Raw genomic sequence first — 180,622 nt, 5'->3', positions numbered from 1 at the left:
GGGAACCCTTCCCCTCGTGGGAGCGGAGACCCTTCCCCCCCCTCTCCCCTCGTGGGAGCGGAGACCCTTCCCCCCCTCTCCCCTTGTGGGAGAGGGGGCAGGGGGGTGAGGGGAACCCTCCCCTTGTGGGAGAGGGGGCAGGGGGGTGAGGGGGGATGAGAGAACCCTTCCCCCCTCTTGTGAGAGCATTCACCTTTCGCCCCTTCCTCAATTCCCCTGTACCGGCGAAATGCTGATCCGATACACCCACAACCACAGCGCACTACCGAGCGACAACGCCAGCGTCGCCAGCACAAAAACTCGGCCCGCCCACCGTTCCCACAGCCGGTCAGCCATGATCGCCCATGCAAGACAGATTACCGGAATGAGGTAGAACAGTTGCTTATCGACCATCGAAATCCGGTAGCCGGCTAATAAAAACAGCAGCGCTACCGTCCCCCACGCCGAAATCACCAGCCAGAGCAGGGGTTTCGTCCGCATCGCCCAGTACCCCGGAATGAAGAAGATCAACGGGATGGCCAAGCCGTAGTAGAGATAATGGTTCGGCCAAATGTGATAGCCAAGGTGTGGTACAAACGACCATAGATATTCGTGGAAGGGCGGTCGCGAGACACCAACTGTCTCTGGCCCGCGAGTGAAGACGGTCATCATATAGGGAATAGTCCGTTCCACAATCGGTTGGAAATACTGGCCATAGTAGATAGCGATCGCCAAGCCGATTGCCGCCCCCGCCGCTACCCATAGCGGTTTGAGGCCCCGCAGCAGCTCGCGCCACTCCGGCCCGCGCCGAGCATTCACCCAGATCAGGACGGTCAAGATAACCAAAAACACGCCGGTAAAGACACCGGTAACGGTGTAGACAAGGAAGGCTAACACGAACAGCGGCACAACCCAGAGCTGGATCTGCCACTCACCCAGCCGATCCCACGCCAGCAAGATGGTCGTCTGCACTAGCAGATTGAGCCACAAGCCGGCAGCGGTCGGCACATTGCCCCAGATATGCAGCAAATAGGTCACCGGCAGGACGGCGTATGTCACTGCTGCCAACAGCGCCACCCGCTGGCTGAAACCCGCCTTAAGCGCAATCGCCGCGATCAGCACCACCCGCGACATATCCATGAGCAGGCTCACAAAGTTAGCCGTCAGCTCCATTGGCCATGGAAAGATGGCATAACTCGTCGCTAAAATATGGAACCACGGTGAATAGGGAATCACCGGCGGATTACGCCCCCACTCCGCTACCGGCATCGTCGTCTCGTTGAGCGGGCTATTGACGCTGTAGTAGAGCGGCAGCGCACCATCGTAGATAATGCGCCGCGCCTTATCCATGTGCCAAAAAACGTCGATCCCAACGTAGTAGGGGTAGAGCATGCCAATCGCCTTGAGCCAGAACCCAACCAGAAAGACGATCAGGAGCGCCGCCGTGAACTCAGACGGCACGCGAGCGCCGGTCTGGCCCAGCAGCCAGCGGGTGAGCGGGCGCATCGCAACCGTCACCAGCAGGCTGAGCAAGGTCACCGCCGCCAACCGGTCGATCATCTGCCCGCTGGGGAAACGGTAGACGACGATCGCCCAACCAGCCGCTATGATCGCCAGCGTCAAACCCACCGCCGCCCAGCCAGTAGCATCGAGATACCAGCGCCGCTTGATATCAACCGTGAGCAACGCCAGACAAGCAAACATCCCCAGTACGATAAACAGCCCAAGCCCCAGTGCCACTGGTGGCGCAAACGTTGCCAGCATGGGACTGGCTGCCGGCCCAACCGAGACATCGGCCACTAGCATACCCAAAGGGCGCGGATCGCGGAACGGATCGGCTTGCAGGGTCAGATTCAGATCGCCTCCATTCATCACCGCTGCTGGAATGAGAAGCTGGATGCGCCGCAACCGCGCTTGTTCCGGCAACCGCGCTAGCTCAACGCCGTTGGCGCTGAGCCGCGCATTGACCGGCGAACCGTCGGGATGGGCGACCACCGCATCAAGTCGCACAATCCAGTTGCCCTGCCCCAAACGTGGGAAGACAATCTGGCTCTCATCAGTGCTCCAACGGTAAGTACGGGCCGGTGCCAACTCAACCGCTAGTGGCACGCCCGACGGCGGTGCTTCGCCACCGACCAACGGCGATACCAGCTCGAAAGTGAGCGTCGGCGCAGCAGCGATCTGAGCCGGGATTTTAACCAACATCTCTGTCCCGCTGCGGCGCGGCATCTCTAAACGCACGCCATTCACCGCCGCCGCCGACTCGCGTTGCAGAATGATCGGATCAGCTTCCGGACGGGCAATGATCCGCGCCAACCAAACCCCGTTGCGCCCGCCGGGAACCGTTGCAGTAGCAGCGCCTGCCGGCCACTCGAAGCGCTCATACGCACCAGCGGCATCGATCTCGCGCGCGTTGAAGTTCACTAGAAAAGCGCCATCGCGGTTTTCGCCAATATCAACGGTCACTACTGGCCGGACTGCGTACCCGGCAACTAAGGTCACAACTGTGATCATCGCCAACCAGAGCGCCGGGATCGTCACACCGGGCAACCGGCGCGCTTGGCTGCCAGCGGCTACTCGCAGATTTATTCGCTTGATGAGAGAAGAAGCCATCGTTATGTATATCCACTTGGCTGAATGACGTTTTCGCCGTCGCCGCATTGTACCATGCAAAGGCTATGCTATAATCACGCGCGGCATCGATCGCCGGAAACGAGCATGGCACAGATTATTGTCGGTATTCTACTTTTACCAATTATTATCTATGCGCCGGGATGGGCACTGGCGCGAGCGATCCCGCAACTTGACGCCAACGATGGCCTTGAACGCCATTTCGAGCACTGCTTGATCGGCGCGCTCTGGAGTGGCTGGCTAGCATTGGTGTTGGCCGGTTTCGGCATCTTTTCACTCTGGCTCCACCTAGGCATCACGCTGGCGGTGAGCGCCGGCTTGATCTGGCTGGGGCGACGGCATTCCACGCTGCGCCCTGCCGTTCCGCGCCCTACCGTGCGCGGCTACTGGGTATGGTTCGTAACACTGTTGGGGCTAGCGCTATTGGTTGCCCGACCCTTTGAAGTTATTCTGGGGGTACGCGACGCCGGCGTCTACGCAGTTACAGGGTTTGCCATAGCTCGCACCGGCAGCATCGTTCAACACGATGCTGTCGTCGCCGAGCTAGGCCAAGCGGCACAGAGCAGCGATCCGGCTATCCGCGAGCCAGCGGAACAGGCGATTAGCAATGTTATGATCGCTCAAGCCCGCGATCGCTATATCGCCACTCGCCTGCGCGCCGCCGGTTTTTTGATTAACGAAGGCGAGCTGGCCCAAGGTCGGATTGTGCCGCAGGGTTTTCACCTCTTTCCGGCGTGGATCGGGTTGCTTACCGCTGCCGGCGGTCCACTGTTCGGTCTCTTTGCTACCGGTTTGCTCGGCTTGCTCGGCGTGTGGAGCGTAGGCATGATCGGGCGCCGCCTCGCCGGGCCATGGGTCGGTTGGCTGGGAATGGTTCTGCTCGGTCTTAATGCGGTGCAGGTCTGGTTTTCCCGCTATTCGACCGCCGAAACCACGGCCCAGTTTCTGACGTGGGGCGGGCTGTATTTGTTTGCAAAGTTCAACGACCGCAATGTGCCATTCCGTGCGCGAGTGGCGTATGCGCTGCTGGCTGGGATTGCGTTTGGACAGGTGGCGTTGGCCCGGATCGATTTCTTTCTGCTTGCCCCGGCAATGCTCTACCTCGGCTATTGCTGGCTGAGCCGCCGTTGGCAACGCACGCAAACTGCGTTGGCGCTGGGTATGCTGGCGATGCTGATCCATGCCGCTCTGCACATTACCTTCATTGCTCGCGCCTATTTCTTCGATACCGGCTTTGCTCGCTTTCAAGATTTCGCCCTGACCTCATTGATCGCGCTGCCTTTCCTCACCCCCGCCGTGCGTGAGTCGTACTTTACCTCGCGGTTTAGCTCGCTCGCCGATCCGTGGCGGATCTGGATCGAGCTGGCGCTGGTGGCGATTGCGATCACCGGCTTGATTCTGCTCCGCCGCAGTGGCTGGGTATTGCAGCTCGAACACTGGTTGGTTTCCCGCCGGCAACGCTGGCAGAACGTAATCGCGCTCGGTTTGTTGCTCTTGGCCGGTTGGGCCTATTTCGTGCGCCCGCAGATTATTGATGCCGATCTGCTCTTTAATACTCGCGGCGGCTGGAATGACCCACTTACCCGCGATCCGGCGCTGGTCGCCGGCGATGTGCGTAGCGGTGTGATGACGCCTACCGAGGCGCGCTTGCAAGCCGGTGTGGTCTTGACTGGCCGGCCTTGGGAAGCTGAGCCTGATCTCGCCGCGACCGCCGCCCTGCGCGCCGAGCTGGCCGCCACACGCGGCCCATGGCAGGGGCCGTTCTCAAACCAGACCCTCAACTGGCTGCGTATTCAAGGTTATGTCGGTGCACCGATCCGCTTACCGCTTGTGCTCTACTATCAGGAATATCGCGGCATGAGTTGGTGGCAGCGGATGCTGGCCGACCCTAGCACTTTCACCAGCGATCCGGCCCCCGTCCAACCAAAAGAGCTGATTCCACTGGCCGGCTTGGTGCGGGTGGGATGGTATCTGTCGCCGCTCGGCTTGGTGTTGGCGGTGATCGGGTTCGCCCTCTGGTGGCGGCGCGGCCTGACCGCAGCGAGTTGGTTGATGCTTGCGGTTGGCTTTCTCGGCAGTTTCTTTTATCTCCGCCAGACCTACGGTACTTCCGAGCAAACCTACATTTATATTCTGCGCCGGTTTGTGCCGATCGCTTACCCGATCTTTGCCTTAAGCGCGGCGTATGCGCTCGCCGCTTTAGCCGGCGCGTGGCAATTCCGCCCGCTGGCCGCGCGCTGGCGGCAAGGGTTGGCGGCTGGTCTCGCCGGGCTGCTGCTGCTCTTCCTCGGTTGGACGGGACGCTACTACTTTGCCCATACTGAGTACGCCGGCGCGTTGGCACAAGTCGAAACGATTGCCAAACGCTTCACTCCCGAACGCGATATTGTGCTGTTGCGCGGCGGTGCGCCGATCTACAGCGATTCACGCGATATTCCTGACTTAGTGTCAACGCCGTTGCGCTTTGCCCACCACATTGATGCATTTACGGTCAAGAGTGTTTCCACTGCGCCTTACGCTGCGCTGCTCGCCGAACAGGTGAAGTACTGGCAAGCCGCCGGACGCACCGTTTATCTGATGTTGAGCGCGAGCGGTGCCAATCTCGCTTTACCCGGCTTCCGGCTGACCTTCATTGATGAGGTGACGCTCGATCTAGCCGAGTTCGAGCAACTGACCGACCAGAAGCCGCAGAATGTTGCACGCCTGATTCTACCGTTCACCATCTACCGGCTCGATCCGGTCGCGTCGCCGACGGTTGATGCCGCAGCGCCGCCGCTCACGCCAACCTCGTTCGCTGCGCAGGTTAGTGGTTTCTACCGGCCCGAACAGAGTAAGGATGGTTGGCAGTACAGTTGGAGTAACGGCGAGGCGGTTATCCGCTTACCTTGGCCGGCAGGCGCGACCAAACAGACGGTGACCATCGAAGTGGCCGGCGGCTTGCGCCCCGCCCACCTCGGCGAGGCGACGCTCTGCGTTGGCGCGCAGGCTGAAGACACGTTGTGGCCAACTACCAGCGCGCCTATCGTCGCATTAGGATGCCATCAGGTTGGCCAAGACCCATCCATCGTCCGCATTACCATCGATCCGGCCCAAGTGCCGCCTGTCGCCAGCGGCGCGCTGTTGCTCAGAATCACCGGCCCAGCGTGGATCCCGGCTAACGAAGACCCCCGCCTGACCGACCGGCGCGTGTTGCACGTGCAGATTGGACGGCTGGGGGTGGAGTAAGCTTACTTTTCTGTGACTGCCGGCGTTTCAAGGAAGAATCTTCCTTCGGCGTCATCGTATGCAAATAGCTCAGCGTAGCGCCCCCATTCCAGCGCAATGTCGAGTTGCCGTTCGGCCACCTCGGACGGAAATTCCGGTTCAAGTGCAGTGAGCAAGACCTCCCAACGCAACGATTGATTGTCAGCGGCGGCGATCATGCGCAGCATCCAGCGGAAGAAGGGTAACCGCCGCAACCGTGAAGCAAAAATCTCTTTGCGGGTTTGGATGCTGGCTTCGGCAAACGCTTCCCCCAACGGCGTCAGGATCAGATTGCCGCTCTCAACCCGTGCAAAACCGAGCAGCTCGGCAGCCTCGATCAGCGGTAGCATCTGGTCGAGGTCTAAGCCTAGTTCATCTTGCAGTTTCGCCAGCGGATCGCGCTCGTCGTCGGTTGCATTGGCCTGTTCGAGCAGACCGGCCAGCGCTGTTACCGATGCCGCTGGCAGCAAGCGCGTTTGCCCGTTTTGGCCCGGCTCGGTGCCGTACTCAATCGCTTCGGATTGGGTTTGCCCGGCCAGCACCGCGTATACCCGCGCCACCAAGGCGGCAAACGCATCGGATTTGCGATCACGCGGGTGGGGCAAGTTCACCGGCACTTCGGCCACAATCCGGCCCGGATTTTTGTCCATCACCACAATTCGGTCAGCCATAAAGACCGCCTCTTCGATGTTGTGGCTGACCATCAACACCGCCCGAATCTTCAAGCTGCCGCCCGTCCACAATTCCAGCACTTCGCCGCGCAGCGTCTCGGCGCTCAGCACATCGAGCGCGCTAAACGGCTCGTCAAGACAGAGCAGCTCTGGGTCAACCGCCAACGCGCGCGCGATGCCAACCTTTTGCCGCATCCCACCCGACAGCTCGCGCGGGTAGGCTTGCTCGAAACCGTCAAGGCCGACTAGATCGATCAATTCCACCGCCCGCCGGTGCGCTTCCGCTTCAGAGGCCCCCCGCGCTTTTAACGCCACCGCGACATTTTCCTCCACCGTCAGCCATGGAAAGAGGGCAAAGGTCTGGAAGACGATTGTCGCATACGGATTCACTCCCTCTAGCGCCTTGCCCCGATAGCGCACCAACCCCTCGCTGGGCCGGTTGAGACCGGTGATGATCCGCAAGAGCGTGCTCTTGCCGCAACCCGACGGGCCGAGCAGGGCCATAAATTCGCCTTCGGCAATCGTCAGGTTAATATCCTGAATAGCGGTAAACTGGCGCTCGCCCCGCCCGTAGCGTTGCGATACCCCCATCAATTCCACCAGCGGTTTTGGCTGTGCCTGCAGCATACGGTTGCTCCCTAACTATCAATTACTCCATGCGATACTTTGTCTCGGCTAGCCGGTACAGCCGCCGCCAAACCAGCCGGTTGATCGCGACCACCACGATGATCATCGCCAAAGTCGCGGCAAACAGGCCGGCAAAATCACCATTCGCCGTCGCTGCCGCAATCTGCGCCCCAATCCCGATCGTCTGGTAGGTCTGCTGGTTAAAGACCACGTACTCGGCCACAATGCTGGCATTCCACGCCCCGCCGCTGGCTGTGATTAGACCGGTGATGAGATAGGGAAACAGACCGGGCAAAATCAGCGTGCGCCACCGTTCCCAACCGTGGAGTTGCAGCAGATCACTCGTAAAGCGTAAATCTTGTGGAATTGCCGCCGCACCGGCAATGACATTGAAAAGAACGTACCATTGTGTACCCAGCATCATCAAGACGACCGCAGCAAGATTCAGCCCGCCGGGCAGCGCAAGAAAGACTAACACCAACACTGGAAAGAGAGCCGTCGCCGGCACCGACGCGGCGATTTGCACGATTGGCTGCAAGATTGCCGCCGCCCGCGGGCGCGTGCCGATGAACACTCCTACCGGTACCGTCCAGAGCAGGGCAATGGCCATCGCTGTCGCTACTCGCACCATCGTTGCGCCCACGCTCAGCCCAATTTCGCCCCATTGCGCTAGCGGCACACTCAGCAGTAAGTTGCTTCCAACCCAGCCACCCCAGCCAACTAAGACCACACTAACCGCTACTAGCACCCATTCCCACCACGAACGCCGGATCGAGACGCTGAGGTAGGGATCGGGCGCTGGCCGCCGGCTCAGCCGGCGCATAATCAACCGATCGATGGCTCCCGCCAAGCTGCTTACCCAGCTAGCTACCACCGACTGCCGGATCAAATCGTAGAACCATGACTGTGACTCTTCGTCATCCCGTTCGATCATTTCCAACCGGAACTGGCTGGCCCACGCCAGCAGCGGTCGCCAAACAAACTGGTCAAGGATGACAATTACTGCCACCAGCGTCAAGATGCCCCACCCAATCGCAGCCAGATCACCGGCGTTAGCGGCGGTTTGCAAAAACGCGCCCAACCCCGGCAGGCGGAAATCGCGATCACCCAGCGTAAAGATCTCGGCAGCCATGAGGAAAAACCAACCGCCGGCCCAACTCATCATACTATTCCAGACGAGTGCCAGTGCGCCGAAGGGAAATTCGAGCGTGGTAAACCGTTGCCAGCGCGAGAAGCGAAAGATACTGCTCGCTTCCCGTAGCTCACGCGGGATGGTGGTGAGTGACTGGTACCACGCAAAGGTCATATTCCAGACTTGGCTGGTGAAGATGAGCACCACGGCAGTTAATTCTACTGCTAGCGTTTCCGGTAGCACCGTACTTAGGCTGAGCAAGACTACCGGCAGAAATGACAGGATTGGTACGCTCTGCAAGACATCGAGTAGCGGGATCAGCACCCGCTCGGCCCGCCCATTGTAGGCCGCGATGTAGCCGTAGATCATCGTAAACAAAAACGACAGCGCATAGGCCAAGGCCATCCGTCCTACCGAACGCAAAGAGTAAAACGGCAACGCGCTCAGCGAGAGGTCGATCTCCGGCCCCTGCACCGTCTCTGGCGCGCTTTCGGCTGCGCCAATCACCAACGCCAACAACCCGACCAGCACTAGCAGCAACCAAACATCGGCTCGCGTTAAGATCGATTGGGCCGGCGGCGCGGGCGTAAAGGTTCGTGGTTTGAACATGGTCAGATACCGCTCACTTCAGATCAAGAAAACTTCGCAATGCATGGTTTTCACGTGCCCTGCTCAAGCGACCTCGCTACCTCTAAACTTTAGCGTTTGGGTATCTCTGCCGCTTGTCATAGACCCAACAGCCATGTCGCAATAGAAAAATAGATCAGTACACCACCAATATCTGCCAACGAAGTGACTAGTGGGCCGCTAGCCGCAGCCGGATCAAACCCTAACCGCCTCAATATGAAAGGCAGCGACATACCGACCAAGCTTCCCATCAGAACTACTACCAACATCGTCAACGAGACAATTCCGGCTACTTCCCAGCCGACCCGGATTACGCCCAATAACCCAACCGCAATTGCCATTGCACCGCCTAACAGTACTGCCACAAGCAACTCTTTCGTCAGCAAACGCCACCAGTCACCCTCCTCAATGTCGCCGGTTGCAAATGCGCGCACGGTCAACGTTGCTGACTGTGAACCGGCATTGCCGGCACTGTCTATCAACAACGGTAAAAAGAAGACAAGTGCAATCACAGCAGCAATAGTCTCTTCGTATGCTGCGATCACTGCCCCTGAAAAGACGTTCACGAAGACCAATCCCACCAGCCACGGTACTCGTTTCTGAACCAACTCAATGACCGGTATCTCAAGATAATTGCCGCGGAGCGGCTCGACTGCCGCACTGCGGTGGAAGTCTTCAGTTACTTCTTCCTCGGCAACATCGATCAAGTCATCGAAGGTGACAATCCCTACCAACACCCCATCAGAATCGACCACTGGTAACGCTGGTAAGCTGTAGCGTCGCAACGCTTCCACTGCCCGCTCGCGGTCATCGAATGCTGACAATGCAACGTAGCTCTCGTCCATGAGGCTCCGCACGGTCTGGGTTGGCTCGGCAAGAATAAAGCGATGCAATTCAATCGCATCGAGCAGTCGCCATTGCTCATCGGTGACGTAAATGATGTCAATCGTTTCGCTATCGCGGCCGCGTAACCGAATATGCTCAAGTGCGCGCGCAATCGTCCAATTCGGCCGCACGGCGACATAATCCGGTGTCATTAAGCGACCGACGCTCTCTTCGGGATAGCCGAGCAATTGTCGCGCCTCACGCAGATCTTCGGGGCTGAGCAGGTTGAGTAGCTTTTGTGTGACCTGCCCGGGTAGCTCTTCAAACAATTGGGTACGGTCGTCGGGGCTGAGGTTGGCAAGCAGCAAGCGCGTCTCATCCAAACTCAGACTGGTCAGTAGTTCGTATTGATCATCATGTTCGAGGTAGGAAAAGACTTCGCCTGCCAATGAACGTGGCAGCACGCGGAAGACGAGCATTCGCTCAGCGGCGGAGAGTTCGAGCAGCAGATCGGCGATCTCAGGCGCTGGCCAGCGTGAGAGTTGCTCGCGCAGATCGAGCCAGCGCTGTTCAGCAATGAGTGCCTGTACCTCATCGAAGCGAGGAGTTGGGAATGTGGTCATTGTCACCCCCTGCGCATCTTGACAGCGGCAAAGGGGCGACAACCGCAACGCAAACACAGAAAACCCCGGCGGGTAAGACCTCACCGGGGTGCGTTGCAATGATTAGGCTGCAAGCCTATTCATGCCGGCGCAACATACCGATGAGGCCGGTGTATGCGTTGATTGTTATCACCACACATTGCCGCTGACGAGAATAACTACTATCCATAGCGGTTCCGTTCCTCATCGTATCCCACCGGTGCCTAATAGGCTTCACTACTATACGCCTGAATCGGGGATTTGTCAATCGTGATCAAAGGCTAGGGGCAATGTGGTGCATTGCCCACGCCGAGCAGCAATCCCCCGATAGCGCTATCGCGCTACCAACGGCACAAACAACCGGTGCGGGCCAATCAAGATAATCGTGTCACTATTGCGGTAGACGGTTGTGCCGTTTCGTATCTCAACGAAGACCGTGCGCTCGCCACCACCATCGAGTAGTGTCCAATTGTAGGCGGATTGATACGGCATCCACTCTGTCCAGTTGATGCTGTCATTGCTCAGCCGCATTTGTTGCGCCCAGCCGGTGCCATAGATGTAGAGGTTGACATTCGGTGTTGTCGTTACTGCTGCCTCGCCGTTGATCACAACCGGGTAGGTATTCCAGCGACAACCAAAGGTCTGCGACCAGAAGTGCTTATAGGTGGCCGCGCTCTGATAGGTGTAGCCGGCGCCCATCTCGCAGAGGCCGGCGCGCAGGATGTTGTCGCGATGACCAGCGCTACCCATCCAGCCATTCATAACCGCCTCTGACGTTGCATACCCCGCCGCCAGATTCTCGGCGGCCAGTGAATAGGTGTAACCGAAAGCGGGAAACCGCTGGCCGATATTGCGCCCGAGGCTATCAGTGTGCGATAGTGTGTTACGGCTGGCATTGTCTTGCGTAATCCAATCGGCGGCGGCTTGTAGGTTATCGTTGCGCTTGAGCGGTGGCAGGTTATGAGCCATCCGGATCTGGTTGGTCAATTCGATTATTTGTTGGCGAACGTCGGTTTGCGCCGCAAGCGGCGGCGCCGGCGCCGCTATGGTTGCGCACCCTAGGCTGAGGAGAAGCAGAAGGGCAACTGTGTATTGAGCACGCATACGATCCTCGCGCGACTGAGTTGTGCTAGATCTGTGTAATGTAGTGTAATGGGAACCCCCTGTTCTCACCAGAGAGAAATCAGTCCTACTCTCTTCATCTCGACCGGCGCAGCCGCTCTATCTGCCAATGCCACACAATAGATAGATGCCTTGTCACTGCTCGACAGCCAAACATCTTCGATCACGCTGTCTTTTTGACAATTGCCAGCGGTATTGTATCATTAGCTTACCATCCCCCTTGTCCCATTTCAACAATCGCATCATGAACCTTTTCTTGTATCCGTTACAGGACAACGCAGCTTCATGACGCTGTTTTTAGCTAGAACAATCACTACCATGCTGATGTAACTGCCACCGACCAGATACGTCTCGCCATCACAGTTTCCACCATCCACCAGTTAGAAAGGCTTGCTCACAACAATGAAACTGCTCAAAAACGTCTATGGAGTTGTGGGTGTGATCATCTTTGTCTTTATCTTTGCAATGGGGATCTGGCTCGAATTTGGCTGGCGTGATTCGCTGCTGGCGGCAGCAGCTTTGACGGTGGTCGGGTTGGTATTGGAGTGGCTGCGGAATACGTTTGGGTTGCATCTCTAAATGAATCACGATGGCAACCGGAAGCGGGCCACTGATTTGGCAGCCCGCTTTCATCTTCATTCATCAACCGGCCATATCAGCGGAACATTAGCAGTCGCAAGCCGTTGAGCACCACGATGATCGTACTGCCTTCGTGCCCGACCACGCCAAGCGGCAATGGTACGCCGATAGTCAAGGTAGTCAACACCAGCACCACCACTACCGCCAGCGCGAAGGTGATATTTTGCCACACCACGCGCTGAGTGTGGCGGCTGAGGCGCAGCGCATAGGTAATCGCGCCTAAGTCATCGCGCATCAAGACCAGATCGGCGGTTTCAAGCGCAGCGTCGGTACCAGCAGCTCCCATTGCAATACCTACTGTTGCCGCCGCCAACGCCGGCGCGTCGTTCACGCCGTCACCCACCATTGCCACTGCCCCGTAGCGCTGGCGCAATTGCTCGACAATGCGCAACTTGTCGGCAGGCAATAAGCCGGCATGCACTTCATCAATCCCTAATCGGCGCGCCATCGCTTCAGCCACCTGCGGGTTATCGCCGGTCAGCATCACGATCCGCTCGATGCCGGCAGCGCGCAACTCGCCAATGCGTTGGGCCGCGTCGGGCCGCTCGCGATCCATCACTGCTACCAATCCTAACCACTGCTGGCCGCGCCGGGCCAGCAGTACGGTGCCTCGGCCTTGCGCCATCAACTCATCGGCGCGGGCCAACAACTCTGGTGGTACGGTCATGCCGGCTTCGGCAAATAGGCGCGGCGAACCGACTAGCGTCTCGACCCCGTCCCACGTTGCCCGCACCCCCATACCAGTGACGGCAGTGAACTGATCGGGGGGGGCGACCGTCATCCCGCGCTCTTCGGCGGCGTGCAAAATCGCGCGTGCAATTGGGTGCTCTGACGGCTGCTCGGCGCGGGCCACGATCGTCAAGAGGTCAAGCTCATTTATACCCTCTGTCGGCACCAGATCGGTGAGGGTCGGTTTGCCAAACGTGAGTGTGCCGGTTTTGTCAAATGCGATCACCCGCACGTTGCTCAGCTCTTCTAGATGCACGCCCCCCTTAAACAGCACCCCACGCCGCGCCCCAGCCGCAATCGCGCTCAGCAGCGAAGCCGGCACGCTGATGACCAGCGCGCATGGCGAAGCAACCGTGAGCAACACCATGCCGCGGTAGAAGGTATCGGCGAATGGCGCGCTGGTCAACACCGGCGTAGCGAGAATGAAGAGCGCTACTGCCACAATCACGCCAATCGCGTAGCGCTGCTCGAAATATTCGAGGAAGCTTTGCGACCGCGCCTTGCGCGCTTGCGCTTCGCTCACCATCGTAATGATGCGGGCCAAGGTGCTCTCGCTGGCCGGCTTGGTTACCCGCACCTCGAGCGCGCCGGTCTGGTTGAGCGTACCGGCCAGCACCGCCATGCCCGGCCCCCTCTGCACCGGCATTGACTCGCCGGTCAGCGCCGATTCGTCAAATGTGCCGTTGCCTCGCTCGATCACACCGTCGAGCGGCACCCGGTCGCCGGGGCGAAGCAGCACCACATCACCCACTTGCACCGCCTCCACCGGCAAATCGAGTTCGCGCCCGTCACGGCGCACAGTCACCGTATCGGGACGCAATTTCATGAGCGCGGTAATCGCCTGCTCGGTGCGCCGCATCGCATACGCTTGCAAGACGTTGCTCAGCGAAAAGAGGAAGAGCAAAATCGCGCCCTCGGTAAAATCGCCGAGGTAGCCTGCCCCTAACGCGGCCAGTACCATCAGCAGATCGACCTCGATCGACCAGTGGCGTAGCGACGCGATAATGGTGCGCACGGCGTAGAAGCCACCAAAAAAGTAGGTAGCAAGATGGACGGCTAGCATTATTGACTCTGGTGCGCCAGCTCCTTCCAACATTAGACCGACGATAATACCAACCAGAGTCAAAGCAACGAAGGCCGGTTCGAGGATCTCGTCGTTGAGCAGCAACGTCAGGCGCTGCCGGGGTGCTGTGTTAGAAATGGTGGTCATGACAATCTCCTCTCCGCCACCGGGTTGTATTGCCGAGTTACGAATGCAATACCTGCCGATCTTCGGGATCGAGGCGGGCCAGTAGATCATCGCCAAGGCGAGCAAAAATCCGCTGGGCGAACAGTTCCATCCAGATAAATTGGCGCGCGATCAAGACCATATTGCGGTTGGTAGTGACGGTAGCCGTCGTCGCCACATGGCCGGAAGCGATCAGAAACTCGCGTTCATCAGCCACAACGATCAACGTCTCGACCATCCCATGCAACTCGGTCTCACGTTTGGGATGGCGCACTACCTGCCCAAACGAGAAAGGCGCTTCACCGGTAAGGATGACGCCGAGCGCGACACCACGCGTGTGAGCAGCAGCAAGCGCCGGATAGAGCGCCGTGACGTCAGCATCAGTTAACACCAGCATCAACTCATGCTCGGCGCCTTCGATCAGATCACGTGCCGCTGCCAACGCTTCGCGCCTTCCGCTAAAATTCCACAGTCGGTCGCTCTCCTCGTGGCGGAAGAGCGGCATCAACTGGCTGCGCAATGCTTCAGCCCGCTCACGTGCTTCGCGCTCGTAGCGATCAAGCAGAATCGCCGGCGAGATCGGGCGGTACAAGGTCGCCTTCTCTTCAACCGATTTCAGCACTGCGCCGCGCGCTTCCAGCCGCCCTAACGCCTCGTAGACCATCGACCGCGGTACACCAGACAGCTTGCTGATCTGGTAGCCGGTAGCCGGATACTCGGTCAGCAAAGCGAGATAAACCCGCGCTTCGTACTCGGTTAGCCCCAGCGCCGTAAGTTGTTCGAGTAAGTTCGTCTCTACCATAGTTGTTCATTTCCGAACTACTAAAAGTGTACCACTCGGCACGAATTTCGTCAAGAGGATCTTTGCAAACGCTGTTCACCACCCGCAGACAAAGCGGTGGTGCAGTGCGCCGAAGAAGGTGATCGGCTGGGTTTGGGCAAAGCGTTCCGACAACCGCCGCGATGAAGACGGTTGGCCATGCAACGCCTCAGTTAGAAATGCGCGCAACAACTGCCATGCCTCGCCGGGAGCGCCGCCAGCGTTGATCGCTTCCATGCCGCCGACGAAAGCATGCGGCTGGCCGGGGAAGACGGTAAAGCGGGTGTCAACGCCTGCCGCTGTCAGATTACGCTCAAGCTGTTCGACCTCGCTCAGCGGGATCGAGGCATCGGCTCCGCCGAAGATGCCCAGCACCGGGCCGCGGATCTGGCGTAGCGCCTCAGGAGCAACGTCGGCCATGCCGTAAAAGATGCCGGTCGCCGCTACCGCCGGGTTGTGCAGGGTGTAGAGCAGCGACGTGCGGCCACCGTAACAAAAACCCATCACCGCAATCCGATCGGCCAGCACATCGGGCCGCGCTGTTAGCCACGCGAAGACGGCGTCTAAATCGGCTTGTACTTGTTCAGGAGGTGTGGTTGAAACCTGATAGATCGCGCGCGGGATCCACGTCGTGCTGGCGCCGCGGAAGGTGTCGGGGGCAATAACTACGTAGCCATCAGCGGCGAGCGCGGTCGCCTTTTCGATGATGTCAGGTCGTAATCCCCACCATTCATGGATCATAATGACCGCAGGATGCGGGCCGGGGGTGGTTGGCTCGGCGACAAAGGCCCGGATCGGGCCGGCGGGGCCGGGAATGACAGTATTGGTCAACGCCTCAACTCGTCCTGCTCCAATCAGCGCGTCCAGTGGAATGCTCAATGCTAAACCTGCGACCACCACCACGATTACTCCTACGATCCATCCCAGCACCCGGCTCAATCGTCGCATGCGACACCTCAATACTATGCTTCTCGCGCAGCCAAGCGTACCGCAGCGGAATGTAGCAGTTCACACAAACACTCTCTGCGTCCCTCGGCGACCTCTGTGGTAGACTCTTTGTCTCGTTGACAGCTCGCCGGCAATCGAGTATACTTTAGGCCGGAACGACTCCGTAGCTCAATTGGATAGAGCGTCAGCCTCCGGAGCTGAAGGTTGGTGGTTCGAGCCCACTCGGAGTCGCCAAACACGAGACCCGCCCTCAAGGGCGGGTTGCTTTATTTCTTGACAAACGCAACGGTGGTCGTAGGCCAAGGCGTCGCTCTGGCCCCAACCACTGCTCACAACGTTCCGGTTAAGATCACCTCAACCTCACCCGACGCCGCGTCGGTCGCCGGCTCGACCGTCACCATCACCTCGGTAAAGGCATTGACTTCGCGCGGCGCATTGACAATGAGCGTGGCTAACCCAGCCGCATCGACTTGGAAAGTGCCGGCGGCAATCCGCTGCACGCCATCGCTCAGCCAGAAGCGGTAGACTCGATCGGCCTGCAACGGCGGCAACCCGCTAAAGACGACCACGGCTTGCGACTCGCCGGGATACATATACATTTCTCCCCGCGCCGCGAGATTGGCCTTTGTCGGGCGCAGCTCACGGGTCGCCACACCGGGAGCGCTGACAAACGACACCAACAGCCGCTCGTGGGCAAGCTGCTCATTCAGGCGTGCAATCTGCTGCTCGGAGCGGGTCAACTGGGCAGCCAACTGGGCCTGCTGCGCTTCATTAGTAGCCACTGCTTGGCGCAAATCGTTGACCGCCGCCGCCAGTTGCTGGTTCGTCTCAGCGAGGGTCGCCACCTGCCCCTGTAGGGATACGGTCAAGCCGCCGAGAAAGAGTACCATCACTGCCAATATGGTGACCATCGCCGGCGCTAGCCAACCGGTGCGGCGCGATGAAGCAGGGCGGGCAACCGGCGCGCGCTGCGCTTGATCGGCGGCAATCCGCTCCATTAGGCGCGCGCGCACGTGGGCTGGCGGCGTAGCCGGCGCTGCCGCATACGGCAACAGGGCGACCGTTTCGCGCAACTGTTGCAATTCGGCACGCGCAGTGGGCGAAGTGTTCAGAAGCTGCTCGAGCGCCGCCAGATCGGCAGGATCAAGACTGCCCAACGCTGCGGCAGCGAGCAGTGATTGTTCGTTTTCGCGATCATAGTCGTGCATTGCCGGCTACTTTTCTAGTGGTCGTGCGGGTCTATGCCGTAGTGAAGCAATGCTTGCTTCAATTTCTGTAATCCAAGCCGGATCCGGGTTTTGATTGTTCCCAGCGGGCTTTGGAGATGATCGGCGATTTCGCGCTGCGATAGCCCGCCAAAATACGCCAGTTCAATCACTTCGCGCTGATCAGCCGGTAAATCGGCCAACGCATCAGTTATCAATCGGCGCCGTTCGGTTTCAATCGTCGCTTGTTCAACATTCTGCTGCTGATCAGGCAGTGATGATAACAGATCGTCGTCACTGCCAGCCGCCATTGGCCGTGCCTGCCGCCGCCGTAATTCGTCAATGCAGAGATTGCGCGTAATCCCGAACATCCACGGTAAAAAGGCGCTATTGGCTTGAAAGGTCGCCGAGCGCTTCCAAATCCGCCAGAACGTCTCTTGCACAACCTCTTCCGCCGGCTCCGCTGCACCGAGCATCCTCAGAGCGAGACCGTACACTACTCGCGAGTGCCGATCGTACAGTTGTGCTAACGCTGCGCTGTTGCCAGCCGCGACTAATTCCATTAATGCTTCATCGCTTAACTGGGCCAAACGGGCCGTATCGTGCGGTTGGACCACAGCCAACCCCTTATAAGATATACGCTCATCGCCCCGAATTGGATGCCTCTCAATCCGGTGATGTGCGAAGATTCCACGCAACTATTATACACGGCGCAAACGCTTTTCGGAAAACAGCGCCTTACCGCTCGTCACCCGTGCGTTTTTATCCTAAATGTGGTACAGTTATATTGAATTGAGCCATATGTTTGACAGCCGTACTGAATATGTTATAGTTCAGGTTGTGGCGAATATCACAAGGTGATAATACATCACCTGTCTCTCTGGCAAGGCGCGCCACAATCGCCGGATCGTCGTCGCCTCCGGCGCCAGACCGGCTCGGCGATCCTAGGAAGGAACAGCCGCATGGCCGGCTACCAACCGCAACTCAATCCGTCGGGATCAGTTTCGTTGCCCGAGGCTCGCATACCAACAACAAATAACCACCACAGCGCCGGCGAATTGCCACCGCAAACTGCTGGCGGCTTGGCCGGCATCTTTCACCGCGCCAATATTTTGGCTGATCTTGGCGCGATCGAACAACGGCTCCTCGAGCGCACCCATTCGCGCGTGGCGGTGATCAGCGCTGCCGGCGCGCACACGGTGCGTTCCGGCGGTAAGCGGCTGCGTGCCGCACTCGCTGTGCTGGCTGCTCGCCTCGGCCACTATCACCTTGACCGCGTGCTGCACCCGGCAGCCGCCGCCGAATTGATTCACGCCGCGTCGCTCGTGCATGACGATTTGGTCGATCAGGCGAACCGCCGCCGGGGCCAGATCACTGTCCATGCCCGCTGGGATAACGACGTGGCGTTGATGGTCGGCGACTACTTCTTTGCCCTCGCCGCCGCCGAGATGGCGCTTAGCCCCGACCCACGCATTATCACCTTTTACGCCGAAGCGGTGCAAACTATTTGCGAGGGTGAGTTGAGCCCGGTAACAGTTGTCGAGCCGTTCGACCGCGCCCTGCGCCAGTATCTCTACAAGACCGGCGCCAAGACGGCAGTACTGTTTGAAGCAGCTTGCAAGGCCGGGATGGTGGCCGGCGGCGGCAGCGATGAGCAGATCGCGGCCATAGGCCGTTATGGCTATGATCTTGGGATGGCGTTCCAGATCGTCGATGACGTGCTCGACTTTATCGGCGATGAGCGGACGCTCGGCAAGCCAGCCGGCAACGATTTGCGCCAAGGCACGATTACGCTCCCGCTTATTTATGCCACTGCTGCTTCGCCAAGCCCGTTACTGCGCGATGTGTTAACCCAAACAACACCGGCAGATGCACTGGTCGCCGAAGTTATCCGTGAGGTTATTGCCGTTGGAGGTGTCACCGCTGCTCAAACTGAGGCCGAGCGCTACATCGAGCAGGCAATCGCCCATCTCAATATTTTCCCGCCGAGTCCGGCACGGCAGGCCCTCATTGACATTGCCCATTTTGTGATCGAACGCACCGTGTAGAGGCACAGCGGCGCCGCTCCTCTTCGCGGTAGGCAGCAGCGCTGCACCTCTTCACAACCCACTATGCCGCAACGCATAGCGCACGCCATCACGCAGATCGGCGCGAGTGATGATGTTGTTTAAATCAACTCCTAACGCAACCAATGTCTGCGCGACATCGGGGCGAATGCCGGTCATTACCAATTGCGTCCCCAGTAAGCGCACCGAGGTGGCGCATTGCAAGATGGCGTGCGCCACCTGTGTATCAATGACCGGCACTCCGGTCACGTCAAGCACTACCACTCGCGCTTGCCGCTGCTGCACCGTATGCAGTAATGCCTTAATCAGCATCGCCGTGCGCGCGCTGTCAAAGGCGCCTACCATCGGCGCTAACAGCACCCGCGGCGCCACTTCTAGCAACGGCGTTGAAAGCTCGGCTAACAACGCGGCTTGCGCTGCGATGACCTCTTCGCGGATTGCCAACTGCCGGCGCAGCTCTTCGGCTTGCTTAATGTCGGTAATGTCGATCCGCAACCCAACCACGCCGCCATCAGCCGTGCGCCGCTCAACGATCCGGATCCATCTCCCATCGGCAAGGCGCTGCTCAATCGGCGCTAGCTCAGCATGCAACCGTAACCGCTCAGCCACCCATTCCTCTACTCGACCAATCGCTTCGGCGTACTGCCCCCGCTCAGCACCGACACGAATGAACTCAGCAAAAGGACGCCCCGGCGTGATCAGATCGGCGCTAATTGCGTAGAGTTCGCGGTAACGCCGGTTACAGAAGACGATCCGATCCTCGGCGTCGAGCAAGAGAAAGCCCTCTTCAAGGCTATCGAGCGCGCTTAAGATTACTTCTAACTGCTGCTCGGCGGCGCGCTGCGCCGTCAACAACGCCGTGACCTCAACCACTTGGGCTGTCAACGCTGTTTCACTGCACCGGATTGCTACCTGCGCGTGCCGCGACCGATCGCAACGCAGCGGTGCAGCTAACTGTAAGGGCGGATCATCCGGCGCGAGCGTTGCCACCCACAATCGGGCCGCAGCGAGATCGTGCTCATCCCACGCTAATACGCCGGCGCAAGCAGCGATCAAGTCGTGGGGCCGATCACCCGTCTCGCTTAACTCCAACCACAAACGATTACACTGCACTGGCCCGTCCGTCGGCGCATACGCGGTAGGCAACGGCAACGCATCTAGCATTGCATAGCTCTCGTTGGTCATAGGAAGCGATCGTGTAAGAGCGGATGACGCCTCTGTATTATAACGCAGTCTACAATCGCCCGATGTATCTGAATGCCGGTTGATCTGGCTCGCGACAACGAGGCGAAGTGTGGTATAACCATGATAGGTTTGCAAAAGTTTTGCAAAGCTCTGACAGGAGGACTACAATGACTCTCACCGGAATGCATGCGTTGGTCACCGGCGGCGGTCGCGGATTAGGACGGGCCAGCGCGCTCGCACTGGCAAAGGCCGGTGCAACGGTTTCGGTGCTGGCCCGCAGCGCCGATGAAGTCGCCGAGACGGTCTGGCTGATTGAAGAGGGCGGGAGAGAAGCGTTGGCCCTTTCCGCCGATGTGCGCGAGAGTAGCCAACTCGAACAAGCTGTTGCCCAAGCCCGCGCCCGCTTTGGCCCCATCCGGGTCTTGGTCGCTGCCGCCGGCATTGGCCTGCGCGCGCCTATCTACGAAACTAGCGAAGCCCAGTGGGATGCAGTAGTTGACACCATACTCAAGGGGGTGTTTCTCAGTGCACGGGCTGTCATCCCCGATATGATCGAAGCCGGCGGCGGCAATATCATCATCGTCGGCGCTCCGCTCGACCGTATCGCCGTGCCCGGCTTTGCCGCTTACTATGCCGCCAAAGCCGGCGTTGACGGCTTGGCGCGGGTGATGGCGAAAGACCTCCGGCGCTTTGGCATCAATGTCAATCTCGTCCACCCCGGTGGCTTTGCCGACACCCAAATGGTGCGTACCACCGTCCCTGAAGTTCGCACCGGCTTGCTTAGCCCCGACGAAATTGGGCCGGCGGTAGTCGAACTCGCTGCGCTGCCGCCGCGTAGCCAAACCGGCCAAACTATCGATGCACACGCGCGCAGATTGGCTCAAAATTAGTCTGTTCATGGTCTTGACAAAACCTGTGCAAAGATCGAAAATATACACATCCGAAATCTTTGAGGCGGCGTATATCTAGACAGAGAATAATCAACGCCCCGCAAAGAGACAGCATCCGCGCTGTCGCTGCCAGCCGGAGACAAGGAGTACTGCCGTGAAAGCCTTCCCTCAGAATCACCCAGCCGACAGTGAAATCGAACCGGAAGAGTCCGTTGAGGCCGCCGAACTCGATGCTGAGTGGGATGGCGATGTAGAACTCATCGTGGAAGACGAGGAGTTGATCGAGCCAGTCGAAGACCTCAGTGATGAGAGTGATTTTGAGGCGGTCGAGGATTCGGTGCAGCTCTATCTGCAAGAGATTGGGCAGGTACCGCTGTTGACCGCCGAAGAAGAGGTCGAGCTGGCCCAGCAGTACAGTCGCGGCAAAGAGGCGCGCCGGCGGTTGCAACACGAGCAGTACGCCAATGACCGCGAGCGGATGCGGCTAGAGATGGAAGTGGCCCGTGGTGAAGAAGCGCGCCGTCGCCTTATTCAAGCCAACCTGCGTTTGGTAGTGAGCGTGGCCAAGAAATATATCGGCAGCCCAATGGCCTTTATGGATCTGGTGCAAGAGGGCAATATCGGCCTGATGCGCGCCGTCGAGAAGTTTGACTATACCAAGGGCAACCGTTTCAGTACCTACGCTACGTGGTGGATCCGGCAAGCGGTGACGCGCGCCATCGCCGAGCAGAGCCGCCTCATCCGGTTGCCGGTTCATCTTAGCGAGTCGATCGCTCATCTGCGCCGTGCCATCTACCGGCTTGAGCAGGAGTTTGAGCGCGAGCCGACCGCCGAAGAGCTAGCGCATGCGCTCAATATGAGTTTGCGTAAGGTAAAGCGGCTGTTGCGCGCTTCAACCCAGCCGATTTCGCTCGAGCAACCGCTCAACAACGAGCAAGAGGGCCGCGTTAGCGAGACGCTGGCCGACGAGACGGCGGTTTCGCCGATGGAAATTGCCGAACAGAATATGTTGCAGGCTGAGATCACGGCAGCGCTGAATGAGTTACCCGAACGCGAGCGCAAGATTTTGCAGTTGCGCTACGGCTTGCTCGACGGCCAGCGCCGCACGCTCGAAGAGGTGGGAGCCACTTTTGGCATCACTCGCGAACGCACGCGCCAGATTGAGGCCGAGGCCCTCCGCCGCTTGCGCCATCCCAGCGTCGGGCACCGGCTGTATGGGTATCTGGATTGAGACACCAGTATAGATGTACGGGCGGGTTCGAGACCCGCCCTTATGATTCATACCTCGCCGGTTTCTGTTCTGCCAGCGGTTCTCGCCCGTACAGCGCCGTTAGGTAGGCTAGATGGTGCGCATGATCAATAGTGAGTTGCTCAGGCCGCATCCGCCATGCCCAATTGCCTTCGGCTCGCCCCGGAAGATTCAGTCGCGCCCACGACCCTAACCCCAACACGTCTTGCATCGGGATGATTACCGTGTCGGCAACCGACATCAACGCCGCCCGGATGAAATCCCATGCAATTGTTTCGTCGCGCGCGCCGAGGTAGTTGCGCACATGTTGGCGAGTATGCTCATCGAGGGTTGACCACCATCCTACCGTGGTGTCGTTGTCGTGCGTGCCGGTATAGACCACGAGATCGCGGGTGTAGTTGTGCGGCAAATAGTTGCTCGACGCATCACCGCCCCATGCAAATTGCAACACTGCCATGCCCGGAAAGCCGAGTTGCCGTCGCAGCTCGTCTACATCCGGCGTGATCAGCCCCAAATCCTCGGCAATAATCGGCACTGACCCTAACTGCGCACGTACCGCCGCAAACAGCGCCGCGCCGGGGCCGGGAACCCAACGGCCTTCCGTGGCGGTGGCGGCTTGCGCCGGCACTTCCCAGTAGGCGGCAAAACCGCGGAAGTGGTCGATCCGCACAATATCAACGAGACGAAACAGCAGCCGGAAGCGTTCGATCCACCAGTCGTAGCCGCGTCGAGCCAAGACCTCCCACCGGTAGAGCGGGTTGCCCCAGCGCTGACCGGTTGGACTAAAGTAATCTGGCGGCACTCCGGCGACTACAGTGGGGTTGCCTTCAGCATCGAGGTGGAAGATCTCAGGGTTAGCCCAGACATCCGCGCTGTCATAGGCGACAAAGATCGGCAAGTCGCCAATAATCTGCACTCCACGTTGGTTGGCGTAGTGGCGTAACGCCGCCCACTGGGTAAAGAAGACCCACTGCAAGAACTGTTGGAACCGGATCCGGTCAGCTAATTGCCGGTGCGCCGTCTCGATCGCCGCCGGTTCGCGCCGGGCCAGCCCTAGCTCCCAATGATTCCATGGCTCGCCGTGATAGGCCTCTTTCAGCGCAGCGAACAGGGCAAAGGTGTTGAGCCACGCTTGCTGTTCGGCGCAGAACTGTTCAAAAGCGGCGCGTTGCTGGCTGTCAGCCTGTGCGGTAAAGCGGGCAAAGGCCCATTCGAGCCGGGTCAGCTTCCATGGAATGACTGCGCCATAGTCAATCCAGTCGCTGTATGCGCCCGGCGCATCTTGCAACGCCCCCTCATCGAGCCAGCCCGCCCGCGCTAATTGTTCCAGTGAAATCAACAATGGATTGCCGGCTAGCGCCGAGAGGCCAGCATACGGCGAATCGCCGTAACTCGTCGGGCCAAGCGGCATAATCTGCCACCGCCGCTGCTTCGCCGCCGCTAACCAATCAACAAAGCGATAGGCTGTATCGCCAATATCACCAATCCCGCCAGCGCCCGGCAACGCCGAGGGATGTAAAAGAATGCCGCTGACCCGCCGATCATACATGGTATCACCTCGGAAACGCACAATGCCACTATTTCGTTGTATGCGCAATTATAACACAGGAAACGAATTGAGTGAGGATGAACCAGCATCCGTTCACAGAATCCGTTTGCCCAACGCCGACAACGCCAATTCGACGGCTAGCTCGGCGGTGGCATTGCGCTCATCGAGGATAGGATTTACCTCAACGATATCGAGGCTGCGTAACGCGCCACTCTCGGCGATCAGCTCCATCGCCAGATGAGCTTCACGCGCCGAGATGCCGCCGCCGACTGGTGTGCCGACGCCGGGAGCTTCACGGGGGTCAACTACATCGAGGTCAAAGCTGAGGTGAAAGCCGTCGGTGCCTCTGGTCGCAATCGCTAACGCTTGCTCCATCACCGCTGCCATCCCGCGCCGGTCGATCTCGTGCATGGTAAAGACGGTAATAGCGGAAGTGCGCAACGCTTCCCGCTCAAGCGGATCGAGATCGCGCACGGCGATTAAGACCACCTGCGCCGGATCAAATGCTGGCGTCCGACCCGCTAGACTGGTCAGTAGCGGATGGCCACGTCCGCTAAGAACGGCAAGTGGCATCCCGTGGATATTGCCGCTCGGTGTGGTGTGTTCATCGTTAAAATCGGCGTGCGCGTCGATCCAAATGAGGCCAAGGCGACGACCGCGTGCGCTGCCACTCGCCGAGCCGATCGTAAGGCTATGATCGCCGCCGAGGATCAGTGGTACCATTGCTTGCGCGGTGATGTTGCAGACCAGATCGGCTAACCGTTGGCACACTTCAGCAATTGGCTCAAGGTAACGAAGCCGTGATTCGGGCGGCGGCAGCGGCGTTGTCTCGACCATTGGCGTGGTCAAATTGCCGAAATCAACCACCTGATAACTAAGGTCATGTAACCGGCGGCTGAGACCGGCATAGCGTATCGCGCTCGGCCCCATATCTACGCCGCGCCGCCCCGCACCAAGATCGATTGGCACGCCGAGAATGGCAACCCGCCTTTCGCTAGTCATGAGGTGGCTGGCTCCTCTTCTTTGTCGCTCGTTAGCGGCAATGCTTCCGGTGGGCCAAAGAAGACTTCTAGCACTCCGTTGCGGAAATACGCCCGCCGCGCCGGTCGCTCGGCGAGGGTGGTGGGCAAGAGCATGTCACGCCGAAAATTGCCGATTTCGATAAACAACTCATCGCCGCGTTTGGTCATCGAAACTTTGCCAATCTCGACGTGCGGCAACGGCAAGCGCAAGACGTATTCGTCACCTTGCTTGACAATCTCTTGCGTTTTGCCAATAAAATGCACCTTAACTGGGTCATCATCGCCGAACAATTGCTGACCAACCATCGATAGATCGTTGATCCCGGCCAAATCACGCGCATAGTAAGGGCTTTCCCAAATCGGTAGCGGACGGAAGAGGTCATAGACCATCTGGCGATAACCCTGCTGGATGCGGGCCAGCTCTTGCATAAATGCGCCTTCAACCTGATCGACCGGCAACACCCGGTTGAGCACGACACCATCAACCGGATACCCAAACAGGGCCAGATAGGTCGAAGCGCGCTGCGCCTCTTTGATCACCATCCGTTCAGGGTTGACGACGAGCCGGTATGAGCTGACCTGCGGATCGGTTAGCGTCGCCCGCAACGCTTCCACACCCTTCGTTAACCGCTCAAGTTTCGCAAAGACATCAGTCGCCGGCACCAATTGTTTGACCAGCGGGCGGGCCACTTTCAGCGTGGTCGGTTCCCAGTCCATCACCCGCGCCGCATACCACTGGAAGGTCTCCGGCATCGTCAGTAAGCGCACCGTTTCCCCGGTTGGCGCTGCGTCAACAATCACGACATCAAAGTTGCCATCGCGGGCTTGCCGGCGGATGTGGAGCAAGCTCACAACTTCTTCCATGCCGGGAATAATGGCCAATTCTTCAGCCGCCACTTCATCAACCCCGCGCCGGCGTAGCAGATTGCTCAAATAGACGCGCAGTTCACCCCAGTGTTGGCGCACTTCATCGAGCACATTAATCTCTTGCCCCCATAACCGTTCACCGATCTGGGTCGGCAGTGACCCCAGCGGGGTGTCAAGGGCATCGGCCAAACTATGCGCTACATCGGTACTCACGACTAGCGTGCGATAACCTAGCTCGGCTGCCCGCACCGCCGTCGCCGCCGAGGTCGTGGTCTTGCCAACGCCGCCCTTGCCAAGATAGAGGATCAGCCGCATTGATGCATCCTTTGTCTGTTTGTCGCCACGAAAAAGTCGCTCATCTTGCTGATGCGACGCCGCATCAATTGTATCTGTTGCAATTCAGCCCGTCAATAAGCTATGGTACACTACCTACGATGATACTCGATCATCACTGCTACATCAAGGTGTAAGGATTACCAGTGCTTTCTGATCTGTTTCTTATTCGTCATGGGCAACCGGTGCATCATCCGGCTATCCCCTATCAATTGCCGCCGGGGCCTGATCTGTCCGAACGTGGCCGCGCCGAAGCGCGGCAAGTCGCCGCATTCTTAGCAGATAAGGGTGTCGAAATCCTCTTTGCTTCGCCGTTTGCCCGCACGACCCAAACGGCTGAGGTGCTCGTCGATACGCTCGGTTTGCCGGTTACGTTCACTGCGCTGGTGCAAGAGCATGCGCCGAGCGAGTCGTTTGACCATGTGCGCGCGCGGGTACGCGAGTTACTGGCCGGACTAGCCGATTCTCCCTACCAGCGGGTAGGTATCGTCACCCATGGCTCGCCGATCCGGGCTTTTTTACTTGAACTAAGCCACGATCAGATCGATCTGAGTGGGCACGTGTATCAGGGTGGCAACCCTGCGCCTACCTGTGGGGTCTGGCATATAACCTTCAATCATCAGCGCGCTTGCCGGTTTGAATTGGTCTTTAAGCCAACAGGTTAGCTCAATGCACCCTTGGGTTTGTGCCTTGCCCCTGCCAAGGGTACGAGGATATAACAGAAGCAAACATACGCGGAACTGAGTGCGGTGGGGAAGGGGCTACGAATGGACACAGATAGCGCGTGTGGCATCGTTCTAAACTCCGTATACCTCTGCGCCTTCGCGCCTTTGTTTACGTTTCGCGTTTTTCATAAGGGAAAGGCATAGCTATGAGCGACCTCGACCTTGTGATGGCTGCCTTCGCTGACCGTCTACGCACTGCCCGTCACGTCGCCGTACTAACCGGCGCCGGCATCTCAGCCGAGAGCGGCATTCCTACCTTTCGCGATGCTCAGACTGGCCTCTGGTCACACTTTAATCCCGAAGAACTGGCCTCGCCGGACGGCTTTGCCCGTAACCCGGCCTTAGTCTGGCGTTGGTATGCCGAACGGCGAGTGAAGGCCTGCGCCGCCCAGCCTAATCCGGCCCACTATGCACTGGCGGAATTGGCCAAGCGCGTGCCGCACCTGACCCTGATAACCCAAAATATTGATGGTCTTCATCAGCGGGCCGGCAGTCCCTGCGTTATCGAATTGCACGGCAGCCTGCATCGCGCCCGCTGTACAGTCGATGGCTCGGTGCATACAACGTGGGATTATGACGAGGAATTGCCGCACTGCCCGAATTGCGGCGCGATGCTGCGCCCCGATGTGGTTTGGTTTGGCGAACTGTTGCCGCGGCGGGCGCTGGAAATGGCATGGGAGGCTGCACTCGATTGTGATGTTTTTATGTCAATTGGAACATCGGGCGTGGTCGAGCCGGCGGCGTCATTACCGCGAGTGGCGCTTAGCCACGACGCAGCGGTGCTCATCCTCAATCTCGAACAAACTACTGCTGCTCGCCCGCCGCTCTTTACCATCAGCGGCAAAGCTGGCGAGGTGTTGCCGCGGTTGGTCAGGGAGGCGTTTGACCGGTAAACGCGATCTCTCTCCTTGCGAGGGGCAGTAGGTCACAGCCTGCTAGAGTGGGGCGGTCTATCCGCAGCTATTTCCTACTCTCGCGCAGACCAATGGCGCGCAGGCATCCCCACGCTCGCGAGGAATTGCGTTGCCGCGCGGCGGACCGAGCGCGGCTCGGCTCCTACCGCTCGGCTCACAATGCCGTACAATGCCGCCATCCCACAAGGTTGACCTTGCAAGATGGCGGGGTAAAGCAGGAGGCAGGTGTTCACTGCATCGCGGCAGTCGCTGCTTGGCGGAAGGCATTCACCGCAGCGTCAATCACCTTTTGCGGATCGCCCCCGACAGAGGTCACCATCGCGCGCAGCGTTTCCCCGTTGCGCAACCGCGAGCGAATGGTTGCCACATCGAGCCCGGTCTGATCGGCTGCTGCCTGAATCAGCCACCCTAGCGTGCTGCGCTCGGCTGCTTTGGCCGCCCGATCGGCTAACTGCGCGCCCACCGTCGTATCGTTGACCAAGGTTGTCGCCCGCTCGCGAATGGTGGTCAGCATCTGATCAGCCTCAGCCTGCGTCATACGCCCTTTGCTCACCGCTTGATTGAGCCGCACCTTGGCCGCATCCACCACCGCCTGCACCAACGCATCGCCGCTGCTACCATTGGCAGATGCGATCTGGGCCAAACTCCGGCCATTCTGCAACTCGACGCGAATCGTCGCCATATCAAGACCGGTTAGATTTTGCAGGGCTTTGATCAATTGCCCAACGTTGACTGTGCCCACGCCACGCCAACCGCCGCCGCCTCTCCCGTATGCCACCTCGACCGGAGTCGAATGGGGTGCTACTGCTTGCGCTGCACTCACCAACGCCGGCTGGCTCCAAAGCAGGGTCAACGCCAACGCTGCGCCAGCGAGACCACTAAACAGGGTTCGTTTCATGGTATCTCCTCCGTGGTGTCGTTGTGCTGCAAAGTGCCCCGACTGATCCGGGGTCAGATGTACTCTAGCACCCAACTTTGAAGAAATTATGAACCGGCAACGAGCAACTTGAGGAGACGGCTGCAACAATGTTGCGCCGGCAACGTCATACAGACAGGTATCGCGTAGCGATAGATAGCAAAGGAGAAGTGTTATGGCAACCACTCGCTTAACACGCAGCGCCACCGATAGCATGATCGGCGGCGTGTGCGGCGGCCTCGCCCGCTATTTCGGCATCGACAGCACGATTGTCCGGCTGGTGTTCGTGTTAGCGGTGCTGAGCGGTCTCAGCCCACTCATCTACATCGTGCTCTGGATCATTATGCCGAAAGAGGAATTGGCGCAGCCTACACCGCCAGCCCAAGACCCCACCGGTGAATGGAAGTACGATCCGTACACCGGCCAGCGGATCCGATAACCGATCTGCAAGTGATACGGGCGGGTTTCAAACCCGCCCGTACCAGTTTCCGCCTCCCATCTCCCCAGCATTGACGTCTCGGCGTACTCAGCGTATGATTCCGGTAACACCAGTATCTACCGCGCCAAACCGATGAACCTGCCAACCGCCGTCGCCAACCTGATCACCACCGCGCTTGGCCGCCCGATCGAGCGGGTCGATCACCTCGGCGGCAGCTTTGGCGCGCGCCTTGCGCGCGTCACGATCGGCGGGCAACGCTTTGCCCTCAAGTGGGCCGCTAGCGGAGCGCCAGCGGCGATGGTGGCTGCCGAAGCGCACGGTCTGCGCACGCTTGCCGCCGCCAACGCCATCCGCGTGCCTACGGTCGTCTTCGCATGCGAGGCCAATGACCACCAACCCGCCATCGTGCTCAGTGAATGGATCGCAGGCGATGGCCACCCCCCCGATCCAGCCCAACTTGGCGAACAGCTCGCTGCGCTGCACCGCCACACCGGTGCTGCGTATGGCCTTGAGCGCGATAACTTCATCGGCGGCACCCCGCAAATCAATGGCTGGATGGATGACTGGATCGCCTTTTTCCGCGAGCGACGCCTGTGGCCGCAGATCGAACTGGCTGCTCGCAACGGTCTCTTGCCTGCGCATCGCCGACAGATGCTCGAACGAGTTGTGAGCCGGCTTGACGAGTGGCTGAGCGGCGTGCCGCGCGTTCCTTCGCTCATTCACGGCGATCTGTGGAGTGGTAACGTGATCGCTGGCCCCGGCAGCGCGCCGGTCTTGATCGACCCCGCCATTTCGTACAGTGACCGCGAGGCCGAACTGGCCTTTACCGAACTCTTCGGTGGCTTCTCGCCCCGTTTCTACGCCGCGTATCAGACGGCATGGCCGCTCGATCCCGGCTACCGCGACCGGCGCGCGCTCTACAACCTTTACCACTTGCTCAACCATCTGAACCTGTTCGGCGAAGGCTATGGCACGCAGGTTGACGCAGTAGCTCGCCGGTATGGATAGGCACCACGTGAACGAACGTCTGATTAAACAGTTCTGTGAAAAGCATATAGAGTACGGCAGTTAACCTGCCGTACTCTATCAAAAAGTAGCACGCTATTCGCGCAGCCTATCGCTTAGCGCGTCTGGTTCTGTTCACGTGTGCGTTTGCAGGTATTAATACCAAAGACCCAATATAACGGGCATACTGCATAAGCCGCTGTAGCAAACATAATCAGCGCGAGAAACCCAGTGATAACCTGCAACCAGAAGAGCTGGCCAAACAGCGAAATCAACCCGAACGTCATCGTCAACACGAGACGAATATCACGATCAAGCGTGCCTACATTGCGCATAGTAACAATCCTTTCCCTCAACCTTTCTCGTGCCTAGCATAACAATCTTGGCTACGCTTGTTGGTGAAGATCTCACTACTGAGCGTAATGATTACTCATTTGCATTGTAAGGCAGGAAGTCAGACCATGCCATTTCGAAGAGGATTGACTCTTGTGCTACAATAGGGCAGTTTCGCCGAGACTATGCTGTGGGGAGCTATGAAGGACGAAACCACTGAAATGCCAATTGATCAGAATGATCCGTTCGGTTTGGCTGCTGTGCGCGATCTGTTGCATATGCTCGAGGAGAGCGATGTGTACGAAATCACGATCGAGCGCGGCAATGCCAAGTTGCATGTCAAACGCGGCCAGCCTAGCCCTAGCGGCGTGATCTATTCTGCACCGCTGCCCGCCGCACCGCTCAGCGCACCGCTCAGCGCACCCCTGCCAACCACACCAGTGACGCCTTTCGTCCAACCGCCGCCAACGCCAGAGGGGCCGCCGGTCGAGATGCCGGCTGGTCATACGATTACCGCACCAATGGTCGGCACCTTCTATGCCGCTCCCTCGCCGAAAGACAAGCCGTTCGTGCAGGAAGGCGATGAGGTGCGGGTTGGCGATACCGTCGGCATTGTTGAAGCAATGAAGATGATGAACGAGATCGAGAGTGACGTCGCCGGACGGGTGGCGCGCATTCTGGTCAAGAATGGGCAGCCAGTTGAGTACGGCCAGCCGTTGATGGTGATTGAACCGCTTTGATGCGCGCTTTTTCGGTGTCTGACTTGAATAGCGCTCTGCGCGCTCATCTGGAAGGCGACGGCTTGTTCTTCGACCTTTGGCTGCTAGCTGAAGTCGTGGAATTCCGCCGCTACCCTTCAGGGCACTGCTACTTTACCCTGAAAGATGAGCAAGCGAGCATTCGGGCCGTGCTCTGGCGCAGTGCCGCCGACCGGCTGGCAAAGCTGCCGGCCAACGGCGAGGCGGTGCTTGCCCATGGCCGAGTTGGCTTCTACGAAGCCCGTGGTGAAGTGCAGTTCGTCGTTGATCAGATCGTGCCGGCGGGGGAAGGCTTGCTCAACGCGCAACTCGAACAACTGCGCGCCCGCCTCGAAGCTGAAGGGTTGTTCGATGAGCGCCGCAAGCGACCATTGCCTCCCCTGCCGCGCCGGATCGGGATCGTCACCTCGCTCCAAGCGGCAGCGCTGCAAGATATGCTGACCATTTTCCGCCGCCGCTACCCGCTCGCCGAAATCGTATTATCACCGTGTCTGGTTCAAGGCGAATTGGCCCCGGCTAGCATTGTGGCTGCGCTCCGCCGCATCTATGCCGAACCGGTCGATCTCGTGATCGTAGCCCGTGGCGGCGGCGCCAGCGAGGATCTGGCGGCGTTCAATGATGAACAGGTGGTGCGGACAGTTGCTGCCAGCCCGGTGCCGATGATCACCGGTGTTGGCCACGAGACCGATACTACCTTGGTTGATGCCGTAGCCGATGTACGCGCCCCAACCCCTTCCGCCGCCGCCGAGTTGGCTACTCCGGAAATGGTCGCTCTGCGTCAGCGGGTTGCCGAGTGGCGCGAACGCGCCGCAAACGCCATGCTGGTCTACCTCGATGAGCAACGCCGCACAATTGCCCAGCAGACCAGCACGCTCCAACGCAACCATCCCCGCCGCCGCTTCGATGCCGCTCGCCAAACGGTTGATGAACTATCCCGGCGAGCCGAGCGCGCATTCGAGCGATGGCTCACCCTCGAACAAACCCGTTTGCAGGGTATGCAGGCTCGCCTGCATACCCTCAGCCCGCAAGCGACGCTGGCCCGTGGCTATGCGATCGCACAACGCGCCGATGGGCAAGTCGTTACCGATCCGGCGCAGGTGCAAGCGGGCGAGTCACTCCACCTCACGTTACGCGCCGGTACGCTGCTCGTCGCTGTAGAGGATCTCCATGAGTGAACCAACTGCCGTTGAACAGTACGAGACGTTGCTGGCCGAGTTGCAAGCAGTGGTAGAACGGCTCGAGCGCGGCGAGCTATCACTTGCCGACGCATTGCGCCTCTACGAACGTGGCGCTGAACTGGCTGCAGCTTGCCAGCAATTACTCGATGCCGCCGAATTGCGCGTGCGCCAGCTCGATAGCGCGTAACCGGAGCCTGAGTCGTCATGAGCGTCTCAATCGCGGAAAAAGTCTATCGTTACCCGCTTCGTCAGCGATGGTGGCGCGCGACACTGGCGAATCTGCTGGTGATCGCTAGCCTTGGCATTACTGTGTACCAGCTTCTCCGCGGTATCGTAACTGCTAGCGAACCAGTGGCGCTCTGGTTGCGCCGCACGCCATGGCTCCGCCCGCTCTACGATGGACTTTCACCGCTGCCGAGCAATCTGAGCTTATGGTTTCCAGAAGCGCTAGCGATGCTGCTGTGGGCTGCAGGTGGCTTGTTTATCGCGTTAGTCCTCCGCAACGCACTGCCGGCTATCCGAACCAGCACCCGTGGCCTGCTCGTCGAGTTTGCCGGCGGCTGGCTGCCAGTGGCTTGGGAAGATATGCAACAGATCCATGTCACCGGCGATGAGGCCGGCCAGCGCTTTATATTGCTGGTGATCCCCGCCAAACAAGCCAAGCGTCTGACCGGCTGGCATCGGGTGTATGGTTTGTTGTACGGCACAACTTTCCAGCCGGCCTTCTTGATTTCGTCATCAATCGAGAAATTTGACGATTTACTGAATACCATCCTGCAAGAGAATAACCGTGCAATCCGTGGGGTTGAAGGTGTACAGCCAGTAATGGTTGACGAACAACGCCGCTCACCCCTGTTTGGCCTGTTCTTGCGTGACGCTTCCGTCGAACTATCGGCTGCCAATACCGTCTTACCGCCAACGACCGCGCCAGAGGTGACGGCTACTCTCCCTGCATGGTCATTGATCAGGATCGCTCACCTCAGCGTGATAGTGCTTGTTCTGATCTTTGGTCTGCTGCACTATCGCAGTTACTGGGATCGAGCGCTCACTCTCATGTTTCCAGAGTTGCGCAGTAACCCTTCGCTGCTGTGGGTCAGTCAAGATCCAGTCTATCGCGCGATTTTTCTTGCCTATCAAGGCGCCAGTGTACCCTTTTTCGGCTTCGCCGAACGGCCCGACCTGCCGGCCCCAATGTGGCTGCTGATCGCCGCCCATCTGCTGCTTGCGCTCGTGATCGCTCTGGCTTTCGCATTGCTGATCGCTATCCCCTCGTCAGCTATTGCTGGTCAAAACGGGATGATCGTGCGCTTTCTCCCCCGTCCGGTGCCATTCGCACGCACTCTTCCGTGGGCGAGTATCAATGCGTTTCAGGTGATCGATCTCGGCTTTGGCCGTAGCATCGCTTTTGTCCAATCACCAGCGCTGCCGTGGCTCAGCCGGCTGTGCGGCTTGATAGTGACGGGGAAATGGACGCCGGGAGCCATCTTGATTGGCACAATGAAGAACTGGCCAGCATTGATCGAACGGTGCGAAGAACGCTTAGGCCATCTGCCGCCAATCCACAATACGCCCCGCTTCCAACCAGCGGCGTTTATGCCTAACCTGCAACTGATTAGCCAGCCGATGGCAACGATCACTGCGCTAAAAGCGGAATTGGCCGCCACCGACGCAACGACAACCAATCTGCTGTGGCGAGCTGGCAGGGTGATGCTCGTGGTATCATTGCCGCTGGGGTTGATGTTTGCCGTTCCTGCCTTGATTGACGGTGATCGCTGGCCAGAACTCGGCATTATCTTGGGCGGGATTAGCTTTTGGCTGGCTGGCTTGCTCGAATGGCCGCTGGTCGTGCTGATTTCGCTGATCATTCACGGCGTGCTCGACAACGACCAAGAGCAGGTTCATATTTTCACGTTCTACCCGCTGGTGCAGATGCCGCGCCTGTTGCCGCTGCTACTGGCCCTGATTTGCCTCATTATCAATCTGCCATGGCTGGCCGCTATCCTCTGGCTTGCTTCCCTCGCGATTGCCTACTGGGTGACAGTGGCGCTCTGGGTGGATGTGTACGAGTGGGAAGGTGCGCAGGCGATTCTGGGCGGTCTGCTACCGGCGATCTGGCAGCTTTTTGTGATGGTGGGATTCTGGCTGTTACGGTAAAATTGGCGTTGCAAACCTATTGGTGGTATTCAGAGTAATTATAGAGGGGATATTGACAATGGATCGCATCCGTATCGCTACCGAAGCTGCGCCGGCAGCGATTGGGCCGTACTCGCAAGCCATCCGGGCGGGCAACCTGATCTTTGTGTCCGGGCAGTTGCCGATCAATCCAGCCACTAACGAGATGATCACTGACGACATCGGCGCGATGACCCGGCAGATCTTTGCGAATATTGCCGCTATTTTGCACGAGGCGGGCAGCTCGCTCGACCAGATCGTGAAGACGACCGTCTTTCTGGCTGATTTGAACGACTTTGCTGCGATGAATGCCGCATACGCCGAGCATTTTGGCAACGCGCCGCCGGCCCGTTCAACTGTGCAGGTGGCCCGTTTGCCCCGCGATGCCCGGATCGAAATTGAAGTAATTGCGTTGGTGTAACAATTCACGCGCATCGTTTGCCGCTGTCGCGCGGTATTCATGATGAGATGATCACGTTGCCTTCCCTCAGTGGATTGGAACAACCGGATGCGACAGCGTGCTCCTTTTATCGCCATCCTGATTGGGACGCTCGTCACCATCGCATGGTTCCAGCGTCCCGACGGCAAATTGCACGTTATCTTGTTGCCGACCGCCGGCGATGCCGTTCTCATCCAATCGCCCGGCGGTTTGTTTACGCTGATTGATGGCGGGCGCGACCCGACCGATCTGGCAGTTGAATTGGGCGCATATCTGCCGTTTTGGCAACGCCAGCTCGCGGCCACAGTGCTGACTCGCGCTGTTGAGCACAATCTGCCCGGCCAGTTGGGCGCGCTGCGGCGATACCGGCCTGCGCTGGCGCTGGCGCAAACCATACCTAAGGGGGAATGGCACGATCTCATGAACGGCATGGCAACGCCGGTTCGTCAATTGCAAGCCGGGCAACAGATCAATCTCGGCGGGGCGCGCTTGCGCGTGCTGGCAACGAATGATGGCGATGACGGCGGCGCAGTGTTGCTCATTGAATATCGCGCGACCCGTGTGCTCATCCACCACGGCGGTAGCGCTGGCGATGCGGCCCTCGCCACACTGGCCGGGCAAACGATTGATCTGCTCATCTATCCTTGGCAACGACCGATCACAACGCCGGCCCTGCGCGATCTGCGCATGCGCGCTGTCGCCTTCAGTACCGGTTTTGAGGCCGATGATCCTGCGTTAGCTAGCTTCCACGAACGGCAACAACTGGCACCACGCCTGTACCATCCCAAACTCGACGGTGCGATCCATCTCATCAGTGATGGTCGCCGAACAACAATTACTACCCAACCGCCATGAACGACCGTCTCGGACTCGTGTTACTTCTCATCGGTGCGGCCCTCGCGCTGCTCAGCGCGGGCGCGTTCCTCTGGCAGCGGTTCTACCGCGACGATCCGGCCAATGCAGCTCGCCGCATTTTCAAAAATAGCGCCGTCACCTTTGGCTTGCGCATGTTTGTGCGCGGGTTGGATACCGTTATCCTGTTTTTGCTGGTCGGCGCGCTCGATCCGGCGGCGCTGGGAGCGTACAACACAGCGGCGCTGCTCGTGGCGCAATACCTCGCCACCTTCACCGAATTCGGCCTTGGCATCTTGCTTACCCGTGAAGTGGCGCGCCATCCTGACGCTGCCCGCCGGTTATTTGGTGTCACACTGGCGCTGCGCCTGCTACTCATCATCGCGGCGGCTGCGCCGGTAGCATGGCTGGTTATCGCCAGCTACAATCTCATCGGCGCAGTTGGGCTAAGCGAACCGCTCACCGCCGACGGCCAATTGGCGATCTGGATTTTGCTGCTGACCCTCGTGCCGAGCGCCTATAGCGGCGCGGTCACGGCGCTCTACAATGCTGCCGAACGTATGGAAGTGCCGGCGGCGGTGGAAGTGTTGACCGCGTTGCTCAGTTTTCTAGCTCGCATCGCCGTGCTTGGATTGGGATGGGGCGTGATCGGGTTGGCATGGGCAGCAGTGTTGGTCAGCTCAATCACCGCTGTGATCTTTTTCGGGTTGCAAGTGCGCACCTTCTTTGCTCCTACCCTTAGCTTCGATGCCGCTGCGATCCGCACCCTCGTCCCGCAGGCGCTGCCGTTGATGCTAAACAACCTGCTCAGCGTCATCTTTTTTCGCTTCGATCTCTTCATCGTGCGCGCCTTTGGTGGTAGCAACGCCGATCTGCTAGTGCAGCAGTACGTCTTGCCCTACCAATTGCTCAATATCGCGCTGGTGCTACCGCCGGCCATCACCTTCGCTGTTTTCCCGCTCTTGGCACGGCGAGCCGGTGGTGCGCGCAGCGAACTGGCCAGCGCCCAACAACGCACGCTACACCTGTTACTCTTCATAGCGTTCCCGCTGGCCATGGGCATGACCCTGCTGGCTGACGATCTCGTTTGGATCTTCACCCGCCGCCGCTTTGCCGAATACCTGCCGTCAGTGACGGTGCTAGCGGTGCTGGCTTGGTTCTTACCACTCTCGTTTACCAACGGTCTCTTGCAATACGTCCTGATCGCCATCGAACGGCAGACCGCCATCACCCGTGCTTTCGTCGCCGGCGCAATCTTTAATTTGACCGCTAACCTGATCGCAATCCCGCTCGCTATCCGGCTGGGCCGGCCCGAAGACGCTTTGCTAGCGGCGGCCATCATCACCATCACGTCGGAAGTCGTGCTGTACGCCGTCTTCCGGCCCGTGCTGCATCAAGAAGGCTTGCCACCGGGCATCATGAAGCTCATGTGGCAACCGGCGCTCGCCAGTCTTGCAATGGCCGCCGTGATGCTGCCGGCCATCCTCTGGCTACCGGGGTGGATTGGCAGCCTATGCGCGGTATTCATTGGCCCGCCGGTGTACCTAGCAGCCCTGTGGCTCATTGGTGCGATTGGAGGCGAAGAAATAGCACTGGCAAGACGAATTATCGGACGTGCGCCGTAATCTGATAAAGTAGAAACGCACAAACAAGTTCCAAAGAATATCCATTCTGCAGGTGTATGTCTAATACTTTCATCATAAACAAAGGAGCGGAACACAAACGCCGCGCTACATTGGGACAGTTCTTCACCCCACCATACATTGCCGATCTAATGGCAGCGTGGGTAAATCCCTTGCCGGAAACCATCACGCTCCTTGATAGCAGCATTCGTGCGCAGAGTCTGCCGAGAAGACAGCGCAACTACTCGCCAAATTCACATAACTGCCTTTGAGTTCGATCCCTCCCTGACTCGACCACTTATCCGATGTATCACTGAATGCAAGCGTCTGTGTGAAGAAAAGAACATTATCTTTACAGCCGACATTCGTAATGCTGATTTCCTTACCACGGTAGTACCGATTGTACGCGGTGAACTGTTTGCCGATACACTACCACCATTCAACATTGCATTAATCAACCCACCTTACCGGAAAATTCGCAGTGACTCAGAGTATCGTCGTCTTCTGCGATCAGCAGGAATTGAAACGAGTAACTTATATGCGGGGTTTCTTGCACTTATGAATGCGGCTCTTACACCTGAAGGCCAATTGGTTTCAATTACTCCACGCAGCTTCTGCAATGGCCCATACTTTCGATATTCCAGAGCATGAGTATGTTCTTGATAGAAGTGAACATACACGACTACCAGCAACCCTTGCTGATTCTTGGATTAGCGGTGTCAACAGGAAGGATCGTCGATTTTCGCGTGAAACCCTTTCTTCGTACTGAAATGGGAGAAGGGAGCGTTCCTCTCTTTTATCCGCAACACCTCTCCAATGGGTCAGTTCACTGGCCAAAAGACAGTATAAGAAAGCCACGAGCTATCTTTCGTTGTCCGGAGACAGAAGACCTATTGGTGCCTTCTGAGACATATTCACGCCTCTGGTCATGGAATAGATCTCGCTTTTGCCAAAGGATTAACAATATTTCTTAATTCGACACAGGCTGACCGTTTATTTCGTGCATTTAGTGGCCACACTCAAGTCAACGCTACCGATTTACGTCTATTTTCACATCCACACCGTGAAGCACTAGAACAAATTGGCACCTTGATAAAGAGTGTTAGTCTTTCGCAAACAGAGATTGATATCATCATAGAGGAATTGGTATATGAACGATCATTATCTTGATCATCTGCGCCGAGAAAAGCTCGATCAGGCGATTAGCATACCCAAAGCACTTCATTTTGGCCCACGCCAATCAAATGAAGTTGCAGGGTACACCCTGCTCACACTCGCCGATCTTCGTCCAGACCAAAAATGGAGTGAGGCAACGGCACCTCTGCGTGGAATAAAGGGGATTATTGATTTTATGAGAGAATACTATAACGTATCTTACGCACCAAACACACGCGAAACGATCCGTGATGAGGCAGTCGAATACTTTGTTTCTACCGGATTATTACTAACAAACCCTGACAACCCAAATTGGCCAACGAACAGTGGTAAATACGTATATCAGATAACCAATGAAACATTGCAATTACTCAAGAATTTCAATACCGAGCAATGGAATAACACCTCGAAGATATATTTAGAACAGATTGAACCGATCAGACAAGAATTGACAAGGATGCGAAAAGCAGCAGATATATCATTAACCTTCTCCTAAAGCACAATAATAAACATATCTCCCGGTGGACAAAACCTGTTAATCGAACCCTTCCGTCCTCGATTTGCACAAAATGGAATTGTTGTCGATGTTGGCGATGCGCGTAATCCTTATATAAATGATGGGTATCTCAAGAATTTAGGAATAAATCTTGGATTATCTGCAAAGATGCCCGATGTCATTGTGTTCGGTGCACCTCACAAATGACTTCTGCCCAGCGAAGCGGTAACGAGTACCGGTTCAATTCTGGATAACCGCAGGTCGTGGCACGTCTGTGCGATCCTGCTGCTAGGCAGCACGGTAGCCAGACGACGATAAACACTTACTCAGCACTACTAGCCGTTTAATCACCCTTGACCAATATCTGTTCACTCAATCACCTCGAATGCCAGATTAATCGAACAAGATCCCTAAATTGACGCAACTTTCTCATTTTTACACTTAAATAAATTGCACCAAAAATCACAATATACACATTTACAGCCAGTTTAACCGTTAAAATTTTATATTAATGAGATCAAAAACCAATTATTCAAACACTTCTGTTATCAATTATCATTTCATTTTCACCGTCTTTCTACGAAATTCTCAGCAAAATATAGGAACTTTTTTCATTTTTACGTCGTATCCTATATGTAATAGCGGCAGCGGTATAAGCGAAGGAGGCTTGTATGAACCGGCTGCGTATCCTCTGGAGTGCGATCACCCTGATGGTTGCGCTGATGATCAGCGGCGCGACACCGCTGATAGCAGCGCCTTTCTCCGGTCGCACCACTTTTGCCGACCCGCGCTTTGCATCTGTCTGGACCCGCACCGACGGCGAAGCGGTGCGCGGCGGGCGCACATGGTATTGGGGGCCGGGGCCGTGGTTCGATTACGGTGAGTTTTACCGGCAAAGCCCCAATAGCGCGCGCACCGTGCAGTATTTCGACAAAGCACGGATGGAGATTAACAATCCGGCTGAGGGTATTGTCACCAACGGCTTGCTCGTAAAGGAGCTTATCAGTGGACGAATGCAACTCGGCGATGATCCCTTCGATGTCAGTTATCGCGAAGGCTCGGATGTGCCGGTCGCCGGCAATCCACGGGCAGCCAATACCGTTGCCCCCGGCTATCGCGACTTTGCCGGCATTGCCACCATCGACAACGGCTACCGCGATCCAGCTCGGCTCAATCAGCGGGTGAACACTGTTATCTCGCGCAGCGGCAATATCAGTGTGCGCGATGACCTTGCCAAACCCGAAACCACCATTGTCCAATACAACAGCGTTACCGGCCACAATATTCCAAAAATCTTCTGGGATTTCATGAACCAACGTGGGCGGGTAATGGAGAATGGCCGCATCGTAACGGCGCCGATCGTAGATTGGCTGTTCGCAATGGGCTATCCGATCACCGATCCCTACTGGGTGCGGGCAGTGATCGGCGATGCCGAACGCGACGTATTGGTGCAACTCTTCGAGCGGCGCGTACTGACCTACACCCCCGATAATCCGGCTGGCTATCAGGTCGAGATGGGCAACGTCGGTCAACACTACTTCCAATGGCGCTACCCGCACCTTGGCATGCCGTGGGTCACACCCGATCCAGTGACACCACTGATTTACGCCTCGAATATTGATACCGGTAGCCATTGGGAACTGTACCGGGCTACCTTTAACGGCGGCGGCCAACGCCTCACCTTCAACAACGGCGAGACAGTCGCCTTCTCGTGGCGGCGCAGTTGGGACCCTGCACAACAGTACCTGATCGTTGACTCACGACGCAATAGCCCGAACTATCGCCAGATTTACGCCCTCAACAATATTGCTGCCGACTCAGGTGAGCCAGCACCGGGTGCCGGTGTGATCCGTATTAGCTACAGCAACACCGATGGTATCTTCCCGCCGCCAGATAACGACTTCTCTCTGATCCCCGGCAGCGAGTACAACGCAATGGTCTCACCGGATGGTAATCTGCTGGCATTTGTTTCGGAACGAAACGGCAACCCCCAGCTTTACCTGCGCCGTTTGAATATCCCGCTGCGCGGCTTTGCGCAACAGATCACCAGCTACGCCGAGGCATGCAACGTCGAAACGCCAACGTGGTCGCCTGATGGTCGTAACCTCTTCTGGGTCACCAATTGCGAAGGCAATTTTGAGGTCTATCGGGCTGACCTTCGCTACTATTACATCGACACCCTCTATGCTGGTCTGGAGCTAGTGAACATTCGTAACCTGACCAACAACGCGGCCAACGACCGCTTCGCTCGCGCCTCGCCCGATGGTAAGAGCATCGCCTTCGCCAGCGACCGTGACGGCAACTGGGAGATCTACGTGATGAACGCCGACGGTAGCAATATCCGCCGCCTCACCAACCATCCCGCTACTGACGACGCCCCCACGTGGTCGTCCGATGGCCGGCAGTTGGCCTTTGCCAGCGATCGTGACGGTGACTTCGAGATTTACATCCTCAACGTCAGCGATGGAGTCATTACCCAACAAGTGACCCAAAACACCGCCCAAGACCGCTGGCCGTTGTGGGCTCAGTAGAGGCGCATGGTGATGCGTCTCCCACGGCGGTGCGCCTCCCACCAGTAGGGGCGGATGGCAATCCGCCCCCACTGCCTTCGACCAATCAGAGAGGGGACATGTAGGATTGCAACCTACCCATAACCAAGGAGGTACCGCTATGCGAACCGTTCACCGAGTTATCGCAATCCTTGTACTGGTCGCTGCTATGCTGACAAACACGACCTTCCTCTCAGCAGCGCCCTTCGCCAACCGTAACGCATTCGCCGATCCGCGCTTTGCTGCCATCTGGACCCGCACCGATAGCGAGGCGGTGCGCGGCGGACGCACGTGGTACTGGGGGCCGGAGCCGTGGTTCGATTCTGCTGAAATCTACACCGATAGCCCACAGACGCTACGTACCGTCCAATACTTTGACAAAGCGCGGATGGAGATTAACAACCCAGCCGATGGTATCGTTACCAACGGTCTGTTGGTCGTTGAGATGGTGAGTGGCAGGTTGCAAACGAGGGACACATTCCTCTTTGATTATCGGTACAGTTGTGCAAATACGCCGGTTGCCGGTAATCCGCGCAGTGCAAATCCGGTAGCACCCGGCTATTGTCAGTTTACGTCGCGAGCAACATTCGATGATAACTTCCGCGAACCGTACCGCGATCCCATCCGCTTGAAAGAACGGATTAGCACTACAATCGATATGAACGGCAATCTCGGTGAACGCCCCGATCTGGCCCGGCCTGAAACGACCATCGTCCAGTACAGTTCTATCACCGGCCACAACATTCCGAAAATCTTCTGGGATTTCATGAATCAGCGTGGGAAAGTGGTTGAAAACGGGCGCGTGGTAACAGCCCCCATCGTTGACTGGCTGTTCACAATGGGCTATCCGATCACCGATCCCTACTGGGTGCGCGCGGTCGTTGGCGATACCGAACGCGATGTACTCGTTCAGCTCTTTGAGCGGCGCGTGCTGACTTACACGCCCAATAACCCTGCCGGTTATCAAGTCGAGATGGGCAATGTCGGTCAGCATTACTTCCAATGGCGCTACCCGCACCTCGGTATGCCGTGGGCAGCCCCCGATCCGGTCACCCCGCTGATCTACGCCTCGACCATCGACACCGGCAGCCACTGGGAACTGTACCGAGCCACCTTCAACGGCAGTGGTCAGCGTCTCACCTACAATCCCGCTGAAACAGTCGCTTATTCATGGCTCCGTAGTTGGGACCCTGCCCAGCAGATGCTAGCCATTGACTCAAGACGCAAGCAACCCGAATATCGACAGGTCTATCTCATGAATAATGTTGCTGTCGAGCAAGGGGAGACCGCTGCGAATGCCACGGCAACCCAGATGAGTTACATTGATGGTCATGATTTCTCGCTCATCCCACCATGGCAATATGATGAGTTTCAATCCAAACTCGTCAACGAGTTCAATCCGACAGTTTCACCTGACGGCACCAAACTGCTTGTTGTCTCTGAACGAATGGGGAAGCCAAATATTACGGTATGGCCAATACCCCAAACTACCCATCTCTTGTTTCCTTCGCGATTAACCAACAACGTATCAAATTGCCGTTACGAAAGCCCTTCCTGGTCGCCAAACGGTCGTAGTATTTATTGGGTTAGTGATTGTGACGGCAACTTTGAAATTTTTAGCGCCGATTTGCTTTACCGGCCTCGATATTCAAAAGGAATACCGTTCGTAACCGGCTTCCGCGCCGAACTCACTAACATCCGCAACCTGACTAACAACGCAGCCAACGACCGCTTTGCTCGCGTTTCACCCGACGGCACGCAGATCGCGTTCGCCAGCGACCGTGACGGCAACTGGGAAATTTATGTCATGAATGCCGACGGCAGCAACGTGCGGCGGCTGACCGATCATTCCGCCACTGACGATGCCCCCACGTGGTCGCCCGATGGCCGCCAACTGGCCTTTGCTAGCGACCGCGACGGCGATTTCGAGATTTACATCCTCAACGTTAGCGATGGGGTCATTACCCAACAAGTGACCCAAAATACCGCCCAAGACCGCTGGCCATTGTGGGCTCAGTAGGGCGCACGACGGTGCGTCCCACCGGTAGGGGCGGAGGTCATCCGCCCCACCATCTTCTACGACACCGGCACCACTTTATTACCCGCCTCCGGCTCGCGCGCGATCAACACCTTATCAACCCGCAACCCATCCATATCGACCACCTCAAATCGCCAGCCGCCCCACCGCACCACATCGCCAGCGGTGGGAATCTGGCCGATCAGGCTGATCACCAAGCCGGCCAGCGTCTCGTAACGGTAGGTCTCTTCATCAGGTAACTCATCCACGTCGAGCAACGTGCGCACTTCGTCAATCGGCAATGAACCCTCAACCAGATACGAACCGTCTTCGCGCCGCACAATCGGCGGCGGGGTAGCGTCATCGTACTCGTCATCAATCTCGCCCACAATCTCTTCCAACACATCTTCTAGCGTCACCACCCCTTCAATCCCGCCCAGTTCACCTACCACTAACGCCATATGACGGCGACTGCGGCGAAAGGTGGTCAGCAGTGCTGAAGCGCGGCTGTTTTCAGGGACGTAGAGTGGCGGCGAGACCGCTTCACGCACGAGTGCCTGCTCGCCCTTCTTGCGGTAGAGCAGCAGCAGATCGCGCACGTGCACGATCCCGACAATCTGATCGGGTGTCTCTTCATAGACCGGAAAGCGCGAGTATCCGCTGGCTAACAACTCATCAATAACCTCGCCAAGCGTGCGGTTAGCTTCCACCATCTCGACTTCGTGGCGCGGGGTCATAATGTGGCGCACGGCCCGATCGCTAAATTTGAAGACCCGATCAATAAACTGCTGCTCCTGCGGCTCAACCTCGCCAGTTTCCGCCCCCTCCCGCACCAGCGCCCGAATATCCTCTTCGGTGATGCGCTCTTCTTCCACATTCGCCCGCCCGATCAGGGTCAAGACCAGACGGGTAGACAAGCTGAGCAGCACGATAATCGGCGTGCTAATCCGGGCCAGCAACAGCATTGGGCGTGCCATCAGCGTCGCGATCGCTTCGGCACTCTGCAACGCAATCCGCTTCGGCACGAGCTCGCCCAACACCAGCGACAGATACGTCACCAGCAGCACCACCAGAAATTGAGCGAGTTGGTTGGCATACGGCGCTAATAGCGGATACCCGGCGATCCAAGGCGCAAGTTGGCCGGTCAAGGTTGCGCCGGCAAAGACGCCATTCAGCGTGCCAATCAGCGTAATCCCGATCTGCACTGCCGAGAGAAAGCGATCGGGGTCGTCTTGCAATTGCAACGCGATCGCCGCCCCCCGGCTGCCATCCTCGGCACGTTGCTCAAGCCGCCCGCGTCGCGCCGAGACGACCGCCAGTTCGGTAGCGGCAAAAGCACCGTTCGCTAATGCCAATGCAATAATGATCAACAATTCCTGCATGAGTTTCGTTTGCAATCAAGATGGTATCTAAGTGATTAGGCTATTTCTATTGTAATGACCACGAGCACATATGAATATTTCACACAAGTTGCACCTCTGCGATCCGGTGCCTACGGCATACAAGCACAAACGGCGACGGTTGAAGCAACCGTCGCCTGCCAAACTTTGCCCTACGCTACGTTCAGGTTCCATTTACTGATAGTTGATAATCCGGAGAAAACTTGCAGCCTGCAAGGATGCGCCGCCAACTAGGACGCCATCAATGTCAGGCTGGGACATCAATTCGTCAATATTGTCCGGCTTCACGCTCCCGCCGTATTGAATCCGCACCGTAGCGGCAATTTCAGCGCCGTACAGATCGGCTAGGGTGGCCCGGATCGCAGCGTGCATCGCCTGCGCATCCGCCGGGGTCGCCGTGTCACCGGTGCCAATCGCCCAAATCGGCTCGTAAGCGATCACCACATCCGCCATCTGTTCCGGCGTCACCTCAACCAACGCCGCCCGCACCTGTGCCGTCACAATCGGCTCGGCCTGCCCAGCATCGCGCTGCGGCTTGCTCTCGCCGACACAGACAATTGGGCGCAAGCCATGCGCCAACGCCGTCCGCAACTTCCGATTGACGAACGCATCGCTTTCGCCAAAATACTGCCGCCGCTCGCTGTGGCCGACAATCACATACCGGCAGCCAACGTCGGCCAGCATCACCGGCGACACCTCGCCGGTAAAAGCTCCCTGCGCTTCGGGGTAGAGATTCTGCGCCCCTAACCCCAACTGGCTGCCGGCTACCAATGGCGCCACCGCAGCCAACGAGGTAAACGGCGGGCATACAATCGCTTCCCGATCGGCCAACGGGCCGAGACCGGCGAGCAGATCGCGCACGAGCGCCGTCGCCTCACCGATCGTCTTATACATCTTCCAATTGCCGGCAATCAAGGGAGTACGCATCGCATCCTCATCTAAAACATCCGGGCCAGCGTCTGCAATACCCCAAACAGTGCGCTATCACTGAGTAAGAAGGTCAAGCCGACGCCAATCGCCACGGTGACGGCAAAGACTTTCCAATCCCATGCCAGCACCTTCGCGCCGTCAAACGGGCCAGCCGGGATCATATTAAACAAGCCAATCCAAGCGTTGAAGCGAAACCCAACGTAACAGATAGTGATCCAGAGGTCAAACGCCGGCGGGCGCAGCACCATGATCGGAACGAAGAGGAAGAGAAAGAGGACTGACAACACCAAATTTGTCACCGGCCCGGCCAGCGCAATAATCCCGCTCTGGCGCACGGTGAGCTGGCCGCGGTGCCAGACCGCACCCGGTGCTGCGATAAAAATGCCCAAGAAACTAATCAGAATTGACAACAGCAACCAGCGATCGTTAGCCAGAAAATGGGCTTGCGCGCCATAGCCGCGCGCCACTACCCGATGGGCTAATTCGTGTAGCACAAACCCGATCCCGGCTACAATCGCAGCCACGATGAGATTAATCACAAACTCGCTGCTGAGCAAGCGCGATGCGCCGGTCTGCATAATCGCGAAGGCCAGCGTCGTCCCTGCCCATGCCTTGAGCAGTTCGAAGTTATCATTCGGCGGGCGACTAAAGATGTCGTCAAATGAGGTGAAATCGCGCACGAAGGTTTCCACTACAACTGTTCGGATACGTCTCCTCACAATTATAGCATATCGCTACGCCAAACAACGGGAGCGGCACTGTACGGTGCCTAAGCTAGAGCACCGTAGCAAGCGAGGAAAAAGGCATACGGCGCAGCCTTATTGCTGCGCCATCACCAAACAGTGGCGCTACTGCCGGCGAATAATCTCAACAAGCTCTTCGAGCGAGAGCTGTGAGAAGTGGCGCGGTGGCGCTTTCGGCGTGCCGCAGAGCAAGAGACGGTGGCTAGGGTGCAGATACCAGTCGGCTTGGCTGTCACACTGGCGCAGCGTTTCGTACACTGGTTGCAAATCAACGCTCGAGCGGCGCTGGGCCGTTACCCCCATATAGCCGCGCCGGTCGCGGTAGGCAAACAGCACCGCGCCATAGCTAAACGCTAGCCGCGACGAGCCACCGTCGGCACTCTGCACCGCAATCCCTAACCCCCACGGCGTGTCAAATTCAAGCCGGTGCCGGAACGCTTGCTCAAACCGCAACTGGCGCACCTCGTGCTCGTACCACGCATCGAGATTGGCCAGCATCGCCTGCGCAACGTGATGAGGCCGATTCGGGTAGAGTGCATTGTACCCAGCAATTAAATCGGTAATATTGAAAAAGACATGCCCCGGCCGGTAATCGGCATGATCGATCCGCGTTACCTGATCAACTAATCGGCGTAGGGCTTCATCGTTTGGCGCGACGGCCCGCCGCACTAGCTCAGCCGCGCTGAGCGTCGGATCGTTGGTTTGGTGATGGTCAAACCGGCCACCGCCGGTGTCGACGTGAATTACGTGAGGATCAGAATCGACCGGCTGATCCCGCCACGTTCGCCCGGCTGGCACAAATTGTAAATCGGCATCTTTCGCCGGGCCAAACCGCATCAACAGCCAGATTGCGGTGAGGCAGTCGAGATCAGGGGCCAGATGACCCACAATCGTCAACGGCGTTTCCACACAGCAAACATTTCTAGAGCATTACTCGCTTCACATGCCCGATAGCCCGGTTGCGCACTATCGCCCAAGCCCCACAACTTGATCGTGCGCCGCTGTTTCGCAGCGAGAAATGCTACGACTTCTCTAAATGTCAAATCTTGTGCGTAATATAGCATAGCTGGCGCAGTTCCTCAAGTGGGCTGCGCCCCTCAATTGGCCTCATGATACACGATCAATGACTACTTTGGATTGTGATGATATGCACAGATTTGCGCGGGACGGCGGGCTGGGCTAGCGCTACTCTTCGCCGATTGCCGCGATGATGTGGTCACTGACCACGAGACTACCGCCGGTGATGGTCAAGGCGACTACATCAATCCGCCAGTCAGTCGTCGAGGGAATGTTGTGCTCAGCGAGGTAGTGGTACGCAAGGGTTATCAATCGTTGCCGCTTTTGCGCCGTAATCGATTCAAGTGCGTATTCATCGCGGCGCGTGCGCACTTCGACAAAAACAATCTGGTCGCCGTCACGGGCGACCAGATCGATTTCGCCGCTGCGACAACGCCAGTTGCGGGTGACCATCGTGTAACCGCACCGCTCGAGATAGGCGGCGGCTATTTGTTCACCCTTATCACCCAGTCGGCGTTTAGGTGTAGGCATACTTGCGCCAGACATCGTGCCGCTCTAGCTCGCCGAGGAGGGCAAAGGCCAGATACTGCGGCTGGCGCGGCGTCGATAGCAACACCATGTTCGCCTGTTCGGGGGTGCGCCCGCCTTTGCGATGGTTGCAGTCGCGGCAGGCTGTCACCACATTATCCCACGTTGTCAGCCCGCCTTGCGAGCGTGGCACTACGTGATCCATCGTCAGATGCGCTCGGCCCGGCTGCTGGCCACAATACTGGCAAGTCTCGCGATCACGGGCAAAGACGCCGCGCCGCGAGCAGGGCAGCCGTAATTGGCGCGGAATGCGGATATACCGCACCAGCCGGATGACCAGTGGAACGCTGTACGTGACCGATTGGGCACGCAGATGCTGCATCGCCGCTTCGACGAGCTCGGCTTTTTCTTGCAAGAGGAGGACGAGCGCGCGTCGCACTGAAATCAGTTGCAGCGGCTCATAACTTGCGTTCAAAACGAGAACTCGCTGTGCCAAGTGACACCCCCCTTAACATGAACCGATGTTATCACGATAACAAAGGCTCTTGCCCGGGGGCGTCATGGCCCCGCGCTAGAGCGGCCTGATGCGGTTCGCGGAGGATACAGCCCGAATCGCGCGCAACGCCGCACTGTCGCCGCCCATACTGCGCCGGCACCGGTGACGTGACGCGCAGTAACAAGCAGCTTGCCCGGCTGATGCCGAACAGTAACGGTAGCGGTGTTGCAACGGCGAATTGCCCATCAAATTCGATCCTATCCGAAACAGTCTGGCTGACCGATATAAAGGTAACATGGGTTGCGCAAAGTTGTCAACCCGCTACTGACCGATTTTGCCCGCTTCACTGAAAATCAGGCCGTCAATCAATTGTTCTACCGGTGCATGGTCATCGGTAAAGGGCCGGAATTGCGCCATCGCCGGCGTAAATTCGCGTAACGGCCCAAACCGGCCTTCATAGAGCGACCAGTACATCACCAGTTGTAAGGCCGGTATGTCAATCCGGGCCGCATTTTCGATGAAATTGACAACGCCGTCTCCCACCGGCTGGTTGACGCCAATCACGATTGCATTGCTAAACCGGGTGTCGATAATGTATACCTGCGGGAAGACAGCAACCATCGTCGAGGCCAGCGCATTCACCAGCCGGTCATCGCCGCTGGCTGGCCGGCCAGCATTTACCACGGCGACGCCGCGTGGGGTCAGCTTGGCTTTCACTTCCTGAAAAAACTCAACCGTCGTCAGGTGAAAGGGTATATACGGCTGGTGGTAGGCGTCCATGCCGATTACGTCATATCGCCGATCAGTCTGCACCAACCAGTAGCGAGCATCTTCGTTGTAGGTCGTGAAATACGGTGCTTGCGCTGTGCCGTCGGCCATGTCAAAGTAGCGCCGCCCGACTTCACTGATTTTACGGTCGATTTCTACCGCGTCGATGACTGTATCCGGCCCGTAAATTGCCAGAAACTGCTGGGCAATGCTACCCGCCGCCGCCCCTAGCAACGCCAACGAGCGGATATCAGCCGGGTTTGTGTTGGGGTAGAGGTACGGTGCGACGGTGAAGTAGTCCCACGGCCCGCCGTCGGTCAGCAGATCGAGCGGGTCGCCGGTTTCGCGGTATTTCAACCGGTAGATCGAGTGCAATGCCAACCCTTCGTTCAGAATCAGCACCCGCCGCCGGTCAACCGTGCCGCTCGCATACGTAACTTCCTGCTCGGCCACTTGGATGTAGTTGTAGTCAGATTCGTATTCGGCAATCAAGCGGCAGTTGCGGCAATCGGCCGCTTTGATCGCTCCGGTATTGAGTTGGTAAGCGGCGGCCAGCAAAGCGACTGTCGCTACCAGTAGCAGACCGCGCGGATCGCGCAGCCCGATCAGACTGAGCACAACCAAGAAGCCGGCAAAGAGGAAGAGCGTGCTGGCGACGCCGATGGTTGGGATCAGCACCAAGACGGTCAAAAAGGTGCCGATAATCGAGCCGATGGTCGAGAGCGCCGAGATGGTACCGGCAGTGCGTCCGGCCCGTTCGACATCTTCGGCTTGGCGCAGTTGCAGCCGGATAGCAAACGGACCCACCATTGCCATCAGCGTGACCGGCACAGCAAACAGTAAGATGACGCCGATCAGCGCGGCCAGAAAACCGCCAGCGGCGACATTGCGCAGCGCGCCTTGCGCAACGCTCAGGATCGGGCGGGCAATGAACGGAATGATCGCACAGCTCAGGCCAGCCCAGCCGATCAGTTGAAACAAGAGGCGCCAATCGGGCCGCCGATCGGCAAGCACCCCGCCCAACCGGTAGCCTACCGCTAAATAAACCAGCGTCATCCCGATCACCACGGCCCAGATCGGCTGGGAAGTGCCAAAAAAGGGCGCCAACATACGCGGCATCACCATCTCGATGCCGAGTGTACCGATCCCGGCCAGAAAAACCACGGCGAGCAATAGCCGATCGTTGCCAGCTCGCCGCGCACTTATCGGAAAGGTTTTATCAGCCATTCACCCATCCGCTTACACTGGTGGGGTTACCCCCACCGTCATCTCACCGAATTGCACTAATGATTAGGCGTTCAAGAAGTTGCAAGACGAGCATTGCCACAATCGGCGAGAGGTCAAACATGCCGAAATTGGGCATGATACTCCGGATCGGCCCCAGAATCGGCTCGGTAATCTCTTGCAGAAAGCGTGTCACCGGAAAGTTACCCTGCGGATCAATCCACGAGGCCAGTACCCGCCCTAAAATGGCATAAAACAGCACGGTAAATAAAATACTGACAAAGCTTACCAAAAAGCCTGACATCTTACTCCCTCCCGTCGGTATCGAGTGATTCAAGCCGGACGCGCACCGCTGCCGCGTGGGCAAACAAACTTTCAGCTTCGGCTAGCCGCATCGCTGCCGGGCCGATCCGGCTTAACCCGGCCCGATTCATCCCTACGAGCGAGATGACTTTGCGAAAACTGTCAACGTTGACCGGCGATGCGTAGCGTGCCGTGCCTTCGGTGGGCATGATGTGCGACGGCCCCGCCACATAGTCGCCCAACACTTCAAACGACTCTTCACCCAAAAAGATGCCGCCGGCATTGCGTACCTCGCCGACATATGACCACGGCTCGGCAATCAGTAGGCAGAGATGCTCTGGCCCATACTCATTGGCCAAGCTAAACGCCGTTGCTAGATCGGGCACCAGCACAATCCCGCCACGCTGTGTGACCGCTTCGCGCGCCGCGCGGGCGTTTGCGACGGGTAATGCCGCCAGTTGCCGCTCGACTTCGTGCTGCACCTGTTCGGCCAAAACCTGATCGGTGGTCAGCAAAATGGCGCTTGCTTCGACATGCTCAGCTTGCGCCAATAAATCAGCGGCTACGGCGCGCGGGTTGGCCGTCTGATCAGCGATAATCAGCGTCTCGGTCGGCCCCGGCAAGCTGACCACTCCCACCGTGCCATACACCATCCGCATTGCGTGTATCACGTACCGGTTCCCCGGCCCGGCCACCGTATCAACCCGCGGGATGCTCTCGGTGCCGTAGGCAAGCGCCGCTATTGCCTGCGCGCCGCCTACTGCGAACATCCGGTCAACACCGGCTAGATGGGCCGCCGCCATCACGATCGCGGCTGGTTCACCGGTAGCCCGCTGTGGCGGCGAACAGACCACAATCTCACGCACACCGGCTACCCGTGCTGGCACCGCAGCGTGGATCAGCGATGACGGCAGCGGCGCCGCCCCTCCCGGCACATAAATCCCAACCCGGTCAAGTGGGCGTACAATCTGGCCCAGCGCTCCTTCGACCCCAAATTCGACCCATGAGTTGCGGAGTTGCCGCTCGTGGAAGCGGCGAATTTCGCTAATCGCCAGCAACAGCGCGCGGCGCAACGCCGGATCAAGATCGGCAGCCGCTGCCGCCCACCGCTCCCGCGGTATCTCAATCGCCATCTGATCTACGCCGTCGAAACGCAAGCTGTACTCGCGCAGCGCGTTATCGCCCCGTTGCCGCACATCGGCAATAATCTCGGCGACGGTGCGGGTCGTTGCGGCATCATCGTCAAGCGGTGTCCGCCGCAAAATACCAACGCGGGCAGCATTAAGATCACGAATGATAGGGATTGCCATCGCTGCTCACTCTTCATACTACCGGCCACCCCCTCCAGCGAGAAGTGGCGCTTTCCTCGCTATGTTATTGTCATTCTACCGCACCTTGCCGACTACGGTCGCGCCGTCAATGTCAAAACCACCTCGAGTTGCTCGGCACCACGTTGGAGCGTAAGCGTCACTTGCTCTCCTATCGCAAACTGATCGAGTAGGCCAATAAGCTGGTCGCTCGAAAAGATTGGTATGCCATTACAAGCGAGGATGATGTCGCCGCCAACCCGTACCGGCAAGCCGCGGTAGGTTGCTTCCGTCTCACTCCCACGTAAACCAGCTCGCTCGGCTGGGCTATTTGGTTGGACAACGCCAACCAGTACCCCACGGTTGACCGGCAAACCGAATCGGTTGGCGAAGAGGGTATCTACCGTTGTCATGCTTACTCCAAGCCACGGATGATCGTAGCGCCCCTTGCCAATCAATACCGGCACAACCCGCGCAATTGTCTGCGCCGGCACCGCATAACCAACCCCCTCGAAATCGCGCCCGCCGAGACTGACCGCTATCGCTGTATTGATCCCAATCACTTCGCCGCGCAAATTGAGCAAGGGGCCGCCCGAATTGCCGGGATTGATCGCGGCATCGGTCTGGATGACGTTAGGGATACTGAAACTGCCGAAGCTGCGGGTTGGCCCGCGCAAGGTGCGACCCAACCCGCTAATCACCCCCACTGTGAGCGTATTCTGCTCGCCAAACGGGCTGCCAATCGCGACTGCGATCTGCCCCACCTGCACCGTCCGGCTATCACCCAACGGTAACGGTGTCATACCCTCCGGCAAGCTCGTCACTTTAATCACGGCTAAATCGCTATCGGGATCGCTGCCAATCAGATCGGCAATCACTGTTGCCCCGTTGGCAAAGCGTACCTGTATCTGCGTCGCACTGTCCACCACGTGATGGTTGGTGATTATATGGCCCTGATCATCAAACAAAAACCCAGACCCTTGCCCAGTTGGTCCATCAGGTGTGATTGGTGGATGGCCCGGCGGCAGATTGGCACTTTGATCAACTACCACGTCAAGGCTGACAACCGCTTGGCTGGCGCGCTGGTACAACGAAATGAGCAATTGCTCGTACTCGGTAAACTCCGCTTCATTCATCGTACTTACTGCTACCGAAGCGATTGGTGGCACCGGCGCATCGGTGGGCCGCACCGGAGGCGCCGTCGGTGTGGGGGCAATGTTTACCGGTGCGATGGGTAAGTCTGCACGAGAACAGGCGGTGAGCAGGACGATGAAGCATATGATAAGCCACTGACGCATAGTGCAGTCTCCTAGGAATGTACGTAAGTGAAGAGTAATTACGAAAAATGTGATATTCAGTGTACCTTGACCGAGCTAAAACAACAAAAAAGAGACAGTAGTATCACTTTTATCGCTTTGTTAGCGTCATTGTGGATACAAATGACTCACGAGTTTGTCGCGCCTACGAAGAAAAGTTTAGGGCGCTTTCCCGAATTGACAAATGCGTCTCGAATCCGATCTAGGGCTACCCCGTGTTAAGAGAAATCTGAACACCAGTTCTTCGACAAATACCTGCCCTGCCGGCTCGCGGAAGTTCTTGATCACATCATTAATGGCACCTCGTTTATCTTTGGGCTGCAAATGACTAAGGGCCTTACCTAATAGTTACTGCTGCAAGGAGAGCTGCTTCTATTGCTGTAATACCTAACAGGTCCTGTGGCTGCTTAGCCAGTCATGCGGTGCATTTGGTTGTAGAACACGCGCACACTCGGCAATGACACAGGCCATCTCATAAAAACACCCTCTCACCATGCTTGGAATACCGTTATTATTTAACATTCCTTGCGCTTTTTGATGCTCTAAATAGCTCAAAATAGCTTGCAAAAATCTTTGTTGATCAGCAATGGATACCGCTGTATCGTTCAAAGTCTTCAGGAGTAAACGCAGTATCAAGAATCTGTTTCGTCTCGATAATTTCACAACCAATAGGTAATAGCTCGCTCCCATCAGCATCTATTCCCATCTCACTTGCAGCAGACAATACTGTTCCACTACCGGCGAAAGGGTTCAATATTTTCCCTGTATGTATGTCTACGCAAATACTCAATCAGCGAAGCTGAAAATACTTTTTTATCGTTGTACCAGCAGTACAATGGCCTTGTTTTATTCGCTTGTAAACTGACAAGAAGGTGCGAAAGCGCCGGTTGAATAACACATTTGCCGGTAAATCGTTGCAACAATTGTTCATCAAGGCAGATGATTTCGTTTAAATGTGTATACTGATCGCTAGCTGAAATCGAAGAAAGCGCATGCAGCATAGTACACCAATCTCCAAGACTTGAATGAGACTAATTAGTTATCCTATTCTATCACGAATGCTCCCCCCTGCCCAAGTTATTGCTTGTTGCCTCCTTCGTTCATGCTCAATCGTTGCAGTCAATTGCCGGAGACAACAAAACCGGCGAGAGGTCATTTCGCCTGCCACTCTCGCCGGTCGTGTCAACCTCTACACCGTAATGTCTCTATCGTGAACGCTCGTTCATGGTCTGCCGCGCACCGGCCACAAACCGGGCCAAACCGAGGCAAAGAAGAGGCCTGCAGCAAAACCGGCTTGCACACCGTTGAGCAGCAATAACCAGAGGGGGGCAAACCACCAGCCACCGTAGTGACCAACAATCTCAAGCGGCCAGAGCAAGAAGGGAATGGCTGCGATGACGAATCGCAGCGGCCATGCCAGCGAGCGATAGAAGCGCAACACAGCCGGCGCGCGCTCACCGATGCTTAGGCGCGCTAGCCAGAGACCAATCGTCGCCCCCCAACACCGGGCGCACACCGCCATCGGCCAGCCCAACAACCAAAACGAGCGCTCTGGCGTTGGGCAAATATAGGTTGCCAACAGATCACGGGCGAGAACACCGGCATCGCTCACCAGCGGCAACCCAGTCGCGCGGAAGAGCGGCGATGCAATCGGGCCGAGAAAGAGAATCCATAGCAAGAGATCGAACATCCAGCGCGGCCACGGGCGGATCGTCTGCGGCGTTGCCAAAGCGTGTGCAGTCATAGAACCATTCTAGGCTTGAACGGCATTGCATCCATATTAGTGCGGACATTACCAATGGACAGATGCGCAAGCATAGAGCTAGCTCTTGCATCTAGTCAGTACAAACTAGACCGCTCCCTCAACGCGCCTGCTTCTCCAATCGCCGCACATCCCACCAAATGCGCGGCAAGCATGCCACCTTTTCGCGAAAAGGTACATAAGCGCGGCGACTATACGAATCATACCCGTTGGCGACGATTTTATCAAGGATACCCCGGTACACGCACGCCGCAGCGGCAACTGCAAAGCGCACCTCAACCGGCAAGAGCGCAATACCGGGCCAACTCTCGTCGTACAAGCGCTGAGCGCGTTCGATTTGAAACTTCATTAACGCGATAAACCGTTCATCATAGACACGGGCCAAAATATCATCAGCGGTCAGGTCAAAGCGAGCCAACTCATCTTCGGGCAGATACACCCGCTGGCGGGCGGCATCTTCACCAATATCGCGCAAAATATTCGTCAACTGCAACGCCACTCCCAACTTAATCGCGTATGGCGTCGCGTCGGGAGCAGCGCCAGTAATCCCGATCACCAACAACCCGACGACCGAAGCGACCCGGTAGCAATAGAGCCAGAGATCAGCAAAGGTCGCATAGCGCGATATCGTCAGATCCATCGCGACACCGGCCAACAACTCATCGATTAGATGAGGGGCGAGATTGTAGCGTTGGCAAGTATCGGCCCAAGCCAAGAGCACCGGATGCGAAGTGTCAAGGCACGGACGGCGCGCAACTCGCACCCATTCGGCGAGGGCACGAGCTGGATCGGAGGTTGCCATATCCACCGTATCATCGGTCGTGCGGCAAAAGGCGTACAATGCCCGTACTGCCCGGCGCTGCGGCGGCGGCAAAAACTGCGTGCTGAAGAAAAAACTCTTGGAATGGCGTCGGATAATCTGATCGCAGATTGCGTAGGCCTCAGCCAGCGAACGAACCGGTGGCGGCGGGAGTTCATCAGTGTTCGACGAGGCAGGCAGATCGCTGAGATGGAAGAGCTGGGCAAGCTGCTCATCAGCCGGCAAAGCTTGGCTGACCGGCAATCCGTTCCCGCGCGTGATAATCGAGATCGAATTCAGCGACACACCGCACTCCTTTTGTCACATATTCACGCTTATTTGTACTATACGCAATCTTGCGCGTATAGGCAAGCCTGAATCAAGCGTGATTGGTTTGGGTCGCCAATCACGCTTACCCTCCTCGCAAACCATTAGCGACTGCGACTCAGGAGTGCCGCGACGTTTTCCACCGCTTCCTGTGCATCGCGCCCCAAGAATGTGCCCGGCATCTTATGAGTCAAGATCGGGTTGAGGTTGAACGCGCGACCGCCATAGCCAAAGAGCGGTGTTGGCGGTGGCAGTTGTTGCAATGCGCGGCCAATTTCGAGCAGTTGAGTGGCGGTTTCGGTTGTCGAAGCTGACAAACAGACCAAATCAGGCTGAATGTGGCGCACAGCATCAAGCAGGTCTTTCACGGGCACTTCCGGGCCAAGATAGACGACTTGCCAACCGTGCCGCACAAGGAAGACGGCTAGCATCAGTGCGCCGAGATCATGCTGTTCGCTCGGAGCGCAGCCTACCACTACTAACCCGCGGCCCTCAGTCACATTGTAGGTATTAAACAGGCTCGACAACTTGCGCCGGATAAACTGAGTAGCAAAATGTTCAGCGGTCACCGAAATACGCCCAGCATGCCACTGCTCGCCAATCTCGATCATGGCCGGCTGAATCAGCTTCAGGAAGACATCTTCGAGTGGGTAAAGCGCGAATGCCTCACCCAGAATCTGTTCAGCGCGTGTGGCGTCAAAATCGGTCAGCGCGTTGATCATCCGCGCCTGCATCCGATCCCACGTGTGCGGTTCCGTATCGACAGCGGTATTCAACCACGAGAGACTCGTCTCGCTCCCGTCAATCATCAGCGCAATCGCTTGGCTGATGGTCAATCCTTCCGCTGTGCGATCACGAAGCCAACGAATCGTGGCAATATCACGCTCAGAGTAGAGGCGGTGGCCGCCTTCGGTGCGCTGTGGACGCGGCACGCCATAGCGGCGTTCCCATGCGCGGAAGGTGTCGGCCGGCACGCCTGTCTCCTGTGCGACAGCCTTGGTGTTGTATCGCGGCTTGTCTGAAAATTGGGAGAGAAAATGTTGCGGTGCCATCGTTCCGCGACCCTTCCCAGCGCTCAAGCTGTGCTGTAGCGATGGCGCATAATCTTTACACCCGATCTATATCGTACCACGGTTCACAATTACGTGTGCGTTCCCCAAATACATTGAGTGCTGCACAAGCCTTGCGCTAAGCGTGGTACAATGTTGTCAATATTGTAGCATGTTGCACAATCACTGTCAATAAAATGCACAATCAATCGCGATATAATCTCAGCGTATCGCGCTGATTGCAGTCATCACGATGATGCGTGTACTGATCACCGGAATTAACGGTTTTGTCGGCGGCCATCTTGCCGAGTATTTGCTAGCCAGCGGGCGCTGGGAGGTATGGGGGTTGTCGCGCTCGTCTGCAATCGCGCTGCCCGAACTTGCCGGCAAGGTGCAATTGGTGCAAGCCGATCTGGCCGACGCCGAGGCGACGATGCGCGCTATCGTGCAGGTGCGGCCACATATCATCTTCCATCTGGCCGGCCAACCTTTCGTACCCGAGTCATTCCGCGATCCAGCCGGCACCTTGGCCGCCAATACCCTCGGCGCGCTCCACATCTTTCTAACCTTGATTGAATACCGTATGGCTACCCGGGTGTTGGTGATCGGTACGAACGAAGAGTACGGCAAGATCGATCCCGAAGATTTGCCAATCGATGAGAATACCCCCCTGCGCCCAACCAGCCCCTACGGCGTTAGTAAAGCGGCCCAGAGTCTGTTGGCCTTGCAATACTACTACAGCCATGGGCTTGATCTGGTGCGGGTGCGACCCTTTACCCATATCGGCCCGCGCCAAAACGAGCGGTTTGTGACCGCAGCCTTTGCCCGCCAAATCGCTCGCATCGAACTCGGTTTGCAACCGCCGGTCGTGCAGGTGGGCAACCTTGCTGCGCAACGCGATATTTCCGATGTGCGCGATGTGGTGGCAGCCTACGCGCTGCTAGCCGAACATGGTGAAAGCGGTGCAGTGTACAATGTTGGGTCGGGAAAGGCCGTTATGGTGCGCGAGTTGCTCGATATGCTCTTGGCCGAATGCACGGTGCCGGTCGAGGTACGGCTCAACCCCGAATTGATGCGCCCGATCGATATTCCGCTCGTCGTGTGCGACGCGAGCCGCCTACGCGCGCGCACCGGCTGGCAGCCGCGCTATACCCTGCCCGAGACCCTGCACGATGTTTTGACCTACTGGCGCCAACGGGTCCGCGCCGAGGCGTTGGCGGCTGCTGGCTAAGAAAATCGTCACCAAACTGCCAGCGATTGGTAAACTGTTTGTGGTCTACCGGCACTATACTGTGCCTAGCCGTATCAGGATCGTTTAATTGGCAAACCTATCAACAGAAGCAATGCTATGAAAGCTGTCATTCTGGTTGGCGGTCAGGGTACGCGCTTGCGCCCCCTCACTTGCCGCACACCGAAACCAATGTTGCCGCTGGTCAATCAGCCGTTCATTGAGTGGATGCTCTTGCGCTTGCGCGACTATGGCATCCGCGAAGCGATCCTTGCCGTGCAATATCTGGCTGACCGCTTCCGCGCTGCGCTTGGTGATGGTTCTCGCTTAGGAATGAAGTTGCACATTATCGAAGAACCTGAACCACGCGGCACTGCCGGCGCAGTCAAGTATGTTGAGCATCTGCTTGACGGCACCACCTTTATCTTCAACGGCGATGTGATGACCGATCTCGATTTGCAGGCGATGCTCGATTTTCACCGCGAGCGTGGCAGCAAGGTGACGATCTCGCTCACGCCGGTTGATGATCCTACCCAGTTCGGCTTGGTCGAAACCGACCGTGACGGTAGAGTGCGCCGCTTCCTCGAAAAACCGCGACTGGAAGACATTACTACCAACCTTGTCAACGCCGGCACTTACCTGATCGAGCCGGAGATTTTCCGCTACGTGCCGCCAAACCAATTCTACATGTTCGAGCGCGGACTCTTCCCCGTTGTGTTACAGACCGGCGACCCCATGTATGGCTTTCCTTCCCGCGCTTATTGGACAGACATCGGCAAACCGCAAACCTACCTCGATGTCCACCACGATATTCTGATCGGGAAAGTGCAGTACCATTTTCGTGGCCAGCAGATTGGCGAACGGATCTGGATCGAAGGCGAGGCCGAAATCCATTCCAGCGCCCAAATTGTCGGCCCGGTAGTGATTGGTCACGGCACGCGCATTGGGCGCGGCACGCGGATCATTGGCCCGACAGTGATTGGGGCGCGGTGCGAAGTCGGCCCGGAATGCCAGATCGAAGGCGTGGTAATGTGGGATGGGAATGTGATCGAGGAGGGGGCTACGCTGCGCAATTGTGTGCTTGGCGCGGGCAATCGCATTGGTGAGCGTTCGCACGTGACCGATGGCGCCGTTATTAGCGATGAATGCCAGATCGGGCAAGACAACCGGCTCGAACGCGGGATCAGGATCTGGCCGGGTACAGCGCTGGGTGATCGGGCCATTTCGTTTTAGATGCAGCGGAGAAGGGGACACGGATTTGCTCGGTGCCTATCCGTGTCCTCGTTCTTTAGTTTACGGGACACGGGAACGCGGATTGGAACCGTCAGAATCCGTCATGCCCGAATGTACCTGTGTCCTAGTTCCACACAACCACCGGGAAGTTACGAGCGTCTGGCCAACAGATCGCGGATCTCGGCCAGCAATCGTTCGCTTGGCGTCGGCTCGGACTGAGCCGGCGGCGCGGCTGGCTCAGTAGGTTTGGCGAGCATCCGGTTGGCCGTGCGCACGATTAAAAAGACCACGAAGGCAATCAGCAGGAAATTAATCACCGCAGTCAGAAAAGAACCATACGCTAGCACAGGCCCCGCCGCCTGCGCTTCGGCCAGCGTCGTCGCTGGCTGGCCAGCCAGCGGAATGAAGTAATTGCGAAAATCAGCCCGCCCGCCAATGATCAAACCAATGATCGGATTGATGATATCGTCAACCAGTGAGTTAATGATCGCAGTGAATGCCGCGCCAATAATTACGCCAACTGCAAGATCAAGCACACTCCCCCGACTAATAAACTCGCGAAATTCCTTGAGCATACCAACGCCTTCCTGCGAGCACCACAGTATGAAAAGCTACACTCCAACAAGATCAACAGAAACCAGAAAAACCGCTAATTGTACATTACATTTGACGACATGATCATAAACAAGTTGCCATTTCCTGTCAAGTACTTGTTCAATGGTTAATTTTACATTTAAAGGTTATAAAGGCATTAAATATATTCTGACAAAAATGTTGATAATCCTTGTTACGACATTGGCTTATCGAGCGGGGCATTATGTTCATCCAAATAGAGCAAACGTTGCCGAACCCTCGACAAAAGCCAGTCACACCGACAGATCACACGTCCAGATCGGATTTGATCCAGTAGAGTTTGAGTCGCCCCGATCCCGGCTATCCTGCTCGTACCGATCCCGAACTATCCATAATCTTGCCAACCATCCTGTTTCAACCTCACCATTTCCAACGGATTGCGTGGCAAAGCAAGGAGCAGCGTTGTCATGCAACGCTGCTCCCGTTGTAGAGAGTGCGTGCAATAAGACGGCACAGTATGCGCATGCATCTCTTAGGGAAAACTAAGGCAAAATATCGAATCATCAAAGATTGAATATTAGTCCAAAAATCTTCACACACGGTTATGAGCTATTGTCCTCTCGTTGCCCGAATTTGTGATACCGTGTACATAGAATGACTGCTGGCATTAGCTTCAAGCCGGGAAGGTTCAGGCTATGGCACGACCGAAACGACCGCCACATCCGATGATCGCGCGCGCCCGCGCGCATCTGCGCACGATCGCGCCCGATCTGCAATACGCGCCACTGATCTTGCGCACCCTCGACGGGCCGCCGGGAAGCCCGCGCTACGCGGTTTCGGTGGCGCGATGCCAGAACGTTGGCGAATGCCCTTACGATATGACTGATCCGTCGGTCTGTACTGTGCCGAGCTGCGATCTGCGCCGTTCCCTCCGCCTCTTGCTCAATGCCGACGGCAGCTTAGCGCAGGTGATCGAAGGGCACCGGCGCTGGAACCCGCGCCCGCTTGACGATATTGGCCCCTAGATAGTCTAGCAACAAGGAGGTTGCGATGTACCGCCACATTCTCGTCCCGCTCGATGGCTCGGCGCTGGCCGAGCAAGTGCTACCCCACGTCCACGCACTCGCTGCCAACGAAGGCACGGTGAAGATCACGCTGCTGCGGGCGGTGCCGCCGATCTTTACCACCAGCGTTGATTACAGCGGTATGCTGGCGACCACGGCTGATGCGATCACCACGATGGAGCAAGAGGCGTTAGAGTATCTCAATCAGATCGCCAAGCAGTTCCAGAGCGAAGGTTATCAGGTACACACCGAGATTAGCGCGTTACCGCCGGCTGAAGCAATTATTGAATACGCTGAGAATCACGATGTCGATCTGATTGTGATCGCAACCCATGGCCGCAGCGGCATCAGCCGCTGGGTGTTCGGCAGCGTCACCCAAAAGGTGGTGCAGGTCACACCCACGCCGGTACTGGTCATCCGCCCCAAGTAATCGTAAAGACGCACAGCAGTGCATCTCTACGATGGTGGAGACACACTGCTGTGCGTCGCTATGATATGATTGCCCTGTGAATTGGCTGTGCAAAGGTTGTGTTGCGCTGTTCCCTCTTGACGCAACCATGACAACCCTGATAATCTGTTCTTAACAAAAATTTTTTCCTTTCCAGCACACGCCCATCGGGCGCGGGCTTGCGTCAAGGAGGACAGCCATGCGAGCGTTCGAACCGGAAAGGATCCACAACATCGGCATATTCGGTCACCTCGGCAGCGGGAAGACAACGCTGGCCGAGGCAATGCTGATGACGGCCCACGCCATCCCGCGGATGGGGCGCGTCGAGGACGGGTCAACCACCAGTGACTACGACCCCGACGAGCAACGACGCGGGATGTCTATTTCGCTCAGCGTTTTACCGCTTGAGTGGAACGGCGACAAGATCAATCTGATTGATGTGCCCGGCGCTGCCGATTTCGCTGGCGAAGCTGCGGCGGCAATGCGCGTGATTGATGGCGCTGTAATCGTGCTCGACGCCAGCGCCGGTGTCGAAGTCGGCACCGAACTCTTCTGGGAAATGGCGGTGGAGCAGCGCATTCCCCGCATTCTGTTCGTCAATAAGCTCGACCGCGAGAATGCCAATTTCTACCGCGTGATCGAGCAGGCGCGCGAGGTGCTCGATGCCGCGGTGATTCCGCTGCATCTGCCAATTGGGTCCGGCAAAGACTTCAAGGGTATTATCTCGCTACGCCAGCAGCGGGCATGGCTGACCAGCCCCAAACACGACGGTGGCTATATCGAGGCCGATGTGCCGGCTGAACTCAATGCGCTGATGCACGAGTGGCGCACGGCCCTGATTGATAAAATTGCGGCAACCAATGATCATCTGATCGAACGTTATCTCGAAGGCGGCGAAGATGCGCTGACCCGCGAAGAGCTGTTGCTGGGGCTGCGCACCGGCATTGCCGATGGCTCAATCGTGCCGGTCTTCTGCGGCTCGGCGACGGAAGTGGTCGGGATTGCCCAGTTGCTCAACGGGATTATCGACTCGATCCCCTCGGCTGGGCGCAAGACGACCACCGCACTCGATGCGAATAGCGAGGCTGAAGTTGAACTGCGCCCCAACCGCAATGAACCGCTGGCGGCACTGGTCTTCAAGACGGTGTCTGATACCTACGGTAAGCTCAGCTATTTCCGGGTCTTTTCAGGTGAAGTACGCGCCGGCATGACGCTAATGAATGCGCGCACCCGTAAAGAGGAGCGGATCGCGCATGTCTACATCGCGCGCGGCAAAGAGCAGATTGAGGTTGAGGCAGTCGGCCCCGGCGACATCGGCTTGCTCACCAAGCTCGGCGAGACGCAGACGAACGACACGCTCTGCTTACCGTCACGCCCACTGAAGCTCAGCCCAATCGCATTCCCGGCGCCGGCCTTTATCGCTACGGTCAAACCGCGCAGCCGCACCGATCTTGATAAGCTCAGCTCGGCGCTGAGCCGAATGATTGAGGAAGATCCGTCGCTGCACGTCTCGCGTGATGCGCGCACCGGCGAAGCCTTGCTCAGCGGCCTTAGCGAAACCCACTTGCAGATCATCGCCGATCGTATGAAGCGCAAGTTCGACGTGAATATCGATCTTGAGCTGCCGCGCATCCCGTATCGCGAGACGATCCGCACCATTGCCACAGCCCAATACCGCCACAAGAAACAGACTGGCGGTGCCGGCCAGTTTGCCGATGTCTCGCTGCGGGTTGAGCCGCTGCCACCCGACCCCAACCGCGAAGACCCCCTCGAATTCGTCAACGAGATCGTTGGGGGCGTGATCTCACGCGGCTTTATGCCGGCGATCGAGAAGGGTATCCGCGAGGCGATGGAAGAGGGGATTATTTCGGGCAACCCGGTGGTTGATGTGCGCGCTGCGGTCTTCGATGGCAAAGAACACCCGGTCGACTCGAAGGAAATCGCCTTCAAGACCGCTGCGAAAGAGGCGTTCCGGCTAGCTGCGCAGAAGGCCGGCGTGATTATCCTTGAACCGATCTACAACATGGAGATCATCGTCCCCGATCAGTATGCCGGTGATGTGATGAGCGATATGAGCACACGCCGTGGACGGGTGCAGGGGATGATGCCGCACGGCAACGGCAAGACGGTGATCCATGCCCAAGCGCCGTTGGCCGAAATTCAGCGTTACGCCACCGATCTGCGTGGCATGACGCAGGGCCGTGGCCGCTTCTCGATCAACTTTGCCGGCTACGAAGAGGTGCCGCCGCATCTGGTCAACCAGATTGTCGAAGCCTATAAGAAGGAGCTGGAAGCAGCGCATAGCCATTAGGAAAACTGCTGGCTCCATCTTGCCGGCTTCAGCCCTTCTCTCCTGCGTGCAAGAGAGAGGTAGGAGAACATCCGATCGAAAAAACCCGGCCCTTCAGGGTCGGGTTCCGTTTACGTAGCCCCTGCGCAGGCGGGAAAGGCTCAACCCATCCTTGCTCGGCCCACATTCGCTCGGCCCTTCAGGGTCGGCCTCAGTATACAAAGCCTGCTGTGCGAGCTGATGGCCCTCGCCCACTGGCCCCCCACGCCCGCACCGCTTCCCGCTTGACAAACTGCCCTGCTTCGACTACAATCCTCAATGGCAATAACGCCAATGTAGCTCAGTCGGTAGAGCAGCTGTTTCGTAAACAGCCGGTCGCCGGTTCGAGTCCGGCCATTGGCTCCACCCGTTGCGCTCTTACGTTGCAGAGGTCCACGTTGATGGAAATCATCAGCGTGGGCCTCAGACTATTTGCTGCGGATTACCGAAGTCTATGGTACCATGATATTCTGCATAGCAGAGGAAGAGGACAATAGGCGGTGTTATCCCTACAGGCAATGACGCAATGGACTGGATACGCATTCGCGGCGCGCGGACGCACAATCTCAAACACATCGACCTCGACATCCCACGCGGCAAGTTCGTCGTGTTGACTGGCGTGTCTGGTTCGGGGAAGAGTTCGCTCGCGTTCGACACGATCTTTGCTGAGGGCCAACGCCGTTACGTCGAGAGCTTATCGGTCTATGCGCGTCAGTTACTTGGCCAGCTCGAAAAGCCGGATGTTGATCTGATCGAAGGCTTATCGCCGGCAATTGCGATTGACCAAAAGAGTGGCGCGCGCAACCCGCGTTCGACAGTCGGCACCGTGACCGAGATTTATGACTTTTTGCGCCTGCTCTTTGCCCGTATTGGCCAGCCACATTGCCCACAGTGCTTTGCACCGCTGCGCCGGTATACGCCACAGCAGATGGTCGATCTGATCGTCGAGTTGCCGGCTGAGCGGCGGGTGCAATTGTTGGCGCCACTGAACGGCGAAGCCGAAGCGGCGCTGGCCGAGATCCGCCGACGCGGGTTTGTCCGCGCCCGGATCGACGGCGTGGTGCATGATCTTGACGAGCCGATCAGGTTAGAGAAGTACCGTCCGCACACGATCGAGGCAGTCGTTGACCGATTGATCATCCGCCGCACCCCTGATGGCGCACCGGCGCTCGATCGGGTACGGGTGGCCGACTCGGTGGAAACGGCGTTGAAACTGAGCGGCGGGCAGTTAATTGTGCAGATTATCGATGGTGAAGAGTTGTTGCTCAGCGAACGCTACGCCTGCCCGCACCACGGCCTGATCGAACTGGGTAAACTCGAACCACGCGATTTTTCGTTCAATAACCCGCAAGGGGCCTGCTCAACCTGTGATGGCTTAGGCGTGGTACCCGAAGTTGACCCGGCACTTGTGATTCCTGACCGCAGCCTGCCGCTGATCGAGGCAATTGCACCGTGGCGCGAGGGCGATGCCGGCAGCCAACAGTACTACCGCGATGTGCTGGTCTCATTCGCTGCGCATTTCGGTATCGACCCGCAGACCCCAGTGCAAGCGCTTGCGCCTGACATCATCAGCGCATTACTCTATGGCACCGGCGGCGAGCCGATCACATTACGCTACCATCTCAACGGCAAAACCCGCAGCGTTGAAACCGAATTTGAAGGCGTCATTCCCAACCTGCGCCGCCGCTTGGCTGAACAACGCACGGGCAATGAATCATCCGCGCTCGACCAATACACCACGCCGCGCGTATGTCCGGCGTGTGCCGGCGCGCGCTTGCGCCCGGAAGCGCGCGCAGTCACAGTTGCCGGTGTCTCGATTGTGGATGTGCATCGCATGAATGTGGCCACGGCGCTGGAATGGACACGTGGATTGCTCGAACGATCAGATCTGAGCGGGCGTGACCAGACGATTGCCCGCCCAATTGTGTATGAGATCAGCCAACGGCTACGTTTTTTATGCGAAGTTGGCTTACCGTATCTCACGCTTGACCGCACCGCGATCACACTCAGCGGCGGCGAAATGCAGCGCGTGCGCTTGGCGACGCAGGTCGGCGCCGGCCTTTCCGGCGTGCTCTACGTGCTTGACGAACCGAGCAGCGGGTTACACCCCCGCGATCACGATCGCTTGCTGGCCACCTTGACGCGCTTGCGCGATCTTGGCAATAGCGTACTAGTGGTCGAACACGATGAAGCGACGATCCGCGCCGCCGACTGGGTCGTCGATATGGGGCCGGGAGCCGGACCGCATGGTGGCGAAGTGCTGGCTAGCGGCACATTGGCCGAGATCATGGCAGCGCCGCGTTCGCTCACTGGCCAGTACCTCAGCGGGCAACGCCGCATCTCCATTCCTGCCCAACGCCGTCCAGCCAAGGGGCCGTGGCTTGAGCTACGCGGCTGCCGGGCCAACAACCTGAAGAACATCGACGTGCGCATCCCACTCGGCTGTTTGGTGGTGGTGAGCGGGGTAAGCGGCAGTGGCAAGAGCAGCTTGATCGGCGACACGCTAGCACCGCGCCTGAGCCACCTGCTCCACGGCGCCAAAGCGCGGGCCGGCGATCACGATGCTTTGCTCGGCATCGAGCACCTCGATCGCGTGATCGTGGTTGATCAAAGCCCGATTGGGCGCACACCACGCTCGAATCCAGCCACCTACAGCCGGATTTTTGATCCGATCCGCAACCTGTTTGCCGCCACCAACGAAGCCAAAGCCCGCGGCTACGACGCGGCACGCTTCAGTTTCAACCTTAAAGGCGGGCGTTGTGAACACTGCGCCGGCGAGGGCCTGATACAGGTCGAGATGCAATTTCTGCCTGACCTCTATGTGACGTGTGACGTATGCGGCGGAACGCGGTATAATCGAGAGACACTGGATATTCGTTACCGCGGCCTCAATATTGCTGAGGTGCTTGATTTAACTGTAACCGAAGCGCTCGACTTTTTTGCCCGCGTGCCGGCTATCGCCGAACGATTACAGGCGCTCCACGATGTCGGGCTAGATTATCTGAAACTCGGCCAGCCAGCGCCAACGCTGAGCGGCGGTGAAGCGCAGCGGATCAAGCTAGCCGCCGAACTCAGCCGGCGCAGCAACGGGCGCACGCTTTACATTCTCGATGAGCCGACTACCGGCTTGCATCTGGCTGATATTGAGCATCTATTAGCCGTGTTGCAACGGCTCGTCGATGCGGGTAATACTGTGCTGGTGGTTGAGCACCACATTGATCTGATTGCGGCGGCTGATTGGGTGATCGAGTTAGGGCCGGAAGGCGGTGATCGGGGCGGCCACTTAATCGGCGCCGGTCCGCCGGAAGTAATCGCAACCATACCGGCATCGCCAACCGGACAATATCTACGCCAACGCTTGGGGATTGCACCCGCAAGTAAACTGGCGTCCTAATGCGGTAAACGTGGTAATCCGACTGTAATCTGCACGCCTTGTATATACAGGAGCTACAACCTATAGTAACAACAGCACGATGAGACGATTGGCCCATCCGCGCCGACAACGGCAGAAAGGACTCGCCCGATGGAGCGGATCATTCTACGCGATCCAACGCTCATACCGCCCTTCGCTGAGCCTGCCCGTGAGTTGCGCATTCTCAACAAGCCGCTTTGGCTCCTGCAGCGCGATCTAGTCAAGGCATACGGCAAGAGCGCAATTGAAATCGATCAATTAGCTGAAGTGGCCGAACTGCCGGCCACTGATGAACGGTTGATCTACCGCGATAATCTCTTTTTCAATGCAGCATTGATCGACACCTTCATGAGTGAGGCGCGGAAACGTGGCACGGCGGCGCAGATTGCGTTCAAAGCGAGCAATCCGGCGACCGGTCAGAAGGGCGATCCGAGCATCGAACGCCATGCCTTACAGCTCTCACGCCACATTCGGCGGGTAGGCGACTATTACGTCGCCGATCTCTATTACCTCCCCGCTGGCGTAAACGATCTGGCGCAGGCGCAGCCGTTAGTGATTGACACCCTTAGTCACGAAATGGGCTACTACCGCATTCCCAGCTACATGGCGCACAAAGGCGATCTCACTTACCAGATCCCGATCCGGGCCTTCATCTCAATTGAGAGTTGGTTGCACGTCTTGATGGCCAACGTATTGATGGGGGTCTTTTCGTGGGCGGCTGACCTTGATACACGCATGAGCAAGGCACGCCTGCGCAACATTCTGAAATGGACAGCGGAAGATTGGCGGCTATTTCCGGGAAAGATCGCGTTTGCGCTCAAAGCGTTTTGGGAAAAGATCAATCCGCTGGAAGAACAGTGGCGCAATCACTTTCTCGCCTCGCGGGCGCTAGTCAAAGTCGGCAAACGCTGTTCGATCGACCCAACTGCCATTATCCACGGGCCAACCGTGATCGGCGACGATGTCTATATTGGCCCCGGCGTCGTGATTGCCAACAGCTACATTGGCAACAACGTCAACATCATGCAAGGGTCGCAGATCATGCTCAGCGTGGTCAGCGATCGCTGCTTCCTACCCTTCAATGCCGGCCTATTTATGACCGTGCTGATGGAAAACAGCATGGTAGCGCAAAATAGCACGCTGCAACTGTGCGTCGTCGGGCGCAACACCTTTATCGGCGCCAACAACGTCTTCACCGACTTTAATTTGCAAGGCGAACCGATCAAGGTTATCCATGAAGGCGTACCGATCGAAGTCAACATGCCGGTACTCGGTTCGGCAGTGGGGCATAATGTCAAGCTCGGCAGCGGATTTGTGGTTTACCCCGGTCGCATGATAGAATCAAATGCTGTTATAATCTTTGACAACGAACAAAATCTTATTCGGAAGACTGTAGCCGGCCACGATCTGAACGATATCGATGAAGCAACCGGCGAGCCGCGCCGAATCATCTACCACTGGCCGAACGTCTACTATGATCCGGCTCGACCAGAGGCCAGCACGGCCATCGAAGATGAGCCGCCGGTACATATGACAACGCTTCGTTCTAGCCAGCCTGCCGGGAATGGACGTCTGCCCGAGCACATCAGTGCGAGCCAGCGGTCGTAGCCGCCGCATCGCGAGGAGAAGGGATTGTGAGCAAAGAACGCATCCTCGTCGTTGAAGATCAGCCAGACATTTCGAGCCTGCTGAAGATCTACTTCACCGCACAGGGGTACGAAGTCTACACTGCGCTGCGCGGCCAGCAGGCGATCGAGATTTGCAGCAAAACACCGCCGAATCTGGCCTTGCTTGACGTCAATTTACCCGATATGGAGGGATACGATGTTGGGCGGGCGTTACGCGCCAGCCCGCGCACGCGGCACATCCCGATCATTTTCTTGACGGCGCGCGGCGAACGGCGCGACCGGCTGATCGGATTGGGTGAAGTGCAAGCGCAATACTACATTGTCAAGCCCTTCGATATCGAAGAGGTGCATACGATCGTCAAGAACCAGCTTGAAGACGCGCGTCGGCGCAATCAGCTCCATCCGGTCACGAACTTGCCCACTGCGGAACTGCTCAATGACCAGCTCCGCCAATTGTTGACGGCGCCGCGGTGGGGATTGCTCAATGTACATATCAACGGCTTCGAGACCTTTACCCAAGTCTATGGGGCAGTGGTTGGCGAAGATGTGCTGCGCTTTGTGGCGTTGATGCTCAACGAAGTGGTTAGTGAAGTTGGCGGCAATGAGGAATTTATCGGCCAGCAGTCGGTTGGGCAATCATTCCTCATTACAACCATTCCCGAACGGATCCAGACAATTTGTGATCGTATCATCGCCCGCTTCGACGAAGAGATCGGCCTTCATTACAATTATCGGCACCGCAAACAAGGCTATATCGAGTTTGTTGATGACAATGGCGAGACGCGACAAGCGCCGTTGATGTCGCTCTCGATCGGTGTGCTGACCAACGATGACGGCCCCTTCGCCGACATCCGCGAGCTGAGTGAAGCGGCAGAAGAGGTGCGGCAGCGAGCATTGGTGCAAGCGCGCGAACAAGGCAAGCGTAGCTTCGTAGCTTATGGTCGCTCCTGACCAAACCTGTTATGAATGGTCGAACTGCATGTTGTTGATACATTCCGTAGTCGCCTGTGCAGCCCAGACACGTCAGCAGGAGCGATAGCGACACTATGGATACGACGATCACCGGAGCACCTCCTCAGGGTTGGGAACTACTTGCCCAACTGGCTTTGCATAGCCAGCAGCCGCTTGGCCAAACTGAGCCAGCCGAGCTATGCACGCTGATTGGCGAGTTGCTCGAACGCCACCTTGGCGTTGGTGGTCGCTTAACCCTGCTGGCCAATGAACGCGAATTAGCGAGCGTAGTCTGGGGGCACGTGCCACTGAATGGGACAGCGCTTGAATTACGGGATGCCACGTCTCTGTATGGTCGCTTGACACTCACGGCCACGTTCGAGGCTGCGTTTACTACTGCGCTTATTACCCAAATCACGACCCTCCTTGGTGTATGGCAGCGCGCGCGTGTCCACGAGCGGGGTGAGCGATTGCGCGCCCTTGGCTATACCGCTTTTGAAAACATCGGCACCGGTGATCTAACAGTAGCACTCGCGCAGTTATGTCGGCAGGCGACGACACTGTTGCCAGCAAAAGCGCTGGCGGTGTATTGGATCAATTTTAGCAATCAAACGCTGATCCGGGCGGTCAGCAGCGCCGGTGATACCCTCTTTCCCGACCAAGTTGCGATTAATGACAACGAGGCGATCGAGCAAACGATCACGTTGCAAACTTACCAACGCGGCGTGTGGCGCACACGCACCCAACACCGGGATGTCCCGACCGAATGGGATCTGTTAGTTGAGCCGCTTTCTGTAGGCGTTGAGTTGGTAGGGTTGCTCTTGCTGCTGAATCCCGGTCCTGAAGCTGCGCAAACTATTCACTTCCTTTCCCGCCCGCTTGCCCTGCTGCTCTATGCAACGAAGCTCCAGCAACACGAAAGCCGACACGCGCGCGAGCTCTTCGTGTTGTATGAGAATAGTCTGGAAATTGGGTCGGGGGTCAGGATCGAAGAGACGATCGCCCACGCGACCGAGAATATGGCGCTGGCGCTTGAGGCCGATTTCGGGGCGGTCTACCTCATTGATCCGAACCAACCGCGCCAATTGCAAACCATTGCCGTCTACAGCGAGCATGCCAGCGGAGTAAGCGGGTTTGAGCGAATCAAGCTAGTGCCGGCCTTGCAGGCGATGAGCGAGCGAAACGAGCCGGTCTTAATCGCTGAAACAACTATTGAAGCCAGTAGCAACCCGATCGCGGCGCATGCGGCGACGTTTGGCTGCCGCAGCGTGTGGCTGACGTCGTTGCGAAGCAAGGATCAGGTTGTCGGCTTGTTGGCGATGGGGTATGCGGCTCCGGCTCACATGCTTGACCAGATTGAACGGAATCTGCTGCAAGTACTGAGTGCGCAGATCGCGACGACCGTCCAACACCGGCGGCTCTACGATGCTGCCCAACGGCGTGCAGGTGAACTAGAACGGCTGCAACAGATCAGTGAACTACTGGCAGCGGATCTCTCACTGGATGAAACGCTGGAGTCAACCTTAGCCGGCGCAGCGAAATTGGCGCGGTTTAGCGGAGGGCGGATTACGCTCCTTGACGAACGCAACCAACGCCTGCGCGTCGCTTGCCAGCAGGGTCTGCATTGCCGGGTAGGCGATGAGGGTGACACACTCAGCTCGTGGGTGGCCCGCCACCAGCGACTGCTGCGGATCGATGATCTCAGCCTGCCACCAGCGTGGCTGGGTACGCTCGACGATATAAGCGGGCTGATGTTGAACACCAATCTGCCGGCGCGCAGCTATCTAGGTATCCCATTACGCAGCGGTAACACCCTGCTCGGCGCGTTAGAACTCGTCTCTGCCCAACCCAGCAGCTTCAACGCCGAAGATGAACGGTTATTGAGCATCTTGGCTGGCCAATCGGCACGTGCCATCGCCAATGCTAGCCGGTTTGCCCAAGTGGATAGCAGTCTACGGTTGCGCATCGAACAACTGCGCGCCCTGCAACGGATCGGCAGCCAACTGGCGATTACGCTCAACCAAAATGAAATCCTTGCTTTTGTTCTCGAACAGGCGCTCCGCGCGACTGGCGCCAGTCATGGCTTGATCGCGTTGCGCATTAATCCGGCCAATGCCCAAAATAACAACCCTTCGCTAGCCGAACTGTTGCACCAATCGCTGATTGAAGAGATTGAAGCCGAGACGAGCGCATTCCTCATTGTCGAAGTAATTGGCTACACACCGCCGCTGCGTAGCCGGCTCATTAGCAGTATGCTTGGTCAAGCGGTGCTTACTGCGCAAGAAGCGCTGACCAAGCGCGAGGCTGCCCTAAGCGACCATCTTAGCGAAGGTGAGCGCGAGGCGTTATTGTGCCCGAATGCGAATTCGGCGCTAGCGGCGCCTATCTTCTATCAGGGCAGCGTATATGGTCTCGTCTTGCTGCTGGCGGAACAATCGCGCCATTTTGATTACGAAGCGGTCGAATTCCTGCGTGCTCTGACGCATCAGGCTGCTATCGGCATTGGGAATGCCCAACACTACCTCGAGCTGGAGCACATGGCGAAGATGCTCCAGCGCCGGGCTGATATCCTCAACGATGTGTTGGAAATCGGGCAGGCACTACGCGCCGACCAGTCGTTGGCGAGCCTGCTTGAACAGATTGGCTATAGCATTATCGAAGCGGTTGGGCTGCGAACCGTGCTCTTCTGCCTTGCCCGGCCAGATCAGAGTGATTATCTCTATCTGGAGGCAGCCGCCGGCATCCCGCTTAGCGAACAAGCGAATCTGGCCCAACACCCATTGCCGCTCAAACTAGCTACCCGCTACCTCGATCCACGCTTCCGCTTAGGACGAACCTACTTTATTCCGGCAGATGAAGCACGGGCACTTGAAGCAGGCTTCGACACCGGCATCTTTGGTTATCATCCGTTCGTTGATGAACGTAGCGGCAATGAATGGCAACTCGAAGACCGGCTCTGCGTGCCGCTCTACTCAACCGATGGGATGTTGCTGGGAATGATCTTTGCCAGCGACACCGAAGATCGCCAGCGCCCAACGGCCCGCACGGTTGAGCCGCTAGAAATTTTCGCCGATCAGGCCGCGATTGCAATTGAAAACCACCTATTGTTCCGCGAAGCGCACGACCGGGCCGAAGAGATGGCGGCGCTGTTCCACGTCGGTGCAGCCGCAACCTCTACTACCGATCTCGATACGCTCCTCGAACGGGTGTATCAAGAGATTGTCGCGTTCCTTGGCACGCCGGACTTCTTCTACATTGCCAGCTACCATGCTGAGCAAGAGACGGTACGGTTTGAACTTTTCAAGCAACACGGCGCAACGTTGGCTGCATATCACAAACGCACGGCGCCGAAAGCGGGCTTGACTGCCAAGATTATTGACGAGGGCAATCCATTACGGATCGATGATCTGCTGAATAGCAACTTGCACGACCAAGCTCAAATCTTAGTGAGTGAAGGCCGACAGGTGCGTTCGTGGATCGGAGTGCCGCTGATCAGCCAAGGAGCAGTGATCGGTGTGCTGTCGGTGCAAAGTGAGACCGCGGGCGCCTTTACCGATCGCACGCTCCGCTTCTTAGCGGCACTGGCCAACCAACTCGCGATTGCACTGGAAAACGCGCGCTTGTTCGCCGAACGTGAGCAGCGCATTACTGAGCTGAATAGCATTAATCGCATTGGGCAGACCATCGCCTCGACCCTCGATCAGCGGCAGATGCTGCGCGATGTGTACCATCATCTGTGCAGTTTTCTGAGCCTCGATTCCTTCGTTGCTTACCTGTATGACCCGGAAAGCGATGAAATGACCTTCTGCTACGAGGTGGATGAAGGGATCGAGACCATTACCGAACGACGTGAGCCGCCAAAGCCGGGCAGCTTGACCGAGTATATTATTCGCACACGCCATCCTCTCCAGTTTGTTAATCTGACGGCTGAAGCCGATCAAGCAGGCTTCCGTCCAGTCAAGTTTGGATCCGAGCGTGAGTCGGCGGCTTGGTTGGGGGTACCACTGTTGATCGGTGATCAGACGGTGGTCGGCGTGTTGGCTGTGATGAGCTATACCCCCGGCATCTACCATGAACGCGAACGCGCCTTTCTGACCACCGTCGCCAACCAATTAGCGCTTGGCGTGCAGAATGCTCGTTTGCTAGAACGGGCACAGGCCCAAGTCGAGCAACTAGCCCTTATCAACCGAGTTTCCGCCACAACCAACGCGCTGACCGACTTGCAGGCCATTTACCAAGAGATCGTCAACGCGATGGCCGCTGCTACCGGCGTCGATCAAGCGCGGATGGTCATCTACGACCGCGAAAGCGGGTATGCGCCGGCAGTCGCCGAGTATGTCGAGAGCGGCCTTCTCGATCAGCTCCGGATCCAACTGTTTGACAACCCCTCGGTTGACTGGCTCGACCGCGAGAAACGGCCGCTCGTTTCTGAAGACGCTCAGAACGACCCACTCTTCGCGCCAACCCACCAGACCTTCCGCGCGCTCGATATTCGGTCGATTGGCATCATTCCGATTATTCTCAATGATGAAGTGATTGGCGCAGTCGGGCTAGACTTCGTCGGACGGTATGGCACCTTCTCACCGCAGGTGCTCGAACTCTGCCAGACGATTGCCAATCAGACCAGCACCGCGATTGCGCGCGCGCGCGCCACTGTCGAAGCACAACGGAGCGCCGAAGCAACCCGCCAGAAGGTCAGCGAGTTATCAACATTGCTCGACGCAGCGCGCATTCTCTCATCGTTGCTGCGCCCGCAAGAGGTGCTCGATAAGCTGATGGAGCTGGTAAGCCGCCAGTTGAACGTCACCACCGTGGCGTTGTGGACGATCAGCGAGGGCAATATCTTGACGCCGGCGGCACTCGATGGCATTCCAGCTGAGCAAGGCCGCACGATGCGGGTGCCGATCGGGCAGGGCTTTACCGGAAAGGTGGCCGAAACCGGCCAGCCCTTGATAATCGAAGATGTTAATACGCAGGGAGGATCACTCTACCCCAATTACCAACAGCGCAACAACTTGATCTCATTTATGGGCGTGCCGGTGATCTACCGTGAGCAGATCATCGGCGTGCTCAGTGTGATGACCAATTACCGGCGCCAGTTTACGAACGATGAAATGCTGCTGCTGGCCGGCCTCGCCGATCAGGCGGCAACGGCGCTGGAAAATGCGCGTTTGTTTGAAGAACGCGAGCAGCGAATCTCTGAGCTGACGATTATTAACCGGATTAGCGCAGCGGTTAATGCCTCGCTTGACATCTACGAATTGATCGAACGGCTCCATCAGGGGATTAGCGAGATCATTGATACCAGCACCTCGCTGATTGCCCTGTACGATGAAGCAAGCAATACGCTCAGCTATCCTATCGCCTACGACCGTGGCGAGCGAATCTGGCTTGAACCGCGACCGCTTGGCGGGGGCACAAACGGTTGGGTTATTCGCAACCGGCGACCACTCTTATTAAGCACGGCCGCAGCAGCGCGGGCAATGGGCTTGCTGGTTGACCAAGGACGAATAGGTGACGATACAGCGATTGAAGAGTCGTATTTGGTTGTGCCCATCATCTATGGTGACCAAGTGTTAGGCGTGATCAACATTCAGAGCTACGCTCAACACGCCTTCGATGAGAACGATCTGCGCTTTGTCACCACCGTCACCAATCAAGCAGCGGTAGCCCTCAACAATGCCCGGCTGTTTAGCGAAACGCGCCAAAACGCGAGCGAGATGAGCACCCTGTTCGAGGTGTCACAGAATCTGTCTGGCACCCTTGATACAGACACCATCCAGATGCTCATTGCCGATGCAGCCGTGCGTCTACTGGGGGCTGAACTGGGCGCCGTGCTCCGGTTCGACCGGCGGGGAAATATCGAACGGCAAGTCTTGATCGATGGGTATGAGTTTCGCGAAGACATCAACGTTGATTTCCGCCGTGGCGGTCTGACGACCGAGCTGTTACAGCGCGACCAGCCGATTGCGATTAGCGATCTGAGCGAGATTGAGGATGGCCAGCACCATGCAGTGAAACTCGGTGTGCGGAGTGCGCTTGGTATTGCCGTTGGTTCTAGCGAAGAACGGCTGGCAGCGATCTGGGTTGGTATGCGCACCCCGCACGAGTGGAGACCGCACCAGATCTCGCTGCTGTCGATTTTGGCCAATCAAGCGGCGCAGGCGCTCAAGAGCGCGCAGCTCTTTGCAATTGAGCAAAAACGGCGTCGCCAAGCCGATATGCTGCGCGAAGTGGCGCAGTCCTTCACGTCTACCTTGGCGCTGCGCGAAATTCAGACGTTGGTGCTCAGCCAACTGCAGCGGATTGTGCGGTATGATAGCGCCGCCATGCTGCTGCGCGATGAGGGCTACGGTGATCTCCGCGTTGTCGAGGCGTATGGCTTTGGGCCGACGATACCCCCTCAGGGCAGCATTGCCCTCGAAGCGAGTAGCCTCTTCCAGACTATGGCGATCGAACACCAACCGATACTGATCGCCGACACGCAAAGCGACCCGCGCTTTGACGACCTTCGCCGGCTTGGGTGGAGCGATGGTTCATGGATCGGTGCGCCGCTGCTGGTTGACAATGAGTTGGTCGGCATCCTGACCATCAGCCTCAAAGAACCAGACGCCTATGATGAAGAGGCGCTGGCGGTCACATTTACCATTGCCAGCCAAGCGAGTCAAGCGATCCAGAATGCGCGCCTGTTCGATCAGATTAGCAATCTGGCTGCCGATCTGGATGCACGGGTGCGCGAACGCACCGCTGAGCTTGAGCAGGCCACTCGCTTGTTATCAGAGGAGAAAGAGCGGCTTGAAGCGGTTAACCGGATCACGCTGGAATTGACAACTCAGCTTGATTTGAACTTGATCATTCAGCGCGCGCTTGAGCTTATCTCCGAAAATCTTGGGGTAGAACGCGGCTCGTTGATACTGCGCGATCCTGCCACTGATGCGCTGATATGCCGTGCCGTTCTCTACGGTCGCGGCCACGTCGAGGGGGCGAATATACCGCTGCGCTTCTCAGATGGAACTGAGGGGTTGGCTGGCTGGATCATACACCATCTCGAGCCAGTCAATATCCCCGATGTCGATCGCGATCCGCGCTGGCTGAAAGAACTCGGTCGCGCCGATGATGTGCGCTCGGTGGCCGGCGTGCCGTTGCAGACGAGCGATACCGCGATCGGTGTACTGATTCTGTCAAGCCCGCAACGGAACTACTTCGGCGACTCGCAAATGAATTTGCTAGGCACGATCGCTAGCGTCGTAGCCTCGGCAGTCAATAATGCGCAGCTTTACGGCTTTATTAACGATCTGGCGCTCCGCAACGCGGTGCTGCTCGAAGAGCAGCGCGAAGAGTCGTCAAAGAGCGCGGCGGTGTTCCGCTCGATGACTGAAGGCGTCATTGTGCTCGATCCGCAGCAGCAGATTACGCTCTTCAATCCGGCGGCTGAACAGGTGTTGGAGATAGTTGCCGACCAAGTACTCGGCCAACCACTGTCTCGCTTGGCCGAGATCGGCGAAGATGAAGCGAGCCGGCGGCGCGGCCAAGCAATCTACAACGGCATTCTGCATGGCTTGCGCCGGATGCGAGAGACGCAAAGCATCTTTAGCACATCAGTTGATTTGACCGATCCCACGCAGGTGATCGCGATCAATATCGCGCCAGTGCGCAGCCCTGATGGCCAGCATTATGGCGAAGTGGCAGTGTTGCGAGATATTACGCGCGAAATCGAGGCTGATAAAGAGAAGCGCCAGTTTATTTCCGACGTTAGCCACGAGCTGCGCACACCGCTCACGGCGATCAAGGGCTATATCGATGTGCTGTTGCTGACGGCCAGCCTCAACCTGACGCCCGATCAGCTCAATTACTTGAACATCATCAAGAACAATACCAACCGGTTACGCGCCCTGATCGAAGATATTCTAGAGTTCTCGCGGCCCGACTCCAAGAAGAAGTTGACCTTTACGCAGGTTGATATCCCAATTGTTATTGAGGAAGTGGTGCAATCGTTGCGACTCGAGTATGAGCGCAAGGGAATGACGGTACGAATTGACGCCTCACCCGCCCTGCCATACGTGATAGCCGATCAGAAGCGGGTGAGCCAGATTATCTTCAACCTCTTCTCAAACGCAGTGAAATACACCTATGAGGGTGGCTCGATTACGGTGCGCGCCTTCGTAAACCGGGCCAATATGATGCAGATCGAGGTGGAAGATACCGGCGTTGGTATGTCACCTGAACAACTAAAGAAACTATTCCGTCCCTTCTACCGTGCCGATAACCCGCTACGTGATGTCGCCGGCGGTACCGGATTAGGGTTGAGCATCGCGAAGCAATTGGTTGAGATGCACGGCGGCGAGATCTGGGTGACCAGCGAGCTGGGCAAGGGTAGCACCTTCTCGTTCGCGATCCCGCTGCAACAGGCGTCCAACGGCACTCATACCGAGGAGGTGGAACTATGAGCGTCATCCACCTCGATAACCGCCTCGCCCATTATGAAGTCTTTGGCCGTGGCCAGCCGATCATCTTCCTGCATAGCTGGATGGGATCGTGGCGCTATTGGGTGCCGATTATGGATATCGCCTCTGAGCGGAATCGCGCCTACGCTTTCGACTTCTGGGGCTTTGGCGAGAGCGACCGCCGCGGCGATCAATTTACCGTCAACACCTATGTCGAGATGCTGCTGCAGTTTATGAATCGCCTCGGCATCGCCCGCGCCACCTTGGTCGGGCACGGTATGGGGGGGATGGTGGCAATCCTCGCGGCCCATCAATACCCCGAACGGATTAACCGGCTGCTGACGGTGGCAACGCCGCTGCACGGTCAGATACTGGCGCAGCACATCAAGCCGGGCACACTGTCACGCTTGTTAGGAATGAACACGACGCAGAATGGCTGGGTGCGGATGGTACGTTCGTTGCAGGTGGCTGATGCTGAAATTCAGCACGAGATTGAGGAAGACACAGCGAGCTTGAGTGAAAAGGTACTCAATCAGGTGCATGAATCGCTCTTAGAGACCGACCTGCGTCCGCATATTATTTCGTTGCAAACACCGTTGCTGGCGGTATACGGCGGCAAAGACCCGATCGTCAATCCGGTTCACGCTGCCTTCCTTAACGAACTGGCTGAACGCCCGATCCAGTTGTTGGTGCTGCCGAAAGCCAGCCACTTCCCCTTCCTCGAACAGGCTAATACCTTTGGCCGGTTGTTGCTCGATTTCTTGGTCTCGCAGGGAACGGCGATTGAGATCAAGGAGGAGTGGCGGCGGCGGGTTAATCAGCGCGAGTATTTGTAATGCCACGACTTAGCGGGAAAACGGGGCATTGCCGCGTTTTGTGAAGAAAAATTCACCGAGCGATCAGCTCAATAATAGGCAGAGACACCACAGCGGATGATGGATATGACCATCATCCGCTGTTGCTTGAATCTAGCGCTGGACACAGCCCTCTCCCCATTCACGGTTCAAGGACGGATAGAACGCATGAGCGCAAGCGTAGTTGATAGCTTTGCGATGATCCGATTCGCCCTCACCCCCAGCCACCGCTCCCACTAGCGCGAGAGTAGTGGCTGGGGGTGAGGGGCATCAGTCGGCGCAGCGGGTTTCGTCACCGGAACTCGGCCCTGAAGGGCCAGCTCCCTTTACAGCAACAAATGAGTGTACTGGGTTAGATGTTCTGCCCGCCACCCCGTATGCGGAGGGAGGGGGAACACACTGTGTATCACTCCAACTCAGCAATGCGCGCGCGCAAGCGGGCCAACGCAGCCTCAGCAGCCGCCAGTGCTTCGCGTTCACGTTGCACGACGTGAGCCGGCGCTTTGCTAACAAAGCTCTCGTTATTGAGACGAGAAGCACGCCGCTCGACATCGGCCTCGGCTTGGGCCAGCTCTTTTTGCAGACGGGTGCGTTCGGCGGCTAGATCGATCAGACCAGCCAGCGGAAGGAAACACTCCACCGCACCGATCACGATTGAGGCCGCCTGCCGCGGACGCTCGCCAAGCGTGGCAACAATCGTCAAATCGTCCATTGCCACGCGGGCCAACCGGCTGATCAGCGGCGCTTGCCCGCGCAAGAGATCGGCCCGCTCACCGGCCACCACTGTAGCCGCCACCCACTTCGCCGGCTCGACTTTGTACTCGCTGCGCACGTTGCGGATCGCGACGATCAGCTCTTGCACCAGCGCCCAATCGGCTTCGACCGCCTCATCACTCATACCTGCCACCGGCATCGGATACGGCGCGTAGCTGAGCGTGCGCAGGCCAAGCTCGGAGTACGCTGTATCGGGGCCGGGATCGGGGCGCTGGTAGGCCTCGGTCAAGTACTGCCACACCTCTTCGGTGACGAAGGGCATAAAGGGGTGGAGTAAGCGCAAGCTGCCATCGAGCACGGTGAAGAGCACGCGGCGGGTAAGCTGTGCTCGCTGCACATCGCCTTCGAGCTGCACCTTGGCAATCTCGACATACCAGTCGGCAAACTCGCCCCAGAGGAAATCGTGGATCTGGCGGCCCGCTTCGCCGAAGTTGTAGCCTTCCATCAACCGATCCACCTCTGCCACCAGATGAGCGTAGCGCGAGAGGATCCAACGGTCAGCGAGGGTGAAATCTGCAGCGTGCAGCTCCTCCGGCGTTACCTTCACGCTCTCGTTGCGCGGCAGATCACCGAGTTTGCCGATCACAAAGCGAGTGATATTCCAAATCTTATTGGCAAAATTGCGCGCCGCCTCGATCCGCTGCGGGTTGAGGTTGACATCTTGGCCGGGAGTGCCACTCGTCACCAACGTGTAGCGGAGCGCATCAGCGCCGTGTTGCTGGATAACCTCCAGCGGATTGACCACATTGCCGAACGACTTTGACATTTTGCGACCATGCTCGTCGCGCACTAACCCGTGCAGGTAGACGGTGTGGAAAGGTGGCTGACCAGTGAGGTAGCACCCCATCATCATCATACGCGCCACCCAGAAGAACAGGATATCGTACCCTGTCTCCATGACACTGGTAGGGTAGAAGCGGCGGTAGTCTTCGGTGTCGTCGGGCCAGCCGAGCGTGCTGAAGGGCCACAGACCGGAACTGAACCACGTATCGAGCACATCGGGGTCTTGCACGCCCTCAGCAGGCGGCGGCTCGTCGGGGCCGGGCACGACGATCGAGCCATCGGGCATATACCAGACCGGAATGCGATGCCCCCACCAAAGTTGGCGCGAGATGCACCAATCTTCGATGTTTTCCAGCCAGTGGAAATAGACCTTCTCGAACCGTTCGGGCACGATCTGCACCTTGCCATCGCGCACGGCGGCGATCGCCAGCTCGGCGAGCGGCTTGGTGCGAACAAACCACTGCTCGGAGAGGAGCGGCTCGATCACCTCGCCGCCGCGCTGGCTAATGCCGACATTCATCTTGTGCGGTTCGGTCTTGACCAGCAAGCCTTCGCGTTCGAGATCGGCCAGTATTGCCTTGCGACACTCGAAGCGATCTAACCCGGCATAGGGGCCGCCCGCCTCGTTGATGGTCGCATCGGGATTCATAATATTAATCATCGGCAAGTGGTGGCGCTTGCCGACTTCGTAGTCATTCTTGTCGTGGCCGGGGGTAATCTTGACCGCGCCGGAGCCAAACTCTGGATCGACATACTCGTCGGTGATAATCGGGATGGGGCGAGCCAGCGCCGGTAAGATCGCCTCTTTGCCGACCAGATGGGCATAACGCGCATCGCCGGGAGCGACGGCCACCGCTGTATCACCCAAAATTGTCTCCGGGCGCGTAGTAGCGACGGTAATAAACTCAGTCGCGCCGGCAGCCCACTGGCCTGACCCCCACGGCGCTGCGGGGCCGACCCATTCGGCAGTGCGGATCGGGTAGCGCACGTACCAGATCGAGACATTACGCTCTTCGTACTCGACTTCAAGATCGCTAACGGCGGTTTGCAGCTTGGGCGACCAATTGACGAGATAAGTGCCACGATAGATCAGGCCATCATCGTAGAGGCGCTTAAACGCAGTATGCACCGCGCGCGACAAACCGGGATCGAGGGTAAACCGCTCGCGCGACCAGTCGCACGACGCACCGAGCCGGCGCAACTGGCGCGTAATCTCGCCGCCGTACTTCTCTTTCCATTCCCACGTGCGGCGCAAAAACTCTTCGCGACCCACCGCCTGTCGCGACGTTCCCTCGCGCTCGAGCAGCTTCTCAACCTGCGTCTGGGTAGCAATGCCGGCATGATCAGTACCGGGTACCCACAATGTCTGATACCCCTGCATACGGCGCCAGCGGATCAGCAAGTCTTCGATCGCGACAAACATCGCGTGGCCGAGATGCAACTCGCCGGTGACATTAGGCGGCGGGATCGAGATGACAAACGGAGGGCGGGGCGCGTCATCGCGCGGCGCAAACAGGCCGCTACGCTCCCACCAATCGTAGAGCCGCTGCTCGACAAGGCGGTGCTCGTAGGCTTTATCCATCTCTAGCGGGCGGGCGGCAGCCGGATCGGTCATAGATGCCTCAACAATTAGCGCTAGAATACCGTCACATTAGAAACTATTATACCAGTCTTTCCGGCACAGCGATGTCAGGCGCGGGAGGGATAAGATCGAGTACAATGCGAATCATGACAGCCGCGCACAGCCGCGCGCCAGACATCATCAACCATTGTGGCGAGGAATGTTATGACCCCGCTGATTCAATTGAACAATATCACCAAAATCTACGTCATGGGTGAAACCGAAGTGCATGCCTTGCGCGGAGTCTCGCTCACGATCAACCAAGGCGAGATGGTTGCGATCATGGGGCCATCGGGCAGCGGCAAAAGCACGCTGATGAACATAATCGGCTGTCTCGACCGGCCCACTTCAGGCGAATACCTGCTCGATGGCGTCAACGTCGGCGATCTGACCGACGACGAGTTAGCGATCATCCGCAACGAGAAGATTGGCTTCGTCTTCCAGCAATATATGCTGCTCCAGCGCACAACAGCGTTGCGCAACGTCGAGTTGCCGATGCTGTACGGGAAGGGCCGGCCCGATCGGCAAGAGCGGGCGCGGATGGCGTTAGAGGCTGTCGGGATGGGCGACCGGCTGCACCACCGGCCCAACGAGTTGTCGGGCGGGCAACAGCAGCGGGTAGCAATCGCCCGCGCCCTCGTCAACGAGCCGCGGATTATTATGGCCGACGAGCCGACCGGCGCGCTCGACAGCCGCACGGGGGCCGAGATTATGGGCATTTTTCAGCGACTGAATGCCGAGCAGGGCATCACTGTCATTTTGGTGACGCACGAACACGACGTCGCCCAACACGCCGAGCGGATCATCAGTGTGCGCGACGGCCAGATCGCCGACGACCAGCCGGTCAAGAACCGGACGATGGCGTGGCAGCGGGAAACGACCATTGCGTGACCGGACGGCAGATTTGTTATGATAACGCTGGGTGAGCCGCCGTCACGGAGACGCCTGTATGCACAACCGAACATTCCTGAGCCGTGTCCTGCTCGTAACCATCCTCGCCACGATCGCGCTCGCTGCGCCACCGGCCAGTGTAGCCGTGAGCGCCTCTGCCACGCCAACCCCCACGCTCACCATCACAACCAACGCTATCACACCACGTACCGCGCAAGATCTGGAGGAATCGCCGATCAGCGCACTACTTGGTCGTTATGCGACGTGGCTGATGCTAGTCATGTGCAGTTCGATGCTGGCTTTAGTGGGAGCGACAGCCATTGTAGCCCGGATGCGCCGGATCGCCGGAGATGACGACGACTAGCCAAGCGATGTGATGATAGGGATTGCGGCAGTTTCACTGCCGCAAGTTCGCGTTATTGGGCGGGGGCCGCCGCCCATCTCATGGCGAGGGAGCGGCGCTCCCCAGTAGCGCTAGGTGGCGCCCGACCGTAGCAATCTCCCCTTCAGCGGAACGTATGCCGGAGCGGATCGCTCCCGCGTGAGCGGGGATTACTTCGCTGCGTCGCAATGACAATGGGAACATTGCCCCCTTAAGATAACCTTCACCACCCAACCGGGAAATTCTTCGCCCTTCCCCCTTGCGCTTTTGGACAAAATCAGTGCATACTATGTACAAAGAGTGATCTTGTCATCACTCCGCGCCAGCGCCGGCGCCCACTGACGCAAACCACAACACCACATCAAAGGAGTGTATTGCATGGAGGTGCTACTGCAACTACTGGTTGCGGGAGCGTGGATGGTTACGCTCGCCAATAGTCTTCGCCGGTTGTTACGCTTAGCTCGCGTCTCTCATCTCCAACGATGGGACAGCGATATCCGGGTACGCTCCGGTCTCAACCGGATCTGGTGGTGGCTGGGCCAAGAGGAATTCTGGAGCGCGGCGCGGTATGATGTTGCTCATGCCTTGCAGATCTCACTGCTCGTTTTTCTCTTCGTCTGGCGAATGGCAAGTTGACGCGAGGAAGCTAACGCAACCTGCGAATGCAATGGCGCGAAGCGGAGTGTGTTACGATATTGGCGCTGGCATGCTCGCCAATGGAAGCGCGTACCATTGGCAATCTTTCGCGCTTTGGCGTTATCATCCTCGAAGGAAAGCCGTGAATATTCGTTGGACGGCAGTAATTTCTGGTTTTATGGCCGATTTCGCGTTTACGATTCTGTTGCAGGTGGTCATCTTGGCCACCGGGCAAAGTGCGGTGTTCACCGCTCCATCGCTATCCAATCCAATCCATATACTTCTGATCTTGATCGGCGCTAGTTTGACTGGCGTAGGCGGGTTTGTCGCCGGGTGGCTGGCCGATAACTCCTATGCGATGCATGGCTTGCTGGTGGGAGTAGTCGGGATTCTCGTCGCAGCCCTCGCTAACGTTGGGATCACTGTACCGCCATTGTTGTTGCTAGGGCAAGTGATTGGCTGCACCTTTGGCGCCGTGGGAGGGATGTTAGCCGGACGGGTGCGGCACTCGCCACGGGTGGGTTAACTGCTCTTCGGCAATACGCTTAACCGCTCACTCGCCTGTTCCCAAATGTGGTGCGCAATCTGATTGATGCTATAGCCAGCCGGCAACCGCACCAACGGTTTATTGTAGCGTTCACAGAACTCTCGCACTGCGCCTAAGCCGTGGCTTGCCCATCGGATTGCCAAGAGCACCACCGACACTTCTGCGCGTGCAATGAATGGCTCAACGACGAGATGGCTACGATGCGGGCGCGTATCGCACCAGATCAACTCGCGCAGGTCAAAGGCTTCTTCGATTGTTTGCCGCACGAGTGGACGTTCATCGCCGCCGATTAAAACGACGCTCGTATTGCGCAGCAGATCGGCCACTTGCTCGACCAGCTTTTCGTCGCGGTCGCCGGGAGATAATGGTTCAGCATCTACTGGCGAGGTTGCTGCACGGGCTAATTCACGCGCAACCCATGCCAACTGCCGCGCTTCGGCGCTGGCAACATTCAGTTGATCACGGAACGGCCACAGCAACTGGCGCAGCATACGGTGGCTCGGCGGCACACCAAGATCGATTAGCGCGCTGATGGTTTGCAGCGCACGCGGCCATTGATCAGCCGCCCCACTATCCACTTGGCTTAGTTGGTAGCGCAGTTTGCCGAACAATTTACGCTCGTGGCGGCGACGATAGATCTCTCTCTCAAGCGTTTCCCGCCACGCTTGCACCCGTACCAGTCGTTCTTGCCACTGATTCGGGTCAGCCGTGTCTCCTCGCCGCATATAGCGCGGCAGATACACCTGCTCGGCTTCGGTTCGTTGCCGCAGCCACCGAAAGAAACGCTCTTGGGCTGGATCAGGCTTCTTGTGCAACCGCTGCACGGCGGCGGCAACCGCAGATTGGGCCTCAGCAGCAAGCAACAAACCTTCCGGTAAGTGCTTCTTGAGCGCGGCGTTATTCACTATCTCGCTCAAGGCATCGGCCACTAGCGCCGCCACTTCGCATGAACCGGCTAGTACTTCCCAATCATCCTGCTGAGATTGAGCCGATTGCTTGAGTTTAGCGTCGATCCATTGCGTGCAAGGTGATGATCCGAGCGGATTCTTGCCTAATGAGCCTAATGACTGTCGAATATGCATAACTTTGGCTTGAAAACAATCGCTCAATTCGGCAAGTTGGATCGCTCCGCCTTGATCGGACGGCGTACTCGGCAATGCAGAAACCGGTTGATCGGTTACATCAAGCTGGCCGGCGAAATGAGCGGCTAAAAGCTTTAGATCATCATCCGTTGCCGGCGGCAGCACCGGTACGTTCGCATCAGCCGTTGCCCTACCATCAGCGACATCTTCCGTTTGCGACTCAGACGATCCGCTGCGCTTGCCATTAACAATGATTTCTACCAGCGCATTGGTATCGGCATCATCACTATCGCCGGCAATGCTCAGCAACGCAGCACCAAGCACACGCAGATGGTGGCGCAATTCGCCGTCGTTGCGCGCTTGACGCTGTAGCGCAGCGATAACTGCTTGAATTGCACCGGTGAGATCAGGTTGATGTTCTTCGGTAAGCATTGGTGAATTCAGAGAACAACAGCGATGCTAGGTGCATAGCGACGATGCTAAGATATTGCGGACATTGTAGCACAGCGCCGCGCACCTAGCCGCCGGCGAGATGGGAAACAGATGTCACAAACACTGGCGGCGGCGGGCAGAAGAGATGCAGCAGCCTGCCATCACGCGGATGCGGCAAGCTGAGTTCGGCAGCGTGAAGGAGCGAATGAGTTAGCTGCAGACCGGCAACCACCGTTGGCCCGCCATAGCGTTCATCGCCGAGGATTGGGCAGCCCAACGCTGCGAGGTGGAGGCGAATTTGATGAGTGCGCCCGGTCAAAGGAATGGCCCATACAAGGGCGGCTTGGGCGAATTGACGGCGCAGCATGAAGCGGGTATGCGCCAATTTGACGCGTTGGCCGTTAGGCAACACTCGCCCGATCTCTGACTGATCGTAGAGGCGCCAGCGCCCACCGGCAGCGCGGCCATGGCCGGTCACGAGTTCTGTTTCAACCGGCATATACCCAGTACAGACAGCTAAATATCGTTTCTGCACCTGCCCACGGTTGAACGCGGTATGGAGCGGCGCATTGGCGCGGGGATGCTTGCTGAGCACGAGAATCCCTGAGGTGCCGAAGTCGAGTTGGTGGGCAAGATGGAGATTTGGCGCTTGGCCATCGCGCGCGGCGAGCAACCGCGTCAAGACCGCCAACACACTACCCTGCGCATCCCATGGCGTATCACCGACGTAGCAGGCGGGCGGTTTGTTGATCACCAACAAATCATCGTCTTCGTAGATGATATGAGCAAACGTTACTGGCGCATCGCAGTAGCCACCAACCGGTGGCAGCCGCACTATCAGCGTCTCGCCGGTTACTGCGGGCGTGTCAGGCGTAACCCTACGCCGGCACAACCACAGACCACCCCGAGCAGCAGCTTGCCGGCCAGCGTCTCCCAAGCGTTCGGCGGCGATGTCGCCGAGCGGACGGCCAGTATCATTGCTAGTTAGTAAAAGCGAAACAGAGATGGGAGGCATGCGTTATTCCAAACGGTCTGGCAGCGCGACAACTGTTGCTGGTGGGCTGGCGGCCCGCGGCCCAATTCTTTTGGCGGGCCGGCGGGCTTACGCTAACCGATCGCTCGCTTCAACACCTGACCCAAGCGGCGCGCGCCTTCAACCATATCAGCTTCCGGCAACATCGAGAATGCTAACCGTAGCTCGTTACGCCCGCCGCCATTGGCATAAAACCGTTCACCGGGAACGTAGGAAACACCCGCCGCTTCGGCTTGGCACAGCAGTGCTGTGGTATCAATCGGTGCCGGCGCGCGCATCCAGACAAAAAAACCACCTAGCGGCGGACGCCATGTGACGCCAGCCGGCATCGAGCGGGCCAGCGCAGCCAAGAGCGAATTGCGGCGCACCTGTAGTGCAGCCCGCAAATGTAGCAGATGCGGCTCAAAATCGCCGGCTTGCAAGAGAGCCAATACCACGTGGGCCGTGAAATGGTTGACTCCGCCGCCACTGTCGAGCATACCCGCTTGGGTGCAGCGTTGAATCGCGGCTGCCGGCGCTTGCATCCAGCCTAACCGGAGACCGGGAGCCAACACTTTGGCAAAGCTGCCCAGCCGGATGAGCGGACCGCCGGGGGCGAAGCTCGCAATCGGCGGCGGCGGCGGCGCGTCGTACCATAACTCGGCGTATGCTTCATCTTCGATCACAGTCAATTCTAACGCCGTCGCCAAGCGGGCCAATTCAGCCCGCCGCTTAGCATGCAAGGTGACGCCGCTAGGATTGTTGTAGGTCGGAACCAGATAGAGAAAAGCGATCCGTTCGCCCCGGCTACGCAAGAGCTTGACGAGCGCCGTCACTGCGGTCACGTGCAACCCCTGCTGATCACCCGGTACCGTCACACAACGGAGACCGTGGTCACGAAAGATCCGCAAGGCCAGATGGTAGGTGGGCGCTTCGACTAGCACCACGTCACCCGGTTTGGTGAATTGCTTGCAGAGCATATCGAGCGCCTGTGAGGTGCCGCCGGTAATCATCAGCTCGGTTTCGGGCACAGCAAAGCGCTCGGCCAGCAGGGCCAGCAACCGGCCCGGCCCTTGAGCGTAGCCATAGGTCAACGCTGCCGGCGCATCGTTGGTCAAAGTCCACGTTGCGGCGCGCAACACTTCGGCGCGTGGCAACAGCTCAGCGGCAAGATGGCCCCAGCCGAATTCGATCATCCCCGGTCGTTGCACGAATTGAATATCTGGCAACATACGGTCTCTCGCGTCTCATGCCAGCGCCACCTTCCTAAGCAAGCTCTCACCGCGCAGGCATAACGCTAATGGTATCATACAGTTGAGCAGCAACTTGCTCCGAACCAAGGGCATCTATAGTTATAAAAGTTATGCATCGCCTACGAATCATTCTGCTGTTCCTGACCACGCTAGTAATTACTGGCTGCACATTCGTGCGCAGCGAACCCGAGCCAACGACCACCAGCTACAGCCGGCCCGCTGCGCCAGCTACCCGAATCCCATTGCCGGCTGAAACCCCTGCACCGGCTGGCGGCGCTACAAGCGGACTGAATCTTTCGCCGACGCCAGCGCCACCGGTAGCAACCATCGCGCCAACCCCGACGCTAGCCCCGCTCAGCCGGGATCAGCGCCTACAAATTTTCCAGCAAGTATGGGAGACGGTGCGCGACAATTATTTGTACGAAGATTATAACGGCCTCGATTGGCAGGCAGTACGCGCCGAACTGCAACCTAAGGTTGAGGCAGCAACAACACCCGAGGAATTTTACGCGATGATGCGCGATATGATCGCGCAGCTTGGCGACGACCATTCGCGATACGAATCACCGCAGGAAGTGGCGGCTCAGATCGCCGAAGCGCGTGGCCAATTGCAGTATGGCGGCATTGGTGTGAGTGTGCGCACAATTGATGAAGGCGGTTTGATCACGCGCGTCGTTGCCGGCGGGCCAGCCGATCAGGTCGGGTTGCGTCCGCGTGACCTAATTGTAGCGGTAAATGGCATTCCGTTTAATGACCCCAATGCGTTTGGCCCTGCCGGCGCGATTGGCGCGGTGCGCGGCATCCCCGGCACCACGGTGCGACTGACGATCAAGCGCGGCGACGAACCGCTGCGGGAGGTTGAGGTGATGCGGGCAGTGATCGATATCGCCATCTTCAATCGGGTAACTGCCGAGCGGTTGACCGGCGACATTGGCTTGCTCACCATTCCTAGTTTTTATGTCGATAACGCCGACGTGCAAGCCCGTGACGCACTCACCAACCTGCTGGCTGGCGCGCCGGTGCGCGGGATGATTATCGATGTGCGCGACAACAGCGGCGGTTATATTCACGTGATGCGCAACATTATCGCTCTCTTCCACGACGGCGGCAGCATCGGCGCATCGGTTGGGCGGCGCGATCGGGAAGAGCAGCGGATTCCGCGCGGACGCGCGATCCCCGGTCTCACCAACATCCCGGTGGTGGTGCTCGTCAGTAACGAGACGGCGAGCGCCGCTGAGATGTTCGCAGCCGGAATGCGAGTGTTGCGCCAAGCCACCATTGTCGGCGTACCGTCGGCGGGCAATACCGAAAATCTCTACGGGTACGATTTTAGCGATGGATCACGTTTGCTACTGGCCGAAGTCGCTTATCAACTACCCGATGGCACGCTGATCGAGGGCATCGGCATCATACCTGATGTGCTGATTGAAGCGGAATGGTGGCGCTTCCCGCCGGAAGAAGATCCCCAATTGCAAGCGGCGATCAATCTACTTAAGTAAAGCCACCCGGCGAGGTGAAGTTATCTATGAACGCGACGACCCTGCCACCATGTTAGCACCACCGAACCCACAACCGCCGCCAACATCAGCAAGATCGGCTCGACCGGCAGCCGATAACGAGTATTGCCGGCCACCGAGATCGCGTAGGGTACGGTAAACGCAACCAGCCACCAGAGGCAGAGCAGCAACGCTGCCCGGTAGCACCGATACGCGATCACTGCGCCAATCACAGCTAACAGCAACAGGGGGATCTGGATCGCGTAGCGTATGAGGTAAAAGTAGCCCGGCTCAGCAATGTTTTCGCTGGTGATCTGGAAGGTTGGCGAAATCAGCCACAGATAGCCGATCCGCTTGATGGTCAGCTCAAGGAAGCGATCGGGATGGGCAGCGATCCACTGCCACGCTTCCTGCTGCAACACGGCATAGCGCTCGGCTTCGTTAAGGGAAGCGAGATAGGCTGCTCGCTCAGGCGCGAGCGTATTCGGCATCGGTTCGCCAGCCATAGTGTAGAGAAAGCCGGTAGCATTGGGATTATTGCCCATCCAGAAATTGAGCCCAAACGAGGTTTTGAGCGGCACCAAGCGGTGAAACACCAGATAGTTGCGCACCGTCCACGGCGCGACAATGACCACTGCGACCAACGCAGCACCGGCAAGCAGCAACGTACTCCGTTGCCGGGCTGACGGTGTTTGCCGGAACCAATAGAGCAAGGTCGCCCCCGGCGCAGCCACCAGCAAGATCGGCTCAGCTAGCAGACCAACGCCCCACACCGCGCCGAGCAACGTCGCGCGTTTTCGGCCCGGATGGGCAAAAAACAGTACGATAGCATAAAAAACGAGCGCAGTAAAAAACGCTGTCAAGATAGCCGGCGAAATCTGCTTACAGAAATAGATCAAGGGCGGATAGAACGTTGTCGCCACCGCCGAGATAGCCCCAACCGCTGGCGCGAACACCCGGGCAGCAATCTTGCCGATCAAGTAAATGATAAGGGCTGAGAGGACTGCCTGCGCCAACTCAACGGCAAGAAACGGCAGGGGTATGCCGATCCATAACCAAAACGCCAGAAATAACGGGTAGAGCGGTGTATTGAGCGCCGTCGGCTGTTCGGGGCCAAGCCAGCCGCCGCCGGAAAACCCCTTGCCGGCAACCAGATTGTGGGCCACAATCCCGTATTCGGCGGTGATTGGCGCGCGATAGTCATTGAGCACCAAAACGGCTGCTACCCGGATCGCCAAACCGATCAGGGTAAGCAGCCACAAGAGGCGATCAAACCGGTTCATCAACAGCATTGAGCCAAAAGGGCGGCGTGTCGTAGGAGCATAGCGTTGTTATATCCTTATGACACGCCGCGCATCATCTGGATCCGTTCCCGGATCGTCATGACTTCATTACGCAAATGACTATCGGTATTAATTTCCTCAGCAATCTTCTCGCAACCATACATAACTGTGGTATGGTCACGCCCACCGAGCAGATTACCGATATCAACCAACGAACTCTCGGTCTCTTCGCGCAGCAAATACATCGCGACTTGACGCGGCACCACCACGTGGCGCGAGCGGTTGCGAGCGCGCAGTTGCTCAACTTCGATCCCGTAATGTTCGCTCACCACCTGCAAAATCGCCTCGGCGCTGACGCGGCGGCGGCGCTGATTGCCCAACAGATCGGCCAGCGCAGCCGTTGCCGTATCGATGGTAATCGGCAACCGGTTGAGTTCGGCGTAGGCCGCAACCCGGTTCAGGCTGCCTTCAAGTTCGCGGATATTGCTCTGAATCTTATGGGCTAAAAAATCGATCACTTCATCAGGCACATGCACGCTCATCTGCTCGGCCTTAGCGCGCAGAATCGCGGTGCGTGTTTCAAGATCGGGCGGCTGGACATCAACGATCAAACCCCACTCAAAGCGCGAACGCAGCCGCTCTTCGAGGGTCAGAATCGCTTTAGGTGGGCGATCAGAGCTAATCACAATATGCTTCGCTGCTGAATGGAGCGTATTAAAGGTATGGAAAAACTCTTCTTGGGTGGCGTCTTTGCCGGCAATAAATTGAATGTCGTCGATCAGCAGCACGTCGATATTCCGGTAGCGCATACGGAACTCTTCGGTCTGCTGGCGGCGAATGGCATTGATCAAGTCGTTGGTAAATTTCTCAGACGAAACGTACAGCACATTAATTTCGGGATCGCGATCGAGCACGCGATTGCCGATCGCGTGGAGCAAGTGGGTCTTACCCAAGCCAACGCCGCCATACAGGAAAAGCGGGTTATAAGCTTGGCCGGGGTTATCGGCCACAGCGAGACAAGCGGCGTGGGCCAAGCGGTTGCTCGAACCGACAATAAAGCTAGAGAACGTATATTTGGGATTAAGCATCCCTGAACGCATTGCGCTGGCCAAATCGAGTTGGACAGCGCGCTCGCTGGCGCCATTGCCGGGCATAAAGGCCGGCGCGGAAGATTCGACGATCATCGGTTCAGGTTCAGCAGCAAACCGCGACCCGTTAAACGAGGCAGGAAGCAATTCAGGGCGCAACGATGGGTTAGAAATCAGCACCTGCACTTGCACCGAGTAGCCAACGACCCGCGTCAGCACGTTGCGGAGCGGCATTAACAACCGGTTTTCCAGCCCTTCTTTCTGAGCCAGTGACGAGACCCCAATCCGCGCTACGCCGCTGTTAAGCGACAACAGGGTTGCCGATCGCAGGAGCGCATCGTAATCATGGCGCGAAACTTGCGATTGCAGGGCGTTCAATGTTGCTTTCCAGATTTGAGTTAGGTTCACACTGCGCCTCCTTGCGAGCCGCGCTTGACCATCACGCACATAATGAATCACCCGCGCCGAAACGCGGGATCGGCAATGCAGCAGTTAACATCTCAGGCTCAGTGCGCTCGTGGTGAGAGCGGGCAGCAAGTCTTCAGTTGACGTGGTGTGATCATACTCGATCTGCCCCCATATTTCAAGCAACATAATGCGGGAGATCTATAAATGTTCCTTATAGTAATGAGATGTGGTAGAGGCTTGTTTCTTGTGATCGTAGCGAGATAGAGACTGCGTTATGTTGAGATTAAATTGTGGATAATTGTGGATAAACCGGCAACCAATTTGCCGCACAGTTTCCATTTTAGCGCATCTTGGTGCGCTTGTCACTAATCGAGCAACAAGCGCGATCACCCTACTTTTCATGTGGATAACAAGTGGACAGGCGGGGAGAAGACCGTGGATAGAGTCATGGCGCAGCGATAACAGCCACTGCGCCATTATTCCGGGAGATCAACCGGCGGCAGATCGGCAAGGCTCGTTAAACCAAATTGTTGGAGAAACGCCGGCGTCGTGGCGTAGAGGATAGGCCGGCCCAGCGTTTCGAGGCGGCCAGCCTCACAGATCAGATCGCGCGCCAGCAACGCCCGTAGCGCCGCACTGCTATCAACGCCGCGAATGGCATCGATCTGGGCGCGCGTGATAGGTTGGCGATAGGCAATAATCGCGAGCGTCTCGAGCGCGGCATGTGACAAACGCTGGCCGTGTTGCACACCGAGCAAGCGACGAATGGCCGGCGCCGCTTCCGGCGCGCTGACCAACAGCACCTGATCGCCGTGGCGCTGAAGGCGAATCCCGCGCTGCGCATAGCTTTGGCTCAATTCATCAATAGCTGCGGTCATTTGCGCGAGCGGCGCCTCTAACACACGCGCTAATTGCTCGATCGTCACCGGTTCGCCGGCAACGAAGAGCACCGCTTCGATCAGTTGCGCCAACGAGGGTGGCGCCGGATCGGGAAAGAGCGCCGGCTGGTCTGGTGAACCGGCATTGGTTAGAGGTGCGACGTGTTCAGACTCAGTCATAGGCTATGTTCGAGCATTAGGCGCTATTCCAGAAGATGATTGCTTATGGTATCATATCGGTTGCAAGTGCAAGCAGGAAAGGACGTTGTCAATGAGTGAACGCCGTCGTGGCATCTCCCGCCGGCAAGTAATTGCTGGTTTCTTTACCCTCTTGGGCTTTTTGATGTTGTTCAACTACGTACCGCTGGCACTGGCGGGCGATACCGTGGTGACCCGCATTGCATTGGCGGTGCCGCAACCGGTGATTGCCTTCCCCACTGCGTGGAGCTTAGCCTTTATCGGTTTGATCGCACTGATTGCCGGTGTGTTAGGCCTTAGCAATCGCGCCCAACGCTGGGCCAACGGTCTGCTATGGACAAGCGCGGTGCTCTTGTTCCCGGCCATTCTGATCTGGGCCGCAGCCGGGAAACAAACCAATGCGACCGTGATGCTCAGCGAATCATTACGCCTCGGCACACCGCTGGCGCTTGGGGCATTGGCCGGAATCTGGGCCGAACGATCGGGCGTGATCAATATCGCCATCGAGGGCATGATGCTGATGGGGGCAGCCTTTGGCTTCGCCATCTTCATTTTCACCGGCAATATCTGGGTTGGCGTCATTGGAGCAGTTGTTATCGGCGGCGTCATAGCCCTCTTGCATGGCGTACTCTCAATTTCATTCCGCACCGACCAAATTATTAGCGGTACGGTGGTCAATATCTTAGCGATAGGTGTGACCGGCTACCTCAGACGGCAGTATATCGTAGTTGAAGGTGGCGGACGGATCACGCTCCCGTCGCTTTCCGGCCTGCTCGCCAACGCTGGTTTTCCCGACCTCGCCCGCTCACTCGAATCAATTCCGGTGTTGGGAACGTTGATTTTCAGCGGCAAGCCGATCTTTTTCGCTATGCTGCTCCTTGTGATCCTGACCCACATCGTGCTCTTCATGACCCGTTGGGGCTTGCGCACGCGAGCCGTGGGCGAGAATCCTAAAGCCGCTGACACGGTTGGCATTGCGGTCAACCGGATGCGCTATTTCAATATCTTTATCAGCGGGTGCATTGCCGGGCTAGGTGGTGCATGGTTTTCGTTGGAAACGGTGGGCCAGTTTGACGACGGAATGACGGCTGGCAAGGGCTTTATCGCGCTGGCGGCGATGATCTTTGGCAAGTGGATGCCGTTTGGCGCCTTTGGCGGCGCAATGCTGTTTGGCTTTGCCGAGGCATTAGGTACGCGTTTCCAAATCTTACAGGTACAGGTCTTTGGCGGCCCGGTGCCAGTGCAATTTTTGCAGATTACCCCCTATGTGGTGACAATGATTGTGCTGGCCGGATTGATTGGCCGCGCTGTGGGGCCGGCGGCGGTAGGCAAACCGTATGAAAAACAATAACCGCGCAGCCGCAATAGCATGGGCAAGGCAGAGATGAATGCTCATCTCACCTTGCCGAACATGCCCAATTTAGGCCAGCCCCTCAGCTTCAAGCCATTCCTGCACATCGGCATCGGTAGGGCTAGCCTTGCCGCCGGGAATATACCGATACCGATCGCCATACCCTTCCATTACCTGATTGCGCAGCGCTTCCGCCTCGGCGCTTGGATCGGTGTCGGGCACCCGCAACACCTCACCGGAGTTCAGGTCGAGATAAAAGCTCACAGCCGGGTCGGTCTCGGCCAGCGCGGCACGAATTTGCTCACGATTGATGTTAGCGGCCACAGCATCCTCCAGTGGATTAACGACGGCATACGAACGACCGCCGAATCACGATGATGGTACACGAACCTGCCCGCTCTTGCAAGTTGACAGAGTGGTAACGTTTATCGTAGTGAGTCGTATAGTATCTGTGAGGAGCGCCTGTGAGCGATCCATCATCTGACGAGCTTGACCTCGTCAAGCGGGCTTGCACCGGTGATCAATCGGCATGCGCCACGATTGTCCAGCGCTATACCGGTATTTTATATAATCAGGCTTATCGCATGCTGGGCGATGCGTTCGAGGCGGAAGACGCGGTACAGGAAGTCTTCTTACGCGCATTCCGCCATCTGCCAAGCTACGATCCGTCGCGCCGGCTGGTTACGTGGCTGCTTACGATCGGATCGAACTACTGCATTGATCGCTTGCGCCGGCGACGATTCAACTGGTTAACGTTGGAAGATGTCGCCTTTTGGCTGCCAAGCACGCAGCCGGGGCCAGAACGAAGCGCCTTGCAGAGCGCGCAGCGTGAAGTGGTGCAACGAGCATTGCAACGACTGCCTGAGAGTTATCGCAGCGTGACTGTGCTCCGCTACTGGTACGATCTCTCGTATGACGAGATTGGCGCGATCTTGGGCTTAACCGAAGCAACCGTCAAGACCCGGCTGCACCGGGCGCGTAAAATGCTGCAAGAGGCGCTGGCCGCTGAGGAGGAGGTATGGAACACAGAAGGGATGGCGAGTTGACCGATGCTGAGCTGGCTGAGGTCGAAGCAGAGACGCGCGCGTTGCTGGCGCGGTGGGGTGAACCAACGATGGCATCGCCGCCAGCCGATCTATCGGCGCGCGTGGTACGGCACCTCTCCGCCGCTCCCGCGCATCGTGGCTGGCATTGGCGACCACTCTGGCTGGCTGCGCCGCTCGTACTGCTGGTACTGGGGTTCTGGGGATTGAGCATTGACAGCAACGGCCCTGCCTCGTTGTTCGGCGATCCAGCCACCGGTGCCGGGCGATATGTGTTGGGGCTAACCCTCGTTGCCAAGCCGCTCTGGCACTTGTGGCTGGCCGGCGCTGGGTGGTGGCTGCTCGGATTGTTCGTTCTCTTCGCCGCTGGCTGGCTCTGGTGGCGCCTGATTCTTGATGCACCGTTGGCTGAGGTTTGGCAGTGATACGACGAAGCTGGTTGTTTGCAGTTATGCTCTGGTTGGCAGTGCTCGCTACGCCAGCGCGCGCGTTTGCGCAAGAGCCAGCGGCGCTGGTCATCGCTGCCGGTGAGCGGTACCATGGCCACGTAGCCACTTTCGACCAACCAATTGTGATCCTCGGCGAGGTTGATGGCGATGTAACCAGTTGGGCCGGTTCGATCACGGTGCAAGGCATCGTGCGTGGTGATGTGGTGAGCTATACCGGTACGATCACGTTAGCTCCCGGCGCCATTGTGGAAGGAAACGTCCTTTCGATCGCGGGGGGGGTGAACGTTGCAGCACGCGCCGGATTGCATGGCATCGTGATCGGGGTCGAACCGCTGGCCGGATCGACCGTAGCCACTGCGTTGATTGGCACGCTGAGCGGCCAAACTATTGTCCGCCGTTGGTTGCCGCCGGGAACTACCGGCCTGCTCGGCGCACTGATTTCGGCGCTGCTCTGCGTAGCGATTGCGCTCATCTGGCCGCGCCGCACCGCCGGGATTGGGCGAGCATTGCGCGCCGCGCCATTGCGCAGCGCCGTGGTTGGCCTGCTCTCAACGCTACTGGCGCTCTTGGCATTACCGCTTGTGGTGGGGATATTGACCCTCAGCCTCGCCGGACTGTTCCTGCTTCTGCCATTGATCATCCTGCTCCACGTACCGTATGCGATCGGTCTCACCGGCGTCACCCGCGCGATCGCGGCTACATGGCCACCCGGCTGGGCACTCAAGCCGCCGCTGGCTACCGCACTCGGCGCGCTCATTGTGCTCGCACCGCTGGTTGTGATAAGCATCGTTGCGCCGGTGCTCGCGTTGGCGTTAGGCTACGCTGTGGCGAGCTGGGGGTTGGGTGCGGCGTTGATTAGCCGTGGCGGTGCGTTACCGATCTGGCGCGACGAGTGGCCGGCAGTGAAGCACATGGATTAGCATAGCCGCGAACAGACCCAGTAAGGTCTTAGCGATGGGTTATGGCAACGTCGCTACTATACGCTAGCCGCCAGCGCAACAACCAAGAGGCCAAGCACACAACTCAGCAATATCCCCAACACGATGAGTAGACTGGGGTACAGCAATACGGCCAGCGTGGCCTTGCCGCTATCAAGCCGATGCACCACGGCGGTGCCGCTAATCAGGATGATCAACCCCCACCCCCATGCGATCATCGAGATCGGAAAGCTCAACACCGGGATAAAGGTGAGTGCATCGAGCGCATGGGGAGCAACCGAGAGTGAGCCAACGGCGACCATAGCGCGAATGCCGCCTTGCCCGCCAAGTTGGCGGGCGGCGAGATGGGTTAACGTCACCGCTAGCAACATACCACTCAAGTAGGTGAGCGGCGTCGAGACAGCTTGGCCGAGCGCCTCTAAGATCAGCGGTATCGGGCGAGGTAACGTCGTCGGCAAATCTAAAATATCGCCAACCATCTGCGCCAGCTCGTCTTCACTCTCTAAGAGCAAGCGAATCACTTCACGTTGTTCGAGCGTTGTTGCAGCCGCTTGCTGCTGTTCGAGTGACTGACGATAACCGAAGCGAAAGGCTTCCACAACACGCGCTGGATCAGCAACGCTAATCAGAGCACTCGCGCTCTGAAAGACGCCCACCAGCAACCCCACCATTAGGATGAGTAAGAAGCCACGCCGTACCCCGTCAGGAGCATCACGCAGCTCGGTAAATACCCGCTGGTTCAAGGTCAATGCCCCATTAAACGTATCAATCACCGGCATATCAACTCCCTTGCGCGATGGCAACCAGCACTGCCAATGCGCCACAACCGATCAGCATCAACAACACAACTAACACCATCGGCCCGATCAGCGCAGCCCAGAAGGCACGCCACGCCGGTAAGTTATGCGCTGCGCGCAAGCCAAGATAGCAACCGATAAGTCCGAGTATCGTCGTGCCCGCAACCTGTGCAAACGGTACGATTTGCACTACTGCCAGCCAGTTCGCGCCGCTCGCTAGCGCCGTGCAGCCGAGCGTCTGGGCCAAGCTACCTTCACCACCTAACGATCGCGCCGCGAGATGCGCGATTACGCCGTAGATCAGCCATCCTAACAGATAGAGAAACGGCGTCAAGACCGCATCAATCAATCCGCCCCACCGAAGGAAAACAGCGAACTGGGTGAGTAGAGTAAAGATTGGGGTGAGATCAAACGCAGGGTTTCCGCGTTGCAGTTCGGTGATAAACGGAGTGCGCTCTAATTCACGCTGAACAATCGTAAAGATCGCTTGTGGATCTGGGCTAGATAAGACCGTCAGTAGGCTACCGATAAAGCTAGCTACACCAACCGCAATTCCCACGAGCAGCACAACGAGAAACCCATCACGTAAGGCAGCCGGATTATCGCGCTGGGAACGAAACGTATCGGTGTCGAGAAACAGACCGGCTGTACTTAGGCGGAACAGGTATGTTAGCGATTCCATTGCTCTCCCTATAGGTTATTCCAGTAGGTTGCATAGCGAGTGGTCATGATGAATATGCAGTCTGATTCGCGATAACTATTGCAGATGGCGCCTCCGCGACCCCAACGCCGGCGCGGCGCCCACGCTGTGGACGGCTTCGCGATCCGGTAAATCGGTATTCACCCTTCACCAAGCACACGCTAGGCACTGACGCACGACCGGCACCCGAGGTGGAGTGCGCTTCGCCTATTTACGTCCATACCCTGCCCCTTTACCGAGGCGGGTATTGATCGGAACACCGGCGGCACAGAGCGGACACTCCTCGGCGGGATAGCTCTCAAGCGGCAGTTCGGTGAGCGCCACGAGACACGGCGCGCCGAGATCGAGCGCCGTGATACCGCCGCGATTGCAGAGTGCGCCAACGCCGACCACAATCCCGCCGGCAGCCGTCACTGCCTCGACCACCAGCCGCGCTGAGCCGCCAGTGGTAAGCACATCTTCGACCACCAACACCCGTTTGCCGGCGATTAACGCATCGTAGCCACGGCGAAACACCCGCCGCTTGCCGGTTTCAGCCTGTTCTTCTTCAGCGTAGACTGCCAACACCTCGCGCCCGCTCAGTTGCGACAGGTGGTGCGCCGTCCATTGGGCCATAATCACCCCACCCACAGTTGGCCCGGCCACCGTCTCGACGCCGGCATCAGCAAAATGACGAGCCAATGCCGCACCGACCATGCTAGCGGCAGCAGTGTGCGGATAGAGCGCGTCTTTATTCACATAGCTGCTGCCATGGCGGCCAGAGGTATAGACAATGTGATCGTTGGTGACAATCGCACCCAGCTGATGCAAAACAGTCAAGAGGTTGGTATTGCTCATAACGTTAGGTTATCTGTTCAAGTTCAGCTACGATTCGGGCCGTCGCCGCCGACGGATCGCCGATCGCAGCCGGCGGGCTAGTAATTGGGCGGCCAATCACCAGATAATCAGCCCCAGCCCGCAGCGCGGCAGCGGGGGTCATCACCCGCCGTTGATCGCCTTCGCCAGCCCACAGCGGGCGAATGCCCGGCGTCACAATCCGCACATCGGGACAAGCGGCGCGGATCGCGCCCACTTCATGCGGCGAAGCAACCACACCATCGAGACCGCAATCGCACGCCATCCGCGCTAGATTCACCACATAATCGGCAACGTCCTGCCGCACCCGCAATTCACCGGTCAACGCCGCCGCATCAAGGCTGGTCAAAACAGTGACGCCAAGCAGCAAGGGGCGATACGGCATGCTCTGGGCGGCAGCGACCGCCGCGCGCAGCATAGCGCTACCGCCGGTGCAGTGTAAGGTCAGCATCCGCACCACCGGGCCGAGCGCGCAGACGGCGCGCACCGCGCCGGCCACCGTATTGGGAATATCGTGCAGCTTGAGATCGAGGAACACGCTACCCCCGACTGCTGCAATTGCCGCCGCCACCTGCGGCGCGCCTATCGCTGTGCAAATCTCTAACCCCAACTTGAACCCACCCACTTGCCCGCGCAACTGAGCAGCCAGCGCAACCGCGCGGTCGAGATCGGGCGTGTCGAGAGCAACCAGAATACGTTCGCGTGGAGATAACGGCATCGTCGTCATGATGCGTTCACGTATGGATCAAGAGATACACGGCAACCCCCACCACCGTCGCCGCCCAATAGAGCGCAAAGGCAATCCGCATAAACGGCTTGTAATTGGCGAAGCGCCAGCGCGCCGGCAGCCAGCCATTACCGACTAACACCACGTACACTCCAAAGAGCATGGCGACCGTGCCAATCACTTCATGGGCCGGCATCGCGACAAAGGCTGCCGCCGGCAAAGTGAGATTCTCATCAGGCGTGACGGCTAGCAGCGACGGGATCATCACCCCGAACACGAGCACCAGATTGGCCGCCGCCGCGCCAGTTTGCAGCCAGCGGTGCGCGGCATAGTAGCCTTTCACCGCTACATAAGCGCCAATGGTAAAGGTGATCGCAACAATGATACTGCCTACCAATGATATATCTTGGGCGAAGGTGGCTTTTGTGCCGAGAAACCCGCTCATCACCGCTCCTTGCCGGCAACTAGCAACGCGCGATTGATCCGGCGCGGCAGCAACGGCCCGCGATAGACCAAGCCGGTGTAGAGCTGGATCAAGCTCGCGCCGGCCTCGAACATACGCAGTGCATCATCAGGCGAATGGATACCGCCGACGCCGATAATCGGCAGTTTGCCGCCGGTGGCGCGCGCAATCAACTGTACCACCTGCCGGGCGCGTTGGGCGAGCGGTTGCCCGCTAAGGCCGCCGGTCTCGGCCACTAACTCTGGATCAATCCCCGCAAGACCACTGCGCCCAGTCGTGGTATTGGTAGCAATAATACCGGCGACAGCGTGATCGGCGCACACTGCCAACAACTCTTCGATGGCTGCATCGCTCAGATCCGGCGCAATTTTCACCAACAGCGGGCGCGACCCGCGCGGATCGGCACGGCCCAGTTCGGCATTATCGCGCTGCAACGCGGCCAAGAGCGCGTGCAAGTGAGCGGCGTCTTGCAATTGGCGCAGACCGGGAGTATTGGGCGAACTGACGTTAATCGCCACGTAGGCGGCATATGGGAAGAGCAGCCGGAACGAGGCGCGATAATCGTCGATCGCCTGATCGAGCGGCGTCACCTTTGACTTACCGATCGAGACGCCGACCGGGATGGAAACCGGCGTCGTTGCCAGTCGTTGCGCCAAGGCCGCTGCGCCGGCATTATTAAACCCCATGCGATTAATCAGCGCCTCGCGAGCCGGCAAACGAAACAGGCGCGGGCGCGGATTGCCGGGTTGCGGGAGACGAGTAACAGTGCCCACCTCGACAAAACCAAAACCAAGTGCAGCCCATGCCGGCAACGCCACGCCATCTTTGTCCATGCCAGCGGCTAGCCCAACCGGATTAGGAAAATGAATCCCGAAGACGGTGCGCGATAAGCGTTGATCACGGATCGCAGCAAGCAACTGAAGAGTGCGACACAATAGGCGTGAACGGCTCAGCAACGCCAACAGATGCAAGGTACGTTCGTGAGCAGTCTCGGCATCGCCACCGCCAAGCCGGAACAAGATTGGACGCAGCAGGAAGCGGTATATCGTCAGATCAGAACGGTTCAACACCCACCTCAGACAACTCATCGGCAAAGCGCTCGATATCGCGCGTTGTGCGGAGCCGGTCGATCCGGCTGAGCAACCGTTTCCGGTCAGCGCTCCCCTCAATTACTGCCCGTTCCAAATATTGGGTAAGATACAGCTTGATCACCTCAAGCTGATCGGCAGTCAGCGGTTCACCCTGCATATAGCGTTCAACCGCGGCGGCCAGCCGCCCGGTCGTCTCTTCCATCCAGAACCGAGGCGGGCGAGCGACCGGAAACGGGTAGGGATAATCAGGATTAGGCACAAACACCAACGGCCCAATCACTTCAGCGTTTTCGGGCAACGGATCGGTCGTCATAGTGAATCCTAGTGGATTTTCAACCCCAGCAAGCGATATAAACGGTCAAAATCAAAATGGGCATCGAGCAATTCGGTAAAGCGGCGCAGTTTAGCTTCTTGATGAAAGCGAACGCGGCCAAACAGACGCTCGGCCCGATCAACCGTACTGAGCGTATCATCAGCCACCAGAATAATCGGCACCTCCAACTCAGCGGCGCGATCCATCACCTGCATCGTCGGGCGGATATTGCCGGTCAGCACCAGCGCATTGGTGCTAGTCTGAAGCGCAATCAGTTGCAAATCGCTGCGATCGCCACCGGTAATCACCGCCTTGTTGGCACGGCGGCGGAAGAACGACAGGCTCGCTTCGGCCCCCATTGCCCCGATCATCAGCGAATCGAGCATCTTCTCGCCCCACTCAGGCCGGCCAATAATTTGCCCGCCCAAATGTTGGGCCAATTCGTTGACGCTCACCCCAGATAAGAGCCGATCACGTGGCATAATCCCGAACACCGGAATGCCTCGCCCTTCGAGGAAGGGCGTAACGCGATTACGGACAAACTCGCGGTGCGGCTCTTCGACCTGATTGATCAGCACGCCAAGCAAGCGATCGCCGACATAGCGTTGCACGCTCAAGATCGTATCAACCGACAAGGTAGAGGTATAGCGGCACACGAGTAAGCCGGGAGCTTGGAGCATATCAGTCACCTGATCGGCAGTCAGATCAACTAGCGCCCCCTCGGCCCACGTATTGGTGCCTTCAAGCACCATCACATCCTTCTGGCGCGACACCGCCAGATAAGCGTCGCGCAGCGTCTTGGCGAACGAATGGGGCTGCCCGCGCAGGATCGACTCAATCACCCCCGGTGTAATCAACACCGGCGCGACCTGCTCCATTGGTGCATCAAGGCCAATCGTCTGGCGGATAAAGGCGGCATCTTCATCGAGCACCGCATCGGGCGTGTGCGTCACCGAAACGCTGACCGGCTTCATATACCCAACGCGGAAGCCGTCTTGCTGCATACGGCGCAGCAAACCGACACAGACCGCGCTCTTGCCGACGTAGGTTTCGGTTGAGGCGACATACAAAGTTGCCATCATTGCCTCCACTTAGTTGAGGATGATCCGGGCATCGAGGACGATCGCGCCCTCGCCTTCGTGATGAACGACGAGCGGATTAATATCCATCTCGACAATTTCTGGGAAGTCGGTGACCAATTGGCTGACCCGCAGTACCGTCTCTTCGATGGCAGCGATGTCGGCAGGCGGTTCGCCACGCACGCCGCGCAAGAGTGGGTACGCGCGGATTGAACGAATCTGCTCGCGCACCTCTTCAACGCTGAGCGGCGCGAGGCGGAAGGCAACATCTTTCAAGACCTCGACATAGATGCCTCCCATTCCCACCGCGATCAACGGCCCAAACTGCGGATCGCGGCTGACACCGACCAAGACTTCACGGCCTTTGCGCACCATCTCTTGGACGAGAATACCCCAGATGCGCGCCGAAGGAACATATTTGCGCGCGCGGTACTCGATCAGCTCAAAGGCATCGCGCACCGCCGTGGCATCGCCAAGACCGACCCGGACGCCGCCAATATCGCTCTTGTGGAGAATATCAGGGCTGGAAATCTTCATTACCACCGGATAGCCAAACTCATTGGCAATCGCGACCGCCTCTTCCGGGGTATGGGCCAATTGGCTCTTAGGCAACCGCATCCCATACGCCTCTATGACTTGGCGCGCCTCAACCTCGCCCAACTCGACCCGACCAGCCGCGCGCACCTTAGCAAATAATTGTGCCACGCGATCGCGATCAACGTCAAAATGGCGATAGGTGGGGGCCGGACGTTGTTGCCAGAGTGATTGGCGATACATGGCTGCCAACGATTGGACGGCGCGTTCGGGGAAGGGGTAATTCGGAATATGCGCCTCATTGAGCGCACGCACCGCTTCACCAAGACTCACTCCACCCATAAAGCTGGTCACCACCGGCTTATCGGTCTGCCTACTCAGATCGATAATCAGCCGCGCCGTCACCAAGGGGTCAGAGACGGCTTGGGGCGTAAACAGCACAATCAACCCATCGACATTCGGATCGGCAAGCGCCGTCTCGATTGCCCATGCATACCGATCAGGCGTCGCATCACCAATGACGTCGATCGGATTAAAGAAATTAGCATTGGGCGGCAACTTCTCTTGCAAGCGACGGATGGTTTCTGAGGTAAACTCAGCCATCGCTAGTCCACTCCGTTCGACCGCATCAGTCGCAATAATCCCGGGACCACCAGCATTCGTTACAATCGCCACCCGATTGCCACGAATCATTGGCTGATAGGCAAAAACGAGGGCTAGATCGAACAACTCATTCATGGTCCGAGCGCGCAAGATACCGCTTTGGGCGAATGCCGCTTCGTAGGCAGTTTCAGAACCAGCTAGCGAACCGGTATGTGATGACGCGGCCCGCGTACCGGCAGCGGTGGTACCACTCTTGATCGCCACCACCGGCGTACACTTGGTCACCTCGCGCGCAACGCGAATAAAGCCGGGGCCGTCATCGATCGCTTCCAAATAGGCCAAAATCACCTTGCTGTGCTCATCGCGATTCCACGCCTCAAGCAGCGCCACCTCGTCAACATCGGCCTTATTCCCTAGACTGACGAAGCGGGAAAAGCCGATGCCTTGCTGATAGCTCCAATCGAGAATCGCCGTGCAGATCGCGCCTGATTGCGACATGAGCGCAATATTACCGGGCAACGGCATCGCATTCGCGAACGAGGCATTGAGCTGGCTGATCGTATCGATAATGCCGAGCGAATTGGGGCCGATCATGCGCATGCCATAGCGACGCACCGTCGTCAACAACTCGCGCTCGAGTTCGCGCCCGGCGCCGCCGACCTCTTTGAAGCCGGCAGTAATTACCACCAAGCCACGAATCCCTTTGCGGCCACACTCATCAACCGCAGCGTTAACGTGTTGGGAGGGGATGACAATGACCGCCAGATCGATTGGATCAGGCACATCGAGCACCGAGCGATAGGCGCGCAAGCCCAGCACTTCGGGAGCACGCGGATGGATTGGATAGATCCGACCTTGATAGCCGTGATCAATAATATTTTTCAGCACACGATGGCCCAAACGCGCCGGTTCAGGCGACGCGCCCAGCACGGCCACTGATTGGGGGGCGAAAATGGCCTCTAACATAGTGTGGGTGCTCCTTTTCGCACACCTTGCCCCTTCATCATAACCGATACACGACGTTGCGACAAGCGATGTTTCGCGCAACTATCGCAATGATGCAAGGGTGCGCAGATATGACGATTGTGAATTGTTGTCATGCAGACGAGTATGCGACTGGCGGCGGGGAAGTTGGCGGGATTGCCGGTAATCCCTAACGGATCGCACACACGACCAAGGAGCATGCCGCTCCCTGCATGCAGAGTAGCACGCAAGGTTACAAGCGCGGCTGCACCGCGTGGTTAATCGGTAGCCGGAGCGGTGGCAGGAGCAGGGGCGGGAAGCAGGAGCAACCAGTGTTCGAGGGCGCCAAGGGTAAAAAGGCTAGCTAGGAGGGCCAAACGAATGGCCGCCGGATCGCCGAGATGGGCGCTAATGCTAAACCAAAGCATAATCGCCAGCAAGGTGGCGACCGAAACACTTGGGCGGAAAAACGCACTCGGCGGGCCGGGCCGCCAGTAGCTGGCGAGAAAGGCAAGGTGAGCCGGAAAGAGTTCGACTTGCAGCGCACGTACCCCGTACAGAACGTTCAGTTTCGCGCTCTGCTGCAAGGCCCAGCTTAGCCCAAAGGTGAGCGGGCCAAGCCAATGGCTGGCATCTTGCAATAGCCAAATCAGTAAACCCATTTCAAGCACGAAGGCAAGTTGGTGGTAGAAGTGGGTGCCGAGGGCGTAGAAGAAGCGCTGCACGCCACGCGCTTCGGGCGGGCAAGGTAGCCGGCGCGGCCCGGCCAGTATGCCGCTGTAGAAAGCTAGCTCGTGCCATGCCCATACCAGCAGCCCGGCAGTAAACGCGCGATATGCACCCACTACGCTCAGATCGTGGCGCGTTACCAACAATTCACTGTGCGCAAAGATGAGTAGCGGCAAGCTGAGGAACACCGCCCAACCCGCTACCCGTTGCCCGCATCGGTTCAGCCAGATCAGGCCGAAGGTCAGGCCTAGCCACAACGTGACGACCGTGAAGAGCGGCAACAGATAGTAGAAGGCGATCTCCATCCAATTCATAGCCTAGCTTTCTACCCACTTTTGCACTAATGTCATAATTGTACACGAAGTGCAGCAGTTCGTGAAGAGTCGGACAGAGCGGTAAGTAACGTCGGGTCATCTAACAGTAGGACACCCACTGTCGGGGCACCCGACCGTGTGCCCCCTACCGCACACCAGAAGGCACGTGGCAAAGGATGCCGTCTGCCACCTGCTCGTATAGGGAATGGTTGAGGTGACGGTCGTAGGTAAGATGACCGTATAACAATTATTCGTCTCCTGTGCGCTCGCCCAGTTTGCGATCAAGCATGAACAGGCCAACACCATCGTTGCTGATCAGTTTGAGGTGCTGGATAATCTCATCGGCACTCTTCTCTTCTTCAACCTGCTCATCAATAAACCACTTGAGCATGCTCATCGTTGCATAGTCATTCTCTTGGGCTGCCAAGGTGTAAATGGCGTGGATCGCAGCAGTCACCCGCTGCTCGTGGACCAACGCTTGCTCGAAGGCGTCAAGCGGCGAAGCGAACTCATTCTGCGGCTCATCAATTGCTCCGAGATAGACGCGACCGCCACGATCATTCACGTAATCGAAAAAGCGCAATGCATGCGCGCGCTCTTCTTCGCTCTGCACTCGAAACCAGTGCGCAAAACCGGGTAGTGAGCGCGACTCGAAGTAAGCCGCCATCGCGAGATACGTGTAGGAAGCGGCATACTCATACGTAATTTGCCGGTTCAGCGCCTGCTGAATCTTTTCGCTGAGCATGGTGGTTCTCCTTGCTTTGGAATGGTAATACACTCAATCATACCGCAATTTGTACATGGTTTCAAAGCGAGCAGCCGAGTGATCGCTTCGGTAGCTCCGCTCTTCGTTCTCGCCAAGCGAGCACATTCATAAGATGAGCCTTTGCCATTTGCTGCCATACTGCAACAAAGTACGCTATACTACCGCGCACAACCATCGTTTGCTTGGAGAGATTGTTATGCTCGACCGCACCACAATTGCCGTTCACGAAGCCAAATTGCTCGACCTGACCGCCCGCCTCGTTCACCTCGAATCACCAAGCACTGATAAAGCCCTGCTCGATGCCTGTGCTGACGAGCTGGCCGCCCTCTTCGCTGGCGTCGGCAAGGTGGAGCGCATTGCAAATCCCAACGGCGGCGATCATCTGCGCGTAACCGTGACCGATGTCGCCGAGCCGGCTTTGCCGCCGGCGCTGGTGCTCTGCCATTACGATACGGTCTGGCCAGCAGGCACAGTAGCGCAGCGACCATTTACCGTTACCGCCGATCGCGCGTTTGGGCCGGGGGCGTATGATATGAAGGCTAGCATCGCGATGGTTTACGCCGCTCTTGGTGGGTTTGGCCGGCCAGCGCCGCGCTTGCGCCGTCCGGTCATTGTGCTGTTGACCTCTGATGAAGAGATCGGCAGCCCGACTTCGCGGGCGCTGATCGAGGCGACAGCAGCGCAAGCGGCGCACGTGCTGGTGATCGAACCGCCAACCGAGCCGGATGGCGCGTTGAAGACGGCGCGTAAGGGTGGCGGTGCGTTTCGCGTGACGATCACTGGCAAGGCTGCTCATGCCGGCGTCGAACCGGAGAAGGGGGCTAGTGCGATTACCGAGCTAGCACACCAGATTTTGGCGGTGAATGCGCTGGCCAACCCCGCGATTGGCACCACCGTCAACGTTGGTGTGGTTGGCGGCGGCACGCGGCCTAACGTGGTACCTGCCGAAGCGTGGATGGAGGTGGACGTGCGGGTATGGACGCAGGCCGAAGCGGCGCGGATCGAAGCCGGTATGGCAGCGCTTAAGCCGGTAACGTCGGGGACGCAAGTGATGGTAAGCGGCAACGTGCGCCGTCCGCCGATGGAGCGCACCCCGGCTAGCGCCGCGCTCTTTGCCCGCGCTCAAGAGCTGGGGGCAGCGTTGGGTTTAGACATCCGTGAGGGGAGCACCGGCGGCGGGAGCGACGGTAATTTCACGGCTGCGCTCGGCATTCCTACCCTCGACGGGCTGGGCTGCCCCGGCGCCGGTGCGCACGCCGACCACGAGCAGATTAGCCGGCAAGGGTTGATCGACCGCACGGCGCTGCTGTGCGCGTTGTTGAGTGAGGTGTAAGGGTGGGAAAGGAGGAGTGGGGAGCGGGGAATAGCCACAAAAATCTAAAACGTTTTCGTGGAGAATAGCGACGAAGGGTCGGGTTACAATTACCACGCCCGCTGCGGGGTCTGTTCGACCCCACCCCGCTGGGGGAGAGGATTCTTACTCCTCCCTCGGAAGGAGGCCGTGTCAGGGCAGGGACGAGGAGCGCATCTAGACCCCGCAGCGGGCTTTCCCAATCATAGCCCGACCTAAAGGGTCGGGCGCCCAGAACTCACCCCACCACCACTGGATAAAATGTGCCCCCACCCTCGGCCCCTCCCCGCTGGGAGAGGAGGGATATTGGTTCCCGCTCCCGGAAGGAGTAAACGGAGAATAGCCTCGGAAAGATGCATACACCTTATTTCACACCTTTTTTGTCTTTTCGTGGCCATCATATATCACTCTCTTGTTGGGGAAAAGGCATCGGCGACGTTTGACAAACACCGCTGCGCTGCCTATCATATCATCAAATAATGATATGTTTATTAGAGAACATATGATGCTCACTGTCGCTCATCCAACCGCACTGGCGCTGCAAGCTAAGCTCTTTCGCGGATTTGCCGATCCTTCGCGTCTCGCTATTTTGCTCGCGCTGCGTCACGGAGCGCGCAGCGTGAGCGATATTGTGCAAGTAACCGGACTCTCGCAACCCAACGTCTCAAACCATCTGAGCTGCTTGCGCGATTGTGGGTTGGTGACGGCTTCATCCCAAGGTCGTTTCGTCTATTACGAATTAAGCGACCGGAGGGTCGAACAGTTGCTCCGGCTGGCTGACGAATTGCTGGCCGATGTCGCTAAAGGGGTGTACGAGTGTACGCGCTACCAAGCCGAGGATGCGAGCGATGAGTGACTCACATTTGCTTGAAGTGCCGGTCAAGGGGATGGATTGCGCCGAATGCGCTCAGCATGTGCAACAGGCTATCGCCAAATTGCACGGCGTCGAGTCGGTTGATGTCTTGTTGGCCGCTGAAAAGGCGGTGATCCGGCTCGATCCAACCCGGGTTGATCTACCTGCCATTCGCAAGGCGGTCGAAAGCGCGGGCTATACTGTCCCCGAAACGATAACGCCGGCCAACGCTTCGATCAACCAATTCTCGCGTCGGATGACGATCCTGCTCGCGGTGGTGTTCGCGATTGTGTTGGGGATTGTGGTCGCCGGCGAGTGGCTCGGTCTGTTTGATCAGCTCAACGCATTGATCCCTCTGCCCATTGGCATCGCGCTGGTGGTTGCGGGCGGGTGGCCGGTCTTCCGTCAGGTGGCGCGAGCGACCCTCCGCCGCCAGATTACCTCGCACACCCTTATGACGCTCGGCGTGATTGCTGCGTTGATTGTGGGTGAATGGGTAGCGGCAGCGATCGTGGTCATTTTCATGCGCGTTGGTGATTATGTCGAGCGATTTACCGCCGAGAATGCCCGCCGGGCGGTGAAGGAACTGACTGCGCTTGCGCCGCAAACGGCGAGGGTTGAACGGGGTGACGCAGAGGTGGAAGTACCGGTGGCCGAGGTACAACCCGGCGATACCGTGATCGTGCGGCCCGGCGAGCAGATTCCGGTTGATGGCGAGGTGATCGCCGGCTATGCCACTATCGATCAAGCCGCGATCACTGGCGAGTCGATGCCGGTGGAAGTGAGCGCCGGTTCGCATGTATTTGCAGCGACGATTGCCAAGCTAGGCAGTTTGCGGATCAAGGCGTTGCGGGTGGGAGCCGATACCACCTTTGGCCGCGTGATCAAGCTGGTTGAAGAGGCGGAAGCACATCGGGGCGAGGTGCAACGGCTGGCTGACCGGTTTAGCGCCTATTATCTACCGGTGGTGGCTGGAATTGCCGCACTGACTTTCTTGATCAGCCGCAACCCATTGGCAACCGCCGCTGTGCTGGTCGTCGCTTGTTCGTGCTCGTTCGCGTTGGCCACACCGGTCGCGATGCTGGCCGCGATCGGGGCAAGCGCCAAGCGCGGCCTGCTGATCAAAGGCGGCAAATATCTGGAAGCGTTAGCGAAAGCTGATGTGGTGCTGATCGATAAAACCGGCACGCTGACGCTGGGCCGGCCTCGCATCACCGATGTGATCGCGCTCAACGGTGTTCCCGCAACAGAGGCATTGCAGCTTGCCGCCACGGCTGAACGGTACTCGGAACACCCGCTGGCAACAGCCGTGCAAGAGTTGGCGCGGGCGCAGAATCTTACCTTCGCCGAACCAGAGCACTTTACGGCCATCCCCGGGATGGGGGTACGCGCCAAGGTGAACGGTGCTACGATTACTGTCGGCAATCGCCGGTTGATCCCAGCGGCGGCCTCGTTGCCGCTAGCCGCCCAACTCGAAGCCGAAGGCAAAACGCTCTTGGTCGTGGCACGCGACGACGAACCGATTGCGCTCCTCGCCGCCGCCGATACGCTCCGTCCTGAAACACCGGCGGCCATCGCCGAACTGCGCGCGCTCGGCATCAAACACATCGAATTGCTCACCGGCGATAACGAACGCACGGCTGCCGCCTTAGCTGGCCAGCTTGGGGTACAGTACCGGGCGCAATTGCTGCCGGAAGATAAAATCGCGGTGGTGAAGGATTATCAGGCGCGCGGCCACACGGTGGTGATGGTCGGCGATGGGGTGAACGACGCGCCGGCACTGGCGCAAGCAGACATTGGCATTGCGATGGGTGCTGCCGGAACTGATATCGCGATCGAAGCCGCCCATATCGCTCTGATGCGCGACGATTGGACGTTAGTGCCGCAGGTCTTGCGCATCGCCCGGCGAACGATGGGAGTAGTCAAGCTCAATATTGGGTTTACTGCCGGCTACAATTTGGTTGGGCTTACGCTGGCCGCTGTTGGGTTGCTGCCACCCACCCTTGCCGCCGCAGCGCAATCGTTGCCCGATTTAGGCATTCTCGCCAATTCGGCGCGGCTGTTGCGGCAGCGGTGATGGTTGGGATACTTTGCGGATCTCCTAACCGCTGCCAACCCTGGCCTGCGCGTAGAAGGGAGCCATAATATGGAATGACTGGACAACGAAAAACCTTGCTCTGATTAGTGATACGGACGAGGTTGAGTTAGCGGCGCACGTGAGCGGCCATCTTACCAGACCGATTCCAATTTGGGTGGTGCAGGTCAACGACAACCTCTATTCGGGCCGCTGAAGTGCTGCATGTTCCGGCATTTTTCATTATGGATTAGCGATTCTGCGCCCTTCGCGCCTTTGCGTTGAACGTCTTAGCGCCTTTGCTCGCTTCGCGCCGCTGGGTTACCCGCTCGCCACCGCCCCAGCCACAATCGTCCCCGTCGCCTCACCAAACCCAATTCGGTAGCCTTCACCCTGCGCCCATGCTCGCATCGTCACCGTATCGCCGTCTTCCAGCCAGCGCCGCATCGAGCCATCAGCCAATTGCAGCGGCTCAGTGCCGCGCCACGTCAACTCAAACAGACATCCCCGTGCCTCTTTGGTTGGCCCGCTGATCGTGCCCGACCCCATCAGATCGCCGGGCCGCAGCCGGCAGCCATTCACCGTATGGTGGGCAAGCTGCTGAGCAAAGCTCCAGTACAGGTGGCGAGCATTGGTCTGACAGATGCGGGTGTCGTTGAGCCACACCTCCAGCGTAATGTCGAAATGGCCGGGGCCGGGAGCTTGCAGGTAAGGCAACGGCGGCGGATCTTGCGGTTCGCCGGCGCAGCGGAATGGTTCAAGCGCAGCGAGCGGCACAACCCATGGGCTAATGGTAGTGGCAAAGTTCTTCGACAAGAATGGGCCGAGCGGCTGGTACTCCCACCCCTGAATATCGCGCGCGCTCCAGTCGTTCAGGATCACAAAACCAAAGATCCGCTCTTCGGCCTGCGCAATCGGCACTGGCGTCCCCAACTCGCTACCCACGCCGATCACCATCGCCAGCTCGACCTCGAAATCAAGCGCCCGCGACGGTGAAAAGAACGGTGCTGGGCTGCTTGACGGCTTGATCTGGCCATGGGGACGGGGAATGGGAGTACCGCTGACCACGACGGTACTGGCGCGACCGTGATAAGCAACTGGCATGTGGCGCCAATTGGGAAAGAGCGGCGGACTGTCAGGTCGCAACATTTTGCCAGTGTTCGTGGCATGGTAGAGCGATGAGTAAAAGTCGGTGAAATCACCGATCTGAACTGGCAAGAGCAGTTCAACTGCACTCTGCCGAATAAGCGCAGCATCGCGCAGCGACTGATGATCGCGCAGCCTTGACTCATCGGCGGCAAGCAGGCGCTGCAAGGTTTCACGCACCGCCTGCCACGCCACCGGCCCAGCGGCCATAAAGGCATTGAGCGCGTCGCGGGCAAAGAGACCTTGCCCACCGACTGGGGTGGTCGCCAGCAGACCGGCTTCATCAAGCGCCGCTAGATCGAGCACATACTCGCCGATAGCGACACCCACGCGGGCCGGCCCGCCACTACGTGGACGGAAGACGCCGTAGGGCAAATTCTCGAGGGGAAAATCACTGTCGGACGCAATTGGCAGAAAGCTTTGCAGTGGCATAGGGTTTATGATGCAAGAGGCTAAGCTATCGTATCCCGTGATCAGCTCGCTATCATCCCTACTCTCTACGCAAGAGATAGGAACACGCCGTAAGACAGACGATCCCGTCACCAACTCTCTGTGCCCTACCTCCCCACTCCCAACGCCGAGAGTAAGGAGGCAGGAACACCCATCTTCTACCCCTCCGGCCCGCCAACGCTCCACGTATCCATATAGCCCGCCTTCTCTAGCTCGAGGGCGGCAGTGGTCAGGTGCAGCGGGTAGAACGTATCAATCATCACCGCCAGCTCGCGGGTCTCTTTCACACCAATGCTGGCCTCAGTGCTGCCCGGCTGTGGGCCGTGCGGCAAACCGGCGGGGTGAAGCGTGATGTCACAGCGCTCGATCCCGCGGCGCGACATGAAATTGCCGTCGCAATAGTAGATCACCTCGTCAGAATTGACATTCGAGTGATTGTACGGCGCCGGGATCGCTTCGGGATGATAATCGAACAAGCGCGGCACGAACGAACAGACCACGAAGTTATGGCCCTCGAAGGTCTGATGCACTGGCGGCGGCTGGTGGATGCGGCCAGTAATCGGCTCGAAATCGTGGATCGAGAAGGCCCACGGGTAGAGGTAGCCATCCCAGCCAACAACATCGAAGGGGTGATGGTCGAGCACATGGCGCGTAAGCTGGTCGCGCACCTTGACCAATACCGCAAACTCACCGGTATCGGTGAAGGTGAGCAACTCGCTAGGGCCGCGAATATCCCGCTCGCAATACGGAGCATGCTCGAGCAACTGGCCAAACTGGTTGCGGTAACGTTTGGGGGGCGCGATCTGGCTGGTCGCTTCAATCACCAAAAAACGGGCCGGGCCATCGAGCCGCATCTGCCATGTAACGCCAAACGGGATGACCACGTAATCGCCGGCGCTAAAGGGCAGGCGGCCAAACTGCGAGAGCAGGTCGCCGCTGCCTTCATGCACAAACCACACCTCGTAGGCTTGGCCGTTGCGGTAAAAGCCGGTCATGCTCTCGGTAGGCCGGCTCACGCCGATGGTCACATCATTGTTGCCGAGTAAGGTAATGCGGGCACTCACCGGATCGCCGCCGGCGGGCACGTGAGCCGTGGCAAACGCCCGATGACGAATGGGACCAAACTCAACGTATTCCGGTTTGGCAGTCCCAACTAGCTCGGCATGCAACACCCGTGGCGGCAAGAAGTGGTGGTAGAGGATGGACTGAATACCGTGAAAGCCCTCGAGACCCATCACCTCTTCGCGGTAAAGCTTGCCATCAGGCTTGCGGAACTGGGTATGGCGCTTGTGGGGAACGTGGCCGAGACGCTGATAAAACGGCATCGCACACCTCCTTGTGCCGCGGTGTCGTTCGGATAAAGATTCGCCCGACGCGGTAACGCCGGGCGAATTGGCGACCCGGGAGGGACTCGAACCCCCAACCAACGGTTCCGAAGACCGTTGCTCTATCCATTGAGCTACCGGGCCATTCGGCGTCAATAGTGTAGCATAGCTGGGCCGGTTGCGCAACGTGGTAAGCAAACAGCAACCTTGGTTGCGCGATATTTTGCCGCAACCTGACGCCAACAGCATACAATGGCGAGAGGTTACACGGCATGTCTGAAACAGACCGGCAAGGAGGTATTGTATGCGCGCACCGGCATTGACGCCATCATCAGGGGCATTACTGCAAGATCCACGCCTGCGCTGGGGGTTCGGGCTGGTAGCGGCAGTCTGGGTCTTGGGTTTGATCGGCGGGCTGAGTGGGTTCACCGAATGGCCGGCGCTCTTCCTCTACGTATTAGGTGGATTGGGCGTGGCGATATGGCTGGGAAGGTCTGCCAGCGGCTGGGCCTCAATCGGTATCACCCGTGCCAACCTCCGCGCCGCTACGATCTGGGGTGGCGGGATCGGCGCGGCATTGATGCTGCTCGACTGGGTCAACACCTTCTTCTATTACCGCAGCGGCGGCGCGCCGATGGAGGCAATGGAGACGATCCTAGTCGGGATGGGTTTGCTCTACCTCTTCCCTGTGCTGGTGTTAGCTGAAGAATTGCTCTGGCGCGGCGTGCTATTGCTTGGTCTCCGTGACGCCGGTCTTAACTTACACCTGACTGTCGCCATCACAACGCTCCTCTACGCCCTCAACCATCTCTTCGTTGCACCGGTGCCAATGTTCGAGCGTTGGCTGATGGTGGGTATGGCACTGCCGATTGGCGTGATCGGCGGTTATCTGGTGCTGCGCACCCGCAATGTCTGGGCCGCGGTGTGGTTACACGGCCTGAGCATTGTGGCAATGGTAGCGGATATCTTTGTTATACCGGCGCTGGCGCGTGGGTGATGGCTCAAGGGAAGGCAGTCAAGCCAATTTCTCCAGTTCTTCATCGTTGCTTAACCCACCAATAACCTTGCCTATCCACATTTTGTGGAGAGATGTGGAAAACGCCACAATATCTAGTTGCAAGCACAAGATAACGGCAGAGGCAGACAGCTCAGTCGCCAACATCGCTATATCGCGTGCGACAGTTGTACTGCCGCACGCCATTCCCTGCCTTTGCCGCCACCCCCGCCCTGTTAGGTACGACAGGGAACTGTTGCGTGATACCCCAGCGGCTCGTTTCGGCGCCCTCCATCAGGCGCGGCAGTTATACTGCCGCGTGCTATACCCTTGCTAAACCACAACACCCGCTCTGCAAGGCAGAGCGGGTGTTACGTATTGTGGTGCCAAGAGCCGGACTTGAACCGGCGACCCTCGCATTTTCAGTGCGATGCTCTACCAACTGAGCTATCTTGGCTCGCCACCGTTAACAATGGTGGGCGATGACGGGTTCGAACCGCCGACACCCTCGGTGTAAGCGAGGTGCTCTACCGCTGAGCTAATCGCCCCGACGTATGGTGCCCAGGAAGGGACTTGAACCCTTACGAGCGTGGTTAGCTCACTAGGCCCTCAACCTAGCGCGTCTGCCAATTCCGCCACCTGGGCGCTCAACGCCTCGTTATTATACGAAATGATGGCCCGCTTGTCAAATTAGGACTAACAACATCCTTGCGTTGGCGGGGTTGCATCATTATCATGATAGGTGCTTTCTCTGCGCTTGTCACGAATTAATCGCAATGGCATACGCTAGCTCTCCCTCATCTATCCGGCTTAGGATGATAGAGCCGAGTCAGCCGTTTCGCTTACGTTCCACACAAGCAACGGTAAAGCGTGGTCTGCATCCGTTGAGACGGTTAAGCGTGAGATTCATGGCATAGGATACTATTGAGGTGAGGAGCGTATGCAACGGCAATGGTCGAACGTCGTCATTATCGGTCTGGTTGCTGCGTTGGCGGTCACTATCGCGCAAGCCCAACCGGGTATTCCCGGCGGGGCGATGTTGGCAACAAATACTGGCACAGCATTTACCTATCAAGGTCGCCTAAGCAAAGATGGCGCACCAGTACAAGGTGTGTGTGACTTTCAATTTACGCTGTGGGATAGCGCGAGTGGTGACACCGCACTGGGAACGGTGACAGTCAATGCTGTAAACGTCACCGGTGGGTTGTTTACTATCCCGGCACTAGATTTCGGCAGCAATGCCTTTATCGGACAAGCGCGCTGGCTCGGCGTCGCCGTGCGCTGCCCTACTGGCAGCGGTTCATACACGAGCCTGACCCCACGGCAGCCCTTAACCGCAGTGCCCTATGCGCTTAGCTTGCGACCGGGGGCGCAGATAGTAGGCGATGTCAGCGGCAACAGCAGCATATTCGCGTACAATACAACTACTAGCAGCCTTTCGTATGGCATATATGGGCGCAGCGACAGCCCAAACGGTCGCGGCGTAGCCGGATTTGCAAGCGCTAGTAGCGGTGACGCCGTAGGAGTCTTTGGCCTTACCGCCAGTAGCAACGGCAAAGGTGTCACCGGTGAGGCTTGGGCGACGAGCGGCCCGGCAATTGGTGTCTATGGCGTAACGCGATCGTCGAGCCTAGACGCTGCCGGTGTGCTCGGTGAAGCTACGCCTACATCCGTATTATCAACAAGTGGTGTGCGGGGCATTAATCGCAGTAGCAACGCGACTGGCTTCGGCGTATGGGGCGAACACGTAGATGGCGGAATTGGCGTTTTCGGCACATCAGGGCGCGGGATCGGCGTCTATGGAAAGGTGCTGTCCAATACACTTGGCCTCTCGATTGGGGTGTGGGGTGAGAATCCTTATAGTAGCGGTACCGGTGTCCTTGGGCAAGCGACCGCTACCAGCGGCACAACCTACGGCGTGCGCGGTGAGGTGGTGAGTCCAAATGGCTATGCCGCCCATTTTGCGGGCGGGCAAGGCGTGCGGGTGATCGGCAATTTGCAGGCTACTGGCGTAAAGACATTTGTCATCGATCATCCTCTCGATCCCGCCAATAAGTATCTCTACCACTTTGCCCAAGAAGGACCCGTTATTCAGAATGTGTATAATGGCATCGTCACTCTCGATGCCACTGGCGCCGCAATCGTCACGCTCCCAGACTACTTTGCCGCGATCAATGCTGAGCCGTTTCTTTACCAACTCACTCCGATCGGCGCAGCAATGCCCAACTTGCATGTAGCTCAGCCAATTACCGGCAATCTGTTCCGCATTGCCGGTGGTGTAGCCGGCGCACAGGTGTCATGGGAGGTCACTGCTACCCGCAACGATCCCTATCTACGCATGCATCCTGTGGCGACGGAAGTAGTCAAACCAGTTACTGAACGCGGTTTGTATCTTGCGCCAGAAGTGTATAGCTTGTCTCCCTCGCTGAGCAGTAACCAAACCCTAGCTTCACCATTGCCACTGGATCCTACGGTGGAGGGCCAACGATGAAGCGATGGATTCAAGTTGGTCTGTTGGCACTTCTGATCAGTTTGGTGATCGGAGTCGTTGCCGCACAGAGCGGGTACAGCATTGTGTGGTATACGATTGACGGCGGCGGCGCCACTTTTAGCACCGGCAGCGGCTACACGCTCGGCAGCACCATCGGACAAGCTGACGCAGGTGTAGCCATTGGTGGCGGCTATACGTTGTACGGCGGGTTTTGGGGTTCACCGGATAGTCTGCTCTACATACCGTTCGTGGCACGGTGATCGCCGTCTAGCTGGTGATAAGGGATCAAAAAACAAAGTGGTAAGAGTAGCGTTTTGCAACCAACCACACGTATCACTAACGAGCATGAGCACACCTTTATCCGCCTTTGACTGCGCACAGCCGAAGGCGGATGAAGGCCGCTACAGCCTTGAAGCATTTCTCAACAGCAATACCGGCTGCGGCAACCATCCTAACTCGATCACTTCTCCCGCTTTGGTAAGCGGAAACCGAGCAGACTTGGCCGTTCAACCGTAGGCATGGCATGAAAATCGGCTTCGCCGGGGCGCAAGTGCGGCTTGCTCTCCAGCCATGCATCACGGGTGGCTTTGGCTTGTTGCAGCATCTGCTCGATGGCCGCGACATCGCCGGCGTTGATCTGTTCGCGCACCGTGACGAGAAAGCGGATCAGCTCGTCGATCCAGCGGCTGAGACCGTGCGGGTTGGTGAGCAAGATGTCACGCTGCATCTGCGGATCGCCAGAGGCGAGACGCGAGACATCGCGGAAACCGGTGGCAGCCAGTGGGGCCATCTCTTTCCATGCCGGGCTTGTGCCGGTGGCTGTCACCAAGCCGACTGAGAGCAGCAGCGGCAGATGCGAGATACCGGCTACATACGCGTCATGCTCTTCGGGGTCGATGTAGTACGGTTTCGCCCCCACCGCGCGTACCAACGCCTCAACCGCTTCGACGGCCTGCGGCGCGGTATCGCCGGTCGTTGTCAGGCAGTAGATCGCTTCGCGGAAGAGATCGGGATCGGCGGCGGCTGGCCCCGACTTCTCGCGCCCGGCCATAGGGTGCCCGCCGACAAAACTCACCGTGCGCGGGAGGAGTTCGACGGCCCAGCGGTAGACCTGCGCTTTCGTACTTGCAACATCTGTAACAACTGCACCGGCAGGCACAGAGGTAGCCAATTCCCGAAACACCTCTTGCATTGCCCGCACCGGAGTCGCCACTACCACCATCTGCGCCTCACGCACCGCTTCAGCTAGCGTGCGCGCTTCACGGTCAATTGCCAACCGCCCCCTCGCCTCGCGAATCACGCGCGGCTCGCGATCAAATCCAATCACCTCAAGCGGGCCAAGCGGCGATTCTTTGGGATCAGCGTTGCGCAACGCCATGCCGAGCGAGGCGCCGATCAAGCCGAGACCAATGATAGCAATGCGGATCATGGGTTTCCTCTTCTCCTACCCCGCCGGTTCTACGCCGATCAACGACAAGAAGATAATCTCAACCAACACGACAATCACCGCCAACGCAATCAGTTTGATCGGGTCGAGCGCACGGAGCGCAGCTAAGGCCAGCGCCGCGGTGACAAAGATGCCGGCTTCATACGACTCGCGCCGCACCCGCCGGTTGTCGCGCGCCCATGCCTTGAGCGCCAGCCAGCGCCGGCTCAGCACAGCAATCACCGGGCGCGCGATCGCGGCTGCGCTGAGAAACACAGCAAACAGGATCAGCGCATAGACCGGCGTATCCGGCGGGTCAAGCAGGGTGCCGGTTGGGGCCGGTATAATCGCGATGGCGGTGAGCAATAACCATACTCCCAGCGTCCCTTCCACCGTGAGACCAGCTAGACCTAGCCACTTTTCCAACGGCCAGAAGGTCAGGATGCCGGTGATGAGGGCCAGACCATGAAAGATGAGATGGATCGGCGACAGCAGGTTTGGCCCGCGCGCCAATTCAGCGCTGATGACCATCCCAATCACGAGCGCCCAACTCAACCCCGCCAGCAGACCGAGCGCCGGCAACCAGCGCGTTGGCGACTCAACCGGCTCGTGTTCAGCCATCGCTCTGCTCTGACCACGCTACGCGGGCAAGGCGCTGACGCAACAGATGATCGGCCAGCACCAGCGCCAGCATTGCTTCGGCCACCGGCACCAACCGCGGCAACACGGTCGGGTCATGACGGCCATGCACCTCGATTGTCACCGGATTACCGTCGCGATCCACCGTCTGTTGCGGGCGAGCAATGCTGGCCGGCGGTTTGGCGGCCAGTCGCACGACAATCTCTTCACCAGTGGAAATACCGCCGAGGATACCGCCGTGATGGTTGGAAGCCGTGCCGATTGTGCCATCGTCACGACGAATAAACGGATCGTTATTTTGCGAGCCGCGCAGCATCGCTACGCCAAACCCTTCACCGATTTCAACCCCCTTGATCGCAGGGATCGAGAACATCGCCTTGCCAATATCGGCTTGCAACTTATCAAAGACCGGCTCGCCGAGGCCGGGAGGTACACCACGCGCCCGCACTTCGACAATCCCACCCAGCGAGTCGAGTTCGCGCCGCGCCTGATCGACCCGCTCGACCATCAACGCTGCAACCCGCGCATCGGGACAGCGCATCATATTGCGCTCGATCTCCTCTTCGTCAAAGACCTCGGCGCGCAGATCGGCCAGTTGCAGGGTATAGCCCACAATCTTCACCCCTACCGTTGCCAACAGCTTGCGTGCAATTGCACCGCCGGCCACGCGCCCGATTGTCTCGCGCGCTGACGAACGACCACCGCCGCGCCAATCACGAAAGCCGTACTTCACGTCCCACGTATAATCGGCGTGACCGGGCCGGTAGCTATCTTTGATATTCTCGTAATGGTGCGACTTCGCGTCGGTGTTATAAACCACCATCGTAATCGGCGTACCGGTCGTGCGGCCCTCGAACACGCCAGAGAGAATCTGCACTTCATCGGCTTCCCGCCGCTGCGAGCTAACCCGACTCTGGCCGACACGACGACGGTCGAGTTCGCGTTGAATATCGGCCACATCGAGCGGCAAACCGGCCGGACAGCCATCAACAGTGCAACCAACAGCCGGGCCGTGCGACTCGCCCCATGTCGTTAGGCGAAAAACGTGACCAAAACTATTTCCGGGCATCTGTATACTCCGCCAATAACACCGCAACGCCTTTGCGTCACTTATGCCCGGCGCATGATCTCTTTGCCCCACGCGCCAGCTTTCCACTCCGTCCATACGCGATCGTACACTGCTTTGACCTCGCCGGCAATCCGATTCCACGTATAGTACGCGCGGGCCAGCGCCGCCCCCCGCGCCGCGCGCAGGCGTGACTCGGCGGGGGCGTGCAGGCTGGCCAACAGCGCATTGGCAAGCGCCCCCGCATCGCCGGCCGGAACCACCAACCCATTCAGCTCGTGTTGCACGACCTCGGCCAACCCGCCAGCGTCAGAAACGATTACCGGGCAGCCGGCAGCAAACGCCTCTAGTGCCACAATCCCAAACGGCTCATACAGCGAAGGGAAGACGGCAACATCACCGACCGCGTACAGCCGATTACGGTCTTCATCACTGATAAAACCGAGAAATTCGACCGGAACTCCCAACTCAGTAGCGCGCTGCTTCAGATCGTCGAGCAAACTACCGGCACCAGCAATGACTAGCCGAGCCGGTACTTCAGCAAGCACGCGCGGCCAAGCCTCTAGCAACACATGCACGCCCTTTTCGTATACTAACCGACCAACAAAAATCACTAACGACTCATTGTCGGCGGCAAAGCGGCGCCGAAACGACACCCAATCAGCCGGCGTGGCGAAGGGTTGCGGCGGGATATGGACGCCATTCGAGATGACATCGATCTTATCAGGGGGGGTTGCGAAGTAATCGCGGATTTGGTGAGCCATAAAGTGCGAACAGACAATCACCCGCCACGCCTCATACGTGAGCCGCCACTCGAGATCGTTAATCTGCTGTGATCGATGGCCATTGATATCACCCCGGCCACGCCCTCGCTCGGTCGCGTGAATGGTTGCAATTAACGGCACTCGCCAATGGTGTTTGAGCGCAATCCCTACTTCAGCGGTTAACCAATCGTGGACGTGAATGAGTTCGGGCCTGCCACCGGGAAAGAGAGCATGCGCGGCGTGTTCAAGGTGACGACCAGCATGACGGACAAAACTAGGGAAATCGTCGGTATCGAACGGCGGGATCGCAACTCGGCAGATCGTGAGATTGTGCTGGCGCTCGAACGTCTCACCGCCACGTAATTGCGGTGTAAGGACAGTAACTGTTACTTCATGATCGGTGAGCGCCGGCGCGAGATCGGCGACGTGCCGGCCCAGACCGCCTACTATATGAGGAGGGTATTCCCACGAAATCTGAAGTACCTGCATAGTCAAAATTATAGCATAGTCAAGGCGCAACCGACATCGCCTTACACTAACGACTGTACGCGCGCAACAATGAATTTCAAGTAGCGTCCTTCAGGGAAACCAGCCGGCACCGGATGGTCAAGCGGCTGGCCGGCCTCGTGAATAATTTGCAGACGGCGATGCGCTTGCGCTGCCGCGTCGCCGAGCAAGGCCCGGAAGTGTTCAGGGCCGATCTGGGCAGTGCAACTGGCGCTCACCAGCATACCACCGGGCGTTACGCAGCGGATCCCGAGCGCATTGAGGCGCACGTAGGCCCGCAACGCGGCGTGCTGGCTAGCTCGCGCGCGAGCAAAACTCGGCGGATCGAGAATCACCACGTCAAAGGTGCGCCCGTCTTTGGCGTACCGATCGAGCAAGGCAAAACAATCTTCCGTCTCGAACCGGTGGCGTTCCGCCGGCAACCGATTCAGGGCGAGATTGGCAGCCGTTGCTTCAGCCAGTCCGCGTCCGACATCGCAACTCACCACCTCAGCCGCATCACCCCGCAGCGCATAGAGCGAAAACCCGCCAGTGTAGGCAAAACAGTTGAGCACGCTCGCGCCGGCTACGAAACCCTCGACGGTGCGCCGGTTGTCGCGCTGATCGAGAAAAAGACCGGTCTTTTGGCCATACAGCATATCAACTTGAAAGAAGAGACCATTCTCTTGCACCACCAAATCGCGTGGCGGCCATTCACCCCACAACAACACCGGCTGCGCTTCGCTCTCATTGTCGTCGTGGAGACGTGGACGTTGCACGACGCCGCGCAATTCGGGATCGACGGCGCGCAGGGCGGCGGCAATGGCCGGTGCCAAGGTCTGCACACTTTCGGCATAGGTCTGGATCACGGCGTAATCGCCATAGCGATCAACCACAATGCCGGGTAACCCATCACCCTCGCCATAGACCCAGCGGTACGCGGTTGTCTGTCCACTCGCACGGATTGGTGCGCGCAACTCCCATGCTTCCCAAACTCGCTCGCGGAACCATGCCTGATCGGGCGGGCCATTCCGGCTGAAGATCCGTAGTCCGATCGGACTCTGTTCATCGTAAAGGCCGTAGACGGTCAACCCGCCGCAACGGGCGCGCGCCCACTGGCCGGAACGCAGCCGTTCGGTGCCGATCAGATGGTTGCGGTAGACCCACGGATGGCCTTGTTGCAGCCGTGCGCGAATCGCAGGATCGATGGTAATGTCGGCAAGTGACGGCATAATGAACCAACATATATGAATATCGCAGAGAGACGCAGGGCAATTCCGATCAGCCACTATGCTTCATCGGGTTGTCAACAAGCGTAGCCCCTCAGAAACAACATGAGTCTCTCTCGACCTTGCGCCATTGCACCTTTACGTTGCCCCTCAAATCGTCGCTCCGCTTGGCACGCAGCCATCGGCAGGGAACGCAGTCGGCTGCGTGCGCGGGCGGATCGCCACATTACGCCCAATCCGTGTCTGAGGAGGAATATGCGCTTTCAAACCGACAAGGGTCAAACCGGTATTGAGCCGCTCTGGCGCTTCGGCGTTAGGGGTATTATCCTCACCTTCACCAACGACCGCACCCTCACCGATCCGCACCCCTTCATCGACGATACAACGGTCGAGGACAGCACCCGCCTCAATCACCGCGTCGCCGAGCACTACCGAATCGCGCACGACTGCTCCCGGCGCTACCACCACCCCCGGCGACAACACCGACCCGATCACGGTACCATATACCCGGCAGCCATCGCTCAGCAAGCTATTCTCAACCCGCGCCTGCACACCGATCTCGGCCCCCGGCCGGTCAGAACTGACAGTATGGATAACCCACTCCGGATCGTACAAATCGAGTGCCGGCGTTTCGGCTAACAGGGCCAAATTGGCTTCGTAATAGGCCTGTACCGTGCCAACATCGGCCCAGTAGCCTTGGAAATTGTAGGCAAAGGCGCGGGCGCTGGTAACAATGTTAGGCAACAGATGGCGACCAAAATCGACCGCATCGGTCGAGCGGAGCAGGTCGATCAGATATTGCTTGCGGAAAACGTAGATTCCCATTGAGGCGAGGTTTGAGTCGGCACGGCGCGGCTTCTCAACAAATCGATCGATCCGGCCATCGCTACCGACCGAGACGATCCCGTAGCGATGGGCATCGTGCGGACTTACGCTGCGCACCGCCATGGTCAGATCGGCCCTGCGCTCTTCATGCCATTCGAGCAGCGGGCGATAATCCATTTTATAAATGTGATCGCCGGCCAACAATAGCACGGCATCAGCCGGCTGATCCTCAACCACATCAAGATTGTAGCGCACCGCATCAGCCGTGCCGCGCTGCCAACCGCCGCCGTCGGGAGTCGGCGAAGGATGGAGCAAACGCAAACCGCCCTGCGCGCGGTCGAGATCCCACGGGCGGCCAACACCGAGATGGGCGTGCAGCGAGCGCGGGCGGTACTGGGTAAGCACCGCCACATTGTAGAGACCAGAATTCACGCAGTTCGAGAGCGCAAAATCGATAATCCGATACTTACCGCCAAACGGCACCGCCGCCTCGGTGCGTTCCGCGGTCAGCACGCTCAGCGCCGGTGAGTCGCCACCGGCTAATATCATGACCAACGTTCGCAGCATAACAACTCCATTCAGCACAGCGTTGCTGCGCCCATTCAGATCGTTTCGCCAGAAGGCACATCACCGGCTGGAAAATCCTCGGCGTCGCGATCGGCATTGATCACCACATTGCGTCCGATTGTTATGCCGGCCGGAATGTGGGCCGCTTTGCCGACCACTGTAATCCCCGTGTTAATCTTATCGGGCTGCTTGCGGTTCGGCACCGTCAGATCATCGCCAAAACCGAGGCGAGCGCCGGCGCCGACCACTACTTTCTTATCAACAATCACCCGATCAAGCACCGCGCCGGGGCCGATCCACGTATCGTTCATCACCACGCTATCGCGGACAATTGCCCCCGGTGAGACATACACCCCCGGCGACAGCACCGAATGCACGACCGTGCCGCGAATAGTGCAGCCGTTACAGATGATCGACTGCGTAACCCGCGCCTGCGGCCCGATCTTGGCTGGCGGGCGCTCTTCGCTGCGCGTGCGGATCAGCCAATTCGGGTCAAACAGATCAAACTCAAGCGAGGGATCGAGCAGTTGCATGCTCGTTTCCCAGTACGATTGGATGGTGCCGACATCAACCCAATAGCCCTTAAAGCGGTGAGCAAAGACCCGATCCTCAGCCACCATCGCCGGGATGACATCTTTGCCAAAATCGATGCGCGGCTTCTCAGGGCCGCCTTCCGACAGCCGCCGGATCAAGATATCGGCGTTGAAGACGTAGATCCCCATCGAAGCAAGATTGCCCTTATCACGCGCCTTAGGCTTCTCGGTGAACTCGATCACCCGATCGTTTTCATCGGTAGTCATAATCCCAAACCGATCGGTCTCTTCAATCGGCACCTCCATCACCGCCACCGTCAGATCAGCACGCTTGCGCAAATGGGTGTCGATGATGTCGTTGTAGTTCATCTTGTAGATATGATCACCGGACAGGATCAGCACCAGATCGGCGCGGCGTTCTTGGATGTAATTCAGATTTTGATAGATCGCATCAGCCGTGCCCCGGTACCACGACTCATCGCGCCGGCCTTGATACGGCTGCAACAACCGTACCCCGCCTCGCGCCCGGTCAAGATCCCACGGCTTGCCGATCCCGATATGTTCATTGAGCGAATGGGGCCGGTATTGCGTCAATACTGCCACATCGAAAATGCCGGAATTGACGCAATTCGAGAGGGTAAAATCGATAATGCGAAACTTACCGGCGAAGGGCACTGATGGTTTCGCGCGCTTTTCTGAGAGCACACTGAGGCGCGTACCTTCGCCGCCTGCCATGATCATCGCTATAATACGCATACGCCTCCCGTAACATTGCTAAGATCCGGCTACGCTATGGATTGTAAACCTAAGCGGACAATCGCGCAACGCGCGCTGATTGCTTAAGTTGCGAATTACCGCCTAACAATTCGCGACCATGCTCTAGACGGCTGCCAGCGGTTTGCTATCATACAGCTAATTATTAACTATCTCATGGATGCAGGAGTCTAACATGGCGGTCTACCCCTCCCCTACCCAACCGCAATCGACCGGATGGAAACGTTGGGTATTGATGGGCGTTGCGATCATCGTGCTCACCATCGTACTCTGCTGCGGCCTGTTCGTGTTTGGCGGTTGGCGCATCTTTACCGGGGTGATGGGTGAAACACAGGCGATTGAGCAAGTGATCAAGCAGTTTATGAATACCGGAAGGCGCAACGATCCCGATACTGCGCTCGCCCTCTTCGCCGATTCAGCGCAGAGCGTCGTTTCACGCAATGATCTGGAACGGCTGTTTGCCAATCGCCAACTATTCCGTGAGGTCAGCAGCGTCTCTCTCAACAGTTTCAATATCAAGAGTGATTTAGAAGGCACAACCGCCGAGATTGCCGGCCAGTTGAACTACGCTGATGGTTCGAGCCAAGCATTTTCAGCGCGGTTGCAAAAAGAGAATGACCAATGGCGATTGATCCGGATCGATTTTCGCTAGTATGACCGGCATAAGGAGGCGCGCCATGTTTCGTACTATTCTCGTTCCACTTGACGGCTCGCCGGTTGGCGAGGAAGCCTTGGCTGCCGCTGCCCGGCTAGCGCGTGCGGCGAATGCAACGGTGCATCTGGTGCATGTCCATTACCCCAATTCACTGACGCCAATCGTGATCGAGACGTTGCCGATCATTGATGCCGAATTGCAATCACTTGCGACCCAGCACGAGCAGTTTTACCTCGAACAGATTGCTGCCGCGCCGGTGATGCAGGGCGTTCACACGGTAACGACCCTGCTCGAAGGCGAGATCGCCGAGACCTTAGCCGCACACGCCCAAGCGATTCAAGCTAACCTGATCGTGATGACGACCCATGGTTGGAGCGGGTTCGAACATTTTTGGTTAGGAAGCGTCGCTGAATCACTCCTACGGCTGACGCATACGCCGCTTTGGTTGATGCGACCGGGTGAACCGGCGCAACGGGCAGCCCAACCACTGCGCCGCATCCTCGTGCCGCTTGATGGTTCTACGCTATCTGAACAGGTGTTGCCGCATGCCCAAGCGTTAGCATCGCTCGATGGTGCGCGGCTGATCTTCGCGCGGGTGATGACACGTCGCCGGCGAAGTGATGAAGCGAACGATACTGAGCAGAAACGGCAGATTGAGGCGTATCTGCAAGAGATCGCCAGCCGGCTCGAAACCCAAGGCGTGCCCGCCGATATTGCGGTTGGCGCTGCCGAACAACCGGCGCGCGCGTTGCTCACGCTTAGCCGTGAGTTGCAGGTCGATGCGATTGCGTTGGCGACCCGCGGGCAAGGTGGTTGGCAACGAATCATGGTCGGCAGCACCGCCGATAAGGTTATCCGCGCCAGCCCGATCCCGGTTTTGGCCGTGCGTCCGTAGGCACCTACCGCAACGTGTCCAAAGTGTCCAAAGGGGCATACAGCAGGATGCCCCTCTGTTCTTCCCATATCATTCGGCCCGCAGGTGAATCACCGGATCACCCACACGCACCTCGCCTTCGCTGATCACCCGCGCATAGAGCCGGCTCCAGCCGGGAAAGAGACGCTGACTGATCCGACTAAACCAACCGCGTTGAAACGAACCGGCGATCGTGTTGCAGGGGGTGGTGTAGTCGGTAAGTTCGAGTTCAACCCATGAACCGATTAGCAAGCGGTCGCCGATTGCCAGTTGATCCCAATCAAGACCGATAATGGTCAGATTCTCACCGGTTGTACCCGGCGCAATGGGGTGGCCTTCCGCTTGCAACGCTGCAATCCGCTCGACGGAATAGAGCGAGACGGCGCGGCGCGGCCCGCCGTGATGTTCACGGTCGCGTTGGTAATCGCCGCGCACACCATCGATTGTGATCTCGGCAGCAGGCACCGAATACTTCGGTACACCACCGGTGGGGTTGACATTAATGGATGCTACTTTCCCCTGATTGCCCTCTGATTTCATGGCATTTACCTCTTCTCAAGCCAGTTGCTATCGGCTATTATATCAAGATTACAACCCTATTCTGCGCCAACGGTTTGTCGGCTAAGGAAATGCCATGGAACCTTTCAAGAAACCAACCCAAACAGCCGCTCCTACCGTTCGCGAAACAAAAGTTATCGGACAACCTGAATTACTCGAACCAGCGCTGTCTGCCCCCCATCATACCCGTTGGCGCATGATGATATACCGCGTAGGATATGCGCTTACTGGCCTCCTCGCCTTCGTGCTGGCGCTCGAATTGCTCAAACGCGGCGCTGCTGGCTACGGGAGGATATTGATCGCGTGGCTTGATATTTCGTCAACAGCTAATGCCCTCGGCTTTGGCTGGCTGCTGGCCTATATCTTTCTAAGCGGTTCACCGGTTGCCGCCGTCGCGGTAGCGTTTTTTGCCTCAGGCACGATCGACGGCTTACAAACCTTTACGATGATTACCGGTTCGCGGCTAGGGGCTTCGTTCATTGTGCTCTTTGTCGGCTTTCTCTACCACCTGCGCGGCCACCGCCGCGCGGCGAGCGTTTCTATCGGCGTACTGGCGTTATTAACAACCGCCGCGATCTATCTACCGGCACTAGCGCTGGGGTACTGGCTACTTAGCTCGCAACTCGTCGGCGTGATCTCGGCGAGTGCTACTAGCCCGCTTAGCTCGGTGATCGACCTCGTCGTCGATCCACTCGTTGCCATCTTGGCCAGCATCTTGCCCGAATGGACACTTCTGATCGTAGGCGCACTAGGACTGCTCGGCGCATTTAGCCTGCTTGACCGCGCTATTCCCGACATTCCCGGCGGGCAGTCGGTATTCGGCAAAGCCGGCCAGTTGCTCTATCGGCCATGGGCGATGTTTCTGCTCGGTGCTGCCATTACTTCCTTCACACTCTCGGTATCGGTATCGTTATCGATGCTGGTACCGCTCACGGTGCGCGGCATCATTCGGCGCGAGAATGCCTTGCCCTACATTATGGGCGCGAATATCACCACCTTTATCGACACACTGGTGGCGGCCCTGATTGTCGGCGGTGCAGCAGCGTTCACCATTGTGCTGGTTGAGATGCTCTGCGTCGCGTTTTTCTCGCTATTGGCCTTACTCTTCTTCTACCGACTCTTTGCCCACGCATTGCTCGGCTTACAAGAATTTATCGTTAGTTCTACGCCACGCCTGATTGGCTTCCTCGGCCTGATGCTGATTGTACCGATCTGGTTACTCTTCGTAAGGTGGTAACAGCAACTATGCATCTTGCGCTCTACGTTGGCAATAGCTTACAACGGGCCGATCTGATCACGTTTGCAGCGCCGCTCATTACGACATTAGCGCAACGATTAACCCTTATTGCGCGGGCTGACGAGGCAGCAATGCTTGATGATGCGATCGGCCACTTCCAGCCCAGCCCAGCAATTCATATCCGCCGCTGGAGTCAAGAGCACTCCTTTGCTGCTGCGATCCTCACTGCCGTCCAAGCTGAACAACCTGATCTTGTCATCGTGCCGGCCTTTACCGCACGCGCAACACCAATGAACTGGCCAAGACGGCAACTCGAGTTCACTATGCTGGGTTCACTGCCAATCCCGTTTCTACGTGTGCAAGGTCGAATAAGTCCCATCCGTCGGATCGTGATCGCCAGCGCCGGTGGCAAGCAATCGCTCGGTTGTGTACCGCTAGTCAGCCAACTTGCCCGCGCTTGCCAAGCTGAGGTGACCATCCTGCACGTCGCCTCCCAAGAACCCGTCTACTTCGACAGCTTCACCCAGCAATCGCCCCTTGATGAATCAATTGCAAGTGTGTTACAGCAATTGGCGGCAACTTTTAACGATCTAGGGGTAAGAACTCGCTTGCAAGTGGCACGCGGTCTGGTCGAAGACACCGTATTAGCCGAATGCAAATACCACGACGTATTGGTCATCGGCAGCCATCAGGTCACGTTCGATGACCAAACACCGACAGAAAGCTGGCTACGCGCACTTCAACGCTTATCACTGCAAGATGTTACCCGCGACTTGCTTGATCGTAGTCCAATTCCGGTGTTAGTTATCCAGCGGCAACAATCGTTGTAGTTTCTCTCTCAGTATTTGCAACGAATACCTTTATAATCAATTTCATCTCTCATGTAACAATGGTATAATAAGTCAATCATTTGTCTCCCTTGCATAGGATGCGTACACTCGCAGAGGAGGATCGCTGTGGGCTACGAAGCCATCTATCGCCGATCGATCGAAGACCCCGAAGGATACTGGGCTGAATTCGCCGCTGAATTGCACTGGTTTAAGCCATGGGATAAAGTGCTCGACAACAGCAATGCCCCATTCACACGCTGGTTTGTTGGTGGTGAGACGAACCTCTGCTACAACGCCGTTGATCGCCATGCCCTCGGCGGCAAACGCGGGCAGGCCGCTATCATCTGGGAAAGCGCCGAGACCGGGCAATCGCGCACGCTCACATACTTTGAGCTATACCGTGAAGTAAACCGCTTGGCCGGTCTGTTCCACAACCTCGGCGTGCGCAAAGGCGATCGGGTGATCATCTACATGCCGATGGTGCCCGAAGCGATCTTTGCGATGCTTGCTTGTGTGCGCATTGGCGCCATCCACTCGGTGGTCTTCGGCGGTTTCTCGGTCACGTCGCTTGCCTCACGGATCGATGACGCCGAACCGGTGTTGATCGTCACCGCCGATGCTGGCATGCGCAAGGGCCAGCCGGTGCCCCTAAAAGAGGTAGTTGACAAGGCGCTCGACGAAGCCAATACCGATAGCGTGCGCGATGTGCTCGTGCTCAACCGCGGGATCATCCCGGTCGAATTGAAGAAGGGGCGCGATCTCGATTGGTACGAGCAGCTCGCCAAACGCGGCGAGCGGTACATCGAGCCGGCCCGCATGGCCAGCACCGATCCTTCGTACATCCTTTACACCTCCGGCACCACCGGCAAGCCCAAGGGAGTGGTGCGTGATACTGGCGGCTATATGGTGGCGCTCTACGCCAGCATGAGCACTATCTACAACTGCGGCGACGGCGATGTCTTCTGGAGCACGAGCGACATCGGTTGGGTGGTCGGCCACTCGTACATCGTCTACGCGCCCTTGCTTAAAGGCGTACCCACCGTGGTCTACGAAGGCCGGCCCGACCACCCCGATCCCGGCGTCTGGTGGCGGGTGATCGAGAAGTACGGCGTCACCCACGTCTTCACCGCACCGACAGCGCTGCGCGCGCTGCGCAAGTTCCCCGAGCAGTGGATGCGCGACGCCGACATTAGCTCGCTCAAGATTCTGTACGCTGCTGGCGAACCGCTCGATGCGCCGACCTACGAGTGGGCAACGCAAGCGCTCGGCGTGCCGGTAATCGATCACTACTGGCAGACCGAGAGCGGCTGGCCGATGGTGACCAACCCGGTTGGTGTCGAGCTGCTGCCAATCAAGCCCGGCTCGCCGACCAAGCCGGCCTTCGGCCATCGCCTCGAAGTGGTTGACGCTGACGGTAACCGGGTGCCTCCCGGCGAGAAGGGTTTTCTCGTCGAGCATGGCCCGCTGCCTCCCGGCACGCTGCTCACGCTGTGGAACGACGACGAACGGTTTGTGAAGGGCTATTGGAGCCATTTCAAAGACAAGCTGCTCTATATGACCGGCGACTACGCGATCCAAGATGAAGATGGCTATCTATTCATGCTGGGTCGGGCCGATGAAGTGCTAAATGTCAGTGGTCACCGCCTTGGTACACGCGAGATCGAAGAGGTGGTCTCGGCACACCCCGCTGTGGCCGAAGCGAGCGTGATCGGCGTGCGCGATGAGCTGAAGGGTGAAGATGTGCTCGTTGTCGCAGTGCTTAAACAACACATCACGCCCCAAATGCAAGACGATATCGCGAATGAAATCCGGCAACTGGTGCGTGAGCGGATCGGCCCTATCGCGACGCCGAAAGCCGTCCACTTCGTCAGTATGCTGCCCAAGACGCGATCGGGCAAGATCATGCGCCGCGTGATCCGGGCTGTGTATCAAGGCGATAATATTGGCGACCTGAGCACGATCGAAGACGATGCCACGGTCGATATGGTGCGCGAAGCGATCGAGCTGCTGCGCGGTGATTTCTAGTCGCTATGGCGCGCCACTTAGCAGCGCATTGCATGGCGCGCCCGTGCCATGATTGTGCAAAACTTTACCGGATCTTTAATCTCTGCTCACAATTGTTCGCTATCGTGAAAATATCCACATAGCATTGGTTTGACATACCGGCGCGGCAACGCCTATAATCGTTGTATCCGCTGTGACAACCTATAGCCGCGCAGACACGCAACAAGGAGGTTCGACTCATGACCGAGACCCGCGATGTGGCGCTGCCCGACACCAGCGAGATGTACTATCCCGATCCGGCGCTGGTTGAGCAATCGAACGTGATGGCCTACGCCCGTAAGAAAGGCTTAAGTTCCTACGATGAACTCTACCAGTGGACGATCTCCCACCGCGAGGAATTCTGGGCTGATATGGCGAGTGAATTGGAGTGGTACCAGCCGTGGGAGAAGGTAATCGACGACAGCAATAAGCCTTTCTACAAGTGGTTTGTCGGCGGCAAGACCAATATCGTTCATAACGCGATCGACCGCCACCTCAAGACATGGCGCAAGAACAAGCTGGCCCTGATTTGGGAAGGAGAGGATGGTAGCCAGCGTACCTATTCTTACTACCAGCTCAATTATGAAGTGTCGCGGATTGCCAACGTGCTGAAGAGCATGGGGGTGAAGAAGGGCGATATTGTCACCATTTACATGCCCCGCATCCCTGAGCTGATGTTTAGTATGTTGGCCTGCGCCAAGATCGGCGCGGCTCATAGCGTAGTCTACGGCGGCTTTTCGGAAGCGGCCCTTGCCGATCGCTTGGCCGACGCTAAGAGCAAGGTGTTGATCACCGCCGACGGCGGCTATATGCGCGGCAAGGTGGTCGAGCTGAAGAAGATTGTCAACGAGGCGCTGGCCCGTACTCCCACCGTGCAAACCTGTCTCGTCTTCCGCCACACCAACCATGGCGTACCGATGGAGCAGGGCCGCGACTTCTGGATGCACGATCTGCTTGGTCTGCCGATCGCGAATGGCTACTGCCCCACCGAGCAGATGGACGCCGAGGATATGCTGTTTATCCTCTACACCTCCGGTACCACCGGCAAGCCCAAGGGTGTGGTGCATACCCACGGCGGCTATATGGTCGGTACCTATACCACACTCAAGTTTGTCTTCGACATCAAAGATGAAGATCGCTACTGGTGCGCCGCTGACCCCGGCTGGATTACCGGCCACTCGTTTATCGTCTACGCACCGTTGATCAATGGCGCTACTTCGTTTATGTACGAGGGCGCTCCCAATTATCCCTACCCCGATCGCTGGTGGAGTATGGTCGCCAAGCACGGGATTACGATTCTCTACACCGCGCCGACCGCAATCCGCGGTCTGATGCGCTTTGGCGACCTCTGGCCCTCGCGTCACGATCTCAGCACGTTGCGCCTGCTCGGTTCGGTTGGCGAACCAATCAATCCCGAAGCGTGGAAGTGGTTCTACGAGAAGATCGGCCATAACCGCTGCCCAATCATGGATACGTGGTGGCAGACCGAGACCGGCCACTTTATGATTACGCCGACCCCGGCGGTACCGCTCAAACCCGGTTCGGCTACCCGTCCGTTCCTCGGTATCGAGGTTGATGTGGTGCATGAAGATGGCACCCCTTGCGCGCCGGATGAAGACGGTTTGCTGGTGATCAAGACACCATGGCCGGGGATGATGCGCACAATCCTCTACGATCCGCAACGTTACGTTGAGGGGTACTGGCAGAAGGTACCGCCGTACTATGCTGCCGGCGACAGCGCACGCAAAGACAAAGATGGCTACATCTGGGTCATCGGACGGCTCGATGACGTGATCAAGGTGTCGGGCTACCGCCTTGGCACCGCCGAAGTTGAGAGTGCATTGGTCAGCCACCCGGCAGTGGCCGAAGCTGCCGCGATAGGCTTACCGCACGAAGTGAAGGGTAACGCGATCCACGCCTTCGTTATCCTACGCACCGGCTTCGAGCCGAGCCACGATCTGGAAGAGAAGCTGCGCGCTCACGTCGGCCACGAGCTTGGCCCGATTGCCCGCCCCGACTCGATTACGTTTGTCACCTCACTGCCCAAGACGCGGTCGGGCAAGATTATGCGTCGTGTGCTACGCGCCCGCGCGTTGGGGCTGCCCGAAGGCGATGTGTCTACGTTGGAAGAGTAATACGAAATACCAGAGGGGCGATGAATGCGTCGCCCCTCTCTGCCTCTATGGCCCTGCCACCCATACCCGGCCTGTCAGTCGCGCTTGGTACGTTACCTGACCATTGCTTTGCCTAATCTGCCTCGGCTGACCGACGTAGCTGATCGGAATGCTAGGATTGATCTGTGCATGCGTACCGTACTCGCGTTGCACCCGCGCGCGATACGCTTCGCGAAAGGCGGTAAGCACACCCTGCTCATCAGTGCCTTCAGCAACGGTCACTTCAAGCTCGTACTCGATCGTTTGCAGTTGACCGGTGAGGGGGGCAGGCTGGCTACGGCCACCAACGATCGGCGCAAGGAATGGCTCGGCCCACGTGGGCCGCGTTACCAGCACGTACCCACTGAATACGGTCATGGCAATCAACCCCAGCAACACGATTACCACCATCATTTGACCGAGCAGACGGTGCGCCGGCTGGGATGGTAACGACGCCGCCATCGGCGTCGACGGCGGTGGAACCGGCATCGGCGGCGGTAGGTGAACAGGAACCGATGCGACTGGTGCAGAGCTAGCCGGTCGCGCCGGCACCGGTACTGGCTGCGACGCTGGCGCAACCCGCACTTGAGCCGGTTGCGATTGCCTACGCGGGATCAGCGCCGCGCGAAACTCATCCATCGTCGCAAAGCGATCTTTGGCAACCTTCTGCAACGCCTTTTCGAGCGCAGCACTGGTGCGCTCAGAGATTTCCGGCACCAGCGCACGCGCTGGCGGAAACGAGAAAGGCATCTCTTGGGTTGGATCGCGTCCGGTCAGCAGGTGATGCAGCGTTGCTGCTAGCGCATAGATATCTGACTGTGGCGTTGCCAACCCTTGATACTGCTCGGGCGGTGCATACCCCGGCGTGCCGATCTGCGTACCACGTTCAGTGGGCTTGAAGACTTTGGCAATACCAAAATCAATCAGCTTGACATCGCCACTCGGCTCGATCATCACGTTCGAGGGCTTCATATCGCGGTAAATCAGCCCCTTGCCGTGCAGGTAGCTCAGCACATCACAGATTTCGTCGGCCCAGCGCAACACCCGCTGCTCGTCGATCCGACCCTCGCGTTCAATGATCTGCTCGAGATCCTCGCCGCGAATAAAGTCCATGGTTAGATAATGGCGACCCTCGTCGGTAAAATGGCTGTAGACGCGAGGAATGCGCGGGTGGCGAAGCTGCTGGAGCAATTCCGCTTCGGCGTTAAACCGCTCAACCGCTTCGGCCCGCTCTTTCGGATCGGCGAACCGGTCGAGCATTTCTTTGATTGCGTAGATATTGCCGTCTTGATCAATACCCTCGTAGACCGCACCCTGCCCGCCGCGTTTAATAATCCGGGTAATAACATAGCGGCGATGGTCAGTGGGCTGATCGTTATTGAGAATAACGTCGTGACCACAATGCTGGCAGAACCGTGCTCGCCGCAGGTTCGGCTTATGGCAAATGGGGCAGAGGATTTCAGTCACCTCAGCCATAGTACTCCGTGTTGTTGTATGTGGCGAGCGGTTGGGAGCCATCGTAACGGCAAACCTTGCAATAGCGTCGTAGGTCAGTCTACGTGATGATACGCACGTATCGGCGGCAAAGTTGCACAATTGCGGCTAGTGCAGGAGATGTAGGGCATGCCAAGACATTTGTGGAGCCTGCAACCCTAACATCCTGTCTCACGCACTCATTTGCAGTGCGATGGATGGGTTGAAATCATCAGAGAAAATTCTTCGCTCGGTAGCCCAACCACCCTAACGCCGACGGATCATCGCGCCAATGAGGACGCACCTTCACCCACAGATCGAGGAAAACCGGACGGCCCAGCATACGCTCAATCGAAAGCCGCGCGGCACTCCCGATCTTTTTCAGCATACTACCACCGGCGCCGATCAGGATCCCCTTTTGGCTCTCTTTCTCGACATTTATTGTCATACGGATGTAGGTTGCCGTCTCTTTTTCAATCCACTCTTCCACTTCAACCGCGATGGCGTGCGGCACCTCTTGTTGCAGATAATAGAGTGCCTTTTCGCGCACGAATTCGGCAGCCAATTGTTGCTCGCTCTGGTCGGTAATCTGGTCAAGCGGATAGAGTGGCGGGCCTACCGGCAAACGTGCGCTAATCTCGCCGAGCAAAGCAGCCAAACCGAGTTGCCGTCGGGCCGAGATGGCAATTTCCATCTCCCATTCACCCAACGCGCGGTAGGCAGGGAGGTAATCGGCACCGGGCTGGCGTGGTTTCTGGTCGACTTTATTCAGCACCAGCAGCTTGTGACCACGCGCACGCTGCACCTGTTGCGCGATCATCCGATCGAGTCGACTTGGCGGCTGACTAATATCGACCATAAAGCAGATAACATCGGCATTGGGTAACGTGCGTTCAGCCAATTCGACCATCAACTTGCCCAGCCGGTGATTAGGTTCGTGAATACCGGGAGTATCGATGAAGATGATCTGCTCGCCCGGTCGCGAGAGAATGCCGCGTACTGGCACGCGCGTCGTTTGCGGTCTGGGTGAGACAATCGCCACCTTTTCGCCCAACAACGCATTGAGCAACGTACTCTTGCCAACATTTGGCTTCCCGACCAGTGCGACAAAACCTGAACGCCACTGATCGAGCGGGATGGTTACCTCCGCCATTGGCGGCTCTGGCTCTGCCGTTACCTCAGCCGCAGCAAACGTTGGGCCAAACACGACCGGCCCCTCACCAGCGAGCGGCTCATCATCGAAGGGAACTAGCAGTGGCGCCAAACGCACCAATCGTTCCGGCGTGCGCCACTCTTCTGGTAACATCAGCTCAATCCCTAGCACCAGATCATCGTCATCAAGATCAAGTACAGCCGAATCATCAAGCTTCACCACCTCCACCGGCTCTTCATCGGTAATACGGATGTACAGATAACCATACTGACCATCAAGCCAATTGTACGGCCCTTCAAGCACTAGATCGAGCTGACTGAGAACAACCTCATCATCGAGATCAATCCGGCAGCCAACAATTGCCCCTTGCGCATCGAGCAAGAGATGGGCAGGGTATTCCATTACTGCCGTCGCCTGACCCTCTTCTAGGTCAGTAAAGTAGAAGTACAGCGTACCGGCATCGTGATCAAGCGAACAATACTTCATTGCCTTATCCTTATGAACCAAGCGCTACTTCACTGGGTACCGATTCAGGCTGAGCAACCGTCAATGGACGATCAGTATCAGATGGCGGTTCAGGCTGATCGGTCAACTTCCGATAGATATAACTAAGCAAAATTCGAATAGTGGCCGCAATCGGGATGGAAATAAAGAGACCAAACGCACCGGCCAGCGCCCCACCAGCCAGAATCGCAAAGATCACCACACCGGGATGCAAACGAACCAGCGGTCCCATCACATTTGGAATAATGAAATGGTCTTCGATCTGGCGCAAGACAAAGTAGATAATACCGAGCAAGACGGCCAATGCCACATTTGAAAGCCCAAACGGTGTCACCGGCTGGAAGAGCGCTACCGTCATTGCGATCCCGGCAGCCGACCACGGCCCAATAATCGGCAAAATTTCAAGCACCCCAGAAGTAACGGCAATCACGAGCGCGTATGGTACTTGCAAGATCGAGAGCGGGATATAGAGTAACACCGACATAATGACGATCAAGATCAATTGACCGCGAATATAGGCACTAAATACCCGATCGATCTGATAGCCAAGATAACCGATCTCGCGCCGATATGGTGCTGGAATGAGCTTGCACACCCACTCCTTCAACTGGGGTGCCTGTAGTAGCAGATAAAAGGTAATAATCAAATACACCAACAAATAAATGACGCTCTCGAGGGCTGAAAAGACAATTTTTGGCACATTGCCACTCAACCAACCGGCAATATCGCGAACGACCCCAATAATCTGTGCTTCAAGTGGCAAAAGGCTAATTTCAAAATCACCGACTTGAACCGACTGATTCTGTTCAAAAAAGACCGTTAACTCACGAATGATGATGGGCGCATTTGCGGCCAAATCGCGGCTCTGCTGCACAATTCGCGGCCAAAGCGCGGTAAAGAGACTGTAAAGCGCCAACCCAGCAACGACATAGAGCACAACAATCCAGAGCGCGCGACCAAGGCGGGTGCGGCGATGCAACCAACCAACCAACGGATTAAACAAGTAGGCAGTAATAATCGCACCGATAAACGGTGGTAGGATATGGGAAACCCCCATGACTAATACAATCGCCAGCGCCACAATTATCGCACTGCTGATCCATTTAGCTTGATACGAAAACCGGATTGGGCGGGATTCAGTGTCCATGATGATATTCCTGTGTTTCGATATGGGATACGCGAGCAGCGCAATACTAATACTCCAAGGAGCACTGTGGACGAAGGAGCGTCCCTTACAGCGTTGGCACAGCACCTCGACACGACATGAAATGGGCGAACGAATCATAACGATTCGTCGCCCTTCATTATAGCGACACCAGCAGACGAAGCGGCTACCGATGCTGCTGACTATCCGCCGCGCGGCGGAGCGGCACATCGGCCTTGAGCAGATCGTGGGCCTCACCTCGGCTGAGGGTTACTTCGATCTGATCGGGATCGATTGCCGGCAAATAGCGCTTGAGCACTTCAGCCAGATCGGCTTTCATCTGTGCCATCATCTCAGGCGTCAATTTGTAGCGGTCGTCGATCAGCACCGTCAACAGCCGTTGCTTGGCCAGTTCGGCGCTCGAGTCGCGTTTTCGACCGAAAAGGCCATTCAGAAATGACACAGGCACTCCTTTCCGCTATGTTCGTCGCCGCCCAAACAGGCCGAGCAGTCGATCGAGCATACCCTGTTGATCAGGGATCGCCATAACCGGCACATCTTCGCCGGCTAATCGTTGGGCAATATTGATATACGCGCGTCCGGCAAGCGAACTGGGATCGTAAACCGCAGCCTCGCCACGGTTGGTCGCAATCACAATCGTCTCATCTTCAGGTACAATACCGAGCAATGCGATTGCTAACAATTCCAGCACATCTTCAACGGAAAGCATCTCACCACGACTCACAAGCCGGGGCTTAATCCGGTTGATAACGAGCGAGGGCGGGCCTTTTTCAGCCGCTTCAACCAATCCGACGATTCGATCAGCATCGCGCACTGCCGATACTTCAGGTGTAGTGACGATGATGACCTCATCGGCGCCAGCAATGGCATTGCGAAAACCAGCTTCAATCCCAGCCGGGCTATCGATCAACACAAAATCAAACTCGTTGCGCAGTTGATTGGTCAGATCGATCATCTGTTGGGCATTTACCGCGTCTTTATCACGAGTCTGGGCGGCGGGTAACAAGCACAATTCAGGGAGGCGTTTATCTTTAATCAAGGCTTGGCGCAACCGTGCCCGCCCCTCAACGACATCAACCAGATCGTACACGATGCGGTTTTCAAGACCCATCACTACGTCAAGGTTCCGTAGGCCAATATCGGCATCTACGACGGCCACGCGCGCTCCACGCATCGCAAGCGCTGTGCCAAGATTCGCAGTCGTCGTCGTCTTGCCAACGCCACCTTTACCCGAAGTGACGGTAATGACTCGGCCCATAACACCCCACTAGCGCTTGAATGTTTCCCATCCATCAACCACAATCTCGCCGGCAACCACTCGCGCGAATTCTGGCCGGCTGACTTTATCGCGATCTGGTGCGCGCGCAATTAAATTAGCAATCCGCAACTGGGTTGGATTCAATTCAAGCGCACAGATAATAGCGCTGCTATCACCTAACGCACCGGCATGCACCAACCCGCGCAACCGCCCCCAGACAACGACACTTCCGCCGGCAATAATCTCGGCCCCCGGATTTACATCGCCGATCAAGGTAATATGGCCAGTGTGGCGTAACACCTGCCCCGATCGGAGGGTGCGCATCATCAATAGTGCCTCAGCCTCGACCACAGGCGCTGGTTCGGAGTAGCGCGGTAAAGGCCGTGCTGTTAGCCCTACCGTCCGAGCTGCGGCACGGGTCACGCGATCTGACGAATCGATGGCAGTTGCTTGCACACCATGTTGGCGGATCAGTGCCAACATTTCGTCTAACTGTTCTGGTGACACCTCGCGATCGCCGAGGTCGATCACTAGACTGGCGCCATGAAAGAAGCCACGCCGTTCACCAAGATGGTGATCGAGCCGACTGAGTAACTCCGGCCATGCAGCGGTGGCGTCTAAACGAAGCCGTAATCCATCGCGGCTGCCTTTGATCGTGATCAAGTCGCTCATGGCCATACTACCATATAGAACGTACAATTGTTGGCAATTATAGCATAGCTAGGGCATGTTGTCGCGCTTTAGCCAGAAATTTTGCTTACAAGGGCTGAGGCGCACGGTCGTGCGGCTCTACGGTTATTCAACCCATCTTGCCATGGATCCGTATATCGCGTACAATTGCATCAATATGAATTGATAAAACAGGAGGGTTCTATGGCGGTACGGGTGGGGATCAATGGCTTCGGTCGGATTGGACGGCTGGCATTGCGGGCAGCGTGGGGATGGCCTGAATTAGAGTTTGCCCATATTAACGAGATCGGGGGCGATGCAGCGGTTGCAGCGCATCTCCTCACCTTCGACTCGGTGCATGGGCGCTGGAGCCACGAGGCGCAGGGTGAGGGCAATCAGCTCCTGATAGATGGGAAGCCGATTGGTTACAGTCAGATCAAAGACCCCGCTGCTGTGCCGTGGGCTGCGGCGGGGGTCGAGATTGTACTAGAAGCGACGGGGAAGTTTCGCACTCCCGAGCAATTGGCGGCCTATTTCGCTGCTGGCGTCAAGAAGGTGATTGTGGCGGCGCCAGTGAAGGGTGAGGCACTCAATATTGTGATGGGGGTCAATGATCATTGGTACGACCCAACCCGTCACCATCTGCTAACGGCTGCCTCGTGTACAACCAATTGTTTGGCGCCGGTAGTGAAGGTTATTCACGAGGGAATTGGCATTCGCCATGGGATGATCACAACGATTCATAGCTCAACCAATACGCAGAGCGTGCATGATCAGCCTCACAAAGATTTGCGGCGAGCGCGAGCATCAAGCCTCTCGCTCGTGCCGACGACCACCGGCTCGGCAACGGCGATTGGGATGATTTTCCCTGAATTGCAGGGCAAGCTCGATGGGCAAGCGGTGCGAGTACCGTTGCTCAATGCTTCGCTGACCGACTGCGTATTTGAGGTCGCACGCCCTACGACTGTTGCTGAGGTAAACGAGTTGCTGCGCTCCGCTGCCGAAGGCCCACTCAAGGGTATTCTCGCTTACGAAACCCGCCCACTGGTCTCGATTGATTTTGTCACCGATCCCCACTCGGCGATTATCGATTCGTTGTGTACCATGGTCACCGATGGCACACAGGTCAAGATTTATGCGTGGTACGATAACGAGTGGGGCTACGCCAATCGGTACGTCGAATTAGCGCGAAAGGTAGCGATGGCATTATGAAACCGGTACAATCGGTAACTCCGGCAGCTACGGCTGCCGAGCAGCGGCGTGCTGACCGGCGCAACTATCTGTTGGTAACGGCGGCCTATTGGGCCGACACCCTCACCGACGGCGCAATTCGGATGCTGGTGCTATTTTACTTTGCGCAGCTTGGCTACTCACCATTTGCAGTTGCGTCGCTCTTTCTCTTCTACGAAATCTTCGGCGTGATCACCAATCTGTTCGGTGGCTACCTCGGTGCGCGGTTTGGCTTGAAGGCGACCCTGTTTCTTGGGCTAGCGACACAACTGATCGCACTGAGTATGCTGGCGTTCGCCCCACCCTCACTGCTGGTCGTGCCCTACGTGATGGCAGCGCAGGCGCTGTCGGGTATTGCGAAAGACCTGACCAAGATGTCGTCGAAGAGTGCCGTGAAGCTCGTTGCCGGTGAGGGCGAGGGTCAGCTTTACCGTTGGGTGAGCATCTTAACCGGCTCGAAGAATGCGATTAAGGGGTTAGGCTTCTTCGTCGGTGCGCTGCTGCTCAGCCTGCTCGGTTTCCAGACCGCCCTGCTGGTGCTGGCCGCACTGGTTCTAGCCGCGCTGATCGGTGCCGTTAGCGCCATTAGCGGCGATCTCGGCGTTGCCGATAGGAAAGCCAAGTTCAAGCAGATGTTTTCGCCTAACCGAGCAGTCAATCTACTGGCTGCTGCTCGGATTTTCCTATTTGGTGCGCGTGATGTCTGGTTCGTCGTCGGGTTGCCGGTCTTCTTCATCACAGTGCTCGGCTGGGATTTTTGGCTCGCCGGCGGCTTCATGGCAGCATGGACGATCGGTTACGGCTTTGTGCAAGCGGCTACACCGACTCTCATCCGACGGCGGGTCGCCAATGCCCGCGCACCTGACGGACGTACCGCGATGTGGTTAGCCTTTGCACTCGCTGCCTTTCCGGTCGGTATCGCACTCGCACTTAGCGCCGGTCTTGCCCCCACTCTCGCGGTAGTTGGTGGTCTTCTCGCCTTCGGCATCGTCTTTGCACTGAATTCGGCAGTGCATAGCTACCTTATTCTGGCCTACGCCGACGATGCCAAGGTGGCGATGAATGTTGGTTTTTATTACATGGCGAACGCATTAGGCCGACTAGCCGGCACCGTCTTATCGGGTGTGCTCTACCAATGGGGTATGCAGAGCAGCCTCTATGGCGGCCTAATCGCCTGCCTCTGGGCCTCAGCCGGGTTTGTGTTCTTGGCCGGCCTCCTCTCAATCCGGCTGCCGACGCCGGTACGAGTCGTTACTGGCGAGTGGAAAGTGGCCGGAGAGTAGATCTTGCATGTCCATTCCACCGAGGGTGAAGAGGTGGTATCACGCGTCTCCACCCTCGGCGGCAACCCCAACATTCGCGCTATCGCGCACCAACGCGCAGATACAATCTTCCCACGGCTTTGCAGTGCGAGTACCTTGCTGGCGCAACGCGATCAGCGTGTTGCGTAGCGCATTGAGATCAGTAATTCGCTGCTCGATTGCGGCAATCTGGCGATCAATGGTGGCAAGCATCGCGGCGCACGGCGGTTCGCCGTGATCGTTGAGCGCAAGGATGGCGGCAATGGCTCGCAGTGATAGGCCTAAACTGCGGGCACTGACAATAAAGCGCAGGCGCTCGGTGGTCTCTGGCGTGTAGAGGCGATAGTTATTTTCGGCTCGACGTGGTGGCGGTAAGAGACCGATCTGCTCGTAGTAGCGGATGGTTTTGGCCGGCACACCAGCTTGGCGGGCGAGATCGCTGATACGCATAGTGATGTTCTGTTGCATAATCATTACAAATTATCGGAAAGTCTACCTAAAGCGAGATGATTAAGAAATGTGTTCTCTGTTACTTCACAAACTACAGTAAAGAGATAATGATGACCGAGTAGCGTAGATTGAGTTGCTTTCTGCATAAACTGATTGTAAACAGGAGTGGCACGTTCGTCAAAACTGCCATTGTAGCCTACCTATTGTGCGCCTCTCTCGCCCCTCGCCCTGCTAGGGCGAGAGAGGCTCATTCGTCGTCCCGTGCGTCCTTGCCGCACCCCAGCCCTTGCGGGGGCTTTCACTTACGGATTGCCGATAATGACATACTGTCATCCAGCCACCGACAACCGTCGTGAACTGAACGACTACAGGTGACGGTCACCCTTGAAACCCCCTGCCGAGTATCACCCTCGCGACAACCGTCACAGAAAACACGCCCCACTCTAGCGGTGAACAGTTAAAGTGCTACAACCGTTCGGTTGTGATATTTTAACGATGATATTCAAAAAATCGCATACAATAGCAGATATGAAGAACACCACTGCCGACAAACAGGCTCGCCTGTTCAAAGCGCTGATGCATCCGGTGCGCATCCAAATTCTCGAAATATTGCGCAACGGTGAGGCATGCGTCTGCCATATCGAAGCGATCTTGGGTCTACGGCAAGCGTATGTCTCGCAACAACTGGCAGTCTTACGCAGGGCCGGTTTGATCGGCGACCGGCGTGAGGGGCCGAATATCTATTACCGCATCATCCGCCATGAGGTGCTAGACCTGCTCGATATGGCTCGCGCCCTAGCCGGTGAATCCGAATCGACGTTACCGTTATCGGCAGGGTGTTCATGTCCGCGTTGTGCAACACCTATTGTGCTACTGGAACGAGGAGTGTAATCATGGTCAATGTCAAAGTATTAGGGCCGGGATGTGCAAACTGCCGCAAACTGGAAGAGCGGGTGCGCAATGTGATCCAGAAGCACCAACTGGAGGCGGAGATCGAGAAAGTAACCGATTACGCGCAAATTATGCGCTGGAATGTGATGCGCACGCCGGGATTAGTCGTCAATGATGTATTAGTCGCCGCCGGTCGCATCCCCTCGGAAGAGGAGATTGCCGGCTGGTTGAAGTGATAGTCAGGGAACGATGCGCAGACCTAGCCAGTTTGCACATCTGACCTCAATGTCTGCAAGAACTACATGACCGAATCGGGCAGCATAGCCCGATCTTTCTTTGAACAATATATGCAAAACTTTGCATACTTGTGATGCACGCTGTCAGTGCGAGCTATCGGCGAAAGGCGAAGGCATCTTGTGGGTTTTGTGCTGACAGAGATGCTTACCTGCTCGCACTGCTTCTTTCGATTGGAGGAATTCGATGGAGCAAACACTCACTACCCCCTCACGCCGTTCTTCCACGCAGGCGTGGATCATTGTAATCACTGCTGCCATCGGCTGGCTGATTGCGTATAACCTGATCCAGCCGCTGGCCAACTGGTTGACGTACCACGTCATCGGCCTGAGCGAAGGCTCACACTTGGGCGAGGCGGTTGCCTTCTTTCTGTACGATGTGCCGAAGATCCTTTTACTCTTGAGCGGGATGATCTTTGTTATCAGCACTTTTCGCTCATTCTTCAGCCCCGAGCGTACCCGTGCCTTTCTAGGTGGCAAACGTGAGGGAGTTGGCAATATCCTCGCTGCCGGATTAGGTGTCCTGACGCCATTCTGCTCGTGCTCAGCAGTACCACTCTTTATCGGATTCGTCGAGGCCGGCATCCCGCTTGGTGTGACCTTCTCGTTCCTGATCGCCGCGCCAATGGTGAACGAAGTCGCGCTGGTGATGCTGTTCGGCATGTTTGGTTGGCAGGTAGCGTTGCTCTACCTCGCGGCTGGGATGAGCGTAGCCATTGTGGCCGGGATCATTATTGGGCGGCTCAAGCTAGAACGCTACGTCGAAGAGTTCGTTTGGCAGATCAAAGGCGGCGGCGGTACAGTCGCGCTAGAGAACCCAACGTGGGCCGAGCGGTTTGCCGGTGCGTGGGAGAATACCCGCGAGATTGTGGGCAAAGTGTGGTTATACGTCGTGATCGGGATCGCGATCGGTGCCGGAATTCACGGCTACGTACCAGAGGATGCGCTCGCCGGCATTCTCGGTCGTGAGGCATGGTGGTCGGTACCGGCAGGTGTTGCTTTAGGTGTGCCGCTCTACTCGAATGCGGCCGGCGTTATTCCGGTCGTGCAGGCATTGATGGCAAAGGGTGCGGCCCTAGGGACGGTACTGGCGTTTATGATGGCGGTGGTAGCGCTCAGCTTGCCTGAAATGATTATTCTACGGCGCGTGCTGAAGCCGCAATTGATTGCCGTGTTTGTCGGCGTTGTGGCGAGCGGGATCGTATTGGTAGGGTATTTGTTTAATGTGGTGATGGCGAGCTAGCAGTACAATTGCCCTTCCCCTTGCGGGGAAGGGCATTCTGCTTGTAACGGAATAATACGTACAGTGCGCTTAACGACTCGCACGCAACGATCTGGCTCCTAGAACTACGCTGAAGGAGGCGAAGAAAGGTGCAATGATGGGTATTGCCCCGATTCACACAATGAGCAATCAGCTACGGATAGCAATGAGATGCTATACCTCCGACAAGATGTTACAACGATCCCTCAAGCCACTTGTACAGCAGAGCGAGGCTAGCGATGTTCTATCTCATCCTGACCATACTGTTGTTTGGATTGTCGTTTCTATCAGGAATGATGGGTCTCGGTGTAGCATTTGTCGCCACACCGGTTCTTGGCCTCTTTGGGCTTGAACTCAAGCACGAAATTATGCCGCTCTCACTGTGGCTCAACGGCATCACTGCCATTGCCAGCGCAGTTACCCTAGCGCGCAAAGGGATGGTCGATTGGCGCACTGCTCTTCCGTTATTGATCATTACCACCATTGTTGCACCAATCGGGGTATGGCTCTTACAATTTGTCCCGACAACCACCATCTGGTGGATCTATGTCGGGGTACTAGTGTTCCTCGCCTACCGCATGGCCTTTCCACCGACACAAGACGACAGCCAACCACGCGCTATTAGTGATGCGACACGGGTCAAGGCCGGATTCGCAAGCGCTGTCATCGGGGTCTTCGCTGGCTTTTTGGGGGTCGGTCCCGGTTTTCTCATGATGCCGACACTGGTGCTGCTGGGTTACACTGCCCGCATCGCTGCGGCAACCAACGCGGTAATTGTCACTCTACCCTCCTTTTCAGCGTTTGCAACCCATTTGCTTGACGCTCGGTTTGACTGGCTGCTGTTAATCTTGACCTCTATCTCGGCTTTACTCGGAGCGCAAGCTGGCGCTGCATTTATGGCGCGGCGGGTTAAAAGTCTGACCTTGACTCGCATCTTTGCTGCGGCACTGATTGCGTTGGCGTTGCAGCGAGCGTGGTTGTTGGTCGTGGGGTAGGGGCGCAGCAGTACTGTACCTTCTACGATGGAGGTATCACCCACCGTGGCCCGGCCCACACCATCACCGCCATCCCGATCAACTCGACCAACGACTGCACCACAATCACGAGTGCCGCCACTTCCCAGCCCGGTGGCAAACTGAGCGCTAGCGGAAGCACAACAAACGAGTTACGGGTGCTGAAACTGAACAGCAGCACCCGGCCTGACCGAGTCGGTAAGCGGCCTAGCCGGTGCAATAGGTAGGCTAGCAGCGTCGCGATGAAGAGAAAGACAACGAATACCGGTGTCACCACCGGGACAACCGCGAGCGCCGCCATTGCCGCTTGAGCCTGCGATACCGCAATTGCACCCACTACCAATGCTAGCAGGGGCACAGTCAGCCCAGCACTTCGTTGCCGCCACACCTGTCGCTCTGGCCGGGCTTCGAGCCAGCGCTCACCACTAATCGCAACGAGTAGCGGAACCAAGATAATCAGTAGCGCCGGCCAAATATTTAAGCCGGCAATCACATCGAGTGTCGTCAGATCAAGCATGAGCCAGAGATACAACGGTAAAAGAACCCCTTGCCCAATCAGCAACAGCGGTGTGACCGCCAATGCCCGCGCGGTGTCACCGCCGCCAAGATGGCAAAAGGCGATAAACCAGTCGGTACAGGGCACTACCAAGACGAGTGCTACCCCTAGCCGCAACGCCGGCTCAGGCGGCAACCAGTGGAGGAGTAACCAGACGATACCCGGAATGAGCACAAAATTGCCAACAAATAATAGGATCACCAATCGCCGGTCAACTAACGCCTCGCGCAGGTGCAGCAGCGGGATCTGGAGGAAGGTGACGGTGAGCAATAGAGCCAAGATCGGCCAGAGCGCTTGATCCGCGATGGGAGCTAAGATAGGCCAACGTTGACCAATAGCAAGCCCAGCGGCGATGGCAATAAGGTAGATGGTAGCTTGATAGCGTTCAAGACGAGAGACTGTCACGATGGCATACTCCACGCTTCAGGGTAGACAACGATGCAACTGCATGTGAGCGATTTGCCGTGCAGCATATCTTAACCTTCACTATCAGTTGCGAACTTTTTTTAATGCGACCCAACCGCGCATGGTACGATCCTTTTGTCACAAAGAATATAGGTAGGGTTCGTGCTAGCCGGCAGAACACGATCACCTTTCCCTTTGTGACACTCTCAGGCAGCAGACAGACCAATTTGAGGATGCTATGGCGCAGCGTCTTAGTCTCATCATTCTCACTATCTTTCTTCTCGGCGCATGCAGCGTCTCAACAACGCCAGCGCCAATGATCCGGCTCAACGATTTGCAGCCATTGCCAATGCCGACACCGGTGACGTCACCGCCGCTCCGCGTATCGGTGGCGTCGGTCATCTCACCACAAGGTACAGTGCAAAGCTATCAACCCCTACTCGACTATCTCAGTGCGAAGCTTGGCCGGCAAGTGGTGCTCGTGCAACGTCGCACCTACAGCGAAACCAATGAACTGATCGGGAGCAACGAGGTCGATGTTGCCTTCGTTTGCACCAGCGCCTATATCGATGGCCGCGACCGCTATGGGATGAGCTTACTGGTAGCGCCACAAGTTAATGAGGCGACAACATATCACTCTCTCTTGATTGTACCAGCAACTAGTCCGGCACAGACGATGGCCGATTTGCGTGGGAAGGTGTTTGCCTTCACTGATCCGACTTCATTTAGCGGACGGGTTTACCCCACCGTGTTGGTGAATGAGTTAGGTGACGAACCAGAAACATTTTTTCACGATATTTTCTTTACCTACACCCACGATAAAGCGATTGAAGCAGTGGCAAACGGACTAGCTGACGGTGCAGCGGTTGATAGTCTTGTGTTCGAGTTTGCGTTAGCGCGTGACCCAGAATTGGCGACGAAAGTGAAGGTCATTCACACCTCGCCGCCGTTTGGCATTCCGCCGGTTGTGGTCGGGCCGGGTGTACGCCCACAGTTACGTGCCGAATTGCAGAACATTTTTCTCGGCATGGCTGATGATCCATTGCCGCTGGCGCAGAAGGCGTTGACGGCGCTGGGCGTTGACCGGTTTGTAATGATTGATGATGTGGCTTATGCCAGCGCACGGCTTGTACGGTCACGAGTAAGTCGGTTGTCGCCATGAACACAGTGCATGGACAACATTGGCTGCGACGATGGGCTGCGGTCATCTGGCAAGTGATTGGCGCAGTCAACATTCGAGCGAAGATTCTTGGCATTGTGCTAGGGTTGGTGGTGCTGATAGGAGTAGCAGCAACGATTGAAGTGCGGCTGTTACTCGAACAAACGCTTACCAACCAAGCCTACGAACACTCGGTTGCAGTTGCGCGTGATATGGCAGCCCGCGCGACCGATCTCACCTTAATGCGTGATTACTACGGCTTGTTTCGTCTCTTGCGCGACACGCAAGCTAATAACCCCGACCTCCGCTATGCCTTCGTGATCGACTCGGAAGGCACGATCATTGCTCATACATTCGGCACCGGCTTCCCCGTAGGCTTGCGCGATGCCAACACGGTGACAGCGAATGAACATCACCGCAGTGTGCTATTAACCACCGATGAAGGCGATATTTGGGATATTGCCGTGCCGATCTTCGATGGGCGGGCCGGTATCGCTCGTGTTGGTTTATCGTTAGCAACCCGTGAGCAAACAGTTGCCGCCGTGACCGGTCAGTTGCTCATCACAACCATTATGGCAGCGGCGGTTGGGATCACGGCTGCCGCCTTGCTAACGTGGATCCTTACCCGTCCAATTTTACAATTAGTGGAGTTGACCAAAGCGGTAGCCAGCGGCGATTTTAGTCGGCGCGCCCAACGTTGGGCGAACGATGAAATTGGCAAGCTGACCGATGCGTTCAATGCGATGAGTGAAGCGCTAGCACAGGCCGAACGTGAACGCGCCGAACGCGAGCAGATGCGAGCACAGTATGTGACCCAGATTATTACCGCCCAAGAAGAGGAGCGAAAGCGAATTGCCCGCGAACTCCACGACAGCACAAGCCAAGCCCTCACTTCTCTCCTGATTGGTTTGCGTTCACTTGCCGACCGCCATCATTCACCTGAACTGCGTCGGCAGGTTGATGATCTGCGTGGGATTGTCGGGCAGGTGTTACATGACTTGCACGCACTCGCCCGCCAATTGCGACCTAGCGTGCTCGACGATTTAGGGTTAGCTGCTGCCATTCAACGCTACGTTGCCGATTGCCGCGCTCGGAGCGGATTGACGATTGATTTGGCCATGCCCGACTTGACCGATGAACGGCTTGATCCGGCGCTCGAAACTGCACTCTACCGGATTGTGCAAGAAGCGCTGACCAACGTCATCCGTCATGCTCACGCGACAACGGCCAGCGTGGTGATTGAGCGGCGGAATGGCCACTTACGTGCCATTATTGAGGATAATGGCTGTGGCTTTGATCCGGCTAGCCTCAGCGGTGATGGTCATCTCGGCTTGAATGGAATCCGCGAGCGGGCAGCATTGTTGAACGGTCAGTTGATCATTGAGTCAGCACCCGGTAGTGGTACAACTCTTTATGTCGAATTTCCCCTGCCAGCAACAAATGAGGAGCGTCATGAGCAGCATTCTGTTGGTCGATGATCACGCAGTCTTGCGTGCCGGATTACGCTTGTTGCTCGAATCTCAACCTGATATGGTTGTGGTTGGTGAAGCGGAAGACGCACGCACTGCGATTACGCAGGCAACGACTCTCCAACCTGACCTTATCCTCCTTGATCTGAGCTTGACCAACAGTAGTGGCCTTGCTGCCATTCAATCGTTGCGAGCGGCTGCGCCACAGGCTCGTATTCTTGTATTGACAATGCACGACGACGAGGGCTACGTGCGACAAGCACTGGCTGCCGGTGCGCATGGGTATGTTTTAAAGCGTGCTGCTGACGCTGAGTTGATTGCAGCGATTCGCGCAGTATTACGCGGCGAGCTGTATATCCATCCCGCCCTCACCCGTCGCTTGCTCGAGGATATCTTGCCACAACCACAACCGACTAATCCATGGGAAAGCCTGAGCGAGCGCGAGCGAGAGGTATTGGTATTGGTTGCACGTGGCTACACCGCAGCCGAAATTGCCAGCCAGTTGAACCTCAGCCCCAAAACGGTCGAAACCTACCGTACCCGCGGTATGGAAAAGCTCGGCCTCCGCTCACGAGCTGCGCTTGTCCAGTTTGCGCTCGACCACAACTTGCTCGCCCCCACATAACCTATCTTACAGCCGGTCAATCCATCGGCAACGAACGGATGCGCTGAAAGACTGTTCATTCGTTCCGGTTATGCATACTTACCGCCCGCCCGTGCAGGTCGTCGGACATGCGAGCGGGCGATAAGCCGCGATTCGTCCATTCATTATCGCGATGTCTCACCGTTGTCGGGAAAATCCTGACAACGACCCTGACAGTACCACATTTTTCCTGCTACCGCTAGCACAAGAAACGTCATACAGTACGGTTAGCGGTAATCTGCGAGTGACGAGGAGCGTAGCCTATGTCTCGACAACCCACTATTCCGCTCACCCCGGTCAGTCGGCGTGGCTTGCTTGGCGCGCTGGTGGCTGGCGCTGGTGCGCTGGCAGCAGCTTCGGTGCAAGCAAGCATCCCAGCCGCAACCGGGAAATCGAACGAATCGATCGACGTTTTAACTCCCGAAGAGGCATTGGCAGCGTATGAGGCCGAAATTGCCCGGTTGCGGGCTGCAAACATCAACGGGACACCGGTCGATCTCCTCGAACGGATGCGCACTGATTTGTTGCGCGCCCTCACTAAGCCGGTCAATGAACGACGCTGGGTGATGGTAATTGACCTGCGTGCCTGCGTTGGCTGTCACGGCTGCACGATTGCCTGCGTCGCTGAAAACAAACTACCTCCCGGCGTAGTCTATCGCCCCGTGCTGGAAGAAGAGATCGGACGGTATCCCAATGTAAGCCGCCGTTTTATCCCTCGACCATGCATGCAGTGTGATAATCCACCCTGCACAAGCGTTTGCCCTGTTTCGGCCACATACACGAACGAGCATGGCGTCGTTGCGGTTGATTATGAGCAGTGCATCGGCTGTCGCGCCTGCATCGCCGCTTGCCCTTACGGTGCTCGAACCTTCGACTTTGGCTATACCTACACTGCCAATACGACTACCTCCGGCGTAATGTTTGGGGCCGAGCAAGCAGTGAGCTACGAGCAGGTGATCACGTTTGAGTACGGGAAACTGCACGCTCGTCACGACGCACACGATTCGCCAGTGGGCAATGTGCGCAAATGCCACTTCTGTATGCATCGCGTGCTGAATGGTGAATTACCGGCTTGTGTAACGACGTGTATCGGGCGGGCAACCTTCTTTGGCGACGCGAACGATCCCGAAAGCCTCGTCAGCGAATTGATCGCAAAGCCGAATGTGATGCGGTTGAAAGAAGAACTTGGTACTGAGCCGCGTGTGTATTATTTGCAGTGAGGAGCAGACCTATGCTAAAACGACTCCTCTATGTGGTTGGCTCCCTTGGCCTGCTCATCGGCATGTGGGGATTGTACGATCGGTTTGTCTATGGACATATGAACGCCAACTACGGCTCGTATGTGGTATGGGGGCTGTGGGTGGCACTCTATATGTTTTTTGCCGGCGTTGCCACCGGCGGCTTTATGCTGGCGACCCTCGATCTGTTGTTTGAATTGCCATTATTCCGTGGCAGTGGCCGGATGGCCCTGTGGGGATCATTGGTCACCCTGCCGGCCGGTCTAGCTGCTATCGGTCTCGATCTTGGTCATATGACGCGGATTTGGAAAGTCTACCTCCAGCCCAATTTTGGGGCAGTAATGGCGCAACTGGTCTGGGGGTATACAATCTTTCTCATCATCATCATCGTCAGCCTCTGGCTCAGCTTCCGCCCCCAACCCTCACGCTGGCTGAAGCCGATCATGGTCGTTGGTCTCGTGTTAGCAATTTTTCTCAGCGGTGGTATCGGAGCATTGCTTGGTGTCAACCAGAACCGGGTAAGCTGGCATGTCAGCAACTTGCCGGCCCAATTTCCTGTCTTTAACCTCACCTCTGGCGTTGCCCTGATGCTGATCGCCATCGGCTGGTTTGGCCCGGTACACGATCCGCGCCGTTCGCAACAGTTGCATGTATTGGGGTTAGGGCTGGTGGTGCTGCTACTGGTCAAAGGGTACTATCTGTGGACTGATGTCTCGCAGGCGCTTTACCAGAATAGCAGTCACGGCGCCGAGGCAATCAATCTGGTGCTGTTTGGCCCCTACGGTTGGGCCTTCTGGTTGCTGCAAATCGGTCTTGGTATGCTACTGCCACTGATCGTCTTAACGACGCCGATACGGAACAACGGCTTTGCTGCCGGGCTGATGGGCGTCTGTGTCTTGCTCGGCTTGGCCGTAGCCCGCGCTAACATTATCTTCCCGGCTCTCTCCCTCCCCGAACTGCGAGGTCTAGGTGAAGCCTTCCACGGCCCGCACCTGAGCTTTACTTATAGCCCAAGCCTGATGGAATGGGCAGTGACCGCTGGCATTGTCGGTGCCGCTACCATTGGCTTCGTTATAGGTGCCGATCGCTTACCACTCTTTAGCCGTCCGGTCAAATCTGCCGGTGCAGCCGATTAGTCATAGCGCAAGAACACCTGCGATACGACAGGAGTGTTGATATGAAACGACAGCACGACACCTCAACGCCTACTGGATCGAGCATGAGCCGGCGCGATTTCCTCAAGGTTTCGGCGTTACTCGGCGGCAGCGCTGCTTTGGCCGGCTGCGGCCCGCTCGCGAGCCTCTCGCGCGGTGAACCGATCGATCTGCCGCTGGTCGATGCCGCTAACTCGATCCAAACCGTTTGTTTGCAGTGCAATACCGGCTGTGGCCTCAAGGTCAAGTTGCTCGATGGTGTGGCCGCTAAACTTGAAGGCAATCCCTACAGCCCTTGGACAATGGAGCCGCCGTTGCCCTATACAACCCCGATTAGCGCTAGCGGGCCAATTGATGGTGCGCTCTGCCCGAAAGGACAGGCCGGTATCCAGACCGCCTACGATCCGTACCGCTTGACAAAAGTGCTCAAGCGCAAACCGGGGACACCACGCGGAGCCGGTCAATGGATTACAATTGACTTTGAGCAGGCGATTACCGAGATCGTCGAAGGCGGCGATCTGTTTGGTGAAGGGCCGGTCGAAGGGTTACGCGCACTGTATGCGCTCAAAGATGCAAAGCTGGCCAAAGCGATGGCCGCCGCAGTGAACAATATTCTCGCTGCTAAGCCCGAAGAGAAGCCCGCACTAGTCGAGCAGTTCAAGCGTGACTTTGCCGAGCATCTCGATGTATTGATCGACCCCGATCATCCTGATTTAGGGCCAAAGAATAACCAATTCGCCTTCATTTGGGGACGCTTGAAGAACGGACGTGGTGACTTAGTGCAGCGGTTCGTCAAGAGTGGCTTTGGCTCGGTCAATGCCAACGGCCACACGACGGTTTGCCAAGGTTCGCTCTACTTCACTGGTAAGGCTATGAGCGAACAGTTTGATCCGGCAACCGGTAAATTCACCGGTGGTCAAAAGTTCTACTGGCAAGCCGATTTGGGGAATGCTGAGTTTGTGATCTTTGTCGGCACTAATCACTTCGAGGCCAATTATGGCCCGACGCCACAATCACCCCGTATCACGCAAGGTGTGATTAACAACCGCATGCGGTACGTCGTCCTCGATCCACGCCTGAGCAAACTGGCGAGTAAAGCGTGGAAGTGGTTCCCGATTAAGCCGGGAACCGACGCCGCCTTCGCGATGGGGATGATCCGCTGGATCATTGAGCAACAGCGCTATAACGCCACCTTCCTCGCCGCTGCTAACAGAGCTGCCGCTACTGCCATTGGCGAACCGAGCTGGACGAACGCAACGTGGTTGGTCAAGATCAAAGACGGTACACCGGGCAAGTTCCTCCGCGCCAGTGAAATCGGTTTGACAACCGTCGTCGAAACGACCGATGCCGAAGGGAAGAAGACGAAACAGTACGTCACTACCGATGGCACCAACTTCGCCTTCGATCCTTTCGTCGCGCTAGTCAACGGTACACCAACCCCGATCGATCCGAACAACCCCGAAGCTGTGCCGGTGATGGGTGATCTGCTGGTGAATACCGAGATTAACGGAATTCAGGTCAAGAGTGGCTTGCAGATTATCTATGAAGCAGCCAGCGTGCATACGATCGCGGAGTGGGCGGCGATCGCCGATGTAACGGAAGAAGATATTATCGTTATCGCACGCGAATTTACCAGTCACGGCACCCGTGCCGTCGCCGACATCCACCGCGGGGCATCGCAACATACCAACGGCTTCTACACCAATTTCGCCTTCTACACCTTGAATGCACTCATTGGCAATTTTGACCATCGTGGTGGTCTGATCAAGCCTACCACCTATGACCGACTAGGTAGCAAGGCGAAAGGCCCATTCCTGATCGAAAAGATGAACAATGGCGCCAACGTGCCATTCGGCATTGACCTGCTGCGCACCAACACCGCTTACGAGAAATCGACGCTGTTTAACGGCTATCCGGCACGGCGACCATGGTTCCCGCTCGCGACCGATGTCTATCAGGAAGATGTGCCCTCGATGGGTGACATGTACCCATACCAGATTAAGGTCGCAATGTTCTATATGTCGGCGATCAACTATGCACTGCCGGCGGCACAGACGGTGATCGAGATACTGGCCGACCCCAAGAAGATCCCGCTCATTATCACGAGTGATATTATGGTCGGTGAAACCAGCACCTACGCCGATTACATCTTCCCCGACCTGAGCTTCCTCGAACGCTGGGAATTCCACGGATCGCATCCGAGCGTCCCGTGGAAAGTAGAAAACATTCGCCAGCCGGCGATGAGCCTGCCTCACTGGCCGACTGTCAAGGTCTTCGGCGAAGAGATTCCACTTAGCTTCGAGGCACTCGTGCTCGCTATCGCCGAGCGACTTGACCTGCCCGGCTTCGGGCCTAACGGCTTCGGCGAAGGCATTCCCTTTACCCGGCCCGAACATCTGTATCTCAAACTGGCGGCAAATATCGCTTTCGGCGAAAAGGAAGATGGTAGCGACGGCGTCCCACCGGCTGATGATGACGAGCTGGAAATCTTCCGACAAGCCCGCCGCTTCCTACCGCCAAGCGTGTTCGACGAAGCCAAGTGGCGCGCAGCAGTGGGAGACAACGAGCAACTCTGGCGGCAAACCGTTTACGTCCTTAACCGTGGCGGACGCTATCAAGCTTACGAGAAGGGTTGGAAGGGTCATTTGGCAGGCAATCCATACGCCAAACAGATCAACCTCTACCAAGAAAAGACGGCCAGTGCCATTAACTCGATGACCGGTAAACATCTGCTTGGATATCCCACCTACATTCCCGCCGGGCTAGCCGCCGACGGTACGCCAATTGTTGACGAGGGCTATGATCTGCACCTGATCACCTACAAAGAAGTAATGATGGCCAAGGCGCGCGGCATCGCTGATTACTGGCTACTCGCACTGATGCCGGAAAATGCGATCTTGATGAACCGCATCGATGCCGAACGGCTCGGTCTGCGCACCGGTGACCGCGTGCGAATCAGCTCGGCCAGCAACCCTGAAGGTGTCTGGGATCTGCAGAATGGCACGCGCAAGCCGATGATCGGCAAGGTGAAGGTGATCGAGGGCATCCGCCCCGGTGTGATCGCGTTTCCACTTGGCTGGGGTCATTTTGCTAGTGGCGCCAGTGAAATTGTGATTGATGGTGTTACCATTCCGGCAGACCCACGTCGTGCTACCGGTGTGCATGCCAACGCTGCAATGCGGGTCGATCCGGTGCTAAAGAATGTAACGTTGAGCGATTTGGTCGGTGGGAGTGCGGTGTTCTACGACTCGAAGGTGAAACTCGAAAAGGTAGGCTAAACGCCAATCCCGCTACCAATCCGAGAGGGGACATAGCAGTGCTATGCCCCCTCTATGTTCTGCCGCTATTACAACATCAGTATTCAGCCAGTGATTGTCTATCCATACCCTAGCAAACCTACAAGCATAATCTGGTATGATACAGACATAGCACACTTCTGTACCGCATCGAGCGCAATACCACCGGGAGGATAGGCAGTGTCGGTTGATGAGCAGTTTGACACCACTTCATTACAATGGCTTATCGCACCTGAACCGCTCGCCGAATTGCTGCGCCGTTCATCGGCAATGCATCGGCACCTGTGCCCACGACAAGTACTCGGCGCACGGATGGGCATGTACGCTGGTGAGCTGCTGGGGTTGAAGCTACCGCAAACTAACAAACGGCTGTATGTCTTTGTTGAGACCGACGGCTGTTTTGCCGATGGCGTAAGTGTTGCCACCGGCTGCTGGTTAGGACGGCGAACCATGCGGCTGATCGACGAGGGGAAAGTCGCAGCTACGTTTGTTGATACGCTCACCGGCCAAGCGTGGCGACTGGTGCCAAAACCCAACTCACGAGAGTTAGCTCATCAGTATGCACCCGAAGCTCGCAGCCGCTGGCATGCCTACTTGATCGCATACCAATTGATGCCGGTAACCGACCTGCTCGTGGCCCAACCGGTCACATTAACGGTTGATTTGAAAGCAATAATCAGCCGTAACGGCATCCGTACCACATGTGAGCGTTGCGGCGAGGAAATTATTAATGCCCGTGAGGTCATTTACGATGGGCAAGTAGTATGTCGCACCTGTGCGGGGGATAGATACTACGTTGTGCGCCACGGGTAACCCGTGGCGCCGAACATCAAGCACGAGTTAGTACCCGCAGGTACCGCACCCACCACCCACCGGTGCGTCATCGTCATCCTCGCTGTAATCAGTATCACGGGCACGGAACGAATGGCCGCAACCGCACGATGATACCGCATTCGGATTATCAATCTTGAAGCCGCCACCCATTAGCGTGTCGACAAAATCGATCGACGCGCCCATCAAATAGTTGGCGCTAATCGGATCGACCAACACGCGCAGATTGCCGGCGTAGAACTCGTTATCACCCTCGCGCACCTCATCATCGAATGTCATGCCGTACTGGAGGCCCGAACAACCACCGCCGGCGACAAAGACGCGCAGGGCATAACCCTCAAGTTGCTTCTCTTGCATCATCTTGAGCAAGCGAGTAGAAGCCGCTTCGCTGATCATTAACAGCGGTTGGGGGGTGGCCGATTGCACACCAATCTGATCGACACCAATCATCGTCATGGACGAACTCCTTGACCGTACTACGTAGCCGCCAGAGCGGCTATCTCCTTCGATAGATGAAGTATACACCATGTCAGCGCAAATTGCTAGTCGCAGCTTTCGTAAACCAGCTCCTTACCCAAGGATCAGCCGGTCAGCCACCATCACTGCGAACAGCAGCGCCAAATAGAGCAACGAATACTTGTACAAGCCCCAAATTGCCGCCTGATCACCTACCTTCCACACGGCCCACGCATCGCGCAGGAAGCGGAAACCGAACAGCAAGGCACCGACGAGGTATATCCAGCTCATTGCTCCAATCGCCACTGGCAATAGCGATACTGCTAGCATAATCGCCGAATAGACCAAAATCTGCCAGCGCGTCTCAGCTTCACCGGCTACCACCGGTAACATCGGTACACCGGCACGAGCGTAATCTTTCTGCTTCACCAGTGCCAAAGCCCAAAAGTGCGGTGGCGTCCAGTAGAAGATGATGGCAAACAAGACCACCGCCATCAGGCTGATCGAACCGGTCACCGCCGTCCATCCCACCAGCGGCGGGATCGCGCCGGCACCACCGCCGATAATGATGTTCTGCCACGTGCTGCGCTTAAGCACACCGGTGTAGAAATAGGCGTAGTAGATGATACCAAGAAAAGCGAAAAAGGCGGCCAACGGGGTCGTGAAGACCCAGAGCACAATGATCGACAATACACTGAGGATCACGCCAAAGATGAACGCAGCCCGTGCTGAGATCCGTCCGCTTGGCACCGGTCGGCGGCTCGTGCGACCCATATTGATATCAATGTCGCTATCAAAAGCACAGTTAATTGCGCCAGCCCCGCCCGCCGCCAAATAGCCGCCAATCATCGTCCACAACACCAGCCACCACGATGGCAATCCGGCTTCGGTGATAAACATCGTGGTCAACGTCGTCACCAGCAACAGCGAGATGACCTTGGGCTTAGTCAGGCTGATATAATCGGCCACCACCTCGCGCCATTTCGGTGTGGGACGAGCCACGGCGGTCGTGGTGGTGAAGGTGAGCGGCGCGCGCTGCAATATGACAATTGCTGCCAACGCGCCGGCCCAGAGCAGGGTTGCGGCAGTTAGGCTGAGCAAATGGCCGCCGGTGGGTAGGAACAAACCGGCTAGCGCCACGAGGGCCAGCACCGGCAAGAGCGGGCTATAGCGCGGCAAGGCCAGCGCCACTACCGACGTTTGTGCAGCCGGGTGCAACCGCCAGCGCGCCTCCACCGCCATCCACCCGGTTAACGCTGCCGCAAAGCTCAATGCACCCATGCTATTGGCCGGCAAAGCCGCTGCCATCTCGATCGCCGGGGCCACACTGCGCGCCCCAATCGCTAATGCCGCCACACCAGCCGCCGCTGCCCCCCACGACGCTAACCCGCGCAAGCGACGCTGGGTCTGCGCCGCCCGTCCGGCCAGCCGATCCGTCGCCGGCTGGGCCGGAATGACTACCAACAAAAAGGTGAGCGTCTGCGCGCCGAACGCTAGCAGCGCGCCAGTGAGGTGCCAAACATCGGCCACCATCGCCGGCATACCCCAAACCAGCAATGCGCCGGCCAATGCCTGCAACATAAAGAGCGCCAATGCGCCCAACGCCGTCCAACGCGGCGCGCCCTGCGTCTCTGGCGCGCGCCACACCATCCATGTGCTGGCAATCACGGCCAGTAACGCGAGCGAGACAATGAGACGGTGACCGAGCGAAATCCACACGAGCGGGTTCGCTTCGCTGCTCAGCGCGTCAAGGCACAACGGCCACGATGGACAAGCTGTTGCGCTGGCCGAGATTGTCACCAGCGCACCGGAAACAATGGTTGCCAACGTCAAGAGTAATCCAATCACCAAGATTCGCGCGAGATGACGAGCCGCCATATCGATCCTCGCTATGCTCCAATAAGAGAATGCTGTAAAGGATTATTCGGTTTTGTTGATATTCGCTACGGTAACGCCGCATACGCCGCCACAAACAACGCTAGCGTCCCCAACGCGGTCACCAGCGTCCAGCCGAGATCGGCCCGGCCATCGCTGCGCGGCACATTGGCCGGCGCCGCCGAAGGTTGGCGATACAAGCGCCACGCCGCCACGATCAGGGGAACTTGCCCGCCAACTGCAATCACCGCCGCGATCCAGAAAATAAACCATGCTAACATTGTAACCCTCAACCAATGATATTTCGTGGATTCTTTCACGAGAATGACACTGGCGGAATTATACCATGCGTCTGCGCACCCAACAATGAACGTTTTGACACTGAAGCGGATTTTAAGGCGCTGTGATGCAGTTTTCTTGGTTGAGATCCGTTAACTATCAGTCTGGTAGCCCGGCGTTACGGCGCGTCAGCAAGCTGCACACTGATGTAAGGTTAGCAGAGGGCAGCAAGGGCAGGAATCATGAAGAGCGGTATATTGCGCGAGAATGCGAGCGCTCGCATCGAACCCCACCAAGTTGTGTTAGAATAATGCACGGATGTTCGTATTATTTCATCGCCAGAAACACGAAACCCTCTGGCATCTGCCAGCGGGTCTCGTGTGGGGGGGGTGTTTGTATTATAACCGTTCTTTTACTTTCTCACAACCCCCCAACGGTACTACCTTTTCATCATTTTGAGTAGTACCTTTGGCGGATTTCTCTTATGACCATGGAGCTACCGATGAGCCAACTAGATGTAGCGCAGCGCATTGCTGAGCTGCGCGCGTTGATTCGCCGCTACGATTACCACTATTACGTCCTCGATGATCCGATTGTGAGTGATGCCGAGTACGATGCACTGATGGCCGAATTGCGCGCGCTCGAAGCGGCCCATCCTGAATTGATCACGCCCGATTCACCGACCCAGCGCGTGAGTGGCACGGCGGCCAGCCAGTTTGCCAAAGTGCAGCATCCCCAGCCGATGTTATCGCTTGGCAACGCCTTTACCACCACCGATTTACTGGCATGGCGCGATCGGGTGCTGCGGCTGCTCGGTAACGATGCCGCGATCGCATATGTGGTCGAGCCCAAGATCGATGGCTTGGCGATTGCACTGACCTATCGCGATGGCCGCTTCGTGCAAGGTGCTACTCGCGGCGATGGCGAGGTTGGCGAGGATGTGACCGCTAATCTACGCACGATCGGGAGCATTCCGCTCACATTGCACCCGCTTGATGGCATACGCGACCCTGATCTGCCGGCGGATCTACCTTCGCTCATTGAAGTGCGCGGCGAGGTCTACATGCGCACTGCAGATTTTGAGGCGCTGAATGACCGGCTCGCCGCTGCTGGCGAGCGGATTTTCGCCAACCCGCGCAATGCCGCCGCCGGCTCGCTTCGCCAGAAAGACCCCGCCATTACCGCTGCCCGCCCGCTGCGCTTTTTTGCCTACGGCGTCGGCCCGGTCGAGGGCGTGACTCTGACCAGCCAATGGCAGACGCTGCGCTATCTACGCACCCTCGGTTTTCCGGTCAATCAAGATGCGCGCCGCTTTACCGATTTCGCTGAGGTGCTCGCTTATTGTGAAGAGTGGATGGCCCGGCGCGATTCGTTGCCCTATGAAGCCGACGGGATGGTGATCAAGATCGACGATTTTGCCCAGCAGAACGAACTCGGTGTGGTGGGGCGCGATCCGCGCTGGGCGATTGCCTTGAAGTTTCCGGCCCGCGAGGCGATCACGCGCTTGCTCGATATTACCGTCAATGTGGGCCGCACTGGCGTAGTGACGCCAAATGCTGAATTAGAACCGGTGCAGATCGGCGGGGTGACGGTGCGTAACGCCAGTCTGCATAACGCCGATTATATTGCCCAGCGCGATATTCGGATCGGCGATTATGTGATTGTGAAGCGGGCCGGCGATGTCATTCCTTACGTGGTCGGGCCAGTCGTTGCTCGCCGCGATGGCAGCGAACGGCTATGGCAGTTCCCCACCCATTGCCCGGCTTGCGGCTCGCCACTCGAACGAGAACCCGGCGAGGCGGCATGGCGCTGCAATAACTTTAGTATCTGCCCAGCCCAATTGGTGCGCCGAGTTGAGCATTTTGTCAGCCGGGGCGCGCTCGATATCGTGGGCATGGGCGAAAAGCAGGCCGAACTCTTTGTGCAGCTCGGTTTGGTGCGCGATGTGGCCGATTTGTTTTATCTCAAAGCTGAACAGCTTGAAGGGCTAGAGGGTTTTGGTTCGAAGCGGATCGCCAATTTGCTAGCCGCCATTGATGCTGCCCGCCACCGCCCGCTTGACCGGCTTATCGTTGGTTTGGGTATTCGCTATGTTGGCACTGTGGCGGCGCAAGCCTTGGTGAACGCGCTTGGTTCGCTCAGCGCGATCATGAATGCCCGCCAAGAGGAGCTTGAGCAGATTCCCGGTATTGGCCCGGTGGTGGCGGCGAGTATTGTCGATTTCTTCGCCCGGCCCGAAAATCGAGCGTTGATCGAGAAGCTGCGCGCCGCCGGCGTGGAGATGGATGGCGGCGCCCAACGCGAACGCCAGAGCGATGCGCTCGCCGGCAAGACGTTTGTGCTCACCGGCACATTGCCTTCACTGACTCGCGAGCAGGCCAGCGAGTTGATTGTTTCCCACGGCGGCAAAGTGACCGATAGCGTGAGCAAAAAGACGAGCTATGTGGTCGCGGGAGCTAATGCCGGCAGCAAGCTGGCTAAAGCGCAGCAGCTTGGCATCCCGGTGCTCGATGAAGCTGGGTTGTTGGCGTTGATTGGTGAAAGGTGATAAGCGATGAGCGTAAGGGCAGGTTTGAAATCCGCCCTTACGATCCACTGCGACCTACCAGCTACCTTGCCGATCCATCCGGATCATCCACTGGGCCGGATTGCGGATCTCGTCAAGCGTTGGTAGATTCTCTGGTCGTTCCCATACCCGGCTGGCAAACGCAATCCCACGAGCAGAAACTACTGCATTGACAAAGGCTTCACCCTGCTGATATTGTGCCAGCTTCAGATCGAGACCAGTCAATCGAAAGACCATCTGATCAAGCAGTGTGCGCTGACGTTGGCGTTGAGCAATCTGCTGTTCGATCTGGCTGAAGCTGGGCAAGAGCCGGCGCCCAACCGCGTTCATCACATGGTTGCCATAGCCCTCAATAATCGACATCAGCGCCTGAATCCGGTCAAAGACCGCTCGCTGCTCAGGCGTCAGCACCGTCTCGAGCCAGTGCTGGCCGCTGCCGATCCCTTGCAGCAGCCGTGTAAGCATATCGACCAGACTGTTACCGCTGCTCAGCATTTGCCCGCTAATGAAAGCAAAATTCTGTTCGAGCAGTTCGCGAAAGTAGCTACGCACCCACGGATACGCCTCGAACTCGAAGGCATGGGTCATTTCGTGCAACGTGATCCAGAGCCGGAAATCCTCGTCGCTCAGACCGAGTTGCTGCTGCACGCGGGCAATATTCGGCTCGACAAAGTAGAGCGCGCCGCCGGTCGCTTCCGCTGAGAGCAGGCTCAGATCGTACTGGCCAAGCACGCGCTGGGCCAAGTAGCCCAATAAGCCGCCGATCTGCACCCCTAGCAGCTTGCTGCTTACATTATTCACAACCATCCCCAGCGCGCCGCGCCCGCCGCCGTTCTTCTCGTACAGCTCTTCGATCGGGCGGAAGAGCTGGTTAAACGAGATGATATTCGCTTCGAGCCATTCGCGCCGGTCGAAGACAAAGATCCGGCTGACCGGTTCGGGCAAGCGCACGCCGAGATAATCCGCAATGAGCGGCTCACTGATTGCCACCATGCGCGCATACTGTTCGCGGCGAAAGGCACGGTTATCAACCGGTGCCTGTTCCCACTGCGAAATGCGCAATGCCGCTTGGCGGGCCTGCTCCCAGTCGATCAGGCCGATCTGCACGCGATTATCGTTGCGCGCGCGCGCCTCGAAATAGTAGCGTGCCGCTAAACCGGCGGCCATGCCTAACAAGAGGGCAGCGCCAAACCGGCGGAAATCGTTTTGATTGTTTGCCAATGCCAGCTCCTTTCCAATGGATGCTGCAATGATTTGGGATAACTGCTCAGAGTCTATCACGGTTCATGGACGTTTGTCCACTGTTACGTGTGCAATCGTCTCATTTCCTACGCCAACACTCGCTCATCGCCTTGGCGGCGCGTAATCCGCCGTTCGTCGAGATGTTCGAGCAGAGCAACGGCATAGCGGCGCGAGATGCCGAAATGGTCACGCAGTTGGGCGACGGTGAGGCTGCCTTGAGTCTCGATCGCGGCCCGCACCCACGCCACCATCTCGGCATAAGCGGCAGGCAACAGGTAGAGATCGGGCGCAATCTTCACCAACAACCCCTGATCGAGCGCCCATGCAAGCAGCTCGCCGGCGAGATCAGGGGTTGGCGGCGCATACGGGGTGCGAGCCATCGCCGCCAGTTGCTGATCGAGTTGTCGCCGTTGCTCAGTGGTGGGTTGCGGCGCGAAATCGGCCAACCGCACGGTAGTCTCGTCAATGCCGATCCATCCCTCAGCCAGCGCTGTCGCCAGTATCCCCGCCCAGAGCCGCGCCGACACTTGTAGCCGCTGCCGCGCCTCTTCGCGCGGCATCCCGCGCCGGAGCGGAAACCGTTGGTGGTATGACGCCAGCGTCTCGCGCAAAGTTGCACGCAGCGACTCCCAGCCAGAGGTGCTGATCAATCCGTCATTGCCGAACACGGCGATTTGCCCGTTCGCCAGCAACGGCGGCAAGGCCGCTGCCGCTTCGGCCTCAGTCACTCCGGCAGCAACCATCACCTCGGTCCGTAAGCGAGGACGGCCATCGGCTAGCGCTTGCAATATGCGCTCGGCGGGGCTGCCCTGCATACGGAGAGCCAGCGCCGCAATCACATCAGCGCGAAACCGGCGATGGCGCGGCGGATGCGGATCGACCACGACGCCGCCAGCCACCGTCTGGCTCGGTGACGGAATGCGCAGAATGAAGCGATCGCCGGCAACCGCCGCCACCGGTCGCGCCAGCCGGATCTGCGCCCAGCCCTCCTCGCCGGGAGCTAGCTCGTCGGCGGCTAGCAACGTCAACCGGCACGGCGCTTCACTGCTGCCGATAAACAGATCGAGCGCCATATTGTGGCGCAGCGGCGGCGCATCTCGCACCACCCGCACCTGCGCATCGAGCAACGTGGTCGGGGTTAATGTCCCCGGCACAGCCAGCACATCGCCCCGGCCAACGTCGCGGTAGTGAACGCCGGCCAGATTCACCGCCACCCGCGTGCCGGGCAGCGCCTGCTCAATCGGACGCTGGTGGCTCTGGAGGCCGCGAATCCGCGCTCGCAATCCTTGCGGCACAATTTCAACCTCTTGACCGATGCTTAGCGGGCCGTCGCGCAGCACGCCCGTCACCACCGTGCCAAAGCCGGCTACTGCAAAACTGCGGTCAATCGCCAAGCGCGGCGCGCCATTGGCCCGATTGCACAGCGGTAATGTCTCAAGCAGCCGATCCAGCATCTGCACCAACTCGGCCAACCCGGCGCCGGTGCGGGCCGAGACTGGTACGACCGGCGCGGTTGCCAGCGCGCTCCCGGCTAATGTTGCCCGCACCTCATCACGCACCAGCGCCAGCCACTCGGCATCAACTAGATCGATCTTGCTCAACACCACGATCCCGTGGCTGATAGCAAGCAGGTCGATAATCGCTAGATGCTCGCGGGTTTGCGGCATCACCGCCTCGTCGGCGGCGATCACCAACAGTACGACATCGATCCCACCGGCGCCGGCCAGCATATTCTTGATAAACCGCTCGTGGCCGGGCACATCGATCAGGCTCACTTCGCGCCCGCTCGGCAAAGTGAGCCACGCAAACCCTAGATCGATCGTCATCTCGCGCTGCTGTTCTTCCACCAGCCGATCGGGGTCAATGCCGGTTAATGCCTTGACCAAGGTTGATTTGCCGTGATCGACGTGGCCGGCAGTGCCGATAACAAACATTGGCGATCCATTCTGGCAAGATTGATAACAATAACGCTGATTCTATTGTACGGTGAAAATCACGAGATCAGCAGATAGCGAGCAAAGCCGCAGAGCGGTCAAATGCAAGAGTACCAAGAACGCAGAGAGCGCAAAGGGGGTTGGCATCACCACTCCCTTTCTCACACTGCACCCTCGGCGGTAAACAACGTACCTCCTCGCTCACCGTGAGGTGAGAGGGGCTAGGGGGTGCGGACCAGCAGCCCGCGCAACGGGCTTTGTCAGCATCGCCCAGCCTCCCTGCCAGTGGTAAGCGGCTATGCTAGAATACAGATGTTCTGTTTGCCCCGCAAAGAAGGCTGGGGTAGGGGCCGGAAAACAACACCAGTATGGAACATGCGATCAACCATCTCCGTACCGCTGATCCGCACCTTGCGTCGTGGATCGAACAGATCGGGCCATTTGCGCTCCAACCACAACCCCACGGCTTTGTGACGCTGGCCTATGCAATCATCAGCCAGCAAATCTCGCTCGCCGCTGCCCGCACTATCCGCAACCGGCTGGAAACGGCGCTTGGTGAACTCACGCCGGCAGCTATCCTTGCCGCTGAAGAGAGCACCTTGCGCGCCGCCGGCCTCTCGGCGCAAAAGAGCGCCTATCTGCGCGACCTTGCCGAACACATTGTGAGCGGGCGCCTCGAACTCGCCCACTTTCCCCTGCTCGACGATGAAACAATCATTGGCCAACTGACGGCAGTAAAAGGGATTGGCCGCTGGACAGCGGAAATCTATATGATGTTCGCGTTGGGCCGGCTTGACGTGCTGCCCGCCGCCGATCTTGGCTTGCGCGACGCCGTGCGGCTGGTCTATGAGTTGCCGCGGATACCAACACCCCGTGAACTGTTTGCGCTCGGTGAACGCTGGCGACCGTACCGCAGCGTCGCCTGCTGGTACCTCTGGCAAACCCGGCGCGCCATCCGGCAAAGTTAAGCAATTGCACGTTGTATGATGTAGTTGCGTATGGTATGATGCTGAACAAGAAGGAGTGAAATGGTTGCGTATGATGCGAAGTGATGGCCGGGCGCCGGATCAATTGCGCCCTATCTCAATTGAGATTGGCGCCGCTCCGTATGCTGAAGGTTCGGCGCTGATTGCGTATGGCAACACCCGTGTGCTCTGCACTGCCACAATCGAAGACGGGGTGCCGGCGTGGATGCGCGGCCAGCAGAGTGGCTGGGTCACGGCTGAGTATGCGATGCTGCCCCGAGCAACATTGCAGCGCACCCGTCGTGAACGCAACGGCCCCAGCGGGCGCACCCAAGAGATTCAACGCTTAATCGGGCGCTCGTTACGAGCAGCGGTGGATCTCAACGCACTTGGTGAACGCACCATTACGATTGACTGCGATGTCTTGCAAGCCGACGGCGGCACCCGTACCGCATCGATCAGCGGCGGCTACGTGGCGCTTGCGCTGGCAGTTGAGTATCTCGTGCGCAGTGGCGCCGTCGAGAGCATGCCGGCTCTCACCCCGGTAGCCGCGGTCAGCGTCGGTATCTTACGAGATATGATGCTGCTCGATCTGTGTTACGAAGAAGATAGCCAAGCCGCCCTCGACTGCAATGTCGTTATGAATGCCGAGGGCGCATTCATCGAAGTGCAAGCCACGGCGGAAGGCACACCGGTCAGTCGCAGCCAGCTCGATGCGCTCCTTGATCTGGCCGAACGCGGTATCCACCAGATTCTAGCCGCACAGGCCGCGGCGCTGGCCAGCGTTCTGCCCAACAACACTGTGAGCCGAAACTCAGCACCGTAACTGCATGCTGCATGCGACGTGATGGCTCGCAACAGTCGCCCATCACAACGGGCGAGGAGGTTAAGAATGATCGACGAGACCAAACGCGTCGCCAGTCGTCGCCACTTACGCTACGGATTAGCTTTTGAGCGTACCCAGCGCCCATTGGCGGCAGTTGATCATTTTCGTATGGCAATTGCCGCTGACCCGACCTTGCGTGATGCGCACAATGCGCTGGCGTTCCACTACCAGCAGCAAGGCTTGCTGGCGAAAGCCGCCGAAGAGTTTGCCGCTGTTGCCAATCTGGCTGACGACTACTTTGCCCATTTCAACCTCGGCTACGTCTTGATCGAGCTTGAACGCTACGACGAAGCCGAGCGTGAATTTCGCCGCTGCCTCGAACTTGACCCCGGCGACGCCGCCGCCCAACTCGAACTGGCCTACATCCACGCGGCGCGTGGCGAGTACGCGACGGCGCTGGCCCTGCTCGAAACGCCACGCCAACGCTACTACGATGATTGGGCCGTCTTTCATCTGCTGGGCCGCTGCCTGTTTCAGTTGCAGCGCTATGATGAAGCACAACAAGCGTGGCAACAAGCGTTGGCGCTCGCCCCAACTTCCGACGCACAGTTTGAATTGCTGGCCAGCTTGCAGAGCGTCGAACGGCGGCGCGAGTTTCATACGACCACCGGTCTCAAAGATGACCTTTACGTGCATGAGGGTGTCATTTGCCTTGGTTCGGCAACCGACGACGGGATCATCATTGCCCCTTTAGCCGACTATCACCTGAGCGAGGATGATGTCACCCGCACCCTCTACCGTTTCATCGCCTTAGCGCGGAGCAGCAACTGGCGCTTGGGTGGCATCACCGCACCCGACATCACCAGCAAACCGCTCGCCGCCGCGCTGGCCGCCTTGCTCGACATTCCGCTGCTCAACCTCCACCGCCTGCCTGAAACGACCGCACCGATTCTGATTGCGATTGCAGTGGGGAATTCCGCCGATCTCTTCACTCTCACCCGCGAACGACTGCCCGCCCCCGGCCCCGGTTTCTGCCTTGCACTCAACTGGACGCGGCAGAGCAAATTGTTGCCTGAAATCATTGGCGTGGTGGTGGAAGGTAAATGCACCATGCCGTGGGAGGCCGAACTATCCCACCTACCGCCGTCAGAGCGGGCCACCCGGATTCACCAGATTGCTGGACGGTTAGTACACCGCGTGCAATCGCTACCGGGCGAAGACAACCTGCCGCGCCAAATTCGTTATTACACCCGCCACCACCGCCGGTTGGCGATCAATGGATTGTTGTAGAGGTTAGGAACGTACTCGTCGCAGAGTTCGACTGCGGCGGAGCGCAACAGCCCACCGAATCGCGCGCGTCATCGCAGCGAGGTGCGCTGGCATGGCGCGCTGCTAAGCTGCTTCAAGCCCTGCGCAAACCGCCCTTGACATACTAGAACAAATGGTCTATACTTATCTCAGGATACGCTTCCATGCTTAGGCTTCCGATGGAATGCGTTTGAACGGCTGTGCAGAGAAGATGCCAGCCACACAGAGATGGTGGCTGAACTGACAGGAGATTAGTGCAGGGGTATTACGCCATCGCCATTGCATGCCCACACGCTGATACATCATAGCCGCTTGCCGATGGATCACGATCAGAGCAACGCGGGGTTCGCTATGACGAGGCGAAACGGCCAGACATGACCCAGATCACGGCTACGGCGGAAGGAATTGGAAACGTTGCGATGGATCTCACTGAGAGCAACGCGGGGTTCGCTATGACGAGGCGAAACGGCCAGACATGACCCAGATCACGGCTACGGCGGAACGCATCGCAACCGTTTGTTGTTTTATTGTTTCAGCACACTATGATCCGGCTTGGATTCGCTGTCCGCACCGTCCACCAACCCGGCCTTGCCGGCGGTTCGCCGCCCCACCTCAGCATCGCACTCACGCACCTGAGCGATATGCTCGGCCACCTTGAACGCTATGCCATCCGGTTCTACCGCTTTGCCCTGCCGTGCCCCATCACAGCGGCCGATCTGGCAGATTGCCAAGCGCAGATCGAGCTGCTCGGCCATCGGATTGCGGCACTCAATTTGCGACTTGGGATCCACCTCGATCCAGCGCTGAGTCTTAGCCATCCCGATGAAGCTACGGCTGCCGGCACAATCACTGCCATTGAAGGCGCGGCACAACTCTTGGCGGCACTCGATCAGCCCAACACAACGAACCACACCCTCGTAATCCATGCTGGCGCCGGCGATGATCCCGCACTCGAACGATTTACCCGCCGTTGGTCAGCCCTATCGGCCAATGCTCACTGGCGCACCGCCATCGAGCACACCACTACCGGCCCCTCGTTACGCGCCCTGCTTGGGCTAGCTACCTGCACCGGCGCGCCCATCGTGTTCGACTACCTCCATTTCCAGTTGCACAACCCCGATCAGTGGAGCTTGCCCGTTGCATTGGGGCTTTGCCTTGCCACATGGCCGCGCAATGTGCGTCCCGAAGTGCATCTAAGCAGCCAACGCAGCGAAGCTTACCTCTTGCCGGGGCGCAACGGCACGACGCGGGTGCTGCCGCCCCGATCCGGCCAGCACGCCGATTTTATCGTTACCCGCGACGCCATCGAGCTGCTCGCGGCCAGTCGTGGCTTACCGCCATTCGATCTGATGATCGAAGCCAAAGCCGGCGATTTAGCGCTGCTGCGCTTGCGCCACGACCTCGCGCGCTCTGCGCCGGAATGGGCCGAGCGGGTGGGGTGAAGTAACCTTCCTGCCCTCTCAGCAGAGAATAAGGACGGGCAGAACGTATGATATCAATGGGAACTACGCTTACGAAGCCCGCTGCGCAGGCTGCTGGCACTCATCCCCGGCCCCCCTCTCCCACCGTGCGGTGGGAGATGAGGAGTGGAGAGGCGGAAAGATCCTTACCCGCTCCCCAACCCTTTGCGCTCTTCGCGTCTTTGCGTTGATCGTCCTTCGCGCCTTTGCTCACGCTGCACCTACGACGGAATCCGGTTGCCCCCTTTCCCCTCCTCCCGCTGGTCAGAAGAGGACTTGCAAGCTATTGGTCTGCGCGAGAGCGATCCACTCAGGCATATCTTCAGCTAAAGCAGGAGATTGCTACGGGGGCTTCGCACCCCTCGCAATGACAAAAGCCCACGCCCCGCACAATGATAGAAGTCTTGCCTTCAAGATTACGGCACTTGTCACGCCTGCCTACTCGCCAGTATAATGCCTGCGACAGACGCAGATTGCATTGAGGTGTACTGTGAGCACACAACGTCCATCTTCAGCCCCTAACCCATTGGCTGGCATTGTAGCCATCGCCATTCTGCTACTGATCCTTGGCCTCGTCGCCGGTTTGTTGATCAGCCGGGCAGCGCCGCCAGCCGCCGCGCCAGCGCCAACCACACCGCCGCTCCCAACCGTCGCTGCGCCTACCGCTGCGCCCATGCCGGCAGCAAGCGCAAGGCAGGTTATGCCAACCGCGACCACCTACCAATACAACAGCCCACCGCCAATGACGATCGATCCGGCCAAGAAGTACACTGCGACCATCTATACTCCCCGCGGCGAGATTGTGATCGAGCTATTGCCCGACATTGCCCCGCAGACGGTCAACAATTTCGTTTTCCTCGCCCGCCAGAACTTCTACAACGGGTTGACGTGGCATCGCGTGCTGCCGAACTTTATGGCCCAAGGCGGCGATCCGCGCGGCGATGGCACTGGCGGCCCCGGCTACTCAATTCCGGCTGAGTTTACCGATAAAATTCTCTTCGACCAACCCGGCATCGTCGCTATGGCCCGCTCGTCTGACCCTAACAGTGCCGGCTCGCAGTTCTTCATCACCACCGCGCCAGCCCCATGGCTCAACGAGCAATACACCATCTTTGGCCGCGTCATTCAGGGCCAAGAGATCGTTGACGGCATCCCGTTGCGCGATCCGAGCAATCCAGCCGATCTAGCGACGCCGGGTGAGACGATTCTGGGCATCACGATTACCGAGTCATAGCGAAACGCAAGCAGCGTCAAGCCTCTCCCGGAGCGGCGTTGCCAAGCAACGCCGCTCCTTGCCACAACCTGCCTCTCCCTCGTATAATACCCCTATCGCTCAATGTCGAGCTTGCGCTGCGAGGAGGCTATGCAATCCCCCCAACCGATTGTCAACGAGTTCGCCATCACTGCCGCTACGGTAAACGGTTCCGGCAGCCAGACGGCGAATATGGTGCTGATGCGGGCCATCTTTCAGATGGGCATTCCCGTTTCTGGCAAAAACCTCTTTCCTTCCAACATCCAAGGTGAACCGACGTGGTATACGCTACGGGTGAGCCAAGCCGGTTATACCGCTCGCCCCGCCACGACGCCGATTTTGGTGGCGTTTAACCCGCGCACGGCCAACGATGATCTCGCTCAATTACCAGCGGGCGGGATCTGTCTCTACCCGGCTGATGGGCCATGGCAGCCACAGCGCGCTGACATTAGCCCGGTCGCGCTCCCCGTGCGCCAGATCCTCGATCAGGTGGGAGTGAGCCAACACCTGCGCCCGTATGCTGCGAATATGGTGTACGTCGGCGCATTGGCAGCGTTGTTAGGCATCGAAGATGCCGCTTTGGCCAAAGCCGTGCAACACCAGTTCCGCGGCAAATCATCGGCAATCGCGCTGAATCTGGCTGTGATCCGGGCAGCGCAGGCGTGGGCCACCAACACCGCCTCGCCAGCCCATCACCGTTTCCGGGTCACCCGGATGCAGGCCACCACCGGAATGATGCTGATCGACGGCAACACTGCCGCCGCAATCGGCGCAATTACCGGCGGCGTTGGTGTGGTGGCGTGGTACCCGATCACCCCTTCCAGCAGCTTGATTGAATCGCTCGAGAGCTATCTCCCGCGTCTGCGCCCGGCTGACGATGGCACCACCTGCGCTATCGTCCAAGCCGAAGACGAGATTGCTGCGCTGGGAATCGTGATCGGCGCGGGTTGGGCCGGCGCACGTGCGATGACCGCTACCTCTGGGCCGGGCATCTCGTTGATGACCGAGTTCGCCGGGCTTGGCTTTTTTGCCGAGATTCCGGCAGTGATTTGGGATGTGCAGCGGGTTGGCCCTTCGACCGGCCTGCCGACCCGCACTGCGCAGAGTGATTTGCTTGCGGTCTATTATCTGGGGCACGGCGACACGCGCCACGTGGTCTTGCTGCCGGGCACGATGGAAGAGTGCTACAGCGACGCTCAGCTTGCCTTCGATCTGGCCGAATATTTGCAAACGCCGGTCTTTGTGCTGAGTGATCTTGATCTGGGGATGAATATTTGGATGAGCCGGCCCTTCACGTATCCAGAGCAACCGCTGCAACGCGGCAAGGTGCTCAGCGCCGAAGCTTTGGCCAAACTCACCTCGTATGCCCGCTTTGCCGACGTTGACGGCGACGGCATCGGCTATCGCACACTGCCCGGCAACCCGCACCCGCTGGCGGCGACGCTCAGCCGTGGCACCGGCCACAACGAGCGCAACGTCTATAGCGAACGGCCTGACGATTGGCAGCGCAATATGGCCCGGCTCTGGCGCAAACACGAAACGGCCCGCCGCATGGTACCGCGTCCGGTGATCGATCTTCACCCGCAAGCCACTGTCGGGCTGATCGGGTTTGGCTCGACTGCGCCGGCAATTGCTGAAGCGCGTGACTTGTTGGCCGCCGCCGGCATCGCCACCAGCAGGATGCGGGTGCGCGCATTGCCGCTTGGCCCGGAAGTGACCGATTTTATCGCGCGCCACCAATCCTGTGTGGTGATTGAGCAGAATCATGATGGCCAGTTACGGCAGTTGCTCCAGCTCCATTGCCCGGCTTACGCTACTCGGCTCGGTTCGGTAGCGTGGTGCGATGGTTTGCCACTCACCGCGCCGTTTGTACGCGATCAGGTGATGGCGGTGTTGGAACAGATGCGTGAGCTGGCGCTGGTGATGAGCAAGTAAGCGGCGTTGCAACCTCGAGGGACAACGATGACCCAAGCAACTGTTAATGCGATTGGTTTGACCAAAAACGATTACCGCGGCGCGCCTTCGACCCTCTGCGCTGGCTGCGGCCATGACTCAGTCGCTAGCCAGATCATCGCCGCCGCGTTTGAACTCTCATTACCACCACATACTGTCATCCGCATGAGCGGAATCGGCTGTTCGAGCAAGTCGGCGGCCTACTTTCTTGGCCGATCGCACGGCTTCAATTCACTGCACGGACGGATGCCCTCGGTCACGACCGGCGCGCATCTTGCCAACCACACCCTGCGTCCGCTGGCTGTTAGCGGCGATGGCGACACCGCTAGCATCGGTCTCGGCCAATTTATCCACCTCTTGCGCCGGAATGTGCCGATGGTCTATATTGTCGAAAACAACGGGGTGTATGGCCTGACTAAGGGTCAATTCTCGGCCACCGCCGACGAGGGGCAAGAGCTGAAGCATGCCGGCGTCAATCACTTGCCGCCGATTGACGTGTGCGCTGAAGCGATCTTGGCCGGCTGCGGGTTTGTGGCCCGTTCGTTTGCCGGCGACGCCAAGCAGGTACGCGAACTGATCAAAGCCGCCTTCAACTTCCACGGCGCAGCGGTGATCGATGTGATTAGCCCGTGTGTCACGTTCAACAACCACGACCGCTCGACGAAGAGTTACACTTACGGCAAAACCCACGAGTCGCCGATCCACGACATTAGTTTCATTCCGCACTACGAAGAGGTAACGATCGATTACGAACCGGGTGAGGCGCGCGATGTGCAACTGCATGACGGGCCGGTGATCCGGTTACGCAAGCTGCACCGCGATCACGATCCCACCGACCGGATGGCGGCGCTGGCTCTGCTCGAAGAGGCGCGGGCGGCGAACGAATTTGTGACCGGATTGATCTACCTGAACGAGCACCGGCCCACGCTGGCCGAGACGTTGGGGATCGGCCAAACGCCAATCGCGGCGTTGCCAGAGGAGCGTTTGCGCCCTAGCCGGGAAGCGTTTGCGGCGATGATGGCCGAGCTGACGGGCGCGGGGTAAGGAATGAGGGATAGGGCATGGCGAGGGCGGGTCTCTCACCCGCCCTCACTGCTTTGGCATCGATGACGGCGACTCTTCAACTGTTGCCCCAGACGCTTGCTTGCGGCCCAACCACCCCTGTCGTGGCTTGGCGGCTGCCGGCGGCGGGGCCGATTCTGTCTCCGATACCACAGGCTTCTTGCGGCCAAACCACCCTTGCCGTGGCTTGGCGGCTGCCGGCGGCGGTGGGGCCGCTGCGGGCACCTCAGGAGCCGGCGGCAAGGCGACTTCTGGTTCAGGGTAGGGGCTATCGCTGCGTTCGGCGCCAAGCGCACGCAGCCACGACCACAGCAATCGGCGCCGTTCGGTGCCATTTTCAGGCAACACGAGCGGACGCCCTCGCGCATCTATGATGAGGCCGAGCAGGCTGCCCGGCACCTCAGCCGGATCGCTCTCAACCGGCTCACCGGGAGCATCGCGGCCAACCCGCACCCCAGCGACCGGCTTCACCTTCACTTGCGCGTACCGTCCCAGAGATAGCGGCAGACGCGCTATCTCGCCATAACGCACCTGCACCGTTTCACTGCCGCCGCCAACCGTAATCAGCTCCACCTCAGCTACCGTCTCACCAAGACGGCTGCCGCCTTGCAACACGATACACGTTGCCAACGGCGTATTCGCTATGAGATCATGGTCGCACACCGACAGCGCGGCCTCGGCGCTTATGGTAGCCAATGCGCCACACACTGCCAACAGGCTGAGCGTGTCAAGATGTACATGCAACAGCAGGCCGGGCAGATCGTTGCCGGGCTGCAAGCCGTCGAGCAAGGCTAGCAACGCCATACCGGGATGCGGAGCATGAATGAACGGCCCGCCGCTGGCAAATAACCGGCTATACTCAAGGTTAGGCGCTTCGTCGCGCAGCTCAGCCATCCCCAGCGCCAACGCCTCACGGGTGAGCGCCAGATCGAGATAACATTCCTCGCGCGTTGCCGGCATCGTCTGCGGGCGTAACACCCGATTGAGCAGCCGTTCCACCAGTTCTGACTCATCGATTGCAAACGGCAGCCAGCGGCTAATTGCGGCTGGCCCGACTTCGTTCAGCAGATTGGCAACACCATAGGCCGTACCACGCACGCCGTGGATCGCCGTATGAATCTCACCGGGCGCAGCAGCCATCAACGTGGTCACCGTTGCCCCCACATCAGTATATAAGACCGGTTGTTGCCGACGCTCGGCCAGAAACCGGGCCATTGCATACTGCGCCTCAACCACTGTGCATAGCGTGAGATGGTCACGATCAAATTGGCTGAGACCGGGCAGATCGGCCAGTTGGCGTGCATAGTGAGCCAGCAACGCCTGCCGCAACGGTGAGAGCATCTCGCGGTCAAGCGCCGGGCGCACATTGGCCACGGCAAGTACATTGGCATTGCGGTCGCGTAACGCCATCTGCACCTGCGTTTGCGCCGCGGTATTACCGGCATAGATGACGGAAGGCAACGGTTCCCGAAGGGTTTCGTTAAACAAGAGCTTTAGGTTTACCAGATGGGCAAGCCGGCTTATCGCCTCGACAGCGCCGCCTTCAACCCCGCCGGTCACGACAATCACATCGGGCAAAAGTGGCAGCAGCGTTTCGAGTTGGCGTTCGATCCACGATTGATCATTAGTCACCGGCGGACGGCCCAACGTATCATCGAGCGTCAAGATGGCTAACGTGACACTCGGCACGCCCCGTACCGCGTGCAAGGCACTACGGGCCGAGACATCCGCGGCAACTGCGGTCACGACCACCCGCAACGGTTCGAGCGCTGACGCCATCACAACTACCGCATCGATTCCGTCGCCAGTGCTGGTGTGTGGAATCAGTAAGCGGCCATCGCGCAACAACTGGCGGCTGGTGAGATCAGCCAACTGCGCCGTCGCTTCTTGCACGGCAAAGAAGATATTCTGATAAGGCAACTCGCGGCTAGTGAGCGTCTCGGCCTGACCAATCAACCGGCTCTCGCCATCAACGTGATCGATCAGCGACACGCGCGTGGTGACGCTGCCAATTTCCACTACTAGCACCGCGCGCACAACCTCAACCATGCTCGTTATCCTTTACGGCCTAGGCACCTAGCACGGCCCGCACCCATTCCACAATAAACAGTAACCGTTCGTTCAACGCAGCGAGGTATGAACTAACACTGCCGGCTAAAAAGAAGCCAAAGGCCAGCAACAGCACCCATCGTCCCAGCCGGGCTGCACTATCAATCCAGCGCTGGCGGTTGGGGTCGGGTGAGCGAGTCAGGGCAAATGAGAGCAGCGTTACGATCGATCCGATCAATAACACCACGCTGCCCAACACGGCTGCTGGCGAGGACATATCTTGCCGGGTGGCATCAAGCACTTGCGGCAAAATCGTTCCGATCAAAGCGCCGCCGATTACCAACGCTGCACCAACACCCAACACCAGTGCCAGCGGGATATTTGCCAGCCACGAAGCGGTCTGTTGGCCGCTCACACGGGTGAGCAACAACACCGCTAACACAAACGGGATCAAGCGCAACGTTGCCAACCCCGGCTGGCCGCTCGCTGCTAGCAAATCGATCACTGCCGGACGCAACACCTGATGATAAATAACCACCACCGCATAGCCTAACGCCACGCCAACAAAGAGATATTGGACAAAACGAAATGCCGGTGTATCACCCACTAAACGGCTAAAGACCAAGAGGGTCAGCAACACCGGAATCAGGGTGATCGCAACCTCCATCAAGCCTTCCCTCGCGCTGCGGGCCGTAACCGGCCAATGACCACAACGAGACCGCCTAATGCTAGCACCACCACAAATGCAGTAGTCGCCCACGTGTGTACTGCGAGCATCGTGGTTGCCGCTTCATCGGCGACACCCGCAGCCAACAGATCCCTCGCGCCACGATGGCCGGCCACCGCATAGACGTTTGGCAAGCGCAGATATGGCAATACCTGCGGATAAACCTCCTGCGGCAACAAGAAGGCAATTGGCACTGCTGGCGCTGCGCTGTGGATCTGCTCCATCCAAGCTTGCACATCTTGTACCTGATCGGCCATCACCACAATCAACGCCAGATCGGCCAGCGTCTGCACGCGAGGCGAACCATCAGGGCGCGTTGCTAAGAGACCGGCAGTCGCATCTTGACCAGTATAGTCACGGCGCAACTGCGCGCGCAGATCGATCGCCATACTCCGCAACGCCAACTCGCCACCCGGACGGTACCCCAGCAACACGTAATCGCGCCCGCCGAAGGTGACGCCATTTTCGTTGTTATACCCAGCCGCGCGGAGCGGGCCGATCAGATCGAACGAGAGCAACGCGCCTTGGAGATCGGTGCTGACAATAATCAACTTAGTGCGATCGACAATTAATTGATCGAGCAACGCCTGCTCGAGCGGGCGCAATTCAGCAACCCGCTGCGCGCTCCATTCATACGCGACTAGCACCACATCATCGCTACCCAAAGCAGCCAATCGTTCACTGAGCGCAATTGCCGCTGGCGAGGGTTGCACCTGTTGTACAAAAGGCCCCATCAGATTCGGCAATAACGTGCCTACCAAGACGATAACCAGCAGTGCCAATGCGAGCACTTGTTCCATCGCCGGTAAACGGCGGCGCACAGCAGCCGGTTGTTCGACTGGTGCCGGTATTGGCAAGGGCGACTGGATCAACCGTTCGAGTAAGGCCATCGCCGCAACCTGATCAGCCGTGCGTGACGCAGGAGCCGGCAAGGGTGGCTTGATTACCGCAATTTCTGGAGCGGCAACTGCCTCCTCTTCAACTTCTGCTTCACGATTGCGCAAACGCTCCAACCACGTGATGGAGGGAGAGACTGTCGGTTCAACCACTCGTTCAGGAGAGGCGCGCAACCATGGCGGCAATTCTGCACCGCTAAAGAATTCGTCACTCGTTGAGCTTGTCGTCGGCGAAGGTTCAGAGGCTGCCGGCAATGCCGCTAATTCGGCTTGCAGCCACGGCATCGCGTCTGATGGCGCTGCTACATTCAACCAATCAGGGGTTTCAATTTGGCCTGCTGAGGCATCTTGCAACCACGCCGGCACCTCACTCGGCCCGGCTGGCTCTGTCGTCTGCAACCACGCCGGCACCTCACTCGGCCCGGCTGGCTCTGTCGTCTGCAACCACGCCGGTACCTCACTCGGCCCGGCTGGCTCTGTCGTCTGCAACCACGCCGGCACCTCACTCGGCCCGGCTGGCTCTGCCGTCTGCAACCACGCCGGTACCTCACTCGGCCCGGCTGGCTCT

147 protein-coding genes, 6 tRNA genes and 1 pseudogene are annotated in these 180,622 nt (G+C 57.9%); 74 read left to right on the top strand and 80 right to left on the bottom strand.

Annotated features, from left to right (window positions below):
• Positions 1-207: 207 nt before the first annotated feature.
• Positions 208-2,592, bottom strand: coding sequence for a hypothetical protein (locus Q1A00_RS03180; protein WP_298401789.1), 2,385 nt, complete (start codon positions 2,590-2,592; stop codon positions 208-210).
• Between the two features lie 105 nt (positions 2,593-2,697).
• On the opposite strand from Q1A00_RS03180, the gene Q1A00_RS03175 reads away from it, so the two are divergent.
• Entirely contained in the window at positions 2,698-5,835 is a 3,138-nt protein-coding gene (locus tag Q1A00_RS03175; protein WP_299755212.1) for a hypothetical protein, read from the top strand.
• 2 nt (positions 5,836-5,837) lie between these two features.
• On the opposite strand, the gene Q1A00_RS03170 is transcribed toward Q1A00_RS03175, so the two are convergent.
• The 4 genes from Q1A00_RS03170 to Q1A00_RS03155 form a co-directional block, all read right to left on the bottom strand.
• A complete protein-coding gene (locus Q1A00_RS03170; RefSeq protein WP_298401795.1) occupies positions 5,838-7,151 on the bottom strand; it encodes a nitrate/sulfonate/bicarbonate ABC transporter ATP-binding protein in 1,314 nt (437 codons plus the stop codon).
• Positions 7,152-7,173: 22 nt separating this feature from the next.
• Entirely contained in the window at positions 7,174-8,892 is a 1,719-nt protein-coding gene (locus Q1A00_RS03165; RefSeq protein WP_298401798.1) for an ABC transporter permease subunit, read from the bottom strand.
• Positions 8,893-9,008: 116 nt separating this feature from the next.
• Positions 9,009-10,358 (bottom strand): magnesium transporter, encoded by a 1,350-nt coding sequence (gene mgtE / locus Q1A00_RS03160; RefSeq protein ID WP_299755209.1) that lies wholly within the window; start codon positions 10,356-10,358, stop codon positions 9,009-9,011.
• Positions 10,359-10,709: 351 nt separating this feature from the next.
• Positions 10,710-11,480, bottom strand: a complete 771-nt coding sequence (locus tag Q1A00_RS03155; RefSeq protein ID WP_298401802.1) for a CAP domain-containing protein — start codon at positions 11,478-11,480, stop codon at positions 10,710-10,712.
• Positions 11,481-11,900: 420 nt separating this feature from the next.
• Between Q1A00_RS03155 and Q1A00_RS03150 the strand changes: the two genes are divergently transcribed.
• Positions 11,901-12,077, top strand: a complete 177-nt coding sequence (locus tag Q1A00_RS03150; protein WP_298482552.1) for a hypothetical protein — start codon at positions 11,901-11,903, stop codon at positions 12,075-12,077.
• A gap of 76 nt (positions 12,078-12,153) precedes the next feature.
• On the opposite strand, the gene Q1A00_RS03145 is transcribed toward Q1A00_RS03150, so the two are convergent.
• The 3 genes from Q1A00_RS03145 to Q1A00_RS03135 all read right to left on the bottom strand — a co-directional run bounded on the left by Q1A00_RS03145 (position 12,154) and on the right by Q1A00_RS03135 (position 15,862).
• The gene (locus Q1A00_RS03145; protein ID WP_298401807.1) at positions 12,154-14,076 is read right to left on the bottom strand and encodes a heavy metal translocating P-type ATPase; all 1,923 of its coding nucleotides are present in this window, start codon (positions 14,074-14,076) and stop codon (positions 12,154-12,156) included.
• Between the two features lie 37 nt (positions 14,077-14,113).
• A complete protein-coding gene (locus Q1A00_RS03140) occupies positions 14,114-14,896 on the bottom strand; it encodes a TrmB family transcriptional regulator (protein WP_298401810.1) in 783 nt (260 codons plus the stop codon).
• Positions 14,897-14,971: 75 nt separating this feature from the next.
• Positions 14,972-15,862 carry a dienelactone hydrolase family protein gene (locus tag Q1A00_RS03135; protein WP_299755203.1) on the bottom strand — a complete coding sequence of 297 codons (891 nt, stop codon included), beginning with the start codon at positions 15,860-15,862 and terminating at the stop codon, positions 14,972-14,974.
• 157 nt (positions 15,863-16,019) lie between these two features.
• On the opposite strand from Q1A00_RS03135, the gene Q1A00_RS03130 reads away from it, so the two are divergent.
• Positions 16,020-16,096: transfer RNA gene (locus tag Q1A00_RS03130), tRNA-Arg, on the top strand.
• A 95-nt stretch (positions 16,097-16,191) separates the two neighbouring features.
• Here Q1A00_RS03130 and Q1A00_RS03125 read toward each other — a convergent pair.
• Both Q1A00_RS03125 and Q1A00_RS03120 read right to left on the bottom strand, forming a co-directional pair.
• Positions 16,192-17,070 carry an anti-sigma factor gene (locus Q1A00_RS03125; protein WP_298401816.1) on the bottom strand — a complete coding sequence of 293 codons (879 nt, stop codon included), beginning with the start codon at positions 17,068-17,070 and terminating at the stop codon, positions 16,192-16,194.
• Between the two features lie 14 nt (positions 17,071-17,084).
• Positions 17,085-17,684, bottom strand: a complete 600-nt coding sequence (locus Q1A00_RS03120) for a sigma-70 family RNA polymerase sigma factor (RefSeq protein WP_298401818.1) — start codon at positions 17,682-17,684, stop codon at positions 17,085-17,087.
• 345 nt (positions 17,685-18,029) lie between these two features.
• On the opposite strand from Q1A00_RS03120, the gene Q1A00_RS03115 reads away from it, so the two are divergent.
• Positions 18,030-19,115, top strand: a complete 1,086-nt coding sequence (locus tag Q1A00_RS03115) for a polyprenyl synthetase family protein (protein ID WP_298401821.1) — start codon at positions 18,030-18,032, stop codon at positions 19,113-19,115.
• A 51-nt stretch (positions 19,116-19,166) separates the two neighbouring features.
• On the opposite strand, the gene Q1A00_RS03110 is transcribed toward Q1A00_RS03115, so the two are convergent.
• Positions 19,167-20,318 (bottom strand): PAS-domain containing protein, encoded by a 1,152-nt coding sequence (locus Q1A00_RS03110; RefSeq protein WP_298401824.1) that lies wholly within the window; start codon positions 20,316-20,318, stop codon positions 19,167-19,169.
• A 167-nt stretch (positions 20,319-20,485) separates the two neighbouring features.
• Between Q1A00_RS03110 and Q1A00_RS03105 the strand changes: the two genes are divergently transcribed.
• Together Q1A00_RS03105 and Q1A00_RS03100 are read left to right on the top strand one after the other, a co-directional pair.
• The gene (locus Q1A00_RS03105) at positions 20,486-21,208 is read left to right on the top strand and encodes an SDR family oxidoreductase (protein ID WP_299755198.1); all 723 of its coding nucleotides are present in this window, start codon (positions 20,486-20,488) and stop codon (positions 21,206-21,208) included.
• 154 nt (positions 21,209-21,362) lie between these two features.
• Entirely contained in the window at positions 21,363-22,439 is a 1,077-nt protein-coding gene (locus Q1A00_RS03100; protein ID WP_298401830.1) for a sigma-70 family RNA polymerase sigma factor, read from the top strand.
• A gap of 40 nt (positions 22,440-22,479) precedes the next feature.
• Here Q1A00_RS03100 and malQ read toward each other — a convergent pair whose 3' ends face one another.
• The 3 genes from malQ to Q1A00_RS03085 form a co-directional block, all read right to left on the bottom strand.
• Positions 22,480-24,006: a 4-alpha-glucanotransferase gene (gene malQ, locus Q1A00_RS03095; protein ID WP_298401833.1), complete on the bottom strand. Its 1,527-nt coding sequence runs from the start codon at positions 24,004-24,006 to the stop codon at positions 22,480-22,482.
• Positions 24,007-24,099: 93 nt separating this feature from the next.
• On the bottom strand, positions 24,100-25,008 hold the full coding sequence (gene rocF, locus Q1A00_RS03090; protein WP_298401836.1) for an arginase: 909 nt from the start codon (positions 25,006-25,008) through the stop codon (positions 24,100-24,102).
• Positions 25,005-26,210, bottom strand: coding sequence for an ArsA family ATPase (locus Q1A00_RS03085; protein WP_298401839.1), 1,206 nt, complete (start codon positions 26,208-26,210; stop codon positions 25,005-25,007). Before Q1A00_RS03085 ends, rocF begins: the two co-directional genes overlap by 4 nt.
• A gap of 164 nt (positions 26,211-26,374) precedes the next feature.
• Here Q1A00_RS03085 and Q1A00_RS03080 point away from each other — a divergent pair, with 164 nt between their 5' ends.
• Together Q1A00_RS03080 and Q1A00_RS03075 are read left to right on the top strand one after the other, a co-directional pair.
• Positions 26,375-26,893: a phosphoglycerate mutase family protein gene (locus Q1A00_RS03080; protein ID WP_298401842.1), complete on the top strand. Its 519-nt coding sequence runs from the start codon at positions 26,375-26,377 to the stop codon at positions 26,891-26,893.
• 206 nt (positions 26,894-27,099) lie between these two features.
• Complete coding sequence (locus Q1A00_RS03075; protein ID WP_298401845.1) at positions 27,100-27,846, top strand: NAD-dependent deacylase; 747 nt, start codon at positions 27,100-27,102, stop codon at positions 27,844-27,846.
• A gap of 250 nt (positions 27,847-28,096) precedes the next feature.
• On the opposite strand, the gene Q1A00_RS03070 is transcribed toward Q1A00_RS03075, so the two are convergent.
• Positions 28,097-28,765, bottom strand: coding sequence for a hypothetical protein (locus Q1A00_RS03070; RefSeq protein ID WP_298401847.1), 669 nt, complete (start codon positions 28,763-28,765; stop codon positions 28,097-28,099).
• Between the two features lie 193 nt (positions 28,766-28,958).
• Between Q1A00_RS03070 and Q1A00_RS03065 the strand changes: the two genes are divergently transcribed.
• Positions 28,959-29,222 carry a PspC domain-containing protein gene (locus Q1A00_RS03065; RefSeq protein WP_298401849.1) on the top strand — a complete coding sequence of 88 codons (264 nt, stop codon included), beginning with the start codon at positions 28,959-28,961 and terminating at the stop codon, positions 29,220-29,222.
• 132 nt (positions 29,223-29,354) lie between these two features.
• Positions 29,355-30,230: a fructosamine kinase family protein gene (locus tag Q1A00_RS03060; protein WP_298401852.1), complete on the top strand. Its 876-nt coding sequence runs from the start codon at positions 29,355-29,357 to the stop codon at positions 30,228-30,230.
• Positions 30,231-30,343: 113 nt separating this feature from the next.
• Here Q1A00_RS03060 and Q1A00_RS03055 read toward each other — a convergent pair whose 3' ends face one another.
• Entirely contained in the window at positions 30,344-30,562 is a 219-nt protein-coding gene (locus Q1A00_RS03055; protein ID WP_298401854.1) for a DUF2892 domain-containing protein, read from the bottom strand.
• Positions 30,563-30,760: 198 nt separating this feature from the next.
• Here Q1A00_RS03055 and accB point away from each other — a divergent pair, with 198 nt between their 5' ends.
• The 11 genes from accB to Q1A00_RS03005 all read left to right on the top strand — a co-directional run bounded on the left by accB (position 30,761) and on the right by Q1A00_RS03005 (position 43,801).
• Positions 30,761-31,300, top strand: a complete 540-nt coding sequence (gene accB / locus Q1A00_RS03050) for an acetyl-CoA carboxylase biotin carboxyl carrier protein (RefSeq protein WP_298401857.1) — start codon at positions 30,761-30,763, stop codon at positions 31,298-31,300.
• A complete protein-coding gene (gene xseA, locus Q1A00_RS03045; RefSeq protein WP_298401860.1) occupies positions 31,300-32,493 on the top strand; it encodes an exodeoxyribonuclease VII large subunit in 1,194 nt (397 codons plus the stop codon). The genes accB and xseA overlap by 1 nt, the downstream gene beginning before the upstream one ends.
• Positions 32,486-32,683, top strand: coding sequence for an exodeoxyribonuclease VII small subunit (gene xseB, locus Q1A00_RS03040; protein ID WP_298401862.1), 198 nt, complete (start codon positions 32,486-32,488; stop codon positions 32,681-32,683). Before xseA ends, xseB begins: the two co-directional genes overlap by 8 nt.
• Before the next feature lie 17 nt (positions 32,684-32,700).
• Positions 32,701-34,650 (top strand): hypothetical protein, encoded by a 1,950-nt coding sequence (locus Q1A00_RS03035; protein WP_298401865.1) that lies wholly within the window; start codon positions 32,701-32,703, stop codon positions 34,648-34,650.
• A gap of 58 nt (positions 34,651-34,708) precedes the next feature.
• Entirely contained in the window at positions 34,709-35,089 is a 381-nt protein-coding gene (locus Q1A00_RS03030; protein WP_298401868.1) for a RidA family protein, read from the top strand.
• A gap of 87 nt (positions 35,090-35,176) precedes the next feature.
• The gene (locus Q1A00_RS03025) at positions 35,177-35,962 is read left to right on the top strand and encodes a hypothetical protein (protein WP_298401870.1); all 786 of its coding nucleotides are present in this window, start codon (positions 35,177-35,179) and stop codon (positions 35,960-35,962) included.
• A complete protein-coding gene (locus Q1A00_RS03020; protein WP_298401873.1) occupies positions 35,959-37,584 on the top strand; it encodes a flippase in 1,626 nt (541 codons plus the stop codon). The genes Q1A00_RS03025 and Q1A00_RS03020 overlap by 4 nt, the downstream gene beginning before the upstream one ends.
• 1,147 nt (positions 37,585-38,731) lie before the next feature.
• Entirely contained in the window at positions 38,732-39,232 is a 501-nt protein-coding gene (locus Q1A00_RS03015) for a hypothetical protein (protein ID WP_299755186.1), read from the top strand.
• A 6-nt stretch (positions 39,233-39,238) separates the two neighbouring features.
• Positions 39,239-39,439, top strand: a complete 201-nt coding sequence (locus Q1A00_RS18450; protein WP_366917410.1) for a BsuBI/PstI family type II restriction endonuclease — start codon at positions 39,239-39,241, stop codon at positions 39,437-39,439.
• A 464-nt stretch (positions 39,440-39,903) separates the two neighbouring features.
• Positions 39,904-41,763: a hypothetical protein gene (locus tag Q1A00_RS03010; RefSeq protein ID WP_299755183.1), complete on the top strand. Its 1,860-nt coding sequence runs from the start codon at positions 39,904-39,906 to the stop codon at positions 41,761-41,763.
• Between the two features lie 139 nt (positions 41,764-41,902).
• Entirely contained in the window at positions 41,903-43,801 is a 1,899-nt protein-coding gene (locus Q1A00_RS03005; protein WP_298401883.1) for a hypothetical protein, read from the top strand.
• A 56-nt stretch (positions 43,802-43,857) separates the two neighbouring features.
• Here the strand turns inward: Q1A00_RS03005 and Q1A00_RS03000 are convergent, their stop codons facing one another.
• The 14 genes from Q1A00_RS03000 to Q1A00_RS02940 form a co-directional block, all read right to left on the bottom strand.
• Positions 43,858-45,180 carry a hemolysin family protein gene (locus tag Q1A00_RS03000; protein ID WP_298401885.1) on the bottom strand — a complete coding sequence of 441 codons (1,323 nt, stop codon included), beginning with the start codon at positions 45,178-45,180 and terminating at the stop codon, positions 43,858-43,860.
• 192 nt (positions 45,181-45,372) lie between these two features.
• Complete coding sequence (tpiA, locus tag Q1A00_RS02995; RefSeq protein ID WP_298401887.1) at positions 45,373-46,125, bottom strand: triose-phosphate isomerase; 753 nt, start codon at positions 46,123-46,125, stop codon at positions 45,373-45,375.
• An 11-nt stretch (positions 46,126-46,136) separates the two neighbouring features.
• Positions 46,137-46,808: a M50 family metallopeptidase gene (locus Q1A00_RS02990; protein ID WP_299643447.1), complete on the bottom strand. Its 672-nt coding sequence runs from the start codon at positions 46,806-46,808 to the stop codon at positions 46,137-46,139.
• A gap of 168 nt (positions 46,809-46,976) precedes the next feature.
• Positions 46,977-47,780 (bottom strand): hypothetical protein, encoded by an 804-nt coding sequence (locus tag Q1A00_RS02985; protein WP_298401889.1) that lies wholly within the window; start codon positions 47,778-47,780, stop codon positions 46,977-46,979.
• A gap of 276 nt (positions 47,781-48,056) precedes the next feature.
• Positions 48,057-48,419, bottom strand: coding sequence for a YraN family protein (locus tag Q1A00_RS02980; RefSeq protein ID WP_298401890.1), 363 nt, complete (start codon positions 48,417-48,419; stop codon positions 48,057-48,059).
• On the bottom strand, positions 48,406-48,891 hold the full coding sequence (locus Q1A00_RS02975; protein WP_245669054.1) for an HNH endonuclease: 486 nt from the start codon (positions 48,889-48,891) through the stop codon (positions 48,406-48,408). Before Q1A00_RS02975 ends, Q1A00_RS02980 begins: the two co-directional genes overlap by 14 nt.
• A gap of 342 nt (positions 48,892-49,233) precedes the next feature.
• The gene (locus Q1A00_RS02970) at positions 49,234-50,907 is read right to left on the bottom strand and encodes a spermidine synthase (protein ID WP_298401893.1); all 1,674 of its coding nucleotides are present in this window, start codon (positions 50,905-50,907) and stop codon (positions 49,234-49,236) included.
• 43 nt (positions 50,908-50,950) lie between these two features.
• Positions 50,951-51,208: a YggT family protein gene (locus Q1A00_RS02965; RefSeq protein WP_298401895.1), complete on the bottom strand. Its 258-nt coding sequence runs from the start codon at positions 51,206-51,208 to the stop codon at positions 50,951-50,953.
• 1 nt (position 51,209) lies between these two features.
• The gene (gene hisD, locus Q1A00_RS02960; protein ID WP_298401897.1) at positions 51,210-52,517 is read right to left on the bottom strand and encodes a histidinol dehydrogenase; all 1,308 of its coding nucleotides are present in this window, start codon (positions 52,515-52,517) and stop codon (positions 51,210-51,212) included.
• Between the two features lie 92 nt (positions 52,518-52,609).
• Positions 52,610-53,812 carry a trypsin-like peptidase domain-containing protein gene (locus tag Q1A00_RS02955; protein WP_298401899.1) on the bottom strand — a complete coding sequence of 401 codons (1,203 nt, stop codon included), beginning with the start codon at positions 53,810-53,812 and terminating at the stop codon, positions 52,610-52,612.
• 177 nt (positions 53,813-53,989) lie between these two features.
• Positions 53,990-54,118, bottom strand: a complete 129-nt coding sequence (locus tag Q1A00_RS18445) for an AvaI/BsoBI family type II restriction endonuclease (protein WP_366144852.1) — start codon at positions 54,116-54,118, stop codon at positions 53,990-53,992.
• Between the two features lie 934 nt (positions 54,119-55,052).
• A complete protein-coding gene (locus tag Q1A00_RS02950; protein ID WP_298401901.1) occupies positions 55,053-55,574 on the bottom strand; it encodes a DUF2085 domain-containing protein in 522 nt (173 codons plus the stop codon).
• Positions 55,575-55,692: 118 nt separating this feature from the next.
• Entirely contained in the window at positions 55,693-56,697 is a 1,005-nt protein-coding gene (locus Q1A00_RS02945) for a phytoene/squalene synthase family protein (protein WP_298401903.1), read from the bottom strand.
• 125 nt (positions 56,698-56,822) lie between these two features.
• Positions 56,823-57,770, bottom strand: a complete 948-nt coding sequence (locus Q1A00_RS02940) for a B12-binding domain-containing protein (protein ID WP_298401905.1) — start codon at positions 57,768-57,770, stop codon at positions 56,823-56,825.
• 250 nt (positions 57,771-58,020) lie between these two features.
• On the opposite strand from Q1A00_RS02940, the gene Q1A00_RS02935 reads away from it, so the two are divergent.
• Together Q1A00_RS02935 and Q1A00_RS02930 are read left to right on the top strand one after the other, a co-directional pair.
• On the top strand, positions 58,021-58,998 hold the full coding sequence (locus Q1A00_RS02935; RefSeq protein WP_298401910.1) for a GDP-mannose 4,6-dehydratase: 978 nt from the start codon (positions 58,021-58,023) through the stop codon (positions 58,996-58,998).
• A 117-nt stretch (positions 58,999-59,115) separates the two neighbouring features.
• Positions 59,116-60,228, top strand: coding sequence for an NDP-sugar synthase (locus Q1A00_RS02930; RefSeq protein ID WP_298401913.1), 1,113 nt, complete (start codon positions 59,116-59,118; stop codon positions 60,226-60,228).
• Positions 60,229-60,377: 149 nt separating this feature from the next.
• Here the strand turns inward: Q1A00_RS02930 and mscL are convergent, their stop codons facing one another.
• The gene (gene mscL, locus Q1A00_RS02925) at positions 60,378-60,803 is read right to left on the bottom strand and encodes a large conductance mechanosensitive channel protein MscL (RefSeq protein WP_298401915.1); all 426 of its coding nucleotides are present in this window, start codon (positions 60,801-60,803) and stop codon (positions 60,378-60,380) included.
• A 693-nt stretch (positions 60,804-61,496) separates the two neighbouring features.
• On the opposite strand from mscL, the gene Q1A00_RS02920 reads away from it, so the two are divergent.
• The 9 genes from Q1A00_RS02920 (at position 61,497) to Q1A00_RS02880 (ending at position 79,913) form a co-directional block, all read left to right on the top strand.
• A complete protein-coding gene (locus Q1A00_RS02920; protein ID WP_298401917.1) occupies positions 61,497-61,826 on the top strand; it encodes a hypothetical protein in 330 nt (109 codons plus the stop codon).
• A gap of 25 nt (positions 61,827-61,851) precedes the next feature.
• A complete protein-coding gene (locus Q1A00_RS02915) occupies positions 61,852-62,295 on the top strand; it encodes a universal stress protein (protein WP_298401920.1) in 444 nt (147 codons plus the stop codon).
• A 217-nt stretch (positions 62,296-62,512) separates the two neighbouring features.
• Positions 62,513-64,624: an elongation factor G gene (gene fusA, locus Q1A00_RS02910; protein ID WP_298401923.1), complete on the top strand. Its 2,112-nt coding sequence runs from the start codon at positions 62,513-62,515 to the stop codon at positions 64,622-64,624.
• 308 nt (positions 64,625-64,932) lie between these two features.
• Positions 64,933-65,008 (top strand) — tRNA-Thr (locus tag Q1A00_RS02905).
• A gap of 160 nt (positions 65,009-65,168) precedes the next feature.
• Positions 65,169-68,036, top strand: a complete 2,868-nt coding sequence (gene uvrA, locus Q1A00_RS02900; RefSeq protein ID WP_299755169.1) for an excinuclease ABC subunit UvrA — start codon at positions 65,169-65,171, stop codon at positions 68,034-68,036.
• A 129-nt stretch (positions 68,037-68,165) separates the two neighbouring features.
• Complete coding sequence (locus Q1A00_RS02895) at positions 68,166-69,662, top strand: multidrug transporter (protein ID WP_298401928.1); 1,497 nt, start codon at positions 68,166-68,168, stop codon at positions 69,660-69,662.
• 26 nt (positions 69,663-69,688) lie between these two features.
• A complete protein-coding gene (locus Q1A00_RS02890; RefSeq protein ID WP_298401930.1) occupies positions 69,689-70,633 on the top strand; it encodes a response regulator in 945 nt (314 codons plus the stop codon).
• A gap of 95 nt (positions 70,634-70,728) precedes the next feature.
• Positions 70,729-79,080 (top strand): GAF domain-containing protein, encoded by an 8,352-nt coding sequence (locus Q1A00_RS02885; RefSeq protein WP_299755166.1) that lies wholly within the window; start codon positions 70,729-70,731, stop codon positions 79,078-79,080.
• Positions 79,077-79,913, top strand: a complete 837-nt coding sequence (locus tag Q1A00_RS02880; protein ID WP_298401934.1) for an alpha/beta hydrolase — start codon at positions 79,077-79,079, stop codon at positions 79,911-79,913. The genes Q1A00_RS02885 and Q1A00_RS02880 overlap by 4 nt, the downstream gene beginning before the upstream one ends.
• A 424-nt stretch (positions 79,914-80,337) precedes the next feature.
• On the opposite strand, the gene Q1A00_RS02875 is transcribed toward Q1A00_RS02880, so the two are convergent.
• On the bottom strand, positions 80,338-83,103 hold the full coding sequence (locus tag Q1A00_RS02875; RefSeq protein WP_298482542.1) for a valine--tRNA ligase: 2,766 nt from the start codon (positions 83,101-83,103) through the stop codon (positions 80,338-80,340).
• A gap of 171 nt (positions 83,104-83,274) precedes the next feature.
• Between Q1A00_RS02875 and Q1A00_RS02870 the strand changes: the two genes are divergently transcribed.
• The 4 genes from Q1A00_RS02870 to Q1A00_RS02855 all read left to right on the top strand — a co-directional run bounded on the left by Q1A00_RS02870 (position 83,275) and on the right by Q1A00_RS02855 (position 85,544).
• Complete coding sequence (locus Q1A00_RS02870) at positions 83,275-84,000, top strand: ABC transporter ATP-binding protein (RefSeq protein WP_298401938.1); 726 nt, start codon at positions 83,275-83,277, stop codon at positions 83,998-84,000.
• Between the two features lie 58 nt (positions 84,001-84,058).
• Complete coding sequence (locus Q1A00_RS02865; RefSeq protein WP_298401940.1) at positions 84,059-84,364, top strand: hypothetical protein; 306 nt, start codon at positions 84,059-84,061, stop codon at positions 84,362-84,364.
• Between the two features lie 396 nt (positions 84,365-84,760).
• On the top strand, positions 84,761-85,018 hold the full coding sequence (locus Q1A00_RS02860; protein ID WP_298401942.1) for a hypothetical protein: 258 nt from the start codon (positions 84,761-84,763) through the stop codon (positions 85,016-85,018).
• A 142-nt stretch (positions 85,019-85,160) separates the two neighbouring features.
• Positions 85,161-85,544, top strand: a complete 384-nt coding sequence (locus Q1A00_RS02855) for a TIGR04086 family membrane protein (protein WP_298401945.1) — start codon at positions 85,161-85,163, stop codon at positions 85,542-85,544.
• On the opposite strand, the gene Q1A00_RS02850 is transcribed toward Q1A00_RS02855, so the two are convergent.
• The 3 genes from Q1A00_RS02850 to Q1A00_RS02840 form a co-directional block, all read right to left on the bottom strand.
• Positions 85,541-87,079: a hypothetical protein gene (locus Q1A00_RS02850; protein WP_299755159.1), complete on the bottom strand. Its 1,539-nt coding sequence runs from the start codon at positions 87,077-87,079 to the stop codon at positions 85,541-85,543. The genes Q1A00_RS02855 and Q1A00_RS02850 overlap by 4 nt on opposite strands.
• Positions 87,080-87,164: 85 nt before the next feature.
• Positions 87,165-88,094, bottom strand: a complete 930-nt coding sequence (locus Q1A00_RS02845) for an RluA family pseudouridine synthase (RefSeq protein WP_298401951.1) — start codon at positions 88,092-88,094, stop codon at positions 87,165-87,167.
• Positions 88,095-88,186: 92 nt separating this feature from the next.
• A complete protein-coding gene (locus tag Q1A00_RS02840; RefSeq protein ID WP_298401953.1) occupies positions 88,187-89,323 on the bottom strand; it encodes a PLP-dependent aminotransferase family protein in 1,137 nt (378 codons plus the stop codon).
• Positions 89,324-89,454: 131 nt separating this feature from the next.
• Between Q1A00_RS02840 and Q1A00_RS02835 the strand changes: the two genes are divergently transcribed.
• A complete protein-coding gene (locus Q1A00_RS02835) occupies positions 89,455-90,843 on the top strand; it encodes a S41 family peptidase (RefSeq protein WP_298401955.1) in 1,389 nt (462 codons plus the stop codon).
• Positions 90,844-90,863: 20 nt separating this feature from the next.
• On the opposite strand, the gene Q1A00_RS02830 is transcribed toward Q1A00_RS02835, so the two are convergent.
• The 3 genes from Q1A00_RS02830 to scpB form a co-directional block, all read right to left on the bottom strand.
• Positions 90,864-92,123: a glycosyltransferase family 39 protein gene (locus tag Q1A00_RS02830; RefSeq protein ID WP_298401957.1), complete on the bottom strand. Its 1,260-nt coding sequence runs from the start codon at positions 92,121-92,123 to the stop codon at positions 90,864-90,866.
• Between the two features lie 56 nt (positions 92,124-92,179).
• A complete protein-coding gene (gene dnaA / locus Q1A00_RS02825; protein WP_298401959.1) occupies positions 92,180-93,619 on the bottom strand; it encodes a chromosomal replication initiator protein DnaA in 1,440 nt (479 codons plus the stop codon).
• 476 nt (positions 93,620-94,095) lie between these two features.
• Positions 94,096-94,677 (bottom strand): SMC-Scp complex subunit ScpB, encoded by a 582-nt coding sequence (scpB, locus tag Q1A00_RS02820; protein WP_298401962.1) that lies wholly within the window; start codon positions 94,675-94,677, stop codon positions 94,096-94,098.
• Positions 94,678-94,768: 91 nt separating this feature from the next.
• Between scpB and Q1A00_RS02815 the strand changes: the two genes are divergently transcribed.
• The gene (locus Q1A00_RS02815; protein ID WP_298401965.1) at positions 94,769-96,046 is read left to right on the top strand and encodes an ABC transporter permease; all 1,278 of its coding nucleotides are present in this window, start codon (positions 94,769-94,771) and stop codon (positions 96,044-96,046) included.
• 69 nt (positions 96,047-96,115) lie between these two features.
• On the opposite strand, the gene Q1A00_RS02810 is transcribed toward Q1A00_RS02815, so the two are convergent.
• Entirely contained in the window at positions 96,116-96,370 is a 255-nt protein-coding gene (locus Q1A00_RS02810; protein WP_298401968.1) for a UPF0158 family protein, read from the bottom strand.
• A gap of 140 nt (positions 96,371-96,510) precedes the next feature.
• Between Q1A00_RS02810 and Q1A00_RS02805 the strand changes: the two genes are divergently transcribed.
• From Q1A00_RS02805 to Q1A00_RS02795, 3 genes are read left to right on the top strand one after another with little or no spacing between them, the layout of a single operon-like run.
• Entirely contained in the window at positions 96,511-97,092 is a 582-nt protein-coding gene (locus Q1A00_RS02805; protein ID WP_298401971.1) for a sigma-70 family RNA polymerase sigma factor, read from the top strand.
• A complete protein-coding gene (locus Q1A00_RS02800; protein ID WP_298401973.1) occupies positions 97,065-97,514 on the top strand; it encodes a hypothetical protein in 450 nt (149 codons plus the stop codon). The genes Q1A00_RS02805 and Q1A00_RS02800 overlap by 28 nt, the downstream gene beginning before the upstream one ends.
• Positions 97,511-98,458 (top strand): polymer-forming cytoskeletal protein, encoded by a 948-nt coding sequence (locus Q1A00_RS02795; protein WP_298401976.1) that lies wholly within the window; start codon positions 97,511-97,513, stop codon positions 98,456-98,458. The genes Q1A00_RS02800 and Q1A00_RS02795 overlap by 4 nt, the downstream gene beginning before the upstream one ends.
• A 56-nt stretch (positions 98,459-98,514) precedes the next feature.
• Here the strand turns inward: Q1A00_RS02795 and Q1A00_RS02790 are convergent, their stop codons facing one another.
• The 11 genes from Q1A00_RS02790 to Q1A00_RS02740 all read right to left on the bottom strand — a co-directional run bounded on the left by Q1A00_RS02790 (position 98,515) and on the right by Q1A00_RS02740 (position 108,389).
• Positions 98,515-99,255, bottom strand: a complete 741-nt coding sequence (locus Q1A00_RS02790) for a Yip1 family protein (protein WP_298401979.1) — start codon at positions 99,253-99,255, stop codon at positions 98,515-98,517.
• A 1-nt stretch (position 99,256) separates the two neighbouring features.
• On the bottom strand, positions 99,257-99,955 hold the full coding sequence (locus Q1A00_RS02785) for a Yip1 family protein (protein WP_298401982.1): 699 nt from the start codon (positions 99,953-99,955) through the stop codon (positions 99,257-99,259).
• A 225-nt stretch (positions 99,956-100,180) separates the two neighbouring features.
• A complete protein-coding gene (locus Q1A00_RS02780) occupies positions 100,181-100,810 on the bottom strand; it encodes a phosphoribosyltransferase family protein (protein WP_299755148.1) in 630 nt (209 codons plus the stop codon).
• A 4-nt stretch (positions 100,811-100,814) separates the two neighbouring features.
• Positions 100,815-101,546: an orotidine-5'-phosphate decarboxylase gene (pyrF, locus tag Q1A00_RS02775; protein WP_366917409.1), complete on the bottom strand. Its 732-nt coding sequence runs from the start codon at positions 101,544-101,546 to the stop codon at positions 100,815-100,817.
• Between the two features lie 16 nt (positions 101,547-101,562).
• Positions 101,563-102,000, bottom strand: a complete 438-nt coding sequence (locus tag Q1A00_RS02770; RefSeq protein ID WP_298401991.1) for a hypothetical protein — start codon at positions 101,998-102,000, stop codon at positions 101,563-101,565.
• On the bottom strand, positions 102,000-103,085 hold the full coding sequence (locus Q1A00_RS02765) for a quinone-dependent dihydroorotate dehydrogenase (RefSeq protein WP_299755142.1): 1,086 nt from the start codon (positions 103,083-103,085) through the stop codon (positions 102,000-102,002). Before Q1A00_RS02765 ends, Q1A00_RS02770 begins: the two co-directional genes overlap by 1 nt.
• Positions 103,072-103,422, bottom strand: coding sequence for a hypothetical protein (locus Q1A00_RS02760; RefSeq protein WP_298401997.1), 351 nt, complete (start codon positions 103,420-103,422; stop codon positions 103,072-103,074). Before Q1A00_RS02760 ends, Q1A00_RS02765 begins: the two co-directional genes overlap by 14 nt.
• A gap of 8 nt (positions 103,423-103,430) precedes the next feature.
• Positions 103,431-104,501: a phosphotransacetylase family protein gene (locus Q1A00_RS02755; protein ID WP_066787346.1), complete on the bottom strand. Its 1,071-nt coding sequence runs from the start codon at positions 104,499-104,501 to the stop codon at positions 103,431-103,433.
• Positions 104,502-104,513: 12 nt separating this feature from the next.
• The gene (gene acs, locus Q1A00_RS02750; protein WP_298402005.1) at positions 104,514-106,604 is read right to left on the bottom strand and encodes an acetate--CoA ligase alpha subunit; all 2,091 of its coding nucleotides are present in this window, start codon (positions 106,602-106,604) and stop codon (positions 104,514-104,516) included.
• A 275-nt stretch (positions 106,605-106,879) separates the two neighbouring features.
• Positions 106,880-107,644, bottom strand: a complete 765-nt coding sequence (puhE, locus tag Q1A00_RS02745; RefSeq protein ID WP_298402008.1) for a putative photosynthetic complex assembly protein PuhE — start codon at positions 107,642-107,644, stop codon at positions 106,880-106,882.
• A 247-nt stretch (positions 107,645-107,891) separates the two neighbouring features.
• A complete protein-coding gene (locus Q1A00_RS02740) occupies positions 107,892-108,389 on the bottom strand; it encodes a ferritin (RefSeq protein WP_298402009.1) in 498 nt (165 codons plus the stop codon).
• A gap of 217 nt (positions 108,390-108,606) precedes the next feature.
• On the opposite strand from Q1A00_RS02740, the gene Q1A00_RS02735 reads away from it, so the two are divergent.
• The 3 genes from Q1A00_RS02735 (at position 108,607) to Q1A00_RS02725 (ending at position 112,691) form a co-directional block, all read left to right on the top strand.
• Positions 108,607-109,743, top strand: a complete 1,137-nt coding sequence (locus Q1A00_RS02735; protein ID WP_298402011.1) for a M20 family metallopeptidase — start codon at positions 108,607-108,609, stop codon at positions 109,741-109,743.
• 523 nt (positions 109,744-110,266) lie between these two features.
• Complete coding sequence (locus Q1A00_RS02730) at positions 110,267-110,617, top strand: metalloregulator ArsR/SmtB family transcription factor (RefSeq protein WP_366144833.1); 351 nt, start codon at positions 110,267-110,269, stop codon at positions 110,615-110,617.
• Entirely contained in the window at positions 110,610-112,691 is a 2,082-nt protein-coding gene (locus tag Q1A00_RS02725) for a cation-translocating P-type ATPase (protein ID WP_298402016.1), read from the top strand. The genes Q1A00_RS02730 and Q1A00_RS02725 overlap by 8 nt, the downstream gene beginning before the upstream one ends.
• 318 nt (positions 112,692-113,009) lie before the next feature.
• Here the strand turns inward: Q1A00_RS02725 and fahA are convergent, their stop codons facing one another.
• From fahA to Q1A00_RS02710, 3 genes are all read right to left on the bottom strand, one after another.
• Positions 113,010-114,266, bottom strand: a complete 1,257-nt coding sequence (fahA, locus tag Q1A00_RS02720; protein WP_298402018.1) for a fumarylacetoacetase — start codon at positions 114,264-114,266, stop codon at positions 113,010-113,012.
• Positions 114,267-114,442: 176 nt separating this feature from the next.
• Positions 114,443-115,609 carry a homogentisate 1,2-dioxygenase gene (locus Q1A00_RS02715; RefSeq protein WP_298402020.1) on the bottom strand — a complete coding sequence of 389 codons (1,167 nt, stop codon included), beginning with the start codon at positions 115,607-115,609 and terminating at the stop codon, positions 114,443-114,445.
• Between the two features lie 68 nt (positions 115,610-115,677).
• Positions 115,678-115,753: transfer RNA gene (locus Q1A00_RS02710), tRNA-Arg, on the bottom strand.
• 160 nt (positions 115,754-115,913) lie between these two features.
• Here Q1A00_RS02710 and Q1A00_RS02705 point away from each other — a divergent pair.
• The gene (locus Q1A00_RS02705; RefSeq protein ID WP_298402022.1) at positions 115,914-116,606 is read left to right on the top strand and encodes a CPBP family intramembrane glutamic endopeptidase; all 693 of its coding nucleotides are present in this window, start codon (positions 115,914-115,916) and stop codon (positions 116,604-116,606) included.
• Between the two features lie 378 nt (positions 116,607-116,984).
• Here Q1A00_RS02705 and Q1A00_RS02700 read toward each other — a convergent pair.
• The 3 genes from Q1A00_RS02700 to Q1A00_RS02690 form a co-directional block, all read right to left on the bottom strand.
• Positions 116,985-117,060 (bottom strand) — tRNA-Phe (locus Q1A00_RS02700).
• Positions 117,061-117,076: 16 nt separating this feature from the next.
• A tRNA-Val gene (locus tag Q1A00_RS02695) sits at positions 117,077-117,151 on the bottom strand.
• A 7-nt stretch (positions 117,152-117,158) separates the two neighbouring features.
• Positions 117,159-117,248 (bottom strand) — tRNA-Leu (locus Q1A00_RS02690).
• A 295-nt stretch (positions 117,249-117,543) separates the two neighbouring features.
• On the opposite strand from Q1A00_RS02690, the gene Q1A00_RS02685 reads away from it, so the two are divergent.
• Both Q1A00_RS02685 and Q1A00_RS02680 read left to right on the top strand, forming a co-directional pair.
• Positions 117,544-119,094 (top strand): hypothetical protein, encoded by a 1,551-nt coding sequence (locus Q1A00_RS02685; RefSeq protein ID WP_299755133.1) that lies wholly within the window; start codon positions 117,544-117,546, stop codon positions 119,092-119,094.
• On the top strand, positions 119,091-119,354 hold the full coding sequence (locus Q1A00_RS02680) for a hypothetical protein (RefSeq protein ID WP_298402026.1): 264 nt from the start codon (positions 119,091-119,093) through the stop codon (positions 119,352-119,354). The genes Q1A00_RS02685 and Q1A00_RS02680 overlap by 4 nt, the downstream gene beginning before the upstream one ends.
• A gap of 200 nt (positions 119,355-119,554) precedes the next feature.
• Here the strand turns inward: Q1A00_RS02680 and Q1A00_RS02675 are convergent, their stop codons facing one another.
• From Q1A00_RS02675 to Q1A00_RS02645, 7 genes are all read right to left on the bottom strand, one after another.
• Complete coding sequence (locus tag Q1A00_RS02675; protein ID WP_298402028.1) at positions 119,555-120,523, bottom strand: prephenate dehydrogenase/arogenate dehydrogenase family protein; 969 nt, start codon at positions 120,521-120,523, stop codon at positions 119,555-119,557.
• Positions 120,524-120,538: 15 nt separating this feature from the next.
• The gene (locus Q1A00_RS02670) at positions 120,539-121,141 is read right to left on the bottom strand and encodes a hypothetical protein (RefSeq protein ID WP_298402030.1); all 603 of its coding nucleotides are present in this window, start codon (positions 121,139-121,141) and stop codon (positions 120,539-120,541) included.
• On the bottom strand, positions 121,134-122,228 hold the full coding sequence (gene aroC / locus Q1A00_RS02665; RefSeq protein WP_298402032.1) for a chorismate synthase: 1,095 nt from the start codon (positions 122,226-122,228) through the stop codon (positions 121,134-121,136). The genes Q1A00_RS02670 and aroC overlap by 8 nt, the downstream gene beginning before the upstream one ends.
• A gap of 41 nt (positions 122,229-122,269) precedes the next feature.
• Complete coding sequence (locus tag Q1A00_RS02660; RefSeq protein WP_298402034.1) at positions 122,270-123,478, bottom strand: glycosyltransferase family 4 protein; 1,209 nt, start codon at positions 123,476-123,478, stop codon at positions 122,270-122,272.
• 41 nt (positions 123,479-123,519) lie between these two features.
• Positions 123,520-124,707: a class I SAM-dependent rRNA methyltransferase gene (locus Q1A00_RS02655; protein WP_298402036.1), complete on the bottom strand. Its 1,188-nt coding sequence runs from the start codon at positions 124,705-124,707 to the stop codon at positions 123,520-123,522.
• Positions 124,708-124,854: 147 nt separating this feature from the next.
• Complete coding sequence (locus Q1A00_RS02650) at positions 124,855-126,096, bottom strand: glucose-1-phosphate adenylyltransferase family protein (RefSeq protein ID WP_298402038.1); 1,242 nt, start codon at positions 126,094-126,096, stop codon at positions 124,855-124,857.
• A gap of 35 nt (positions 126,097-126,131) precedes the next feature.
• Complete coding sequence (locus Q1A00_RS02645) at positions 126,132-127,385, bottom strand: glucose-1-phosphate adenylyltransferase (RefSeq protein ID WP_298482536.1); 1,254 nt, start codon at positions 127,383-127,385, stop codon at positions 126,132-126,134.
• A gap of 193 nt (positions 127,386-127,578) precedes the next feature.
• On the opposite strand from Q1A00_RS02645, the gene Q1A00_RS02640 reads away from it, so the two are divergent.
• Positions 127,579-128,055 carry a hypothetical protein gene (locus Q1A00_RS02640; RefSeq protein WP_298402042.1) on the top strand — a complete coding sequence of 159 codons (477 nt, stop codon included), beginning with the start codon at positions 127,579-127,581 and terminating at the stop codon, positions 128,053-128,055.
• 25 nt (positions 128,056-128,080) lie between these two features.
• Positions 128,081-128,953: a universal stress protein gene (locus Q1A00_RS02635; protein ID WP_298402044.1), complete on the top strand. Its 873-nt coding sequence runs from the start codon at positions 128,081-128,083 to the stop codon at positions 128,951-128,953.
• A 69-nt stretch (positions 128,954-129,022) separates the two neighbouring features.
• Here the strand turns inward: Q1A00_RS02635 and Q1A00_RS02630 are convergent, their stop codons facing one another.
• Positions 129,023-129,511 (bottom strand): MOSC domain-containing protein, encoded by a 489-nt coding sequence (locus Q1A00_RS02630; protein WP_298402047.1) that lies wholly within the window; start codon positions 129,509-129,511, stop codon positions 129,023-129,025.
• Positions 129,512-129,605: 94 nt separating this feature from the next.
• On the opposite strand from Q1A00_RS02630, the gene Q1A00_RS02625 reads away from it, so the two are divergent.
• The 4 genes from Q1A00_RS02625 (at position 129,606) to acs (Q1A00_RS02610) (ending at position 135,774) form a co-directional block, all read left to right on the top strand.
• On the top strand, positions 129,606-130,766 hold the full coding sequence (locus Q1A00_RS02625) for a hypothetical protein (RefSeq protein WP_298402049.1): 1,161 nt from the start codon (positions 129,606-129,608) through the stop codon (positions 130,764-130,766).
• Between the two features lie 8 nt (positions 130,767-130,774).
• On the top strand, positions 130,775-131,596 hold the full coding sequence (locus Q1A00_RS02620; protein WP_298402052.1) for a universal stress protein: 822 nt from the start codon (positions 130,775-130,777) through the stop codon (positions 131,594-131,596).
• 126 nt (positions 131,597-131,722) lie between these two features.
• On the top strand, positions 131,723-133,621 hold the full coding sequence (prpE, locus tag Q1A00_RS02615) for a propionate--CoA ligase (protein ID WP_299755122.1): 1,899 nt from the start codon (positions 131,723-131,725) through the stop codon (positions 133,619-133,621).
• Between the two features lie 218 nt (positions 133,622-133,839).
• Positions 133,840-135,774, top strand: a complete 1,935-nt coding sequence (acs, locus tag Q1A00_RS02610; RefSeq protein WP_298402056.1) for an acetate--CoA ligase — start codon at positions 133,840-133,842, stop codon at positions 135,772-135,774.
• A 45-nt stretch (positions 135,775-135,819) separates the two neighbouring features.
• Here acs (Q1A00_RS02610) and Q1A00_RS02605 read toward each other — a convergent pair whose 3' ends face one another.
• From Q1A00_RS02605 to minC, 6 genes are all read right to left on the bottom strand, one after another.
• Complete coding sequence (locus Q1A00_RS02605) at positions 135,820-137,268, bottom strand: serine/threonine-protein kinase (protein WP_298402058.1); 1,449 nt, start codon at positions 137,266-137,268, stop codon at positions 135,820-135,822.
• A gap of 229 nt (positions 137,269-137,497) precedes the next feature.
• Positions 137,498-138,904 (bottom strand): GTPase Era, encoded by a 1,407-nt coding sequence (era, locus tag Q1A00_RS02600; RefSeq protein ID WP_298402060.1) that lies wholly within the window; start codon positions 138,902-138,904, stop codon positions 137,498-137,500.
• Positions 138,905-138,914: 10 nt separating this feature from the next.
• On the bottom strand, positions 138,915-140,069 hold the full coding sequence (locus Q1A00_RS02595) for an AI-2E family transporter (protein WP_298402062.1): 1,155 nt from the start codon (positions 140,067-140,069) through the stop codon (positions 138,915-138,917).
• A gap of 184 nt (positions 140,070-140,253) precedes the next feature.
• Positions 140,254-140,529 (bottom strand): cell division topological specificity factor MinE, encoded by a 276-nt coding sequence (gene minE, locus Q1A00_RS02590; protein WP_298402064.1) that lies wholly within the window; start codon positions 140,527-140,529, stop codon positions 140,254-140,256.
• Positions 140,530-140,544: 15 nt separating this feature from the next.
• On the bottom strand, positions 140,545-141,345 hold the full coding sequence (gene minD / locus Q1A00_RS02585) for a septum site-determining protein MinD (RefSeq protein WP_298402066.1): 801 nt from the start codon (positions 141,343-141,345) through the stop codon (positions 140,545-140,547).
• 9 nt (positions 141,346-141,354) lie between these two features.
• Positions 141,355-142,017 (bottom strand): septum site-determining protein MinC, encoded by a 663-nt coding sequence (gene minC / locus Q1A00_RS02580; RefSeq protein WP_298402068.1) that lies wholly within the window; start codon positions 142,015-142,017, stop codon positions 141,355-141,357.
• 201 nt (positions 142,018-142,218) lie between these two features.
• Here minC and Q1A00_RS02575 point away from each other — a divergent pair, with 201 nt between their 5' ends.
• Positions 142,219-143,226, top strand: a complete 1,008-nt coding sequence (locus Q1A00_RS02575) for an ArsJ-associated glyceraldehyde-3-phosphate dehydrogenase (RefSeq protein WP_298402070.1) — start codon at positions 142,219-142,221, stop codon at positions 143,224-143,226.
• The gene (arsJ, locus tag Q1A00_RS02570) at positions 143,223-144,527 is read left to right on the top strand and encodes an organoarsenical effux MFS transporter ArsJ (RefSeq protein ID WP_299755114.1); all 1,305 of its coding nucleotides are present in this window, start codon (positions 143,223-143,225) and stop codon (positions 144,525-144,527) included. The genes Q1A00_RS02575 and arsJ overlap by 4 nt, the downstream gene beginning before the upstream one ends.
• A gap of 39 nt (positions 144,528-144,566) precedes the next feature.
• Here arsJ and Q1A00_RS02565 read toward each other — a convergent pair whose 3' ends face one another.
• Complete coding sequence (locus Q1A00_RS02565) at positions 144,567-144,995, bottom strand: MerR family transcriptional regulator (protein WP_298402074.1); 429 nt, start codon at positions 144,993-144,995, stop codon at positions 144,567-144,569.
• Between the two features lie 528 nt (positions 144,996-145,523).
• On the opposite strand from Q1A00_RS02565, the gene Q1A00_RS02560 reads away from it, so the two are divergent.
• The 4 genes from Q1A00_RS02560 to Q1A00_RS02545 all read left to right on the top strand — a co-directional run bounded on the left by Q1A00_RS02560 (position 145,524) and on the right by Q1A00_RS02545 (position 148,435).
• The gene (locus tag Q1A00_RS02560) at positions 145,524-145,886 is read left to right on the top strand and encodes a helix-turn-helix transcriptional regulator (protein ID WP_298402076.1); all 363 of its coding nucleotides are present in this window, start codon (positions 145,524-145,526) and stop codon (positions 145,884-145,886) included.
• Positions 145,887-145,888: 2 nt separating this feature from the next.
• Entirely contained in the window at positions 145,889-146,122 is a 234-nt protein-coding gene (locus Q1A00_RS02555; protein ID WP_298402078.1) for a thioredoxin family protein, read from the top strand.
• Positions 146,123-146,366: 244 nt separating this feature from the next.
• Positions 146,367-147,422, top strand: a complete 1,056-nt coding sequence (locus tag Q1A00_RS02550; RefSeq protein ID WP_298402080.1) for a permease — start codon at positions 146,367-146,369, stop codon at positions 147,420-147,422.
• 257 nt (positions 147,423-147,679) lie between these two features.
• Positions 147,680-148,435, top strand: a complete 756-nt coding sequence (locus Q1A00_RS02545; RefSeq protein WP_298402081.1) for a sulfite exporter TauE/SafE family protein — start codon at positions 147,680-147,682, stop codon at positions 148,433-148,435.
• Positions 148,436-148,457: 22 nt separating this feature from the next.
• On the opposite strand, the gene Q1A00_RS02540 is transcribed toward Q1A00_RS02545, so the two are convergent.
• Positions 148,458-149,414: an arsenic resistance protein gene (locus Q1A00_RS02540; protein WP_298402083.1), complete on the bottom strand. Its 957-nt coding sequence runs from the start codon at positions 149,412-149,414 to the stop codon at positions 148,458-148,460.
• 238 nt (positions 149,415-149,652) lie between these two features.
• Here Q1A00_RS02540 and phnD point away from each other — a divergent pair, with 238 nt between their 5' ends.
• The 7 genes from phnD (at position 149,653) to Q1A00_RS02505 (ending at position 159,186) form a co-directional block, all read left to right on the top strand.
• Entirely contained in the window at positions 149,653-150,576 is a 924-nt protein-coding gene (gene phnD, locus Q1A00_RS02535; protein ID WP_298402085.1) for a phosphate/phosphite/phosphonate ABC transporter substrate-binding protein, read from the top strand.
• The gene (locus tag Q1A00_RS02530) at positions 150,573-152,051 is read left to right on the top strand and encodes an ATP-binding protein (RefSeq protein ID WP_298402087.1); all 1,479 of its coding nucleotides are present in this window, start codon (positions 150,573-150,575) and stop codon (positions 152,049-152,051) included. Before phnD ends, Q1A00_RS02530 begins: the two co-directional genes overlap by 4 nt.
• On the top strand, positions 152,026-152,667 hold the full coding sequence (locus Q1A00_RS02525; protein WP_298402089.1) for a response regulator transcription factor: 642 nt from the start codon (positions 152,026-152,028) through the stop codon (positions 152,665-152,667). Before Q1A00_RS02530 ends, Q1A00_RS02525 begins: the two co-directional genes overlap by 26 nt.
• 281 nt (positions 152,668-152,948) lie before the next feature.
• Positions 152,949-153,905 (top strand): 4Fe-4S dicluster domain-containing protein, encoded by a 957-nt coding sequence (locus Q1A00_RS02520; protein ID WP_298482528.1) that lies wholly within the window; start codon positions 152,949-152,951, stop codon positions 153,903-153,905.
• Positions 153,906-153,916: 11 nt separating this feature from the next.
• On the top strand, positions 153,917-155,059 hold the full coding sequence (gene nrfD, locus Q1A00_RS02515) for an NrfD/PsrC family molybdoenzyme membrane anchor subunit (RefSeq protein WP_298402092.1): 1,143 nt from the start codon (positions 153,917-153,919) through the stop codon (positions 155,057-155,059).
• A 41-nt stretch (positions 155,060-155,100) separates the two neighbouring features.
• The gene (locus tag Q1A00_RS02510) at positions 155,101-158,355 is read left to right on the top strand and encodes a molybdopterin-dependent oxidoreductase (RefSeq protein ID WP_298402094.1); all 3,255 of its coding nucleotides are present in this window, start codon (positions 155,101-155,103) and stop codon (positions 158,353-158,355) included.
• 198 nt (positions 158,356-158,553) lie between these two features.
• On the top strand, positions 158,554-159,186 hold the full coding sequence (locus Q1A00_RS02505) for an FmdE family protein (RefSeq protein ID WP_298402096.1): 633 nt from the start codon (positions 158,554-158,556) through the stop codon (positions 159,184-159,186).
• A gap of 27 nt (positions 159,187-159,213) precedes the next feature.
• On the opposite strand, the gene erpA is transcribed toward Q1A00_RS02505, so the two are convergent.
• The 3 genes from erpA to Q1A00_RS02490 all read right to left on the bottom strand — a co-directional run bounded on the left by erpA (position 159,214) and on the right by Q1A00_RS02490 (position 161,816).
• The gene (gene erpA / locus Q1A00_RS02500) at positions 159,214-159,660 is read right to left on the bottom strand and encodes an iron-sulfur cluster insertion protein ErpA (protein ID WP_298402098.1); all 447 of its coding nucleotides are present in this window, start codon (positions 159,658-159,660) and stop codon (positions 159,214-159,216) included.
• 114 nt (positions 159,661-159,774) lie between these two features.
• Positions 159,775-161,538 carry a heme o synthase gene (locus Q1A00_RS02495; protein ID WP_298402100.1) on the bottom strand — a complete coding sequence of 588 codons (1,764 nt, stop codon included), beginning with the start codon at positions 161,536-161,538 and terminating at the stop codon, positions 159,775-159,777.
• 65 nt (positions 161,539-161,603) lie between these two features.
• The gene (locus Q1A00_RS02490) at positions 161,604-161,816 is read right to left on the bottom strand and encodes a hypothetical protein (RefSeq protein ID WP_298402102.1); all 213 of its coding nucleotides are present in this window, start codon (positions 161,814-161,816) and stop codon (positions 161,604-161,606) included.
• Positions 161,817-162,316: 500 nt separating this feature from the next.
• On the opposite strand from Q1A00_RS02490, the gene ligA reads away from it, so the two are divergent.
• Positions 162,317-164,362 carry an NAD-dependent DNA ligase LigA gene (gene ligA, locus Q1A00_RS02485; RefSeq protein ID WP_298402103.1) on the top strand — a complete coding sequence of 682 codons (2,046 nt, stop codon included), beginning with the start codon at positions 162,317-162,319 and terminating at the stop codon, positions 164,360-164,362.
• A 54-nt stretch (positions 164,363-164,416) separates the two neighbouring features.
• On the opposite strand, the gene Q1A00_RS02480 is transcribed toward ligA, so the two are convergent.
• Both Q1A00_RS02480 and selB read right to left on the bottom strand, forming a co-directional pair.
• Complete coding sequence (locus tag Q1A00_RS02480; RefSeq protein ID WP_298402104.1) at positions 164,417-165,601, bottom strand: zinc-dependent metalloprotease; 1,185 nt, start codon at positions 165,599-165,601, stop codon at positions 164,417-164,419.
• A gap of 107 nt (positions 165,602-165,708) precedes the next feature.
• The gene (gene selB / locus Q1A00_RS02475) at positions 165,709-167,556 is read right to left on the bottom strand and encodes a selenocysteine-specific translation elongation factor (protein ID WP_298402105.1); all 1,848 of its coding nucleotides are present in this window, start codon (positions 167,554-167,556) and stop codon (positions 165,709-165,711) included.
• Between the two features lie 368 nt (positions 167,557-167,924).
• On the opposite strand from selB, the gene Q1A00_RS02470 reads away from it, so the two are divergent.
• The 7 genes from Q1A00_RS02470 to Q1A00_RS02440 all read left to right on the top strand — a co-directional run bounded on the left by Q1A00_RS02470 (position 167,925) and on the right by Q1A00_RS02440 (position 176,364).
• Positions 167,925-168,524, top strand: coding sequence for a DNA-3-methyladenine glycosylase (locus tag Q1A00_RS02470; protein ID WP_298402106.1), 600 nt, complete (start codon positions 167,925-167,927; stop codon positions 168,522-168,524).
• 70 nt (positions 168,525-168,594) lie between these two features.
• Positions 168,595-169,347, top strand: coding sequence for a ribonuclease PH (gene rph, locus Q1A00_RS02465; RefSeq protein WP_298402107.1), 753 nt, complete (start codon positions 168,595-168,597; stop codon positions 169,345-169,347).
• Positions 169,348-169,413: 66 nt separating this feature from the next.
• Positions 169,414-170,637 carry a tetratricopeptide repeat protein gene (locus Q1A00_RS02460; protein ID WP_298402108.1) on the top strand — a complete coding sequence of 408 codons (1,224 nt, stop codon included), beginning with the start codon at positions 169,414-169,416 and terminating at the stop codon, positions 170,635-170,637.
• Between the two features lie 560 nt (positions 170,638-171,197).
• Positions 171,198-172,097 (top strand): UV damage endonuclease UvsE, encoded by a 900-nt coding sequence (locus tag Q1A00_RS02455; RefSeq protein ID WP_298402109.1) that lies wholly within the window; start codon positions 171,198-171,200, stop codon positions 172,095-172,097.
• A 508-nt stretch (positions 172,098-172,605) separates the two neighbouring features.
• Positions 172,606-173,349, top strand: coding sequence for a peptidylprolyl isomerase (locus Q1A00_RS02450; protein ID WP_298402110.1), 744 nt, complete (start codon positions 172,606-172,608; stop codon positions 173,347-173,349).
• A 129-nt stretch (positions 173,350-173,478) separates the two neighbouring features.
• Positions 173,479-175,302, top strand: a complete 1,824-nt coding sequence (locus Q1A00_RS02445; protein WP_298402111.1) for a 2-oxoacid:acceptor oxidoreductase subunit alpha — start codon at positions 173,479-173,481, stop codon at positions 175,300-175,302.
• A gap of 27 nt (positions 175,303-175,329) precedes the next feature.
• Entirely contained in the window at positions 175,330-176,364 is a 1,035-nt protein-coding gene (locus tag Q1A00_RS02440; protein ID WP_298402112.1) for a 2-oxoacid:ferredoxin oxidoreductase subunit beta, read from the top strand.
• Positions 176,365-176,409: 45 nt separating this feature from the next.
• Here the strand turns inward: Q1A00_RS02440 and Q1A00_RS02435 are convergent, their stop codons facing one another.
• The 3 genes and pseudogenes from Q1A00_RS02435 to Q1A00_RS02425 form a co-directional block, all read right to left on the bottom strand.
• Positions 176,410-178,431: a glutamate mutase L gene (locus Q1A00_RS02435; RefSeq protein WP_298402113.1), complete on the bottom strand. Its 2,022-nt coding sequence runs from the start codon at positions 178,429-178,431 to the stop codon at positions 176,410-176,412.
• Positions 178,432-178,450: 19 nt separating this feature from the next.
• A complete protein-coding gene (locus tag Q1A00_RS02430) occupies positions 178,451-179,098 on the bottom strand; it encodes a hypothetical protein (protein WP_298402114.1) in 648 nt (215 codons plus the stop codon).
• Positions 179,098-180,622, bottom strand: a pseudogene (locus Q1A00_RS02425) (hypothetical protein); the annotation flags it as partial. The gene Q1A00_RS02430 and the pseudogene Q1A00_RS02425, both read right to left, overlap by 1 nt.

The sequence above is a fragment of the uncultured Chloroflexus sp. genome (assembly GCF_938091255.1).
GTDB lineage: Bacteria > Chloroflexota > Chloroflexia > Chloroflexales > Chloroflexaceae > Chloroflexus.
The sequence above is the reverse complement of the archived record's forward strand: the minus strand, read 5'-3'. Positions and strand labels throughout refer to the sequence as shown.

Coding starts and splice junctions, on each gene's coding strand:
- Q1A00_RS03140 (WP_298401810.1), bottom strand. CDS start 14,896: ATGGTAGAGACGAACTTACTCGAACAACTTACGGCGCTGGGGCTAACC.
- accB (WP_298401857.1), top strand. CDS start 30,761: ATGAAGGACGAAACCACTGAAATGCCAATTGATCAGAATGATCCGTTC.
- Q1A00_RS02530 (WP_298402087.1), top strand. CDS start 150,573: ATGAACACAGTGCATGGACAACATTGGCTGCGACGATGGGCTGCGGTC.
- era (WP_298402060.1), bottom strand. CDS start 138,904: ATGAAGTATTGTTCGCTTGATCACGATGCCGGTACGCTGTACTTCTAC.
- Q1A00_RS02930 (WP_298401913.1), top strand. CDS start 59,116: ATGAAAGCTGTCATTCTGGTTGGCGGTCAGGGTACGCGCTTGCGCCCC.
- minD (WP_298402066.1), bottom strand. CDS start 141,345: ATGGGCCGAGTCATTACCGTCACTTCGGGTAAAGGTGGCGTTGGCAAG.
- Q1A00_RS03060 (WP_298401852.1), top strand. CDS start 29,355: ATGAACCTGCCAACCGCCGTCGCCAACCTGATCACCACCGCGCTTGGC.
- rph (WP_298402107.1), top strand. CDS start 168,595: ATGATGCGAAGTGATGGCCGGGCGCCGGATCAATTGCGCCCTATCTCA.
- Q1A00_RS03150 (WP_298482552.1), top strand. CDS start 11,901: ATGAAACTGCTCAAAAACGTCTATGGAGTTGTGGGTGTGATCATCTTT.
- Q1A00_RS03085 (WP_298401839.1), bottom strand. CDS start 26,210: ATGCGGCTGATCCTCTATCTTGGCAAGGGCGGCGTTGGCAAGACCACG.
- Q1A00_RS02555 (WP_298402078.1), top strand. CDS start 145,889: ATGGTCAATGTCAAAGTATTAGGGCCGGGATGTGCAAACTGCCGCAAA.
- Q1A00_RS02645 (WP_298482536.1), bottom strand. CDS start 127,385: ATGCGTATTATAGCGATGATCATGGCAGGCGGCGAAGGTACGCGCCTC.
- Q1A00_RS03125 (WP_298401816.1), bottom strand. CDS start 17,070: ATGCACGACTATGATCGCGAAAACGAACAATCACTGCTCGCTGCCGCA.
- Q1A00_RS02490 (WP_298402102.1), bottom strand. CDS start 161,816: ATGTTAGCATGGTTTATTTTCTGGATCGCGGCGGTGATTGCAGTTGGC.
- Q1A00_RS02705 (WP_298402022.1), top strand. CDS start 115,914: ATGCGCGCACCGGCATTGACGCCATCATCAGGGGCATTACTGCAAGAT.
- fahA (WP_298402018.1), bottom strand. CDS start 114,266: ATGCCACTGCAAAGCTTTCTGCCAATTGCGTCCGACAGTGATTTTCCC.
- Q1A00_RS02605 (WP_298402058.1), bottom strand. CDS start 137,268: ATGGCTGAGGTGACTGAAATCCTCTGCCCCATTTGCCATAAGCCGAAC.
- Q1A00_RS02865 (WP_298401940.1), top strand. CDS start 84,059: ATGCACAACCGAACATTCCTGAGCCGTGTCCTGCTCGTAACCATCCTC.
- Q1A00_RS02815 (WP_298401965.1), top strand. CDS start 94,769: ATGAGTGAACGCCGTCGTGGCATCTCCCGCCGGCAAGTAATTGCTGGT.
- Q1A00_RS03030 (WP_298401868.1), top strand. CDS start 34,709: ATGGATCGCATCCGTATCGCTACCGAAGCTGCGCCGGCAGCGATTGGG.
- Q1A00_RS03170 (WP_298401795.1), bottom strand. CDS start 7,151: ATGCTGCAGGCACAGCCAAAACCGCTGGTGGAATTGATGGGGGTATCG.
- Q1A00_RS02895 (WP_298401928.1), top strand. CDS start 68,166: ATGGAGCGGATCATTCTACGCGATCCAACGCTCATACCGCCCTTCGCT.
- Q1A00_RS02625 (WP_298402049.1), top strand. CDS start 129,606: ATGGAACCTTTCAAGAAACCAACCCAAACAGCCGCTCCTACCGTTCGC.
- Q1A00_RS02550 (WP_298402080.1), top strand. CDS start 146,367: ATGGAGCAAACACTCACTACCCCCTCACGCCGTTCTTCCACGCAGGCG.
- Q1A00_RS02835 (WP_298401955.1), top strand. CDS start 89,455: ATGCATCGCCTACGAATCATTCTGCTGTTCCTGACCACGCTAGTAATT.
- Q1A00_RS02770 (WP_298401991.1), bottom strand. CDS start 102,000: ATGAGCGGGTTTCTCGGCACAAAAGCCACCTTCGCCCAAGATATATCA.
- tpiA (WP_298401887.1), bottom strand. CDS start 46,125: ATGCGTACTCCCTTGATTGCCGGCAATTGGAAGATGTATAAGACGATC.
- Q1A00_RS02730 (WP_366144833.1), top strand. CDS start 110,267: ATGCTCACTGTCGCTCATCCAACCGCACTGGCGCTGCAAGCTAAGCTC.
- Q1A00_RS02470 (WP_298402106.1), top strand. CDS start 167,925: ATGGAACATGCGATCAACCATCTCCGTACCGCTGATCCGCACCTTGCG.
- Q1A00_RS03000 (WP_298401885.1), bottom strand. CDS start 45,180: ATGCAGGAATTGTTGATCATTATTGCATTGGCATTAGCGAACGGTGCT.
- Q1A00_RS02445 (WP_298402111.1), top strand. CDS start 173,479: ATGCAATCCCCCCAACCGATTGTCAACGAGTTCGCCATCACTGCCGCT.
- Q1A00_RS02560 (WP_298402076.1), top strand. CDS start 145,524: ATGAAGAACACCACTGCCGACAAACAGGCTCGCCTGTTCAAAGCGCTG.
- Q1A00_RS02725 (WP_298402016.1), top strand. CDS start 110,610: ATGAGTGACTCACATTTGCTTGAAGTGCCGGTCAAGGGGATGGATTGC.
- xseA (WP_298401860.1), top strand. CDS start 31,300: ATGCGCGCTTTTTCGGTGTCTGACTTGAATAGCGCTCTGCGCGCTCAT.
- Q1A00_RS02970 (WP_298401893.1), bottom strand. CDS start 50,907: ATGGCTGATAAAACCTTTCCGATAAGTGCGCGGCGAGCTGGCAACGAT.
- Q1A00_RS02935 (WP_298401910.1), top strand. CDS start 58,021: ATGATGCGTGTACTGATCACCGGAATTAACGGTTTTGTCGGCGGCCAT.
- hisD (WP_298401897.1), bottom strand. CDS start 52,517: ATGGCAATCCCTATCATTCGTGATCTTAATGCTGCCCGCGTTGGTATT.
- Q1A00_RS02840 (WP_298401953.1), bottom strand. CDS start 89,323: ATGTTGCCAGATATTCAATTCGTGCAACGACCGGGGATGATCGAATTC.
- Q1A00_RS02830 (WP_298401957.1), bottom strand. CDS start 92,123: ATGAACCGGTTTGATCGCCTCTTGTGGCTGCTTACCCTGATCGGTTTG.
- Q1A00_RS03155 (WP_298401802.1), bottom strand. CDS start 11,480: ATGCGTGCTCAATACACAGTTGCCCTTCTGCTTCTCCTCAGCCTAGGG.
- Q1A00_RS02940 (WP_298401905.1), bottom strand. CDS start 57,770: ATGGCACCGCAACATTTTCTCTCCCAATTTTCAGACAAGCCGCGATAC.
- fusA (WP_298401923.1), top strand. CDS start 62,513: ATGCGAGCGTTCGAACCGGAAAGGATCCACAACATCGGCATATTCGGT.
- Q1A00_RS02460 (WP_298402108.1), top strand. CDS start 169,414: ATGATCGACGAGACCAAACGCGTCGCCAGTCGTCGCCACTTACGCTAC.
- Q1A00_RS02740 (WP_298402009.1), bottom strand. CDS start 108,389: ATGCTCAGCGAAAAGATTCAGCAGGCGCTGAACCGGCAAATTACGTAT.
- Q1A00_RS02660 (WP_298402034.1), bottom strand. CDS start 123,478: ATGCAGGTACTTCAGATTTCGTGGGAATACCCTCCTCATATAGTAGGC.
- mscL (WP_298401915.1), bottom strand. CDS start 60,803: ATGCTCAAGGAATTTCGCGAGTTTATTAGTCGGGGGAGTGTGCTTGAT.
- uvrA (WP_299755169.1), top strand. CDS start 65,169: ATGGACTGGATACGCATTCGCGGCGCGCGGACGCACAATCTCAAACAC.
- Q1A00_RS02635 (WP_298402044.1), top strand. CDS start 128,081: ATGTTTCGTACTATTCTCGTTCCACTTGACGGCTCGCCGGTTGGCGAG.
- acs (WP_298402005.1), bottom strand. CDS start 106,604: ATGTTAGAGGCCATTTTCGCCCCCCAATCAGTGGCCGTGCTGGGCGCG.
- Q1A00_RS02850 (WP_299755159.1), bottom strand. CDS start 87,079: ATGCTTACCGAAGAACATCAACCTGATCTCACCGGTGCAATTCAAGCA.
- Q1A00_RS02715 (WP_298402020.1), bottom strand. CDS start 115,609: ATGCCGTTTTATCAGCGTCTCGGCCACGTTCCCCACAAGCGCCATACC.
- Q1A00_RS02800 (WP_298401973.1), top strand. CDS start 97,065: ATGGAACACAGAAGGGATGGCGAGTTGACCGATGCTGAGCTGGCTGAG.
- ligA (WP_298402103.1), top strand. CDS start 162,317: ATGAGCCAACTAGATGTAGCGCAGCGCATTGCTGAGCTGCGCGCGTTG.
- Q1A00_RS03055 (WP_298401854.1), bottom strand. CDS start 30,562: ATGCGCAATGTAGGCACGCTTGATCGTGATATTCGTCTCGTGTTGACG.
- rocF (WP_298401836.1), bottom strand. CDS start 25,008: ATGACTAGCGAAAGGCGGGTTGCCATTCTCGGCGTGCCAATCGATCTT.
- arsJ (WP_299755114.1), top strand. CDS start 143,223: ATGAAACCGGTACAATCGGTAACTCCGGCAGCTACGGCTGCCGAGCAG.
- Q1A00_RS02870 (WP_298401938.1), top strand. CDS start 83,275: ATGACCCCGCTGATTCAATTGAACAATATCACCAAAATCTACGTCATG.
- Q1A00_RS02760 (WP_298401997.1), bottom strand. CDS start 103,422: ATGACGACCGATCCGTTGCCCGAAAACGCTGAAGTGATTGGGCCGTTG.
- Q1A00_RS02430 (WP_298402114.1), bottom strand. CDS start 179,098: ATGGAGGTTGCGATCACCCTGATTCCGGTGTTGCTGACCCTCTTGGTC.
- Q1A00_RS02755 (WP_066787346.1), bottom strand. CDS start 104,501: ATGGCAACTTTGTATGTCGCCTCAACCGAAACCTACGTCGGCAAGAGC.
- malQ (WP_298401833.1), bottom strand. CDS start 24,006: ATGTATGATCGGCGGGTCAGCGGCATTCTTTTACATCCCTCGGCGTTG.
- nrfD (WP_298402092.1), top strand. CDS start 153,917: ATGCTAAAACGACTCCTCTATGTGGTTGGCTCCCTTGGCCTGCTCATC.
- Q1A00_RS03105 (WP_299755198.1), top strand. CDS start 20,486: ATGACTCTCACCGGAATGCATGCGTTGGTCACCGGCGGCGGTCGCGGA.
- erpA (WP_298402098.1), bottom strand. CDS start 159,660: ATGACGATGATTGGTGTCGATCAGATTGGTGTGCAATCGGCCACCCCC.
- Q1A00_RS03070 (WP_298401847.1), bottom strand. CDS start 28,765: ATGAAACGAACCCTGTTTAGTGGTCTCGCTGGCGCAGCGTTGGCGTTG.
- Q1A00_RS03175 (WP_299755212.1), top strand. CDS start 2,698: ATGGCACAGATTATTGTCGGTATTCTACTTTTACCAATTATTATCTAT.
- pyrF (WP_366917409.1), bottom strand. CDS start 101,546: ATGCCGTTATCTCCACGCGAACGTATTCTGGTTGCTCTCGACACGCCC.
- Q1A00_RS02860 (WP_298401942.1), top strand. CDS start 84,761: ATGGAGGTGCTACTGCAACTACTGGTTGCGGGAGCGTGGATGGTTACG.
- Q1A00_RS02735 (WP_298402011.1), top strand. CDS start 108,607: ATGCTCGACCGCACCACAATTGCCGTTCACGAAGCCAAATTGCTCGAC.
- acs (WP_298402056.1), top strand. CDS start 133,840: ATGACCGAGACCCGCGATGTGGCGCTGCCCGACACCAGCGAGATGTAC.
- Q1A00_RS02670 (WP_298402030.1), bottom strand. CDS start 121,141: ATGGCTGAACACGAGCCGGTTGAGTCGCCAACGCGCTGGTTGCCGGCG.
- Q1A00_RS03075 (WP_298401845.1), top strand. CDS start 27,100: ATGAGCGACCTCGACCTTGTGATGGCTGCCTTCGCTGACCGTCTACGC.
- Q1A00_RS03165 (WP_298401798.1), bottom strand. CDS start 8,892: ATGTTCAAACCACGAACCTTTACGCCCGCGCCGCCGGCCCAATCGATC.
- Q1A00_RS02790 (WP_298401979.1), bottom strand. CDS start 99,255: ATGCCGGTGATTGATACGTTTAATGGGGCATTGACCTTGAACCAGCGG.
- Q1A00_RS02980 (WP_298401890.1), bottom strand. CDS start 48,419: ATGCCTACACCTAAACGCCGACTGGGTGATAAGGGTGAACAAATAGCC.
- Q1A00_RS02575 (WP_298402070.1), top strand. CDS start 142,219: ATGGCGGTACGGGTGGGGATCAATGGCTTCGGTCGGATTGGACGGCTG.
- aroC (WP_298402032.1), bottom strand. CDS start 122,228: ATGCCCGGAAATAGTTTTGGTCACGTTTTTCGCCTAACGACATGGGGC.
- Q1A00_RS02880 (WP_298401934.1), top strand. CDS start 79,077: ATGAGCGTCATCCACCTCGATAACCGCCTCGCCCATTATGAAGTCTTT.
- Q1A00_RS02595 (WP_298402062.1), bottom strand. CDS start 140,069: ATGGACACTGAATCCCGCCCAATCCGGTTTTCGTATCAAGCTAAATGG.
- Q1A00_RS02565 (WP_298402074.1), bottom strand. CDS start 144,995: ATGCGTATCAGCGATCTCGCCCGCCAAGCTGGTGTGCCGGCCAAAACC.
- Q1A00_RS03110 (WP_298401824.1), bottom strand. CDS start 20,318: ATGACCAACGAGAGCTATGCAATGCTAGATGCGTTGCCGTTGCCTACC.
- Q1A00_RS02495 (WP_298402100.1), bottom strand. CDS start 161,538: ATGGCGGCTCGTCATCTCGCGCGAATCTTGGTGATTGGATTACTCTTG.
- Q1A00_RS03025 (WP_298401870.1), top strand. CDS start 35,177: ATGCGACAGCGTGCTCCTTTTATCGCCATCCTGATTGGGACGCTCGTC.
- Q1A00_RS02915 (WP_298401920.1), top strand. CDS start 61,852: ATGTACCGCCACATTCTCGTCCCGCTCGATGGCTCGGCGCTGGCCGAG.
- minC (WP_298402068.1), bottom strand. CDS start 142,017: ATGAGCGACTTGATCACGATCAAAGGCAGCCGCGATGGATTACGGCTT.
- Q1A00_RS02780 (WP_299755148.1), bottom strand. CDS start 100,810: ATGAGCAATACCAACCTCTTGACTGTTTTGCATCAGCTGGGTGCGATT.
- Q1A00_RS02785 (WP_298401982.1), bottom strand. CDS start 99,955: ATGGAATCGCTAACATACCTGTTCCGCCTAAGTACAGCCGGTCTGTTT.
- scpB (WP_298401962.1), bottom strand. CDS start 94,677: ATGACTGAGTCTGAACACGTCGCACCTCTAACCAATGCCGGTTCACCA.
- Q1A00_RS02455 (WP_298402109.1), top strand. CDS start 171,198: ATGATCCGGCTTGGATTCGCTGTCCGCACCGTCCACCAACCCGGCCTT.
- Q1A00_RS03135 (WP_299755203.1), bottom strand. CDS start 15,862: ATGCGACGATTGAGCCGGGTGCTGGGATGGATCGTAGGAGTAATCGTG.
- Q1A00_RS02675 (WP_298402028.1), bottom strand. CDS start 120,523: ATGATCCGCATTGCTATCATTGGTCTCGGCTTGATCGGCGCCTCGCTC.
- Q1A00_RS03015 (WP_299755186.1), top strand. CDS start 38,732: ATGAACGATCATTATCTTGATCATCTGCGCCGAGAAAAGCTCGATCAG.
- Q1A00_RS02640 (WP_298402042.1), top strand. CDS start 127,579: ATGGCGGTCTACCCCTCCCCTACCCAACCGCAATCGACCGGATGGAAA.
- selB (WP_298402105.1), bottom strand. CDS start 167,556: ATGTTTGTTATCGGCACTGCCGGCCACGTCGATCACGGCAAATCAACC.
- Q1A00_RS02885 (WP_299755166.1), top strand. CDS start 70,729: ATGGATACGACGATCACCGGAGCACCTCCTCAGGGTTGGGAACTACTT.
- xseB (WP_298401862.1), top strand. CDS start 32,486: ATGAGTGAACCAACTGCCGTTGAACAGTACGAGACGTTGCTGGCCGAG.
- Q1A00_RS03005 (WP_298401883.1), top strand. CDS start 41,903: ATGCGAACCGTTCACCGAGTTATCGCAATCCTTGTACTGGTCGCTGCT.
- Q1A00_RS02650 (WP_298402038.1), bottom strand. CDS start 126,096: ATGCTGCGAACGTTGGTCATGATATTAGCCGGTGGCGACTCACCGGCG.
- Q1A00_RS02655 (WP_298402036.1), bottom strand. CDS start 124,707: ATGCCGTCACTTGCCGACATTACCATCGATCCTGCGATTCGCGCACGG.
- Q1A00_RS03145 (WP_298401807.1), bottom strand. CDS start 14,076: ATGACCACCATTTCTAACACAGCACCCCGGCAGCGCCTGACGTTGCTG.
- Q1A00_RS02630 (WP_298402047.1), bottom strand. CDS start 129,511: ATGAAATCAGAGGGCAATCAGGGGAAAGTAGCATCCATTAATGTCAAC.
- Q1A00_RS02435 (WP_298402113.1), bottom strand. CDS start 178,431: ATGGTTGAGGTTGTGCGCGCGGTGCTAGTAGTGGAAATTGGCAGCGTC.
- Q1A00_RS02955 (WP_298401899.1), bottom strand. CDS start 53,812: ATGCGTCAGTGGCTTATCATATGCTTCATCGTCCTGCTCACCGCCTGT.
- Q1A00_RS02510 (WP_298402094.1), top strand. CDS start 155,101: ATGAAACGACAGCACGACACCTCAACGCCTACTGGATCGAGCATGAGC.
- mgtE (WP_299755209.1), bottom strand. CDS start 10,358: ATGACCACATTCCCAACTCCTCGCTTCGATGAGGTACAGGCACTCATT.
- Q1A00_RS03115 (WP_298401821.1), top strand. CDS start 18,030: ATGGCCGGCTACCAACCGCAACTCAATCCGTCGGGATCAGTTTCGTTG.
- Q1A00_RS02525 (WP_298402089.1), top strand. CDS start 152,026: ATGAGCAGCATTCTGTTGGTCGATGATCACGCAGTCTTGCGTGCCGGA.
- Q1A00_RS02545 (WP_298402081.1), top strand. CDS start 147,680: ATGTTCTATCTCATCCTGACCATACTGTTGTTTGGATTGTCGTTTCTA.
- Q1A00_RS03065 (WP_298401849.1), top strand. CDS start 28,959: ATGGCAACCACTCGCTTAACACGCAGCGCCACCGATAGCATGATCGGC.
- phnD (WP_298402085.1), top strand. CDS start 149,653: ATGGCGCAGCGTCTTAGTCTCATCATTCTCACTATCTTTCTTCTCGGC.
- Q1A00_RS02620 (WP_298402052.1), top strand. CDS start 130,775: ATGCATCTTGCGCTCTACGTTGGCAATAGCTTACAACGGGCCGATCTG.
- Q1A00_RS03010 (WP_299755183.1), top strand. CDS start 39,904: ATGAACCGGCTGCGTATCCTCTGGAGTGCGATCACCCTGATGGTTGCG.
- Q1A00_RS02875 (WP_298482542.1), bottom strand. CDS start 83,103: ATGACCGATCCGGCTGCCGCCCGCCCGCTAGAGATGGATAAAGCCTAC.
- Q1A00_RS02685 (WP_299755133.1), top strand. CDS start 117,544: ATGCAACGGCAATGGTCGAACGTCGTCATTATCGGTCTGGTTGCTGCG.
- Q1A00_RS02520 (WP_298482528.1), top strand. CDS start 152,949: ATGTCTCGACAACCCACTATTCCGCTCACCCCGGTCAGTCGGCGTGGC.
- Q1A00_RS02920 (WP_298401917.1), top strand. CDS start 61,497: ATGGCACGACCGAAACGACCGCCACATCCGATGATCGCGCGCGCCCGC.
- Q1A00_RS03180 (WP_298401789.1), bottom strand. CDS start 2,592: ATGGCTTCTTCTCTCATCAAGCGAATAAATCTGCGAGTAGCCGCTGGC.
- Q1A00_RS03020 (WP_298401873.1), top strand. CDS start 35,959: ATGAACGACCGTCTCGGACTCGTGTTACTTCTCATCGGTGCGGCCCTC.
- Q1A00_RS02845 (WP_298401951.1), bottom strand. CDS start 88,094: ATGCCTCCCATCTCTGTTTCGCTTTTACTAACTAGCAATGATACTGGC.
- puhE (WP_298402008.1), bottom strand. CDS start 107,644: ATGAATTGGATGGAGATCGCCTTCTACTATCTGTTGCCGCTCTTCACG.
- Q1A00_RS02965 (WP_298401895.1), bottom strand. CDS start 51,208: ATGTCAGGCTTTTTGGTAAGCTTTGTCAGTATTTTATTTACCGTGCTG.
- Q1A00_RS02440 (WP_298402112.1), top strand. CDS start 175,330: ATGACCCAAGCAACTGTTAATGCGATTGGTTTGACCAAAAACGATTAC.
- Q1A00_RS02680 (WP_298402026.1), top strand. CDS start 119,091: ATGAAGCGATGGATTCAAGTTGGTCTGTTGGCACTTCTGATCAGTTTG.
- Q1A00_RS03035 (WP_298401865.1), top strand. CDS start 32,701: ATGAGCGTCTCAATCGCGGAAAAAGTCTATCGTTACCCGCTTCGTCAG.
- Q1A00_RS02950 (WP_298401901.1), bottom strand. CDS start 55,574: ATGACTGCACACGCTTTGGCAACGCCGCAGACGATCCGCCCGTGGCCG.